Genomic DNA, 171,780 nt, shown 5'->3' on the forward strand with positions numbered 1-171,780 from the left:
CTTCAGATGATCTTCGCCGACATCTGATCTACAGGAGTCCGTTGCACGCCTCAGCCGATTGACAAGAACCGAATCCCCTTAACTACCTGGCCTTGGGGGAGGCCCCATGAGGCCCTTGTCTGCCCCGCCGGTCGAGGTGCCCCGGTGACAGCCTGACCGGGCGTGAGCGAGAAACCCTCGCCCTGCTCGTCCAGCCCGGAGATCGCCCGCGGCCTTGGTGGTCGGCGAGGACACCTGAAGATCCATGTCGGCAACGTGCCGGCCAAGCTCGGCCTTCGCGACCGGATCCGGGCGGTCATGTGTGCCTTTGGGCCCGGCCTTATTCAGTCGGGCCACTGGCGTCACTGTGCCGTCCCGAGCCGCCATCAGCCAGGCCAGGTCCCTGTCCCAGCCGGACTCGACGGGTGCTTCGGTGCGGCACGGTAGTACTACAGCGGCCACCCAGGACGAATGTACGGAACGGCCGCGGAGCGTACGGTGTCGCCGGCCGGTGACGGAGCCGGGCAGAAGCGGTCCCGCGCCGGCAGTGCCCCGGTGGCAAGGAAGGTGTTCGTCGCCTCGTCGGCGCAGCTGCCCAGTCCGAACACGCCGTGGCCGCCCTGGTCGACGGTGATCATGGCGGCCCGCCGTCCGAGCGCGGCGCGCAGGCCGCGCGCGCTCCGCAGGGACGTGGATGGATCGCGGGTGTTCTGCAGGATCAGCACATTGCGCGGCCCGTTGCCTGTGACCGTCACCGGCGGCTCCACCGGCCGGGTCGGCCACGCCGCGCATGGCCAGAGGTTCGACGGCATGCCCGCCGTCACGGGCCACGCCTGCCGGGCAGCCGCGACCTGCCGGGCGTGCAACGCCACGTCACGCGGCCAGGCGGCGTCATCGCAGATCACCGCGTAGAGAGCGGCGATGCGGTTGTCCGCCGGTACGTCCGCCGTCCCGGCTCGGTCGCCGGCCGTGACACCCCCGGCGGAGCCCAGCCGGGCCAGGCGCGCCACGGCGGCGGCGTCCACGGCTGATCCTGTGGAGACGGCCTCCGCCAGTGCCTGCCAGAATTCGGCCAGGCTCGGCAGGGCGATGTCGAGGTAGAGCATCGACCGGGTGATCTCGCGCAGCGCGTTCCCGTCGATCTCCGGGCCGCCCGGGTTCGGCAGGGGCCGCTCGTCGAGGGCCGCGGTCAGGCGGTCGTAGGTACGCCGCACCTCATCCGGTGTCGCGCCGAGGTGGTAGACGGCGTCCCGCTCGGCTGCGAAGGTGAGGAAGTCGGGCAGGCGCAGCGCGACCGCCTCGTTCCAGGTCCGAAACATGTCCCGCCACACCAGGCCCGGATTGACGGCGCTGTCCAGTACGATCCGGTCGCTGCGGCCCGGGAACAGCGAAACGTATACGGATCCCAGGTAGGTGCCGTAGGAGATGCCGTAGTAGGAGAGCTTCGGCTCGCCGAGCGCGGCTCGGATGCGGTCCATGTCCCGGGCGGTGTTGGCCGTGGTGATGAACCGAAGCACGTCGCCGGAGTGCTCGGCGCAGGCGGCGGCGGTGGTTCGCGCGAAGGTGACATTGCGCTGGATGCCGCCGTCCGGCGCCGGGTAGGGCAACACATGCGACCGGGGGGTCGCGGGGTCGATCCCGCAGGTGACCGGGGTGCTGTGGCCGATTCCTCGCGGATCGAACCCGATCAGGTCGTACTGATCAAGGACCTCCGGCGGCAGCACGGTCGCCAGCGCGCTGGGCAGGTCGAGGCCTTGATCGCCGGGACCGCCGGGGTTGGACAGCAGGATCCCGCGGCGCGTCCCGGGCTGCGCGGTCGCGATGCGGGAGATGGTGATCTCGATGGTCCGCCCACGCGGAGCCCGGTAGTCCAGCGGCACCTTCAAGGTCGCGCACTGCTGGCGCGGGTCGCGCTCGATGCCAGGTTGCGGCGGCATCGTGCACTCGCCCCAGGCGGGGGGCGCCGTCCCGGCTTCGGCGACCGCCGGCTCGGGCGTGCCGGCCAGGGCACGCGGGCCGGCCGGCGCCGGCGCGCCCGCCGCCACGGTGGCCATCGTGACCGCACCGAAGATGAGCACTGTCAGACCTAATCGCACGGATACCCCCGGTAGGAGGGAATTGGTGACACGGACGGCTTTCCTTTTACCTCGCGCAGGGAAACGAGGTCTTAAGCCCTCGCCCCCGACCGGTGATGCCCTGTCGCCGGCCGCGATGTACTGCGGTCGTGTCCGGACGCTGGCCTGGTCTCTTCCGGCCGGGGTGGTCAGGTGTAGATGTGGTGTCTCTATCAGCAGGTACGCACGTGGGTCCGGCGGGTGGGTTGCGCGCCCTCTGTGTAAGAGATAAGCCTTGGGTTCCCTGAGGTCTCTGTGGCCTCACTACCCACCGACATCGAAGTCCCCGATCCCCGAACCGTCGCGACTATGTCTTTGGTCGGCTCGTGCAGCCAACACCCGAGGCGCTTCATTGATCGTCGAAAAAGAGCTCTTCGATCTTCAGGTTGAACAGCTTGGCGAGACGGAAGGCGAATGGAAGGCTCGGGTCGAACTTCCCTGTTTCGATCGCGTTGATCGTCTGCCTTGACACGCCGACACGCTGCGCCAGGTCAGCCTGCGTCCAGGCGCGTTCGGTCCGAAGTTCCCTGATGCGGTTCTTCATCGGTATCTGATCTTGCCGACGACGAAGGCGATCGAGTAGACGACTCCCAGGAGCACGGGGAAGAGTGCGATATTGACGTCGTAGGCGATGAGGTCGGCGGCGTCCGCGACGACGTAGGCGAATCCGCCGACCCACCCCACTCCGAGGGTGACCTCCAGCGCATCCTGTAAGAATTTCCGTTGCAACTCATCGAGTCCGCGGAGAAAGCGCGCGAAGGCGACGATCCATCCGATGCCGACGACAAGATTGGCGGCAACCGCGGTCCAGCTCGCCACCGGCTGCTGCGAATCCCATAGGAGTCCGGGACCGAACCTGGCCAAGGCAAGGGTCGCCACCCAGGCGAGTGTCCAGAGTACAAGTCGAACGGTTGTCTTGATCGAGTCCCCATAGGCCCCGGTCGCGTTGTGTGCTTGCACGAGTTGCCCCTCCTGCGAGCGAGAAGTCAAGTACACTTGACACGGTAGAAGACGCCCGCCGCGATGTCAAGTACACTTGACACTGGCCGAGCCGACCCCGTTCTGGACTGGGCGGACGGTCGCTGTGTCCCGGTGATGGGTTGATAGAGGTAAGCGTCGTCTCCGGCCGGAATGCCGCTGACCTCGACGATGCGTCGATATGCCTCGATGTATCGCATCTGCGAGGTGGTGTTGAGAAGGCGGGCCAGGTGCGGGTAGTTCACGATGAGACCGCCGCCGGGCTGACGACGGCCCGGAAGCGGAAACCCGTGCGCCTTGGGCTGGGACAGCAGCGTGGTCAGCTGCTTCTTCAACAGTTCGTGCGGGTGGCTCGGCCTTTGGCGGTGCCTCGTGCTCGCCGCGCTCTGGGGGTGCGCGCGCTCAGCGTCACGTAGTCGTGGTAGGCCGGGGGATGTCGTCGGCGAAGCACTCGACGAACCGCAGGGACCACAGCAGCAAAGCCTCCATCGTGGCAGGGCGGATGCGGTGCGTGCGATTGGTCGTGGCGTGAGTGCGGCGGCCGACCAAGTCCTGGACCATTTCGCCGTGCCAGGGCGGCCATTCGGGAAGGCGCGCCTCCACTGGTAGAGCTTCTCGCCGTGACCAGTACCAGCGCAGCAGGTCCATCCGGTGTTCGAGGCTGAACTCCTCGGTGGTGTTGACGTGCTCCAGGTAGAGGTCCAAGTCGTCGTAGGTGACGTCGGCGAAACGCTCCACGCCTTGGATCTCCAACCAGATAGCGAACGCGCGCAGGCTACGGACGGTGGAGACGGTGCTGCGGATCGCGGGCCGGTCGACGGGCATGTTGAAGGCCCTGCGCTTGGGGCCCCTCATCGTTGATCAACAGCCAGGCGAAGTACTTCACGTGCAGGCGGAACCGTTCGGGCATCTTGGCGAAGGGGACGGCGCATACCTTGGCGTTCAGGTCGTGAAGTGCCGGGGTGTCGCCCGGGCCGTGCCCGGCGCGATGGAGGAGAGGTACCCGGCACCGACATCGGCGGTACCGACGGCCTGGACCGGCCGACCTGAGCCGTGACCGCCAACTGGCTGCAGCACCGCCAGTCGGCCGCCACCCGGCAGGCGCGGCTGCAGGTGCTGCAGCGTTCGGCCAGGATGCGGGGCACCTTGGCGACGATCAAGTCCTCTCGCGGGCGCCGGCTCCGCGGCCGGCCTCATACGGGCGGCCAATGAGGTCGATTGAAGACCGCCACGGTGGTCGCCTCGTCGTTCGCCGGCCAGCTGAGGGTGCCGCGGTCGTGGGCGCCCAATGAGACTTCGGCATCAGCACACGCTTCCAGCAGGCGGTGCATCGTCAAGCCATGGACGTGCGGCCCTGACCCGGTCCTCGGTTGGCGCCCGGCGGAGCGGCCGTCAGTGCCCCGGGTAGTGGCCGCCGGGCACGCCGGGAGCCATGCCGCCGAGAGAGGGCATGCCGGCGGCGGCTGAGCGGTGCTCCTCCTGGGCCTCGGTGATCTTGCGGATGACACCGATCGCCAGCACGGCCGCGATGAGCATCAGCGCGATACCCACCACGTCGAACCGCGCGGCGGCGGCCAGCGGCTCGAGTTCGTCGGCCTTGAACAGCAGGCGGCCGGCCACGTTGGCCACCCAGGTGCCGATCAGCCAGGCCGCCCACCAGGCGTTGAACAGCCCCCGAGGAGGCGAGGGGACGCGGGCGGAGGCAGACCAGATGTCGTCCACGATCTGCTTCGGGAACCAGAAGTTGACGATCGGCACCACCCAGCCGAAGATCAGCCACGGCTGGCCGCGCCGGTGGCCGCCGGGTGAGAGGATCTCGGCGTTCGCCCGGACCCTGAACAACCACACCAGGAACGCCACGATGGCCACGACGTAGACGATCGTCTCCAGGATGCCGGACAGGCCGTAGACGAGATCGCCTGTGTCGATCTCCGCCTCGGGCACGGAGTCGACGTCGGCGATCATACGGTCCACAAGCGAGGCGTACCAGAGATCGATCACGGCCGCGACGATGCCGATGAGCGAGTCGCACACCAAGGCCACCACGGCGAAGACGGCGACGCCGCGGACCGGGCGTAAGGGCATCTGCGGTGGCGGGTAGCCAGGGTAGGAGGGGGGTGGCGGATACATGGCGCTGCCCTTTCTGAGTCGGGGCGTACCAGTATGTCGGGCCGGAAACCAGGAAAGGATCATTCGCTCCGGCCCGCTGGCTTCTTGTGATGAAGTCGGGATTGTGCGCTATCGGTGATGGTCTTCGATGCGCGCCATCCGCGGCTCGGCTCCGAACTCACCGGCGACCCCGCCCCTGCGGAGGCCGGGGCAGGTCGTCAGGATGGCCGGGATGAGGTCGGCCACGTCCACGTCAGCGAGCTGTCGGTGACTTGTCGACTTGGCGTAATGTCCGGGTTGTTGGGCTATGTGGAGAATCGGCCCATGCGTAAATCTTCCGCTGCTGTCGCCGCGCTGATGGCAGCCCTGGTCGCCGGCACCGTCCCTCCCGCGTCGGCCGATGCCCAGGAGACCCGCGGCCCGTCTCTCAGCTTCGCCCTGCTTGGCGACACCCCGTACGGCGCCGACCAGCGAGCGGCGTTCCCCGCGCTGGTCGACGCGGTGAACGCCGACCCGGACGTCCGCTTCGTCCTGCACGCCGGTGACGTCAAGGATGGCGCGTCCACCTGTGACGACGCGCGCTTCGCCGACCTGGCCAAACTGTTCGGCACCTTCGACGACCCGTTCGTGCTGACCCCCGGCGACAACGAGTGGACCGACTGCCACCGCACGGCCGCGGGAGGCTATGTGCCCACAGAGCGGCTTGAGGCGGTCCGCACGTTCTTCTACCCGAAGGCCGGTCACACGCTCGGCCGCAACTCGATGGGCGTGCGGACCCAGGCCGCCGACAGCCGGCACAGCGCCTACAAGGAGAACGTGCTGTTCCGCCGGCAAGGCGTCGTCTTCGCGACCGTGCACGTGGTCGGCAGCGAGAACGACCTGGCGCCATGGGCCCAACTGCCGGGCGGCGACCGTCCTGACCTGCGGCTGGCCGAGTTCACCGCGCGGAAGGCGGCGGCCCTCGACTGGATCGACACCGCCTTCGACACCGCACAGCAGACGAACGCACCCGGCGTGCTGCTCCTGATGCAGGCCGAGCCGACCGACACCCCCGGATTCTCCGAGATCCGCGCCCGGATCACCGACCGTGCCAAGGCGTACGGCAAGCCCGTTCTGCTCGTGCATGGTGACGAGCACGTGTACGAGGTGGAGACCGGCTACGCGGGCGTCCCCAACCTGACGAGGCTGGAGACCTACGGCGTCACGGCGACCCAGTGGCTGCGCGTCACGGTCGAGCCCCGCTCGCGCGCGGTGTTCTCATGGCTGCCCCAGACGGTACCCGCCTCCTGAAGGCCGCCGGCCCGGAGCGCTCGCTCCGGGCCACGGCGTCCAACTCCAGCTTGCCGAGCCCCGTGCCGCAGCCACGCCGTGCTGCTCGGCGACGACGTCGATGCCGGCGCAATCGTCATCTTGGGTGTACGGTCTATTCCCGCAGGTCAGAACGCGATGACCTCTTCTGTCACGTGAGGCATGGCAGCTGATCTTCACATCATGTTGCGTCGGGGACCGCAGGACGCAGACGTGGATGCCCGGATCGCAGAAACGCGAGCGACAGGGCGCGGGGACGGGGCTGTTCAGCCAGGGGCACAAGGCCGCGCACCGCGTCCGGGCCACGCGTCCCGCCGTCGGGGTCGTGGTGTTGTCGCAGTACTCGGACGGGTTGTCGCACCGGCGGGTGGCCGCCGTCCTGTTCCACCTGGGTCCCGGCTGACCGGCCCGGCCGGTCCAATAAGATCATCCGCATCGTCGCCTTACCCCGGGCCGCCGTCGCCCGCTACCGCTTCGGGCGCCCGGCCGCCGTCGCCGTCGCGCTCTACTTGACTGCCGCCGCCGTCGCCGCCGGCTACGACGGCGGGCGGTGGTTCGCCGTCGTCGCGACGGCGGGTTTCCGGCCGTGGGACGACGGGGCGCGGCTTCTGCCCGCGGCGATCGGCGTGCTCAACGCGTGGGCGCTGTGGCAGATCCTGCGCGGCCCGGCCTCGCCGCGCGCCGTGGCGCTGCCGCGCGATGTGGTGTGGCTGCGGCGCCTGCTCTACGCGGACGTGGCCGGCGACCTGCTGCTCTGGGAGCTCCTCGACGACCTGTCCGACATCGCGGAGTACGCCGCGAGCTGGACCGTGTGGACCGCCACCATGTTCCTGCTGGTGCGGGCCCTGGCCGGGGTCACGGCCCGGTTCCGGATCATCGCCCTCGGGCTCGGCCTGACCGGGGTCCTGGCCGCAGCGCTGCGGCCGTTCGCCGAAGTCCCGCTGCTGACGGCGTCGCTCCTGCTGGCGATGGCGACCCTCGGCTGCAAGGCGATGATCATAGCCGGGCAGGGACGCGACAAGCGGTTCAGCGCCGCCACGGTCGCCATCGGCTGGACCGCCCTCCTCCTGCCGCAGATCTACTCGCTGCTCCAGGCCGGACGGGTGACGTTCGACGGCCTGTCGCTCGCCGTGCACGCGCTCGACGGGCTGATCGTCGTGTGGGCGGCGCGCACCGCTCACGAGCTCGCCGCGCCCGGCCCGGGCGTCGCGGCGCCCGGAACCGGGCGGATGCCGCGGCTGCTCGCCGCCGCCACCGTCGTGCTCGTGCTGCCGACGGCCCTCATCGGCGCCGAGAAGGACGCCTGGCTCACCTACACGGCCGCGGACGAGGGCTGCCGCGACCGGCTCCGGCCCGCGACCGGCCTCGGGCCCGAGGAGCGGCGGCGGTCGTTCCTCTGCCTGGCCAGGGGTGAGACCTTCGCGGCGGACACGATGTTCCCCGAGGACCTGGCCGACCAGCGCGTCCTCGCCTACGGCGCGCAGCTGTGCGCGCTGCCCGGCGATCGGGAACGGCACGCGCTGCACGAGCGGGCGGGCGGCACGGCGGACAGCATCGAGCTGGCCGCGGCCCTGGAGTACCTGTGCCCCGGCATCGTCGCCCGGCAGAACGCCGACGCCGACCGCCGGCAGGCCGAGCGCGACCGGCAGGAGGCCACGTGGAAGGCCGCGGCCAACGCCCGGTGCGCCGACCCATGGCCCAGGGCGCGGGCCAGGCGGCAGGGCACGGCCGCGTACATGCTGTCTGAAGGCGGCGGCTACGCCGTCTTCGACGACCGCGACGACAGCGCAGGCGATCCCGGGGACATCTACGGCGGCGACGGCGAGGCCGCCGACATCTTCGACGCCATCGAGGACGGGTTCATCGACGCCGCAGGCAGCAGCGCCGCCATCGTGACCAACGGGGACGCGGCAATGTGCCTGACGGTCAAGGCATTCAACCGCGCCCCGCCACTCCGGCTCACCGGCTGGGACCAGGTGGTCGAGGTGGGCATCGCCAGCCGCAGCGGCCGCCTGGTCGTGCCAACCTACCCCGAGGGCGGCGACGGCGGGGCGGCCGGGCCACTGCCCGACCTGGCCGTGGCCGGTCCCGGCCACTACCGCCTGCGCGTCCACGCACGCACGCTGCCATGGGACGAGAACGACCCCGACGCGCCGCTGGAGGAGCATCTGATCGTCGTCTATCCCGGCCACTCGACGGACAAGGTCGTCTACCGCCCGCGCGGTTGACCTCGCGGAGCGCGTTGCGTTCAGCTCGGCGGCGAGGCGGGCCGCACCGCGTCGGGGGCCTGCGCGACCCGTTTTGCAACAGATATGCCTCTGGCCTGCGTTGATAGGCAGGGCTCAGGTCTGCCCCACCAGGCTGAGACCTCTGCATAAGCACAGGTGGGCGACATATCCGTTGGATCCTGCGCCATTACTACCGAGACCCCGTGACCTGTGGCTCAGGAGGGGATTGTGAGTCCGGCTCGGCCGAGCGGCCGCGTGGAGGCCTGGGGCGGCCGCAGGAAGTGGGAGAACTGCCGGGGCTGAACAGCTCGCCTGCGGAGGGCTTGAGGCGGGCATCCGGTGCCCGCCCCCTTCCGCTAAGGGCAGACGTTTTGGTACGACGCTCCGCCCAGGTACCGCTCCCACTCGGCGGGCGACAGCGAGCGCCCGACCCGCGCGCACACCTCCTGCGCTTCCCGTTCTCCGTCAACGGGAACCGCGCGGACGGCCCCGTCCACCCCGACGTACACGGTCGCCCCGTCGGCGCTGAACGCGAGCGACCACGGCTGGCCCTCCTGCAGCAGGTAGGACCCGCCGAGCCGTCGCCTGGCCTCGATGTCCCAGAGCTGGAGCAGGCCGTGCGGCGAGACAGTGGCGAGCGTCTTGCTGTCGGGTGAGAAGGCCAGAAAATCGACTTCGTCGGCGGTGTCGAGCACCACTTCCTTGAACACCGGGCTCCGCCTGTACGCGACGGTCATCGCGAGCCGGCGCCCGTCTGGAGTGAAGTGCACGTCGCTGGGGCTGCCGTCCTTCCCTGGAAACCGCACCGACCAGAGCTTCGCCAGGGTACGAACGTCCCAGAGCGTGACCTCGCCGTTGACGTTCTGGAGAGCCAGCTTCGTTCCGAAGAAGTCGGTGGGCACCTCGTCCTCCGCATCGACGGTGAGAGAGGTAGGTCAATCCCGGCACGGCCGTCGCGTGGGTGCGCGGCCGCAGGTCCAGGCTGACGACGGCGTCGTCCACGACGTACCGGAGCGTGCTGCCATCGGGGTCGAAGCGGACGTCGGTCAGATCGCCCTCGGCGCGGTGGTCGAGCACTCCATTCCGGGTGCGCAGATCCCAGACCTGCACACCCCTTCCGAGGAAGGAGGCAAGGTGCCGGCCACGAGCGACACCGCCAGCAGCCCGGCCAGCGCGACCGAGGTCAGCGTCCTGCGCCTGGCCCGCCGTCCGGTGAGGTCGGTGCCGGCACGCAGGAAGTCTTGTTCGAACGGGGTCAGCGTGACGTGCCGGCGCCCGGTCGCGGCCCAGCTCAGCGCATGCTCCAGGCGGCTGCCCTGGAGTACGTCGCCGTCGCGCCGGCCGTTCTCGGCCCAGTGGCGGGCCGCGGCGTTGATACCGTTCAGGATGGCCAGCCCGCCGCGGTCGGCGTCCACCCACGTGCGCAGTCTCGGCCAGGCACGCAGCAGGCCGGGTCGCGACAGGGACACCGTGCCGTCGTCGGTGACGATCACGTACGAGAACGCGTCCAGCACCCGCCTGACCGCCGCCGACTCCCGCTCAGGGCGCCCCTCGAACAGCTCGTCATGCCAGGCCGACCGTCCGGCCTCGTGCCCGTCGTCCCCGACGGCCACCAGCCGCAGGAACACCTCGGACGCCATATACGCCGGCGTGCCCGAAACCTCGCCAGTCCTGGTGAGCGACATGTCGAGCGTGCGCGCGATACCGAAGTCGATCAGCCGTGGGCCGTCAGGCCCGAGCAGCACGTTGTCCGGTTTCAGGTCGCGGTGCACGACCCCCGGCGTCGTGGATCGCGGTCAGCGCGGTGGCCACCGCCGTGGCCAGCCGGTACAGGTCGTCGCCGCCGAACCGGCGCCCGCCCCGCACGGCCGCGCCCAGGCACGTACTCCGAGACCAGGTACGGCCTGCGCCCGTCCAGATCGGCGGCCAACACGCGCGCCGTCCAGAACGACGACATCCGCCGCGCGGCCGTCGGCTTCTTCGCGAACCTGTCGCGGACCGCACGATCGCCGGCCGCGTGCAGCACCTTGACCGCGACCCGGTTGCCGTCGGCGTCGTACACGACGCCCTGCCCGCCCGAACCGAGCCGTCCGGCGAGCCAGTAATTCCCGATGCGCTGGGGATCCCTCGCGCTCAGCGCTTCCATTTCGGGGTTTGTGCCGGCACGGCGATGCGCTAGGTTCAGGCCGCTCATCCCGAACGCGGCAGTACCACCTCGGCGCCGAAGCCAGCTGGTCAGTGCCTGGAACGGCGCAGCTTGGGACCGCCAAGAGCCCAACGACCAGTTCGCCGAGCTCGGCAAGCAGTGCGGCGGGGTGGCCGCCAGGCAAGGGTGGCGGTCATCGGTCAGTAAAGTGATCACGATGACGGACACGCGGCTGACCACCCACCGTGACGTTTCCACGGCCATGGCCCGCTACGACGACCGGCAACTGGCCGAGCTGCTGGAGCGCGAGGCCGTGCCCCTCGGCACCGGCATCGGCGGGGCGTCCGCGCGGCTCGAGGTCGGCGGCACCTCGGTCTTCGTCAAACGCGTGCCCCTCACCGAGCCCGAACTGCGCCACCCGCACTCGACGGCCGACCTGTTCGGGCTGCCGCCCTTCTGCCAGTACGGCATCGGCTCGCCCGGCTTCGGCGCCTGGCGCGAGCTGGCCGCGCACACGATGACCACCGAGTGGGTGCTGACCGGCCGGTTCCCCGGCTTCCCGCTGCTGTATCACTGGCGGGTGCTGCCCAACGCCGAGCCCGCCCCGCTGTACGCAGAGCTGGCCGACATCGATCGGGCGGTCACCTTCTGGGAGGGCTCGCCCGGCGTGCGCCGCCGCCTCGAAGCGCTGGCAGAGGCTCCGGCGAGCCTGACGCTCTTCCTGGAGTACTTTCCCTATAACCTGCACCAGTGGCTGGACGAGCGGGTGCGCGCGGGCGACGCCGACCGCGCCTGCGCCCTGGCGGACCAGGGGCTGCGCGAGGCCGTGTCCTTCATGAACGCGGGCGGCCTCCTGCACTTCGACGCGCATTTCGAGAACATCCTCACCGACGGGCGCCGCTGCTACCTGACCGACTTCGGGCAGGCCGTGTCGACCCGGTTCGACCTGTCAGAGGAAGAACAGGCCTTCTATCGCCGGCACCTCACCTTCGACCGCACCTACACGATGACGTACCTGGTGAACTGGCTGGCCGGCGCCTTCCACGGCGCCGACTGGCCACGGCGTCGCGAACTGGTGCGGGGATGGGCGGCGGGAGAGCGGCCAGCCGGCGTGCCCGGCGGGGTCGCGGCCCTGCTGTCGCGGCACAGCCCGCTGGCCACCGTGCTGAACGACTTCTACCACGATCTGCAGAGTGAGAGCAGGAAGACGCCGTACCCGCTGGAGGAGATCCGCCAGGTTGCCGGACGGCACGCCCTGCCGCTCGAGTAACGGTCAAGCTTGAGGGAGGCGCACGCCGACCGTGAAGGACGCTCGGCTCGGGTGAGGATCACTCGCCGCGATGCTCTCCGCCTCAACGTCCAGGGACCTTGACCTGGCCAACCGGCGCGCTCCCATCCGCGCCGAGGGCGGTCCCGCCCAATGGGCCTGCTGGGACACCGCGAACGCAGCCCCGGCGAAGCCGGCGACCGTCCGCGTCACCTCCGCCTGCGCCACGCACGGTTCCTTCAGCTACAGGATGAGGAGTCCCAGAACCCGCGCGCTTCGGAGCAAGGCCGACCAGGATCCGGCCACGTGGATGCCGCCGGACGAGGCCGCGCACGGCCGGTACGCCACCGAGTGGACCGCGATCAAGATCCGCTGGGAACTATCCATCGACCCCGCCGAACAGCAAGCCCTGAACGACCTCGCGAACGCCTGCCCGACGCAACGCCTTCCTGCGACGGACGATCAGCCCTGATTCGCCGTGCCCGTTGACCAAGGGGCAGCGACAGCAAGGAATGCAGACAGCATGAAAAGTCCGGGAAATGACCGGCGCATGTCCTGGTGACGGCGACTGCGCTTTGTGAGTCTGACTGCAATCGCTCTGGCGAACTCACAGGGAGACTCGATGCAGACAGCACGAAAGTCCCGGAAGTTTTCGACGCGAGTCCTGGCGACGGCGACCGTGCTAGCGGCAGCTATGGCGACCACCATCTCACCGGCATCGGCCACCACGGGCGCCACCCCGGCAGCCGCTCAGGTCGCGCGCCCGGCCGGTGTCAGTGTCTGCCTGGGACTATGGGCGGCGTACAACGCCATCCTGCTCAGGCATCTGGGGGGAGATTGCAGCCCACGCGGCAGTTACCACATCCACGTCTGGGGCGGTGGCCGTGACATGAACTATCCCATCTACAGCTACAACGGCAGCATCAGGGAATTCTCCTATACATGGCCGGTGCCCCAAGGGACCAACATCTGCGCGGAACTCTGGTACCACAAGCCCGGCGGCGGCTATTCGAGCCACGGCCTGCCGTGCGAGACGATGTGACGTCCCGCCAGGGCAAGTCCGCTGTCATCGCCGCCACGGTGGCGATGACAGCGGGATGTACTCGAAGCTGAACAGCCCGAGCCGGCGCGGGTCGAGCGTGTCCTTGTGCTGGCCCGCCGCTTTGAGCTGGTGTGGAGTTTGGTGGCGCGGGCCTGCCTCTGCCACCGCGGCGACCGGTCGCGGTAGGAGATCAGCGCCGGGTGTGACGACACCGATCGGTAGCGGTAGCCCTGGTCAGCGAGATGCTGCGCCGCCCACTCCGACATACGAGCCCCGATCGAACTGGAAATGCCGGTACGCCAGGAAAGCCACCAGGGCGCCGTCGATGCACCCGACGAAGCAGTGCGCCGTGTTGGAGATCTCCGCGCTCAGATGGTGACGGTGCCGAAAGACCTGCCAGAGAGCGGTCAGCAGCCCGGACTTCGAGGGCGAGCGTGGGCCGGGGTTGAACCTGCCTCCACGCGAACGAGGCCGCGGCCACGTCGTACACCCGGTCCGGTTGGAGCCAGTCGAGCACGTCATCGTGGCACGTGACCGCGACCAGCTGGCTGCCGCCCCGCCGCCTCCCCTTGCTGAGCGTCTCGTACGGCCGCAGCCACGCGGGCGGCTCGAGAATGCCACCGCGGTCAGCAGGAGTGCCGCCCGCGGGACGTACAGCGTCCAGCTGTGCGTGCGGGTCCGTCCCCTGGCACACGCCGGACGTGCTGACGGAAAGTGACCCGTGCAGGATGCGAACCCGCGAAGGCAGACCCAGGGTCAGGGTCAATCTCTGGGGCATCTGTGCCCCGGATGTGTTACGTTGAATAAACGTTTATTCAGCGAGATGGCGGGACGATGGCCAGGACACGAAGCGAGCAGGCGGCGTGGCGCAGGGAGCAGTTGCTGGACGCCGCCCTGAGGGTGTTCGCCGACAAGGGCGTGGACGGCGCCACGGTCAAGGATGTGGCGCAGGCGGCCGGAGTGACGCCCGGCCTGCTGTACCGCTACTTCGACAGCAAAGAGGCGATGGTGGAGACGTTGCTGTCGGAGCGAGGCTTCCTGCCCCGGCTGCGGGAGTTGCGGGCCGAGCATCACGACGCGCGCCCGGCCACCGAGGTGCTGACCGAGTTGCTGGAGGCCTTCGATCGGCTGCTGACCGAGCACGCCGAGCTGATGGTGGTGTTCTTCAGCGCCACCCAGGCCCGCGCACCGCTGGCGACGCTGGTGGGTGAAGGTCAGCGGCTGATCGGCGACTTCCTGACCGAGCGGGTCGCCGCAGGGGAGCTTCGTGCCCACGACACCGCCACGGCGGCCAGGACCCTGTTCGCCACGGTGGCCGTCAACCGGCGGATGGGCACCCCCATCGACATCGCGGCCCTGGTCGGGCTGCTGTTTGCGGAAGAAGGATGAGATGCGCGCACAGTGTTGTGTCGTCGGCGGAGGTCCGGCGGGGATGATGGCCGGGTTGCTCCTGGCCCGCCAGGGCGTGGAGGTGATCGTGCTGGAGAAGCACGCGGACTTCCTGCGCGATTTCCGCGGCGACACCGTCCATCCCTCCACGCTGGAACTGATCGCCGAACTGGGGTGGATCGAGGAGTTCCTCAGCCTTCCGCACACCAAGATGCCCGAGGTCACGGTCAACATGGGCGGCAAGGACGTCACCTTCGCCGACTTCAGCCGGTTGAAGGTGCGCTGCCCCTACATCGCGTTCATGCCGCAGTGGGATGTGCTCGACTTTCTGGCCGGCAAGGCCGCGGCCTACCCCTCCTTCCGCCTCCTGCGCCGCGCCCAGGCTACGGAACTCCTGACCGAGCGGGGGCGGGTGGTCGGCGTCCTGGCCGACACCGAGGACGGCCCCGTGGAGGTGCGGGCCGATCTGGTGATCGGGGCGGACGGCCGCCACTCCACCGTACGGGCGCAGGCGGACCTGGCACCCGTGAGCGACTCGCCGCCCATGGACGTGCTGTGGTTCCGCCTGCCCCGCCGGGCAGAGGATCGGGTGCCCTTCTTCCAGGGCGGCAAGGGAGCGTTGATCTCCATTGACCGTGGCGACTACTGGCAGCTCGCGTACGCGATTCCGGCGGACGCCTTCGCCGAGCTCAAGCCCGCCGGGCTGCCGGCGTTCCGGGAACGGGTGGCGGAGCTGGCACCCGCCCTGCGTGACCGCGTACAGGAGCTCGACGACTGGGAGGCGGTGCACCAGCTGACCGTGCGCGTGGACCGGCTGCCCCTGTGGCATCGGCCCGGACTGCTGTGCATCGGCGACGCCGCCCACGCCATGTCGCCCGCGGGCGGCGTGGGCATCAACCTGGCAGTGCAGGACGCGGTGGCCACCGCCAACCTGCTGGGCCCGGTTCTCACCCGAGGCGGCATCCCCGAGGAAGCCGATCTGGCCCGGGTGCAGGCCCGCAGGGAGCGCGCCGCGAGGGTGACCCAGGCCTTCCAGCTCGGGATCCTGCGGGATCTCTATCCCAAGGACCTGGGCGACGACACGACCCGGCACGTACCGCCGATCTTCACGGCGTTCCGCGCCCTGCCGCCGCTGCGCCACCTCATGGGCCGCTTCATCGGCATGGGCGCCCGCCCGGAACACATCGCCGCATAGTCACGCCGGACCCCTTCGGTTGGGAGGCCCATCAGCCGGCCTTCGTGCGGGGACCCGGCGCGGCGCGAGCAGACCGACGGGGAACGGCACCGCCGAGGACAGAACGCCTGCGGCAAACGCGCACAGCAGGGCACCGGGGCAGGCGAGGATCACCACGGCCGGCGCGGCGGTGAGAGCGAACACCAGATCGCTACGTCGGCGGGGAGCCGACCAGCGCCACGGTGAGCGGGCCGAGGAACGCCAGGGTGACCGCGCTACAGGCAGTGGCACGCGCCCACGAGCCGTCAACGACCGCGTCATAGGCGTCCTCCATCTCCTGGACGTGGGTGAGCCAGATGTGCGCGAAGCACCTGGAGTTCGTCAGCGGCGGGTCGAAGGGTTCCCGGCGCCGCTGGTGTCGCATCGGCGGCCGGAGTCTGACCTGCAGAGACACCCGGACAGGGAAACCAGGACCCGATCCCCGCCGGGACGACGACCGCGGCCTGGGCCTGCAGCACCGGCCCGCGGCTCGCGAACTGCGGTCGATCATGTTCGGCTGAGGCGGGCGAAGAGGTTCGTCAGGGCCGCCACCGTCGTACGCGGCGGGCTCTGCAGGTCGCGGTCCGGGTGGAGCAGGCCCAGTCCGACGCCCCAGACGGCGGCGCCCACCACGAACCCGTACACCGACACCAGCCCGTGCATGTTGCCCTGCGCGACCCACGTCACCAGGCCCAGCGCGGGCACCCCTTCCCGCACGGCGCGGCCGCGGAACAGCAGGGCGGCGGACAGCATGGCCACGCGCCGAGCCACGGAGACGACGGAAGGGCGATCCACCGCCGGGACCCGGTCATCGCTACGCGTCGTCGGCCATCGGGCTGAACTGGATGCCCGCCAACCGCCACGAACCCTCCTGCTTCACCCATACCTGGGACACCCGCACCCGCAGCGCCACCGGCCGGCCGTGAGAGGTCGCCTTGTTGCTCTGCACGTTGCGGACGATCGCGGCGTCGCCGTACACCCGAAGGTCGATCCGGCTGGTGTCCAGGGCGTGGTACTCGAACTGGGCGTGACGGCCGATCCACTGCTCCTTGTCGAGCACGTACCCCTTGGGCCCGATCGACAGGAAGTCGTCGGCCAGCAACTCGCGCAAGCGGTCGGCGTCCGCGGCCAACTCGGCCTCGTCGAACTGCCGCTGTAGGCTTAAGACCGTCTCTTTCTCCGTGTTCCCCATGAAGCCGAGCATAGGCGCGACGGCGAAAATGGGAACCGGATGATTCGTGTGCGAGGAAATGCCCGGTAAATGTCCGGTGAATGTCCGGTGAATGTCCGGTCCGCCGCCATCATCCAGACTCCCTTTCAGCTGAAGTCGACGATCGGTACGCGACTTTTAGGGATTCCCGGGCGGCTTGCCACAAAGACACTTAGCGAGCATCACCACCTGGGAAAACGCGCCGTACGGCGTTATCACGGTCACGAACGCCAGACTCGCCCCCGACCGAAAGAGCGGCAGGCTGGCAGCCCAATCAGCTTTGTCTCGGATGCCGGCGACGGTCTGCTCGCGCGGCTTATGTTCGACGTCGCCGAAGCCGCGACCTTCCCGACTGGCTCGCCGCACTGAAACGCACTACACGCCTTCGCCAATGGCACCTGATCATCGGGCCGTGTCCTCCCCGGCTAGGGACGGAGCACGATCTTGCCGTGCGCGTGCCGCCGTTCCAGCTCGCGGAACGCGTCCCGTACCTGCTCCAGCGGGTAGGTGCGGGTGATCGGCACCTCGAGTTCCCCGCGCGCGGCGAGCCGGGCCAGCTCGCCGAGCACGACCGCGCACGCCGCGGCGCCCTCTCCGTCGGTCCGCGCACCGACCTTGGCCGCGGCCTGCCAGTCGCGGATCGTGACGATCCGCTGGGGCCGCACCCCCAACCGCACTGCCAGCTCCACGTAGCCGTCGCCGAACGTGTCGATGAACGCGTCGACGTTCCCGCCGCAGGCTTGCCGGATCCGCTCGGCCACGCCCTCTCCGTACTCGACCGGAACGACACCGCGATCCTTCAGCCAAGCGTGGTTCGGCTCGCTCGCCAGCCCGATCACCGTGGCGCCGCGCCGCCGCGCGAGCTGCACGGCGAGGGACCCGACGCCGCCCGCCGCACCGGACACCACGACCGTGTCGCCCGGCCCGGGGTCGACCGCGAACACGGTGGCGTACGCCGTCGTGCCGGCCACGTACAACGACCCGGCCACCTCCCAGGACAGCCCCTTCGGACGCGGGGTCAGCTGCACATCGTCCACCACGACGTACTCCGCGTGGCTCGCTCTTCTGTGAGTGAAGCCGAGGATCTCGTCGCCCAGCGCGACGCCGCGCACCTGCGGACCGATCTCCACCACGAGGCCGGCCAGATCACTGCCCTGCCCGGAGGGGAACGTCGCCGGCCAGCGCTCGTGCCGCGCGCCCTGCCGGATCATCGCCTCGCCGGGCTGGATCCCGGCCGCACGGACCTCGACCAGCACCTGCCCGGGGCCGGGCACCGGGCGCTCCACCTCCTCCACCCGCAGGACATCGATCCCGCCGTACTCGTGGAACCGCACCGCCTTCATCGCGTGATCACCGCTCTTCCTCGTTCGGGTGGGCCTCGGACGGCCGCACCTCGACCGTGCCATCACCCCCGGTTGCTCAGGAACGGAGCAGTCTTCCTGGGATCGGCGGTCCGAGGATGCGTTTGACGAATGGTGGTATCACTACCGATATGGGGATGAATCGCGACGACCTCGCCGATTTCCTGCGGCGGTCCCGAGAACGGCTGACCCCACGGGACGTCGGGCTGGTCGAAGGGCCGAGGCGGCGCACGCCGGGACTGCGCCGTGAGGAGGTCGCGGCGCTCGCCGGGATGTCGGCCGACTATTACATGCGGCTGGAGCAGGCCAGGAGCCCGCAGCCCTCGGTTCAGCTGCTGGGCGCGTTGACGCGCGCGCTGCGGCTGACCATCGACGAGCGGGACCACCTGTACCTGCTCGCCGGACACCGCCCGCCGGAGGGGGCGCGGGCCGGGGAGTACCTGCGGCCGAGCATGCTGTACCTCCTCGACCGGCTGGACAGCGTTCCGGTCCAGGTCCTGAGCGATCTGGGCGACCTGCTGGCGCAGAACGACATGGCGAAAGCGTTGTTCGGGTGTGTGTGCACGGTGGCGCGGGAGGACCGCAACATCGTGCTGCGCTGGTTCACCGAGCCGGACGTGCGGAGCCACTTCGCACCCGAGGAGCACGAGGAGCACGCCCGGCAGTTGGTCGCCGACCTGCGCGCCGCGGTGGCCCGCCGCGGGGACGACGCGGCAGCCCGCACACTTGTCACGCGGCTCCGCGCGGCCAGCGCCGAGTTCGTGGCGCTCTGGGACCGGCACGAGGTCGCGGTGCGCAGGTCACACCCGTACCGGCTCGTGCATCCCGAACTCGGCAGGATCGAATTCGACTGCGAGGTGCTCGCGACGCCCGCGGCGGACCAGCGACTGCGGGTCTTCACTCCCCCGCCCGGCGGCACCGAGGCGCTGGACATGCTGCGCGTGCTCGGCCCGCAGCACCGGCACGACACCGCCGCGACGCCGGCAGGGACGAGCACGAGAGGGGCCGACGACCCGCCCACGTCGTGAGGCTGTCGGTCGAACTGGCTGGTCAGCCGCTTGAAGAGCGCGGTCCGGTTTCTTCGTCCGGCATCTCGACCGGGACCGGCGCGCCCGCCTCGTCGCCACGGCCCGCGCCCGCGACTGCGTGATCGTCGAGGACGGCACGTACGCGTTCCTCAAGGCCGCGCCGCCCCCTCCGCTGCAGGCTCTGGCCCCCGAACGCACCTGCTACGTCGCCGGCCTGTCGAAGAACGTGGCGACCGGCCTGCGGTTCGGCTTCGCCGTGGTCCCCGATCGGCACGTCCGGGCCGTCACCAGGAGCCTGCGCGCGGCGGCCCGGGGCGCGCCGGGACTCATCACCGCACTCGCCACCGGCTGGATCGCCGACGGCACGGTCGCGCGGCTGGAGAAGGTCCGCCGCCAGGACGCCACCGCCCGGCAGGACATCGCCCGCGACGCGCTCGCCGGCCTGGACGTCACAGCACACCCGGCGTCTTACGTGGTGTGGCTCGGCTTGGAGCCGCACCAGCGTCCCGACCATGTCGCGGCCGTGCTCGCGGAGGAAGGGATCCTCGTGTCCACCGCCGACGCCTTCGCCACCGGCCCGCACCGTCCCCGCGCGTTGCGGCTGGCGCTGGGCACGCCTCCGTTGGACGAGCTCGGGCCGGCGTTGCGCCGCCTCCGGGATGCGATCGAGACGATCCCGCCGTAACGCCGTCGGCGGGCCGCGGGTCCTTTCAACTGATCCTCAACAGTTTTTCAACCATGGCTCCCTACGGTGCGGGCATGGGTCTCATCGAAATAGTCATCCAGCTCGTCATCTCTCTGGCAGTGCTCTGGGTCGTCATCTACACCGCCGTACGGACGGCGATCCGCCACAGCAAGTGAGGCTCCCGGAGCCGGAGCGCGGCCTCGGGCGACGGCCGATGTACTTCGTGGCAGGCTCGTCCACGGCAGGCCACCGACGCGACAATGCTCACTCCACCAGGCCGGCGCGGTAGGCGGCGATGGCCACCTGCACCCGGTTGGTGACGGCGAGCTTGTCGAAGAGGTGGGAGATGTGGCTTTTGACCGTTGCCTCGCTCATGTGCAGTCCGGCCGCGATCTCGGTGTTGGAGCGCCCGCGCCCCACCTCGGTGAGCACCTCGCGTTCGCGGCCGGTGAGGGTCTCCAGCCGGGCGAGCGCCTCGCGGCGACGCCGGATGGGCGCGTCGGTGGTGACCCGGTGGATCAGCCGCCGGGTCACCTGCGGGGACAGCATCGAGTCGCCGCCGTGCGCGAGGCGTACGGCGCGGATCAGGTCGTGCGGCGAGGTGTCCTTGAGGAGGAATCCACAGGCCCCGGCCTCCAGGGCGGTGAAGACGTGCTCGTCGCTGTCGAACGTGGTGAGGATCACGACCGCGGGCGGACGGGCGAGCCGGCGGATGGCCTCGGTGGCGGCGAGGCCGTCGGTCCGCGGCATCCTGATGTCCATGAGGACGACGTCCGGCCCCAGGCGGTGAACGGCGTCGACCGCCTCGTCCCCGTCCGCGGCCTCCCCCACGACCTCCACGTCGGACGCGGATTCGAGGATGAACCGCAGTCCGGCGCGGATCAGCGACTCGTCATCCACCAGCAGCGTTTTGATCATGTGTGTCCCCCGGCAACCGGCCCTCGAGACGCCAGCCTCCCGCATCGTCGGGCGCGCTGCGAACCGTTCCGCCGATCAGCCGGAAACGTTCTGCCAGGCCCACGAGACCGGCCCGGGCGCCGGAGGGGTGCGCGGCGGACCGGAGCGATGGTTCGTTGGTGACCGTGATCGTGACGCCGTCCTGCGGGCTCCTGGTCACCGAGACCGTGACGGGTGCTCCGAAGGCGTGCTTGTACGCGTTGGTCAGCCCTTCCTGTACGAGCCGATAGGCGGCCCGGGCCGTCGCCACCGGCAACGTGTCGAGGTCGCCGTGCAGCGTGACGGCGTTGCCGGCCGACGCCCAGGACTCCACCAATCGCCGCAGGTCAGGAAATTTGTCGTCATGTCCGGCCCGCAGCACGCCCACGATCTTCCGCAGCTCTTCGAGGGCCTCCTGCGCGGTGGTCCGGATCAGCGCCGCCTCCCGCTCGATCCGTACCGGTTCCGCACCGGGGTTGACCTCCAGCCCGCCGGCGTGCAGCGAGATGAGGGTGACCTTGTGCGCGAGCACGTCGTGCATCTCCCGGGCGATCCGGCCGCGTTCGGCGGCCTTGGCCTGTTCGTCGCGCAGGTGCTGTTCGGCCTCGGCGCGCTCCGCGCGTTCCCGCAGTGATCTGGTGAGCTCGCGGCGGGTGGCGGCGTACCCACCCGTCACCAGCACGACGGCGGTGGCGGCCAGCGCGGAGACCAGCGCGTCCGTGCTGAACCTGCCGCTGTCGACCCACTGCTGCGCCAGGAATCCCGCCACGCCGATCACTGCCAGCTTCGCGAACCGCGCGCCCAGCCGTGTTCCCGCACCGGAGAACAGGCCGATCAGCAGCGGCCCGGGGTTGCCCGACAGTACGTACGCGCCCGCCCCGATGGCGGCGACCGCGGTCGGCCACCGGTCGCGGAACCACACGGCACCCGTGGCGACCAGCCCGGCGGCGGCGATGACCACGCGCGGCAGCGGCGCCCACGGCGTCTTGACCGCCAGGACGGTCAGGAGCAGGCAGAACGCCACGGAGGCCGCGCTGATCGCGTGCGGGTCCCATGTGAGGACCCGCCGCAACGCGTTCCGGTACGTCACCATCGGCCCAGCGTAGTCAGGGCGGCGGCGCGGCACCTCCTACGAGCGTCGGTGCCGGCCGTCCGAAAATCTCCGACTTTAGTGTGATGTGGCGATGGCCGTGATGGCGATGTGGCCGGGCCCTCGCAGGCGCCACCGTTGGTGACCCCGACAACGTCAGGAGTCATGCCGTGTGGCCAGTCCCCCTCCCCCGCCTGCTGCTCATCGCCGCGCTGTCGCTGGCGGCCGTCTGGTCCCCCGCCACGGCGTCGGCTTCGGCGCGCATTCCGGACACCCGTGAGCTGACGGACTTCTTCGACGCCGCGATGGCGAAAGGACTGGAGTCCAACCATGTGCCGGGCGCGGTGGTTTCGGTGGTGGGCGCCGGAAAGATCCTCTTCAGCAAGGGGTACGGCCTGGCCGACCGCGAGCACGGTACGCCGTTCGACCCCGGCACCTCATTGGTGCGGATCGCCTCGATCACCAAGCTGTTCACCTGGACCGCGGTGATGCAACAGGTGCAGCAGGGCAGGCTGGACCTGCACGCGGACGTGAACCGCTACCTCACCACGTTCCGCATCCCCGCGACGTACCCCCAGCCGATCACGCTGGCGCACCTGATGAACCACACCGCCGGGTTCGAGGACACCACCATCGGCGTGGGCGCGCGCAGCAAGGCCGATGTGCTGCCTTTGGGCACGTATCTGGCCGAGCACGTGCCGGCTCGGGTGCGCCCGCCCGGACAGGTGTCGGCCTATTCGAACTATGGCGCGGCGCTGGCCGGGCACATCGTGTCGCAGGTGAGCGGACAGCCCTACGACCAGTACGTACAGGACCACATCCTGGACCCGCTCGGCATGCGGCACACCACGGCCTCCGAGCCGGTCCCCGCCCCTTTGGCCGCCGGCCAGGCACGCAGCTATGACTACGAAGAGGGGACGTACCAGCGCAAGCCCTTCGTCTTCGACAACCTCCCGCCCGACGGATCGATCAGCGCCACCGCGAACGACATGGCCCGCTTCATGATCGCCCATCTGGGGAACGGGCCCATCCTCGACGAGCCCACCGCCCGCCTCATGCACCAGCGGTCCTTCGCCGCCGACCCCCGCGTCGACGGCTACGCCCACGGGTTCAAGGAGCAGACCCTCAACGGGCATCGTGTGATCATGCACGACGGCAGCTGGGAAGGCTTCCAGAGCGCGTTGCTGCTGGTGCCCGACGCCGACATCGGCCTGTTCGTCTCCACCAACAGCATCGGCGGCATCGATGCCGTCACCGAGTTCCTGCCCGCCTTCTTCGACCGCTTCCTCCCCGGCGAGCGCGCCGCGCCCTCCGCCCCTCCCGGCAGGGTGGCCACGCCCGTGGCGGGCTTCTACAAGCCGGCCCGTACGGTCGAGTCGACCATCGAGAAGGTCCTCACCCTCACCAGCTCCTCCCGGCTGCGGATCGAGGTCGGCGGGAAACTCGCCTTCAAGGGCATGACGTGGAGCCCGCTGGCTCCGGGGCTCTATCAGCAGGACGGCGGCTCCCAGCGGCTGGCGTTCGTCACGAACGGCGCCGGCGTCACGTACGCGGCCACCGACGGGCCCGCCTACGAACTCCTCCCCTGGTGGGACACCCCTCCGGCCAACCTCGTCGTCGTCCTGGTGTTCGCCGTCACCGCCCTGACGGCCGTGCTCGGCCTGCCGTCGGCCGCCGCGCTCCGGCGGCTGCGGAAACGTCCCTCCCAAGCGCCTCGCGCCTGGCGGGCCGGCCGCCTGCTCGCCGGCCTGGCCGGCGGCGTCGGGCTGGCGTTCGTCGTCATGTTCGCGCTGACCCTGGCCGGAGAGACGAGCATCCTGTACGGCGTGCCGACACCCCTCCGGCTTCTGCTGCTCCTTCCCCCGCTGTTCCTCGCCCTCACCGTCGCCGCGATCACCGCCACCGTGATCGGCTGGAGACACCGGCACATCGGCATCCTGGCCCGCGGTCACCAGGTGACCCTGCTGGCCGGGATGCTGGCCCTCGTCTGGTTCTGCGTGCACTGGAACCTGCTCGGCTGACGGTCCGTCGCCTACGAGAGGGAGCAGCGCGATCATGCGGGCTGCAGTCGCCGTGCAAGCGGCACCTGATCGACTACCGGCATCGGAAACGGACAAGGCCGGCCCACCAGGCTCCGGCTGTCAGCGTGAGGAAGAACGATGGCATCGACCGTCTTCGGGACATTCGCCGTCATTGCCGTGATCGTGGGCATGGTGCTGTTCCTCGTGTTGAGGCGGAAGCCGCACACTCGGGTCGGGGCGTACGTCAGCGCGACGTTCATCCTCCTTGCCGCAGGGATGCTCACCATGGCCTCCATCTCGTTCGGGAGCCTGGAATCCGCTGCGCTGCAGACCTTCACGCCGGAGGAGCGCACAACCGCGGTGCCGTGCAACGCGGCGGTCCTGGGGGCCGAGGAGACGTCCAACAAGCTCAACGGACGCTACATCTGGCTGTTGCGGCTCCGCGTGACCCCTCAGGCCGGCAGCCCGTACGAGATCGAGCGCACGGCCCGGCTCACCTCACCCATGGGGGAACGCCTGGAGCGGGGGAACGTCGTGCTTTCCTGCCTGGTGGCCCCCACCGACCACACCCGGATCGAGATCTCGGCCCTGGCCTGAGCCGTCCATGCCGGCATCCGGGCGGCCGGCGCCCTGTTCAGGTAGCCGGGCCTGCCGAACGTGGTCACGATGATCACCTTTCGGTCGCGCAGTTGTTCGGCGACCTCCAGACCCGACAGGCCCGGCATCTCGATGTCGAGCAGGATGACGTCGGGGTCGTGCTCTTCAGCCGCGGCGACGACCTCGATGTCGTCCTCCAGTGAGAGCAGCGCGGCCAGGCCTCCCCTGACCAGGTCCTGGTCGTCCGCGATCAGCACCGGATCATGAGACTTCTCCCAGCGGGACTCGGGCGTAGAGACGGTAGCCGCCGCTCGCCAGGCTGCCGACCTCCAACAACCCGCCGGCCTCCGCGCCCACCAGCTCCGCCACCCGCACGTCGTCCGGCAGCCCGGCATCCTGCAGCGGCGCGCCGACGTGGCCTTGCCGGAGCGCCTCGGTGGGCGGGCGGCCGAACACTCCGGCCGTTCCCTCGTCGGGCGACAGGAGACCCAGGGCGATGGACAGCATGGTCGTCCTGCCCGCCCCGTTGGGTCCCAGCAGGGCGACCGTCTGCCCTTGTTCGACGGGAGGAGCGGCTGTGGTGCCGGACGTCAGCCGGCCCCATGTGACAAACGTCAGATGCCCGCTCGCCGGCCGGCACGGCCTCCACCAGCGCCGGATCTTCAGGCGACGCGGACGATGATCTTGCCGCGTACGCCGCCCGCCTCCAGGGCCCGGTGCGCCTTGGCGATGTCCCCCAGAGGGAACACGGTGTCCACGACCGGGCGGATCGCGCCGGTCTCCACATAACGGGTGAGGTCGGCGAGGAGGCGGTGGGTGGGCCGGCCGCTGAAGAAGCGCACGCGCCGCCGGCCGTGGACGGTGGAGGCGGCGACGTACGACAGGGACGCGGCGGCCCGGTTGACGTCGAAGGCGATCGCCACCATGCGACCCGACGGGGTCAGCAGGCGCCGGTAGGCGGCGTGCTCGGTGCCGACGGTGTCCAGGACCACGTCGAACCGCGGCAGATCCGCGGGCCGCGTGGTGGCGTAGTCGTAGGCCTCGTGAGCGCCGAGGTCGCGGACGAGGTCGAGGTTGCGTGCCCCGGCGAGGGCGGTGACGTGGGCGCCGAGTGCCCTGCCGAGCTGCACCGCCACGACGCCCACGCCGCCGCTGCCGCCGCGTACGAGCAGGCGCTCGCCCGGCCGCAGCCTCGCCTTGTCGCGCAGTGCCGTGATCGCCGTCGTGCCCACCGGGAGTGCCGCGGCCTCCACCAGGTCGAGGTCCGCCGGGGCGAGGGACAGGTTTCGGGGGCGGACGGCCAGGTACTCGGCGACGCTCCCGAACGTACGGTTCAGCACGCCCCAGACCCGCTCGCCCACCCGGGGGCCGGGTACGGCCGGGTCCGGGCCCAGGGCGACGACCTCGCCGGTGAAGTCGAGCCCCATGCGTTTGGGGAAGCCCCGCTGCATCAGCCCCGTCACGGGCCGCACCTTGCCCGCCCGGCCGTGCAGCTCGCCGCCGTTCACGCTGGTGGCGTGCACGCGCACCAGCACCTCGCCGGGTCCGGGGACCGGCTTGGGCACCGTGCCCACATACAGCACGTCCGGTGGCCCGTACCGGTCGAACAGGGCCGCGCGCATCTGAGTCGCATTCATCTCCATGCGAGTGACGCTAGCGGGCTAAACGGATGGGGTCGTCCACTTACGTTAATGTGAGAAGCATGCCTGCTCATCCCTCTCAGATGGAGCCCGCGCAGGCGCTGCGGGCCGACGCGCGGCACAACCGGGTGCGCATCCTCGAGGCCGCGCGGGAGGCGTTCGCCACGCGCGGGCTGGACGTGCCCATGGCGGCCATCGCGCGGCGCGCCGGGGTGGGGGTGGCCACGCTCTACCGGCGGTTCCCGTCGCGGGAGTCGCTGATCACGGAGGTGTTCGGCGACGAGCTGGCCACGTGCGCGTCGGTCGTGGACGAGGCGCTGGCCGATCCGGACCCGTGGCGGGGCTTCTGCGCGGCGATCGAGAAGGTGTGCGCGATGCAGGTCGCCGATCGCGGGTTCACCGAGGCGTTCCTGACCGCGTTCCCCGACGCGATCGACTACGAGCGCACGCGGGTGCGGGCCGAGCAGGGCTTCGCCGAGGTGGTACGGCGGGCCAAGGCCGCGGGGGGGCTGCGGGCCGACTTCGACGTGGCCGACCTGACGCTGCTGCTCAAGGCCAACTGCGGCGTGGCCACCGGTACGAGTTCGGTCGCGGCGGCGGGGTCGCGGCGGCTGGTGGCGTACCTGCTGCAGTCCTTCCGGGCCGAGCACGCCGAGCCCCTGCCGCCGGCCCCGCCCCTCACCCTCGACCTCCTGCACGGGTCCGCGGCGGTGCGGTAGCCCGGCTCCGCCATTGCCCGGGAAATGCCCCGGCCGGCGCTGCTCAGCGTGGCACCGGCGCGGGCACTGCCATCACGGGCTACTACTTCTGGCGCGCCGAGCTGCAAGGACGAGGCGGCGCGCAAAGGGCGGTCGTCGCCCCCGGTGTCAGCGGTGGTCGCCGGTGCGGGCTTCGGCGGTGGTCTTCAGGGCGTGCAGCCAGGCCTCGAGGCCTTTTCCGAGGAAGTCGGTGGCGAGGGGCACGTCGGTCTCGATCTGGTCGCCGGCGTGGGTCTCCTCGGTGCGTACGAGGACGCCACCCTTGACCCGGGTGAAGGTCCAGACGTGGACGCCCCGGTCGATACGCAGCCCTTCGCCGATCGCCGGGCCGGTCCAGCGGATGCACTTGTGGTGCTGCAGTTGCCGGACGGTGGAGGTGATGACCAGCGTGGTGGGCGGGCTGACGGGAGTGGCGGGCACCGGGGTCGTCCACCGGAAGCGCGAGTTCTTGCGGAGCGGGCCGGGGTCCAGGCGCTTCATGCTGGTCACGGGCTTCTGCCACGTGGGCCAGCGCTCCACGTCGGTCTGGAGTTTCCAGACCGTACGCAGCGGCGCCTTGATCAGGGTCTCGGTCCGGTAGCGGATCTTGGCGGTGGGGTCGACGCCTTCCCCCTGGCACTGGAGCCGACCACGGTCGTGGGCGGTGGCGGCCTGTGCGGGCGGGACGTTGCCTGCGAGGACGCCGGCGGCGATGAGCGAGATGGTGAGCGCGGTGATGCGCGAAGGACCGTTGCTGGACATGGTGTTCCTTTCGTTCCGGTGAGCGGGGGCTTGGGATGGGGCAGGCACGTTTCTTCAGCTCCGGCGGGCTCGGAGGATGGCCACGATGAGGGCGGCCGACGCGGCGACGATCAGAGCGACGAACGCGGGGTGGATGTCCTTGGACAGGCTCGGCGCGCCGTCGGGCCGCGTCAGCCAGACGACGAGCGGGATCGCGTACGCAAGGGCGAGAAGCGCGGCCGCCCAGCGAACCATTCGGTCGCGAGCGTGGAGGAGGGCTCCCACCAGCGCGATCGTGACGGGGACGATCGCCAGCAGGGCGAACTGGCCGAGCACCATCACGGGGACCGCCCAAGAGGAGATCGTCACCGCCAACGGAGTGCGCCGGTCGGTGCGGGCGGGTGATGTGAACGCGGTCGTCATGGTGTTTCCTTCTCCGCTAGAGCATCATGCTTGCGTTAGAAGTTATAACTGCCCACAGGAAGGAGTGTCAATAAGGTTCGTGATACCCTCTAACTAAATATTCAGGATGTAGCTGCGCGAGTGGGGAAGGTGCAGGTCATGGCGGAAACGGCGGCGAAGACCCCCCGCGAGCGCTACCGCGCCCAGGTCCGCGCGGAGATCAAGGAACACGCGTGGGAGCAGATCGCCACGACGGGGGCCTCCGCGCTCTCCCTCAACGCGATCGCCAAGCAGATGGGCATGAGCGGACCCGCGCTCTACCGCTACTACGCCAGCCGCGACGAGCTGATCACCGAGCTCATCAGGGACGCCTACCGAAGCCTCGCCGACACCCTCCGCGCGGCCGCCGCCTCCGGTGCCGACCTGGCGGCGCTGGCGCACACCCTGCGCGCCTGGGCACTGGCAGATCCCCAGCGTTACCTGCTCATCTACGGCACCCCCGTCCCCGGCTACCACGCGCCCGACGACATCACGCTCATCTCATCCGAGACCATGGCGGTCCTGCTCGACGCCTGCGCAGCGCTGCCCTCGGACAGTCCGGAGACGCCGTTCGACACGCACCTGGCGGACCACCGCAACTGGGCGGGCGACCACCCCGCCCCGCCCGTGGTCCTGCACCGGGCCCTGAGCTTCTGGACCCGGCTGCACGGTGTCCTGTCCCTGGAGCTCGCCGGCCACTTCGCCGGGATGGGATTCGACCCCGCCCTCCTCTTCGGCGCCGAACTGGACGACCTGCTGACGCACTGACCAGCGACAGGCCGACACGCCTGTCACTGATCCAGGCAGGTTCCTGGCCTAATAGCGGCCGAGGGTGCCGCGGCGTCGGGCGAGGTGTTCGAGCCGGTTGAACAGGACCACCCCGGCGATGGTGATGAGCAGCGGCTGGGCCAACAGCCACCCCAGACCCCAGCCGGTCGGCAGGGTGGCCAAGGAATGCCCGCCGAGCAGGATGTCCCGCATCGCCTCGATGCCGGGCGCGACGGGGACCACAAGCCGGCTGAGGAAAGCGAGCGGATCGGGCATCGCGGCCAGGGGAACCAGGGTGCCGCCGGCGATGGCGTAGACGGCCACGGACAGCTGGGTGATGATCTCGATGCGTTTGAACACCAGGGTCAGCCCGCACAGGATGAGAGCCAGGCCGCAGGTGCCCAGCGCGATGGCGGCCAGCGGCACGATCACCTGCGCGTCGAAGGGCAGTTGCCCGCCCTGGAGGGTGATGGCGACCGCGCCGGTGGCCAGGACGGCCAGTGCGGTGGGTAGCGCGGAGATCACGGCCGCGACCTGGCGGCCGAGGATGAGCGCGGCCGAGGGCAGCGGGGTCAGGTAGGTCTGTTCCAGCACACCGGACTGGATGTCGCCCAGGTAGCTCCAGAACACGCGGTTGACCTGCTCGTGGATGAAGGTCAGCGCCACCATGCCGAGCAGTACCGGCAGCAGCAGGTCCGCGCGCAGGTGCCCACGTCCCATGAACAGCACGATGAGCAGGTAGAACAGCGGGAAGGTGATCATCTGGATGAGGACTTCGCGCCATCCGGCGGCGAGGTTGAGCAGGCCCTTGCGTACTTCTGCGGTGAATCCGCGGGCGAAGGTCATGCCGTCTCCTGCAGGGCTCGGCGGTGGTTGCGGACGAACAGCAGGCCGCCGGCGGCGGTGAGCGCCATCGTGTGGATGAGCAGCCAGGGCAGGGTGCCTCCGCTCCAGACCTCGACCAGGGTTCGGCCCTGGAACAGCGTTTGGGTGAGCGCCTCGATGCCCAGCGTGGTGGGCAGGACCCTGGCCAGGGCGGCCAGCCAGTCCGGATAGAAGGCGAGCGGCAGGAACGACCCGTTGAGCAGCAGCACCAGCGAGGTGAACAGCGACTGCAGGGCGCCGATCATCGGCGAGACCAGCGCGAGGGCCGCCAGAACGAACGTGAAGGCCAGCACGTTCGCTCCGAGCAGCAGGGCCGGCACCAGCGCCGCCCAGTGCAGCGGTATCGCGATCTGGGCCACCGCCATCGGGACGAGCGCGGCGACGGCGGCCACCGCCAGGCCGAACACCGAGGCGGTGATCAGCCGGCCGAGCATCGGCAGCCACGGCGGCGCCGGGGTCATTTGCGCCTGGGCGAAGGTGCCGGCGCGTTTCTCCTCGATGAGGTCGGCCACCATCACCAGAGCGGCGTACTGCAGGAACCAGTAGCCGCCGATCGCGACCAGGGTCTGTGGCAGGAGATCCTGGCGCAGCTCGCCCTGGCCGAGCACGAACTGCAGGCCGAGGTACATGGTGGTGCTGATCAGCAGGGTGATGACGTGGCCCGTCGGATGGGCGAGCTGTACGCGCAGGCCTTTGCCGATCTCCGCGCCCAAGATGTCAAGCAGCATGGGACGCCTCGTTCACCAGGGCGAGGAACACATCCTCCAGGTCGGGCTGGACCTGGGTCAGCGACTCCAGGACGGTCCCGTGCGTGCGCAGGCGTTCGACCACGTCGTACACCTCGCCCGGGTGGCTCACCCGCACGCTGATCGTGGTGACGCCGTCGCGGGTGACGGCGTCGAACCCGGGTGGCGCCGCGCCCTCGACGCGGATCTCGTACCTGTCGCGTTCGCGGAAGCTTGCCAGCAGCTGGTGCGTGGGCAGGTCGGCGATGAGCCGTCCTCGGCGCATGACGGCCACCCGGTCGCACAGTTCCTGGGCCACGTCCAGCTGGTGCGTGGTGATCAGGATGGTGGTGCCCAGCTCGCGGGCCTGCTCGGTGATCCAGTTCTTGACGGTGCGGGTGGCCTCGACGTCGAGGCCGAGGGTCGGCTCGTCGAGCAGCACGATCGGTGGGTCGGCGATGAGAGCGGCCGCGATCGCGACCTTCTGCTGCATGCCGCGGGAGAAGCCGCCGACCTTGTCGTCGCGGCGTTCCCACAGCTCCAGGTCGGTCAGCAGATCGCGGGCGCGTTCGGCGACCTGGGCCTTGCGCAGGCCTTTGAGCCGGCCGAAGTACATCAGGTTCTGCCACGCCGACAGGCTCCAGTAGACGTTACGCGACCCTTCCAGCACGGCGCCGAACTGCGCCATCGCGGCCGAGCGCTGCCGGGCCACGTCGAAGCCACCCAGCCGGACCTGACCGGAGGTGGGGGTCAGCAGGCCGGCCAGCATCTTGATGGTGGTGGTCTTGCCGGCGCCGTTGGGTCCCAGGAAGCCGAAGACCGAGCCGGCGGGGATGCGCAGGGACACCTCGTCCACCGCCCTGGCCTGCGCCGAGCCGTACACCTTGGTCAACGCGTCGATTTCGATCATGCCATCTCCTTGGTTCGGGGAAAGCCCCGGCTCCGGGCTGCGGGGCCGGGGCCGGGGCGGGCGGTCAGAGCTCGGTCAGGACCTCGATGTCCTCCGCCGTGACGTCGCGGGCGACCGCGAACGCCGCGACGGCCGCGGGGGTGCCGGGTGCGGCCTGGCGGGCCGCCTGCAGGCTGGCGGCCGAATCCCAGCGCCAGACGCCGACCCACGTCTCGTCGTCCAGCCGGCCGAGGCGCGCCTCGGTGAGGCCGGGCTGAGTGGCTCTGATGGCGGCGACCAGAGCGGCGTGCCGGGCCTGAACCTGCTCGGCGTCCGCGGGATCGGCCTGGAAGCGGGTGACGCTGATGACCGTCATGACTGGACCTTCTCTCTAGAGTTGACTTCTAGCGAACGAATCTAGAGATAAACTCTAGCCATGAGCGATGTCAAGCGGACGAACAAGCGGGCCCAGAAGGCCAAGGAGACGCGTGGGCGCATCCTCGCGGCGGCACTGGAGCTGTTCGTGCAGGACGGATACGGCGCGACGAACCTGCAGGACGTCGCCGAGAAGGCCGGGGTCGCGGTGCAGACGATCTACTTCGTCTTCGGCAACAAGCGAGCCCTGCTCAAGGAGCTGGTCGACGTCACGATCGCGGGCGATGACGAACCGGTGGCCACGATGGACCGGCCGTGGTACGTGGCGGCGCTGGCCGCCGGCACCGCCCAGGACATGCTGCGTGCCTACGTCGCCGGCACGACCTCGGTCCTGGAGCGCGTCGCGCCGATCGGCAAGGTCCTGGAGGCGGCGGTCGCGAGCGACCCCGAGGTCGCCGCGCTGTGGCCACACGACGTCGATCCCCGATATGTCGTCCAGCAGGGCGCGGCCAAAGCGCTTGTCGGCAAACCCGGGGCGCGAGCCGAGGTGTCCGTGGAGGAGGCCGCCGACCTGCTGTACGGCCTGCTCAGCCCCGAGCTGTACCTGCTGTTCGTCCAGGAGCGGGGCTGGCCACGGGAGCGCTGGGAGCGGTGGGTCGGCGAAACCCTCCGCGCCCAGCTCTGCGCCGTGGGCGGGCCCTCGTGATCCTCCGTTCCGTTGCCCACGTCCTCGGCGGGCGGTCCGAGATGTACGAAGACGGCTGGTACGACACCCAGGCCGTCATCCGCCTGGACGACCGCTTCGAGCCGTCGGCCCTGCAGGGACTGGAGGAGTTCTCCCACCTGGAGATCGTCTTCCGGTTCGACCGGATCGACGAGGCGGACGCGCAGAGCCGGCCGCCGAATTCGCGCCCGCCGACCCGGTCCGGCAACCGGCCTGGGCGACCCGCCTCATGCGCCAGTACTACAAGGCTTGATCAGGTGTGGCGGCGGCTGCGATAAGCGGCGGTCTTGGCGCGAGCCGTACACGCCGCGCTGCAGTAGCGGCGTGACCCATTGCGGGTCAGGTCGATGTAGACCGCCTCGCACTGGCGCGCCTCGCACACCCCGAAGCGGTCCGGGCCGTAGCCGTCCACGACGAGGGCCAGCGCCGTGGCGAACTCGCCGCCCAGAGCCTCCACCTGGGTGCCGCCCGAACCGTGAAAGTGCAGGTGGAACGGCTGGCCGACGTCCTCGACCAGATATGGCTGCGCGCCGTACCTGCGGATCATGGCGTTGATGCGGGCCGCCTGGTCCGCCGGCCGCTCGGCCAGGAGCGCCTGCCGCAGCTCGGTGGCCAGCTCGGCCAGGCGCCGCCCCGCGTCCGGGTCGGCGCGCAGGGCCGCACTCGCACGGTCGCCGAGCTGGGCGGCGAACGTCGTCGCCAGGTCCTCCCCCGCCGGCGGCAGCACCGGGACGCCGCCCCGCCAGTGCGCCGTGGCCAGGTTGACCAGTTCGGCGATCAGCGGCGCCTGCCGGGTGACGTTACAGGCTATTTCCACTTGACTGGTAACACCTCTCCGTGTGTCATAGGCGTAATCCAGTTAGATGGTAACGGAGTCGCCATGCTTGCGCCTTATCGCCGCCTGCTCGCCCATCCAGGCGTCCCTCATCTGCTCGTCGCCGGACTCATCGTCAAGCTGGGCACGCCCGTGCTCAGCCTCGCCCTGCTGCTGGCCGCCGTCGACCGGCTCGGCTCCTACGCCACCGCCGGCCTCGTGCTCACCGGCCACGCGCTGGCCCTGGCGTTGTGCGCGCCGCTCGGCGGGCGCCTCGCCGACCGGTACGGTCCCCGCCCCGTCCTGACCGGCTACCTGGCCGCCCACGCCCTCGCCTACGCCGTCCTCCTGCTCGCCCCGCCTGCCCTGATGATCGGTGCCGCCGTACTGCTCGGCGCCACGACCCCGCCGGCCGGATCCGTCATCAGAGGCGCCTGGCCACGCCTCGTCCCCGCCGCCTCCCTGCCGGCGGCCTACGCGGTCGACAACGCCGTCAACGAGCTGATGTTCATCGTCGGCCCCCTGCTCGTGCCGGTCCTGACCCTGGCCGTTCCCGCTCATGGCGTCATGGCTGCCGCGGGCGCCGCCGTCCTGCTCGGCACCGCGCTGCTCCTGGCCTCCTCCGCGGTACGGCAGGCCACACCCACCCCGCCGGGCAGGTTCCACCTGGCCGGGCCGCTCACCCATCGGCCCACCCTCCTGCTGCTGACCATCGCCGCCTTCGGCACCTTCACCTTCGGCTGCCTGCGCATCGCCACGGTCGCCTCGGCCACCACCTTCGGCTCCGCCGCCTCCGCCGGCGTGCTGATGGGCCTGCTGTCAGCCGGCGCCCTCCTGGGCACCCTCGGGTACGGCGCGCGGGCCTGGCCCACCGCCGGCGGGCGCCTGCTGGTCCTGCTCTCGCTCGCCGAGGCGGCCGTCCTGCTCGGCGGAGCCTGGGCGCCCGGCTTCCTCACGCTCGCCGTACTGATCACTCTTGTCGGGCTGGTGACCGGGCCGCGCGACGCTGTCGTGCCGGCGCTGCTCGCCGACCACGCCCCCGCCCGCTACCGCACCGAGGTCTTCGCCTGGCTCAACACCTTCATGTGGGTCGGCTACGGCCTGGGCACCGCCGTCGCCGGCCGACTCACCGGCCCCCACGACACCGGCGTCACGGCCTTCGCCACGGCCGCGGCCGCAGCCGTGTCAGGCGCGATCCTGGCAGCCGTCGCCGGCCGGATCGCCTCGCCCCTGCCGGCGCCCGCCGCGGTGCCGGCCGAAGGTGCTTCCCGTGAAGATCACATAGCTGACAGCTGAGCCCCGGACAGGGGCCGCGGATGTGTCCACGTCAGTCTTCCTCGATCGAGCACCAGGCCGAGCGCGCCGGCTCGAGATATGCCGAGGGTTACCAGAACTGAACCCTCGTCAGCCACACTGAGTCCATGCAATACGTCGGCCGGGTGCCCGCCCCGCCGCTCGACCGGTTCATCGACGACATCTACTGCCTGACCGGGGTGCCGCGCCACCGCCGGATGAATGTTCCGCCGATGCCGTCGGCACACCTGTACATCAACCTGGGCGTACCCGTCCGCCTCTGGGATTCCGACCCTTCGGTGCCGCCGGCCGTGTTCACCGATGGATGGTTCATGGGGGTATGGACCAGGCGTTTCCTCTTCGAATACCCCACCCGGGTGCGGCTCGTCGGGGTGCACTTCAAGCCTTGGGGGATGTCGCCGTTCGTCGACATCCCGGCGAGCGAGCTGCGGAACCGGTGGGTGCCGGTCGACGCCGTCTGGCAACGGTCTGTGGACCGGATCCGCAACCAGGTCGGCGACCTCGCCTCGGCCACCGAGACGCTGCGGGTGTTGGAGGAGGAGCTGCGATCGCGACTTGCCGAGGCACCATCGCGCGGGCTCGACCTGGTCCGGCACGCGGGCAGGCGTTTGGAGACCTCCCACGGCGTGGTCCCGATCGGTGCGCTGACCGATGCCGCCGGGGTGAGCGGCAATCACCTGGCCACGCAGTTCAAGTCTCATGTCGGGGTCACCCCGAAGCGGGTGGCGCGGATCTACCGCTTCGCGCGGCTGATCGTGTCCGTGGACGCCCTGCGTCCGGTCGACTGGTCGCAGCTCGCCCAAACGGCGGGCTACTTCGACCAGGCCCATTTCAGCAGGGAGTTCAAGGACTTCACCGGCCACACCCCGACGGAATACCTGGCCCTGCGGCGCCGCTGGCCCGCCGAGCCGGGGTTCCCGCCGGACAGCGGTCCGATGCCCGCCGATTGATTTTTTACAAGCCCACTCGCCCTTCGGGGCGCGAAGATCGGGATCGAACGCGCAACGAGACTTCAGGAGAACCTGTGGGCACAGTGATCATGCACAGCGTGGCGTCGGTGGACGGCTTCATCGCCGACAGGAACGACGACGTCGGGCCACTTCACGATTGGTACTTCAACGGGGACACCCCGATCACCGAAGGCGTCGACCAGCAGTACGACCATTCCGGAGCTGGAAGCCGCCTCAAGGTCTCACGTGTATCGGCACAGTACGTCCGGCCGATGTGGGAGTCGATCGGCACGATCGTGATGGGCCGCCACCTGTTCGACCTGGTGAACGGCTGGGAGGGTCGGCCGCCCGCGGGCGACCACGTGGTCGTGGTGTCCCACCGGCCCAAGCCCGAGGGCTGGCACCCGGAGGCGTCGTACCATTTCGTCGATGGCGTGACGGCTGCGATCGACCAGGCCCAGAAACTCGCCGGGGAGCGAACCGTCGCTGTGAACGCCGGCGAAGTGGGCAGCCAGATCCTGGCGGCCGGCCTCGTGGACGAGGTGGCGATGGACGTGGTGCCGGTGGTGTTCGGGTCGGGCAAACGCTACTTCGGCAGCATCGACGGGCAGCATCTCCTGGAGGATCCCCACGTGGTCATCCAGAGCGAAGGGGTGCTTCACCTGAGCTTCAAGGTGCGCCGCTAGACCCGATGGGGTGCCGGTGGGACTTGGAAGACAGACGCACCCGCCGAACAAGCGTTCAAGGACGGCGGCTCGGATGCGGGCGTCTGCCGGGCAGGTAGACCGCCGCCGCAGAGCAGGCCGCGGCGACGAAAAGCACCGTCACGAACACCGGCCAGGTATCGACCATCGCCAGGTTGTGTCCCAGTCCCACGATGACGGTGAGCTGGACCGCCGCGAGCAGTTCCGGCCCGCCGTCGAGCGCCTGGGCGGCCATGAGCAGCAGCACCAGCAGGGCGGGCGTGTAAACCGGAATCTGCGGGTAGTCCGAGCCACTGTCCAACAGGTAGACGCCGCACACGTCCGCGACGACCAGCAGCGTGGCCGCCATGCCCAGTACCAGTGTCGGCCGCGCCCCGCCCGCTCGCCAGTGCAGAACCACACGCGTCAGGAAGAACCCGAGCAGAAGCACGACGACCGAGAACACCACCCGCCAGGGGATCTCCTCCCCGGGATCGTCCATCATGTCGTGGGGGAACTGCCGGTTGATGATGATCATGACCAGTGCGAGCACTCCGCCGACGGCTCCCGCGGCCCTCCACCACCAGCGGCCGGGCTGGGCCATGGCCGTCTCCGTGAACGCGACCAGCAGGATCAGCAGGCCGGATAGCATGGGGACGACCAGTTCGACTCCGCTGAAAGCCGCGTTGAAGTGGGCCAATACGCCCAGGTGCAGCGCGGCCAGACCGGCGGACGCGCCGAGGCTCATGGTGCGCCATCGGCCCTCCGGCAGCAGGCCGGCGCCGAATGCCGCGGCGGTCAAGAGCCACAGCCAGATGATGTAGTCAGCGACAACCCTACTGCTGAGCATGGCGGAGAACGAGGGCGTGTACCCCGGACCGAGCATCAGCAGCAGCCCCGACAACAGCGCCAATCCACGCAATGCGAGGAGGAGCCACGCCCGCCCGCGCGGCGTGTCGGGACCCCTGTCCGGCGACGCGTCCACGTCCGCCGGTGCGGCGCTCCTCCCTCCAGGACTCCCGGTCCAGGAGCCGGGAGCCCGCGCAGCGGCGCGAGCACCGTCCCCGTCGTCAGGCGCCGCGCGAACCTGGTCGGCCCCCACGTCGTCGGCGGGCGCCTGATCGGCCTCCGGCACGGTGGGGAGGGGCGCCGCGCGGCTGACGTCCGCGGCTGTCCCACGGCCTGCATCATCCGGCCGGATCTCAGGCGGGACGGCGGGCGAGACGGCGGGCGGGACGGCGGCGGGCGAGACGGCGGGCGAGACGGTGGGGTGGCCGAGGGCGCGTGACGCCGCTGCCGAGACGGATCGGCTGTCGTCGTGCGCGAGCTCTTCCAGGGCCAGCCGCGCCGCGAGCGCGAGCCCGGCGTGGCGGCTGTGCCGCAACCGCTCCAACTCGCCGATCGCCCCCTCCCGGATCTTGGCGATCGGGTGGTCGATGGCCTCCTGCAGTTCGGTCGGCAACGGCGCGGGCCGATCCACGGGACGGCCGCGCCGCGCGATGATCAAGTCGCCCTGTACGTCGAACGTCCACTTCCCGGGCGTCTGCTTGGGCGTGACGGCCCGCACCTTGTCGTAGACGAAGTCGTACAGCTCGTGGATGCCCACATAGCCGTCCTGGTCCTGGTCGGCCTCGCCGGTCTCGAGCCCTTCCACCAGCGCTCTGGTGAACACCGAAGGCGAGGTCGTCTCCTGGGCGTCGGCGAGGTCGGTCCCGTCGAAGGCGTACTCCAGGGCGTTGGAGGCCGTGATGACCACCCGCCCGCGCCCGCCGAACTGCTCCTCGACGTGCACGTCCGTCCCCGCCCTCGGCAGCGCGCCCCGCGCGAAGGCGCCCGCGTAGCAGCAGTCGAGCAACAGGACGATGCGCCGGCAGCGGCTGCGGCCCATCCGCCGGTTGACGAACTCCGCCGACACCGCGGTGGCGCCGAGCCTGTTGAGCTTGGTGCTGGGCGTGGCGAAATACAGTTCGCCGTTGTCGTCCTTGACCCCGTGGCCCGAGAAGTGCAGCAACAGCAGGTCGTCGGGGTGACAGTCGGCGAAGAACTCCTCCACGGCTTCGTTGACGACGGTGGTGGACTCGTTGAGCATCGTGCGTACGTCGAACCCGCCGATGGCCTCGTCGCCCAGCACCCTCGCCAGGGCCTCGGCGTCAAGTGCGGGCGCCCGCAGCCGCCGGAGCCCGGGATCTCCGAACTCGTCGCTGGCCACGATCAGCGCGCGGCGGTGGCCGGACTGGCCGGGTGCGTCCGGCTGCTTGCGGCGGCGCAACCATACGTCGGTGAGCTCGCGTTGCTCCTTGGACGGGATGCCGGTCAGCTCCAGCACGTCGCCGTCGATCTCCAGCTTGACCGAACGGTGCTGATGGCGATTGAGCCAGGCGGTCACGGCGTTCACGATCGAGGCCAGCAGTTCCGTACCGGCCAGCGCGATCACGAGGCCTCCGAGCGTGAACGACAGAACCGCCCTGGCGCCTTCAGCGGTTTCCCCCGCCTCGGCGGCGCCGACCACCACGTCCAGTTCGAGGAGCTCGTTCCTCAGCCTGGCGGTGGCCTCGTCCAGCTCTTGGGCATCCGCGGCCGCGTCGATCACTCGGAGCCGCAGCCGCACCGTCTCGCTCACCATGAGCCGCCTCCGGGCAAACGCAGGACACCACGAAGGCGGCATACCGCCAGGGACTGAGCCGTCACATACCGATATCGCCGACGATCACACTGTCGCTACCTGGGGAACGAAAGTCGCCTCAGCGAGCTGACGGAGGCGCCGAGCAGGACCCGGACGGGCTCATTCTCCCCCGGGCCGATCGTGCCGGGCGATTCCGGGACAACGACCCTTATGATCCTTTAACATCTAGAACTCTAAAGTGCTAGCAAGCTAGATAAATGGAGGAACCCGGTGATCGAGTTCCATCTGGACGGCAGGTCGGGTGTGTCGCCGTACCTGCAGCTGGTCCAGCAAGTACGGCACGCGCTACGGCTCGGCATACTGCGCGAGGGCGACCAGCTGCCGACCGTCAAGGAGGTCGTGGCGCAATTGGCGATCAACGCCAACACCGTCCTCAAGGCCTACCGGGAACTCGAGCACGAGGGCCTGGTGGCCGCCCGGCCAGGGGTGGGGACGTTCGTGACGGCGACGCTCACCGACACCTCGCTGGCCGCGCACGGCCCGCTGCGGATGGAGCTGCAGCGCTGGCTGGCCAAGGCCCGCCGGGCCGGTCTCGACGACGAAAGCATCGAGGCCCTCTTCATGACCACCTTTCGCACCACAGCTCAGGAGGACATAGCGTGAACGCTGTCCTGCAGGCCCAGGGACTGGGCAAGAAGTACGGCAGGCGCTGGGCACTGCGCGAGTGCACCATCGACATCCCGGCGGGCCACGTCGTCGGGCTGGTGGGCCCCAACGGAGCCGGCAAGACCACGCTGCTGAAGCTGGCCAGCGGCCAGCTCGAACCGACGGCCGGCGGCATCACCGTGCTCGGCGGGCGGCCCGCGGCCACTCCCGCGCAGCTGGCCAGGGTCGGGTTCGTCGCCCAGGACACCCCCGTCTACGCGAGCCTGACCGTCGCCGAACACCTGCGGCTGGGAGCCCGGCTCAACCCCCGCTGGGACGACAGCATGGCGCGGGAACGCATCGCGCAGCTCGGCCTCGCCCCCGCCCACCGGGCCGGCAAGCTGTCCGGCGGCCAGCGCGCCCAGCTCGCCCTCACCCTGGGCCTGGCCAAGCGGCCCGAACTGCTGATCCTGGACGAGCCGGTCGCCTCGCTCGACCCGCTGGCCCGCCGGGAGTTCCTGCAGGCGCTGATGGAGGCCACCGTGGAGCACGAGTTCAGCGTCGTGCTCTCCTCCCACCTGGTCTCCGACCTGGAACGCGTCTGCGACTACCTGATCGTGCTCGTCGACTCCCGCGTCCAGGTGGCCGGGGAGGTGGAGGAGCTGCTGGCCACCCATCACCGGCTCACCGGCCCGCGCCGCGATCCCGAACGGCTGCCCTCCGATCAGCAGGTGATCTCCGCGCGCCACACTGAGCGGCAGAGCACGTTCGTGGTCCGCACCGACGGCCCGATCCTCGACCCCGCCTGGACGGTCAGCCGGCTCAGCCTGGAGGACCTCGTCCTGGCCTACATGGACAAGCGCACCGCCGAGAACCGGCGCGTCGCCCTGGAGGTGCAGCGATGATCTGGCTGACCTGGCGCCAGCTGCGCGGCTCGGCCGCGATGATGGCCGCCCTGCTCGTCATCCTCGCCACCGCCCTGGCCCTGACCGGCCCGGACCTGGCCTCCGACTACTCCACCGGTATCGCCGCCTGCACTCAGGACGACACCTGCGGCCGCTTCTACGACCGGTTCTTCGACGGGTACGACATGCCCTTCATGGCCGTCAGCCTCATCGTGCTGCTCCTGCCCGCTGTCGTCGGGCTCTTCTGGGGAGCCCCGCTGATCACCCGCGAGCTGGAGGCGGGCACGCACCTGCTGGTGTGGAACCAGAGCATCACCCGCGGCCGCTGGCTGGCGGTCAAGCTCGGGCTCACCGGCCTCGTCGCCATCGCCGCCGCCTGCCTGTGCGGCCTCGCTGTGACCTGGTGGTCCGATCCCCTGGACAAGTCGGCCCCGGGCGACTTGGCCTTGATGGCTCCCCTGGTGTTCGGCGCGCGCGGCATCGCCCCGATGGGGTATGCGGCGTTCGCCTTCGTCCTGGGCGTGACCGTGGGCATGCTGGTGCGCCGCACCCTGCCCGCCATGGCCCTCACCCTGGCCGTCTTCGCCGCGATCCAGCTGGCCATGCCGCTGCTGGTCCGGCCCCACCTGATGCCCCCGGTCACCGCGACCTTCGAGCTCAGCGAGACGAACGTGGACGGCATCGGCATAAACCGGGACAAAGGCGGACAGGTGGAGATTCGCCTGAGTTCGGCTGTTCCCGGCCACGCGGGCGCCTGGCTCCTGTCCAGCGACCTCGTCGATCCGTCCGGACGTCCGATCGCCGGCCCCGAGCCCGGAATCGGGATCGTCCAGGTCTCGACGACGTCGGGGCCCTGCGCACCGGCGTCGTCGGCAGGGATGGGCGCGTGCCCGACGGAGATCAACCGGCTCGGCTACCGGCAGAAGGCGACCTACCAGCCCCTTGAGCGCTTCTGGCCCTTCCAGTGGATCGAGACCGGGATCTACGCCCTGCTCACCCTCGGCCTGACGTGGTTGTCCTTCTGGTGGATCCGGAGGCGCCTGTCATGACCTTGATCAGAACCGCGGCCGCCGGGCTCGCCCTCCTCCTGGCGGCGGCCTGCACGGCGCCGACGCCGCCGCGCAGCGAGGCGAACACGGCAGCCGGTACGGCCTGCGCGCGGCCCCAGGGACCTGCCGGGGCGGAGACGGCCACCACGATCGACGTCATCGAGCAGGCGTACTTCTGCATCCTCGGCACCTACTACAGCGGCGCCACGCTGGACACCCGCCCGCTGCTGACCGCCGGATTCGCCGCCCTGACGCAGGAGCTCAACCGCAACGGCCACGACCTGCCCGAGGCCACCATGCCCGCGCTGACCGGCGACCGCAAAGCCGACTGGACCGCCTTCGAGACCGCCTACAGGAAGACCACCGATCAGGTCCCCGACCTGCGGGAGAGCCTGGCCGTCGTCACTCTCGAGGCGATCGTGGCCGCCCTCGGCGACAACCACGCCCGCTGGGCGCACGACGTCAAAAGGCCGCCCGACTACTACGACGGCGACGGCTACGGCCTGGGCCTCGAGGCGAACGCCAACGGCCCGCAGGTGGACACCAACCCCGGCGCCGCCCTCGCCCCGCTGTTCATCACCACCGTGCAGGGCGGCGCGGCGCAGAAGGCCGGACTGCGCCCCGGCGACATCATCGAATCGATCAACGGATCGGCGCCCTTCATCGACGGGAAGGCCACTCCCGCGATCGCCGCCCTCTACCCGCGATACCCGGAGGCGCGCCCGGTCCGGCTGCGGCTCCTGCGCCAGGCCACCGGCCGCCGCTGGAGCGTGACGCTCGAACCCGGTCTCTACCAGCGGGACCTGGCCGCCCTGCAGGTGGTGCAGTCGAAGCTGCTGGACGACGTCGCCTATGTACGGATGCGCGGGTTCGCTCCCGACTCCGCGGACAGGGTTTTCAAGGCGATCTCCAGGCTGCGCACCGGCCGTACCCTCACCGGCGTCATCCTGGACCTGCGCGGCAACGGCGGCGGCAGCCCCCTGGAGGCGACCCGGCTGGTGAGCGCGTTCGTCCACGGCAAGGCCACCGCCTACCAGTGCACCGTGGACGGCACGTGCGAGACTTCCCGGACCGACGACACCGTTGAGCTGCTCAACCTGCCGCTGATGGTGCTCACCGACCGCAGTTGCGCCTCGGCGTGCGAGCACTTCAGCTCCGCGGTCAAGGACCTGCGCCTCGGCCGGCTGGTCGGCACCAGGACCGCCGGGGTCATCTCCGGCCCGGCGCAGCCGTACCTGCTGCGCAACAACACCACTCTGAGCTTCCCCGTCAGGCATCACCTGGGGCCCGATCGCGAGGTGATCGACCGGATCGGCGTGCCCCCGGACCACCACGTGCCCCTGACCCCGAAGGACGCGGCCGCCGGGCGCGACCCCGCCCTGGCCAAGGCCCTGACCCTGCTGCGCAAGTGAATGGACCTCCCGATGAGACACCTCCTGGCAGTCGCCGCGGGACTGGCCGTCCTCACCGCGTCCGCCTGCTCCGCACCCGCACCGCCCCGCTCCGCCGCCCCGTCGGCCACCCCGACCGGCCCCGCCACCCTGCCCGCCCCCACCGGCGCCCACCCGGTCGGCACCACCGCCCTCTACCTCAAGGACACCTCCCGCCCCGACCCCTGGAACCTCGACGCCGACGCCAGAGAGCTCAAGGTCACGCTGTGGTACCCGACCAAGCAGCGCGACGGGCAGCGGGCGCCGTACATGACGCCGAAGGAATCCGAGCTCACCCTCAAGGGAGGCAGGATCGGGGGCGTACCGGACGACACGCTGAGCAAAACCCGGACGAACGCCATCAAGGACGCCGAACCCACGGGCCGCAAACTTCCGCTCGTGGTGCTCTCCCCCGGCTTCACCAAACCGATGAGCACCCTCACCTCTCTCGCCGAAGACCTGGCCAGCCGGGGATACGTCGTGGCGGGCATCGACCACACCTACGAAAGCTACGCCACGACCTTCCCCGACGGGCGCGTGGCCGAATGCCTCGCCTGCGACAGCGACGCCGACCCCGGCTTCGGCACGGGCCTGGTCGCGGGCCGGGCCGCCGACGTCTCCTTCGTGCTCGACCAGCTGCCCTCGAAGTGGGACGGCGCCGACCGGATCGACCGCTCCCGCATTGCCATGGTCGGGCAGTCCATCGGCGGAGCCAGCGCCATGGCGACCATGCTCAAGGACCCCCGGGTGCGGGCCGGGATCGACATGGACGGCACCGCCTACGCCCGGATCCCCAAGAGCGGATTCTCGCGGCCGTTCATGTTCATCGGCTCGCCACCGCACGTCCCCGGCGGCAGCGACAACTCGTGGGACCGCGACTGGAAGCTGCTCACCGGATGGAAGCGCTGGATCGTGCTGTCGGGCGCGGACCACCAGTCCTTCACCGACGTCCCCCTCCTGGCAGGCGCCCTCGGCATCAAACCCGCCTACGGCCTCCTGCCCGCGGCACGCGCCGCCGAGCTCACCCGCACCTACGTGGCGGCATTCCTCGACCAGCACCTGAAGTCGCAGCCACAGCCCCTCCTGGACAAGCCGTCATCGCGCTACCCCGAGGCCAAGTTCTGCCCCGCGACCTGCGGCCAATCCTGACGCCTAGATCAACTCGTGCCGGTGGGCAGCCGTGGCGGCCTGGACGCGGCTGCGTACGCCGAGCTTGGCCAGGATGTTGCTCACATGCGCACCCGCCGTCTTGACCGAGATGAACAGCTCCTCGGCGATCTGCCGATTGGTGCGGCCGTCGGCGAGCAGCCGCAGCACGTCCCGCTCACGCGGCGTAAGGCCGAAGACGCGCTCCCCGGCCGGGTCGGCCTCGCCCCCCACGACGAGGGAGATCCGAGCCAGGCGCGCCAGCCGCTCGATCCGAGCACGCAACGGCTCCGCTCCCAGACGGTCCGCCTCCCGGGCGGCACCGGTCAGATGGGAGGAAGCCGCGGAGCGGTCTCCCGCTTCCGCGGCGTGTTCCGCGGCCCGCAGCAGAGCCACAGCCTGAGGGTACGGCTGGCGAAGATCCGCCCACGCGGCCGCGACACAAGGCCAGAGCTCCGGCCGCCCGGTCTCAGCGGTGAACGCCAGGCGGTGAGCCTCCTGGACGGGCCCGATCACCGGCAACGCGGCCGCGATCTCGGCCAGGCCGGGCACGGGCAGGGACGCGCCCGCTTCGATCACGGGCCACAGGTAGCGCGGGCTCGTTCTCCCGCTGCCCAGCGCCTCCTCCACGAGCCGCGCGGCCTCGGCCGTACGCCCCTGCGCCCTGCGGAGATCCACCTCCATGCGCACCAGCAAAAGGTGGTCCTGAGCATAGGACGTGCCTCCGCCGAAGACCTCGCGAGCGTGAACCGCCGCGCTCTCGGCGCCTGCGAGATCACCTCTGGCCAGCGCGATCGTACCCGCCAGCACCATCAGGTACGCGCGAAGGCTGGGGGTCGGCGTGACCCGCAGAGTGTACTCGACGATCTCGCCGGCCTCCTCCCACCGACCCAGCGCGATCAGCGCCTCCGCCAGGTTGCCCGCATGGACCGGACCCGCGGTCCGGGCCAGACCCGACCGCGTGGCCGCGGCAAGCCCCTGGCGAGCCGCCTCGGCCGCCTGCGCGTACCTGCCGGCGCCCTGCAGAACGTCCGCCTCACACCGACAGGCATGCAGAAGCGCCCCCTGATCACCGATCCGGCGCGCCGTCGCCTGAGCCTCGACCAGGTGAGGCAACTGCGCGTCGAGGTCACCGGCCCGTGCCCGCGCGTACGTCAGATTGACGGTCGCGATGACCTCAGCCTTGGCATCACCCGCCGCCCGCGCCGCCTCCAGCGCCTCACCGGCGGCCACCCGGCCCTCGGCTTCCAGCGGAACGGTGAGAAGGCGATTGGCCAGCAGGTTCAGTACGGTCGCACGCGCCGGATGTCCGCACGGCATCAGACGAGCGGCTTCGCACAAATCGTCCAGATCGCCCGGCATACCCAGGAGGTGGCGCAGCTCGCCCCGATGGGCGATCAGCCAACCGGCACGCGCAGGATCGACCTCGGCCGAAAGCGCCGTCTCGACCAGCTGCACCGCGATCGCGTTCTCACCAGCGGCGATGGCGGCGCGTACCGCTTCGTCGAGCACCTCAGCCTTGGACGCGGCCGGATCGGGCACCTGATCCCACAGCTCCAGCACGCGAAGCAGCATGTGCAGCTGTTCCGCGTACGCCAGAGACGCCGCGGCCTCGGCGGCGGCGCGGCGAGCGGCCGCCAGCGTCTTGGCCGGCCGGCGCTTGGCGGCATGCCAATGCAGGGCCGACTCGTACGCCGCCCGTCCCAGCGGAGCGAGCTCCGGGTCCCCCTCCAGGGCTTCGGCATACCGTACGTGAAGGTGCCCGCGTTCCCCGGGAAGCACGTCGTCATAGAGCACCTCCTGGACCAGCGCATGACGGAACGCGTACACCTCCTCCTCGATCAGGAGCAGATTCCCGCTCACCGCCGGACGCAGCGCGTCGGCAAGGCAGGCATCCTCCAGCCCCGTGACGACGCGCAGCAACGCATGCCCGACCCGAGCACCGCCCACCGCCGCAGCCTGGACCACCCGCCGCGTCTCCAGCGGCAACCCGTCCAGCGGCGTGACCAGCAGGTCGCGGATGGACACGGGCACCGGCGCGCCCACCCGGGCTGACAACGCCTCCACGAACAGCGGATTGCCCTCACTGCGCCGGAAAACGTCCTCGATGACCGCAGGAGCCGGCTCGCCACCGAGCAGACCACGAAGCTGCCGCACCACCTCACCCCTGCCGAGCCGCCCCAACTCCATCCGGGTCGTCCACGACCTGCGATCCCATTCGGCCAGCACCGGCCGCAACGGATGCGTCCGATGCAGGTGATCACTCCGGTAGGTCACGACCAGGAGGAAAGCCGCCGCCGCCTGCTGGTTCCTGATGAGGAAGTCGAGCAACTCCCGACTGGACCGATCGCTCCAATGCACATCCTCAGCGACGATCACCAAAGGCCGGTCCTCGGCCAGGTTCTCGAAGAGGGTAAGAATCTCTTCGAAAAGCCGCGCCTGCGTCAGAGCGGGATCCCCATCCCCGGCAGGCCGCCCCAGCAGCGGAAGCAACCTGCCCAGCTCACCGGGCTCACCACGCGGCAGAAGCCGGAGGAAACCCTCCGCGCCGATCCTGCGCAGCAGGTGACGCAGCATCGCGGTGAACGGCGCGAACGCCAGCCCGTTCTCCCCCACCTGAGGGCAGTCACCCGAAAGCAACCACGCCTCCCCCGCCATCGACGCCGCGAACTCGGCGACCAGCCGGGTCTTGCCCACCCCAGCCTCGCCGCCAAGCAGCACGGTGGAAGCAGAGCCCCCTCGGGCATGCGCGTAGGCCTCACCCAGAGCGGCCAGCTCCGCGTCCCTGCCTACGAACACCATGCGACACAGGCTCTCAGATCCGGAAGAAAACTAGGGATGCCGGATAGGGCATCCGCCCGATCCACCCGGCCGCCATTCCAGCGAAGCTGACCCAGTGATCCGAACCGGCACGCAACCGCTGCTCAGCCGCCCGATGGCCTTCCTGGGAGTGACCTCACTCGCCTCGATGACAAGCTTCTACCTGCTCGTCCCGATCGTTCCGCTGTACGCGGCATCAGGCGGCTCGGGGAACATGGGCGCCGGGCTGTCCACCGGCGTCACCATGCTGGCGACAGTACTCATGGAACTCGTCATGCCCAGACTGCTGGCACGATACGGCTACCGCGCCAGCATGGCACTGGGCGTCCTCCTCCTCGGCGTCCCCTCGGCCCTGCTGGCCCTGTCCCCTGCGCTGCCGATGGTGCTGGCCACGAGCCTGGCACGCGGAGCCGGCCTCGCCATCGTGGTCGTCATAGGCCCCGCCATGGTGGCCGAACTGGCCCCGGCCCAGCGCCGGGGCGAGGCACTGGGCATGTACGGCGTGGCCGTCGGGATCCCCGCCATCCTCGGGCTCCCGATCGGCCTCTGGCTGGTCCCGCTCATCGGCCACGGCCCCGTCTTCCTCGCAGGCACGGGGCTGGCGCTGCTCGCGCTCATCGGGATCACCTGGCTGCCCGCGCGAGCGGCGCCGGTCGAGCAGCACTGGGGCGTCCTTCGCGCTCTACGCCACGCCGGTCTCGCCCGGCCCGTCATCGTCTTCGCGACGATCACGCTGGCAGCCGGTGTGCTGATGACGTTCCTGCCGCTGGCAGTACCCGTCGGCTCGCAAGGGACGGCCGCGACGGCGCTGCTCGCACACTCCTGCGCGATGCCACTCGCACGGTGGGCGGCCGGCCGATACGGCGACCGCCACGGCCAATCCGCCCTGCTGCTGCCGGCAGTCATCACCGCGATCATCGGGATGGCCGGGATCGTCTGGCTCGACAACCCCTACGCGGTGATCGTGGGGGCGGCACTCTTCGGCGCCGGCTTCGGCGCCGCCCAGAACGTGACCCTGGTGCTGATGCTCGCGCGATCCTCCTCCTCCGCGTTCGGCCGGGTGAGCGCGCTGTGGAACCTCGCCTACGACGGCGGGATGGGGATCGGCGCCGTCGCTTTCGGGCTCGTGGCCGGGCCCGCGGGATATCCGGCGGGGTTCGCGTTGATCGTCGCGGTGCTGGCTCTCGCCCTTTTCCCCTCCTGGCTCGACACACGATCGTCACGATCGGAAAGGAAGACCATCAATGAGCGATGACCTGAGGCGCGCCGTACAGAAGGTGCTGCCAGGCGTGAGAGCCGACCTCGAGGCCCTCATCCGCGTCCCCTCGGTGAGCGCCGACCCGGGCGCGACCGAGGACGTGAGCCGCTGCGCGCAGCTGACGGCACAGCTCTTCCGCGCCGGTGCCGCGCAGGAAGTGGAGATCCTGGACGACGTCCCCGGCGCCCGGCCAGTGATCCTGGCCAGTTGCCCCGCGCCATCCGGCCGCCCCACCGTGCTGCTGTATGCCCACTACGACGTGCAACCCGCCGGCGACCCGGCCATATGGTCGAGCCGACCGTTCGAACCGCGCGAAAGCGGCGGAAGGCTGTACGGCCGCGGATCCGCCGACGACAAGGCGGGAATCGCCACCCACCTGGCCGCGTTACGTGCGCACGGCGGGCGCCCGCCGGTCGGAGTCGTCGTCCTCATCGAGGGAGAAGAGGAGATCGGCTCCCCGACGCTCGGCGCCTTCCTCGACCGCCACCGTGACAGACTCGCCGCTGACGTGATCGTGCTCGCCGACTCGGAGAACATCGAAGTCGGTGTTCCCTCGTTCACCACCACGTTGCGCGGCCTGGCCAACTGCGTCGTCGAAGTGCGCACGCTGGCGGAGAGCGTGCATTCCGGCACGTACGGCGGCGCCGCTCCCGACGCGCTCACCACGCTGTGCCGCCTGCTCGCCACCCTGCACGACGACGAAGGCCACGTGACAGTGAACGGCCTCACCACCGGCCACCCATCCCGGACGGACTACCCCGCAGAACGGTTCCGAGCCGAGGCAGGCGTACTCGACGGCGTCAGGCTCCTCGGCTCCGGCACCATCGCCGAACGGATCTGGACCGGACCCGCCGCAACCGTCCTCGCCATCGACGCACCCTCCGTACCCGAAGCCGCCAACGCCCTCACCGCGACCGCCCGAGCCAAAGTGAGCCTGCGCCTCGCACCGGGCGACAACGCCATACAGGCCCGCGCGGCCCTGGCCAGGCACCTCCGCGACCACACACCCTGGGGCGCACACGTGCAGGTCACCGAGGCGGAGATCGCACAGCCGTACACGGTCGACGCCCGAGGCCCGGCCTTCGACGCGGCACGCCGCGCCTACAAGCGGGCCTACGGCGCCGACGTGGTCGACCTCGGAGGCGGCGGCGCCATCCCCTTCGTCGCGGAATTCGCCAACGCCTACCCGAAGGCCGCCGTCCTCATCACCAGCCCGGGAGGCGATCCAGCCAGCCGCGCCCACAGCACCGACGAGAACCTGCACCTGGCCGACTTCGAACGCGCCTGCCTCGCCGAAGCGTTTTTGCTCGCTGAACTCGCGGACTGGTCGACGAAGTGACGAGAATGGCAAGTACTCCATCCAGCGCTCTTTACATTGTAGATTTCCAAAGAGGCCACGATCATGCTGGTTCGACGATGGGCGGTGCTTGTAGCCGCCCTGCCGTTACTGGTCACAGCGCTGGTGCCGGTGGCCGGCGCGACGTCGCGAACGGACCACGTTCGCCATGCTCAGGCGGCCGCCGGGTTGAAGGCTCTCTTTCCCGGGCAGGCCGCCCGGCGGCCGCTTCGCCGTCTTCTACTACAGCGGCACCTACACCGAGCGGTCCCGGGTGGTGGACACCGTCAGCGGACAGGCGCACACGTTCCCGTTCACGCCGCTGCACATTTCCTTCAGCCCGGACAACTCCTACGTCCTCGCCTACCGCGCGGACGACCCGAACGGTTCGGTCGTGGTCTATTCGACCAAGACCTGGACCGAGGTACGTCGCGGCACGCAGCCCGGCGCGCTGAGCATGGGCGGCACCACGGTCGCGTACGTCGACCAGTATGGCGGGACGCCGTACATCCGGCTCCGGGACGTCGCCACCGGCGCATCGGCCGGAGCCGCCGTCAAAGTCCCGAGCGGCGAATTCGACAATGCGCTGACATGGGACCGGGCCGGGCACCTCGACCTGCTCACCGTGGTCGGCAAAACGCCGAGCGGGGACATCATTTACCGGTGGCGCAGAGCGGATGACGGCATGCGCATCCTCGACACGTTCGCCATCGACGGCTTCCATTCGGTGCCCCCCGCCGGGTCCGTGATGAAGTAGGCAGGCCCGCGGCTTTGCTGCCCGGCAGCAGTGCGCGGTGCTCTTCCGGCGGCGCTAACCCCAGGTGAGCGGGTCGAGGTGGAGGTAGAACCGCTCGCGGTCACGGTCGAGGACGATGCCGTACCGCTCGGCGAACCTCTCGTCCGCCCAGTTCGCCTGCCGCTCGTCGGGCCACGTCTCCCGCGCGTTGGCGAGCAGGAGCGCGATGTCGGCGTACGGGTCGGCCCGGCCGAGGCGGCCGAGGTCGATGAAGCCCGCCACGTCCAGGGTCTCCGGGTCGAGGATGATGTTGGGCAGGCACAGGTCGCCGTGGCAGACGACCGTCCCTGCGGCCTCCTGCGCGAGGCGGTGCTCCAGCTGGGGCTCGAGGCGGGCGAGCAGTTCGCCGGCGGGCGTGTGCTGCTGTTCTTCCGGGAGGAACGCGGGGTTGACCGCGCCCCGCGCGACGACGTCGCGGGCCATGGCGAACATCCATGTGAGATCCCGCGCGAACGGGCACCGGTGAGCGGGCAGGTCGTGCAAGCGGCGTACGGCCTCCGCGATCTTCTCCCACGCCGCCCGCAGCTCCGCGGCCGGGACGCGATCGGCGGGGACGCCCGCGACGGCGCTGGTCACCAGGCGGGCGCCGTCGGCGGTGACGTGCCAGTCGAGGACGCGCGGCCCCGGGACACCCTGCGTGCCCAGCCACTCGACGCGGTCCCGCTCCTCCTCCAGCGAGGACACGGAACCGGCGGGGACGCACTTGGCGTATCGGGCGCCGTCATCGGAACGGAAGACACCGGCCCCGGACTCGCCGCCGGTGACGGGGGTCCATCCGCCCGCGTCGCGGCCGTCAGACAGCAATGCCCGCAAGGCCGGGTTCGAGTCGATCATGACGACCACCCTAGCCGGGGCGGGCGGTCGACCGGGTCAGACCCGGTCGAGGGGGCGGTGCGGCTCGGCGGGGAGCTCCACGCTGATCGCGTCGCCGGGGCGTACGACGCCACCCGTCGTCACGACGCTCATGACACCGGCCCGGCGCGCCAGGTTCCCGGCCTCGTCGCGGCCGACGACCTGCTTGAGCAGGCCGTTCTGGAAGCCGTCGATCTGGAGGCACGGGTTGCGCAGTCCGGTGAGCTCCACGACCGCTTCCTCGCCGATGCGCAGGAGCGTGCCGACCGGCAGTGCGAGCAGGTCGAGCCCTTCGGTGGTGATGTTCTCGCCGAGTTCGCCGGGGTTGACCGTGAAGCCCGCCTGGCCCACCTCGGCGAAGAGTTCCTGGTGGATGAGGTGTACCTGGCGCAGGTTCGGCTGGGTGGGGTCCTGGGCGACCCGGGAGCGGTGCTTGACCGTCACTCCCGCGTGCGCGTCGCCCTCCACCCCGAGTCCGGCCAGCAGGGTGATGCTGTCTCGGTTCGGCTTGCTGAAGGAATGCTCGCCGTTGCTGCTGACGGCGGTGACAGTCCCATGCACCCTGTTCGTCCCCTTCCGTAGAGTTCGTAACCGTTCAGGGGCAGCGTAGCCGACCGGCCGGCCTCCCCCTTGCCGGGGAGGCGCCTGCCTCTTGCGGGGGTGGCAGGGCAGTGGCACCGGACGCGAGGCTCCCAACCATGCGTGTACACATCGAGGTTCGAACGCTGCTGCGCCGCGCCGCCGGGTTTGCCGCGGCGGCGGCGATGTCGCTCTACCTGCTGGTCAAGCTGGTCTGGATCGCCGCCGAGGTGTGGCAGGGCACGGCCCGCTGGGTGCTGCTCAACGCGATCACGGTGGTGATGGCGCTGGCCGGCGTCGCGCTGGGCCTGGCGCTGGCCCAGTCGTGGGGGACGCGCCTGCCGGACTGGCTGGTGCTGCCGATCGTGTGGGTCTGCGGTGGCTTGCTGGTGTCCATGATCCCGTACATGATCGCCGCGGGTCTGGTCGCTCCGAGCGCGCCCGAGCCGGCGGCCACCACGCCGGCCTGGGAGGGCGTGCTGATCGGCGTGGGGTTCGCCGGCATGGCGGTGGCGCTGGTCGTGGGCCTGCCGCTCTTCCTGCGTGAACGATGGCCCCGCGCCTTCGTGGGGCGGGTGGGCCGGCAACGAGTGGACGGCCGCTTCCTGTGGGCGTTGCCGCCGCTCGGGGTGCTCGCCGCGACGTGGGCCTGCTGGGCCGCGGGCGGCTCCTACGGGCTGCTGACCGGGTGGGACATCCAAGGCCGGCTCCTCATGGCCGACAGCGCGCTGTGCGCGGCGGGCGCCGGTTGGAGCCTGTGGGCGCTCAGCCCGTGGGGCAGCGGGCGGACGCGGGTGTGGCCGGCCATGGCCGTGGGGTTCGTCGCCTCCGGGTCGTTGTTCTCGTGGGGAGCGTGGAGGCTGGTGTGGCTGGTGGCCGGGATGTACCAGCCGGTCGAACTTCGCGGGGTGGCCGTGGTCGAGCACGGTGTCGCCATGGGCGCGGGCCTCGCCGTCCTGCTGACGTTGTTGCGGGCGTACGGGCGCCGGAGCGAACCTGGCGTTCGGCTATTCCGGTGTACCTGCGCGTCGTCGAGTAGCGGTGGCGCGCCCGGTCCTGAGTCGTAGGGTCAGAGGGCTTGGACGAGCGGTTGCAGCACTGTGAGGCCGTAGGAGTCGGCCGGTGACGGCGGTGCGGCCTCCGGTGCGGTGTGGCGGAACGTGGTCGGCGCCATCCCGTAGATCGCGCGGAACCGGCGGGAGAAGTGGTAGGCATCCGTGAAGCCGCACTGCACGGCGATCTCCCGCATGGACAGGTTGCTCTGCCACAGCAGCGGTTCGGCCCTGGTCAGGCGGAGCAGTTCGAGGGCGGCGACCGGGCCGACCCCGAACGTGCGGCGGAACGTACGGCACAGCGTGCTCGGCGAGACCCGGGCGGCCGAGGCGAGCTCGCGCATCGGCACCGGCCTGGCCACCCCGTCGGACCAGCGCTCGCGCACCGCGCCCAGCACCGCGATCACCGGTGACGGCAGGACTGCCGGCGTGCGCTGCGCCGGCGCCGGACCGGCCAGGAACGTCAGCACCAGCAGGCGCAGCGTCTCGCAGGCCTGGACCCGCCACTGCGGCGGGCACTCGGCGCCCAGCCAGAGCAGATACCGGCACAGAGCGCCCATCGGGTCGTGCCGTCCGGTCAGGTCCCGCACCAGCGGCCAGCCGGCCGGCACCTCACCTGTGAGTGTGAAATGCACGTACGCGTGCCGGGTCGGGGTGCGCGGATCCCAGCGGAACGCGTCCCGCATGCCCGGCCGGATGAGCAGCAGTTTCCCCGGAGTCAGCGACAGCGCGACGTCGTCCCAGAGCCAGGTGGCGCTGCCGCGGAGGAGCCAGACGAACTGGTATGACCTGGCCTCCCGCGGGCCGAAGGCCGAGCCGGGCGGATAGTCCGCGACGCTCGGCTCGAGCCGGGGCACCAGATCGACGCAGATCGTCATCTGTCACAGCCGCCGTCGCGGTTGGGCCGGATCCGCGGCCGGCGCACGTCCTGAAGCCCTTTGTAGGCGTACGGGTCGGTGCCGGCGACGAGGACGACGTCCCGGAAGTCCGCCTGCGCCATGCCCGTACCCTCCGCCGGGACGGCCCAGGGCAGCAGGGATTCGGCGCTCATGTAGTGATTGACCAGCGCCCGCCGGTAGCCGCGCCGTCCGGTGTTGGGCAGCGACTTGTGCAACAGGTAGCCGTTGAACACCACCACGGTGCCCGCCGCGACCTCGACGGGCACCGCGTCGGAGTCGTCGAACGGGAAGTCGTAGGACTCCACCGTGCAGTCGTAGCGGGGGTCGTCGTGCTCGCGGTTGGGGTAGAGCACGCCGCGCCGGTGCGATCCCGGCAGCACCCACAGGCACCCGTTCTCCACGGTGGCGTCGTCCAGCGCGATCCAGGCCGCCGTGAGCGAGCGGTCGCGGGTCGGGATGAACAGCTCGTCCTGGTGCCAGGCCTGCCCTGGCTCGCCCTCGGACTTGATGAACAACATCGACTGCATCGCCTTGACGTTCGGGCCGATCAGTGAGGTGAGCGCCGAACCGATCGCCGGATGGCGCATCGTGGCGAGCATCAGGCCGGAGAGCTTGTGCGGGTAGTGGACGCACAGGAACCTGCGCAGCACGTCGTCGTCGGTGTCGGCGTCCCCGGCGGGGAGCGCGCCGCGGATGCCGCCGAGCTCGCCCCGGCAGATGCGGACGGTCTCTTCGAGCAGCTCGCCCACCTCGCCGGGGCCGAGGGCGCGGTCGAGGACGAGGTAGCCGTCGCGTTCGTACGGGGTCTTCAGGGCAGGGTTCGTCATCGCCCCATCATCACCATCGCGGCCCGGTCCCGGCCATGGCCCGATCACGCATCCGGATGGCGAATATTGTCACCTGGCGCCGCGCTCGCCCCGGCGTAGCGGCGGGCCAGGTGCGCGAAGGCGTCCTTGAGCGCGGCGGGGCCGACGACCTCGATGTCGGCGTCGAACCTGCCGACGCTCGCGGCCAGCCCGATCCATGACCAGGAACCCACGACGAGCCTGCACCGCTCCGGGCCGAGCTCCTCGACGACCCCGTCGTGGACGTACGGGGACACGGCGGCGGCCGGCAGGCCGAGGATGACCTCGCCGCGGCAGGGCCAGTCGCCGGAGCCGCCGGAGCCCCGGAACCGGTCGGCCACGAACGCGGCCACCCCTCCCCCGGGCAGCTCACGCGGCGTGAAGCGGGGCCCTGTGGGGGCGCGCGGCGTGATCCGGTCGGCCCGGAAGGTACGCCAGTCCGCCCGGTCGAGATCCCAGGCCACGAGATACCAGCGCCCGCCCCAGGTGACGAGGTGGTGGGGCTCCACCCGGCGCGGCGGGCTCAGCGCACCGCCGTCGCCCCCAGGCGAGGCGTAGTCGAAACGCAGCACCTCCCGCGCACGTACGGCGGCGCCGACGGACACCAGCACCCCGCTGTCGACCTGGGGATCCGGCGCGTACCGCTCGACAGCGGTGATCTGGAGGGCGTCGATGCGGTGGCGCAGCCGTGCGGGCATGACCTGCCGGACGGTGGTCAGCGCACGCGCCGCGGCCTCCTCGATGCCGGCGCCGGTCGTGGTGGCGGCCTGGAGCGCGATCGCCAGGGCGACGGCCTGCTCGTCGTCGAACAGCAGCGGCGGCAGCCGCGTACCGGCGTCGAGCCGATAGCCGCCGTCGGGGCCTTTGGTGGCCACGATCGGATAGCCGAGCTCGCGCAGCCGGTCGACGTCGCGGCGCACGGTGCGCGGGCTGATGCCGAGGCGTTCGGCCAGCAGCGCTCCCGGCCAGTCCCGGCGCGCCTGGAGCAGCGAGAGCAATGACAGCAGCCGGGACGAGGTTTTCTGCACCGACCCAGTATCGCCCGTAGAAGAGGCCAGAACCTGACCGCTACCCCTGGGAGTGTGGTCGGCAACCGGGATGACGACCGACAAAAGGAGCACACCATGTCCGTGAACACCGTGACCCACCTGAACTTCCGCGGAGACGCCCACGCGGCGCTCACGTTCTACCAGTCCGTGTTCGGCGGGGACCTGGCCGTGGTCACCTACAAGGACGCAGGCAACGTCCAGGAGCCGTCCGAGGCCGACCAGGTGATGTGGGGCCAGGTGAGCGCCGCCGGCGGATTCCGGGTCATGGCCTACGACGTGCCCTCGAGCCTGCCGTACAGCAAGGGAGAGAACGCGTTCTTCGTCTCGGTGCGCGGCGAGACGGCCGAGGAGATCACCGCGTACTGGGAGAAGCTCCGCGACGGGGCGAGCGTCCTGCAGCCCCTGGAGCCCGCGCAGTGGGCCCCGCTGTACGGGATGCTGACGGACCGGTTCGGCGTCACCTGGGTCATCGACGTCGTCAGCCCGTACGGCGCGTCCTGATCACCACAGACGGAAAGGCAAGGACGCAACGGTGAGCATGCGTGTGGGCAAGGCCCTCCGGGGCCTGCGCGACGTGTCCCCCACCCCGCCGGCGGTCAGCCGTCGAACGCGCTGCGGCAGGATGATCGCATGACCGTGCTCGACACCCGGACACTCAACCGCGCGACGCTGGCGCGGCAGCTGCTGCTCGACCGCGCCGACTTACCGGTGCCAGACGCCGTCGCGCACCTGTGCGGCCTGCAGGCGCAGGAACCGCAGGAGCCGTTCGTGGGGCTCTGGTCGCGGCTGCGCACGTTCGACCCGGCGGTGCTCTCGGACCTGCTGACCGGGCGGCGCCTGGTGCGGACCATTCTCATGCGCCGCACCGTCCACCTCCTCACCGCGGAAGACGCCCTGGCCTGGCGGGCCCGCCACGACGCCATGCTGCGCCAGCGGATGCTCGGGACCTACCGCCGCGAGCTCGACGGGGTGGACCTCGACGAACTCCTGGCGGCGGGCCGGGCGGTGATGGCCGACGGGGAGCCCCGCACGATGGGCGAGATCGGGCGGGCGGTCGCCGACCGCTGGCCGGCGCCGGGGCCGCGCGTGCTGGGCGAGATGCTGGTCGCCGCCCTCATCCCGATGGTGCAGCTGCCGCCGCGCGGGTTGTGGCGGGCGAAGGCGGGCGTACGCAACGCGCTGCTGTCCTCCTGGCTGGGACGCGAGATCGACCCACCCGCCGCGAACGGCTCGGACCCGGTCGGCGAGGCGCTGGTGCGGCGCTACCTGGCCGCCTACGGCCCGGCGGCCTCGGCCGACCTGCGCGCCTGGTGCGGCCTGGCCGGGCTGCCGGCCGCGGTGGCCGCGGTACGCGACGAGCTCGTCTCCTTCCGCGACGAGCGGGGCCGGGAACTGCTGGACCTGCCCGACGCGCCGCGCCCCGATCCCGACACGCCCGCCCCGGTGCGCTTCCTGCCCGCCTTCGACAACGCCATCCTCGGCTACCACGACCGCGGCCGGATCATCGACGACGCCCACCGCGGCCTGTCGGTCGCCGGCGCCCGCGTGGTCCTGGTCGACGGCCGGGTGGCCGCGACCTGGACCGTCGAGGCCGGCACGGTGGTCGTCACGCCGCTGGGCCACCTGTCCGGAGCCGACCGCGACGCCGTCGCCGAGCAGGGGCGAGAGCTGGCGGCGTTCCTGTCCGACGACTCCGACGACTCCGACGCCGACAGCCACCGCGTGCGGGTCGGTGACGGCTGAGGCGCCTCACCGGTCGCCGGCCCGCAGCCGCCTCCGCCAGCAGCATGCCGTCCCGCGGCGCGGGGATGCGGACCGAGCTGCTGATCCTTACCTCGGGGAACGGGCCAGGTCGCTGGGCGGCATGCCGCGGACTCGTTTGAAGGCGTTGCTGAAGGCGAAGCCGTCGGCGTACCCGACTCTCCTGGCCACGGCGGCGACGGTGGCGCCGGGCGTGCGCAGGAGGTCGGCGGCGATGGTCATCCGCCACTCTGTGAGGTAGAGCAGGGGCGGCTGTCCGACCAGCTCGGCGAAGCGCCGGGCGAACACCGCCCGCGACATCCCCACCTCCGCCCCCAGGGCCGCGACCGTCCACGGGTGGGCCGGGCGTTCGTGCATCAGGCGCAGCGCCCGCCCGATCCGCGGGTCGGCCAGCGCCCGGTAGCCGGGTGGGGCCTCGACGTCGGGCCGCGCGAACCACGATCGCAGGGCCCGTACCAGCAGCAGGTCCAGGAGCCGGTCCAGCACGACCTGCTGGCCCGGCTCCTCGCGGCCGATCTCGACCGCCAGTAGGTCCAGCAGCGGCGTGAACTCGGGCTCCGGCGGGATGACGGCCACTTCGGGCAGGGCTTTGAGCAGGCGCTCGGACACGTCGCCGCGCAGCGGGTACTCGGCGGTGACGAACAGGTCGGAGCCGTCGGCGCTGAACCCGTACGTGCGCGGTCCCAGCACGAGGTTGAGCCCCGCCGTCGCCGGGCCGTCGGCCGTCAGCCGGCATGTCTCCGCGTCGTCCACCACGACCTGGGGCTCGGTGCCCGGCTGGTCGGCCACGGTGAACGGCCGAAGGCCGCGGACCAGGACGACGCCGCGCTCCCGGACCCGGACGGGAGCAGCGCCGTCGCGGACGATCCAGGACTCGCCGCGCAGCATCGCGCCCAGCGCCAGCGGGGCCGGATCGTTGAACCGCACCGCCCACGGCGGCTCGGCGACCGACTGGCAGAAGATCGCGCCCTGCGCTCGCACGCCCGCGAGATAGTCCTCCAGGAGATCCATAATGAGACGATCTCACATGCGTACGAGATGGATGACCATGGAGTGTCTCGCACGGCACCCGATGTACTGGCTTCATGTCCGATTCACCTGTTCTCGTACTCGGCGCCCGGGGCAAGACCGGTCGCCGCGTCGTCGCCCGGCTCGACCGGCTCGGCCGTCCCGTCCGCGCGGCCTCCCGCTCCGGCGGCACCAGGTTCGACTTCGCCGACCGTGGCACCTGGGGGCCGGCCCTGGACGGCGTGGGGGCGGTCTACCTTGTCCCGATGAGCGAAGCCGTGCCGGCCGCCACCGTGGAAGAGTTCCTCGCCGCCGTGGCGCGGGCCGGTGTCCGCCGGGTGGTGCTGCTGTCGGCACGCGGCGCAGGCGGTGCGGCGGACCCGTACCAGGAGCCGGTCGAGCTGGCCCTGCGCGCGACGGGCCTGGAGTGGACGATCCTGCGCCCGGCCTGGTTCGCGCAGAACTTCAGCGAAGACCTGTTCCTGGAGCCCATCCTGTCCGGGGAACTGGCACTGCCGGCCGGGGAGGGCCGGGAGGCGTTCGTCGACGTCGAGGACATCGCCGACGTCGCGACCGCCGCGCTCGTCCAGGACGGCCACGCGGGCGAGATCTACGAGCTGTCCGGCCCCGAACCGGTGTCGTTCCGCACCGCGCTCGAGATGATCTCCGAGGCCTCCGGGCGGCGCATCCGCTACACGGCGCTGGAGACCTCCCGGTTCACCGCCGCGCTGACGGCTCAGGGAGTGCCCCCGGAGGCGGCCGACCTGGTGGCCGAGCTTCTGGGCCGGATCCGCGACGGCGCCGGCGAGCGGGTCGGCGATGGCGTACGGCGTGCGCTCGGACGCGACCCACGGCCCTTCGCCGACTACGTCAAGACGGCCGCCGCCGCGGGCGCCTGGAACCCGATCGTCAGCGTGCGACCAGATCCATACGAAGAAACTCGGTGATGCGTAGCAGCCTCGGCGGGCGTGCCACCTCGTCGGGGAGGGCCTGGAACGCCTCGTCCTCCCCGACGAGGCGTGGGGCGGCGAGCTCCACCTCCTTCCCGTCGACCCGGAGCCGCGCACCGTCTGCTGCCAGGACGTTCTGCACCCAGTCCGAGCGCGATCCGTACACCAGGACGAACAGGTAGCCGCCGTCCACGGGATGCGCGTCGAGCGGGGTGCGGTACGTCGCGCCGGAAACGCGACCGACGTGAACCAGCACCGGCCACTTCCCGCCCGCGATCGCGCGAGGGTTGAACATCCTCTTGTTCACATGCCCCCACCACCTCGGCATCGGCATCGTGATCTCCTTCTCTCGCCCCGGCTGGGCGCACCACCACCCGGGAGGACTTACACCAGTAAGGCTGCTTACGCTTGTAAGGTTGGCTTACGCTTGTAAGGCTGTCAACCCGCCGCACACCCTGGAGCCGTCGTGTCACCACCGCCACAGCCGCTCAGCAGAGCTCTCGTGCTGGAAGCCGCCATCCGGGTCGCTGATCGCGGCGGCGCGGAGGCGATCACGATGCGACGGGTGGCGCAGGAACTGGGCGTGGAGGCGATGTCGCTCTACCACCACGTACCGAACAAGGACGCGATCCTCGACGGCGTGGTCGACATGGTGTTCGCGGCGATCAAGCTTCCCGGTGCCGGGTGCGACGACTGGCGCGAGGCGATCCGTGTGCGCGCCTCCTCTGCACGTACGGTCCTGTCGCAGCACAGATGGGCCCTCGGCCTCATGGACTCGCGTCGCGACCCGGGGCCGGCGACGCTGCGCCACCACGACGCCGTCCTCGGTGTCCTCCGGAGGGCGGGGTTCACGCTGCCGATGGCCGCGCACGCCGTTTCGCTCATCGACAGCTACATCGGCGGGTTCGTCCTGCAGGAGACTAACCTGCCGGTGAAGACGCCGGACGATGTCGAGGAAGTGGCCGGCGGCATCCTCGAGCACCTGCCGGCGGACGAGTTGCCGTACCTCACGGAGATGATCGTCGACCACGCCCTGCGGCCTGGCTACGACCACACGAGCGAGTTCGGCTACGGCCTGGACCTGATCCTGGATGCGCTCGAAGCGCGCCGGAAGTAGAGCCCCCGACGACAGGCCGCCCTGTCGCGGCATCCCCCGACCGCACGCCGCGCTCAGGCGCCTGCCGTGGGAGGGTCACGACGCACCAGCGCCGCCGAAGCCGGCTCAGCCGCGCGCAACATAGCCACCGTCGACGGGCAGAGTGACCCCGGTGATGTAGCTCGACCGCGGAGAGGCGAGGAAGAGGATCGCTTCGGCGACCTCCTCCGGGCGGCCGAGGCGGCCGAGCGGGTTGCCCGTCCGCCCCCACTCCTCGAACATCTTTTCACCGAGAGCCTTCACCACGTTGTCGGTCCTGGTGTTGCCAGGGGCGACAGAGTTGACCCGGACCCCGCGATCGCCGAACTCGGCGGCCCAGGAGCGAGTGAGGGCGTCAAGAGCGGCCTTCGTCGCCCCGTAGGCGGCGGCGTCCGGGATGCCCTGAAGAGCGGCGATCGAGCTGACATTGACGATGCTGCCGGCCCCCTTGGCCCCCATCCGCGGCGCGAGGGCGGCGGTCAGGAAGAACGGCCCCCGTACGTTGGTGTCGAACACCTGCATGAACGACTCCAGATCCTGCTTCGGGGTCGGCACGAAGGGGTAGACGCCCGCGTTGTTGACCAGGATGTCGACGTCACCGGCCTCGTCGGCGAGCCGCTGGAGCGCGTCCAGGTCGTTGAGGTCTGTGGGAACGGCACGGGCCCTGCCACCTGCGGCTTCGATTTCCGCGACCGTCTCGGTGAGGTGGTCGGCATTGCGACCGGCGACGATGACGAAGGCTCCCTCGCGGGCGAGCGCCAGCGCGGTCGCCCGCCCGATGCCCGAACCACCGCCGGTCACCAGCGCCGTCTGGTTCTGAAGTTCCATGATCGAGCCCTTGGTCGGCGTGCGCCCGGGCTGCTTCCCACCGGCTACAAGATCCCCGTCAGACTGCGGGCGCCGGACCGAACATCCCCCTAACCAGCCAGAATACACGCGGCGCCCGACGACCCACCTGGGGGCGGAACCGAGGGCACCCATGTCCGGATCTGTGGGACAGCGGTCCTTGTGGACCTCTCGCCGAGGCCGCCAGGCTAGGCACCGTGAAAGATCTGGTGGTGGCGCTCTATGACGGCGTGGTCCTGCTGGACGTGGCGGGACCGGTGCAGATCCTGCACGGCTCCGGCGGGTACCGCATCCGGCACGCGTCCGTCGACGGGCAACCGGTCCGCACGGATGTCGGCGTACCTTTGGGGACCGACCTGGCCCTGGACGAGCTCGAAGGGCCGATCGACACGCTGCTGGTGCCGGGGTACACGCCACCGGACGGCGACCGCCCCGACGAGGCGTACCTGAACCTGCTGCGTGACATCGGCGGCCGCGCGCGCCGGGTGGCGTCGGTGTGCACGGGCGCGCTCCTCCTGGCAGAGGCCGGCCTGCTCGACGGACGGCGCGCCACCACGCACTGGGCCGCCTGCGCCGAACTGGCATCCCGGTTCCCGCAGGTCACCCTGGAACCCGACGCCATCTTCGTCCGTGACGGACCGATCGTGACCTCGGCGGGCGTCACCGCCGGCATCGACCTGGCGCTGGCCCTCGTCGAAGAGGACCACGGACCGGACCTCGCCCGTGCGGTCGCCAAGTACATGGTCGTGTTCCTGCAGCGGCCCGGCGGCCAGTCGCAGTTCAGCGTGCGCGGCGCCGTCCCCACGACGCGGCACCCGGCACTGCGCCACCTCCTGGACGCGATCGCCGCCGAACCGGCGGCCGAGCACACCCTGGCCGCCATGGCGGCCCAGGTCACGGTCAGCGAGCGCCATCTGACCCGGCTGTTCCGCCGCGAGATAGGACTCACCCCCGGTCAGTACGTCGAACGTATCCGGGTGGAGGCCGCGCAGACCCTCCTGGAGACCACAGCCGACGGCGTGGCCTCGATCGCCCGCAGATGCGGCCTCGGATCCGACGAAACGATGCGCAGAACCTTCCTGAAGATCCTGCACATCACACCCACCGCCTACCGGCAGCGCTTTCGCACCTCCCATTCCCCGACGACCCCGAAGGAGACCACATGAGCTCATCCCCCAACCGCCGCACGGTCCTGGGAGCCGGACTGGCCGGCGCGGCCGCCTTGGCAACCGGCACACCCGCCGCCGCCGAGAGCCGACACGCCGACCTGTCCTTCCCCGCCACCCGCATCGCCAAGGCGGCCCGGCAACTGGTGACGGACACCCAGCAGCCCTATCTGCGCAACCACAGCCTGCGCGGCTTCCTGTTCGGCCGGGCCGCCGCCGCCCAGGCCGGACGCCTCCCGGGCCGCGACTACGACGCCGAGACCATGTTCCTCATCTGCGTCCTGCACGACACGGGCCTGACCACCCGCGCCGACACCGGCCAGCGCTTCGAGGTCGACGGCGCCGACTTCGCCGCCCAGTTCCTGGAACAGCACGGCATCACCGACGCCCGCGTCGACACCGTCTGGGACGGCATCGCCCTGCACACCTCCTACGGTCTCCACAACTCGCCGGTGTTCGCCCGCCGCCGCCCGCCGGAGATCACGATCGCGCAGACCGGCATCGGCATCGACCTGACCGGCGGCCCCGACGACCTGCCCGCCGGATACGCCGACCGCGTACACGCCGCCTACCCCCGCCACGGCGGCGCCCGAGCCCTGACCGACGCCATGATCGCGCAGTGCCTCACCGATCCGCGCAAGGCACCACCCATGACCCTGCCGGGCGAGATCCTGCACCAGCGGCACCCCGAAGCCCCCTACATCACCTGGCAAGACTTCCTCGACGCCAGCGGCTGGCACGACTGACCAGGACCGTCTCGGGCCCGGCAGCGGGATCCCGGAACACGTCACGGTCGAACCCACACCCTCGAACAGCCCATGTCGCAGCCGCCACAGCGGTCCGCCGCCGGCGCGCTCACGCTCACCTGCGCCGCGCCGGGGTTCGTGCGCCTGTACTCGCGTGCCGGCCAGGTGCTGACGGTCGTCGACCCAGAGCCTGTGGTCTGCCATCAGGGGTTCGGCGACAGCTTCCAGGCTCTGAGCTGAGCCGGCTCCAGAAAGAAGGCCAGGCCGGCTCAGCCAAGACGCTCCAAGTGCCGCCGGTACCGTACGCGGCAGTTCGTACCGGCTCGCCGGGGGCGCTGTCCCCCGATCAGTACTGCCAGATGGCGTTGCGACGGTGTCGGGCAGGGTGGACCTCGAGATCGTCGACAGCCTCGGTGGCGTTGGCGTACTGGCGGATCGCTTCGAGCTGGAGACGCAGGCGCTGGCGCGCCCGACGCTCCTCGATCTTGGCCCATTGCGCCACCGACCGGTCCCGAGGATCGGCCCTGGCCCAGGAGTAGACGTCGATCCTGCGGCGGACGAAGGCCGGACGTGCTCGATGCCCGGCTCGTTGTGCCTCACGCAGGCATGCGGCGCTGTAACGGACATCGACTATCGTCACCGATCGCCACGGGCCATCTCGGTCGAGAACCGGGCGGTTGATGTGATGGGCGGTGCGGGACACGAGACTCCCTTGGTAGCACCGCCAGGTATCTCCTGGCGGACTACGTGAAGCCGGTCGGCCCCGTTGATCGCTCGTGATTCATGGCCGGACCCTAGCATCGCGGGCGGCGAGGTCGCTCTCGGGCGCTTGCCATCGGTGACATCAGCTGGCACACGCCGGAACAGAGCCACGGCGCCGCAGGCCAAAATGGATGGCGTGTTGCATGCAAATGCGGTCCGGCTCGGGCGGGAAGCCGCTCGGCGCCTGGCGTTGTCCGGGGCGTGTGAGATCGGGCCAGGGCTGACCGACAAGGAGTTCACCTGGATCGAGGCGGAGTACGGCATCGAGTTCGCCGATGATCATCGCGCCTTCCTTGCCGCCGGACTCCCGATCAACTCCGCCCGGCCAGAGGTAGGAGCCACCTGGGAACGCCCCTGGCCGGACTGGCGCGACGGCGAGGAGGAGGAGCTCCGCCGCCAGGTGGAGTGGCCCGTACGCGAGGTTCTGCGCGACGTGGAGCACGGCGCTTGGCTGAGGTCATGGGGAGCCCGGCCCGAGGACAGGGCGGAGGCGCTCCGGATCGCGGGGCACGAGCTGGCAAGGGCGCCGAAGCTGATCCCGCTCTACGCACACCGCTTCCTGCCCGGCGGGCGCGGCACGTACGGCAGGCAGGTGCTGTCGATCTGGGGAACGGACATCATCAGCTACGGCCGAGGCGCGAAGCAGAACCGGTCTGTCAGCCGGGGCGGCGGAGGGTGCGGCGTACGGCCAGGCCGCCGAGGGCCGCCGACGCGAGCACCAGGATCCCCGCCTCGGTCCACTGGAAGCGCCAGAATCGAGACGGCGGATGGTAGTACACCGCGTACCGATACCCCTTGCCGAACAGGCACGCCTGCCACGCCTCGGCGTTCTTGCTGCTCTGCCCCACGTCCACCCGGCGCGGGCAGCCGCTCCCCGACGGCTCGGCGACCTCCCTCCCGGACGGATCCACCCAGGTGGCGCTCACCAGCCGGGCGTCGGGATCGTCCATGAGCACGGCGCCTGACAGCTCGGTACGCGCCGGCTCGGCGTAGTGGTCGCTCAGCTGGAACAGGGTGAACATCGTCACCGCCACCCCGGCCACGACCAGCGCCATCGCGGGCAGCGTACGCCGGAACAGGGTGCCGGCCAGCGTGCCCAGCGCGAACGCGTACAGCCACCACGCCGCCGGCTCCACGCCGACCATGTTGAACACCCCGATATTGCCGAACGTGGAGTCGATCCCCTCCCTGAACACCGGCCGCCACAGGCTCACCATGAGCGACAGCAGCAGCCCGCCCGCCACGACCGCCGCGCCCAAAACCGACAGCTTGACCGCCAGCCACCGCCACACGGGCACGGACTGCGTCCAGGCCAGGCGGTGGGTGCCGCGCTCGTACTCGCGGCCGAGCAGCGGCGCGCCCCAGAACGCCCCGATCAACGCCGGCGCCACCAGCGGCATCCAGCCGAACACCGAGTAGACCGCGTCGTAGCGCTGCCCGAGCGCCACCGCCAGGTCTCCGCACGCCACAGCGGGCCCCGGACAGCCGGGCGGGGCGTGCTCGGCCACGTACCGACCCGCCTCCACCGCCGAACCCAGCAGCAGCACCCCCAGCAGCGCCAGGAAGCCCGCCGTCACGAGGATCTGCGCCCGGTGCTGGCGCCACGTCAGCCAGATCACGCGCTCACCCCGGTCAGCTCCGGCAGTGCCGCCGACTCGGGGCTGCGCAGGTAGCCCATGACGAGCTCCTCCAGCCCGGGCCGTCGTGCCTGCCAGCGCGGATCGAGCGGGGGCCCGCCTCTGACCAGCATGCTGACCTGCCTGCCGGTACGGCTCGCGGCCACCACGTGCATCCCCGCCGCCGATGCCCCGTCCGGCCCGGTGAGGACGAGATGCCGGTCGAGCAACTGCTCAATGTCACCGCTGACCTGCAGCCGCCCCCTGTTCAGCACGACCAGCCAGTCGCATGTCTCCTCCAGGTCCGAGACGACGTGCGAGGACAGCAGCACGGTCAGCTCCCGCCCGGCGACCTCCGCCATGATCGAGCGCATCACGTCGTGGCGGGCGAGGGGATCGAGATTGGCCAGCGGTTCGTCCAGTACGAGCAGGTCGGGCCGGCAGGCCAGCGCCAGCGTGACCGCCACCTGCGCCTGCTGCCCGCCCGACAGTCCGCTCACCTTCCGTTCCAGCGGGATGCCCAGCCCGGCGAGCCGGTCGGCAGCGGCGGCGTCGTCCCAGCGGGTGTTCATGCGGCGGCCGAAGGTGAGCATCTCGGCGACGGTGAAGCTCTCGTACAGCGGCTTGTCCTGGGCCACGAACGCCGCCCCGCCGGCCACGCGGACGCTTCCCAGCGCGGGCCGCAGCAGGCCGACGGCCGCGTGCATGAGCGTGGTCTTGCCCGCGCCGTTGGGCCCGACGAGCGCCGCCACGCGTCCCGCGGGCACGGACAGCGAGCAGTCGCGCAACGCCCACGTACGGCGATAGCGGACCCCCAGCCCGGTCGCCTCCAGCGCGGGACTCATGCCACGCCCTCCTTCGCGGTGTCGGCCACGACCACGGTGAACAGCGCCCGCAGGTCCTCCTGATCGAGCCCGGCCGCGCGGGCCTCGCGCACCCACGCCTCCAGACCGCGCCGCAGCCGCGTGTGCTCGGCGAGCGTCGCGCCCGCGATCCCCTGCCGGACGAACGTCCCCATCCCCGGCCGCCCCTCGACCAGCCCTTCGCGCTCCAGCTCCCGGTACGCCTTGAGCACGGTGTTGGGGTTGATGGCCAGGCTCTCGACCACCTCACGGGCGGTCGGCAACTGGTCACCGGGCCGCAGTGTACCGAGCCGGAGCGCCTGTTTGACCTGGTGGACGAGCTGCAGGTACGTCGAAACCCCCGAGCCGCGGTCCAGGTTGAATTCGATCAACCAAAACACCCTTTCACTATTTGAGTAGTGAAAGGGTGTTGGATGCGAGCGCCGTTGTCAACCCAGGGAACAGCTTCTCCTTCGCCAGGTCGCTGCCAGCGCGAGAAAGGCTGAGTTCTCCTCCGGCAGCCCCACCGTGACGCGCACGCCCTCCCCCGGGAACGCCCGCACGATGACCCCGTTGCCGTGGCAGTGGCCGGCGAAGGGGGCGCTGTCCTGCCCGAGCGGGAGCCACAGGAAGTTCGCCTGGGATGGCGGCAGGTCGTAGTCGAGGGCCTGGAGCTCAGCGGTGACGCGGTCGCGTTCTTTGACGGTGAGGGCGACTCTCCTGTCCACCTCCTCGTGCTCCCGGAGCGCCGCGATGGCCGCCTCCTGGGCGAGGGCGCTGACGCTGAAGGGCGTCTGCGTCTTGCGTACCTGGGCGATGATCTCCGGCGGCCCGACGCAGTAGCCGACACGCAGCCCGGCCAGCGCGTACGCCTTGGAGAAGGTCCTGAGCACGACGACGTTCGGCCGGTCGCCGAGGAGCGCGAGCGCGTCCGGCACGACGGACGGATCGGCGTACTCGTGATAGGCCTCGTCGACGGCGATCAGCACGTGCTCGGGCACCTGGTCCACGAAGGCGCGCAGGGCGGCCTCGCCGACGGGTGTGGAGGTCGGGTTGTTCGGGTTGCAGACGAACACCAGTCTGGGTCCGCGGGGTGATGGCCGCCGCCATGGCCTGGAGGTCCTGGACGTGCTCGCGCAGCGGGACCCGTACGGGGACTCCGCCCGCCACCGTGGTCAGGATCGGGTACGCCTCGAACGAGCGCCACCCGAAGACCACCTCGCCGCCCGGCTCGCACACCGTGTGCAGGACCTGCCCGCAGACCTCGGACGAGCCCGCGCCCACGGCGATGCGGTCGGGGGTCACCTCGTGGCGGGCGGCCAGCGCTTCGAGCAGGCGGGCGGCCCCCATGTCCGTACGTTGACCACCTGATGTCACTTCCTTGCGTCAGACGTGGGCGAGCAGGATGGCGGGGTTCTCCACGCAGTCGGCCACGAAGCGCAGGAAGCCGCCGGCCGCGCCGCCGTCGCACACGCGGTGGTCGAACGTGAACGACAGCTGGGCGACCTTGCGGGGCACGACCGCGCCGTCCCTCACCCAGGGGCGGTCGATGATGCGGCCGACGCCGAGGAGTGCCGCCTCGGGGTGGTTGATGATCGGCGTGGATCCGTCCACGCCGAAGACGCCGTAGTTGTTGAGCGTGAACGTGCCCCCGGTCAGCGCCGCGGGAGGCAGCGTGCCCTCGCGGGCGAGGGCGGTGAGTCTGGTCAGTTCGGCGGCGAGCTGCGCGGTGGTCATCAGGTGCGCGTCGCGAACCACCGGCACGACCAGGCCGCGATCGGTCTGGGCGGCGAAGCCGAGGTTGACATGACCGTGCCGGACGATCTCGGCGCGGGCGGTGTCGACCGAGGAGTTCAGCTCGGGGAAACGGCCCAGGGCGGCCACGCAGCTGCGGGCCAGGAGCGCGAGCAGCCCGATGCCGAGGTCCGGGCGGTCCCGCCGGAGCGCGTCCTTGACCTCGAGCAGGCCGGTGGCGTCGACGTCCACCCAGGTGGTGGCGTCGGGGATCTCGGTGCGGCTGCGGCTCAGCTTGTCGGCCGCCGCCCGCCGCAGTCCGCGCAAGGGGATGCGCTCGGTCCGCAGTGGGGTTGCGGTGGTGTCCGAAGCGGTCTCGGCCCCTCGCGACGCGGTCTCGGGCGCGACCGACGCCGCCGGGTGGACGGCGGCGGAGGACGCGGAGGACGCCGAGGACGCGATCGCGCGTTCGACGTCGCGGCGGAGAATCACGCCGCGGGGTCCGGTCGGGCTGACGGCGGCGAGATCCAGCCCGTGCTCCTGGGCGATCCTGCGCACGAGCGGGGAGATCACCCGAGGCGCCTGCCCCTCATCGACCGCGGCCGGGGAGACGGGCGCCGCGGGTGTCCGATCGGCGGCCTTCCGGGAGCTGCCGTGGCGGCGCCGGCGGGTGGTCGGAGCGTGGCCGGTGCCGTAACCGATGAGGACATTTCCGGATCCGGCGCGTTCCTCCTCGCGGTAGCGGGCCGCGGCCGCCGAATCGCCCGCGCCGTCCGCCGGGCCGACTTCGATGAGCGGCTCGCCCACCGACAGGACGGTCCCGGCCGAAGCGTGCAGGCTCAGCACCGTCCCCGCGTACGGAACAGGCACCTCCACCGCCGCCTTGGCGGTCTCGACCTCCACCACGATCTGGTCGATCTCGACGGTGTCCCCGACCGCGACCTTCCAGTCGACGATCTCGGCCTCCGTCAGCCCCTCGCCCAGATCGGGCAGGCGGAACACCTGCCGCGTCATGACACCTCCCCCGCCAGGTGCGCGAGATCGGGCTCGTCACCGAACTGCAGCCGGTCCACCGCGTCCAGCACCCGATCGGCGTCCGGCAGGTGCGAGTGTTCGAGTATCGGAGGCGGGTACGGGATGTCGAACCCCGTGACGCGCAGCACCGGCGCCGCCAGCGAGTGGAAGCACCGTTCCTGCACGCGGGCCGCGATCTCCGCGCCCACCCCGGCGAACCCCTGGGCCTCCTGGATCACCACGCAGCGCCCGGTCTTGCGTACGGAGGACACGACGGTCGCATCGTCGAACGGGACGATCGTCCGCAGATCCACCACCTCCAGGGCGAGCCCGTCCTGGGCCGCGGCGTCGGCGGCCTGGAGCGCCACCGGGACGCTCGGCCCGTAGGCGACCAGCGTCGCGTCGCGGCCCTCGCGCAGCACCGCCGCCCGCCCGAACCCCGCCGCCCGCCGGTCCCCGGAAGACGTCTCGCCCTTGGACCAGTACAGGCGCTTGGGTTCCATGAAGATCACCGGGTCGGGGTCGGCGATGGCATCGCGCAGCAGCCAGTACGCGTCATCGACCGTCGCGGGGGTCACGACCTTCAGGCCGGGCGTGTGCGCGTAGTACGCCTCGCTGGAGTCGCAGTGGTGCTCGACGCCGCCGATGCCGCCCGCGTACGGGATCCTGATCACCATCGGCAGCGACAGCCGCCCGCGCGTGCGGTTGCGCAGCTTGGCCACGTGCGAGGCGATCTGCTCGAAGGCCGGGTAGGCGAACGCGTCGAACTGCATCTCGATCACCGGCCGGAAGCCGCCCATGGCGAGTCCCACGGCCAGTCCCACGATCCCCGCTTCGGCCAGAGGCGTGTCGAAGCACCGCTCCTCGCCGAACTCCCTGGTCAGCCCGTCGGTGATGCGGAAGACGCCGCCCAGCGGGCCCACGTCCTCACCGAAGACGAGAACGCGCTCGTCCTCGCGCAGGGCGTCCCTCAGCGCGGAGTTCAGCGCCTGGGCCATGCTCAAGGTGGCCATCTCAGCCCTCCAGCTCGGACGCCAGCAGGGCCCGCTGCTCGCGCAACTGGGGCGTGGCCTCGGCGAAGACGTGCTCGAACAGCTCGAACGGGTTCGCCTCCGGGTCGGCGTTCATCTGCTCACGCACCCGGGCGGCGAACTCCTCGGCCGCCTCGTGCGCCGAGGAGACGGCGGTCTCGTCGAGCGCGCCGCGCTCGCGCAGGTAGGTCTCCAGGCGGGCGAGCGGGTCGGCCGCCTCCCACTGCTCGACCTCCCGCTTCTCCCGGTAGCGGGTGGCGTCGTCGGCGTTGGTGTGGGCGTCCATGCGGTAGGTGTGCGCCTCCACCAGGAAGGGGCCGCCGCCCGTGCGCGCGTGCTCCACTGCCGCGGTCAGGACGGCCAGCACCGCGACCAGGTCGTTGCCGTCCACCTGCTCGGAGCGGATGCCGTACCCAATGCCCTTGTACGCCAGCGCGGGCGCGGCGCTCTGCTTGGCCAGCGGTACGGAGATCGCGTACTTGTTGTTCTGCACGAAGAACACGACGGGCGCGTGCAGGACCGCGGCGTAGTTCAGCGCCTCGTGGAAGTCGCCCTCGCTGGTGCCGCCGTCGCCGATGAAGGCCATGACGACGCCGTTCTCCTTCTTGCGGCGCAGGGCGTCGGCCATGCCCACGGCGTGGATGGTCTGGGTGGCCAGCGGGGTGCATTGGGGCGCGACCCGGGTGGCGGCGGGGTCGTACCCGCAGTGCCAGCCGCCCCGCAGCAGGGTCAGCACCTCGACGGGATCGAGGCCACGGGAGACCAGCGCCACCGAGTCCCGGTAGGTCGGGAACAGCCAATCGTCCTCGCGCAGCGCGAGCACCCCGGCGATCTGGCAGGCCTCCTGCCCGCGGCTGGACGGGTAGACGGCCAGGCGCCCCTGCTTGGTCAGCGCGGTCGCCTGGCGGTCGAAGCGGCGGCCCACGACCATCCGGCGGTAGGCCTCCAGCAACCGCTCCTCCTCCGGCACCTGGTAGCCGGTGGGCGGCTGGACGGCCGTGCCGTCCTCGGCGACGAAGCGCACCGGCACGGGCGAGGGCAGAAGGACGTCGACGGACATGCGACGCTCACTTTCTCTGGACGTTTGACAGGGAAAGCGTCCGCGGATGGAGCCAGGTGTTCAAGACATCAGGCATGATGAGCGACAAAAGGTCTTAAACCAGTCTCAAGGAGGGCCGATTGTCGTTCAACGACGGCACCGGAGAGGGGTTGGCGGGACATTCGGCCGCGCCGCTGGATGGGGTGGACCGGGCGATCATCGCCGAGCTGCGGCGGGACGGCCGGATCTCGATGCGCACCCTCGCCGAGCGCGTGCACGTCTCCCGGGCCAACGTCTACGCCAGGATCACCCGGCTGATGGACACCGGGGTGATCACCGGCTTCACGGCGCGGATCGCCCCGCACAAGGCGGGCCTGGGGACCAGCGCGTACGTCTCGCTCACCATCGAGCAGAACTCCTGGCGCGCGGTGTCGGCCCGGCTCCGGGAGACCCCGTACGTCGAGAACTTCGCCCTGGTCGGCGGCGACTACGACGTCCTGGCCCTGGTCAGGACCCCGGACAACGCGACGCTCCGGCACGTCGTGCTGGAGCTCATCCAGGACATCCCGGGCATCCGCGCCACCCGTACGTGGCTGGTGTTCGAGGAGGCCCGCGGCGCCGGAGCCGAGTGAGCGGTCAGCGTGCCCGCAACGCCTTGTACTCGCCCAGCAGGGTCTCCAGGTGCCGCACCATGAACGTGTAGTACTCGTGCATCTCGGACATGCGGGCGCGCTGCCGCTCGGGGAGATCGGCCGAGCGGGCCCGGGCGTTCTCGGCCAGACCGAGCAGCTCGGTCGTCTGCTCCAGCTGGTGCTGCAGGCAGCCGATCCAGGCGTCGTCGCGCCACTCGTACACGTACTGCCGGGACCCGGGCTCCTTGAACCGCCGTACGGTCCCGTTGACCACGAGCAGGCGGGTCGTCTCCGAGACCGAGCCCTTGCTGGCGTTCAGGGCGGCCTGCAGCTCGTCCATCGTCATGGGCGTCTCGCTCAGCATGAGCACCCCCGCGGCGCGCCCGGCCATCGGCGGCCAGCCCATCGCACGGCCGATGCGCAGGCCGAAGTCGTCGATCAGGGGGTTCACGTCACCGACGGACACCGCGGAACACCATCCGTTCAGAAAAAAATGAACTTTCACTATTGACTGAACTTTCTGCTGAGGGCAGTCTACCGGCTAACAGTGGTCCGGGCGGTTCCGGGCCGAGCGCAGGAGGTTCGCCGTGACAGACACGGGCTGGGACATCATCGTCGTGGGAGCGGGTTCCGCCGGCGCGGCACTCGCCGCCCGCTCCGCCGAGCAGGGCAAGCGCGTCCTGCTGCTGGAGGCCGGGCCCGACTACCGTTCGGCGCAGATGCACGAGGCGTGGCGCTCGCCGAACCCGGTCCGCGCGCTGCTCGACCCCACCGCCGTCGAGGGCATGGTCTGGATGGGCGTCACCTCCTCCCGCACCGACAGGCAGGCGCCGGCTCCGTACTGGCGGGGCAGGGGCGTCGGCGGCAGCTCGTCGATCAACGGGCAGATCGCGATCCGCCCGCCGATGGAGGACTTCGACGACTGGGCCGCGGCGGGATGCGCCGGCTGGTCGTGGCGGGATGTGCTGCCGTACTTCGCGAAGCTGGAGGACGACGAGGAGTTCGGCGACGAGCCGTACCACGGGCGGGGCGGGCCGACCCCGATCTTCCGGATGCCGCGCGAGCGGTGGGGCGGGGCGGACGCCGCGCTGGCCGCCGCCGCGCTGGCCGCCGGGCACGCCTGGGCGCCGGACGTGAACGCGCCCGGGGCCGCGGGGGTCTCCCCCTACCCGATCAACTCGCGCGCCGGGCGCAGGGTCACCGTCAACGACGGCTACCTCGAACCGGCCCGGTCCCTGGCCGGCCTCACCGTCCGGGGTGAGGCCCTGGTCGACCGGGTCGTCTTCGCCGGTGACCGCGCCGTCGGTGTACGGGCCGTCGTGGGCGGGACGGCGGTGACCGAGTACGCGGACGAGATCGTCCTCAGCGCGGGCGTGATCCACTCCCCCGCGATCCTCATGCGCTCGGGCGTCGGCCCCGCCGCCGACCTGCGCCGCCTGGGGATCACGGTGCGGCAGGACCTCCCGGTCGGGCTCGGCATGCAGGACCATCCGATGATCGTCGTCGAGCTGCCGCTGACCCGGGAGGCCGCCATCAAGACGGCCGACGACCGCCACACCAACGTCTGCGTCCGCTACACCAGCGGCCCCGGGGGGCCGCCGCACGACATGATGTTCGTCTCGCTGAACCAGAACGTGCTGTCCATGGAGGCCGCCGACACCCGGTTCCCGGCGGGCGGCTTCGGCGTGTGGCTCAACCAGAACCACTCGCGCGGCGTGCTGACGCTGACCTCCGCCGACCCGCAGGCCCAGCCCGAGGTGCGCGAACGCATGCTGTCGGACTCCCGCGACCTCCAACGCCTGCGCGAGGGCGTGCGCGCCCTGGTCGAGCTGGCGCGCGGCCCCGAGGCTGCCACGTTCGTCGCGGGCTCCGGCTCCGTGGAGGCCGGCAACAAGCGGCTGTTCGCGGTGCTGGACGACGACGCCGCGCTCGACGAGCACATCCTCGCCACCGCGGTCGACGCCCAGCACGGCACCAGCACCTGCCGGATGGGCCCCGCCGGAGACGCCGCCACGGTGGTGGACCCGTCGTGCCGCGTCCTCGGGGTCGAGGGGCTGCGCGTGGTGGACGCCTCGATCTTCCCGTCCGTACCGCGGGCCAACACCAACCTCGCATCGATCATGGTCGGCGAGCTCATGGCCGACCGCCTCTAAGGAGCCCTGTGAAAACCCTGCAGAACCTGGTCGGCGGCATCTGGGAGGACTCCCGGGGCGACGCCTTCCACGATGTGGTCAACCCCGCGACCGAGGAGGTCGTCGCCCGCTGCCCCAGCGGCTCACCGGAGGACGTCCGCCTGGCCGTGGACGCGGCCGTACGCGCCCAGCCGGCCTGGGCCGCGCTGCCCGTCGCCGAACGGGTGGAGCGCCTGTCCCAATGGGCGGACACGATCGCCGCCCACGCCGACGAGCTGGCGGAGATCGAATGCCGGGAGATGGGCAAGCCCGTCGCCCTCGGCCGGGCCTTCATCGGCGGCGCGGCGATGGGGTTCAAGGCGGCGGCGGCCGAGGCCCTGGAGTACGCGTTCGAGGAGCTCATCCCGGCGCCGGACGGCGGCAGCACCACGATCGTGCGCGCCCCGCTCGGCGCGACGGCCGTGATCGTGCCGTGGAACTTCCCCGTCCCCATGACCCTGGGCGCGCTCGGCCCGCTGCTGGCCGCCGGGAACACCGTCGTGCTCAAGCCGTCCGAGCGCTCGCCGATGTCGGCGGTGCGGCTGCTGGAGCTGATGGACCTGCCGCCCGGCGTGGTCAACCTGGTCCTCGGCGACTCCCGCGCGGGCGCGCCGCTGGTCGCCGACGAACGCGTCGGGCTCGTGCACTTCACCGGCTCGGTCGAGTCCGGGCGCAAGGTCGGCGAGCGGACCGGGGCGCTGCTGCGCCGCTCGATCCTGGAGCTGGGCGGGAAGGACCCCGTGGTGGTCGACGCGGGGGTCGACCCGGTGTCCACCGCCGCCGCGGTCGCGTTCGGCGCCTTCGCCAACTCGGGTCAGATCTGCACCTCCATGGAACGCGTCTACGTGCACCGCGACGTCGCCGAGCCGTTCATCGAGGCCCTGGTCGAGACCGCGGGCACGTACACGCTCGGCGACGGGCACGACGCGGGCACCGTGCTGGGCCCGCTGGTCGACCGGCGGCAGCGCGACATCGTCGTACGGCACGTGGCCGACGCGGTCTCGCGCGGCGCGACCGTACGGGCCGGTGGGGTGGTGCCCGAGGGCAAGGGCTTCTTCTACCCCGCGACCGTGCTCACCGGCGTGGACGAGTCCATGCTGGTCATGACCGAGGAGACCTTCGGCCCGATCGCCCCGGTCGTCGTGGTCTCCTCCTTCGAGGAGGGGCTGGAGCGGGCGAGCGCGTCGCGCTTCGGCCTGGCGGCCACCGTGTACACCGCCGACCCCGCGCACATGGCGGCCGCCCGCCGCATCCCCGCCGGTGTCGTGTGGGTGAACCAGCGACGTCGTGCGCGCCTGGAGCGATCGGCTCGTAGGTCCGCGCCCGCTCCCCTGCCCAGCCTCCTGCCCACGTCGGCGGAGGGCCCGCGGGGTCAGCGGCCCTCGAAGGTGGGTTTCCGTTTGTCGAGGAACGCCTCCACCGCTCCCGCGTGGTCGGCGGTCAGCCCCAGGCGGGCCTGGGCGCGGGCTTCGGCGGTGAGCGCCGCGCCGAGATCCTGGTCCCAGGCCCCGGCGATCAGCCGCTTGGACTCGGCGTAGGCGGCGGTCGGCCCGGCGGCGAGCCGGGCCGCCAGCTCACGCGCCACCGCACCGGCCTCCTCCCGGGGGACCACGCGGCCCGTGATCCCCCACTCCACCGCCTGCCGGGCGCCGAACGACTCACCGAGCAGGACCAGCTCCTTGGCCCTGGCCTCGCCGACCGCCCGTACGAGCGTCAGGGACAGCCCCGAGTCGCACGTCAGCCCGATGGCCGTGAACGCCGTGGCGAAGACGGCCTCCTCCGCGAGCACCCGCAGGTCACAGGCCAGCGCGAGGGCCAGACCGGCGCCTACGCACGTGCCGTTGACGGCGGCGACGACCGGTTTGCCCATGGTGGCCAGGAGCCGGACGATCGGCGCGTAGTCCTCCTCGACGGTGTCGAAGGCGTGCTCGGCGTCCGAGCGGAGTGCCGCCGCGTGCTCGGCGAGGTCCTGGCCGACGCAGAAGGCGGTCCCCGCCCCGGTCAGCAGCACGGTGCGGACGGCGTCGTCGGCCGCGACCTCCTCCAGCGCCCGGCGCAGCGCCGTCTTCAGCCCGGTGTCCAGCGCGTTGCGGCGCTCCGGGCGGTTGAGGGTCAGCACGGCCACCGCGCCGTCACGTTCCAGCAGGATCGGCGCCCCCTCCACCTCAGGCCTCCTGTCCGGGCAGCGGCCAGGTCTTGGCCACGAGGGTCAGCACGTCGTACGTGGCCACCGCCTGGCCGTCCTGGTTGGCGACGACGGCGTCCCAGCGGACCTCGCCGTAATCCGCCGAGCTGCGCGGGGTGATCTGCTTGACGGTCAACGTCACGTCGATCGCGTCGCCCGCCTTCACGGGAGTGAGGAAGCGCAGGGAGTCGACGCCGAAGTTCGCCAGGACCGGCCCGGGCGCCGGGTCCACGAAGAGCCCGGCGGCCAGGGACACGACGAGATACCCGTGGGCGACGATGCCGCCGAACAGCGGGTTGCGCGCGGCCGCCTCGGCGTCGGTGTGCGCGTAGAAGGTGTCCCCCGTGAACTCGGCGAAGTGCTCGATGTCGGCCAGCGAGACCGTACGCGGCGCGGAGGCGATCGTGTCACCCACCCGCAGATCCGCCAGGGACTTGCGGAACGGATGGACGCCCGACTCGGCACGCGCGGCGCCCGTCGTCCACCGCCCGGTGACCGCGGTGAGCAGGTCCGGGGAGGCCTGGACGGCGGTGCGCTGCATGTGGTGCAGGACCCCGCGGACGCCGCCCAGCTCCTCGCCGCCGCCGGCCCGGCCGGGGCCGCCGTGGACGAGGACGGGCAGCGGCGAGCCGTGCCCGGTGGACTCCTTGGCGTCGTCCCTGTCCAGGACGAGGACCCGGCCGTGCCACGGCGCGAGCCCCAGTACGACGGTCCGCGCGACGTCGGGGTCGTGGGTGGCGACGGAGGCGACGAGGCTGCCCCTGCCGCGCGCCGCGAGCGCGATCGCCGAGTCCAGGCCGTCGTAGGCGAGCACGGTGCCGACCGGCCCGAACGGCTCCACGTCGTGCGGCTCAGTGGCGCCGGGACGGGCGCGCAGCAGGAGCGGGGTCATGAACGCGCCGCGCTCGGGGTCGCCGCCGAGCAGGGAGGCGCCGGAGGGGTCACCGAAGACGATCTCCGAGCCGGCCCGCAGCGCCTCGACGGCCTTGCGTACCTCGTCGCGCTGACCGAGGCTGGCCAGGGCACCCATCCGTACGTCCGGATTGCGCGGGTCGCCGACGGTCACCTTGGCCAGGCGCGCGGCCAGCGCCTCGACGACCTGGTCGGCCACGGGCGAGGGCACGAGGATGCGGCGGATGGCCGTGCACTTCTGTCCCGCCTTGACCGTCATCTCGGTGACGACGCCCTTGACGAACAGGTCGAACTCCGGGTCCTCAGGGCGTACGTCCGGCCCCAGGATCGAGCAGTTCAGCGAGTCGGCCTCGACGCCCAGCAGGACGCCGCCGTCCAGCACGTTCGGGTGGCGGCGCAGGATGCCCGCGGTGTGCGCCGAGCCGGTGAAGGCGACGGAGTCCTGGACGGTCAGCTCGTCGAGCAGCCCGCCGGCTCCGCCCGCGACGAGCTGGAGCGTGCCCTCGGGCAGGATGCCCGACTCGACGATCAGCCGTACGGCCAGCTCGGTCAGGTACGCGGTCTGGCTCGCGGGCTTGACGATCGAGGGCAGCCCGGCGAGGAAGGCCGGGGCCAGCTTCTCGAGCATCCCCCAGACCGGAAAGTTGAAGGCGTTGATCTGCACCGCGACGCCCGGCCGCGAGGTGTAGAGGTGCTGGCCGACGAACGTGCCGCCCTTGCCCAGGCGCTCCAGGCCGCCGTCCAGGACGACGGTGTCGTTCGGCAGCTCGCGCACGCCCTTGCTGGCGTAGCTGAACAGGGTGCCGATGCCGCCGTCCACGTCGATCATCGTGTCGCGCGAGGTGGCGCCCGTACGCACCGACAGCGCGTACAGCTCCTCCTTGCGCTCGGTCAGGTGCTTGGCCAGCGCCTTCAGCAGGGCTGCCCGCTCGTGGAAAGTCAGGGACCGCAGCGCGGGCCCGCCGGCGTCGCGGGCGTGGCGGACCATCGCGGCGACGTCCAGCCCCCGGCTGGAGATCCGCGCGACCTCCTCGCCCGTGGCGGCGTCGAGCAGGGGCTCCCCGTCATCGGCCGCCCGGAACCATCGTCCGGCGGCGTAGCTCTCCAGCAACGCGCTCACGCTGTCCTCTCCTCTCCGCGGGCCCTTGCGCAGGAGCCCCGACACGTGTCACGGTATTACTGACCGAGCGATAAGTAAATACGACTCGACGCCCGAGGAGGGAAATCGATGACGACGACACCGGCGGAGCCGGAAGCGCTCGCGGCCGCGTTCGAGGCGACGATCGCGCGCCACGACCGGATCGAGCCCCGGGACTGGATGCCGGACGCCTACCGCCGGACGCTCGTCCGCCAGATCGCCCAGCACGCGCACTCCGAGATCATCGGCATGCAGCCCGAGGGCGCGTGGATCGGCCGCGCGCCGTCCCTGCGCCGCAAGGCGATCCTGCTGGCCAAGGTGCAGGACGAGGCCGGGCACGGGCTGTACCTGTACTCGGCGTGCGAGACCCTGGGCGTCTCGCGCGCCGAGCTGACCGAGCTGCTGCTCACGGGCCGGCAGAAGTACTCCTCGATCTTCAACTACCCGACGCTGTCGTACGCCGACGTCGGGACGATCGGCTGGCTGGTCGACGGCGCCGCGATCTGCAACCAGGTGCCGCTCTGCCGCACCTCCTACGGCCCGTACGGGCGCGCCATGATCCGCATCTGCAAGGAGGAGTCGTTCCACCAGCGGCAGGGCTACGAGCTGCTGATGACGATGATGCGCGGCACCGACGACCAGCGGGCGATGGTCCAGGAGTCGGTGGACCGGTTCTGGTGGCCCTCGCTGATGATGTTCGGCCCGCCGGACGCCGAGTCCCCCAACAGCGCGCGGTCGATGGCCTGGGGCGTCAAGCGCAACTCCAACGACGAGCTGCGCCAGAAGTTCGTGGACATGACGGTCCCGCAGGCCGAGGCGCTCGGGGTGACGCTGCCCGACCCCGACCTGCGCTGGAACGAGGAGCGCGGCCACCACGACTTCGGCGAGCCCGACTGGGAGGAGCTCGCCGCCGTGATCCGCGGTGACGGGCCGTGCAACGCGCAGCGCCTGGCGCACCGCCGGGCCGCGCACGAGGACGGCGCCTGGGTTCGCGAGGCCGCGTCGGCGTTCGCGGAGCGGGCGGGCACGCGATGAGCGCCGACCGGCGGGAGTGGCCGCTGTACGAGGTGTTCGTCCGCGGCAAGCGGGGCCTCAACCACGTGCACGTCGGATCGCTGCACGCCGCCGACGACGCGATGGCCGTACGGCACGCTCGCGACGTCTACACCCGGCGCAACGAGGGCGTGAGCATCTGGGTCGTACGGGCCGACGCCATCACGGCCTCCAGCCCGGACGAGAAGGACCCGCTGTTCGCGCCGAGCGGCGACAAGGTCTACCGGCACCCGACCTTCTACGACATTCCCGGCAACGTCCCGCACATGTGATCGGTTGACAATCATGAACGACGAATACGCCGGCGACTCCTCCCAGTGGGCCTTCGGCACCGGCTTCGAGGACCCCCTGGCCGGGGTCGACACCACGGTGCCGCCGGGCGTGGACGCCGCCGAGCTGGCCGCGTACTGCCTCATGCTCGGCGACGACGCGCTGATCATGTCGCAGCGCCTGTCCGAGTGGTGCAGCCGCGCGCCCGACCTGGAAGAGGACATCGCGCTCGCGAACATGGCCCTCGACCTGCTCGGGCAGGCCCGCCTGCTGCTGTCGCGGGCCGCCGCCGCGGATCCCGGCGTCGTGCCCGCCCTTCCCGAGGGCTCGCCGGTGCCCGCCGAGGACGCGCTGGCGTTCTTCCGCGACGCCGGCGAGTTCCGCAACGTACGGCTCGCCGAGGTGGAGAACGGGGACTTCGCGCACGTCGTCGTGCGGCTGCTGCTGTTCTCGGTGGCCCGGCTCGCGCTGCTGGAGCGGCTTCGTACGAGCCGCGACCAGGTCCTGGCGGCGGTGGCGGCCAAGGGCGTGAAGGAGATCACCTACCACCGCGACTGGGCGGGACGCTGGTTCCTCACCCTGGCGCAGGGGACCGAGGAGTCGCAGCGCAGGCTGACGGCGGCGCTGGACGCCCTGTGGCCGTACCAGGCCGAACTCACCGATTTCGACGTGAATCTGCGCGACGAGGTGGACGTCGTCCTCGACCAGGTCTTCGCCGTGAGCGGCGTCGAGCGGCCCGGCCGCGCGCCGCTGACCGGCACGAGCCGCGACGGCGCGCACACCGACGCCTTCGGCCCGCTGCTCGCCGAGATGCAGGTTGTCGCCCGCGCCCACCCGAGCGGGCGCTGGTGAGCGCCCGCGACCGGGCCGCCGAGGTCGCCGCGCAGGTGCGCGACCCCGAGATGCCCATGCTCACCCTCGCGGACCTCGGCGTGCTGCGCGGCGTCGAGGTCCACGGCGGCGAGGAGGTGGTCGTGTCGATCACCCCGACGTACACCGGCTGTCCGGCCATGGCGACCATGCGCGACGACCTCGTCCACCGGCTGCGGGAGGCCGGATTCGCCGAGGTCGAGGTGCGGATCGTGCTGGATCCGCCCTGGTCCAGCGACTGGATCACCGAGCGCGGCCGGGCCGCCCTGCGGGAGGCCGGACTGTCGGCCCCCGGCCCCGCCCACCGGCGGACCGGCCCGATCCCGCTCACGCTCGGGCCGGCCAGGAGCGCCCCGCCCTGCCCGCGCTGCGGGTCGGCGGCGACCCGGCTGACGTCGGAGTTCGGCGCGACCGCCTGCAAGGCCCTCTACCGCTGCACCGGCTGCCTTGAGCCGTTCGAGCACGTCAAGGAGATCTGACATGGCCGCTTTCCACCCGCTCACCGTGGCGGCGGTGGACCACCTGTGCGAGGACGCCGCAGCGATCACGTTCGCCGTCCCGGACGAGCTGCGCGAGGCGTACGCCTTCCGCGCCGGGCAGTCGCTGACCCTGCGCCGCGTCGTGGACGGGCGGGAGGAGCGCCGGTCGTACTCGATCTGCGCGCCGGCCGGCGCGCGGCCCCGGATCGGGGTCCGCGAGATCCCGGGCGGGCTGTTCTCCTCCTGGCTGGTACGCGAGGTCGCGCCGGGGGCGCGGATCGAGGTCCAGACGCCGACCGGCTCCTTTCGGGCCGACCCCGCCACGGGCGAGCGGCACCTGTGCGTCGCCGCCGGGTCGGGCATCACGCCGATGCTGTCGCTCGCCTCGACCGTGCTCACCCATCCGGAGGCCCAGGTGTCGCTGCTGTACGGCAACCGGACCAGCCGGACCGTGATGTTCGCCGAGGAGCTGGGCGACCTGAAGAACCGGTACGGCCCCCGGCTCCAGGTGGTCCACGCCCTCTCGCGCGAGCCGCGCGACGTCGAGCTGTTCTCGGGGCGGCTCGACGGCGACCGGCTGCGCCGCCTGCTGACCGAGCTGGTGCCGGTCGAGGTGTTCGACCACGTCTGGCTCTGCGGGCCGCTGGCGATGATCCAGGAAGCGCGTGAAGTCCTCGCCGACCTGGGCGTACCCGCCTCCCGCGTACATGTCGAGCTGTTCTACGTCGACGAGCCGCCGCCGCGGCCGCGACGGGCCGCGAACGGGGTCGCGCCCGGCGCGACGAGCGAGCTGACGACCGTGCTCGACGGCCTCCGCACGACGTCGACGGTCTCCCGCGACGCGACGCTGCTCGACGGCGCCCAGGCGGCGCGCGCGGACCTGCCGTTCGCCTGCAAGGGCGGCGTCTGCGGGACCTGCCGTGCTGTCGTACGGGACGGCGAGGTGGACATGCGCCGCAACTACGCCCTAGAACAGGCCGAAGTTGACGCCGGGTTCGTCCTGACCTGCCAGACATTTCCGGTCGGCGAGCGCGTCACCGTCGACTTCGACGCATAAGGAGCCTGCTGATGCCCGAATCCTTCGTCGTCTCCGGCGTGCGGACGCCGATAGGCCGCTACGGCGGCGCGCTCGCCCACGTACGGCCGGACGATCTGGCCGCCCTCGTGGTGGGCGAGGCCGTCGCCCGCGCCGGGATCGCCCCGGAACTCGTGGACGAGGTGGTGCTCGGCGCGGCCAACCAGGCCGGCGAGGACAACCGGAACGTCGCCCGGATGGCCCTCCTGCTGGCAGGTCTGCCCGACTCGGTGCCCGGGTTCACCGTCAACCGGCTCTGCGCCTCGGGACTCACCGCGGTCGCTACCGCACGCGCCCTGATCGCCGCCGGGGACGCCGACGTGGTGGTCGCGGGTGGGGTGGAGTCGATGACCCGGGCGCCGTGGGTGACCGAGAAGCCGGCCAAGGCGTTCGCGAAGCCGGGGCCGTCGTTCGACACCTCGATCGGCTGGCGGTTCACCAACCCGCGCTTCGACGCCGCGACGACCGCCTCCATGCCGCAGACTGCCGAGACCGTCGCCCGGCGCTGGGGGCTGACCCGTGAGGAGCTGGACGCGTACGCGCTGCGCTCCCACGAACGGGCGGTCGCGGCGATCAAGGAGGGCCGGTTCACCGGCGAGATCGTCCCGGTTCCCACGGATGCGGGCGTCGTCGACACCGACGAGGGGCCGCGGCCGGACACGAGCCTGGAGCGGCTGGCGCGGCTGCGCCCGGTCAACGGCCCCGACGGGGTCGTCACCGCGGGCAACTCCAGCTCGCTGAACGACGGCGCCGCGGCCGTCGTCGTGGTCAGCGACCGCTTCCTCGAACGGCACGGCCTGACGCCCCGGGCGCGGCTGGTGGCGGCGGCGAACGCCGGGGTGGCACCGGAGATCATGGGCGTCGGCCCGGTCCCGGCCACCCGCAAGGCGCTCGAACGTGCCGGAGGCCGGCGCGGCCTGGCGACCATGTGCGTCGGCGTCGGCCAGGGCAGCGCTCTCCTGGTGGAGCGCCCATGACCAGCCTGATCGTCGAGCAGGGTGAGGACCGGGTGGTGTGGCGGCTCAACCGCCCCGAGGTGCGCAACGCGATCGACCGCGAGCTGGTCGCCAGGCTCCATGAGGCGTGCGCCGCCGTCGAGGAGGAGCCTCGCGTCGTCCTGCTCATCGGCGAGGGTACGACGTTCGCGGCCGGGGCGGACATCGCCCAGCTGCGCGAACGCGACCTGTACGACGCGCTGCGCGGCATCAACTCGAAGCTCTTCGAGCGGATCCACCGGCTACCGATGCCGACCGTGGCCCTGCTCGACGGGTACGCCCTGGGCGGCGGGGCCGAGCTGGCCTACGCCTGCGACTTCCGGATCGGCACGCCGGCCACGCGGATCGGCAACCCGGAGACGGGCCTCGGCATCCTGGCGGCGGCCGGGGCGGCCTGGCGGCTGGCCGAGCTGGTCGGGGAGCCGCTGGCCAAGGAGATCCTGCTCGCGGGCCGGGTGCTCACGGCCGAGGAGGCACACGCCGTACGGCTGCTCAACGAGGTCGTGGAGCCGGAGGAGCTGCTGGCGGCCGGACATCGGCTGGCCGACCGGATCACCGCGCGGGCGCCGCTGGCGACCCGGCTGACCAAGGCGGTCTTCCACGCCCCTCGGGGCGCGCATCCGTTCGTGGACGACGTGGCTCAGGCGGTCCTGTTCGAGACGGAGGAGAAGCACATGCGCATGACGGCATTCCTGGAGCGGCGCTCATGAGCCTGCCACGGATGGTCGGCGTCTTCGGCGGCGGGCGGATGGGGTCCGGGATCGCGCAGGCGTTCCTGACCTCGGGCAGTCACGTGATCGTCGTCGAGGACGGTCCGGAGGCGGCCGAGCGGGCCAGGGCCCGGGTGCGCGACGGCCTGGCCAAGGGCCACGCGGACCTGGACGCCCTCGCGCGGCTGCGCACGACGTCGGACCCCGGCGAGCTGCGCCCGTGCGAGCTCGTCATCGAGGCGGTCCCGGAGGACGCGGCGCTCAAGGCCCAGGTGTTCGCCCTGGTCGAGAAGGCGGCGCCGGGCGCGGTGCTGGCCTCGAACACCAGCAGCCTGTCCATCGGCGCGCTGGCCGCCGGGCTGGCCGCGCCGGAGCGTTTCCTCGGGCTGCACTTCTTCAACCCCGTCCCGGTGAGCGCGCTCATCGAGATCGTCACCGGGCCGCGTACCGATCCGGCGCTCGTGACGCTGGCCCGGGAGTGGGCGGCCGAGCTGGGCAAGACGCCGATCACGGTCGCGGACTCGCCGGGGTTCGCCAGCAGCCGTCTGGGCGTCTGCCTGGCGCTTGAGGCGATGCGGATGCTGGAGGAGGGCGTCGCGAGCGCGGCCGACATCGACACGGCCATGACCCTCGGCTACCGCCACCCGATGGGGCCCCTGCGTACCACCGACGTGGTGGGGCTGGACGTGCGGCTGGCGATCGCCGAGCACCTGGCGCGCGAGCTGGGGCCCCGGTTCGAGCCGCCGCGGATCCTGCGCGACCTGGTCGCGGACGGGCACCTCGGCCGCAAGACGGGCCAGGGCTTCTACACCTGGTAAGACCTTCCGGCTCGGTGCCGGGCCCCACCTTTTGACGGGTCAGGCTTCGTCATCGGGCCTGGTCGTCGGCGGGTCAGGCTTCGTGCCTGGCCCGACCTTCTGACGGGTCAGGCTTCGTGCCTGGCCAGGCCGTCGAAGGCGATGGCGGTGATGGCGTCGGCGACCATCGCCCGATCGTAGGCGCCATCGGGCCGGTACCACTCGACCAGCGAGTTCACCATGCCGAACAGCAGCCGGCTGACCAGCGTCGCCGGCACGTCGTCGCGGAGCGCGCCCTCGGCGACGGCGTCGGTGACGAGCGCGGCGAGGCGGTCGTCGAGCCAGCGGCGCCGCTCCAGCGCCGCCAGCTCGACCTCGCTGTTGCCGCGCACCCGCAGCAGGAGCGTGACCGAGGGCTGGTGCGCCACGAGGACCTCGACGCTGCGGCGCAGCACCTCGCGCAGCCGTTCGTACGCGCTCGCCCCGGCCTGCTCCCGGGCGGCCTCGGTCACGACGGCGGTCAGTTCGTCGAGCGCGTCGTCCAACGCCTGGCCGAGCAGCTGCTCCTTGCTGGTGACGTGATGGTAGATGGCCGGCTTGGTCAGGCCCAGCTCCTTGGCCAGGTCGCCCATGCTCGTGGCGTCGTACCCCTTGCGGTTGAACAGCTCCACCGCGGCGCGCAGAACCGCGGCCTGGTCATAGCCGGGACGGCCACGACCGCGGCGCGGGGACGGTTCGGCAGGCTGAGTCGTCACGAATGCAGCATCTCACGACGGATCAGGCACCCGGATTGGCCGTACGCCGTAACCGGACCGGCCTGTGAAACGTAGCCGGGTGCCGGCCGCTCGCCGCTGCGCAAGTTTAGCCGCAGCCAGCCAAAAAGGCATTTATTTTAAAATACCTCAAAGCGTCTGGATTTACGTTTACAACGTCGCGATCCATCGTTAATCTGCTAACGCCGCAGAGAGAAGAGCCCCGGGCCGTGCCGCCGTGGGGATGGATGGATGTGCGAACGCCGGAATTCATGTCACCATATCGCCGAGCCCAGACCCCCCTGACTCATCGACGTGGCAGTCGGCAGAATGTGTAAGGGAATCAGCGCCATGAAAGACTTGAAGCCGCAAAACCCGGTTGTCACAGCAGATGTCGATCAGATGCGAGAACTGCTGGTGCAGCATTTCCCGCCTTACTACCTCAAGATTGCCAAGCCGAACCCGCGCGGTGCTCGATACCAGCTTCTCCACAAGGGAAAGATCGCTCTGCACACCGCGACATACGGTGCGGAGATTCGCGCCGGAACGTCGGAGTCGTTTGACTTCTACGCGATCATGATGCCGTTGCAGGGAACGGGCAGGGTGACGCTCAACGGGCGGGACGTCACCGCACCGATCTCCCTCATCGGCCCCAAGCAGAAGATCGACATGCGGTGGAGCCTCGATCACGAGGTGTTGATGATGCAGGTCCCGTTGGCGGCCATGGAGGAGGCGCTCGAGGCTTACCTTGGCGATCCTCCCAAGGAGCGGCTGCGGTTCGAACCCGGGGTGGACGCCGCCAGCGCGCTCGGCCACGCGCTCAGAATGCTGGCATCCATCGGGACGGGCGGTACGCTGCCCTTCGCGGCCTCGAAACTGGCCGAGCATCACTTCGAGCAGTTCCTGCTGCACACCTTGCTCGCGTCCCAGCCGCACAATTACTCGGACAAACTCTGCGAGTCCACCGCCCCCTGGACCCCTGCCGCCCTTCGGCGTGCCAGCCGCTACTGCGAAGAGCACGCCGCCGAACCGATCCGCATCGGCGACATCGCCGCCGCGGCCAGAGTCAGCGTCCGTACCCTCCAGCTCGGCTTCCGTGAACATCTGCAGACCACCCCGATGGCCTACCTCCGTTCCGTCCGGTTGGCTCACGCACACGCCGATCTCGTCCGTATCGCGGATACGGGCAGCCAGACGACCGTCACGGAGGTGGCCCTGCGATGGGGATTCACCCATCTCGGGCGCTTCGCGGCCCTGTACAGGCAGACCTACGGCCGGCTTCCGTCCAGCACCCGGCAAGGACACCAGTGACCGTGGGAGCCGCTCCACGCGAGCAAGCCGTATCGGTGACTGAGGACGCTGCGGCGCCTACCCCAGCGCCTCGGTCTCGGGCCGGCCCCGGCGGCGGAAGTCGGCCAGCACGTCTGACCAGGGGATGACCGCGTTGCCCTTGGCCCATTGTTCCCAGACCGCCGCGAGCTCCGTGACGAGCGACGGCTCCCGCAGGGCTAGGTCCTTGCTCTCGCCGCGATCGGCCTCGATGTCGTACAGCTCCCAGGGGCCGGCCCACTCGCGCACGAGCTTCCAACGCCCCCGTCGTACGGCGGCGTTGCCGATGTGTTCCCAGCACAACGTCCGGGGTTCGTCGGCGGCGGGAAGGCCGTCGCCCCTCCACAGGGGCAGCAGGCTGTGGCCCGCCGTGTCCGCGTGGCCGTGGGCCGCCTCCACGATGGTGGAGGTCAGGTCGACCAGGTGACCGGGGCGCCGTTCGACCCGATCGGCGGGCAGGGCGCTCGGCCACGACACGATGAAAGGGGAGGCGACACCGCCCTCGTGAACCCAGCGTTTGTAGAGGCGGAACGGCGTGTTGGACAGGTTCGCCCAGCCTCGCCCATAGCTGATGTAGCCCTGCTCGGGACCGGGAGTGATCCGGGGGGTGTTGCCCACCTCGACCGGTTCGCCGTGCCGGGTGCGCCGGGGGCAGATCTCCTCGCCGAAGGACGTCTGTCCGGGACGGTGCGGTAGTTCCTCGGCGCACCCGCCGTTGTCGGAGAGGAACATCACGATCGTGTTCTCGCGGGTCCCGGACCGTTCGAGCTGGTCGAGGACCTGGCCGATGCCGCGGTCCATCACCTCGACCTGGGCGGCGTACGTGGCCATCCGCTCCACCTCCCAGTCGCGGTCGTCGACGTCGGCCCACGGGGGGACCTCCTCGTCCCGCGGGGGCAGTTCCGTGACGCCGGCGACGCCGAGGGCGGCCTGGCGCCGGAAGCGTTCCGCGCGGAGCACGTCCCAGCCGGCCCGGTACCGCTCGCGGTATTTCGCGATGTCGGGCTCGCGGGCGTGCAACGGCCAATGGGGAGCCGTGTAGGCCAGGTAGAGGAAGAACGGCGTGTCACCGGCCGAGGCGCGGGCGACGAAGTCGCGGGCGTGCTCGCTGAGGTCGTCGGTGATGTAGTAGTCCGGATCGGCGTGTGCCTCGGGCACCCTCGATTCGCCCGACATCAGCGGCGGCTGGTAGTAGCTGCTGCACCCGGGCAGGATGCCGTAGAACTCGTCGAATCCCCGGCGGGTGGGCCACGTGCCGTTGGGCGTCGTGGTGTCGGACGACAGGTGCCATTTGCCGACCAGCGCGGTTCGGTAGCCCAGGTCTTTCAGCCTCTCCGCGAGTGTCGGGGCGCTTTGGTCAAGGGAGCCCCGATAGCCGGCCGGCCCGTTGTCGCGCGTCAGGACGCCGATCCCCACGGAGTGAGGGTGCCGGCCGGTCAGCAGGGCGGCGCGGGACGGGCTGCAGCGCGGCGTGACGTAGAACGACGTCATCCGGACGCCGCTCCGGGCGAGGCGGTCGAGGTTCGGAGTGTCGATCTCCCCGCCGAAGCTGCCGATGTCGGAATAGCCGAGGTCGTCGGCGAGGATCACGATCACGTTGGGGGCGGGCATGCGGGCCTTTCCGTTTCGGTTTCGGTCTTCGAACGGGTCAGTGAGCGCAGCAGGTCGGCGAACTGGCGGACCGCCTCGGCCCGGCTCACCGCGTCGGGATCCAGCAGCCATTGGATGCGCAGCCCGTCGGCGAGCGCGATGAGCCATCGCACGACCGTCTCCGTGGTCAGCCCCGGAGGCAGGTCGTGCTCGTCGATCACCTCGGTGACCCACCCCTGCATGGTGTCCACGATGGTCCGGTACCGCTCGGCCCACCATTCGTGGGACGGGTGCTCAAGGCTCAGCCCCTCCGCCGACAGGAGGGCGAACAGCTGAACGAGCACGGGATTGCGCTCGTTGTCCTCAAGGGTGCGGAGGAAGACCTCCATCCGGTCCTCTCCCCCGGCCAGCCGGCGCTGCTCGTCCGCGCGGTTCCTGTCCTCGCGGTCCTGCAGCACGGCCAGCAGGAGCGACGCCTTGTTGGGGAAGTGATGCAGCAGACCGGCCTGGGAAATGTCGGCCTTGTCGGCGACTTCCCGCAGGCTCACGGCATTGAAGCCGTTGGCGGAGAACAAGGTGACGGCCGTGTCGAGGATCTCGCGGCGCCGTCGATCGCCGTGCGGTCGCGTGACGACCTTTCTGCGTCTCATCTTCGGCGCCGCGTCGCCGTCCTGAGCCCCTCCGTGTCGTGCGGAGCCCCCGTCATCCATCACTCTTCTCCCGTACGTCGTCGTGACCGGCCCTCTTGCCGGAACCGGTCGCACTCGCCCCGCCCGGCCCGGGAGAGACGAACGGGAATCTGGTCATGGCCGCGTTCCGAGCAGCGCGGACACGAGGTCATCGTCAAGGCAGGCCAGCAGCTCACGCACCCTCGCCGGTTCCGAACCGGCCAGATCCATGGACTCGTACGGGTCGGACTCCAGGTCGAACAGGGCCGGCGCGGGCAGGTCGGCGCTCACCACGAGCTTGTGCGTCCTGGTGGAGATCGCACGCCAGCGTCGCAGGGCCACCCACCGGTTGTCCCCATAGTGACGCTGGGCGAGCTCGATCTCGCGGGCGGACCGGTCGAGCCCGGACACGACATGGTCGCGGTGCTCGGACCTCTCCCCGCGCACGACGGGCAGCAGGGACCGTGCGGTCATCCACTGCGCGGGTGTCAGCCCCGCGATGTCGAGGAAGGTCGCGGCCAGGTCCTCAAGCGAGACCAGGGCGTCGCTGGTGACGCCAGGGTGCCTGACGACGGGTCCGGCGATGATCATCGGGATGCGGATGCTCGGGTCCAGGGCGACCTGCTTGCCCCAGATGCCCTGGTCACCGAGCATCTCGCCATGGTCGCTGGTGTAGACGACCACCGTGCTCTCCAGTTCCCCCCGTTCCGCGATCAGGTCGAGCAGCCCGCCGACGTGGCCGTCGATGTTCTCGATCATGGCCGCGTAGCGGCGGCGCACCTCCTGGTGGCGGGGGTCGGCCGGATCCTGGCCGGTCTGAACCGGGAACTCGACGGCGCGCCACCTGTCGATCAGCCCTGGCGGCACGTCCATCGGATCGTGCGGGCCGGCGAAGTTCACCACCACGTGCCAGGGCTGCCCCTTGGGGCAGCTCGACAGGACGTCGCGGGCGTTGCGCGCGATCCAGTTGTCCAGGTAGGCGTCCTCCGGCAGCGGGCTGGGCTCGACGTCGAAGTAGGGCTCGTGTCGCCTGCGTTCGAAATCCCGCAGGTGCAGATCCGCGATCCCGCGTTCGTACAGATGGTTCATGTACGGCCCTTTTGGACCGGTACGCCCCGACCAGAGCGAGTCGAACTTGCCCTCGTTGTCGATGCCGCCGTCCAGACCCCACTCCCGCAGGCATCGCGAGCCGTCGAGGTTCCAGTCGAACGTTGCCTTGTGCAGGTCGAACTTCCCGACGCCCGCCACGTGGTACCCGGCCTCGTCCCGGAGCATCCGGAAATAGGTCCGCGCCTCCGGCGGCAGGTCGTGGACGTTGCTCGGCACCGGGCCGGAGTCGTAGTCCAGACCGGTGGCCAGGCAGGCCCGCGCCGGCGCGCACAGCGGCGCGGGAGTCACGGCACGGCGGAACGTCATGCCGCGCTCGGCCAGTCTCCGCAGGTGGGGCGTGCGTACCGGCAGGTCGCCCGCTCCCTCGATCCAGTCGTGGCGGTGCTGGTCCGCCACGATCAGGAGCACGTTCGGTTGTTTCGACATCACACCTGCTTGAGAGTTCGAAAGTCGTCGATGGAACGAGCCGGCGCCAGGGCCAGGAGCCCGACGTGTACGCCTGCGACAGGCTCGGACAGCAGCTCGGCGTACTCGGGCGCCTCGACGTGGGAGGGGTTCGGCCCCTCGCGCAGCGTCGGGAGCGTGTCCACGAGGGTTGTCGGCGCGAGCCCGTTCAGCCCGTGCAGCGACATGAAGGCCGTCCCGAGCTGTGCGCGCGGTTGCCGATCGGCGAAGGCGGGGACATCCACATCCTCGAGGTTGTTCCGGACGATCTGCGCCGCGGCTGTGTTGTTCGGCAAGCTGATCACGGTGATGGGGACGGCGGCTCCGGCGTCCTGGATCATCTTGCGGGCCTTGGCCGGATCGTAGATGTCGTGCTGCGCCAGGTCACCGGGGTACCCGGGGGTGCCCGGGCTCCAGAAGAGGTCCGTGGCTGCGGCCGGCGGGGGTCTCGGCAGCCCGGCCGACCCCTGACGTGCAGGCCGCCAGGCCCACCAGCGGACCTGTCCCGACTCCGAGCAGTTGACCGACAGGACCGCATCGCGGCCCAGAACGTCCAGCAGGCATGGCGACATTCCTCGCGCTCTCGTGACACGACGTTCCCCCAGGCGCAACGAGCACCTCGCGGAATGTAACGGGACCATACCTAACTAACCGAGTACTCGGTAGGTTAGCGGCACAAAAAAATTCGCGACACGCTTCCGAAGCGCGTCGCGGCACCGTCAATCTGCTCGGGCTCAAGGGCGATGAGCTGCGTCTCGGTGCGCTCAGTTGCCACGTATGCGTCGTCGCGCCCCCGCCGGCCGAGTGCTGCACACGACACTCACTGTCGCCGGGCCTGCTCCTCGCGCGGAGCGGCGGGCGGACGTCGGTCGTCAGCCTCCACGAAGCGGCCACGAGGTGCAGGATCCGGTGGCGTGGTTACCCCGGTCGGCGCCCGTGGGCAAGCGCGTCGGGCCTGTGGGCACGGACGAAAGGGTTGCCAGCGACAACCGCGGCCCGGTGAGAGCGCTGGTGATCATCTCATGCCGGGCACGCTGCTGATTGTCACGCACCAGGAACCGGCCGTCGTCGCCGCCGGATGACCGCGTGGGGGCGCGAAGTTCGGGGTGACCATCAGGGGACCGGTCGCGCGCCGGTCCGGTCAACGTCGGCTCGGACCGCCGCCATCGGTGTGTGGCGGCGGTGTGAACCGTCAGCGCAGGGAGCGGAAGAACTCGCGCACGTCGGCGACGAATGAGCCGGGCTGTTCCAGGGCCAGGAAGTGTCCGCCGCGCTCGAACTCGGTCCAATGCACGATGCTGTGATCGCGTTCTGCGAAGCGACGGATGGCGACGTCCTGGGTGAGGGAGACTGCTACGCCGGTGGGCACGGTCCCGGGTTCGCGTGGCGCCCAGGCCGAGGGGTCGTGGTGGGCCTCGTAGTAAAGGTGGGCTGAAGAGGCGCCCGTCTGCGTGAACCAGTAGATGCTGACGTCGGTGAGGAGAGCGTCGCGGTCGACGGCGTCTTCGGGCAGGTCGGCGGCGCTGTCGGTCCATTCCTTGAACTTCTCGGCGATCCAGGCGAGCTGGCCGGCCGGGGAGTCGTTCAGGCCGTACCCCAGGGTCTGCGGGCGGGTGCCTTGGATCTTGTCGTAGCCGCTCTGTTCCTGCTGCCAGTGCTCCAGGCGCGCCAGCCGCTCCTGTTCGGACGTGGTCAGGCCGTCCATCTCGCCCTCGGCCCCGATCGGGAAGGTGACCAGGGCGTTGACGTGCACGCCGAGGACGCCCTCGGAGTCCTGGCGACCCATTTCCGGGGCGACGAAGGCGCCGACGTCGCCGCCCTGGACGCCGTAACGGGAGTAGCCGAGCCGGTGCATCAGCTCGGTGAAAGCCCCGGCGATGCGGCCGTGCGTCCAGCCCGCGTCGCGCAGCGGAACGGAGAAGCCGAACCCGGGCAGAGAGGGGATCACCAGGTGGAAGGCGTCGTCAGGGTCGCCGCCGTAGGAGCGCGGGTCGGTCATGGGGCCGATGACGTCCAGGAACTCGGCGATCGAGCCGGGCCAGCCGTGGATGAGCATCAGCGGGGTGGCCCCGGCCTCGGGAGAGCGAATGTGCGCGAAGTGGATGGTCTGCCCGTCGATGTCGGTGGTGAACTGGGGCAGGTCGTTCAGCCTGGCCTCGTGCTTGCGCCAGTCGTAGTCGTCGGCCCAGTAGGCGGCGAGCTGCCGCAGGTAGCCGGTCGGGACGCCGCGGCTCCAGCCTTGGTCACCGATCTCGCCGCTCCAGCGGGTACGGGCGAGCCGGTCTCTTAAGTCGTCCAGCTCGTCCTGCGGGATGTCAATGCGGAACGGATTGATCATCGAACTGTTCCTTCCAGCAACGGAATACTTGTAGTTTGCGGTTCACCGCCGTCCCGGAGGACGGCGGTGACCTTTTCGGGCTGCGACGCATCGCTCGCTTCGTACAGGAGAGACCCCGCCCTGATTACGGCGTGAGCCGTTGCGACATGCTCGCCCGATGACCCGAAAGCGGAGAGCGCGGAACCTTCGGGCTGTTCACCGGCTTGGGATGGCCCATGCCACGTCCTGGACGATCTCGGGATGGTCTCTCTGCCCGCGGTCGAGCAGCCGCTGCTGCTGCCTGCCGTACGGTGGAGGCTGATCGCGGGAAGCCATCGCCTCCGCACTGGCGGCAACGCGGTCAGGTGACGATCGAGCACCCGGAACGCGCGACCGGGCTGATCACGACGGCTTTCCCGGACGTGCGCACCGGCGCGCTGAGCTCATCAAGAAGCACGCGTTCACGGAGTCGGGGTTTCGCCCGTGATGCGGACGCTGTCGCTCTCGTCACCCATGACCGTCCTCGGGACAGCGCCGTTGCCCGATTCCGGACCGGCGGCCACGGCCGGCGATACGGCGACCATGACGCCTCCCACCGCCAAGGCGAGTGCTGCGGCCAAGACAAGCAGGACACGATTCACGTTGAGTTTCCTTTCGCAGGAGCCGGAGATGCCGATGCCTTCTGGCCCTGCGAACCTACGAGCGTTGCACCAGGTCCCGCTATCCGAATAGCGCTCACGCCAATTCGTTCACTGGACACCTCTCTCGTGCCGACCGAAGGAACAGCCTTGGGTTGGGGTGCCGGGCGCAAGAGAGCACGTCACGGGGGCCTGCCAGATTCCGGCGATCGCGCCGATCAGGCTGGTGGCGAGGTCGTCCCAGCTCGGATGAAGGTGGGGGCGCCCTCGGCGAGGGCGCGTTCCCGCTCGACGCGCATCTGCGCGATCAGGTGACGCGCCATGACGGATCGTTCGTCACGCACGGAGGGCGGCAGGCCGGGCAAGCACTGGTGCAGGCCCTGACCTACGAGGACCTGCGCGAGGTGATCCTCGTCGGCCACAGCTACGGCGGCATGGTCATCACTGGCGTCGCCGACCGCGCCACCGACCGGATCGGCCACCTCGTCCACCTCGACGCCGCCACGCCGATCAACGGCGAGGCCCTCGCCGACGTCTCCCCGCCGCAGATGCGGGCCGCCCGCGCCGCCGGCCGCGCGGTCGACGGCGTCTGCCCCGGAGCGGCGATCTTCGCGAGGACGCATGAACACCCCGGACCACGTGCTCGTGGCCGGCGCCTCCGCCGCCGGCCTGGCCACCGTGGAAGCCCTGCGCCGCAAGGGGTACGCGGGCCGGGTGACCGTGCTGGGCGCCGAACCCCACCTCCCTACGACCGGCCACCGCTGTCCAAGCAGATCCTGTCCGGCAGCTGGGAGCCCGAGCGAGCCCAGCTGCGACCCCCGGCCGCGCTGTCCGCGTTGAACGCGGAATTCGTGCTCGGCGATCCGCGCTGCGCACGCTCGACGACGTGCTGGCGCTGCGGACGGACCTGCTGTCCCGCAGCCGCCTGGTGGCCGTCGGGGACGGCGTGCTCGGCGCCGAGATCGCCGCCACCGCGCGCGGCATGGGCGTAAGCGTCACCCTGGCCGGCCCCCAACCGGCACCGCTGGCCTGCCAGCTCGGCCAACCGGCCGCCAGACTGCTCGCCGACCTGCACACCGAGCGCGGGGTGAAGCTGCGGCTCGGCGCCGCGGTCAGCGGACTGACCGAACGACACGGCCGCGTCACCGGGGTACGTCTGGAGACCGGCGACGTGCTGCCGGCCGACGTCGTCGTGGTCGCGTTCGGCGCCGCCCCGGCCACGGACTGGCTTGCCACCAGCGGGCTCGACCTGGACAACGGGCTGGTGTGCGACTCCCGCTGCCGCGCCACGGAGGGCGTCTACGCGGTCGGCGACGTGGCCCACTGGCACCACGAGACCCTGGGCAGGTCGCTACGGCTGGAGAACCGGACCAACGCCACCGAACAGGCGATCGCCGTCGCCGGCAACATCCTCGGCGACGACCGCCCCTACACCCCGATCCCCTACTTCTGGACCGACCAGTTCGACGCCAAGATCCACGTACACGGGATGCCGTCCCCGGACGCCGAGGTGTCCATCGCGGAGGGCTCCGTGCCCGAGCGCCGCTTCGTCGCCGTCTACCGCCACGAGGGCCGGGTCACCGGCATACTCGGCTGGAACATGCCCAAACAGGCCCGCCGGCACCGGCAGGAACTCGTCGCGACTTCCCTGCTCGCGGGATCGGCCTGACCAGTGCCACCCACTTGTTGGCCACACCACCCACCGCCTTTACAATGTAGATTCATACGGCCGGGCACGCCGTCCGGCGGTGAGCCAGGCGCGGACTTCGTCCATGAGCGGGACGGGCGCATCGTGGTGGACCAGGTGACCGGCGGCGTCGATCAGCGCGAGCTCGGCACCGGGGATCAGGCTCTGCAGCCGTCGGCCGACGTCGGTGGGGATCCACGCGTCGCAGGAGCCCCACAGGATCCGTACGGGGATGCCGATGCGGCCCAACTGCTCCTCGTTCTCTTCGAGGAAGCGCTCGTCATAGTGGGCGATCTGCCGGTAGAAGGCGGGCTGGCCGTCCTCCCCCGTCCACGGTCGCACGAGGGCGTCGAGATCGTCGTCGCGCAGGCCGCGGTGGCTCGCGCCCTGGATGTAGGCACCCACGATGGCGGTGTGGATGTAGGCCGGCAGCTGCGCCAGGACGTCAGGATGGTCTTGTACGAACTGGAAGAAGGGCGAGCCGCTGGGCGGGATGGCCACGACGTCGACGAGCATGAGCGAGGCGTAATCGACGCCCAGGATCAGGTGCGTACGCAGGGACACGGCACCGCCGAAGTCGTGGGCGACCACGTGCGGCCGCTCCAACCCCCAGTGCGCGAGCAGCGCCGCGAACGCATCGGCCTGCGCGCCGAAATCCACGGGATGCTCGGCATGCTTGGAGGAACGGCCATATCCGGGCATGTCCCACAGGTAGACGGTGAAGTCGCGACTCAACGCCTCCGCGAACGGCCGCCACAACACCGACGAGAACGGCGTGCCATGACAGAACACCACAGCCGGACCGGCGCCCGCGCGCCCCCAGGCGATCTGCCTCCCACGCCACTCGAATCGCTCCGTCAACTCCATGACTAGCCATGGTAGTAAGTCGCGCTCGGCTTCCCGGCGCCGAGCCTCAGGCGCGGCGGCCGGCTGTCAAGGGCGTCTCAGTAGCCGATCGGGCCCGAACCGGCCGCGCGGGCAGGCGCGTTGCCGTTGCGGCGGCTCTCCAGGTCGTCGAGGATCGCCGCCGTGGCCGTGGCTCCGAAGCGCGTGGCGCCCAGGCGGTTGAGCTCCAGGAGGGCGTCCAGGGTGCGAACGCCTCCGGCGGCCTTGACCTGGACGGCCGGCCCCACGGAGCGCCGCATCAGGGCGATGTCCGCCGGCGTCGCCCCACCGCCGGCGAATCCGGTGCTGGTCTTGACGAAGGCCGCGCCCGCGGCCTCGGCGGCCTGGCACCCGACGATCTTCTCCCGGTCTCCCAGATAGGCGTTCTCAAAGATCACCTTTACGGGGCGGCCTTCGGCGGCCTGGACGACAGCGGCGATCTCGTCCTGGACGAACGCGACGTCGCCGCCGCACAGGCGGCCCATGTTGATCACCATGTCGATCTCCTCCGCTCCCAGGGAGATCAGTTCGGTGGTTTCGAAGACCTTCGCCGCCGTAGTGCCGCCGCCGTGCGGAAAGCCGACGACCGTACCGACGGCGACGCCGGATCCACGCAGGCTCGCGACGGCCGCTGAGACGTCGGCGGGCCGCACGCACACCGACGCCGTACGGTACTTCAGCGCGATCGCCACACCGGCCGCGACCTCGGCCGGGGTCAGTTCGGGCCGCAGCAGCGAGTGGTCGATCATCTTCGCCACCTCCTCACACGAAGGCAGCGGACCGTCCCACTGCGGGACGTCGATCGAGGCGACGGACATAGGGCTCTCCTTCACGCCTGAGGTAAGCTGTATAGACAGCCTAGACAGCACTGTAGGCGTTGTCGAATGACGGGACCGACCCCGTCCGACCGAGGAGGACCGCCCCGCTCATGCCCGCACCGCAACCGCTGTACGAACGCATCGAGAAGCAGTTGCGCCGTCGCATCGACGCCGCGGCCGACGGCGATCCGTTCCCCTCCGAACCGCGGCTGGCGCAGGAGTTCGAGGTCTCCCGGATGACGGTGCGCGCCGCCCTTGCCGGGCTGGAGCGCGACGGCCTGCTGGAGCGCGTGCCCGGCCGGGGCAGCTTCGTACGCAAGGCGGCTGCCGCCCGGCCGGTCGGCACCCTCCTCAGCTTCCACGATCAGGCCCTCGCGCTCGGCAAGACGCCGCGCTCCCGTGTCCTGGACGCCGCCGTACGCCCCGCCTCCCCCCAGGAGGTGGCCGCCCTCTATCCGGACGCCCCCTTCGCACCCGCATCCGTGGTCGCGATCAGCCGCGTCAGACTCTTCGGCAGCCTCCCTGTGGCCATCGAACACGCCGTTTTCCCCGCCGCCCTCGACAAGCTGCTCACCGCGGACCTGGAGACCGGATCACTGCACAACACGCTGCGGCGCCTCGGACTGCATCCCACCCTCGGCTCCTCCGTCCTCACCGCGCGCACCGCCGACGACGACGCGTCCGTCCTCGACGTCGATCCCACCACCCCGATGCTCGTCGAAACGCGCTCCATCGTCGATCAGCACGGCAAGCCGCTCGAATACACGATCAGTTCGTACGTGGCGCACCGCTACGCGCTCAAGGTCGACTTCTCCGTTTCCACACCGGGGCGCACCCCGCCCGCACGGCCGCCGGCCGGCGGCTGGGGCGGATGACTCGGCCACCCCTGCTACTCTGTCACCTCGAATCGATATACCTCGAATCGATACGGAGAGAGTAGATGTCCTACACCGAGGAGTGGGTCACCACGCGCGCACGGGCCGCCTACGAACGGGGGCAGGCGTCGTTCACGATCCACCCCGAACGCTCGGCGATGCTCGTCATCGACATGCAGGACGAGTTCGTCCGGCCCGGCTGGAGCCCGTACTGGGTGCCGGCCGCCACCCGCATGGCGCCCCGGCTGCGCCGCCTCATCGACCACTGCCGCGGCGCCGGCGTCCCGGTGATCTGGACCATCTTCGACGACACCCACCTCGGCCTGGACCGTCCGCACGCGCTGCGTTACCTGCCGCACGCCGACACCGACTGGCGCCGGCCCGGCCCCGCGGCGGTCTGGGACGAGATGGGCTACCGCGACGACGAGGTGCTGATCCGCAAACCTTCCTACGGCGCCTTCTACGACACCCCGCTCGACACCGTCTTGCGCAACCTCGGTCGCGACACCGTCATCGTCACCGGCACGCTGACCAACTACTGCTGCGGCACCACGGCGCGGCAGGCGTACGAACGCGGGTATCAGGTCGTGTTCGGCGCAGACGTCACCGCCACCGACGACGAGTCCCTCCAGGAGCCCGAGCTCGCGGTCTTGCGCAAGGGCTTCGCGCTGGTGCTGCCGGCCGACGAGATCGCGGACCGCCTGACCGGAGCGGATCCGGCACCGGTGGCGGACCAGCCTCACGGAGACGACCGGCAGACGCGATGAAGCCGGACGCGCCGCTACCGGTCCGGACCGAGGTAGGCGAGGACCGCCGCCACCCTGCGGTGCACGTCCCCGCTGTTCTCCAGCCCCAGTTTCGTGAAAATGGCGTTGACGTTCTTCTCCACCGACGAGATCGACAGGTGAAGCGCCCTGGCGATGGCCGAGTTGGAGCGGCCGTGCGCCATCTCGCGGAGCACGTCGCGTTCGCGTCCGGTCAGCGCCTCCTGCTGGCCGCGGACGTCGCGCCTGGCCAGCAGGCCCTCCACGACCTTCGGGTCGATGACGGAGCCGCCGGAGGCCACCGCCCTGATGGCCCCCAGCAACTCGTCCAGGTCCCCGACCCGGTCCTTGAGCAGGTAGGCGTAGCCCTCGGTGCCGTGTTTGAACAGCTCGAACGCGAACAACGCGTCCGAGAACTGCGACAGCACCACGACCCCCACCCCCGGATGCGCGGTCCTGATGCGGTGGGCGGCGTCGATGCCCTCGAAGCCGGGCCGCCAGTCACCGCCCGGCATCCGGATGTCGGTGACCACGGCGTCGGGGCCGAGGCGGCGGACGGCGTCGAGGAGTTCGTCGGCGTTGCCGACCGCGCCGACGACCGTGATCTCGCCCGACATGTCGAGTAATTGGCGGGTTCCTTCGCGTACGAGGTAATGGTCGTCGGCGACCACCGCACGGATCCGCTCACCCATCGACCGGCACCCATGCCTTCACACGTGTCCCCTTTCCCGGCGAGCTGTCGAGGTCGAGCCCGCCGCCGAGCGCGTCCAGCCGGTCGGACAGCGTGGCCAGCCCCCTGCGGGCGGCGGCGGCCGAGTCGAAGCCCTTCCCGTCGTCGGCGACCGTGGCACGCAGGCGGCCGCCCGCGTGCGACAGGCCCACCTCTATGGTGGCGGCGCCGGCGTGTTTGAGCGCGTTGGCGACGGCCTCGTTGACGGTGAAGTACATCGCGCCCTCGACCTCGTCCGCGAACCGCTTGGTTCGCAGGCCGGGGTCCGAGGTCACCGTCGTGTGCACGGGCAGGCGGGAGCAGCGCTCCTCCACCGCCTCCACCAGGCCGCCCTGGCTGAGGGCCGACGGATGGATGCCGGCCGCCAGCTCGCGCAGGTCGGCGAGCGTCTGGCGGGCCTGTTCGCGCAGGTGGGCGAGCATGTCGGGGTTCGCGCCGGTCGAGCGGGCCAGCTCCAGACCGGCGATGAGCGCGACGAGCTGCTGTTGAACGCCGTCGTGGATGTTGCGTTCAATGCGCCGGCGTTCCGCCTCCTGGGCGTTGACCAGGCGGGTGGCCAGGCCGGCGCTCTGGATGGCCAGCCCGGCCGGCACGGCCAGCGCCTCCAGGAGCCGGCGGTCCACGCGCGTCAGCCCGCCCACGCCTCTGGGGCCGCACTCGATCCGGCCGAGCCCTCCGTGCACCGGCACCGTCAGAGTGGCCGGCCCCTCCTGCCTGCCGGCGACCACGCGGGTGCCGTCCGCCAGCGTCACGGCCGCCCAGGTGGCCTCCAACGCGGTACGCACGGCCACGGCCACCCGGCCGAGCTGCTCCGCGGGCTCGGACGCGTCCTCCAGCGCGGTGCCGAGGTCGGACAGCACCTCGTCCACCGTCGGCCGTACGTCGAAGATCAGATGCAGGCGCGAGCCCCGGATGCCGATCCCGATGTCGAGCAGCCGGTGGCGGACCACGGTGACCCCGATCGCGACGGGCAGCGCCCCGGTCATGGCCACCGTCCCGAGCAGCGCGAGCATCGGCAGCCTCGTGAAGAACACCATCTGCGCGACACCCCCCAGCAGGCTCACGGCCACGCCCCCGACCATCCAGGCGTACTGCCGCCGCTCGACCCGCGCGCTGCGCCGCCGGCGGAGCATGAGCCCGCAGAACCCGATCGCCGCCATGATCCACGTGATGAGCTGGCCGACGGCCGACGACAAGACCCCGAAGAGGGCGAGCGTCGACTCCAGGACCCGCAGCGGCTCGCGCGCGGCGCCGCCGCTCAGCATGCCCCCTACGGCGTGCAGGGCGATCGCGATGCCGGAGATCCACGCGAACGCGCGCCAGCGGCGCGAGGGCAGCCGCCCTTCGGGGAAGAGCAGCGGGACGAAGATCCAGTTCAGGCCATAGAAGGCGGCGAGGACGGAGGAGAGCGGGGCGGTCAGCCAGAGCGGCGCCGCGCCCGTGATCGACAGCCCCGCGCCGGTCAGACCCACCCCCAGGAAGAGCGCGCAGGCCAGGAGCAGCCAGCCATAACGCAGCTCGGGACGCCGGGTGGCCAGCAACCAGCCCAGCGCGGGCATGAGCAGCGCCACCACCATGTACACCCACTCGGTCACCGGGAGGGGGACGCCGCGACTCGCCGTGATGCGGCTCGTGATGACCACGTTGGCCACGATGCCGGCGGCCGCGCCCGTCGCCAGTACCCCGGCCACCAGCCTCGAACCCATAAGCCTCCATCGTCGTGAGTGATCGGCAAGAGGGCTATGAGGTTATCCGCATATTTCGCACGGTCATCCGCACCAGCCAGAACGGTGGCTGCCCTGGTGGCCCGCCGGGGCCCCGCCGCGATTGCCTGAGCGGCATGAGAAGCAGCCTTGTCATGATCACTTCATCGAAGCCCGTCCGTTTTCTGGCGGCGGCAGCCGTGGCCGTGACGGCGGTCTGCGCAGGCCAGACCGCGTCCGTACAGGCCGCGACCGCCGCTGTCGCCGCGCCGCCCGAGATTCCCGACACGCCGGCGGGCAGGCAGCTGCGCTGGCTGCTCGACGCCGCCACCCGCCCGCCGATCCCGGAGAGCGAGCTGAAGCAGCACTTCACCGCCGAGTTCCTCCAGAGCGTCCCCGCCGACCGGCTGAACCAGACCCTGACCGCGTTCAAGGGCATGCGGCTCCAGGAGCTCACCAGGTCGGAGAGCACCCTGCTCGTCGCCACGGTCGAGGCGTCCGGCACCCTGCTCGACCTGTCGCTCACGACGAACGGCGCCGGCCTCGTCGACGGACTGCTGTTCCGCCCGCACGTCTCCCCCGCGCCCAAGGACTGGGCGGAGCTGGACCAGCGGTTGAGCAGGCTCGCGCCGCAGGCCGGCTTCATCGCCGCGGAGGTGACCAAGGACGGGGCCTGCCGCCCCGTGCACTCCGTCGCCCCCGCCACGGCGCGCCCGCTCGGCTCCATGTTCAAGCTCTACGTGCTGGGGACCGTGGCCGAGCGCATCGCGAGCGGGGCGTTCGGGTGGGACACCCAGCTCACGATCACGCCGGAGCTGAAGAGCCTGGGGTCGGGCGAGCTGCAGAACCGGCCGGACAACAGCAAGGTGTCGGTGCTGGAGGCCGCCAAGCTGATGATCTCCATCAGCGACAACACCGCCACCGACCTGCTCATCCACCAGGCCGGCCGCAAGAACGTCGAGCGCACGGCGCGGGCCTGGGGCGCCCGCGACAAGCGCAACACGCCGCTGCTCACCACGCGGGAGATGTTCGTGCTCAAGGGCGCCGGCTACCCGCGGCACGCCAGGAAGTACCTGTCGCTGGGAACGGCCGGGCAGCGGGCCTACCTGGACAGGGTGGTCGCCAAGGTGCCGCTGTCCCGCATCGCCGGGTGGACCGCGCCGCGCGAGCTGGACACGCTCGAGTGGTACGCCTCCCCCGCCCAGCTGTGCCGGGCCTTCGTCCGGCTGTCGGAACTGCCCGACAAGCACGTCGGCGAGGCCCTGTCGATCAGCGACGCGGGGCTCGCGCTGGACAAGGCGCAGTGGCCGTCGGTCTGGTTCAAGGGCGGGTCGGAGCCGGGGGTGAGCGACCTGGGCTACCTCGCCAGGACGGCGGACGGGAGGTCGTTCGTGGTGACGACCCTGGCGATCGATCCGAAGACCCCGTTCGACCAGGCGCGGGCGATCTCGGAGCAGCTGGGGCTGACCCGAGGCGCGTTCACGCTGGTCAAGGCCTCCTGAAGGCCCCGGCCGCTATCACGAGGGCTCGTCGCGAAAATCCCCGGCGTGGTCGCGGGCCCACTCGCCGTACGTGCGGGCGGGCCCGCCGACGACCTTCTCGACCGTGTCCGTGGCCGGCGCGGGCCGGTCGACAGCGGCGGCGGACTCCCTGATCACCACGTCGGCGACCTGGGGCGTCGTCCAGGCACTCAGCTCCGCACGGTACTCGTCCAGATCCTGGACGGCGAAGCGGACCGGACGGCCGATGGCCTCCCCGATCAGCTCGGCCTGGCGTCTGCGGCTGACCAGCTCCGGCCCGGTCAGCGTGTAGGTCGCGCCTTCGTGTCCCGGCTCGGTCAGGGCGCGGGCGGCGACCGCCGCGATGTCCGCCTCGTGCACGGGGGCCGACCGCGAGTCCGGGAACGGGTCCCGCACCAGCCCCTCGGCGCGGACCGACGGCGCCCACTGCAGCGTGTTGGTGGCGAAGGCGCCCGGGCGCAGGAACGTCCAGGCGATTCCCGAGCGGGCCACCGCCTGCTCGGCATCGCCGTGCAGGCGGCTGATCGCGTCGGTCGCGGCGGGGTCGGCGAGCATCGCGGACAGCAGGACGATGTGCTCCACCCCGGCGGTCGCGGCACGGGTGACGAAGTCGTCCAGGCCCCGCCGCTCGGCGTACAGGAAGACTTTGGTGACGCCGGCGAGCGCGGTGTCGAAAGTGTCCGGGTCGGCGAGATCGCAGAGCATCGTTTCCACGCCGGCGGGCAGGCGGGCCGCGCCCGGGTTCCGGCCGGCCGCCCGGGTGGGCTGTCCCATGGCGAGAAGTTGCTGTACGAGGCTGCGCGCGACGTGCCCGCGCGCTCCGGTGACCAGAATCGTCATGTGACCAGGCTGGCCGCGCGGCCGGGACGGCGGGTAGGCCCCCGTGGGCCTGGGACTCGCGGTACCAGGCCATGATGGAAGACGATGAACAAGAACGAGCTGGGCAGTTTTCTGCGGAGCAGGCGCGAGCGGGTCAGGCCTGAGGAGGCGGGGCTGGCGGCCGGCCGCCGGCGCCAGACACCGGGCCTGCGGCGCGAGGAGGTCGCGCTGCTGGCCGGGATCTCGGTCGACTACTACATCCGGCTGGAGCAGGGCCGCGGGCCGCAGCCGTCCGCGCAGGTGCTCACCGCGCTGAGCCGCACGCTGCGGCTGACCGGCGACGAGCACGACTATCTGCTGCGGATGGGCGGCCAGGCCCCGGTCCGGACCGGCTCCGCGCCGGAGGTCCCCGAGAACGCGCTGCGCCTGCTGGATCGCCTCGAGGAGTTCCCCGCGGTGATCGTCAACGTCTGCTGGGACTTGCTCGCCTGGAACAGGATGCTGGTCGCGCTCATCGGCGACCCGGCGGCCAGGCCGGCCCGTGAGCGCAACACGCTGCGCTGGCTGTTCGGCGGCGCGCCCGCGCTGCTGAGCGATCCTGCCGGGCCGGCCCGCCAGGCCGTCGCCGACCTGCGGGCCAGCGGCCGCTACCCGGACGATCCAGACGTACGGCAGATCGTGGACGAGCTGACGGCGGCCAGCCCGCTGTTCGCCGAGCTGTGGGCGGCGCAGGACATCGAAGTGCAGCGGACCGTGACGAAGCGGGCCGCACACCACCTGCTGGGCGAGATGGAGCTCGACTGCGACGTCCTGCCCCTGCCTGGCGGGGACCACCGCCTCGTCCTCTACACCGCCGCCCCGGGCACGCCTTCACACCGCAAGCTCCAGCGCCTGCGGTCACTCAACGATAGTCGTTCTGCTTGACCACCGCGTGAGCCCGCTCCCGGAGGACCGGAAGCGGGTGAAGGCGGCGATGTCGGCTTTGCCGTCACCCGTGAAATCCGCCGGCGAGCCGCCGAACATGGTCCCGCTGGTGCCCGTGTAGTACACCTCCAGTTCGGCGATGGAGGTGAAGGTGCGGGTGCCGCCCGGAGCGCCGATGACGCGCACGCCGTCGCCGTCCACCGGGTTGAAGCCCAGCTCGTACGTGCGGTTCGGGCCCGCCGTGTTGTCGTAGGGGTAGTCAGGCGTGATGCGCAGTCCGGTGACGTTCACCCATTCGTGGTCCCTGCGGACCTGCACCCGCAGATCGCTCGCGAACCAGCCGCCGTCGCCGAAGATCTGCCCGCTGGTGAAGGCGACCTTGTTCATCAGGTATTCGCGCGGCCAGGTGTAGCCCCACCAGCTCGCGCCCTTGCGCTCGTCGTTCCAGTCGTCCTCGCTCTGCGCCTTGTTGCCGTCGTTGTAGAAGCCGACGATGCCGAAATGCGCCACCCGCTCGACGCCGACCGTGCCCGGCTCGCGGGCCAGGTTCCTGGCGCCGTCGGGCGTGTTGGCCGGGGTGGTGTCCACGTGCGGCTCCAGGCGCATCTTGCGCAGCGAGAACGTGTACGCCCAGTGCTGCCCTTCGGGGAAGCCGCCGCCGCACGGGCAGACGTTCGACTGCAGCCACATCGACTTGCCGTCGGCGCTGATGTACTTGGACGGGATCGTGGTGGCGTAGCCGCCGTGCTTGGCGGTGGTCCACGGGTAGCCGCCGAAGTCCTTGCCGGAGAAGTGCTTCCACGGGCCCCACGGGGTGGGCGACTCGTAGAACTCGAAGGTGTACTCCGTCCAGGACGTGTAGAGGTAGCGGTTGAGCGGCTTGTTGTACACCACGCCGCCCTGGCTGACCACGGTCATGTTCTTCGCCCGGTTGGCGGTGTAGACGTCCTGGTAGATGTGCCGGTCGTCGTGCATGACCGCCACCCGCCTGCCGATGTCCGCGGACCAGGTGGGTGCGCCGGAGGCGGCGAAGCCGCTGACGAACTCCCAGGCCGACCGGTTCTGCACCTGGTCCTTGGGCACCCGGGCCAGCCACAGGTCCACCGGGTCGGGCACTCGGTTCGCGAAGGAGTCGCGCCAGTTGTGGTCGAGACCGTAGGCGTAGACGTAGCCGTCGGGGGCGTTGCCGTACGCCTTGCCGTAGTCCAGGAACATGATCGTGGTGAACGCCCCGTTGCCGAACATCGGCCCCGACCTGTCCCACGTCCACGTCTTGCCGTGGTCGGTCGACTTCGCGATCGTCGCCGCCGGGGCGTCGTCGAAGTCGAACGCCAGGTCCTGCACGGCGAGGTAGAGCGTGCCGCCCACGCAGGCCATGCCGGTGGGCTTGCGCGTGTGGTTCGCCGTCCAGACCTGGCCGACGTTGTCGCCGATCGGCAACTGCGCACCGGTCAGGTTGCCGGGCATGCCCGAGATGCGGGCCACGCCGATGTCGCTGTACGTGCCCGCGAACCCGATGCCGTCACCGTAGGCGGTGTAGACGTTGTCGTCGTCGGACCAGCAGTTCGGCCACAGGTCGCCGTGGTTGCGGTTGTCGCCTGCGGCGGGCGCGCCGACCGACGCGCCGGAGTCGATCTGCACGGTCGAGAAGAACGGGCTGGGTGGCGGGGAGGCGGCGGCCGTCGCCCCAGGGACGGCCGTGATGGCCACAATGAGCAGCGTGGCCAGGCCCGCGCCCAAACATCGTCGAACGATCGAGAACATGACTTCTCCTGGCGGTGCGGGACTCCTGAGCGCATGGCAGTCAGGAGTCCGTGAGGTGGGGGGTGGAGGGAGAAGAGAATCTGAGCAATCGATTTCTGGATCAACGTACAATCGCGACCTGACAGCCGTCAAGCCTTGATTTGTCAGGATTTAAGTCGAGCATTTGCCCAGCTAAAGTGGCACATTTCAATGTTTCAGGAAATGTGGAAGTATGATCATGATTGGAAAGCGATTCCTGGACCAGGACCTCAGCCCCGACCTGCGCGAGGAGGGGGTACGGGGCTCCGCGATGGTAGAAACTTGGTGCGATGCCCACTATCTACGATGTCGCGCGGGAGGCCGGCGTGTCCGCCGCCACCGTCTCCCGCGTGCTCAACGGCGCCCGGACCGTCGACCCGGCCATGGTCGCCCGGGTGCTCACGGCGGTCCGCGAGCTCGGCTACCGCCCCAACGCGGTCGCGCGCAACCTGCGGCGCAGCCGTACCACACTCTGGGCCGTGATCATCTCCGACATCGGCAACCCGTTCTTCACCGCCATGGTGCGCGGCATCGAGGACGTCGCCCAGCAGGAGGGCTACTCGGTCGTGCTGTGCAACAGCGACGAAGACCCGGCCAAGGAGGAGACCTACGTCGCGGCGGCCCTGAGCGAGCAGATGGCCGGCGTCATCATCTCCTCCTCGGGCAGCGTCAAGGCCGCCAAGACCCTCATCGACTCGCCCATCCCGGTCGTCGCCGTCGACCGGGAACTGCCCCGGGGCGCCGTCGACACGGTGGTGGTCGACAACGAAGGAGGCGCGCGCACCGCCACCGAGCACCTGCTCGCCGCCGGATACCGGCGCATCGCCTGCATCGCGGGACCCGAGGGCGTGAGCACCGCCGACCTTCGCCTGCGCGGCTACACCGCCGCCCTGCCCACTCCCCCCTTGATCGTGCGCGCGGACTTCCGCGAACAGGGGGGATACGACGCCATGGCCGCACTGCTGTCCTCCCCCGAGCCTCCCGACGCGGTCTTCGTGGCCAACAACCTCATGACGGTGGGCGCGCTGCGCTGCCTGACCGAGCGCGGCGTGGACGTGCCCGGACAGGTCGGGCTGGTCGGCTTCGACGAGATCCCGTGGGCGGACCTGGTCCGCCCGTCGCCCTCGACGGTGACGCAGCCGACGTACGAGCTGGGCCGCATGGCCGCCCGCCTCCTGGTCGACCGCATCGCCACACCGGCCGCCAAGGCCGCCACGATCGTCCTGCCCGCCGAACTCCATCCCCGCCAGAGCTCCACCCCCCGTTAACGGGTCGCGAGCTCGTGGGCGAGGTGGGAGGTGGAGTCGTACAGGTCGCGGTACAGCCCGTACAACCGCGTGTAGTCCTCGGCGGCGGCCGGGTCGGGCTCCACGACGGACGCCACCGGGTTCCAGCCCTCACACGAGACGCCGCACGCCTGCGCCGCGAGCATGGCATCACCGAAAGCGGCACCCACCGTGTGGGTGGACAGGACCTGTGCCTGCTGGAGCACGTCGGACACGATCCGCGTCCACAGCCCGCCCTTGGTGCCGCCGCCCACCGCGACCAGCCGCTTGGCCGACCCGCCCGCCGCCCGCATGGCCTCCAGGTTGTGCCGCACCCCGAAGGCGGTCGCCTCCAGCGCGGCCCGGTACAGATGCCCGCGCCCGTGCCGCAACGTCAGGCCGATGAGCGTCCCCCGCGCGTCCGGGTCGAAGAGCGGCGTGCGCTCCCCCGCGAAGTACGGCAGCATCAGCAACCCCTCCGCCCCGCGCCCCACCGCGGCCGCCTCGGCCGTGAGGGCCTCGAACGAGGCTCCGGTCAGGTCGCGCAGCCACCCGGTGACAGCCCCCGATGTGGCCATCCCGGCCGCCAGGTTGTACGTCCCCGGCGACACCCCCGCAGTCCCCCACAACTGCGGCGAGACGGCCCGCGAGGCCAGCACCTCGACCAGGAACATCGTCGTCCCGTACATGAGCATGACGTCGCCCGGCGAGGTCACCCCGACGCTCAGCGCCTCGGCCCACGCGTCGATCGTCCCTGCCACCACCGGGATCCCCTGCGGGAGCCCGGTGGTGGCGGCGGCCGCCTCCGTCACGGTGCCGACGACGTCGCCGCTCCACGCCAGCGCGGGCAGCTCCAGCTCCGGGAAGAGGTCCCAGTCGGTGATCCACTCATGGGCACGGGTGTCGTACAGGGGCGTGCACTGGCTGGCCGCATGATGGTCCAGCACGTACGCGCCGGTCAGCCGGTACGCCAGCCACGAATGCGCCATGAAGATCCGCCGGGTCCGCGCCCACACTTCGGGCTCATGGGTGCGCAGCCACTCCAGCTTCGGCCCCACCGCCTGGGAGGTCAGCGGCGACCCGCACCGCTCCAGGATCGCGGCGGCCCCGTACCGGGACGTCTGCGCCGCGATCTCGGCCGTGGCCCGGGTGTCCACCCCGTACAGGATGGCCGGGCGCAGCGGCGTGCCGTCCTGCGCGCAGGGCAGCACGCACGGCCCGATCCCGCTCAGCCCGACGGCCGCGACGTCCGGGCGGGCCAGCTCTTCCACGATCGAGGTGAAGTCCGCCCACCAGACGTCCTGCGCCGAGTGCTCGAACCAGCCCGGCCGCGGCGAGGCGGTGCGATGTTCGCGCACCGCCGTCGCCACGACCGCGCCGTCGGGCGCCACGAGCACCCCCTTGGAGCTGGAGGTGCCGATGTCGATCCCGAGGAACATCAGTTCTGTCCCGACAGGTCGAACTGCTTGTAGAGCTCGGCCGCGTTGTCCTTGGTGACCTGGGTCGTGCCGAGCACCTGCTTCTTCTCGACCTGCCGGCCGTGCAGGATCTTGTTGACGGTGTCGGCCGCCTCCTGCGCGCCCGTCGGGTAGATGAACGTGGCCGAGAGCTGGCCGAGCTGGACCGCGCGGATGCCGCCGTCGGGGATGGCCAGGCCGTCGATGCCAATGAACTTGATCTTGTCGGCCTTGCCCGCCGCCTGGGCCGCCAGGTACGCGCCCAGCGCCATCGGGTCGTTGTGCCCGTACACGAGGTCGATCTGCTGGTGCTGGGCGAGCCACTGCTGCATGATCGGGGTGGCCTGCTCCTTCACCCACTTGCCCTCGCGGTCGGCGATGATCTTGATCTTGGGGTTGGCCGCGATGGCCTCGCGGAAGCCCTTGTCGCGGTCGATCTGCGGCTGGTTGGACATGATGCCGCGCAGCTCGACGATGTTGCCGCCGTTCGGCAGCAGCCTGACCGCCTCCTCCCCCGCCTTCCTGCCGATGAGCACGTTGTCGCCGCCGATGAAGGCGGTGTAGCAGTCGGTGTTCACGGTGCGGTCGAGGACGATCACGGGGATCTTCGCGTCGCACGCCTGCTGAACAGCCGCCGTCAGCGGCGCGGGCTCGGTGGGCGAGACGATGAGCGCGTCGACCTTCTGGGTGATGAAGTTCTGGACCTGGGAGACCTGCGTGGCGCTCGACTGCTTGGCGTCGGCGATCGGCAGCAGCTCGATGTCCGGATATTTCTTCAAAAAGTGCTGCAACTGCAGGTTGAGTTGGGCCCGGTACGGCTCGGCGTTGTTCGACTGCGAATATCCGACGACGAACTTCTTCTTCTCACCTGACGACGCCGACGGCGCGGGCGTCTTGGACGCGCACGCGGCGGCCAGGAGTGCGCACAGCACGATGGTGATGGTCTTCTTCATGATCGAGACCCTCCTCGGAAGATCTTGAAGAGATCGGGACGCTGCAGGACGACCGCCACGACGACGATCAGTCCCTTGATGACGAGCTGCCAGTTGTCGCTGACCGCGTTGAGGCCGAGCACGTTGTCCAGGAGCGTCAGGATGAGCGCCCCCACGAACGTGCCGGCGATGGTGCCCTTGCCGCCCGCCAGCGACGCCCCGCCGATGACGGCGGCGGCGATGGCGTCCAGCTCGAACGACTGCCCGGCCTGGGGGTCGGCCGAGGCGCTGTAGGCGGCGTCGATCGGTCCCGCGAAGCCGGCGAGCATGCCGGACAGTGTGAAGACGGCGATCGTGACCGCGGTGACGTTGACCCCGGACAGGCGGGCCGCGGTGGGGTTGCCGCCGACGGCGTACACGTGCCGGCCGAACCGGGTCTTCGTCAGGATCAGGTGGAAGACGATGCAGACCACGATGAAGGCCAGCACCGGATAGTAGATGCGATCGAACAGGTTGTGCCCAGGGGTGCCGAACAGCTGGAACGCCTCCGCCTGCGGCGTCAGCTTCCCGTCGGGCCCGGCGATCTGGGTGCCGACGCTGACGTTGTCGCTGACCTGCCGGTCGAGCCCGCGTACGACCGAGAGCATCGCCAGGGTCATGACGAACGACTGGATGCGCAGCCAGGCCGTGCCGGCGCCGTTCAGGAACCCGAAGAGGGCTCCCACCACCATGCAGATCGGCACGATCTGCCACGGCTCCAGCGAGAACTTGGCGAGCATCATCGCGGCCGTCATCGACGCGATGCCCAGCAGCGACCCCACGGACAGGTCGATGCCGCCGGTCAGGATCACCAGCGTGACGCCGACCGCCAGGATGCCGCGGGAGGCGAAGGCGCCGATGGCGTTGGTGAGGTTGGTCTCGTTCAGGAACATCTCGCCCTTGGTGGCGATCCCGACGGCGAGGATCAGCACCAGGCCGATGTAGGCCTGCGCGGCCCCGAGGGCGGAGAGCGTGCGCCGGATCCGGCTCTCCTCCGGCGCCTTCACGGGCGGCGCGGTCTTCACGGTTGTCATATGGTCACCTGCTGTCTTGCCATGGCGGCCTCGAGGATCGCCTCCTGCGTCGCCTGGCCTCTCGGGAACTCGGCGGTGATGCGGCCCTCGCAGAGCACGAGGATCCGGTCGCACATGGCGAGCAGCTCGGGCAGCTCGGAGGAGGCCACGAGCACGCCCTTGCCCTCGGCGGCCAGCGACGACATGAGCGCGTGGATCTCCGCCTTGGCGCCCACGTCGATGCCACGCGTGGGCTCGTCCATGAGGATCAGCGAGGGCGCCGTGAGCAGCCACTTGGCCAGCACGACCTTCTGCTGGTTGCCGCCCGAGAGATTGCCGACGGTGAACCGGGTGCCGGGGGCCTTGACGCGCAGCTCGCGTACCTTCTGTTCGACGGCCGCGTGCTCGCGCCTGGCGTCCACGACCCCGAACCGCAGGAACCGCTTGAGCGAGGGGAGGCTGGCGTTGAAGCCGATGGTGTTGCCGAGCACGAGGCTCTGGGCCTTGCGGTCCTCGGCGACCAGCGCGACGCCGCGCCGGATCGCGCCCCTCGGGCTCTTCGGCCGGTACGGCCGGCCGCCCAGGGTCATTTCTCCGGCAGCCGCCCTGTGCAGGCCGAAAATCGATTCCAGCAGCTCGCTGCGGCCGGCGCCCATCAGGCCCGCCACGCCGACGATCTCTCCCGCCCGTACGGACAGGGAGATGTCACGCAGCGGTGTGCGGCCTGAGCCTGGCTCGCCGGGCACCGACAGCCCCTCGACCTTCAGCAGCTCCCCACCTGTGGAGCCGCCGTCGGCGCGGGGGAACATCTCGCCCAGGGGGCGGCCGACCATCATCTGGATGAGCTCGTCCCGGTTGACGCCGGAGCGCTCGCCGATGTACTGGCCGTCGCGCATCACGACGACCCGGCCGGCGATCTCCTCCAGCTCCTCCAGCCGGTGCGAGATGTAGATGACGGCCACGCCGCGCCCGGTCAGGTCGCGGATGACCTCGTACAGCCGGTGCACCTCCGCGTCGGCCAGGGCCGAGGTGGGCTCGTCCATGACCAGGACGCAGACGTTCTGCGACAGGGCCTTGGCCACCTCGATGAGCTGGCGTTCGGCGATCTTGCACTGTTTGACGATCGTGCGCGGCGACAGGTCGAGCCCGACGCCGTGCAGCAGCTCGGCGGTGCGCGCCTCGGTGGCCTTGCGGTCGAGGATCGCGCGTTCCTGCCCGAGGAAGATGTTGTCGGCGATGGACAGCTCGGGCACCAGGTTGAGCTCCTGGTGGATCATGGCGATCCCGTGCCGGCGCGCGTCCTTGGGCGAGTGGATGTGCGCGACCTCGCCGCCGATCTCGATCTCGCCCTCGTAGTCCTTGAACACCCCGGCCAGGATGTTCATCAGCGTGGACTTGCCGGCGCCGTTCTCTCCGAGCAGGGCCACCACCTCGCCCTCCGCCACGGTGAGCGACACCCCGTCGAGGGCCCGCACGCCGGGGAAGGACTTGCCGATGGCCCGCATCGCCAGGACGGTGGTCACCTGAGGCTCCACGCCGTGTAGGAGGCCGCCGACCAGGGGGTCTTCGGGGTCAGCTGGACGGTGATCTCCCGTTGCCCGCGGGTGACGCCCGCCGGGATCTGGTAGACGTCCTCCAGCCACCTGCGGGTCCGGTTGCCCAGCGGCTGCACCCAGTCGGCCAGTCTCCGCCCGTTGACGGTGACCTCGGCGTGCTGCCCGGCGACGCTCTGGTCACCGGTACGGCGCAGCTCGACGCCCTGGTTGTTCCGGTCGATCGTGAGCTTGAACGTGACCGGGGCCTGCGTGACCCGCTGGGTGGCCTTGAGCGTGACGGGGTTCCTGAAGTCACCCTCGAACGCGGAGTCCAGAGTGGTGACCTCGCCCTGGCCGGTGTAGCCGTGCTGCCGCTCGCTGGCCGGGTCGCCGACGGTCAGCGAGTCCGTCTGGACTGTGGCGCTCCGGTCCGAGCCGTACCAGTAGGCGGTGGAGGAGTAGACGCCTTCGACGTCGTTCGTCCAGCCGTGTTCGATGTCGAACGTCAGCGAGCCCGCGAACGGCACAGCGTCGCCGATCATCAGCCGATACGCGCCGGTGCAGTCGTCGCCGGCAGGGCAGCCGGTCGCCGGGGCCAGGTGGGCGGTGTTGCCGTGGAAGGGGGTGCTGAAGGTCTCGCGGTTGAAGTACCAGCCCGCCTGGTAGAAGTCCTCGGTGCCGGTGCCGTGGATCTGCGGGGAGCGCGAGCCGTCCACGTAGACGCGCTCGTCGCCCTCCAGGTAGTTGCGGGTGGTCGGGCCGCGCATGGTGTGGCTGACCCCGACGAACTTGCCCTGGGCGCCGGAGACCCGCAGGAAGGGCCAGCTCGTGCCGGGGGTGGTGCCGCCGGCGCGGGACTGCGTTCTGAAATATCCGACATTTCCTGATACCGGGCGGTTGGCGGACGTGACCGTCGCCTGGCCCTCGATCGTGCGGCCGGAGTCGTTGAACAGCTCGACCGTCGCGCCCGTCCGGTACGGCATCGGCCACCACGCGGTGAGTGTGCTGGTCTTGGCGTCGATGTCGTACATGAGCGACTTGACGGGCAGCATCGCGTGCCCGCTGCCGAAGAACTCGCCGGCCGGCGAGTCGACCGTGCGCCGGCCATCGAAAGTGATCCGCAGCCGCAGCCCCTGCAGGATCTCCTGCGCCGTCCTGACCTTGGCGAGCTGGGCCTGGTCCATCGGGAAGGCGAAGGTCCGCTCGCCCTGCCAGGTCTGCGCGACGATCTTGTAGTTGTGCGCGGCCTCATCGGCCGCGTCGCCCACGTCCACGGTGTCGGTACGCTTGCCGGCGCTGTCCACCCAGTACGTGAACTCGTTGTAGTCGAGGTCCGACGAGGCGAACACGTTCTTGATCGTGATCTGCGACTTACCCTTGGTGGCACCGGTCGGCAGGTGCACGACCTCGTCGGCCCACATCCCGGCGGCGCCCGGCTTGCTCGGCGGCCACTGGGCCACCTCCTGGCCGTCCACCAGGACCTTGGCGACCTGCCTGCCGATGGCCGGGTCGATGCGCCTGGTCAACCGCACGCCGTCGTTGGCGGGATCGATCTTCACCGTGAACTCGCTGGAGCCGTTCGCGCCGAACGCCCGGCCCTCGTCGGCCTCGGTCCTCGGCAGCACCTGCTCGGCCTGGGGCAGCCTCAGCTTGATCGCCGACAGCTGGCCGGCGCCCTGGGTGCGCGCGATCCGTGCCGACTGGCCCGGGGCCAGGCGGATCGCGGCGTCCTGGGAGCGCGCGCCCGGGATGGCGGGCTTGGGGTCGCCACCCGCCTTGAGCCGGTCGATGATGTCCTGCGCCTTGTCGGCCGGGTCGAACGTGCTCACTCCCTCGGCGTCGGCGAACGTGCGGTAGCTGACGTGGTGGAAGAGCGGGTTGTGCTCGGTGGTGATGCGCATCGAGCGGGTGAACGGCATCGGCACCTCGATGTAGACGCCGCCGGAGCTCTGGTCGGCGTTGCCCACGAAGGGGTAGGCGAAGGGGGCGCCGAGCTTGCCGTTCACCAGGTCCTGGAGGCTCGCCTCCACCACCTTTCTGCCGTCGAGCTCGATGGTGATCCTGCCGGTCCTGGTGACGTCGCCGCCGTCCCTGGTGAACCAGATGGCCTGCACCTCACCGGCGCCGGTGTGCTCGGCGATCACGCAGCCCTGGGTGGTGGTGCTCAGGCACGAGTACGTGCCCTCGAACCCGTCGTTGTTGTCGCCGGTGCGGTCGAACCCGGAGAACTGCTTGGTCTGCACGCCGACGGGCAGCTCGGGCAGCCGGTCGAGCCTGCGGTAGACGTCCCACCCGACGGGGCCCTTGGCGCTCGCCTGCGCCTGCGCCGGTGCGGTCAACCCGCCCAGGACGAGCGCGGCCGCGAGGATGAGAGGACTAAGCCGCATCGCCGAACCCCTCGAACTCGACGCCCAGCTGCTTGCAGACCGCTTCGAGCTCGGCGATGTAGTCGCCGGGGACCGCATGGATGTGGTTGGAGCCGAACCGCCCGAGGAACTCGGTGGCCGGCACGTGCAGCCTGGTGAACGCGTGCGGCCACTCGAACGTGGACTGCCGGGCCATCGCCTCGTTGGTGGCGTCGTCGTACAGCTCGAAGTCGCCGCGCATCACGTGCATGCGGTACTGGCCGTCCCTGCGGGTGAGGCGGGCGAACGTGGCGGCGCCGGGCGCGGCGAGGTGGTGCACGCTCGCGCCGCCGGCCGGGAAGAAGAACACCTCGGGGTAGAAGTGCGTCTTGGCGAGGTTCTCCTCGGGGTCGTCGGACCTGGCCGCGTACCAGGTGGCGTGCTGGCCGGAGTTGCACAGGTCCCAGACGTCCTTGTCCGCGTGGTAGTGGCGGACGTCGGCGAAGAGCACCGGGTCGCCGCTCAGCAGCTTCAGGATCTGCATCGTCAGCGCGCCGTCCATGTCGGCCTCGGTGGCGCAGACGTGCGTGTCCTTCGGGCCCTCCCAGTCGTACGGGTCGTTGAGGAAGGCCTCGGCGAGGTCCATCGTGCAGAAGTGGGTGGTCAGCTCGGGCTGGCCCTTGATGCCGGAGAAGTCCAGGTTCCACTCGTCGATGAGCTCGCGCATCGCGTAGTACGTGCGGATCTGGCGTTCGAGGAGGTCCGGCGTGAGCTGCCTGCCGTCGTAGTGCACGTTCCCCTTGGCCTCCAGCCACTGGCGGGCCTGGGTGACCCGCGCCTGGGAGGCGTTCTCACTCCGCCGGACGATCTCCCACTGGTCGATCTCCTCGACGTCGACGCCGAACGTACGCATCCACTGGTCGGTGTTGGCGACGGCGGTGTACATGCCCATCGGCCGGCCGCCGATCCGGCCGAACGTCGAGCCGCGCAGGCCCCTGACCGCCTGGGCGGCCCGAACCTCGGTCAGCACGCGCTCCCTGACGGTGAGGTCATCGATGTCTCCCCAGGCGCGGGCGTGCACCCGGCCGATCTGGTCCAGCCCGCCGCCGCCGGCGAGCATGCCGACCATGCCGGGCTGCGCGGGATCGATGTTCGCCATGAGCAGCAGCGGCCCCGGGGTGGACTCGGCGGCCAGCATGGTGAAATGCGGGAAGGCCCACACCGCGTAGTTGAAAATGGTCAGATCGGGCCGGCGATCGGCCAGCCATCGCGCCTGCGACGTGGCCAGTTCGTTGGTCCACACGATCTCCGGCGCCACGATGACCTCGTGGCCCTCCTTGCGCAACGCTTCCGCGAGGGCGGTGGTGGCCTGGGTAATGTGCTCGACGAGATCGCGGGCGACGAAGTCCCGCCCGTCCGAGATGCTCAGCACTCCGATACGTGCCACGGGTTGTCCTCCATGCAACTGAGAAATCGATTGCTCAGAAATCGATTTCCCTCAACCTAGATCTCGCGTTTCGGACCGTCAATCCCGCTTCACATCACAGAATCACAACGGTGAACCGATTTCTCGAAGGGGCCCAGCAACGCCTCAGCGCACCGCACCGGCACCCGTGAACACGTCGTCCCAAGGCCGCCGCCATCCGCCCCAGCCGGCTCGGCGCCCTGACCGCCGCCCTCCACGACGACCCGCCGGTGACCGACGCTCTCCACGACGACCCGCCGGCGACCGCCGCCCTCGACGACGACCCGCTGGCGGCCGACGCCGACCTGGTCGGCTCGCCGGGAGCCGGTCCCGCCGACGACCGTAGCGACATCGACCTGCTCATCGCCGCGAGCGACGCACGCATCGACGACTACGCGGCAGCCGAGCATCTCCCTTCCGGCCCCGGAAAGCCGGCGGGCGTCTTCGGGCGGCGAGGCTTCGGGCGGCTCCCGGCCCGGCTTCGCCGAGCAACTCGATGCCGGCGAGCACGAGCAGGCCACACCCGAGGACCTCGACGATCATCTTGCCTCGCGGCCTGCGCTCGTCCCTGTCGAGGGCGATCGACTGCTCGGCGGGTCGCCGCCATCGGGTCCAGTCAGCGTCGAAGGCGCCGGCGCAGCGCCGCCGCTTCCCGCGAAACAGTGCCGCACCACACGGGCAGCCGTCAGCGCGGGCCGCCACTCACCGTCCGACCACCATGAGCCCCGTCGCGGCGACACCACCACGACGGGCGACGCGCCGTCGTGAACCCGATGGTGTGCCCGCAGGTCTCGGGGAGATATCGATTCCCGGATTCGGCAAGCTGTAGCAGGAACTTCTTGACGCTGACCGTCCCGAGCCCTACCTTTCTGAGAAATCGATTGCTCGCCTCGAGCTCTCTGCAAGATCAGGAGGATGCGACATGTCGGCTTTCGAGAGGGTGACCCGCCGATCTCTGCTGCGTGGCGGCGCCGTCGTCTTAGGGTCGGCGATGGCGGCACCGCTGCTGTCCGCGTGCGGGGGCGGCGGGAAGAGCGGCAACGCCAAAGAGCTGACGTTCTGGAACTTCTACGGCCCCAACCCGCAGGGCGACGCGCAGAGCAAGTGGTTCACCGACCTGGCGGCGGCGTGGAACGCCAACAACGAGGTCAAGGTCAAGCTCCACTACCTGCCCGTCTCCGAGTATCTCGCCGGCACGGCGCTGCAGACCGCGTTCTCCGCCGGTCAGGGGCCGGACATCTTCCTGCTCAGCCCCGGCGACTTTCTCAGGTACCACAACGGCGGCGTGCTGGCCGACCTCACGCCGCACCTCAAGCCCGACCAGATCGCCGACTTCGACGGCGGCGTGCTCGACACGCGCAAGGTGGACGGCAAGATCTACGGCCTGCCGATGGAACAAGAGCCGCTGGCCATGTACTACAGCGTCGACGCCTTCGAGAAGGCGAAGCTGGCCGAGGGCGACCTCCCACAGACCTGGGACCAGTTGCTGGACGTGGCCGCCAAGCTGACCACCAAGGACCGGTTCGGCCTCCTCTTCGAGACCATCCCCGGCTACTACCAGAACTTCACCTGGTACCCGTTCATGTGGATGGCCGGCGGCTCGGCCGTGCCGGGCAACGGCGCGGCAGGGTTCAACGCGCCCGGCGTTCACCAGGCGCTGAAGCTCTGGCAGGACGCGGTCAACAGCAAGGTCGCGCCCCGTAAGCCGCAGGGCGACGGCGCGGGCAACGCGCCGGCGAACCTCGCCAGTGGGTACGTCGCCATGCAGCAGAGCGGCATCTGGTCGGTGTCGCAGCTGGAGCAGGAGAAGAAGGACTTCAAATACGGGGTGTTCCGGCTTCCCGTTCCCGAAGGCGGTACCTACACCACCGACATCGGCGGGTGGGCGTTCGTGGCCAACGCCAAGGGAGCGCACCCGGAGGCGGCGGCCAAGTTCATCGCCTGGGCACTGGGCGCCACCGACGCGGCCGGCGTCGAGCGCGGCCGGCAGTGGAACACGGTCGTCAAGACGAACCTGCCGGCCCGCAAGTCCGTCCAGGAGGCGGCCAAGGCGGCGGGGGCGTTCGACAAGCCCGCGCTCAAGGTGTTCCTGGAGCAGGTGGTGCCGGGCGGCCGGGGCGAGCCCCGCTACACGCCCGAGGTGTACAAGGCCGTCTCGGACGCCATCCAGGCCACCCAGCTCGGCGCGGTGGACCCGGCCAAGGCCGCGGCGGACGCCGCCGCCAAGATCGACACTTTCCTGAAGGGCTACAAGGGTGCGGCCATGCTCTGACGCCCTCGCGGGCGCGAGGCCACAGGCACAGCAGTCCGGTGTGCGGTCATGCTCCGGCCGGACCTCGGCGACGCGACCCTCCGGCCGCGCCGCAACGGTCCGGCTGGGGGCAGGCCTCCCAGTGAAACCGCGCCGGAGGCACCCGGCGGCAGGGCCCCTGAGCGGAAGGCGGTAGCCATGGCCACATTGGTCGATCCGGGTACGGCGGTCGGCGGCGAGGCCGCGGCCGCGCCCCGCGTATGGACCCGGCGCAGGAGAGAGGCGCTGGCCGGGTACGCGTTCGTCGCGCCCGACCTGCTCGGCCTGCTCGTCTTCGTCGGCCTCCCCATGGTGCTGGCCGTCGGCGTGTCGCTGTTCAGCGTGGACGGGTTCGGCGGCTACACGTACATCGGCCTGGACAACTTCCGCCAGATGGCCGAGGACGCGCAGCTCTGGCAGAGCGTCAAGGTCACTCTGACGTACATGGTGACCTTCGTCCCCATCGGGTTCGTCGTCAGCCTCGGGCTCGCGCTGCTGGTCCGCGACCACTTCCCCGGCGTCGGCCTGGTGCGCACGATGTTCTTCCTGCCGCACGTCATCAGCCTCGTCGTGGTCGGCGTGGTGTGGCAGTTCCTGCTGGCCGACAAGCAGGGCGCGGTGCCCGCTCTGCTGCGGCCGGTGGGGCTGGGCGACGTGTCGTTCCTGGGCAACCCCGCGCTGGCGCTCGGGTCGCTGGTGGTGATCAGCATCTGGTTCCTCATGGGGTATCAGATGCTGATCCTGCTGGGCGGGCTCAAGGACATCCCCAAGGAGTACGAGGAGGCGGCGCGCGTCGACGGGGCCACCTCGTGGCAGCGCTTCCGCCACGTCATCTGGCCGCTGCTCCGGCCGACCAGCTTCTTCGTGCTGGTCAACTCGACCGTCGGCGCGGTGACCGGCCTGCAGGCCTTCGACCTCGTCTACGTGCTGACCAAGGGCGGTCCGGCCAACAGCACGTCCAGCGTGGTCTTCTACATCTACCAGCAGGCCTTCACCTTCAACAACTACGGCTACGCGGCGGCGCTGACCACGGTCGTCGTCGGGTTCCTGGTCGTGGCCACGGGGCTGATGTTCGGGCTCACGAAGGGAGGCAGGTTCGATGTCGGTTAGATTGCGCGCCCTCGTCGGGTACGTGCTGGCTGCCATCACGGTGGCGCCGCTGGTCTGGCTGCTGGTGACGGTACTGAAGCCGGCGGACGAGCTGTTCGAGGTGGCGCCGCCCAGCCGCTTCACCCTGGACAACCTGCTCTACGTGCTGACCGAGGTGCCCATCGGCAGGTACATGCTCAACAGCCTCGTCGTCTCCGTGGCCGTGACGGTGGTCGCGCTCGTGCTGCACTCGATGGCCGCCTACGCGCTGGCCCGGCTGCGCTTCCCCGGGCGGCAGGTGATCTTCTCGATGATCGTCTCCACGCTGCTGGTGTCGCTGCCGGTGATCCTCGTGCCGCTGTTCCTGGTGGCCAGACAGCTCGGGCTGCTCGACACGTACGCGGGGCTGATCCTGCCGGCGATCTTCCACGCGTTCGGGATCTTCCTGCTCCGGCAGTACTACCTGACGATCCCGCGCGAGCTCGAAGAGGCGGCAGATCTCGACGGATGCGGATATTTCCGGCGCTGGTGGCAGGTGGTCGTGCCGCTCAGCCGGCCCGTGCTCGCCTCGCTCGCCGTGCTGTTCTTCCTGGCCAACTGGAACGCGTTCCTCTGGCCCCTGACCGCCACCCGCGACCCCGAGCTGCGCATGGTGCAGGTCGGCATCGCCACCCTCCAGGGCCAGTACGGCTCGGCCTGGAACTACGTCCTGGCCGCGACGGTGATCGCGGCCGTGCCCACCTTGATCGCGTTCGTGCTCGGCCAGCGCCGCCTGGTCGAGGCGATCAAGACCTCCGGATTGAAGTGAATGAGGAGCATATGAGCTACGGAAACCACGGCAGCAGCCTGCGTGACCTGCCCCGCCTGCGGGCCTCCAGGCGCAAGCGGGTCTCCAGCTACGACCGCACGGGCGGCAACGAAGACCGGCTGACCGTCCCGGCCGGCACCACCGTGACCCTGGCCGACATCGAGGGCCCCGGCTCGATCAACCACATCTGGTGCACGGTGGCGCTCCCGCTGAAGGATGTGCCGGACGCGGTGGACGTCGACTACCTGCGCAGGCTCGTGCTGAAGATCACCTGGGACGACCAGGAGCACCCCAGTGTGCTGGTGCCGCTCGGCGACTTCTTCGGCATGGGCCACGCCAAGACCGCGAACTTCGTCTCCGCGCCGCTGCAGATGAGCCCGCAGGACGGCAAGAGCTTCAACTCGTGGTTCCACATGCCGTTCGCGAGCCGCGCGAAGGTGGAGCTGATCAGCGAGCTGTCGGCCGAGCCGGTCTTCTTCTACTACTACGTCGACTACGAGCTGTTCGACTCGGCAGCCGAGGACCTCGGCTACTTCCACGCGCAGTGGCGGCGCGAGCGGCCCACCGACGGGGTCCCGCAGGGCACGCAGAGCAACCGTGAGTATCAGGTCGAGGGCATCAACGACACGGGCGACGGCAACTACGTCATCCTCGACGCCGAGGGCCGCGGCCACTACGTGGGCTGCGTGCTCAACATCCGCAACCTGCGCGAGACCAGCGACTGGAACTGGTACGGCGAGGGCGATGACATGATCTTCATCGACGGGGAGCCGTTCCCGCCCTCGCTGCACGGCACCGGCACCGAGGACTACTTCAACACCGCCTGGTGCCCGACGCAGACCTACCACGCGCCGTACCACGGCATCACCCTGCCCGGCGGGGACAACTGGAGCGGCGAGATCTCCCTCTACCGCTTCCACGTCGAGGACCCGATCACGTTCACCGAGTCCATCAGGGTGACGATCGAGCACGGCCACGCCAACAAGCGTTCGGACGACTTCTCGTCGGTCGCGTACTGGTACCAGACGCTGCCGCACAAGCCGTTCGGGCTCGCGCCGGTGGCGGAGCGGTTGCCGTTCCCGCCTGCGTAATCGATTTCCCCTGCCCGTGTCTCCAGATGGGACGAGGTTGATCAAGATCCAAGATGTCGCGCGGCACGCCGGGGTCTCCGCCGCGACGGTCTCCCGCGTGCTCAACGGCCGCTCCACGGTCAACCCGGACTTGCGGACGCGGGTGCTCGCGGCCGTACGGGAGCTCGACTATCGCCCCAACGGGGTGGCGCGCAATCTGCGGCGCAGGCAGACGACGTTGTGGGCGGTGCTGGTCTCCGACGTGGGCAACCCGTTCTTCACCTCTCTGGTACGGGGGGTGGAGGACGGGGGGCGGCAGTTCGGGTACTCGGTGGTGCTGTGCAACACCGACGAGAACCGGGATCGGGAGGCCGAGTACATCGCGGTGGCGCTGGCCGACAACATGGCCGGCGTGATCATCTCTCCGGCGGACGACTCGACGGACCTCTCCGCCCTGGTCGCCGCCGGCACCGCCGTCGTCACCATCGACCGGGAACTGGCCGAGACCGAGGTCGACGCGGTGCTGGTGGACAACGAGAAGGGCGCGGAGATGGCGACCGCGCACCTGCTGTCGTCCGGCTACCGGCGGATCGCGTGCATCACGGGGCCGCGGCGGATGTCCACCGCCATGCGGCGGCTGCGCGGCTACCATCGAGCATTGCGCGCGGCCGGCGTGCCGGTGGATCGTGCCCTGGTGCGGCATGCGGACTTCCGGGAGGAGGGCGGCTACTCGGCCATGGCCGCGCTGCTGGACGAGGGGGTGGAGATGGACGCCGTGTTCGCGGCCAACAACCTCATGACGGTGGGGGCGGTGGAGTGCCTGACCGAGCGGGGGGTGCCGATCCCCGGGCAGGTGGGGGTGATCGGGTTCGACGACATCCCGTGGGCCCGGCTGTTCCGGCCCGGGCTGAGCACGGTCCGGCAGCCGACGTACGAGCTGGGGCGGGCGGCGGCGCAGCTGCTGGCCGACCGGATCGACAACCCGGCCCGGCCGGCGACCCGGATGGTGCTGCAGACGGAACTGCACCCCCGCGAGAGCTCCCGCCCCCGGCACGGCTGACAGCTCAACCTTCGGCTCCGCCGAGGGCTCGCGCGACCGTGAGGCTGTCCTCGAAGATGTGGTAGCGGGTGACGAGCCCGTCTTCGACCGTGAGGTGCAGCGCGAACGGTGAGGTGTACGCGGTGCCGGTGGCACGTACCGTCTGCGCGATCTCCCCGAACACGACGGCGTGCGTCCCGTCGACCAGGATGCGCGTCACCGACGTGCCGTTCAGCTCGGGCACGTGGTGGGCCTCCAGCGACCGGAAATGGTCCGCCACGTCGGCGCGGCTGGACCGAGGCCGGATCCACGGCACCGCGGCATGCCCCTCGGCAGGCCAGTCGAGCCGCCAGTCGACCGGCTCGGCGAACAACTCCGCGGTGCGGGGATGATCGCCCTTGGCCATCCTGCGCAGCAGCTCTTCCACGACGTCACGGGTGTCAGTACTCATGCCGCAACCCTCTCGGCAATGGCACGGGACGTCGATTACCTCCAAGGTAAAGCGCGGCGGTCAGCGGATGTGCAGGTGAAGGGGCAGCGACTTCCATGCGCGCAGGGTGTTGTTGTGGTGCCGGATCGGGGGCGCGGTGAGCTCCATGCGGGTCACCCGGCGGGCCAGCGCGGTGAGCAGGGCCTCGGCCTCCAGCCGGGCGACGTGCTGGCCGACGCACTGGTGCAGGCCCATGCCGAAGCCCACGTGGCCGGACGGGTCGCGGGACAGGTCGAAGTCGTCGGGCCGGGCCCATCGGCGCGGGTCCCGGTTGGCCGCGCCGAGGAACATGAGGATCTTCTTCCCCGCCGGGATCGTCGTCCCGCCGACGCTCACGTCGGCTGTCGCCGTACGGAAGAACGTCTGGACCGGTGACTGCCACCGGACGGCCTCGTCGAAGGCCACCCGGGCGGCCGAGGGCCGCCCGCGCAGCCGCTGCCACTGCCCGGGGTTGCTCGCGAACGCGTAGAGCACCGCGCCGAGCCCGTGGACGGTGGTGTCGACACCCGCGGTGAGCAGGGAACGGACGACCAGCGGCGCCTGTTCGTGGGTGATCTCGCCGCGGTCGGCCGCCGCCCAGATCCGCGCGCCGAAGCCGTCGGCCGTGAGCCTGTCCCTGGCGCACTGCGCGTCGACCCAGCCGGCCCAGCGCGGCATGTGCGGCGCGGCCTCGACGACCAGGTCGTTGGCCGGGCCGAAGGCGTTGAACGCGAAGTTGCCGTAGGGCAGCAGGTTCTCGCGGCCTTCTTCCCCGATGCCGACGGCGTCGGGGAAGACCCGCAGCGGGAAGGCCTCGGCCAGCCCGGGTATCGCGTCCAGGGCAGCGCCCTCGTCGAGGACCCGTTCCACGAGCTGTTCCGCGGCCGCGAACCACTGCTCGCGCAGCCTGCGCAGCACCCGCGGCCCCAGGATCGCCGTGAGCACGCGGCGTGGCGCGTCGTGCCGGGGCGGGTCGGCCTCCAGCAGCAGGCTCGGCGGGCGCCAGGGCTTCTCGTGGCGGAAGTTGCTCAGCCCCACGCCCGCTCCGGACTGGAACTCCTGCCAGTTCACCAGGGCGGCGTGCACGTGCTCGTAGCGTGCCAGCGCGTAGACGTCGTAGCGTGTCAGGTGGACCACGGGCCCGGCGTCGCGCAGGGCCGCCTGCAGCGGCCCCGGCTCTTCGAGCACCTCGTGGCAGAACGGGTCGGCGTCGCTGACGGGCGGCGAGCCCGGGCGGTCGAGAAGGTCGGTCACGGTCGTCTCCCAGGGTGTCACCCAAAATGTCGACAGGTCAGAGGTCCAGCACGAGCCGGTCGGTGCACGAGCGGGACACGCAGATGAACATGCAGTCGGCGGCCTCCTCCTCCCGATCAGCGAGGATCGAGTCCCGGTGGTCGGGGACGCCGTCGAGCACGGTGGTCTCGCAGGTGCCGCACGTTCCCTGCCGGCAGGAGGACAGCACCTCGACGCCGGCGGCGCGCACCGCCTGGAGCACGGAGGTGCCGGGGCCGACCGTGACGGTCCTGCCGGACCGTCTCAGCTCGACGTCGAAGGGCGTGTCGCGGGCCGGGGCCCCTTGTTCCTTGGCGGAGAAGCGCTCGACATGCAGGGTGTACGGCGGCCACGGCCGGCAGGCCCGCTCGACCGCGGCCAGCAACGGAGCCGGACCGCAGCAGTAGACCCTGGTCCCCGGCCGGGGCCGGGCCAGCCACGCGGTGACGTCCGGCAGTCCGAGCTCGTCCTCGGGCACGAGGCGCACCCGGTCGCCGTAGGCGGCGAGCTCCTCGAGGAAGGCCATGGAGCCTCGCCGCCGGCCGCCGTAGAGCAGCTTCCAGTCGGCGCCGAGCAGGTCGGCCTGCTGGATCATGGGCAGGATCGGGGTGATCCCGATGCCGCCCGCGACGAACAGGTAGCCGTCCGCGGGCACCAGCGGGAAGTTGTTGCGCGGCCCGCCCACGCCGACCCGGTCGCCGACCCGGAGCTCGTCGTGCGCGTAGGCGGATCCGCCGCGGCCCCGCGGCTCCCTGAGCACGGCGATCCGGTAGACGCGGGCGTCCCAGCGGTCGCCGCACAGCGAGTACTGCCGGATCAGCCCGTTCGGCAGCACCAGATCGATGTGCGCTCCCGGTGCCCAGTCGGGCGGCCACCCGCCGCCCGGGTGGGCCAGGACGATCTCGACGACGCCTTCGGCCCGCTCTCGCCTGGCCGTGATCTCGAAAGCCTCGACAGGTGCCATCAGCGTGCCGGTCACGGCTTCAGGTCGGCCAGGGCCCGGACCACGGGGGCCCAGCGTTCGGCGTAACGGCCGACGGCCGGATCGGTGGCGTACGTGGAGTCGAGAAGGTACAGGCCCGGCACGGCGCAGGTGCCGCCGAGCTCCGACAGGACGGGCCTGAGGGTGAGCTCGGGGGCGAGCGCGTGCGCGGGACCGGCGCCGAGCATGAGCGGGACGGCGACGACGCCCTGCAGTCCGGTGCCGCCGGCGAACTGGTCGAGGAACAGCTTGAGCAGGCCGCTGTAGGTGGCCTTGAAGGTGGGGCTGGCGAACACGACCACGGAGGACGCCTGGACGGTCCGCACGGCGGCGGCGACCGACTCGTCACCCCAGCCGAGCAGCCCCGGGCCGAGCTCCACCAGGTCGATCGTGTGGTCGGCGCCGGCGCCCGGCTCGCGGCCGGCGAGCTTCTCGGCGAGCAGGGTCGCGGCGGCGAGGGTACGTGAGGCCGGTTTGGGATTGCCGGCGACTACGGTGACGGTCACGGATACTCCTCGGAACGGGACGGGTCAGGAGGCGGCCGGGGCGGCGAGCGAGTGGAAGGCGCTGGCGTGGAAGACCAGCGGCGGGACCCCGGGCTCGACGTGCACCGCTTCGACCTTCAGCAGGACGAGGTCGTGGTCCCCGGCCGGGACGACCTCGTGGATCGAGCACTCCATCCAGGCGACGGCTTCGTGGAGGAGGACCGCGCCGTCGTCGGTCGCGGTCAGGGCGACGCCCTCGAAGCGGTTTCCGGACTTCGACGCGAGCTGGCGGCAGGTCGCGCCCTGTCCGCTGCCGAGCACGGAAAGCCCGATCCGGGGGAGGTCGGCGAGCAGCGGCCAGGTGGTGGAGGTGTGCTGGACGCACGACCGGCACTCCCGCGGGCGTCGGTCACTCCCGGGGCGAGCAGCTGGTGGACGGCGACGACGTCCGGGTCGAGATCACGGGCCTGTCGCCGCTGCGCAACCCTGTCCGGTCCCGGCTGGCGAAGGATCAGCGGTGAGCGACGGGCTCGACAGCGCCGGGCGCGAGCTGCTCTTCTCCGAGGCGCGCTCCGTCCGGTCCTTCTCGGACAAGCCGGTGCCGGACGAGGTGCTCGCGGAGTTGTGGAGCCTGGCCCGGTGGCCGCCGACGGCGTGGAACAGCCAGCCGCTGCGCGTCACGTACGTCCGTTCGCCGGAGGGAAAGGCGCGCCTGCTCCCCCTGGTGGACGAGCGGAACCGGGACAAGACCCGGCAGGCGCCGGTGACGTGCGTGCTCGCGGCGGATCTGCGGTTCCACGACCACCTGCCGGAGCTGTTCCCGGGGAAGCCGGATCTGCGGGAGTTCCTGGAGAGGGCCGATCGCGAGGGGCACGCCCGGTTCAACGCGGCCCTGCAGATCGGCTACTTCGTGCTGGCGGCCCGGGCCGTCGGCCTGTCGGCGGGCCCGATGGCGGGCTTCGACGCCGGCGCCGTGGCCAAGGAGTTCCTGGACCCGCAGCCGCTCAGGGCGCTGCTGCTGGTGAACCTGGGCTATCCGAGGCCGGACGCGGCACCGCCCCGGCTGCCCCGCCTTCCGGCCGGCCATGTCGTGAGCTGGCTCTGACCAGCAGGAAGACAGGAGAGAGATGGCGAAGAATCTGTCGATCGCCGTGGTCGGCGGCGGCCTGGGCGGCCTGGCCGCGACCGTGGCGTTGACCAGGGCGGGCTTCGACGTGACGGTGTTCGAGCGGGCGGCCCGGCTGGGCGAGGTCGGGGCCGGGATCAACATCAGGCCCCAGGCGACGAAGGCGCTGACGGCCATCGGCCTCGGCGCGGACCTGGCGCGGGTGGGCAATGTCGTCACGGGGCAGATCCAGCGCTCGATGTACACGGGCGAACAGCTCGCCGAGACCGGCTTCGGCAGGTCCGGGGACGCGACGCGGCGCTTCGGCGCACCTTACTATCTGTTCCACCGGGCGGACCTGCTCGACGTCCTGGCCCGAGCCGTCGATCCGGCCCGGGTCCGCCTCGGCCACGAGTGCGTGGCGGTGGCGGAGGACACCGGCGGTGTGCGGCTCGACTTCGCCAACGGCGTCCGGCACCGGGCGGACCTCGTCATCGGCGCGGACGGCATCCACTCCCGGGTCCGGGAATGCCTGTATGGCGGCGACGAACCCGGCTTCACCGGGCAGATGGTGTGGCGCGCGCTGCTCGACGGCAGCGCCCTCCCCCCTGACCTCCTCGGCCCGCACGGCTTCTGCGGCTGGATCGGCAAGGGCTGCCACATCATGACCTACTACCTGCGCGGCACGAACGTCATCAACATCACCACGCAGTCGGACGCCGGCTCCTGGGTCGAGGAAGGCTGGTCGCATCAAGGGCGACCCGGACGAGATGCGCGGCTGCTTCCCCGGCGCCGCGCCCGAGCTGCGGATGCTGCTGGACGCGGTCACGGACTGCTCCAAGTGGGGCCTGTTCGGCCGCCGGCCGTCGCGCGACTGGGGCCGCGGCCGGATCCAGCTCATCGGCGACGCCGCGCATCCGATGCTGCCGAACGCCGGTCAGGGGGCCGCCCAGGCGTTCGAGGACGCGTACGTCCTCGCGCGATGGCTCGATGCCGAACGCGACGATCCCGAGGCGGCCCTGGCCGCGTTCCGTGACGTGCGCGTCCCCCGGGCCCACGCGATCCAGCGCCAGTCCCTGCTCAACAGCAAGCTGGTGCACGCGGGCGACTGGGAGGAGCGTCAGGAGATGTTCAGGGCCCGCGAGCGCCGGGGCGACACGCCCCTGGGGATGACGTGGATCTACGGCTACGATCCCGAGACGGAATGGCGCCATCGGCGCGAGTATCCGCTCTCCCACGAGCCGGACAGCGCGGAGCGACGATGAGCACCGTGCACGAGGCCGCGCCCCCGATCGGCACGAGCGTGAGCGACGTTCTCGCGCGCGGCCGGGTCAGGGGGGCGGCGGCCATGTTCGGGCCCGCGCTCATCGCCGCGATCGCCTACGTCGACCCGGGCAACTTCGCCACCAACGTCAGCGCGGGCGCCGAGTTCGGCTACGCGCTGGTGTGGGTGGTCGTGCTGGCGAACCTGATGGCGATGCCCGTGCAGTTCCTGTCCGCGAAGATCGGGATCGTCACCGGACGGACCCTGCCCGAGCTCTGCCGCGACCGCTATCCGGCCGTCGTCCGGTGGGGGTTGTGGCTGCAGGCCGAACTGGTGACGATGGCCACGGACGTGGCCGAGTTCCTCGGCGCGGCACTGGGGCTGCACCTGTTGTTCGGCGTCCCGATGCTGCCGGGCGCCCTGATCACGGCCGTGGTCGCGTTCGTCGTCCTGGGCCTGCAGTCACGGGGTTACCGCCCGTTCGAGCGGGCGATCTCGGCGATGCTGCTGCTCATCGCCGGCGGCTTCCTCTTCGAGCTCCTGTACGTGGGCCCGGAGCCCGCCCAGGCGTTCGCCGGGCTGCTGCCGACCCTGCCGGGCGAGGGCAGCGCGTATCTCGCGGTGGGGATCATCGGCGCCACCGTGATGCCGCACGTCGTGTACCTGCACTCGGCGTTGACCAGCCGCCGCGTCTCCTCGGCGAGCGACGCGGAGCGCCGCACGATCCTGCGTTTCGAGCGCTGGGACGTCGTCGTCGCGCTGGGCGCGGCCGGGCTCATCAACCTCACGATGCTCATGGTCGCCGCCGAGCTCTTCCACGGGAGCGGCGTCACCGGGATCACCGGCATCGAGGACGCGTACGCCGGTCTCGGCTCCCTCGCCGGCGGCGCGGCGGCACTGGTGTTCGCCGTGGCCCTGCTGTCCTCCGGGATCTCCTCCTCCAGCGTCGGGACCTTCGCCGGCCAGGTCGTCATGGCGGGTTTCCTGAACCTGAGGATCCCGCTGGCGGTGCGCCGGCTCATCACCATGCTTCCGGCGTTGCTGGTGATCGCGCTGGGTCTGAACGCCACCGACGTGCTCAACCTCAGCCAGGTCGTGCTGAGCTTCGGCACGCCGTTCGCGCTGGTCCCGCTGCTGCTCATCACCCGGGACCGCGCCGTCATGGGATCCTTCGCCAGTTCGCGGCGGATGACCGCCCTGATGACCGCGATCACCACGGTGATCGTCGGGCTCAACGGTTACCTGCTCTACGAACAGCTCCTCGGCTCATGACCGGGCGCAGGCGTACCGAGATCGCGAAGGCGGCGGCCCACGTTGGGGGCGGTGACGAGCTCGCCCGCCGGCTTGGGGGCGCCCGCGCCCCGCGTGCCGGACACCAGCCCACCCATCCCGCGGTCGCCCCCGTACCGGCGGATCTCCGAGCTCCTCCACCTGGGCGAGGACCACGCGCGGCAACTCGTGCGCCGCGCCCGCCTACCGCGTCTGGTCGGTCGGGCGGATGAGGATCTCGTTGACCGCCACGTGCTCCGGCCGGGTGACCGCGTACACGACGGCGTTGGCGATGTCCTCGGGTTGCAGGGTGCGCATGGAGGTGGCCAGCTGTTGCGCGGCGGCCTGCATCGTGGGGTCGGTGATGTGGGTGGCCAGTTCCGTGGCGACGAAGCCGGGCTCGATGACCACGACGCGTACGCCGTGGGCGGTGACCTCCTGCCGCAGCGACTCGGAGAAGGCGGTGATGCCGAACTTCGTCGCGGCGTAGACGCCGCTGTTGGCCGAGGCGATCCGGCCCGAGGTCGAGGAGATCTGCAGGATGGTCCCCTTGCTCTCCAGCAGGTACGGCAGCGCCGCGTGGACCGTGTACATCGACCCGAGCAGGTTCGTCTCGACCATGCGCGTCCACTCCGTCGTGTCCGCACCCACGATCGGGCCGCTGAGCATCACCCCGGCGTTGTTCACCAGGACGTCCAGGGCGCCGAAGCGCTCGACGGTCCGCGCGACCGCGGCCCGTACCGACTCCTGGTCGGCCACGTCCAGGTCGAGGGCCAGCACCTCGCCGGGCGCCTTGCCCGCCAGAGACTCCAAGCGGTCGGCGCGCCGGGCCCCGACCGCGACCCGTGCCCCCTCCGCCGAGAGGGCCAGCGCAGTGGCCTCGCCGATGCCCGACGACGCTCCCGTGACGAGGGCGACCTTGCCGTTCAGCGTGTCGCTCACGTGCTTCCTTTGAGCTACTTGCCGGGCGCGTTCTGGCCGAGCCAGTCGCGGTAGCTGATCGTGCCGAGGACGGCGCCGTCACCCGGAACCAGCGACCGCTCGCTCAGCTCGCTGCCGAAGTAGCGCGCGTGCGGGTCGGTGACCACCTCGCGCGGGTCGCCCCAGGCGGCCAGCGCCTGGCGGAAGAACTCGTCCATCCGGTACTGCTCGGGCCCGGCGATCTCGACCCTGCCGTTGAGCGGGGTCCCCACCGCGGTCCGGCCGACCGCCTGGGCCACATCGTCACCCGCGATCGGCTGGAACAGCACGGGCGCGATGTGCACCTTGCCATCCGCCGTGGCCTCGTCGGCGATGCCGCGGCCGAACTCGAAGAACTGGGTCGAGTGAACGAGCGAGAACGGGATGCCCGACTTCTCGATCAGCTGCTCCTGAGCGATCTTCGCCGCGAAGTAGCCGTTCTCCGGCATCCGCTCCGTGCCCACGATCGACACCGCGACGTGGTGACCCACGCCCGCCGCCGCCTCCGCCGCGAGCAGGTTGCCCGTGGACGTCTCGAAGAACTTCAGCACCGCGGCCCGCTCGAACGACGGCGAGTTCGACACGTCGACCACCACCTGAGCACCCGCCAGCACCTCGGCCAGCCCCTCGCCGGTCAGGGTGTTGACGCCCGTGTTCGGCGCCGCCGCCACCGCCTCGTGACCGTGCTCGCCCAGCTTCGCCACCAGCTTCGACCCGATCAGGCCCGTCCCGCCGATTACCACGATCTTCATCGCAATCCCTTCCGGTCCGCCGGGCCACCTCGTTGCCGCCCGGTCGCCAGCTAAGACCGGACAGCCTTCAGACTTGTGACAGCCGGGGCGAAATTGTTTCTCTCATGCACCGGCGATGCGGTCGGCGCGGATGAAGACGCGGCGCTGCTTCGGGTCGAGCAGCGGGTCGGCATCGACCGAGGCTGGACGGCGCTCCTCAGTGCGGGGCGGAGCTGGGAAGGTCCAGGCCCGGCTTTCCGCGCAGCTGCCGCCGAGAGCGGATCTCGAGCTTGCGGAATACGTTCCGCAGATGCCTGTCCACCGTGCGCGGGCTGAGGAACAGGCGGGCGGCGACTTCGTTGGACGGCGAGCTGGTTGTCGGGCGGGCCGCTGCGACGTACTTGCTCACCTGTCGCCGCGAACGGGACCTCTCGCTACGGCGTGCCCTGGACGGGGGCCTGCCACATCGCGACGATCGCGTCGATCAGGCCGTCGGCCGTGGCGTCCCAGGTGGGCCGGAAGGTGGGCGCGTGGTCGGCCAGGGCCCGTTCCCGCTCGACGCACATCTGCACGATGAGGTGGCGGGCCATGGTGGTGCGTTCGCGGTGGAGCTCGACGGACTGGCCGGGGATGCACCGGGCCAGGCCGTCGCTGAAGAGCCGCAGCACCGGGGCGGCGGTCAGGGCTTCGTCCACCATGATCGCGTTCAACGCGGGGTCGGCCATGACCTGGGCGGCGAAGCGGGCGTACCAGGTGGGGCTGCCCAGGGTCTCCAGGTGTTCGGTGAGCGGGCGGACCAGGCAGGCGACCCAGTCCCGCAGGTCGGTGGAGCCGGCGATGCCGGTCATCATGCGTTCGCGGATGCGCTCGATCTGCTCGGCGTGTTTGCGGGCGATCGCGCGGATCAGGTCGGCCTTGGTGCCGAAATGGTAGCTGACCGCGGCGTTGTTGCCCTGCCCGGCGGCCTCGCTGATCTGGCGGTTGCCGACGGCGTGCACGCCGCGTTCGGCGAACAGCCGCTCGGCCGCGGACAGGAGCGCCTCCCGGGTCGCGTTGACCTGCTCGTCCCGTGTCATCTTGCTGATCATCGTCTTTCACCGCACCGGGACTTTCGCGCAGCCCGCGACGGCCCGGTCCCACAGGCCGCCGCAGGTCCTCGGCCGTGCCGGCGAGGCGTGACGGAAGGACAGCCTATGCAAGCGACGGACCGGGGTCGTCCCCGTCGAGGGCTGCTCCGGCTTGACAGGCATCCGTCCCGCACTAGAGTTTAAATCAATCGGTTGATTTAAACCACACTCGAGGGGGAACAGTGACGACAATCCCGGAGTACGACATCGCCAGGTCGGCGAGGTGCCCGCTGGACCCGGCGCCCGCGATGCGAGCGCGGCAGGAGGAGGGCCCGCTGACCCGGGTCCGGCTGTGGGACGGCAGCACCGCGTGGCTGGTGACCGGCCACGCCGAGCACCGCGCCGTGCTCGGCCATCCCAAGGTCAGCGTCGAACCCGCGCGCGGCCTCCCCCGGCTCTCCCCGGCGGAGGCCGCGACCATGGACAGCATGGCCAAGCAGGGCTCGGGCAGCCTCGGCTTCATCATGATGGACGACCCCGAGCACGCCCGGCTGCGGCGGATGGTGACCTCCGCGTTCACGGTCAAGCGGGTGGAGGCGATGCGCCCGGCCGCGCAGGAGATCGCGGACGAGCTGATCGACCGGCTGCTCGCCGGCCCGAAGCCCGCCGACCTCGTCGAGGCGTTCGCGCTGCCGCTGCCCTCGCTGGTGATCTCCAACCTGCTCGGCGTCCCGTACGACGACCACGAGTTCTTCCAGGCCAACAGCAGGACCATCATCAACCGCAACTCGACCCCCGAGCAGCGCGGACAGGCCCAGCACCGGCTGGCCGAGTACCTGGACGGGCTGATCGGCGAGAAGCTCGCCAAGCCCGCCGACGACCTGCTGTCCGGGCTGGTCGAGCGGGTCAAGGCCGGTGAGCTGTCCCGGCAGGAGGCCGCCCGCATGGGCGTGCTGATGCTGTTCGCCGGACACGAGACCACCGCGAACATGATCACGCTGGGCACGCTGGCCCTGCTGCGGCACCCCGAGCAACTCGCCCTCCTCCGCGGGAGCGACGACCCGAAGCTGGTCGCCTCGGCGGTCGAGGAGCTGCTGCGGTACCTGACGATCACCCACGGCGGGCTGCGCCGGGTGGCGCTGGAGGACATCGAGATCGCCGGCCAGGTCATCCGGGCCGGCGAGGGCATCATCACGGTCAACGAGACCGCCAACCGCGACCCGTCCGTCTTCCCCGACCCGGACCGGCTGGACCTCCAGCGCAACCCCAGGCTGCACGTCACCTTCGGGTACGGGGTGCACCAGTGCCTGGGACAGCCGCTGGCGCGGATGGAGCTGCAGGTCGCCTACCCCGCCCTCCTGCGGCGGATCCCCACCCTGGCGCTCGCCGCCGAGCTGGAGCAGATCCCGTTCAAGCACGACGGGTTCGTCTACGGGGCCTACGAACTGCCCGTCACCTGGTGACACCGAGGAGGAGAATGTGAAGATCATCATCGAGCAGGACAAGTGCGTCGCATCGGGGCAGTGCGTGATGGCCGCCGACGACGTGTTCGACCAGCGTGACGAGGACGGGATCGTCGTCCTGCTGAACGACGACCCGTCGGCCGAACGGCCGGCGGACGTGCAGCAGGCCGCCCTGGTCTGCCCCGCCCTGGCCATCACCGTCGAGGACCGGTCCACGGCGGGGAGGCAAGCGTCATGGACGATCGGCTGATGTACCGGCGTGAGTTCTAGATCGGAGGTGAGTGGGTCGAACCGGCGGGCGGCGAGGTGCTGAAGGTCGTCTCCCCGTCGAGCGAGGAGGTCGTCGGCGAGGTACCGGTCGCGACCGTGGAGGACATGGACCGCGGAGTCGGGTCTGGGCCGCGAGCTCGGCCCGAGGGCCTGCGGAGCCTCCTCGAACCGCGCGCCATCGGCGCAGGCCCGATGAAGGTCGCCGTCCCGTACGAACCGAACAAGCCGCCTCGTCGCTGTACGCCTCGATGTTCAACCTGTCCATCGCCCTCGGCGCTCTCGCCGTCGACACCCTGTCCACCGGCAGCACCCTGGCGATCGGCGCCAGACTCGTGCTGCTGACGCTGCCCCTGATCGGCTTCTCACGCGATGTGGGGAGCACGGGCGCCGCACCGACGCGTTGACCGGGCCATCACTGGTGCGCGTCGTCCCGGAACTTGTACCAGGGCCCCATCAGGTGCCGAACATCGCTCGGCCGGCTCCCGGGGCTCCAGACATAGCCGTAGCCGTCCCCGTCCCAGTACTTGCCCCGGTAGAAGTAGACCTGCTGCTCCTCCCGCCGGACGAACTCGAACGAGAGGCTTCCGATGCTCTGATCCCTGAGTTCGACGCCCTCTCCCAGCGTGCGAGCCACCGCCGCCATGTCCCCTGACGAGTGGGCGAAGCGCAGCTCCTCAGCGAAGAGCAGTGCCCCGATCAGGATCGCGGCCAGGAGCGCCGCGGCCAGGTACGCAGGCCTTCTGACGCGGGTCCTCTCGGTCATGCGGTCATCTTCACATGCCACTCGCCGAGGAGTTGCATCAGCTGGTACGCGGTCAGGGCCACGGTCACCGAGGACAGCACCGTGCCCATGCCAACGCGCACGGGCCACCAGGGTGGTCAGGGCCGCCATCAGATGGATCAGCCCCGAACGGATGGCAGTTGCGCCGGCGAAAGCCGGAGCATGGCTCACGATTATGGACAAGGATCGCCATAGTGGACCGTACAGGGCAGGGCGGCGATCACAAAGGGGGCGATGTGGCTGGTCAACGGGTGGAAGGCATAGGGGAGGCCGCAGGCACGGCCGGACGTGGCGGGCGATTCGCGCGTGCGGTGACTGAGGTGTTCGCCCCGCAATATGTGGGGATCGCCATGCCTCCGGTGGCTGGGCTGTCAGCCGAGGGCTGGGCGGGCCTGGCATGGGGGTTGCTCGCCGCAGCGGTGTGCGCGGGCGTGCCCGCGGCTGTGATCGCGGTGGGCGTGCGGCGAGGCCGGCTCGACTCGATTCACCTGGTCGAGCGGAAGTCGCGGAAAGGGCCGATGCTGGTCGGGCTCACCACGGTGGTGGTGGGCCTGACCGCGCTGGCACTGCTGGACGCGCCCCGTGTGGTGGTGGCGTCGGTGGCCGTGATGCTGTCCTGGGTTCTGGTGATGGGGCCGATCACACTGGTGTGGAAGATCAGCTTCCACACGGGGGTGTCGGCCGGCACCGCCGTCGTGCTCGCGTACGTACTTCCTGCGGTACCGGTCCTGGTGGTGGGCGCGGTGGTGGTGGCGGTGATCGGGTGGGCCCGGGTCCAGGTGTCGCACCACACGGCCACGCAGGCGCTCGCGGGCGCCGTGGTGGGGGCGGCAGCGGCCTGGACGACACTCGCGATAATGCTTTAGGGCCGTTTCGTGCCCGCTGTCGGTGAGCTCGTTCATCCCGGCCCAGGTAGAGGTCGCGAGCGGGCAGCAGGTGGACGGTGCCGCGCGGCCCATGCGTCTTGACCAGGGTGCGCTCGCCCCGCAGCGCCTCGCGCACGCAAGCCCGCGTGATCCGTCGAGCCGAAGACCGACCGACAGCTCGGCCGCCGACATGAGCTGCGCGCGCCCCTGCACATGGCGGCCACGACGACCGCCCGGCTCTGACCGGCCGCGGGACCGGCCGATTGCCGGCAAGGAGTCGTATCGCCTGGCCGGCGCCCTGCCGCGGGCGCTCTCTTGCTTCCTCCGGATGCATGGTGCTGGCCGACGCCTTGTTTGACGGACACGATGACGGCCTGGGGCGCCGGTGCGCGAACTCCTCGCACGCCGCGTCGTCGCCGCCGACCAGTACGACAGGAACGCCGTACGAGCCCGCCGGCAGGATGTCGCGGTAGGAGCCGTGGGAGTCGGCCACCAGCAGCTCGGCCGCGGGCTCGGCGTCGAGCACCCTCTCTACGAGGGCGTCGGCCGCCGCCACCCGCGTTCGTAGTCGTAGCGCTCCGGGCGCTCTTTGGCGGCATCGCCGTTCTGAGCGGTGCCGCCGACGGGACGGTGCGCGCATCGCGGTAGTCGCGCAGGGTCTTCCAGCACTTCAGCCTGGCCAGAGCGGGGTCCACTCGGGCTCGCACCCCCGGTTGCCGGGCCGCGCATGACCGACGGCGATCAAGGGCGGGTGATCTTTGTCAGGGGTGGCGGCTAGCATCTCCGCCATGTCTTCTTCTCGATCGGCCGCGGCCCGGGTTCCGTTCACCAAGAATGCCCAGTGGACTTTGACGTGGACCAGTCGGCCGGCGGGTGAACTGGCGTTCGGCGAGCCGGTCGGGGTGCCACGAACCGGCCACACCGATCGGGTGTGGGCAGTTACGACCATGGTCGTGGACGGGCGGCCGGTGGCAGTCACCGGCGGTCGCGATCGGACCCTACGCCTGTGGGACCTGACGTCAGGTCAGCAGATCGGTCAACCGTTCACCGGTCGCGCCGACTACGACTACGTGGAGTCGCTCGCGACCACGGTCCTGGACGGGCGGCCGGTGGCAGTCTTCGCCGGCGGCAACAACGGAATCGTACGGGTGCTGGATCTGATGTCCGGTCAGCAAGTCGGCGAGCCGTTCAAAGGGCACAATGGTTGGGTCAAAGCGGTTGCGACCACAGTGGTGGACGGGCGGCCGGTGGGGGTTTCCGGCGGTCACGACAAAACCGTACGCAGGTGGGATCTGAGGTCGGGCGAGCAGATCGGCGAGCCGTTCAAAGGTCACACGGGTTGGGTCACAGCGGTTGCGACCACAGTGGTGGATGGACGATCGGTGGCCATCTCCGGCGGCGCCGACCGCACCCTACGCCTGTGGGACCTGAAGTCGGGCCGTCGGATCGGTAAACCGCTGAGGGGCCACGGGTACAACGTCGAGTTGGTTGTGACCACGGTGATAGACGGGCAGCCGGTGGCAATTTCCAGCGGTGAGGACGATGGAACCTTACGGTTGTGGGATCCGACGTCAGGCCAGCAGATGGGCAAACCGTTCAGTGGCGACACCGGCTTTGTGAAGGCGGTTGCGACCACGGTTCTGGACGGACGCCCGGTGGCCGTTTCCGGGGGCATCGACGGAACTGTACGGATCTGGGATCTGAGGTCACGCCAGCAAATCGGCAAGCCGCTCACCGGGCACACCAATGGGGTTCGGGCGGTTGCGACGACGGTGGTGGACGGGCGACCGGTGGCCGTCTCCGCCGGCGACGATCACTCGGTACGGATGTGGGACTTGTCGTCAGGGCGGCGAGTTGACGAGTTCCCCAATCGCCACACCAGCTATGTCTCTGCCGTCGCCACCACGGTGCTTGATGGCCGTTCTGTTGCCCTGACCGGCAGCGACGACGAGACCGTTCGAGTGTGGGATCTGGCTACCGGCGAGCAAGTCGATGATCCGCTCACCGGTCACACCGAGACGGTCACCGCGATTGCCGCCGCGCTCGTCGGCGGCCGGCCGGCGGCGGTCACCGGCAGCTACGACGAGACCGTCCGACTATGGGATCTCAACTCGGGGACGCAGATAGGCGGGCCGTTCACCGGTCATACCGGCGCCGTCTGTACGGCTGCCGTAGTGGAGTTCGATGGCCAGTCGGTGGCCGTGACCGGCAGCTACGACGAAACGGTCCGCATGTGGAACCTGAACACCGGCGAAGAGATCGACGCATCCGGCGCCGGCCAGCGGCGCTGGACGGGCGCAGTCGGCGTCACCACCCTCAACGGCCGACCAGTCGCCCTGACCGTCACCCAAGACGGCACCCTCCAGGTGCTCGACCTCACCACCGACCGGTCGACCATTACCTTCCCCGCCGATCGGCACGGCGGATCCGTGCAAGACCTCGCCGCCACCACCATTGGCGATCGGCCGGCCGCGATCACCGTCAGCGACAGCAGCTCAGACCCTGTGAAGATATGGGACGTGGCCACGGGCGACGCCCTCGGCAAACTTCCCACCAGAGCCACCGACGCGGTCGTCGCCGGCACAGTGGACGGTCAACCCATCGCTGTCACCACCAGCTATCAGACGGTACGCGTGTGGAAGCTTGCCACCCGCAAGCAAATCGGCCCCGACTTGCACTTCCCCAAACCCGTAAGAGCGGTGGCGATCAGCGAAGACGGACACGTCATCGTCTGTTTTGACCGCGACATCGCCGTGTTCACCAACACCCCAGCACCCCCGGAAGGATGATCACCACCAGCGGCGAAACAACGAATGCCACAGACCCACTGGGGCCACGGCAAACGCCGCCTCGCCAGCACCTGGGCCGCCGACCACCGCCACGCCGCCCGCATCGCCGGCACCCCGCCTGACCGCCGGCGTTCCCCCGGCGGCCACGCGCGCGGGTGGGCGCGTACGTGATATCGAGCGGCCGCCTAAGGGATGTCACGGGCACAGCCAATGGGTCCACCAGCGCCACCGCGTACGTCAGCGGCAGCACTTTGGCGATCTCGACGTACGTGGGATTCGGCCGCCGCATGACCTTGGCAGGTTGAAGATCGCGCCCGCCACCCTGGCCGCCAGCTCGCCCATGTGGCCGATCACCTGGCCGACGCTCTGCTGCTCCAACACCTTGGTGGGCAGCACGCCAGGGAAGCCGACGTTCTTGTCTATCTTGTCGGGGTCTTCGAGGTCGAGCCGGTCTTGGGCTATGAGGGTGACATAGAGCGTCGTCGGCGACCGCCAGTGGGAAATGGTCTCACACCACTTTCTGCAGCGAGATATGGACATCGTGACAGCGCCGTTGCCCTCCGTAGCAGCCCTTGGGGGTGTCACCGCTCCCCCACCGGGTTACCCCAGAGGTCGCGCCTTAGGGGTGTTCCGCGAGTCCCGGCCGTGGTTATCGTCGAATGCGTCAATCCCCCGCACGCACCTTTATCACGGGGATCTCATGGGGCGGCCGATTCGCCCATTCGTCGTGCTCGGGAAGGGGAGACAATGCTGAGCACCGTCGAAATCGTAGTAGGCCTATTCCCAGGCCAGGGCGCTTATGCGCCGAACATTCTGGAGCGGTTGAAAACGCATGGCGATGGTGTGGCCAAAGCGGTCGAAACCATTGACGAAGTGGCCCGGGGAATGCTCGGGAAGGGCCTGGGGCGCGCTTTTTCCGGTGAATCCGCAGAGCGCCTGCTCGACGAGGCGCCGGACGTGCTGCAGCTGGCCGTCTTCGCCACGTCCACCGCGGCTTTCCGGGCGCTCGCCGACGAGGGCGCCCGGTTCAGCGTGCTGGTCGGGCACAGCCTCGGCGAGATCGCCGCGCTGGTCGCCGGCGGCGCGCTGGACGTCGCCGAGGGCGCGGAGATCCTCTGCCATCGCATCATCGCGCTGCGCGAGCACGACAGCAGCGGCGGCGGGCTGCTGGCGCTGGGCTGCGCCACGGAACGGGCCCAGCAGATCCTGGACCTGCTGCCGACCTCCGGGGCCGTGATCGCGGTGGACAACGGGCCGGAGCAGACGGTGGTGTCGGGGCCCGCCGACGCGCTGCGGCGTACGTCCGCGATCGCCGACGCCGTGGGCCTGTCCGCCACGGTGCTGCGCGCGCCGCATCCGTTCCACAGCCCGCTGCTCGCCGCCGCCGCGCAGGACCTGGGCCGCAGGCTCACAGGGTACGGCCGGCGAGGGCTGGGCGTACCCGTCTTCTCGCCCATCCTGGGCCGCTACTACCGCGACTCGGACGACCTCGGCCAGCTGCTCGCCGCCCATCTTGTCACGCCGGTGCGGTTCGGCGCGGCCGTCGAGCGGCTGCACCGGTCGGGCGTGGGGGTCTGGGTCGAGGTGGGCGCCGGGCGGGCGCTGACGTCGCGGGTGCGGGCGGCGCACCGAGCCGCGTTCGTGCACACGCCGCTGCTGGCGGACGTGGACACGTTGCGGGAGACCGGACGTTTCCTGGCCCCCGCCGCCACCGGCCCGCGCACCGCCCCTACCGCGCCCACCGCCCAAGGCCCGCACCCCACAACCACCGCCGAAGTCCCGCGCACCGTCCCCACCGCCCAAGGCCCGCACCCCACGACCACTGCCGAAGTTCCGCGCACCGTCCCCGCGGCTGAGGGCGCGCAGGCCGCATCCGCCGACAGCCCCGGCCGAGCTGCCGTCGCCGAGGGGAGGCCCGCCGCCGCGCAGCCGAGGGAGGCGATCGCGGCGCGCGTGCGCGACCTGTACGCCACCACCCTGGAGTACCCGGAGGAGGTCTTCGAGGACCACGCCGAGCTGGAGGCCGACCTCGGCGTCGACTCGGTCAAGCGCGTGGAGCTCATGGGCCGGCTCGGCCTGCTGTTCGAGCTGGGCCCACGCCCCGAGGACCTGCGGGTTTCCGACTACCGCACGTTCGGCCAGGTAGTGGACTTCGTGGTCGACTCGCTGGCCAGCGCGGACGCGGCATGACGGCGGTGAAGGGCGGGTTCGAGGGCAGGGTGGCCCTCGTCACCGGCGGCGCGGGCAGCGTGGGCGCCCACATCGTGCGCTCGCTCGCCGAAGCGGGCGCCACGGTGGTGCTGAACTGCTTCCACTCCTACGACGCTGCCAAGGCGCTGGCGGCGGAGCTGGGCCGCGGCGTCCGCGTGATCAGGGCGTCGGTGGCCAAGCAGGACCAGGTGCGCCGGATGTTCGACGAGGTCACCTCGGTGTACGGCCGGCTGGACCTGCTGGTCAACAATGCCGCCGCGGGCACCTTCGCCGGGTGGGCCGAGCTGACCGAAGAGCACCTGGACCAGGCGTACGAGACCAACGTCAAAGGCGCGCTGTGGTGCGCCCGCGCCGCCCGCCCGCTGCTGGCGGCCTCGGACGCGGGCTGCGTCGTCAACGTCTCCTCGGTCGGCGCGGCGTACGCGCCGGCGAACTACCTGCCGGTGGGGCTGTCGAAGGCCGCGCTGGAGGCACTGACCCGCTACCTGGCCGCCGAGTTCGCCCCGGACGGGATCCGCGTGAACACCGCCTCCGCCGGGCTGCTGGACAACCCGGTCGGCCGGATGTTCCCCGGGTTCGCGTCGATGAGCGCGAACGCCGTGGCCGCGACCCCGATGGGCCGGCTGGCGACCCCGGCCGATCTGGCGAACCTGGTGCTGCTCCTCGCCTCACCGGGCGCGGCCTGGGTCACGGGCCAGACGGTGGTCGCGGACGGCGGCATGTCGCTGCACCGCGCGGCCCTGTCCCCGGACCCCGCCCCCGCGCCAGAGCCGGCGCCGTCCGTGGAACGGATCCAGGAGGTGGAGCGGACCCCGGACACGGAACGGACCCCGGACACGGAACGGACCCCGGACACGGAACGGACCCCGGACACGGAACGGACCCCGGACACGGAACGGACCCCGCACGCGGAACGGACCCCGGACGTTGAGCGGACCCCGGACGTGGATCCGATCGCGGTGGTCGGCATGGGCCTGGCCGTCCCGGGGGCCGGCGACCCCGACGCGTTCTGGCGGCTGCTCGACGAAGGTGCCGACCTGTTCGTGGACGTCCCACCGGACCGCTGGCCGGTGGCGAGCTTCCACGACGACGACCCCCGCGCCCCCGACAAGACCTACCAGCGCCGCTCCGGCTTCATCACCGCATTCACCCCGCACCCCGCCCTGGCCGCCGAACGCCCGGACGCCGGGCTCGACCACACCACGCTGTGGCTGCGGCACAGCGTTCACCAGGCGCTCGAGGGCGTGACCAGGCGGGACTCCGACCGTTTCACCGCCTGCTTCGGCTACACCCCGGACGGCAGCCAGCACCTGCAGGAGGCCCTGGTCGACCGGGAACTCGGCGGGCCTGGCGTGCTGCCCCACGGCGACGCCGCCCGCTCGCGGCCGTTCCCGCACCGGGTCGGCGCGGGCGCCATCGACGGCCTGCTCCCGGCGGACACGCGGCTGCTCATGGTGGACACGGCGTGCTCGTCCTCCCTCTACGCCATCGACCTGGGGTTGCGCGACCTCCTGGCGGACCGGACCGAGATCGCCGTGTGCGGCGGCGCGTTCGCGCTGGCCCCCGGCGGCTCGGTGCTGTTCTCCAAGCTGCACGGCCTGTCGCGCGGCGGCGAGGTCCGCGCGCTGGACCGGAGCGCCGACGGCGTGCTGTTCTCCGACGGCGCGGGCGTTGTGGTTCTGAAGCGGCTGTCGCGGGCGCTGGCCGACGGCGACACCGTGCACGGGCTCGTCGCGGGCGTCGGGCTGTCGGCGGACGGCAAGGGCAAGGCGATCTACGCGCCGTCCAGCGCCGGCCAGGAGCTGGCCATCGCGCGGGCCTTCGAGAAGTCGGGCGTCGCCGCCGGCGAGGTCGACTGGGTGATCGCGCACGCCACCGGGACCCCGGCGGGCGACGAGGCCGAGTTCCTGAGCCTGCGCGCCGCCTACGCCGGCACCCGCCCGGTGCGGGTGACCTCGAACAAGTCCCTGATCGGCCACACCGGCTGGGCGGCGGGCGTGGTGTCGGTCATCCACGCGCTGCTCGGGCTGCGGCACGGGGTGATCCCGGCCCAGCACCGCTTCTCGGCGGCGCCGGACGCCTTCGGCCTGGAGTCGTGCAACCTGAGCGTCCCCACGCGGCCGGTGCCCTGGCCGCCCCGGCCGGACGGGCCGCGCACGGCCGCCGTGTCGGGGTTCGGCTTCGGCGGCACCAACGCGCACCTGCTGGTGCAGGAGTTCCGGCCCGGCCGGCCCGCCAGGGCGGGGTACGGGGCCAGGAACGGCGAGCCCATGGTGATCGTCGGGTGGTCGGCCCACGTGCCGGGCGCCGAGGACAACGAGCAGGTCGGCGCGTGGGCGCGCGGGCGGCACCTCCTGCCGGACTCGTTCGGCGACGCCTATCCGCACCCGCCGTTCGCCCGCCTGCGGCTGCCCGCCTCCACGATCCGGGCGACCGACCGCACCCAGCTCATGATCATCGAGTGCATGCAGCGCCTGGAACCGCGTATCCGCGAGTTCTGCGCGCGGCACAGCCGCACGACCGGCGTGGTCGTTGGCCACACCGGGCCCACGCGCAACGCCGTCCTGTACGCCGTGCGCGCCTACCTGGACGCGCTCGACCACCTGGCGCGCGAGCGGACGGGCGAGCTGCGCGAACGCGTGACGAGGCTGATCGCCCAGCCGGACGAGGACTCCTTCCCGGGCGAGATGCCCAACGTGATCGCCGCCCGCCTGTGCGGCTACTTCGACCTGCGCGGGCTCAACATCGCCGTGGACGGCGGCGCGGCCTCGCTGGCCGACGCCTTCGACCTGGCCGGGCGCTACCTGGACTTCGGCGACGTGGACGTCGCCCTGGTGGCGGGGAGCAACGGCAACAGCCTCGCGTCGTGGGGCGAGCTGCTCGGCGGCGGCCCGATCGGCGAGGGGACGTTCCTGTTCGCGGTCACCCGCAAGTCGCTGGCCCTGGCCGAGGGGCTGCCGGTGCTGGCCGAGGTGTCCGTCGAGGCGGCGGCTGAGGAGAGGCTGGAGGCCACGGCATGAGCGGCGCTCGGGCCAACCTGCTGGGCGCGCAGGGCGCCCGCGAGCTCATCGCCTTCCTGGAGGGCGGCGGCGACGCAACGATCGAACTCCGGCCCGATCCCAGTGCCCGGGCACGGCTTATCCGGCTGACCAGACCCACCGGCCAGGACGCCACCGGCCACTTGACCCACCCCACCGAACGAAACACCACAGGCCACCCGACCGACCCCGCCCGCCGGGACGACACCGCCGGCCGGGACGCCGCCGAGCGTGTGAGCGGGCGGCTGCTCGACCGGCACGTGTTCGAGCTGGCCCCCGACCCGCGCCGGCCCGTACGCGCGGCCCCGCCGGCCGTCCCGCCGGACGCGGTCGTGCTCACGAACGCGCCGGACTACGCGGCGCGGTTCGCGGCGGGCCGCGGCGACGGCGTGTCCGCGCACGTCAGGGTGATCGTGGACGCCACCGACCCCCGCCTGCGCGCGGCCCGCTGGTCGCAGCCGGTCGAGGACCTGCTCGACCTGCACGAACGCACCTTCATCAAGGCCAAGGAGTGCGCCCCGCACCTCGACGGCGGCTCGTTCGTGGTGAGCGTCGTGGGCGGCGTGACGGAGGCGGGCGTGCCGCTGCCCTTCACCGGCCTGTTCACCGGCCTGGTCAAGAGCCTGGCGCTGGAGTTCCCCGGCGCCGACGTGCTGGCCACCGTGCACCAGGACGTGCCGCTCGACGAGGTGCTCGCCACGGTGAGCGCCGAGCTGGGCGCGCGGCGGCTCATCCCCGTGACGTACCACGCGGGCGGCGTGCGGCTCACCCCGAGGGCGGTGCCCACGCCGGCTCCGCCGTCCGAGGTCCCGGCACTGGGCGCGGACGCGCTGGTCGTGGCCGCCGGAGGGGCGCGCGGCATCGGCGCGCCCATCCTGGAGGCGCTGGCCGCGCGCCACCGGCCGCGCCTGGTGGTGCTGGGCAGCTCCGAACTCCCGGACGAGACCGGCGAGGAGCTCGACCGCAGCGCGTTCATCCGCGCCCAGTTGCGGCAGGGGGCCTCGGTGCCGGAGGCGAACGCCCGGTTCGACCGGCTCGGCGAGGCGCGGCAGGTCCGGCGCACGCTGGCCGGCCTGGAGCGGCTGTGCGGCCCGGGACGCGTCCGCTACCTGCGCTGTGACCTGCGGGACGGCGGCGCGGTCGAGCGGGCCCTCGCGACCGTGAACGGCCCGATCGACCTGCTGCTCAACATCGCGGGCACGAACCGCGCGTCCGGCGTAGCCGCCAAGTCCGTCGCGGACTTCCGCGCGGTGCGTGACCTGAAGGTGCGCACGTACCTGAACCTCAAGGAGGCGACCAGGGGCCGCGAGCCGCGCCTGTGGTGCAACTTCGGCTCGTTCATCGGCCTGACGGGCCAGCGCGGCGAGACCGACTACGGCGCCGCCAACGACTTCCTCAACACCAGCGCCATGAACGCCGACGGGGAGTTCACGATCGGCTGGACCCTCTGGCGCGACATCGGCCTCGGCGCCACCCCGCTGATGCGCGACTTCCTGGAGGGCAGCGGCGAGTTCACGCCGACGCCGACCGAGGAGGGTGTCGAGCACTTCATGGCCGAGCTGGCCGCCGCCCCGGACGCCCCGGTCACCGTGTTCTTCGGCGACAAGGAGCGGGCCGCGATCAGGGCCGCGGTGCCCGAGTTCCTGGAGTTCTCGGCGGGCGCGCCGTCCAGCGCCCGGGCGGCGGCGCGGCCCCTGCCGTACATCGACCGGGTGCTCCGCCGCGACGCCGGCGAGCTGGTGGCCGAGCGGACGTTCTCCATGGACAGGGACGGATACCTCGACCTCCACCAGGTCCGCGGCTATCCCACGCTGCCGGGCACGTTCGTCCCGGAGCTGGCGGCGCAGGCCGCCGTCGCGCTGGTGCCGGGCCGGGTGCCGGTCGTCTTCGAGGACCTGCGGCTGGAGTCGTTCCTGCGGATCTACCGCGCGGACCGGCCGGAGGTGAAGCGGCTCACCGCCAGGCTGCTGCGCGCCGACGAGGGCGAGTCGGTGGTGGCGGTGAAGGTGCTGGGCGACGTGGTCGCCCCGAACGGCGTCACCGTCGCCCGCGACCGGGTGCACTTCTCGGTCACCGTGCGGCTGCGCGACGCCCCCGTGCCCGGCCCCGCCTGGACGCACTGGGACGAGCACGGCAGCCGGCCGCTGCGCGACCCGTACCACGTGCCGGGCTCCGAGGTGCTGCTGCGCGAGGTGTTCGCGTCCACCACCGGCACCCGGACGCATCCGCTGGGCCGGCGCGGCCGGCTCGCGCTCGACGCGCCCGCGCTGCGCCGCTGGTTCCCCGACCTGCTGGTCCCGTCCGTCACGCTGGACGGCCTCGTGCGCGTGGCCGTCCTGGAGCGGGTGGCGGGCCGCTGGACGCCCGTCGCGATCCCCCGCTCGATCCGCCGCATCGACCTGTACGGCGGGCACACCGATCTGACGCTCGCCGCGCTGACCGAGCCGGTGGAGCTGTACGTCACCCCCGTCGACCTCGACCTGGAGGACCCCGAGCCGGACAACCGGGCCATCGCGGTCGCGTCGAGCGGCGAGGTGCTGCTGCAGGTGAAGGACATCATCGGCGCCGTCGTCGGCTACGTGGACCAGGAGACCGGCGAGTACGTCGACAGAGAGCGATTCGATCGCGAGGAGCGCCCATGAACCGCGAAGGGACCTGCCCGGTCGCCCACGGCCCGCGAGGGCTGCCGGTGATCGGCGACGCCATCCCCTACTTCAAGGACCCGCTGGCCTACACGCTGCGCATGCAGGAGCGCGACTCGCTGGTGTCGGTGCAGCTGCCCATCCCGTTCGTCCAGGTCACCGAGCCCGAGGCGATCGAGCGGGTGCTGCGGGTCAACCCGGACAACTACCAGCGCGGCACCCTCTACCAGGGCTTCTTCGGCATGATGGGGTCGGGGCTGCTGACGCTCGACACCGACGGCTGGCGCGGCCCGCGCCGGGCGGTGCAGCCGGCGTTCACCCCGCAGCGGGTCACCGGCAACGCCCGCGAGGCGGTCGCGGCCACGCGGGCGGTGCTGCGGCGCTGGTCGGAGCACGCGGCCTCAGGCGCGGTCGTGGACGTCGCGCCGGAGCTGATGGACGTGTCCGCCCGGGTCATGGGCATGGCGCTGGTCGGCCGGGACCTGTCGGGCACCGACTACTCCCGTGCCGCCGCGATCGCCAACAAGGTGATCTACACCAGTACGATCAAGGGCGTCCCAGCGCTGATCCCGTCGTTCGTGCCGACGCGCTACCACCGGGCCCGCAAGTGGTCGAACCGGGTGCTCGACGGCATCATCCGCCAGGTGATCGAGGAGCGGCGGGCCGCCGGCGAGCCCGGCTCGGACGCCGCCGGGCTGCTGCTGGCGGCCGGCCTGTCGGACACGGAGGTGTCGGACAACCTGCGCACGCTGCTGCTGGCCGGCTCGGACACCACCGGCCAGGCGCTTGCCTGGACCATGTACGAGCTGGCCCGCCACCCGCAGGCGCGCCGCGCCGTCGAGCGCGAGGTGGACGAGGTGCTGGCCGGCGACCCGCCCGACCCCGAGCGGCTGGGCGATCTGCCGCAGACCACGGCGGCGGTGAACGAGGCGCTGCGCCTGCACCCGCCGGTCTGGCAGTTCCCCCGCGACGCCGTCGAGCCGGACACCCTGGCGGGGCGGCACGTCCCGGCGGGCACGACGGTCCTGCTCAGCGTGTACGGCACGCACCGCTCCCCCGAGCACTGGACGGACCCGGAGGCCTACGACCCGCAGCGCTTCCTGGACGGCGCCCAGGACGGCCGGCACAAGCACGCCTTCCTGCCGTTCGGGGGCGGGCGGCGCATGTGCATCGGCAAGGGGCTGGCGATGGCGACGCTGGTGACGGCGGTGGCGATGCTGTCGCAGCGGTACCGGCTGCGGCTGCCGGGCGCGCGCCAGGTGCGCAGCGGCCACTACATCACGTTGTTCCCGAGCTCGGGCCTGCCGGCGGTCGTCCAGGAGCGGGCATGACGGTCGCGGCGCCCGCGCCGGTGCGGCCGCACCTGGTGTCGTTCGAGACCGGCTCCTTCGTGCGGCCCGTGCGCCGCATGGTGTGGGAGCCGGTGCCGCACCCGCTGCCGCCGCCGGCGCCGGTGGCGCGGCGGCTGCTCGTCATCGGCTCGGACGCGGAGCTGGCCCGGCGCGTGGCGGACCGCCTCGGCGCCGAGGTGTGCGTCCCCGGCCACGAGCCGGAGGACGGCGGCTGGGACGGGATCGTCGACCTGAACGTCACCGGCGTCCCGTACGAGCTCGGCGGCGGCGAATGGCGGGACGCGCTGGCCAGGACCACCCGCATGGTGCGGCACCGGTACGGCGCCTGGCGGGAGGAGTCGCGTGCCGACCGGTGCTGCTACGTCGCGGTCACCGCGATGGGCGGGCTGATGGGCTACGACGACGGGCCGATCGACTCGCCCCTGGGCGGGATCTGGGCGGGGTTCGCCAAGTGCCTGCCCCGCGAGCTGCCCAACCTGGCCGTGAAGGTGCTGGACGTCGACGCCGCCGACGCCGCCGACGCCGCCGACGCGGACGCGCTCGCCGGGCTGCTGGAGGCCGAGCTGGCGGCCTGGGACCTGTTCGAGATCGGCTACCGGCGGGGCGTGCGCCACGCCCTCACCGCCCTGCCGAGCCCGGAGCCCGTGCCCACCCTGAACCTGGGCCCGGACGACCTGGTGCTGATCTCGGGCGGCGCGCGCGGTGTCGGCTTCGCGCTGGCCCGCGGCCTGGCCGAGCGGTTCGGCTGCCGCGTCGTGGTGACCGGCCGCGACGAGCTGCCCGCCGCCGGCTGGCTCACGCTGCCGGACGACCGCTACGCCGCCCACCGCCGGGCCCGGATCGCCGCCGCCCGCACCGCCGACGCCCTGCGGGAGGCGCGGGCGGCGCTCAAGCGCGAGTCGGAGCTGCGCCATGTCGCCGCCAACCTGGCCGCCGCCGGGCGGGACGGCCTGCGCATCGCCTACGAGCCGTGCGACTGCGTCCGGCAGGAGCAGGTGGACGCCCTGTTCGCCCGCCTCCCGGCGCCGACCGTGGTGGTGCACAACGCCGGCATCGACCTGCCGACCAGGCTCGACCGGAAGACCCCCGAGGAGGTCGTGCGAACGGTCGAGGTGAAGGTGTCGGGGTTCGCGGCGCTGACCAGGGCGGTGCTCGCCACGCCGGAGCGGCGGGCGGCGCTCAAGGTCTTCTGCAACGTGGGGTCGCTGGCCGGGCGCATGGGCGGCATGATCGGCCAGATCGACTACGCGGCCGGCAACGAGGCGCTGCCCAGGCTGGGGTTCTGGGCGCGCAACACGTACGGGCTGCCGACGCAGACGCTCTGCTGGCCGACGTGGGAGCGCCTGGGCGTGATCGCCAACTACGACGCGGCGGTCCGCTACGTGTCCACCCTCGACCCCGCCGAGGGCGTGCGCCGCTGGATCGACGAGCTGCGCTCCGGCGGCACCGGCGAGGTCATGTTCATCGGCCAGGTGGGCGGCGCGCTCGTCCCCACCCAGCTGCGCGGCTTCTGGCTGTTCACCGGCCACCCCGACCTGCCCCGGCTGCACGGCCTGGCCCACTTCCTCGGCACCGTCGAGGAGTTCCGGCCGTTCCGCTCCCTGCGCGGCTCGATCGTCCACCGGCCCGGCGCCCATCCCTGCCTGGCCGACTTCACGGTGGACGGCCGGCCGGCGCTGCCGGTCTCGGTTCTGGTCGAGCAGGCGTGCTCGGTCGCCGACTGGGTGGTCCCGCCCGGCTGGCCGCTCCAGCACCTGGCCTCGGTGCGTGAGGTGCGGGTGCGGCCGTCGGCGCTGGTCCTCGCGGAGAAGGGGAGCCGGTTCACCACGTCGGCGGTGGGCGAGACGACGGAGGAGGGCTGGACCGTGCACGTCTCGATCACGGCCGCCGACGGCGCGGCCGCCGGTTCGATGCGCCTGCTCTACCGGCCCGAGCCGCCCTCGCTCCCGGCTCCGGCGCCCGTACCCCATCCCGGCGGGGCGCGGGACGGCGGCCGGCTGGCCTGGTCGGGGCTCGTCCTCGGGACGGCGGACGGCCCGCAGCCCACCGTGACGGCCGCCGACCTGTGGACGACACCGTTCCCGCCGGCCCACGGCATCGCGCCCGCCGCCCTGGAGGCCGCCGTCCGAGCGGCCGGCCCGGTGACCGGTGACCTCGTCACGATCGACCGGATCGTCCCCTGCCCGGGGGCGCAGCACGTGGACGAGCTGCTGCCCGTGGCCGGCGGCTGGACGGGGACGCGCGCGGGCGAGCCCGTGCTGTTCATCGCCCGGGTGGAACGCGGCACGGAGCCGCAGCGGCGCTCGCCCGGCGGCCGGTAGGGCGACGGCACCGGGAAGTGTCTCACTGGTCCGGGGCAGGGAGGAGCACTCGGCCGGCGGGGCGGCGGAGCAGCTGGGCGGCGGGGCCGTGCTCGATCAGGCGGCCGTCGTGGATGACCGCGACCCGGTCGGCGATCCGCGCGGCCAAGGGGAGGTCGTGGCTGATGACGATCAGGGTCACGTCGAGGGCGGTGAGCAGGTCGAGCACCTCGGCCTGGGTGACGGGGTCGAGACCGGAGGTGATCTCGTCGCAGATCAGTACGTCGGGGCGGGCGAGCAGGGCGCGGGCCAGGGCGGCGCGCTGGAGTTCGCCACCGGAGAGCGCGTGGGGGCGTCGCCGGGCGGTGTCGTGGTCCAGGCCGAGCGTGGCGAGTGTCTCGACGGCCTCTTCCCGGGCGGCGGGTACGGGCAGGCCGCGCAGGCGTACGGCGGTTCTGGCGACCTGGTCCACGATGGCGCGGTGGGGGTCGAACGAGGCCAGGGCGTTCTGGAAGACGTACTGTACGCGGGCCAGGTCGGTGCGGTCGCGCCGCCGGGGCAGGGGGCGGCCGGCCAGGCGTATGGCGCCGGACGACCAGGGGCGCAGGCCCGCGACGCAGCGCGCGAGTGTCGTCTTTCCGCTGCCTGAACGGCCGACGACGGCCAGCCGTTCGCCTCGGGTGACGTCGAGGGTCACCTCGCGCAGGATCCCGCTGCCGAGATCTTCGATCTCCAGGAGGGCGACCGGTTCCGCGCGGGGCTCCGGCTCGCGGGGGTGCGCGGTGACCAGAGCTTTGGCGTACTCGGTGCGCGGGGAGTCCAGGACGGTCGGGCCGGACTCGACGACGCGGCCGTCCTTGAGCACCACGACCTGGTCGGCCAGTTCCCGTACCAGTTCGAGGTCGTGGCTGAGCAGGACGACGGCGACGCCGAGCCCGGACAGTTCGGCGGCGACCTCGGCCCGGGTGACGACGTCCTGGCCGGTGGTGGGTTCGTCGGCGACGATCACGGAAGGGCCGGCCAGCAGGGCGTGTGCCAGGACGAGCCGCTGTTGCTGCCCGCCGGACAACTGGTGCGGGAAGCGGCGCAGGAAGTCCCGGTCGCCGGGGAGGCGTGCCTTGCCCAGTGCCTCGGGCACGGCGGTGCCGTGGCGCGCCGCGATCTGGCGAAGCACGGTGCCGATGCGCAGCACCGGGTTGAGCACGGTTGCGGGGTGTTGCGGGATGAATCCGACGGTTCCGGGCGGCGGGGGCTGAACGGCGGCGATGTGGCGCCCCGCCACGGTGATGCGGCCGGTGACGCGGGCGCCGGGCGGGTGTTCGCCGAGCAGGGCGAGCGCGGTGGTGGTCTTGCCGCTGCCGGACGCGCCGACCAGGGCCAGTGTCTTCGCGGCGGGCAGGGTGAAGCTGACCCCGTCCACCAGGGTCCGCCCGGGTACGGTGACCGTCAGGTCGTCAACGTGGAGCATGATGGGCCCTCTTCAGTACGCGGTCCACAGTGAGATTCAGCCCGGCGGCGAGCATGACGATCATCAGGGCGGGGGCGAGCACGGCCCACGGGTTGAGGAAGAGCCCGCCCCGGTTGCGGTCGACCATCACCGCCCAGTCGCCCGCGTCCGGCGGCACCCCGACGCCGAGGAAGCTCGCGGCGGCGATGAGATAGAGCGAGCCGGTCAGCCGGGTGCCCGCGTCGGTGGCGAGCACGCGGGCCATGGACCGGGCGACGAACCCGACGGTGATCCGCCACCAGCCCTCGCCCTGCAGCCGCATGGCCTCCACGGCCGGGCGGCTGCCGGCCTCCAGGGCGCAGGCGCGTACCAGGCGGGCGATGTCGGGCAGGTGGACCAGCATGACGATCCAGACGAGCGCGCCGTCGGGGGCCAGGGCGGCCACCACCAGGAGCAGCAGCAGGGAGGGCACCGCCATGAGCACGTCGAGCGGCCGCATCATGGTCTCGTCGAGCATCCTGGGCGCGCTCGCCGCGGCCAGGCCCCACAGGGTGCCCAGCAGGTACGCGCCGGCGGTGGCCAGCAGGGCGGTCACGACCAGGGTCCGGCCGCCCACAAGCACCTGGTGCCAGACGTCGCGCCCGGCGAAGTCGGTGCCGAGCAGGCCCACGTCGGCGAAGGAGGCGGAACGCACCAGCTCGTACGGGATCAGCGGCCCCGCGAAGGCCACGACCAGCGGCACGGCGAGCAGCAGGTACCTCATGCGCGTGGCGCCAATCGGAAGGACACGACGTCGGCGAGCAGGTTCACCAGGACGGTCGTGGCGGCGAACAGGAGCGCGAGCCCCTGCAGTACGGGAAGGTCCCGGTGGCCGACCGCGTCGGCGAGGGTGCTGCCGAGTCCTGGGATCACGAACACGGCCTCGACCACGATGACGCCTCCGAGCAGCCAGTCGACGGTGCGGGCCAGGTGCTGCGCGGCGGGCGCGAGCGCGTTGGGCAGCGCGTGCGCGAACCAGTTGAGCCCCAGGCGGCGGGCGTGCCGCACGTACGGCGAGGCCAGGACGTCGATCATCGCGGAGCGGACCAGCCGCCCGGTGGAGCAGACGGGCCGGACCAGCAGCACCGACACCGGCAGCACCAGGGCGGCGGCGGTGAGGCCGCCGAGCCCGGTCGGCGGCAGCCACGCCAGAGCCACGCCGAAGACCGCCACCAGCACGATGGCGAGCGCGAACTCCGGCACCGCGTAGAGCGCGGCGCTCACCGTGGTCAGCGCCCGGTCGAGCCGGCTGCCCTCGCGCCGGGCGGCGGCGACCCCGAGCACGACCGAGAGCGGCACCAGGAGCAGCACGGTGAGGCCGGCCAGCACGGCGGTGGGGGCCAGCGCGTCCAGGACGATCTCGGTGACCGGGCGGCCGGAGACGAGCGAGGCGCCGAAGTCGCCGTGCGCCAGGGCGGAGGCCCAGGAGGTGAAACGTTCGGCGAGGGGGCGGTCCAGGCCGAGGGCGGCGCGGATGGCCGCGATCCTGGCCGGGTCGGGCTGGTCGCCCGCCAGCGCCACCGCGGCGTCGCCGGGCAGGGACTCCACCATCAGGAACACCAGGCAGGCGACCCCGGTGACCTGCAGGACGCCGACGGCCAGACGACGGGCGGCGTAACGGGTCAGGTTCAAGCCAGTCTCACCTTGTCGAACCTGGCCCAGTCCAGGGTGTTGGCGGGCGCGGGGCGTACGCCGGTCACGTTGGGCGACGTGGCGACGATCCAGTCGGCGAACCCCCACACCAGCAGCCCGCCTTCGGCGTGCAACATCTGCTGCATGCTCAGGTAGGCGGCCTCCCGGTCGGCGGCGGAGGGCGCGGAGACGGCCTTCTCGTAGAGGGCGTCGAACTCCGGTCTGGCCCACTTGGTGGCGTTCGTGGTCGAGGTGGAGAGCAGCCGCTGCGCGATGTGGGTCTCGATCGGCATCGCGCCGGAGCGGAAGCTGACGATGGAGCCCTTGGTGAGGATGTCCGACCAGTACATGTCCTTGTTGCCGTTCACGATGGTGGCCTTCAGCCCGGCGGCGCGCAGGTGGTCGGCGAAGACCGTGGCCGCCTCGACGAAGCCGGCCGCGGCCGTGGAGGTGGTGAGCTCGATCGGGAGTCCGTCCGCGCCCGCCTTCTTGATCAGCGCCTTGGCCCGGTCGAGGTCGAACGCGCGCTGGGGAATGCTCTCGGCGTAATGCAGGTAGCCCTTGCCGAACAGGTCGTTGCCGATCTGCCCGGCGCCGGGCATGACGGTGTCGACGAGTTGCCGCCGGTCGGTGAGCAGGAACAACGCCTCCCGCAGGTCCGGGTCGTCGAACGGCGCGCGGTCCACCTTCATCGCGAACGCGTTCATCGAGCTGCCCGGCGCGCGGATGATCGTGACGCGTCCCGTGTGCCGGCGGGCGGAGGCCGGGGTGAGGTCGTGGGCGTACTCGACCTGGCCGCCGAGCAGCGCGTTCACCCGCGCGGACTCCTCGTTGGCGATGAGGAACTCCAGCTCCTCGATGGACGGCGCGCCCTCCCAGTAGTCGGGGTGACGCTTGAGCAGCACCGAGCTGCCCGGCTTCCAGGACACGAAGGAGAACGGCCCGGATCCCACCGGCCTGCTGAAGTCCGTGGTCCCCTCCGGAATGATGTACGCGCCGAAGGCGGCCAGCACGTTCGGAAACTCGGCGAACGGCCGCCTGAGCCTGAACTCGACCGCGCGGTCGCCGACGGCCCGGCTGTTGCGCAGGTCGATGAGGGCGAGGCTGGACTTGGCGCGGAATGTCTTGCCCGGGTCGGTGATCCTGGCGTAGCTGGCCAGGACGTCCTGGGCGCGTACCGGGCGGCCGTCGTGGAAGGTCGCCTGCCGCAGGGTGACGCGCCAGAGGGTGAAGTCGGCGTTCGGCTCCCAGCTCTCGGCCAGGCGGGGCTGGGGTGAGACGTCCGAGCCGAGGTCGGCGAGTTTGTCGTACAGGGCTTTGGCGCGGGCGGCCTCGTTGAACAGGTTGGCCAGGTGCGGGTCGAGCACCTCGGTGGCGCCGCCGCCGGCGAACACGGCACGCAGCCTTCCCCCGCCGCCAGAGGAGGAGGAGGCGCCGCCCGTGCCGCATCCGGCGAGCAGGGCGGCTCCGGCGCTCAGGCCGAGGAAGCCGCGGCGGCTGAGGTGGTCACGCATGATGGGGGTCCTTCGCGGATCGGGCGACGACGTGGAGTCGGTCGGCGGACAGGGGCGGGCCGTCGTGCGGCTCCGCCCGCGGCCCTGGCTGGTCGAACAGGTCCAGAAGCTCAAATCCGGCCACGGCCAGGAAGTAGGCGAGCTCCCGCGGGAAGAGCAGCCGCCACGCCGACCGCTGCTCCAGCGGCCCGCCGCCCGGCCAGGACCAGACGCGGCGGCGGCGCAGCAGTTGGGCGGCGTGGTCGAGCCACAACTCGGTGCGGGAGGTGTAGGTGACGCCGCCGTGGGCGACGGTGCGGGTGAACGGCTCCGGTACGGGGTGGGTGAGGAAGTGCGCGCCGTTGCGCATCTCGGCGATCAGCAGGCCGCCGGGGCGCAGGTGCTCGCGGCAGCGGTCCATGAACGCGGCCAGGTCGGCGTTGGTGTGGCAGTACAACAGGGCGCTGTCCAGGCACGTCACCACGTCGAACCGGCGGCCGAGCACGAAGTCCCGCATGTCGGCGCGGACGAACCGCACCCGGGGGTGGCGGCCGCGCGCGTGGTCCAGCACCGGCTGCGACACGTCGATGCCGGTGACGTCGTAGCCGAGACGGGCCAGGTGGCCGGCGTCACGGCCGGTGCCGCAGCCGACGTCCAGGAGGGTCGGCCCGCCACCGCCGTCCAGGAGCTCCGGCCCGCCGCCGAAGCGGCGTATCTGGTCGTCCACGAAGCGGGCGGCCTTGTGGTCCGGGTCGGGGAACTGGGTCTCGTACAGGGCGGGGTGGTCGGTCAGGAAGTTCACGCGGGCACCGCCGTGCGGCGTTCCATGACCAGGACGGCGGCCGCGCAGGCCAGGCCGATCGCGGCGCACACGACGAACCCGGCCGTGCCCGCCCAGCCGATCAACGCGGTGCTGGCGGCGGCGACGGCCCCTGAGACCAGGTAGAAGACGCCGAAGTAGGTGCCGGCCAGCGACTCGCCGCCGAAGGTGCCGATGCGCTCGTACACGAACGGGTGGGCCATCATCACGCCGAAGGCCAGCGTCAGCACCGCGACCAGCACCGGGACGATGCCCGGGAGCAGCGCGGGGACGAGGAAGCCCGCGCCCATCACGGCCAGGCCCCACGCCATCGCGCGGTCCCGGGTCGTCGCCGCCTCCAGCCGCTTGGTGATCCGCACCTGGAACAGCAGGGTGGCCACGGTGGACACCAGGAACAGCAGCGCCACCGAGCCCGCCGTGCCCGTCGCCTGCTCGGCGGCGAGCGGGAGGACCAGGTAGAGCTGGTTCTGCAGGGCGTACATGCCGCTGAGGGAGAGGGTGAAGGCGAGGAAGCGGCGGTCGGCCAGGCACCGCCGCCAGTCGCCGAGCACGGAGGAGCCGCTCGGCGTCACCTCGCGCGCCGGCAGGACGCACGCCTGCGCGACGGTCAGCACCGCGAAGATCACGGCGGCGGTGATCGCGGCTGCGCGGAAGTCCACCAGCAGCAGCACGCCGCCGAGCACCGGCCCGCACAGCGCTCCCGCCTGGGCGAACACGTTGAACAGCGCGAACGCCCTGGCCTTGTCGGGGGCGGCCACCGCGATGTACCCGCGGACGGCCGGGTTGAACAGCGCGCCGGCCAGCCCGCTGAGCACGGCCGCCGCCAGCAGCAGCGGCAGCGTGACGCCGAACGCGAACAGCCCGAACCCGACGGCGCGCAGCGCGCACCCCGCGATGATCACGCGACGCGCGCCCAGCCGGTCGGAGGCCGAGCCGCCGACCAGGAACAGGCCCTGCTGGCTGAGGTTACGCACCCCCAGGACGACGCCGGTGACCGCGGCCGACAGGCCCAGATCCTTGGTGAGGTGGCCCGCCAGGTAAGGAACCAGCAGGTAGAAGCCGGTGTTGACGCCGAACTGGTTGACGAGCAGCAGCCGTACGGCCCAGGAGAGCTCTCTCATGCCACCCGCACCCCCAGCCCGGGCTCCCCGCGCAGCCGCAGCACGCCGTCGTGCCCGCCGATGCCGGTCCACGGATCGTCGGCGAGCAGCAGGTGCCCGTCCAGATCGGCCCAGCGGGCCGACGGCGCCAGGTGGACGGCGGGCGCGATGCCCAGGCTGCTGGCCACCTGGCAGCCGAGCATGAGCTCCAGGCCGTGACCGGCGGCGTACGCGGCGATCCGCCGGGCCGCCGAGAGGCCACCGCATTCGGCGAGCTTGACGTTCACGCCGTGGACGGCGTCGGGCAGGTTCTCGACGTCCTCCAGGGTCCGCGCGTCCTCGTCGGCGATGACCGGGATCGGCGAACGTTCGGCCACCCAGGCCAGGTCCTCCAGGGCTCTGGGGGCGACCGGCTGTTCGACGGCCTCGATCTTCAGCGGGGCGACCGCGTCGAGGATCCGTACCGCCGCCTCGGGCGTCCATGCGCCGTTGGGGTCCAGGAGCAGCCGTGCGCCGGGTGCGGCGCGGCGGATCGCGCGGACCCGCGCGACGTCGTCACCGCCGCCCAGCTTGATCTTGAGCATGGGCAGGCCGGGGACGGGGTCCTGGCCGATGCCCACGGTGAACGCGGTCAGGGTGTCGGACCAGCGCGTACCGAAGAGCGCGTGGACCGGCAGCCCGCGTCGTTTCCCCGCCAGGTCGTGCAGGGCCGCGTCCACGGCGGCGAGCACGCCGGGAGCGCCGGCGAGGAGATCGGGCACGGCCTCCAGCGCCTCCTCCGGGCCGGCCTGCTCCGCCAGAGCCGGGCGCAGCCGCCCGAGGAGGTCCGTGATCCGTTCGACGTCGAGCCGGTGGTAGACGCTGCTCACCGCCTCCCCGTGGCCGCGCAGCCCCTCGTGCTCGACGGTGACCAGGACGGCGTCCCTGCCGGTCATCACCGAGCGGGAGATCCGCAGCGGCTCGCGCAGCATCAGTCGTGTCACGCTCCAGGTGAGCCTCACGCCGGCACCTCCGCGAGCAGGGGGTCGGCGACCGTGCGGCAGCGGGCCCAGCCGGACACCTCGACCGCGCGCGGATCCGCGATCTCCACGGGCTGGTCGTGGGGTCGCCCCAGCAGGCCGCGGTCCCGGCAGTAGTCGTCGTCGAAGATCGACCCCAGGTACCGGTCGGGCCCGTCCGGGAAGATCGCGACCACGGTGGCGCCGGGCTCCCTGCGCGCCGTCCACGCGGCGACCCTGGCGACCGCGCCGGTGCTCCACCCGCCGGTCACGAAGGAGCCGCGGGCCAGCCTGCGGCAGGCGTCCACGGCCTCGACCGGGCCCAGCCAGTGCACCTCGTCGAACAGCTCGTACGCCACGTTACGCGGATGGATGCTGCTGCCCAGGCCGCGCATGAGCCTGAGCCGCGCGGGCTGCCCGAACACGGTGGAGCCCACGGTGTCCACCCCGACCAGGCGCAGGCCGGGCCAGTAGCGGCGCAGGCCGCGGAAGACCCCGGCGCTGTGCCCGCCGGTGCCCACGCTGCACACCAGCACGTCGGCGTGCGGCAGCCGCTCGGCCAGCTCTCGAGCCAGCGAGGCGTACCCGTCCGGGTTGTCGGGGTTGTTGTACTGATCGGGCCAGTACGCGCCCGGCAGCCGCTCCAGCACCTCGCGCACCCGTTCCAGCCGTGCCCGCTGCCAGCCGCCCTGCGGGTGGGAGCGGTCCACGACCTCCAGGCGCACTCCGTACGCGCGTAGGAGAGCGCGCATCCCCGGTTCGAGTTCGTCGTCCACCACCAGCACGACCGGATGCCCGAGGCACTGCCCCGCGAAGGCCAGGCCGACCCCGAGCGTCCCGCTGGTGGACTCCACGACGGGGGCGCCAGGAGCCAGGTCGCCGCGCGCGCGGGCGGCGGTGAGCATGGAAACGGCGGCGCGGGCCTTCATCCCGCCGACGCCGAATCCCTCCAGCTTCGCCCAGAAGCCGCCGTGCGGATGCGGGAGCGGGGCGGTGATCCGGGCCAGCGGCGTGCCGCCGGCCAGGGACAACAGGTCGTTCATGGCCGCTCCCCGTAACGGAACACGACGGTGTCGCCGCCGTCGAGCCAGAAGAACGGGTACGGCTCAGCCGACACCGCCGTGACCCCCGCGCCGAGGAAGTGCGGCAGGATCGCGCTGCCCGTCTGGGCGAACATCACCAGCGGCTTGGCCCAGGCGCGGGCATGGTCGAGAAGGACGGGGAAACTCCCGTTGCCCAAGGTCATCCCCGAGGCGAGCACGCAGTCGCAGCCGTCCAGGGCCTCCGTGACGTCGGTGATCACCGGCTCGCCCCACTCGGTGGAGCCGCCCTTCAGGTCGCACGGAACGTAACGCACGCCCCGCTCGCGCAGGCGGTGCAGCAACGAGTTGACCACGCCGACCACGAGGACCCGTTCGACGTGACCGGGCAGCAGGTCCGTCACGGCCGCCGCCCGTGCCAGGGACTTGTCCAGGGACGTTCCCGCCGGCACGGTGACCCGCTCACCCCAATGGGGACGGGACGACATCAGGTAGGCGTCGAGCGCGGCCACGCGGACCGCCGGCGCCTGATGGGCCAGCAGGTCGGCGACGGATGCACCGACGCACTCCTCGACGGTCACGTCGGCGACCTCGTCCGGCTCGACGGCGCAGGAGCCCACGGCCCGGCCCACCCGCAGGCTGACCACGTGGTTGCGGTAGGCGCGGCCACGCGAGTCGTGCCGTGCGCCCTGCCGGGTGGTGAAGGCGGTGCTGACCCGCTCCTTCGCGGGCTCCGGACCCAGTTCGCCGGCGAGCGCCCGCTTGGTCAGCGTCGTCAGGTTCATCGTTCGTACTCGACCTTCAGCGCCGCGACCAGCGCCTCCGCCCTCGTACCGGCGTCGCCGCCCGCGATGTCGGTCACCATGACGTGGCCGAGGTAGCCGTTGTTGCTCGTGGGCTCGCCCGCCTGGTGCCCGGCCGGCCTGACCGACCAGTCGACGACGTCGGGGGCGGCGGCGAGCTCGCCGGTCCCGTGCACGGCGGCGATCCGCCCGGCGTGTTCGGGCAGCAGGAAAGCGATGGCGGCGCTGCGCACCCCGGTCTCGGCGGGAGTGAGGTCGGGCCGCTCCCCGGCGGCGAGCCTGGCGTGGACCATCGGCAGGTCGACGCCGGTGACCCGGCGGACCAGCTCGGTGATCTGGTTGCCCGCCGGGCGCGGGTTGACCTCGATCAGCGCCGGGCCGGCCGGGGTGAGGCGCAGCTCGGTGTGCGCCACCCCCAGCTCCAGGCCCAGCGCTTTGACCGCGGCCACCGCGGTCTCCTCCGCCTGCCCGGCCAGGCCGGCGTCGAGGGCGGCGGGGAACACGTGGCCGCTCTCGACGAACCACGGCTCGCCGGCCAGGCTCTTGCCGGTCACCCCCACCACGTGGACATCGCCGCCGAAGCCGACCGTCTCGACGCTCACCTCCGGCCCGGTGAGCAACTCCTCAAGCAGGACGACCGGCACCCGCCGCTGGCCGCGCGCGTTGACGGGGAACCCCTCAAGATCGAGGAAGGCCGTACGCAGCCCGGCCTGGTCGTGGACCTTCCGTACGTACATCCCGGCGCACAGATCGACCGGCTTGACCACCAGGGGGTAGCCCAGGCCGTTCGCGGCCTCCATGGCCTCCTCCCAGGAGGCGGCCAGGGCGAACCGGGGGCCGGGGAGCCCGGCGTCCCAGAGCACGGCGCGGGCGAGGTCCTTGCGGCAGGCCCGGCGTACCGACTCCGGCGAGGGGCCCGGCAGGCCCAGGCGGGCCGCGACCTCGGCCACGGCGGGCAGGTAGTAGTCGCACGAGGACAACACGCCGTCGAAGCCGAGCGCCTCGTGCAGCCGCTCGACCTGGGGAAGCAGCTCCGCGAGATCGTTGGTCTCCGCGGTCAGCACATGGTCGGCGGCCAGCAGCGGATGCGACCGGGCGCCGGGCGAGGCGCGCAGGTAGTGGTGCAGGTCGCGGGTGAGGAAGGTGAAGCGGTGCCCTGCGTCGCGGATGGCACGTGGCAGCAGCGTGCTCATCGCCCCGACCCAGCTTTCGATCATTAACAGATGTGCCATGCCATCTCCTCTGGCCTCATGTCGTGAAAATGATTACCATTTCTGACATGGCACTGCAATCCGGACATGAAAAACCCCTGGCCCGAGGCCAGGGGTTACCGACGCAGAACGGCGGCACCAACCGGCGGCACTCCTCCCGGCGTCGACCAGCTCCTGACGCCGGCCCGGCGGGTCAACCAGGCCCGCGCCGAGCTCCGCGCGGGGAAGAGCTTCGCATCGCCCGTAACGGCCACGCCGGAGTCTCGTGGGCGAGGGAGCACAGCTCCTGTCTCGACGAATCGCCGGTGACTCCCCATGAGACCACCTCGGTACGGCCCTTGGCGGTCGGCCCGGCCTCGCCGTACTCGACGTCGGCCGCGCAGGTCGGCAGGCTGGGCCCGAGCAGAGCGCCGGCCTCGTCTGCGGGGCGGCAGTTCACCGCCGCGGGGGCGTCCTCCGACCGTGAGCGGGCGTCCCTCCGGCGCCTCGTCGAGGTGCTGGAAGAGGACGTACAGGTGCGGTTCGTCGATGTTCTCGCCGCCCCAGGCGCAGCTCTGGCCGACTGCGAACAATGCGCCGCAGACCACGCGCAAGCTGAGACGTCATCGGATATGGGTCAGGGCAGCAGCGGCGACCGAAGCCCCCGCGGGACACGTTGCATCCTGCGACACCCCGGGGTCCGGAATGGTCGTCGTGCCGATCAAGCGATCGACGTCGTCCACCGCGACGAAGATGAAGCAGATCCCCTGGAACTCGGCCTGCACAGCCTTGTGCTGCCCCACCGGCACCTGCGAGACGCGCCCGTTCTTGGTCATGGTCCGCGCGTAGGACAGTGGTAGATCCAGTGCGAGGCTGACGTTCTGGCCCGCCACATTCCACACGCACGTCGCCCCGTGCTTGCCGGACTCCTGTTTCCCCCGGCCCCTGATTCCGAGGGCCGCGAGGTCGTGCCCGTCGAGAGCGAGGCACGGCCGCGACGCCAACTGCGCTTGGGTGTACTTGCTCAGCTGCGCTGCGGTGGAGGTGGGGGCGGAGGGCGAAGATGTCGGATGGGGGGACGATGGCCGCGGACCGGCCTGCCCGCTCGAACACCCGGCGCTGAGCAGGCTCACGACAAGTACCGGCACCAGTCCTGCTTTTCGGCGGGAGTGCCCGCCCCGGGGACGCCGATCAAGATCGAATCGCGGCATATCGGCACGGTAGTGGCGCCGCGCCGGGACCGGTCCCGCGCATCCCGCCCTTGCCGGCCGGAGTTGCTTACCCGCGACGAGGGCGCCAGGCGTCGGGACGTCCACTAACGTGATCGGATGTCCCGCCTACCCGTTCTCTGCGCAGCCGTCCTGACCGTCGCGGCCGGATTGGGGGTGCGCGCGTTGTTCGACGGCCCCGTGTCGAAGTACGCGGGCGACGCCCTCTACACCGTGTTGATCTACACGCTCGTGGTGCTGATCCTCCCCAGGGTGCGCCCCTGGGTGGCGGCGGTGCTGGCGGCCGGGGCGAGCTGGGTGATCGAGTTCGCCCAGCTCGGGGAGATCCCGGCCGTGCTGCGGCCGCTGCTGGGCAGCACGTTCAACCCGCCCGACCTCTTCTGGTACGCCGTGGGCGCGGCGGCGGCCTGGACCGTACACGCGCTCTGGCTACGGAGGGCCACCCGGGATTCGGCGTAATGCCGGGCCACCATCAGAACGCGTTCTTCAGGAAGGGCAGCAGGGCCTCGGCCGTACGCTCGGGATACTCCGACATCGGGTAGTGGCCCGCGCCGTCGATCACGACGGCCTGCCCGCGCAGCAGCGACGCCTGGGTCTGCGCCTCGGCCGCCGGGTCGGGGAAGTCGGGGTCCTTGGCGCCCATCAGGACCAGGGCCGGGCAGCGGACCTGGTCGATGGCCTGCTCGGCGTCGAGTTCGCGGTTGAGGAGCATGGTGCGCATCGCCTCGCGCCGTTTCGGGTCGCGCAGCATGGCCACCAGCATCGCGCGGTGTCCGGCCAGGTCGGCGGGCTTGGCCGTAGGGTGCGCCATGGCGTAGTAGAGGCTCCACAGCCGCGGGGAGGCGGCGATCAGCCTCAGCAGCGCGCGGACGGCGACGTTGAGGGGGATGGCCCGGATGAAGCCGTCGATCGGGACGATGCCGGCCACCCGCTCGGGCGCCTCCGCGGCGGCGCGGACGATGCCGCCCGCCGCGTAGGAGTTGCCGAGCAGGACGGCGCCGGGCGCGTCCAGCTCCTCCAGCAGGGCCACGATGTCGCCGCCCACCGCGGACTGGGAGTAGTCGTCCCACCCCGCCGACGACTCCCCGTGGCCCCGCAGGTCCGTCGTCACCACCCGGTACCCCGCCTCCACCAGCGGCGGACGCAGGAACCGGTACGCCTCGCGGGTGTCCCCCAGGCCGGGTACGCACACGACGAGCGGTCCTTCGCCGACGGAGTCGTAAGCCAGGCGGCCGCCCGGAACATCAACGAACATGTCGCCACCTTCCTTAGCTGAGGACGTCCACGATCAGCCCCAGTGCGAGCAGCAGGGCCATCGCACCGCCGGAGACCATCGCCCGCCAGGTGGTCGCGGCGCGCTCCCGTACCGAGCGGAAGTACAGGGCCGCGCCGACCACCAGGAGCACCCCCTCCACCACGGCCGTGGCCCACGGGACCTGCCACAGTCCGAGGCCGAGCAGCGGCAGGTCGCCGGCGTTACCGGGCAGCAGGGGCAGGTCGGCGCGGTGGACGAGCAGGTCGAGCAGCCAGTGGCTGAACACCACCGCGCCCAGCACCCACCCGGCCCTGCGGCCCCACCGCCAGGCGGCCAGGCCGCCGTACAGCGCCGACAGCAGCAACGCGCCCAGCAGCGAGTGGGTGTACTGCGCGTCGATCAGCGCCTCGCCGTAGGTGCCCGGGGCGACGGCGTGGAAGGACTCGATCCCGCCCGCCAGGTACAGCACCACGAAGACGACGTCGAGGAACTGCGTGGCGAGCATGAGCGACCACAGCGGGACGCGCGGCTGGGTGGCCTTGACCGCGGCGGCCAGCCCGAAGTGTCCGACGAACATTCAGCGTCCTCCCTTGGGCGCCCGAGTGGCCCAGTGGTCGAGCCCGCCGCACACCACGACGAACAACAGTAAAAAGAGCAAGAAATCCACGTTTCTCCTTACGTCTGCGCGCTCGGCGGTACGACGTTAGAGATCGGGAGCGTCCGCCCGGTATCGGACGATTGTCTGGTGGCGGGGGACGCTACATTCTGATGGTGCTGTGGGGACGGGAGAGGGAGCAGGCGGCGATCGAGGCGCTGATCGCGCAGGCCAGGGGTGGCCGCAGCGGGAGCCTGATCCTGCGGGGCGAGCCAGGGATCGGCAAGTCCGCGCTCCTCGACCACGCCGCCCGGTCGTCAGAGGGCATGCGGCCGCTGCGCGGTACCGGCATCGAGACCGAGGCGGAGCTGCCGTTCGCGGCGCTCCACCTGCTGCTGCGCCCGGCCCTCGACCGGATCGGCAGGCTTCCGGCGCCGCAGGCCAGGGCGCTGGAGGGCGCGTTCGGCCTGGCCACCGCGCCTGAGGACAGGTTCCTCATCGGCCTGGCCGCCCTGTCGCTGCTCACCGAGCTGGCCGAGGACGGCCCGCTGCTCTGCCTGGTCGACGACGCCCAGTGGATGGACCGGTCGTCGGCCGAGGCGTTGCTGTTCGCGGCCCGGCGGCTGCACTCGGAGGGGATCGCCCTGCTGTTCGCGGCCAGGGACGCCTTCCACGCACCCGGGGTGCCCGAGTTGCGGGTCGAAGGGCTCGACCGGCAGGCCGCCGACGTTCTGCTGCGCGAGCAGGCGCCTGGCCTGGGTCCCGCCGTGCGCAAGAGGATCCTCGCCGAGAGCGGCGGAAACCCGCTCGCCCTGATCGAGCTGCCCCGGATGCCCGATTCGCCGCACCACGCGCAGGAGCCGCTGCCGCTGCCGCGCCGCATCCAGGAGGCGTACGAAGCGCGGATCGCCGTCCTGCCGCCGGACAGCCAGACGATGCTGCTGGTCGCCGCTCTCGACGACGCCGGGGATCTCGACGTGGTCGTGCGCGCGGCAGGGAATCTGGGGGTCGATGCCGCCGCCCTGGGCCCGGCCGAGCGCGCCGGTTTCCTGTCCACCACCGGCGGGCGGCTGTCCTTCGGCCACCCGCTGATGCGTACGGCGGCGGCCCGGCGGGCGGCCTACGACGAGCGCCTGGCCGTGCACCGCGCCCTGGCCGGCGTGCTCGACGACGAACAGGACGCCGACCGCCGCGCCTGGCACCTGGCCGCCGCCGCGACCGGCCGCGACGAGCCGATCGCCGCCGCGCTCGAACAGGCGGCCGGCCGCGCCCGCGAACGCGCGGGCCACGCCGCGGCCGCCGCGGCCCTGGAGCGGGCCGCCCGGCTCACCCCCGGCCTGGCCGAACGCGCCCGGCGGCTGGCCCTGTCGGCCGAGGCCGACGCCGACGCCGGCGCCCTGGAACACGCGCAGGTCCTGGCCGACCAGGCGCGGCGGCTGGGCGACGACCCGCAGACTCTGGCCCGGCTGGCGGGTCTGCGCGGCCGGATCGCGTTCGACCGGGGCGCCGTGCACGACGCCCACCGGATCCTCCTCGACGGCGCCGCCTCCATCGCCGACCTGGACCGCAACGGCGCGGCGCTCCTCCTGCTCGACGCGGTGCGCAACGCCTGGTACCTCAGCGATCCGGCGGCCGTCGCCGAGTCCGCGGCGCGGCTCTCCGCCCTGTCGCTGACGCCGCAGGACGGGCTGGACGGGTTCGTCCGGGCGGCCCGCGCGATGGCCGACTTCCTGGCCGGCGACCTGGAGCGGGCGCTGCCGCCGTTCCGTGAGCTGATCGCCCTGGCCGCGGCGATCCCCTCCGGCATGACGGCCCTGAGGATCAGCATCTGCTCGCTGGCCGGGATCTCGGGCGACTTCGACAACGGGCTCGCCATCGGCCATTCGGCGATCGAGGAGTGCCGGGCCGACGGCATGATCGGGCTGCTGCCGCTCGCCCAGGCGGTGCTGGCGATCCATCAGATGTATCTCGGGCGCTTCCGCGACGCCGTGACGACCGCGACCGAGGGACGCCGGCTCGCCACCGACATCGGCCAGACCCACCGCATCGCGCACTTCGAGAGCGTCATGGCCATGGTGGCCGCCGTCCAGGGCCGGGAGCAGGACTGCCGTGAGCTCGCCGAGCGCACGATCGCGCACGGCAGCGCCCATCCGGTGATGACGATCGTGGGCTGGGCCGAGTGGGCGCTCGGCCTGCTGGACCTCGGTCAGGGCCGCTTCGAGGCCGCGCTGGAACGCTTCGACGCCGCCGCCCGCGGGCCGCTCCGGCACCAGATCATGCCCGTCTACTTCGCTCCCGACCAGATCGAGGCCGCCGTACGGCTGGGCCTGCCCGACCGCGCCGCGCACCCGCTCGCCCGCTTCGAGTCCTGGGCCACCGCGGCCCGCCATCCGTGGGCGGAGGCCGTACTGCATCGTTGCCGTGCCCTCCTCGCCCGCGACGACGCGGAGGCGGAGCGGCATTGGGAGCAGGCCGCACGGGCGCACGCCGACGCGAACCGGCCGTACGAACGGGCCCGCACCGACCTGCTCCACGGCGAGTGGCTGCGCCGCGCCCGCCGCAAGAACGAATCCCGGACCCGCCTGCGCTCCGCGCTGGAGACCTTCGAACGCGTCGGCGCCGCGCCCTGGGCCGAGCGGGCACGCGCCGAGCTGCGCGCGGCCGGCGAGACCGTCGCCCAGGGCGCCCCCGACCTGGCCGCCTCGCTCTCACCCCAGGAACTGCAGGTGGTACGCCTGGCCGCCACGGGGGTCACCAACCGGGAGATCGCCGCCCAGCTGTTCATCAGCCCCAAGACCGTCAGCCACCACCTGTATCGCGCGTTTCCCAAGCTCGGCGTCACCACCCGCACCGAGCTCGCCCGCCTCGACCTGGGCTGACCACAGGCGTGAAGAAAAACGGCTGAGCGGCGAACTCCGGGGTGACAGTTCCCTCCGAAAGGACGCCATGGCTGCACCACCTGACGCCAGTGACGTGATGGAAGACGTCACCGTGGTCGAGCGGTCGATGGACAACCCTGATCTCTTCGCCCGCCTGTACGACCGATATTTCAACGAGCTCTACCGATATCTGGCCGCCCGGCTCGGCAGCGAGCAGGTCGAGGACCTGGTCGCGGACGCCTTCCTGATCGCGTTCAACGCCAGAGGCGGCTTCGACCCCGAACGCGGCACCGTGCGGTCGTGGTTATACGGCATCGCGACGAATGTCGTGGCCCGGCACCGCCGCAGAGAAGGCCGCCGGCTGAACGCCCTCAGCAAGGTCCCGGCCGAGATCTCCGCCGACGGGCACGAGGACCGGGTGACCTCGCAGCTCGCGGCCGAGGCCAGCAGGCCGGAGCTCGTACGCGAGCTGAAAGGGCTCGCGAAGGGCGATCGCGACGTGGTGTTCCTGCTCGTGTTCGGCGGGCTCGGCTACGAGGAGATCGCTACCGCGCTGGACATACCGGTCGGGACCGTCGGGTCCCGGATCAACAGGGCGAGGAAGAAGCTGCGTACCGCCCTGGGCGACGTCAACCCGATGAGGGAGTGGTGATGGACGAGCTCAAACTGATCGAGACCGTGTTCGCGGAGCCGGAGCCCACACCGCAGGCCGCGGCGGCGGGGCGGGCCCGCTTCCTCCGGCTGGCCCACGAGGCACCAGGCTCCCCGTCCGGCCGTCCGCGCCGAGGGTGGGCCGCCGCGCTGCCGGTCCGGCGCGTCGCCCTGGTCGGCGCGATGGCGGTGGCGCTCACCGCCGGCATCATCGTCACCGAGGTGGGTCTGGGCGGCTCCGACCCGAACGCTCCCGGGCACCTCCTCGCCGCGCCTCCGGCCGACGCCAAGGCACTGCTCGGCCTCGCCGCGCGGGCCGCCGCCGGCCAGCGTGACACCGTGCCGTCCCGCGGCCAGTACGTCCACACCAAGACACTGGCCCAGCGCAGCCTGTACACCAAGGACAAGTCGGGCACGACGCAGTACACCAAGGTGCTGGCCAACGAGGAGCGCTGGGAGGCCGCCGACGTGGGCAAGCCCTGGCTGAGCCGCGAGCAGGGCCTGTCAGCCACGGGACCGGCGCCCCGGCGTTTCTGGGACCACGGCGTCGAGGACATCCTCTCCGAGTCGTCGGGCTGCCCCGGCCAGCCGGCCTACGCCCGGCTGGGCGCCTGGCCGACGGACCCCGTCCAGGTGCGCGCGAAGATCGTGGCCGACACGGGCGAGAAGCCGCTGCGCATCTGGTCCTCCCTCCAGGGTCTGATCCGCGAGTCCGTGGTACGGCCCAGCCTGGGCGCCGCGCTGTACCAGGTGGCCGCCGGGCTGGACGGCATCGTGCTCATCGAGGACGCCGTGGACGTCGCCGGCCGCCCCGGGCTGGCCGTCGCCATGGACGAGGGCAACGGCACGCGGTCCGAGCTGATCTTCGACCGGCAGACCTATCGCTACCTGGGCGAGCGCACGGTGAACACCAGGGACGCAAAGGTGGAGCTGCCTGCCGGCGGCGAGTACATCCAGAAAAAGGGTGCGGTGACCGGCACCGCCGTGCTCGCCGTCGATCTCGTCCCGGGCCTGCCCGAGGTGTCGCCGAAGGCGTCCCGCATGAAGATCCCCTGCTGAGACCTTCCCCCAGATCCGGCCTTTTCGGCCGGGAGTTCAGTTTCGCATGCCCACATTTGAACGAAGGAGCACACCCATGTTCATCGCCAAGGCCGTCGCGGCCACCCTGCTCGCCGGTTCGTTCGGCGGCCTCACCTCGCTGCCGTCGGGGGATGATGCCGCGTACGACCAGCAGCGGCAGATGGAGGACAAGCGCGTCGCCTGCATGACGGAGCAGGGCTTCGACTACGTGGCCGCACTGGCGCCCGAGCGCCAGTGGCAGCCCGGGGAGCGGGAACGGCTCGCGGGCGACCTCCAGGCGCTGCGGACGTACCGGGCCAAGTACGGCTTCGGCGTCTGGTCCCCGAATGTCTATCCGAAGGATGAGGTGGTCAACCCCACCTCGCGGGAGAACCCGAACAACAAGACGCTGATGTCGCTCTCGGCCGCCGAGCTGAAGAAGTGGCGCGCCGCCGACGACGCCTGCTTCTCCCGGGCGGTCAAGGAGGTGCTGGGCAAGACCGTCACCTCCCAGCAGGACTTCTACGACCAGCTCGAAGCGGCGGAGCAGAAGTCGCTGAGCGTCCTCGACCAGGACAAGGAGCTCGTACGGCTGGGCAGGCAGTTCGCCACGTGCCTGGGGGTCGGCGAGACCAGGCCGACGGCGCTGGACGGTCTGAGCCACACGAAGATCGTGCGGCAGGCCTCGGAGGTCGCCAGGAAGGCCTGGAAGGGCGAACTTCCCAAGGCGCCCAAGGGCAAGACCATCATCTTCAGGCCGAACCTGAAGCCGGCGGAGGCCAGGCCGTACCTTGCCAAGGAGATCAAGGCGGCGCTGAAGGACCTGGAGTGCGGTAAGGCCTTCTACCCCGCCTACTCGCCCAAGGCCGTGGAGATCACGTCGCGGGTTTACCAGGAGTTCGGCAGGGAGGGCGCGGCCCAGGCGATCGCATCCCGGATCTACCGGAAGATCATCTGACCGGACGGCAATGGCGGGCCGCTCGTAGCACCCCGAACGGCCCGCCCCCACGCGGCAGAAAGGCGTGCGTATGATCAAGGTTCTGCTCTCGCTGGCACTCTTAGGCGCTCCCCCGGATCCCGGCGGAGCTCCTCCCCCGGCCGCGGGAACGGTGACGCTGCTGACCGGGGACAGGGTCGTGGTGAGCGCCTCAGGCCATCGCGTCGAGCCCGCGCAGGGCAGGCGTGTGCGCGCAGGAGCGTCTGGTCCAGGCCGGGCCACCGCTACGACCTCGTCGACCCCCGCGAAGGCGGCCTGCCCGAGGACCCCGGCTACGCCGGGCGGGTCAAGGAGCTGACCCGGACCTCCGCCGCGTACCGGGCGACGGGGACGGCGCAGAACACGGAGGTCCTCGTGGGCGTGCAGGCCTCCGAGGGCGCCCCGGCATGGGCGACCGTGCCCGTCAGTGTGCCGCTGCCCGGCACCCTCACCCATCACCGCACTCCCGGCCTGCGGTGGATGTCCCTCGTCAGGAGCGGCACCTGGGAGATCACCTCCGAGATCGCGCCCCAGGCTCCCCGGGAGGTGTGGAACGATGCGGTGGCCGGCCCGTCGTTCGCCACGTCGGCCGGCGGCCGTACCGGAGACGAGTTGTTCTTCAGCGCGGCGCGGCTGTTCGCCGACGCCGCGGCGGGGCGCACCGGCATGGACAAGGCCGCCACCGGCGAGCTGGTGCTGGCCCGTGAGGGCACGGTCGTGACACGGGCACCGGTCGCCGAGTGCACTTTCGAAGAGGGCTGCACGCTCGTCGCGACGCTGCCGCCCGAGCCCGCGGCCTACACGCTGACGGCCACCGCCAAGCGGACCGGAGCGCTGTCCACCGCGGTGGAGTCGGTGTGGTCGTTCCGCTCGCAGCACACGGACGAGGGGAAGGGGCTGCCGCTGATGGCGGTCCGCTTCGCGCCCGCCGGGCTCGACGCGGCCAACCGGGCGCGTCCGGGCTCGGTCACCAGGGTGCCGATCCGGGTGGAGCGCGATCCGGGCGCGCCGGAGTCGGCCGTGCGCGAGCTCGCGCTGGAGGCGTCCACCGACGACGGCGTGACGTGGCGGGCGGTGCCCGTCGTACGCGCCGGCGACGGATGGACCGCGCTGGTGACCAACCCGCGCGCGGGCCACGTCTCGCTCCGCGCGAGGGCCGGCGACCACGCGGGGGCGAGCGTCGTCCAGACGATCACCCGCGCCTGGGCGATCGGCTCGTGACGCCCGTCGCGTAGCGGGCCCTCGGAGGCGGGCTCCGGTCGCGGTGGCACGCCCTTGAAATGCCATTTCACGCTCTCTCGGATACATATTTTGACAGCAAAATAGCTTAGGTCAGGCACGGCGTATACGGTCAGCAATGCCATTACGACGCAACGCATTCATTGCGGAGATTCCACCAATTCTGTAAATTCAGTGGCGATACTCCTCACCGTTCACTTATTAACCGGCACTATTCCTGATTTGGTGTCGTCCTAGCCGCAGTAACCGCATAACGGCAGGCGGGCGTGCGCGTACACCCGAGATCTCGGATGGCATGGGCAGGTGGGAATGACGACGGTCGGAGAACCGGATCGGGCCGCTCCCGGCGGGACGCGGCCGTGGCCGGGCGGGGCAGCGCGGTGGTACCGCCGGGACCCGCTGGGGTTCGTCGAGCACGCGGCCCGCGAGCGGGGCCCGGTGTTCCGGCTGCCCGACGACGGGTCGCTGTGCGTGGCCGACCCGGCGGAGGCCCTGCGGGTGCTGCACGACGAGGAGGGCCACTACGACGATGTGTCCGACTTCTTCCACGTCCGCGGCGGCCGGCTGGAGCCGAGGGAGACGCAGGTCGCGATCGGGCGGGCGGCCCGCGCGACGTTACGCGCCCACCTGGCCGCGCATCGGGAGCGGCTGCCCGCCGTGGTGGCGGAACTGGGAGAGGTCAGCGAGTGGCCCTCGGCCGGGCACGCCGCCGCGTACCGGTTCCTCGCCGAGGCGCTGCTGCGGCCGGACAGCCCGCCACCCTTGCGGGAGCTGATGGAGCAGGTGGTGCGGAACGATGTCCTGATCCGCCCCAGCGGCCGGCTGGCGAGCCTGACGCGGCGGGCGCTGTGGGCGCGCGTGGTGCGGGCGCTCGCCGGCGAGGTGCTCGCCCGCCGGGCCGATCCGCGGTCCGGCGGGCCCGGCGACCTGCTGGACGCCGTACTCGAGGCCGCCCCGCCCGATACGCCCGCCTCGCAGCTCGCGCAGGTGTACCTGCTGCTGTTCCGAACCTCGGTGGCGCCGGTGGGTCACGTGGTCGCGTGGGCGCTGCTGGAAGCCGTGACCGACGGCGTCGACCTGGCGGCCGTGCCCGCGGAGTCGGCCGTGCGGGAGTCGCTGCGGCTGTGGCCGGTGGCGTGGCTGCTGGGCCGCCCCGTACTCCGCGCTCATCAGGTCGGCGGCGTGCAGTTGGAGCCTGGGGAAAGCGTGTCGGTCTGCGTCTATCTGCTGCACCGCGACGAACGGCACTGGCCGCAGGCCGGCCGGTTCCGGCCCGGCAGGTGGGACGGCCCCGGTCCCCGTGGGCCCTACCTGCCCTTCGGCGGCGGCCCGTTCACCTGCGCCGGCGCCGTCGTCGCCCGCAACCTGGCCTCCGACCTGCTCGCCGCCGTGACCGACGGCGCCCGTCTGGAGGTACGCGGCGGTCGCGGACAGCCCCACGTGGCGGGCATCATCACCCCTCCCCCGTTCCAACTCCGCCGGACCCCCTTCGGTCGTCAGGAAAGGAGGTGAACTCCATGAGGAAGTTGCTGCGCCGGGTCACCGGCCGCCGGATCAACCGGCAGGCCTGGTTCATCTGGTAGTCCATCTCCGCCGGCCGTGGGGGGGGGGGCGGGGGGGCCCGCCGCCCGCCGGGGGGCGCGCCCGCCCGGCCCCCCCCGCCCCCCCGGCCCCCGGGGGGGGGGGGGGGGGGGGGGGGGGGGGCGGCC

169 protein-coding genes and 6 pseudogenes are annotated in these 171,780 nt (G+C 71.2%); 84 read left to right on the forward strand and 91 right to left on the reverse strand.

Annotated features, from left to right (window positions below):
- Window positions 1–428 precede the first annotated feature (428 nt).
- From ACIBI9_RS18395 to ACIBI9_RS18420, 6 genes are all read right to left on the reverse strand, one after another.
- The gene (locus ACIBI9_RS18395; protein ID WP_397223323.1) at window positions 429–2,057 is read right to left on the reverse strand and encodes an alpha/beta hydrolase; all 1,629 of its coding nucleotides are present in this window, start codon (window positions 2,055–2,057) and stop codon (window positions 429–431) included.
- 385 nt (window positions 2,058–2,442) lie between these two features.
- Window positions 2,443–2,637 (reverse strand): helix-turn-helix transcriptional regulator, encoded by a 195-nt coding sequence (locus ACIBI9_RS18400; RefSeq protein ID WP_397223324.1) that lies wholly within the window; start codon window positions 2,635–2,637, stop codon window positions 2,443–2,445.
- The gene (locus tag ACIBI9_RS18405; protein ID WP_397223325.1) at window positions 2,634–2,972 is read right to left on the reverse strand and encodes a hypothetical protein; all 339 of its coding nucleotides are present in this window, start codon (window positions 2,970–2,972) and stop codon (window positions 2,634–2,636) included. Before ACIBI9_RS18405 ends, ACIBI9_RS18400 begins: the two co-directional genes overlap by 4 nt.
- A 107-nt stretch (window positions 2,973–3,079) precedes the next feature.
- The gene (locus ACIBI9_RS18410; protein WP_397223326.1) at window positions 3,080–3,406 is read right to left on the reverse strand and encodes a hypothetical protein; all 327 of its coding nucleotides are present in this window, start codon (window positions 3,404–3,406) and stop codon (window positions 3,080–3,082) included.
- A 73-nt stretch (window positions 3,407–3,479) separates the two neighbouring features.
- Window positions 3,480–3,926: a hypothetical protein gene (locus tag ACIBI9_RS18415; RefSeq protein ID WP_397223327.1), complete on the reverse strand. Its 447-nt coding sequence runs from the start codon at window positions 3,924–3,926 to the stop codon at window positions 3,480–3,482.
- Window positions 3,927–4,463: 537 nt separating this feature from the next.
- A complete protein-coding gene (locus ACIBI9_RS18420; RefSeq protein WP_397223328.1) occupies window positions 4,464–5,201 on the reverse strand; it encodes a DUF4328 domain-containing protein in 738 nt (245 codons plus the stop codon).
- A gap of 303 nt (window positions 5,202–5,504) precedes the next feature.
- On the opposite strand from ACIBI9_RS18420, the gene ACIBI9_RS18425 reads away from it, so the two are divergent.
- From ACIBI9_RS18425 to ACIBI9_RS18435, 3 genes are all read left to right on the forward strand, one after another.
- Window positions 5,505–6,470, forward strand: coding sequence for a metallophosphoesterase (locus ACIBI9_RS18425; protein ID WP_397223329.1), 966 nt, complete (start codon window positions 5,505–5,507; stop codon window positions 6,468–6,470).
- A gap of 235 nt (window positions 6,471–6,705) precedes the next feature.
- Window positions 6,706–6,891, forward strand: coding sequence for a hypothetical protein (locus ACIBI9_RS18430; protein WP_397223330.1), 186 nt, complete (start codon window positions 6,706–6,708; stop codon window positions 6,889–6,891).
- Between the two features lie 106 nt (window positions 6,892–6,997).
- Window positions 6,998–8,716 (forward strand): hypothetical protein, encoded by a 1,719-nt coding sequence (locus tag ACIBI9_RS18435; protein WP_397223331.1) that lies wholly within the window; start codon window positions 6,998–7,000, stop codon window positions 8,714–8,716.
- Window positions 8,717–9,072: 356 nt separating this feature from the next.
- Here ACIBI9_RS18435 and ACIBI9_RS18440 read toward each other — a convergent pair whose 3' ends face one another.
- The 3 genes from ACIBI9_RS18440 to ACIBI9_RS18450 form a co-directional block, all read right to left on the reverse strand.
- Window positions 9,073–9,618, reverse strand: coding sequence for a WD40 repeat domain-containing protein (locus ACIBI9_RS18440; RefSeq protein ID WP_397223332.1), 546 nt, complete (start codon window positions 9,616–9,618; stop codon window positions 9,073–9,075).
- 144 nt (window positions 9,619–9,762) lie between these two features.
- Window positions 9,763–10,488, reverse strand: a complete 726-nt coding sequence (locus tag ACIBI9_RS18445; protein ID WP_397223333.1) for a hypothetical protein — start codon at window positions 10,486–10,488, stop codon at window positions 9,763–9,765.
- Complete coding sequence (locus ACIBI9_RS18450) at window positions 10,473–10,862, reverse strand: hypothetical protein (RefSeq protein ID WP_397223334.1); 390 nt, start codon at window positions 10,860–10,862, stop codon at window positions 10,473–10,475. Before ACIBI9_RS18450 ends, ACIBI9_RS18445 begins: the two co-directional genes overlap by 16 nt.
- 217 nt (window positions 10,863–11,079) lie before the next feature.
- Here ACIBI9_RS18450 and ACIBI9_RS18455 point away from each other — a divergent pair, with 217 nt between their 5' ends.
- The 5 genes from ACIBI9_RS18455 to ACIBI9_RS18475 all read left to right on the forward strand — a co-directional run bounded on the left by ACIBI9_RS18455 (window position 11,080) and on the right by ACIBI9_RS18475 (window position 15,755).
- The gene (locus tag ACIBI9_RS18455; protein ID WP_397223335.1) at window positions 11,080–12,132 is read left to right on the forward strand and encodes a protein kinase family protein; all 1,053 of its coding nucleotides are present in this window, start codon (window positions 11,080–11,082) and stop codon (window positions 12,130–12,132) included.
- 70 nt (window positions 12,133–12,202) lie between these two features.
- Complete coding sequence (locus tag ACIBI9_RS18460; RefSeq protein ID WP_397223336.1) at window positions 12,203–12,601, forward strand: hypothetical protein; 399 nt, start codon at window positions 12,203–12,205, stop codon at window positions 12,599–12,601.
- Between the two features lie 222 nt (window positions 12,602–12,823).
- Window positions 12,824–13,171, forward strand: a complete 348-nt coding sequence (locus tag ACIBI9_RS18465) for a hypothetical protein (protein ID WP_397223337.1) — start codon at window positions 12,824–12,826, stop codon at window positions 13,169–13,171.
- An 834-nt stretch (window positions 13,172–14,005) separates the two neighbouring features.
- Entirely contained in the window at window positions 14,006–14,560 is a 555-nt protein-coding gene (locus ACIBI9_RS18470) for a TetR/AcrR family transcriptional regulator (protein WP_397223338.1), read from the forward strand.
- Window position 14,561: 1 nt separating this feature from the next.
- Window positions 14,562–15,755: an FAD-dependent oxidoreductase gene (locus ACIBI9_RS18475; RefSeq protein ID WP_397223339.1), complete on the forward strand. Its 1,194-nt coding sequence runs from the start codon at window positions 14,562–14,564 to the stop codon at window positions 15,753–15,755.
- A gap of 190 nt (window positions 15,756–15,945) precedes the next feature.
- Here the strand turns inward: ACIBI9_RS18475 and ACIBI9_RS18480 are convergent, their stop codons facing one another.
- From ACIBI9_RS18480 to ACIBI9_RS18490, 3 genes are all read right to left on the reverse strand, one after another.
- Window positions 15,946–16,158 (reverse strand): hypothetical protein, encoded by a 213-nt coding sequence (locus ACIBI9_RS18480; RefSeq protein WP_397223340.1) that lies wholly within the window; start codon window positions 16,156–16,158, stop codon window positions 15,946–15,948.
- A 122-nt stretch (window positions 16,159–16,280) separates the two neighbouring features.
- Window positions 16,281–16,544 carry a hypothetical protein gene (locus ACIBI9_RS18485; RefSeq protein ID WP_397223341.1) on the reverse strand — a complete coding sequence of 88 codons (264 nt, stop codon included), beginning with the start codon at window positions 16,542–16,544 and terminating at the stop codon, window positions 16,281–16,283.
- Window positions 16,545–16,587: 43 nt separating this feature from the next.
- Window positions 16,588–16,965 carry a nuclear transport factor 2 family protein gene (locus ACIBI9_RS18490; protein WP_397223342.1) on the reverse strand — a complete coding sequence of 126 codons (378 nt, stop codon included), beginning with the start codon at window positions 16,963–16,965 and terminating at the stop codon, window positions 16,588–16,590.
- A gap of 69 nt (window positions 16,966–17,034) precedes the next feature.
- Here ACIBI9_RS18490 and ACIBI9_RS18495 point away from each other — a divergent pair, with 69 nt between their 5' ends.
- Entirely contained in the window at window positions 17,035–17,352 is a 318-nt protein-coding gene (locus ACIBI9_RS18495) for a hypothetical protein (protein WP_397223343.1), read from the forward strand.
- Between the two features lie 56 nt (window positions 17,353–17,408).
- On the opposite strand, the gene ACIBI9_RS18500 is transcribed toward ACIBI9_RS18495, so the two are convergent.
- Window positions 17,409–18,326 (reverse strand): NADP-dependent oxidoreductase, encoded by a 918-nt coding sequence (locus tag ACIBI9_RS18500; protein ID WP_397223344.1) that lies wholly within the window; start codon window positions 18,324–18,326, stop codon window positions 17,409–17,411.
- A 155-nt stretch (window positions 18,327–18,481) separates the two neighbouring features.
- Between ACIBI9_RS18500 and ACIBI9_RS18505 the strand changes: the two genes are divergently transcribed.
- Together ACIBI9_RS18505 and ACIBI9_RS18510 are read left to right on the forward strand one after the other, a co-directional pair.
- Window positions 18,482–19,372 (forward strand): helix-turn-helix transcriptional regulator, encoded by an 891-nt coding sequence (locus ACIBI9_RS18505; protein WP_397223345.1) that lies wholly within the window; start codon window positions 18,482–18,484, stop codon window positions 19,370–19,372.
- A gap of 97 nt (window positions 19,373–19,469) precedes the next feature.
- Window positions 19,470–20,057 (forward strand): annotated as a pseudogene (locus tag ACIBI9_RS18510) (aminotransferase class I/II-fold pyridoxal phosphate-dependent enzyme); the annotation flags it as partial.
- A 264-nt stretch (window positions 20,058–20,321) separates the two neighbouring features.
- On the opposite strand, the gene ACIBI9_RS18515 reads toward ACIBI9_RS18510, so the two are convergent.
- Entirely contained in the window at window positions 20,322–20,975 is a 654-nt protein-coding gene (locus tag ACIBI9_RS18515; protein WP_397223346.1) for a response regulator, read from the reverse strand.
- Window positions 20,950–22,086 (reverse strand): sensor histidine kinase, encoded by a 1,137-nt coding sequence (locus ACIBI9_RS18520; RefSeq protein WP_397223347.1) that lies wholly within the window; start codon window positions 22,084–22,086, stop codon window positions 20,950–20,952. The genes ACIBI9_RS18515 and ACIBI9_RS18520 overlap by 26 nt, the downstream gene beginning before the upstream one ends.
- A gap of 167 nt (window positions 22,087–22,253) precedes the next feature.
- Here ACIBI9_RS18520 and ACIBI9_RS18525 point away from each other — a divergent pair, with 167 nt between their 5' ends.
- On the forward strand, window positions 22,254–24,104 hold the full coding sequence (locus ACIBI9_RS18525) for a serine hydrolase domain-containing protein (protein WP_397223348.1): 1,851 nt from the start codon (window positions 22,254–22,256) through the stop codon (window positions 24,102–24,104).
- Window positions 24,105–24,556: 452 nt separating this feature from the next.
- On the opposite strand, the gene ACIBI9_RS18530 is transcribed toward ACIBI9_RS18525, so the two are convergent.
- From ACIBI9_RS18530 to ACIBI9_RS18540, 3 genes are read right to left on the reverse strand one after another with little or no spacing between them, the layout of a single operon-like run.
- Complete coding sequence (locus ACIBI9_RS18530) at window positions 24,557–24,958, reverse strand: response regulator (RefSeq protein ID WP_397223349.1); 402 nt, start codon at window positions 24,956–24,958, stop codon at window positions 24,557–24,559.
- A 4-nt stretch (window positions 24,959–24,962) separates the two neighbouring features.
- On the reverse strand, window positions 24,963–25,367 hold the full coding sequence (locus ACIBI9_RS18535; protein WP_397223786.1) for an ATP-binding cassette domain-containing protein: 405 nt from the start codon (window positions 25,365–25,367) through the stop codon (window positions 24,963–24,965).
- Window positions 25,364–26,338: an NAD(P)-dependent alcohol dehydrogenase gene (locus ACIBI9_RS18540; protein WP_397223787.1), complete on the reverse strand. Its 975-nt coding sequence runs from the start codon at window positions 26,336–26,338 to the stop codon at window positions 25,364–25,366. Before ACIBI9_RS18540 ends, ACIBI9_RS18535 begins: the two co-directional genes overlap by 4 nt.
- Before the next feature lie 65 nt (window positions 26,339–26,403).
- Between ACIBI9_RS18540 and ACIBI9_RS18545 the strand changes: the two genes are divergently transcribed.
- On the forward strand, window positions 26,404–27,060 hold the full coding sequence (locus tag ACIBI9_RS18545; protein WP_397223350.1) for a TetR/AcrR family transcriptional regulator: 657 nt from the start codon (window positions 26,404–26,406) through the stop codon (window positions 27,058–27,060).
- A gap of 147 nt (window positions 27,061–27,207) precedes the next feature.
- On the opposite strand, the gene ACIBI9_RS18550 is transcribed toward ACIBI9_RS18545, so the two are convergent.
- Both ACIBI9_RS18550 and ACIBI9_RS18555 read right to left on the reverse strand, forming a co-directional pair.
- Window positions 27,208–27,840 (reverse strand): SRPBCC family protein, encoded by a 633-nt coding sequence (locus tag ACIBI9_RS18550; protein ID WP_397223351.1) that lies wholly within the window; start codon window positions 27,838–27,840, stop codon window positions 27,208–27,210.
- 54 nt (window positions 27,841–27,894) lie between these two features.
- Window positions 27,895–28,242, reverse strand: a complete 348-nt coding sequence (locus tag ACIBI9_RS18555; protein ID WP_397223352.1) for a hypothetical protein — start codon at window positions 28,240–28,242, stop codon at window positions 27,895–27,897.
- Window positions 28,243–28,380: 138 nt separating this feature from the next.
- Between ACIBI9_RS18555 and ACIBI9_RS18560 the strand changes: the two genes are divergently transcribed.
- The gene (locus tag ACIBI9_RS18560; protein WP_397223353.1) at window positions 28,381–29,028 is read left to right on the forward strand and encodes a TetR/AcrR family transcriptional regulator; all 648 of its coding nucleotides are present in this window, start codon (window positions 28,381–28,383) and stop codon (window positions 29,026–29,028) included.
- Between the two features lie 48 nt (window positions 29,029–29,076).
- On the opposite strand, the gene ACIBI9_RS18565 is transcribed toward ACIBI9_RS18560, so the two are convergent.
- The 4 genes from ACIBI9_RS18565 to ACIBI9_RS18580 all read right to left on the reverse strand — a co-directional run bounded on the left by ACIBI9_RS18565 (window position 29,077) and on the right by ACIBI9_RS18580 (window position 31,903).
- Window positions 29,077–29,874: an ABC transporter permease gene (locus ACIBI9_RS18565; protein ID WP_397223354.1), complete on the reverse strand. Its 798-nt coding sequence runs from the start codon at window positions 29,872–29,874 to the stop codon at window positions 29,077–29,079.
- A complete protein-coding gene (locus ACIBI9_RS18570) occupies window positions 29,871–30,641 on the reverse strand; it encodes an ABC transporter permease (RefSeq protein ID WP_397223355.1) in 771 nt (256 codons plus the stop codon). The genes ACIBI9_RS18565 and ACIBI9_RS18570 overlap by 4 nt, the downstream gene beginning before the upstream one ends.
- Window positions 30,631–31,548 carry an ATP-binding cassette domain-containing protein gene (locus ACIBI9_RS18575; protein WP_397223356.1) on the reverse strand — a complete coding sequence of 306 codons (918 nt, stop codon included), beginning with the start codon at window positions 31,546–31,548 and terminating at the stop codon, window positions 30,631–30,633. The genes ACIBI9_RS18570 and ACIBI9_RS18575 overlap by 11 nt, the downstream gene beginning before the upstream one ends.
- 64 nt (window positions 31,549–31,612) lie before the next feature.
- On the reverse strand, window positions 31,613–31,903 hold the full coding sequence (locus ACIBI9_RS18580; RefSeq protein WP_397223357.1) for an antibiotic biosynthesis monooxygenase: 291 nt from the start codon (window positions 31,901–31,903) through the stop codon (window positions 31,613–31,615).
- 60 nt (window positions 31,904–31,963) lie between these two features.
- On the opposite strand from ACIBI9_RS18580, the gene ACIBI9_RS18585 reads away from it, so the two are divergent.
- Window positions 31,964–32,608, forward strand: coding sequence for a TetR/AcrR family transcriptional regulator (locus ACIBI9_RS18585; RefSeq protein ID WP_397223358.1), 645 nt, complete (start codon window positions 31,964–31,966; stop codon window positions 32,606–32,608).
- Window positions 32,605–32,904: a hypothetical protein gene (locus ACIBI9_RS18590; protein WP_397223359.1), complete on the forward strand. Its 300-nt coding sequence runs from the start codon at window positions 32,605–32,607 to the stop codon at window positions 32,902–32,904. Before ACIBI9_RS18585 ends, ACIBI9_RS18590 begins: the two co-directional genes overlap by 4 nt.
- Here the strand turns inward: ACIBI9_RS18590 and ACIBI9_RS18595 are convergent.
- The gene (locus tag ACIBI9_RS18595) at window positions 32,880–33,443 is read right to left on the reverse strand and encodes a CGNR zinc finger domain-containing protein (protein ID WP_397223360.1); all 564 of its coding nucleotides are present in this window, start codon (window positions 33,441–33,443) and stop codon (window positions 32,880–32,882) included. The genes ACIBI9_RS18590 and ACIBI9_RS18595 overlap by 25 nt on opposite strands.
- Window positions 33,444–33,506: 63 nt before the next feature.
- On the opposite strand from ACIBI9_RS18595, the gene ACIBI9_RS18600 reads away from it, so the two are divergent.
- The 3 genes from ACIBI9_RS18600 (at window position 33,507) to ACIBI9_RS18610 (ending at window position 36,390) form a co-directional block, all read left to right on the forward strand.
- Window positions 33,507–34,736, forward strand: coding sequence for an MFS transporter (locus ACIBI9_RS18600; RefSeq protein WP_397223361.1), 1,230 nt, complete (start codon window positions 33,507–33,509; stop codon window positions 34,734–34,736).
- Window positions 34,737–34,861: 125 nt separating this feature from the next.
- Window positions 34,862–35,704, forward strand: a complete 843-nt coding sequence (locus ACIBI9_RS18605) for a helix-turn-helix domain-containing protein (RefSeq protein ID WP_397223362.1) — start codon at window positions 34,862–34,864, stop codon at window positions 35,702–35,704.
- Between the two features lie 74 nt (window positions 35,705–35,778).
- A complete protein-coding gene (locus tag ACIBI9_RS18610; RefSeq protein ID WP_397223363.1) occupies window positions 35,779–36,390 on the forward strand; it encodes a dihydrofolate reductase family protein in 612 nt (203 codons plus the stop codon).
- A 55-nt stretch (window positions 36,391–36,445) separates the two neighbouring features.
- On the opposite strand, the gene ACIBI9_RS18615 is transcribed toward ACIBI9_RS18610, so the two are convergent.
- A complete protein-coding gene (locus tag ACIBI9_RS18615) occupies window positions 36,446–39,010 on the reverse strand; it encodes a caspase domain-containing protein (protein ID WP_397223364.1) in 2,565 nt (854 codons plus the stop codon).
- A 270-nt stretch (window positions 39,011–39,280) separates the two neighbouring features.
- Between ACIBI9_RS18615 and ACIBI9_RS18620 the strand changes: the two genes are divergently transcribed.
- From ACIBI9_RS18620 to ACIBI9_RS18640, 5 genes are read left to right on the forward strand one after another with little or no spacing between them, the layout of a single operon-like run.
- On the forward strand, window positions 39,281–39,673 hold the full coding sequence (locus ACIBI9_RS18620; RefSeq protein ID WP_397223365.1) for a GntR family transcriptional regulator: 393 nt from the start codon (window positions 39,281–39,283) through the stop codon (window positions 39,671–39,673).
- Window positions 39,670–40,560 (forward strand): ABC transporter ATP-binding protein, encoded by an 891-nt coding sequence (locus ACIBI9_RS18625; protein WP_397223366.1) that lies wholly within the window; start codon window positions 39,670–39,672, stop codon window positions 40,558–40,560. The genes ACIBI9_RS18620 and ACIBI9_RS18625 overlap by 4 nt, the downstream gene beginning before the upstream one ends.
- Window positions 40,557–41,609 carry an ABC transporter permease gene (locus ACIBI9_RS18630; RefSeq protein WP_397223367.1) on the forward strand — a complete coding sequence of 351 codons (1,053 nt, stop codon included), beginning with the start codon at window positions 40,557–40,559 and terminating at the stop codon, window positions 41,607–41,609. Before ACIBI9_RS18625 ends, ACIBI9_RS18630 begins: the two co-directional genes overlap by 4 nt.
- Window positions 41,606–43,021, forward strand: a complete 1,416-nt coding sequence (locus tag ACIBI9_RS18635) for a S41 family peptidase (RefSeq protein ID WP_397223368.1) — start codon at window positions 41,606–41,608, stop codon at window positions 43,019–43,021. The genes ACIBI9_RS18630 and ACIBI9_RS18635 overlap by 4 nt, the downstream gene beginning before the upstream one ends.
- Window positions 43,022–43,033: 12 nt before the next feature.
- The gene (locus ACIBI9_RS18640) at window positions 43,034–44,188 is read left to right on the forward strand and encodes an alpha/beta hydrolase family protein (RefSeq protein ID WP_397223369.1); all 1,155 of its coding nucleotides are present in this window, start codon (window positions 43,034–43,036) and stop codon (window positions 44,186–44,188) included.
- Between the two features lie 3 nt (window positions 44,189–44,191).
- Here the strand turns inward: ACIBI9_RS18640 and ACIBI9_RS18645 are convergent, their stop codons facing one another.
- Entirely contained in the window at window positions 44,192–46,987 is a 2,796-nt protein-coding gene (locus tag ACIBI9_RS18645) for an ATP-binding protein (RefSeq protein WP_397223370.1), read from the reverse strand.
- Between the two features lie 94 nt (window positions 46,988–47,081).
- Here ACIBI9_RS18645 and ACIBI9_RS18650 point away from each other — a divergent pair, with 94 nt between their 5' ends.
- The 3 genes from ACIBI9_RS18650 to ACIBI9_RS18660 all read left to right on the forward strand — a co-directional run bounded on the left by ACIBI9_RS18650 (window position 47,082) and on the right by ACIBI9_RS18660 (window position 50,356).
- Window positions 47,082–48,260, forward strand: a complete 1,179-nt coding sequence (locus tag ACIBI9_RS18650) for an MFS transporter (protein ID WP_397223371.1) — start codon at window positions 47,082–47,084, stop codon at window positions 48,258–48,260.
- Entirely contained in the window at window positions 48,250–49,602 is a 1,353-nt protein-coding gene (locus ACIBI9_RS18655; RefSeq protein ID WP_397223372.1) for a dipeptidase, read from the forward strand. The genes ACIBI9_RS18650 and ACIBI9_RS18655 overlap by 11 nt, the downstream gene beginning before the upstream one ends.
- A 271-nt stretch (window positions 49,603–49,873) precedes the next feature.
- Complete coding sequence (locus ACIBI9_RS18660; RefSeq protein WP_397223373.1) at window positions 49,874–50,356, forward strand: hypothetical protein; 483 nt, start codon at window positions 49,874–49,876, stop codon at window positions 50,354–50,356.
- A gap of 54 nt (window positions 50,357–50,410) precedes the next feature.
- On the opposite strand, the gene ACIBI9_RS18665 is transcribed toward ACIBI9_RS18660, so the two are convergent.
- Both ACIBI9_RS18665 and ACIBI9_RS18670 read right to left on the reverse strand, forming a co-directional pair.
- Window positions 50,411–51,229 (reverse strand): APH(3'') family aminoglycoside O-phosphotransferase, encoded by an 819-nt coding sequence (locus ACIBI9_RS18665; RefSeq protein ID WP_397223374.1) that lies wholly within the window; start codon window positions 51,227–51,229, stop codon window positions 50,411–50,413.
- A gap of 36 nt (window positions 51,230–51,265) precedes the next feature.
- A complete protein-coding gene (locus ACIBI9_RS18670) occupies window positions 51,266–51,808 on the reverse strand; it encodes an MOSC domain-containing protein (RefSeq protein WP_397223375.1) in 543 nt (180 codons plus the stop codon).
- A 137-nt stretch (window positions 51,809–51,945) separates the two neighbouring features.
- On the opposite strand from ACIBI9_RS18670, the gene ACIBI9_RS18675 reads away from it, so the two are divergent.
- On the forward strand, window positions 51,946–52,893 hold the full coding sequence (locus tag ACIBI9_RS18675) for a hypothetical protein (RefSeq protein ID WP_397223376.1): 948 nt from the start codon (window positions 51,946–51,948) through the stop codon (window positions 52,891–52,893).
- A gap of 2 nt (window positions 52,894–52,895) precedes the next feature.
- Here the strand turns inward: ACIBI9_RS18675 and ACIBI9_RS18680 are convergent, their stop codons facing one another.
- Genes ACIBI9_RS18680 through ACIBI9_RS18690 form a run of 3 tightly spaced genes read right to left on the reverse strand, consistent with a single transcriptional unit; the run spans window position 52,896 to window position 55,650 of the window.
- Window positions 52,896–53,756, reverse strand: coding sequence for a helix-turn-helix domain-containing protein (locus tag ACIBI9_RS18680; RefSeq protein ID WP_397223377.1), 861 nt, complete (start codon window positions 53,754–53,756; stop codon window positions 52,896–52,898).
- Window positions 53,753–54,604 (reverse strand): phytanoyl-CoA dioxygenase family protein, encoded by an 852-nt coding sequence (locus ACIBI9_RS18685; protein ID WP_397223378.1) that lies wholly within the window; start codon window positions 54,602–54,604, stop codon window positions 53,753–53,755. The genes ACIBI9_RS18680 and ACIBI9_RS18685 overlap by 4 nt, the downstream gene beginning before the upstream one ends.
- 44 nt (window positions 54,605–54,648) lie before the next feature.
- Entirely contained in the window at window positions 54,649–55,650 is a 1,002-nt protein-coding gene (locus tag ACIBI9_RS18690; protein ID WP_397223379.1) for a helix-turn-helix transcriptional regulator, read from the reverse strand.
- A 96-nt stretch (window positions 55,651–55,746) separates the two neighbouring features.
- Between ACIBI9_RS18690 and ACIBI9_RS18695 the strand changes: the two genes are divergently transcribed.
- Together ACIBI9_RS18695 and ACIBI9_RS18700 are read left to right on the forward strand one after the other, a co-directional pair.
- Window positions 55,747–56,172 (forward strand): VOC family protein, encoded by a 426-nt coding sequence (locus ACIBI9_RS18695; protein WP_397223380.1) that lies wholly within the window; start codon window positions 55,747–55,749, stop codon window positions 56,170–56,172.
- Between the two features lie 129 nt (window positions 56,173–56,301).
- Window positions 56,302–57,414: a winged helix DNA-binding domain-containing protein gene (locus ACIBI9_RS18700; RefSeq protein ID WP_397223381.1), complete on the forward strand. Its 1,113-nt coding sequence runs from the start codon at window positions 56,302–56,304 to the stop codon at window positions 57,412–57,414.
- A gap of 87 nt (window positions 57,415–57,501) precedes the next feature.
- On the opposite strand, the gene ACIBI9_RS18705 is transcribed toward ACIBI9_RS18700, so the two are convergent.
- Window positions 57,502–58,443, reverse strand: a complete 942-nt coding sequence (locus ACIBI9_RS18705; protein ID WP_397223382.1) for an AraC family transcriptional regulator — start codon at window positions 58,441–58,443, stop codon at window positions 57,502–57,504.
- Window positions 58,444–58,517: 74 nt separating this feature from the next.
- Here ACIBI9_RS18705 and ACIBI9_RS18710 point away from each other — a divergent pair, with 74 nt between their 5' ends.
- The gene (locus ACIBI9_RS18710; RefSeq protein WP_397223383.1) at window positions 58,518–59,387 is read left to right on the forward strand and encodes an NAD(P)H-binding protein; all 870 of its coding nucleotides are present in this window, start codon (window positions 58,518–58,520) and stop codon (window positions 59,385–59,387) included.
- On the opposite strand, the gene ACIBI9_RS18715 is transcribed toward ACIBI9_RS18710, so the two are convergent.
- Window positions 59,350–59,724 (reverse strand): nitroreductase family deazaflavin-dependent oxidoreductase, encoded by a 375-nt coding sequence (locus tag ACIBI9_RS18715; RefSeq protein ID WP_397223384.1) that lies wholly within the window; start codon window positions 59,722–59,724, stop codon window positions 59,350–59,352. The two genes, ACIBI9_RS18710 and ACIBI9_RS18715, sit on opposite strands and share 38 nt — an antisense overlap.
- A 132-nt stretch (window positions 59,725–59,856) precedes the next feature.
- Here ACIBI9_RS18715 and ACIBI9_RS18720 point away from each other — a divergent pair, with 132 nt between their 5' ends.
- The gene (locus tag ACIBI9_RS18720) at window positions 59,857–60,507 is read left to right on the forward strand and encodes a TetR/AcrR family transcriptional regulator (RefSeq protein ID WP_397223385.1); all 651 of its coding nucleotides are present in this window, start codon (window positions 59,857–59,859) and stop codon (window positions 60,505–60,507) included.
- 105 nt (window positions 60,508–60,612) lie between these two features.
- Here ACIBI9_RS18720 and ACIBI9_RS18725 read toward each other — a convergent pair whose 3' ends face one another.
- Complete coding sequence (locus tag ACIBI9_RS18725) at window positions 60,613–61,353, reverse strand: SDR family NAD(P)-dependent oxidoreductase (protein ID WP_397223386.1); 741 nt, start codon at window positions 61,351–61,353, stop codon at window positions 60,613–60,615.
- A gap of 215 nt (window positions 61,354–61,568) precedes the next feature.
- Here ACIBI9_RS18725 and ACIBI9_RS18730 point away from each other — a divergent pair, with 215 nt between their 5' ends.
- The 3 genes from ACIBI9_RS18730 to ACIBI9_RS18740 all read left to right on the forward strand — a co-directional run bounded on the left by ACIBI9_RS18730 (window position 61,569) and on the right by ACIBI9_RS18740 (window position 63,523).
- A complete protein-coding gene (locus ACIBI9_RS18730; RefSeq protein WP_397223387.1) occupies window positions 61,569–62,537 on the forward strand; it encodes a GlxA family transcriptional regulator in 969 nt (322 codons plus the stop codon).
- The gene (locus tag ACIBI9_RS18735; protein WP_397223388.1) at window positions 62,534–63,283 is read left to right on the forward strand and encodes an HD domain-containing protein; all 750 of its coding nucleotides are present in this window, start codon (window positions 62,534–62,536) and stop codon (window positions 63,281–63,283) included. Before ACIBI9_RS18730 ends, ACIBI9_RS18735 begins: the two co-directional genes overlap by 4 nt.
- A gap of 72 nt (window positions 63,284–63,355) precedes the next feature.
- On the forward strand, window positions 63,356–63,523 hold the full coding sequence (locus tag ACIBI9_RS18740; RefSeq protein WP_397223389.1) for a hypothetical protein: 168 nt from the start codon (window positions 63,356–63,358) through the stop codon (window positions 63,521–63,523).
- Between the two features lie 106 nt (window positions 63,524–63,629).
- On the opposite strand, the gene ACIBI9_RS18745 is transcribed toward ACIBI9_RS18740, so the two are convergent.
- The 6 genes from ACIBI9_RS18745 to ACIBI9_RS18770 form a co-directional block, all read right to left on the reverse strand.
- Window positions 63,630–63,986 carry a hypothetical protein gene (locus ACIBI9_RS18745; protein ID WP_397223390.1) on the reverse strand — a complete coding sequence of 119 codons (357 nt, stop codon included), beginning with the start codon at window positions 63,984–63,986 and terminating at the stop codon, window positions 63,630–63,632.
- Between the two features lie 141 nt (window positions 63,987–64,127).
- Complete coding sequence (locus tag ACIBI9_RS18750; RefSeq protein ID WP_397223391.1) at window positions 64,128–64,328, reverse strand: hypothetical protein; 201 nt, start codon at window positions 64,326–64,328, stop codon at window positions 64,128–64,130.
- Between the two features lie 373 nt (window positions 64,329–64,701).
- Entirely contained in the window at window positions 64,702–65,664 is a 963-nt protein-coding gene (locus ACIBI9_RS18755; RefSeq protein WP_397223392.1) for an ABC transporter permease, read from the reverse strand.
- Window positions 65,661–66,506: an ABC transporter ATP-binding protein gene (locus ACIBI9_RS18760; protein WP_397223393.1), complete on the reverse strand. Its 846-nt coding sequence runs from the start codon at window positions 66,504–66,506 to the stop codon at window positions 65,661–65,663. Before ACIBI9_RS18760 ends, ACIBI9_RS18755 begins: the two co-directional genes overlap by 4 nt.
- Entirely contained in the window at window positions 66,503–66,895 is a 393-nt protein-coding gene (locus tag ACIBI9_RS18765; RefSeq protein WP_397223394.1) for a GntR family transcriptional regulator, read from the reverse strand. Before ACIBI9_RS18765 ends, ACIBI9_RS18760 begins: the two co-directional genes overlap by 4 nt.
- A 57-nt stretch (window positions 66,896–66,952) precedes the next feature.
- Window positions 66,953–67,579, reverse strand: a complete 627-nt coding sequence (locus tag ACIBI9_RS18770; RefSeq protein ID WP_397223395.1) for an aminotransferase class I/II-fold pyridoxal phosphate-dependent enzyme — start codon at window positions 67,577–67,579, stop codon at window positions 66,953–66,955.
- Window positions 67,580–67,611: 32 nt separating this feature from the next.
- Between ACIBI9_RS18770 and ACIBI9_RS18775 the strand changes: the two genes are divergently transcribed.
- Window positions 67,612–67,866 carry a hypothetical protein gene (locus tag ACIBI9_RS18775; RefSeq protein ID WP_397223396.1) on the forward strand — a complete coding sequence of 85 codons (255 nt, stop codon included), beginning with the start codon at window positions 67,612–67,614 and terminating at the stop codon, window positions 67,864–67,866.
- Window positions 67,867–67,889: 23 nt separating this feature from the next.
- On the opposite strand, the gene ACIBI9_RS18780 is transcribed toward ACIBI9_RS18775, so the two are convergent.
- From ACIBI9_RS18780 to pdhA, 3 genes are read right to left on the reverse strand one after another with little or no spacing between them, the layout of a single operon-like run.
- Window positions 67,890–69,251, reverse strand: coding sequence for a dihydrolipoamide acetyltransferase family protein (locus ACIBI9_RS18780; protein WP_397223397.1), 1,362 nt, complete (start codon window positions 69,249–69,251; stop codon window positions 67,890–67,892).
- The gene (locus tag ACIBI9_RS18785) at window positions 69,248–70,264 is read right to left on the reverse strand and encodes an alpha-ketoacid dehydrogenase subunit beta (protein ID WP_397223398.1); all 1,017 of its coding nucleotides are present in this window, start codon (window positions 70,262–70,264) and stop codon (window positions 69,248–69,250) included. Before ACIBI9_RS18785 ends, ACIBI9_RS18780 begins: the two co-directional genes overlap by 4 nt.
- A 1-nt stretch (window position 70,265) precedes the next feature.
- On the reverse strand, window positions 70,266–71,342 hold the full coding sequence (gene pdhA / locus ACIBI9_RS18790; RefSeq protein WP_397223399.1) for a pyruvate dehydrogenase (acetyl-transferring) E1 component subunit alpha: 1,077 nt from the start codon (window positions 71,340–71,342) through the stop codon (window positions 70,266–70,268).
- 119 nt (window positions 71,343–71,461) lie between these two features.
- Between pdhA and ACIBI9_RS18795 the strand changes: the two genes are divergently transcribed.
- On the forward strand, window positions 71,462–71,953 hold the full coding sequence (locus tag ACIBI9_RS18795) for an Lrp/AsnC family transcriptional regulator (RefSeq protein WP_397223400.1): 492 nt from the start codon (window positions 71,462–71,464) through the stop codon (window positions 71,951–71,953).
- A gap of 4 nt (window positions 71,954–71,957) precedes the next feature.
- Here ACIBI9_RS18795 and ACIBI9_RS18800 read toward each other — a convergent pair whose 3' ends face one another.
- Window positions 71,958–72,419 carry a GbsR/MarR family transcriptional regulator gene (locus ACIBI9_RS18800; RefSeq protein ID WP_397223401.1) on the reverse strand — a complete coding sequence of 154 codons (462 nt, stop codon included), beginning with the start codon at window positions 72,417–72,419 and terminating at the stop codon, window positions 71,958–71,960.
- Window positions 72,420–72,540: 121 nt separating this feature from the next.
- Between ACIBI9_RS18800 and ACIBI9_RS18805 the strand changes: the two genes are divergently transcribed.
- Window positions 72,541–74,106, forward strand: coding sequence for a GMC family oxidoreductase (locus ACIBI9_RS18805; RefSeq protein WP_397223402.1), 1,566 nt, complete (start codon window positions 72,541–72,543; stop codon window positions 74,104–74,106).
- A gap of 8 nt (window positions 74,107–74,114) precedes the next feature.
- Window positions 74,115–75,404 (forward strand): annotated as a pseudogene (locus ACIBI9_RS18810) (aldehyde dehydrogenase family protein); the annotation flags it as partial.
- A 92-nt stretch (window positions 75,405–75,496) separates the two neighbouring features.
- Here the strand turns inward: ACIBI9_RS18810 and ACIBI9_RS18815 are convergent.
- Both ACIBI9_RS18815 and paaZ read right to left on the reverse strand, forming a co-directional pair.
- The gene (locus tag ACIBI9_RS18815) at window positions 75,497–76,288 is read right to left on the reverse strand and encodes an enoyl-CoA hydratase/isomerase family protein (protein ID WP_397223403.1); all 792 of its coding nucleotides are present in this window, start codon (window positions 76,286–76,288) and stop codon (window positions 75,497–75,499) included.
- 1 nt (window position 76,289) lies between these two features.
- Window positions 76,290–78,341, reverse strand: coding sequence for a phenylacetic acid degradation bifunctional protein PaaZ (paaZ, locus tag ACIBI9_RS18820; RefSeq protein ID WP_397223404.1), 2,052 nt, complete (start codon window positions 78,339–78,341; stop codon window positions 76,290–76,292).
- A 108-nt stretch (window positions 78,342–78,449) separates the two neighbouring features.
- Between paaZ and paaA the strand changes: the two genes are divergently transcribed.
- Genes paaA through ACIBI9_RS18860 form a run of 8 tightly spaced genes read left to right on the forward strand, consistent with a single transcriptional unit; the run spans window position 78,450 to window position 84,629 of the window.
- Entirely contained in the window at window positions 78,450–79,394 is a 945-nt protein-coding gene (gene paaA, locus ACIBI9_RS18825; protein ID WP_397223405.1) for a 1,2-phenylacetyl-CoA epoxidase subunit PaaA, read from the forward strand.
- Entirely contained in the window at window positions 79,391–79,684 is a 294-nt protein-coding gene (gene paaB, locus ACIBI9_RS18830) for a 1,2-phenylacetyl-CoA epoxidase subunit PaaB (RefSeq protein ID WP_394504507.1), read from the forward strand. Before paaA ends, paaB begins: the two co-directional genes overlap by 4 nt.
- Window positions 79,685–79,697: 13 nt before the next feature.
- Window positions 79,698–80,534: a 1,2-phenylacetyl-CoA epoxidase subunit PaaC gene (gene paaC, locus ACIBI9_RS18835; protein WP_397223406.1), complete on the forward strand. Its 837-nt coding sequence runs from the start codon at window positions 79,698–79,700 to the stop codon at window positions 80,532–80,534.
- Window positions 80,531–81,031 carry a 1,2-phenylacetyl-CoA epoxidase subunit PaaD gene (gene paaD, locus ACIBI9_RS18840; protein ID WP_397223407.1) on the forward strand — a complete coding sequence of 167 codons (501 nt, stop codon included), beginning with the start codon at window positions 80,531–80,533 and terminating at the stop codon, window positions 81,029–81,031. Before paaC ends, paaD begins: the two co-directional genes overlap by 4 nt.
- Window position 81,032: 1 nt before the next feature.
- Window positions 81,033–82,088 carry a 1,2-phenylacetyl-CoA epoxidase subunit PaaE gene (gene paaE, locus ACIBI9_RS18845; RefSeq protein WP_397223408.1) on the forward strand — a complete coding sequence of 352 codons (1,056 nt, stop codon included), beginning with the start codon at window positions 81,033–81,035 and terminating at the stop codon, window positions 82,086–82,088.
- A gap of 11 nt (window positions 82,089–82,099) precedes the next feature.
- A complete protein-coding gene (locus tag ACIBI9_RS18850) occupies window positions 82,100–83,083 on the forward strand; it encodes a thiolase family protein (protein ID WP_397223409.1) in 984 nt (327 codons plus the stop codon).
- Window positions 83,080–83,811 (forward strand): enoyl-CoA hydratase/isomerase family protein, encoded by a 732-nt coding sequence (locus ACIBI9_RS18855; protein ID WP_397223410.1) that lies wholly within the window; start codon window positions 83,080–83,082, stop codon window positions 83,809–83,811. Before ACIBI9_RS18850 ends, ACIBI9_RS18855 begins: the two co-directional genes overlap by 4 nt.
- Window positions 83,808–84,629 (forward strand): 3-hydroxyacyl-CoA dehydrogenase family protein, encoded by an 822-nt coding sequence (locus ACIBI9_RS18860; RefSeq protein ID WP_397223411.1) that lies wholly within the window; start codon window positions 83,808–83,810, stop codon window positions 84,627–84,629. The genes ACIBI9_RS18855 and ACIBI9_RS18860 overlap by 4 nt, the downstream gene beginning before the upstream one ends.
- Window positions 84,630–84,736: 107 nt before the next feature.
- On the opposite strand, the gene ACIBI9_RS18865 is transcribed toward ACIBI9_RS18860, so the two are convergent.
- Window positions 84,737–85,363 carry a TetR/AcrR family transcriptional regulator gene (locus tag ACIBI9_RS18865; protein ID WP_394504494.1) on the reverse strand — a complete coding sequence of 209 codons (627 nt, stop codon included), beginning with the start codon at window positions 85,361–85,363 and terminating at the stop codon, window positions 84,737–84,739.
- Between the two features lie 348 nt (window positions 85,364–85,711).
- On the opposite strand from ACIBI9_RS18865, the gene ACIBI9_RS18870 reads away from it, so the two are divergent.
- Window positions 85,712–86,671: an AraC family transcriptional regulator gene (locus ACIBI9_RS18870; RefSeq protein ID WP_397223412.1), complete on the forward strand. Its 960-nt coding sequence runs from the start codon at window positions 85,712–85,714 to the stop codon at window positions 86,669–86,671.
- A 57-nt stretch (window positions 86,672–86,728) separates the two neighbouring features.
- Here the strand turns inward: ACIBI9_RS18870 and ACIBI9_RS18875 are convergent, their stop codons facing one another.
- From ACIBI9_RS18875 to ACIBI9_RS18900, 6 genes are all read right to left on the reverse strand, one after another.
- Entirely contained in the window at window positions 86,729–88,300 is a 1,572-nt protein-coding gene (locus ACIBI9_RS18875; RefSeq protein ID WP_397223413.1) for an arylsulfatase, read from the reverse strand.
- The gene (locus ACIBI9_RS18880) at window positions 88,282–88,929 is read right to left on the reverse strand and encodes a TetR/AcrR family transcriptional regulator (protein WP_397223414.1); all 648 of its coding nucleotides are present in this window, start codon (window positions 88,927–88,929) and stop codon (window positions 88,282–88,284) included. The genes ACIBI9_RS18875 and ACIBI9_RS18880 overlap by 19 nt, the downstream gene beginning before the upstream one ends.
- Before the next feature lie 153 nt (window positions 88,930–89,082).
- Window positions 89,083–90,483, reverse strand: coding sequence for a sulfatase (locus ACIBI9_RS18885; protein WP_397223415.1), 1,401 nt, complete (start codon window positions 90,481–90,483; stop codon window positions 89,083–89,085).
- Window positions 90,483–91,073 carry a hypothetical protein gene (locus tag ACIBI9_RS18890; protein ID WP_397223416.1) on the reverse strand — a complete coding sequence of 197 codons (591 nt, stop codon included), beginning with the start codon at window positions 91,071–91,073 and terminating at the stop codon, window positions 90,483–90,485. Before ACIBI9_RS18890 ends, ACIBI9_RS18885 begins: the two co-directional genes overlap by 1 nt.
- A 620-nt stretch (window positions 91,074–91,693) precedes the next feature.
- On the reverse strand, window positions 91,694–92,839 hold the full coding sequence (locus ACIBI9_RS18895; RefSeq protein ID WP_397223417.1) for an epoxide hydrolase family protein: 1,146 nt from the start codon (window positions 92,837–92,839) through the stop codon (window positions 91,694–91,696).
- An 835-nt stretch (window positions 92,840–93,674) separates the two neighbouring features.
- Window positions 93,675–94,079, reverse strand: coding sequence for a hypothetical protein (locus ACIBI9_RS18900; protein WP_397223418.1), 405 nt, complete (start codon window positions 94,077–94,079; stop codon window positions 93,675–93,677).
- Here ACIBI9_RS18900 and ACIBI9_RS18905 point away from each other — a divergent pair.
- Entirely contained in the window at window positions 94,078–94,296 is a 219-nt protein-coding gene (locus ACIBI9_RS18905; protein ID WP_397223419.1) for a hypothetical protein, read from the forward strand. The genes ACIBI9_RS18900 and ACIBI9_RS18905 overlap by 2 nt on opposite strands.
- A 46-nt stretch (window positions 94,297–94,342) precedes the next feature.
- Window positions 94,343–95,125 carry an NAD(P)/FAD-dependent oxidoreductase gene (locus tag ACIBI9_RS18910; RefSeq protein ID WP_397223420.1) on the forward strand — a complete coding sequence of 261 codons (783 nt, stop codon included), beginning with the start codon at window positions 94,343–94,345 and terminating at the stop codon, window positions 95,123–95,125.
- A gap of 39 nt (window positions 95,126–95,164) precedes the next feature.
- Here the strand turns inward: ACIBI9_RS18910 and ACIBI9_RS18915 are convergent, their stop codons facing one another.
- Together ACIBI9_RS18915 and deoC are read right to left on the reverse strand one after the other, a co-directional pair.
- Window positions 95,165–96,010, reverse strand: a complete 846-nt coding sequence (locus ACIBI9_RS18915; RefSeq protein WP_397223421.1) for an alpha/beta fold hydrolase — start codon at window positions 96,008–96,010, stop codon at window positions 95,165–95,167.
- Between the two features lie 77 nt (window positions 96,011–96,087).
- Complete coding sequence (deoC, locus tag ACIBI9_RS18920) at window positions 96,088–96,846, reverse strand: deoxyribose-phosphate aldolase (protein ID WP_397223422.1); 759 nt, start codon at window positions 96,844–96,846, stop codon at window positions 96,088–96,090.
- A gap of 110 nt (window positions 96,847–96,956) precedes the next feature.
- Here deoC and ACIBI9_RS18925 point away from each other — a divergent pair, with 110 nt between their 5' ends.
- Both ACIBI9_RS18925 and ACIBI9_RS18930 read left to right on the forward strand, forming a co-directional pair.
- Window positions 96,957–97,721: a GntR family transcriptional regulator gene (locus tag ACIBI9_RS18925; RefSeq protein ID WP_397223423.1), complete on the forward strand. Its 765-nt coding sequence runs from the start codon at window positions 96,957–96,959 to the stop codon at window positions 97,719–97,721.
- Between the two features lie 65 nt (window positions 97,722–97,786).
- On the forward strand, window positions 97,787–98,488 hold the full coding sequence (locus tag ACIBI9_RS18930) for a cysteine hydrolase family protein (RefSeq protein WP_397223424.1): 702 nt from the start codon (window positions 97,787–97,789) through the stop codon (window positions 98,486–98,488).
- Window positions 98,489–98,502: 14 nt separating this feature from the next.
- Here ACIBI9_RS18930 and ACIBI9_RS18935 read toward each other — a convergent pair whose 3' ends face one another.
- Both ACIBI9_RS18935 and ACIBI9_RS18940 read right to left on the reverse strand, forming a co-directional pair.
- Window positions 98,503–99,177, reverse strand: a complete 675-nt coding sequence (locus ACIBI9_RS18935; protein ID WP_397223425.1) for a response regulator — start codon at window positions 99,175–99,177, stop codon at window positions 98,503–98,505.
- Window positions 99,170–100,921 carry a sensor histidine kinase gene (locus tag ACIBI9_RS18940; protein WP_397223426.1) on the reverse strand — a complete coding sequence of 584 codons (1,752 nt, stop codon included), beginning with the start codon at window positions 100,919–100,921 and terminating at the stop codon, window positions 99,170–99,172. The genes ACIBI9_RS18935 and ACIBI9_RS18940 overlap by 8 nt, the downstream gene beginning before the upstream one ends.
- A gap of 152 nt (window positions 100,922–101,073) precedes the next feature.
- Between ACIBI9_RS18940 and ACIBI9_RS18945 the strand changes: the two genes are divergently transcribed.
- Window positions 101,074–102,420: a serine hydrolase gene (locus ACIBI9_RS18945; RefSeq protein ID WP_397223427.1), complete on the forward strand. Its 1,347-nt coding sequence runs from the start codon at window positions 101,074–101,076 to the stop codon at window positions 102,418–102,420.
- A gap of 15 nt (window positions 102,421–102,435) precedes the next feature.
- Here the strand turns inward: ACIBI9_RS18945 and ACIBI9_RS18950 are convergent, their stop codons facing one another.
- Window positions 102,436–103,278 carry an NAD(P)H-binding protein gene (locus tag ACIBI9_RS18950; protein ID WP_397223428.1) on the reverse strand — a complete coding sequence of 281 codons (843 nt, stop codon included), beginning with the start codon at window positions 103,276–103,278 and terminating at the stop codon, window positions 102,436–102,438.
- An 84-nt stretch (window positions 103,279–103,362) separates the two neighbouring features.
- On the opposite strand from ACIBI9_RS18950, the gene ACIBI9_RS18955 reads away from it, so the two are divergent.
- Complete coding sequence (locus tag ACIBI9_RS18955) at window positions 103,363–104,181, forward strand: helix-turn-helix transcriptional regulator (protein WP_397223429.1); 819 nt, start codon at window positions 103,363–103,365, stop codon at window positions 104,179–104,181.
- Here ACIBI9_RS18955 and ACIBI9_RS18960 read toward each other — a convergent pair.
- On the reverse strand, window positions 104,155–105,945 hold the full coding sequence (locus ACIBI9_RS18960) for a hypothetical protein (protein ID WP_397223430.1): 1,791 nt from the start codon (window positions 105,943–105,945) through the stop codon (window positions 104,155–104,157). The two genes, ACIBI9_RS18955 and ACIBI9_RS18960, sit on opposite strands and share 27 nt — an antisense overlap.
- 308 nt (window positions 105,946–106,253) lie before the next feature.
- Here ACIBI9_RS18960 and ACIBI9_RS18965 point away from each other — a divergent pair, with 308 nt between their 5' ends.
- Window positions 106,254–107,231 (forward strand): LacI family DNA-binding transcriptional regulator, encoded by a 978-nt coding sequence (locus tag ACIBI9_RS18965; RefSeq protein WP_397223431.1) that lies wholly within the window; start codon window positions 106,254–106,256, stop codon window positions 107,229–107,231.
- On the opposite strand, the gene ACIBI9_RS18970 is transcribed toward ACIBI9_RS18965, so the two are convergent.
- The 6 genes from ACIBI9_RS18970 to ACIBI9_RS18995 are packed head-to-tail and all read right to left on the reverse strand — an operon-like array spanning window position 107,228 to window position 115,996.
- On the reverse strand, window positions 107,228–108,667 hold the full coding sequence (locus ACIBI9_RS18970; protein ID WP_397223432.1) for an FGGY-family carbohydrate kinase: 1,440 nt from the start codon (window positions 108,665–108,667) through the stop codon (window positions 107,228–107,230). The two genes, ACIBI9_RS18965 and ACIBI9_RS18970, sit on opposite strands and share 4 nt — an antisense overlap.
- On the reverse strand, window positions 108,667–109,638 hold the full coding sequence (locus ACIBI9_RS18975) for a substrate-binding domain-containing protein (protein WP_397223433.1): 972 nt from the start codon (window positions 109,636–109,638) through the stop codon (window positions 108,667–108,669). Before ACIBI9_RS18975 ends, ACIBI9_RS18970 begins: the two co-directional genes overlap by 1 nt.
- Window positions 109,635–110,690, reverse strand: a complete 1,056-nt coding sequence (locus tag ACIBI9_RS18980; RefSeq protein WP_397223434.1) for an ABC transporter permease — start codon at window positions 110,688–110,690, stop codon at window positions 109,635–109,637. The genes ACIBI9_RS18975 and ACIBI9_RS18980 overlap by 4 nt, the downstream gene beginning before the upstream one ends.
- Entirely contained in the window at window positions 110,687–112,192 is a 1,506-nt protein-coding gene (locus ACIBI9_RS18985) for a sugar ABC transporter ATP-binding protein (protein WP_397223435.1), read from the reverse strand. The genes ACIBI9_RS18980 and ACIBI9_RS18985 overlap by 4 nt, the downstream gene beginning before the upstream one ends.
- Window positions 112,189–114,591: a glycoside hydrolase family 172 protein gene (locus tag ACIBI9_RS18990; protein ID WP_397223436.1), complete on the reverse strand. Its 2,403-nt coding sequence runs from the start codon at window positions 114,589–114,591 to the stop codon at window positions 112,189–112,191. Before ACIBI9_RS18990 ends, ACIBI9_RS18985 begins: the two co-directional genes overlap by 4 nt.
- Complete coding sequence (locus tag ACIBI9_RS18995) at window positions 114,581–115,996, reverse strand: L-fucose/L-arabinose isomerase family protein (protein ID WP_397223437.1); 1,416 nt, start codon at window positions 115,994–115,996, stop codon at window positions 114,581–114,583. The genes ACIBI9_RS18990 and ACIBI9_RS18995 overlap by 11 nt, the downstream gene beginning before the upstream one ends.
- A 940-nt stretch (window positions 115,997–116,936) precedes the next feature.
- Here ACIBI9_RS18995 and ACIBI9_RS19000 point away from each other — a divergent pair.
- The 5 genes from ACIBI9_RS19000 (at window position 116,937) to ACIBI9_RS19020 (ending at window position 122,331) form a co-directional block, all read left to right on the forward strand.
- A complete protein-coding gene (locus tag ACIBI9_RS19000; protein WP_397223438.1) occupies window positions 116,937–118,286 on the forward strand; it encodes an ABC transporter substrate-binding protein in 1,350 nt (449 codons plus the stop codon).
- Between the two features lie 177 nt (window positions 118,287–118,463).
- Window positions 118,464–119,414: a carbohydrate ABC transporter permease gene (locus tag ACIBI9_RS19005; RefSeq protein WP_397223439.1), complete on the forward strand. Its 951-nt coding sequence runs from the start codon at window positions 118,464–118,466 to the stop codon at window positions 119,412–119,414.
- Complete coding sequence (locus tag ACIBI9_RS19010) at window positions 119,404–120,201, forward strand: carbohydrate ABC transporter permease (protein WP_397223440.1); 798 nt, start codon at window positions 119,404–119,406, stop codon at window positions 120,199–120,201. The genes ACIBI9_RS19005 and ACIBI9_RS19010 overlap by 11 nt, the downstream gene beginning before the upstream one ends.
- 11 nt (window positions 120,202–120,212) lie before the next feature.
- Entirely contained in the window at window positions 120,213–121,292 is a 1,080-nt protein-coding gene (locus tag ACIBI9_RS19015) for a glycoside hydrolase family 172 protein (RefSeq protein ID WP_397223441.1), read from the forward strand.
- Window positions 121,293–121,329: 37 nt separating this feature from the next.
- A complete protein-coding gene (locus ACIBI9_RS19020) occupies window positions 121,330–122,331 on the forward strand; it encodes a LacI family DNA-binding transcriptional regulator (protein ID WP_397223442.1) in 1,002 nt (333 codons plus the stop codon).
- Window positions 122,332–122,335: 4 nt separating this feature from the next.
- On the opposite strand, the gene ACIBI9_RS19025 is transcribed toward ACIBI9_RS19020, so the two are convergent.
- From ACIBI9_RS19025 to ACIBI9_RS19045, 5 genes and pseudogenes are all read right to left on the reverse strand, one after another.
- Complete coding sequence (locus ACIBI9_RS19025; RefSeq protein ID WP_397223443.1) at window positions 122,336–122,761, reverse strand: nuclear transport factor 2 family protein; 426 nt, start codon at window positions 122,759–122,761, stop codon at window positions 122,336–122,338.
- Window positions 122,762–122,821: 60 nt separating this feature from the next.
- Window positions 122,822–124,033: a cytochrome P450 gene (locus tag ACIBI9_RS19030; protein WP_397223444.1), complete on the reverse strand. Its 1,212-nt coding sequence runs from the start codon at window positions 124,031–124,033 to the stop codon at window positions 122,822–122,824.
- A 37-nt stretch (window positions 124,034–124,070) separates the two neighbouring features.
- The gene (locus ACIBI9_RS19035; RefSeq protein WP_397223445.1) at window positions 124,071–125,030 is read right to left on the reverse strand and encodes a PDR/VanB family oxidoreductase; all 960 of its coding nucleotides are present in this window, start codon (window positions 125,028–125,030) and stop codon (window positions 124,071–124,073) included.
- A complete protein-coding gene (locus tag ACIBI9_RS19040) occupies window positions 125,027–125,539 on the reverse strand; it encodes an NADPH-dependent FMN reductase (RefSeq protein WP_397223446.1) in 513 nt (170 codons plus the stop codon). The genes ACIBI9_RS19035 and ACIBI9_RS19040 overlap by 4 nt, the downstream gene beginning before the upstream one ends.
- Window positions 125,540–125,563: 24 nt before the next feature.
- A pseudogene (locus tag ACIBI9_RS19045) lies at window positions 125,564–125,890 on the reverse strand (flavin reductase family protein); the annotation flags it as partial.
- Window positions 125,891–126,035: 145 nt separating this feature from the next.
- On the opposite strand from ACIBI9_RS19045, the gene ACIBI9_RS19050 reads away from it, so the two are divergent.
- From ACIBI9_RS19050 to ACIBI9_RS19070, 5 genes and pseudogenes are all read left to right on the forward strand, one after another.
- Window positions 126,036–126,623 carry a malonic semialdehyde reductase gene (locus tag ACIBI9_RS19050; RefSeq protein WP_397223447.1) on the forward strand — a complete coding sequence of 196 codons (588 nt, stop codon included), beginning with the start codon at window positions 126,036–126,038 and terminating at the stop codon, window positions 126,621–126,623.
- 22 nt (window positions 126,624–126,645) lie between these two features.
- A pseudogene (locus ACIBI9_RS19055) lies at window positions 126,646–127,149 on the forward strand (FAD-dependent monooxygenase); the annotation flags it as partial.
- 283 nt (window positions 127,150–127,432) lie between these two features.
- Window positions 127,433–127,633, forward strand: a pseudogene (locus ACIBI9_RS19060) (FAD-dependent monooxygenase); the annotation flags it as partial.
- Between the two features lie 27 nt (window positions 127,634–127,660).
- The gene (locus tag ACIBI9_RS19065; protein ID WP_397223796.1) at window positions 127,661–127,888 is read left to right on the forward strand and encodes a hypothetical protein; all 228 of its coding nucleotides are present in this window, start codon (window positions 127,661–127,663) and stop codon (window positions 127,886–127,888) included.
- Complete coding sequence (locus ACIBI9_RS19070) at window positions 127,885–129,159, forward strand: Nramp family divalent metal transporter (RefSeq protein WP_397223448.1); 1,275 nt, start codon at window positions 127,885–127,887, stop codon at window positions 129,157–129,159. The genes ACIBI9_RS19065 and ACIBI9_RS19070 overlap by 4 nt, the downstream gene beginning before the upstream one ends.
- A gap of 201 nt (window positions 129,160–129,360) precedes the next feature.
- Here ACIBI9_RS19070 and ACIBI9_RS19075 read toward each other — a convergent pair whose 3' ends face one another.
- The 4 genes from ACIBI9_RS19075 to ACIBI9_RS19090 form a co-directional block, all read right to left on the reverse strand.
- Window positions 129,361–130,098 (reverse strand): SDR family NAD(P)-dependent oxidoreductase, encoded by a 738-nt coding sequence (locus ACIBI9_RS19075; RefSeq protein ID WP_397223449.1) that lies wholly within the window; start codon window positions 130,096–130,098, stop codon window positions 129,361–129,363.
- Window positions 130,099–130,112: 14 nt separating this feature from the next.
- Complete coding sequence (locus ACIBI9_RS19080; protein WP_397223450.1) at window positions 130,113–130,868, reverse strand: SDR family oxidoreductase; 756 nt, start codon at window positions 130,866–130,868, stop codon at window positions 130,113–130,115.
- Between the two features lie 196 nt (window positions 130,869–131,064).
- The gene (locus tag ACIBI9_RS19085; RefSeq protein ID WP_397223451.1) at window positions 131,065–131,256 is read right to left on the reverse strand and encodes a helix-turn-helix transcriptional regulator; all 192 of its coding nucleotides are present in this window, start codon (window positions 131,254–131,256) and stop codon (window positions 131,065–131,067) included.
- Window positions 131,257–131,281: 25 nt separating this feature from the next.
- Window positions 131,282–131,923: a TetR/AcrR family transcriptional regulator gene (locus ACIBI9_RS19090; protein ID WP_397223452.1), complete on the reverse strand. Its 642-nt coding sequence runs from the start codon at window positions 131,921–131,923 to the stop codon at window positions 131,282–131,284.
- A gap of 233 nt (window positions 131,924–132,156) precedes the next feature.
- On the opposite strand from ACIBI9_RS19090, the gene ACIBI9_RS19095 reads away from it, so the two are divergent.
- The 3 genes from ACIBI9_RS19095 (at window position 132,157) to ACIBI9_RS19105 (ending at window position 134,051) form a co-directional block, all read left to right on the forward strand.
- Window positions 132,157–133,377: a cytochrome P450 gene (locus ACIBI9_RS19095; protein WP_397223453.1), complete on the forward strand. Its 1,221-nt coding sequence runs from the start codon at window positions 132,157–132,159 to the stop codon at window positions 133,375–133,377.
- Between the two features lie 16 nt (window positions 133,378–133,393).
- Entirely contained in the window at window positions 133,394–133,627 is a 234-nt protein-coding gene (locus ACIBI9_RS19100; protein WP_397223454.1) for a ferredoxin, read from the forward strand.
- Window positions 133,628–133,895: 268 nt separating this feature from the next.
- Window positions 133,896–134,051 carry a hypothetical protein gene (locus ACIBI9_RS19105; RefSeq protein WP_397223455.1) on the forward strand — a complete coding sequence of 52 codons (156 nt, stop codon included), beginning with the start codon at window positions 133,896–133,898 and terminating at the stop codon, window positions 134,049–134,051.
- A gap of 8 nt (window positions 134,052–134,059) precedes the next feature.
- Here ACIBI9_RS19105 and ACIBI9_RS19110 read toward each other — a convergent pair whose 3' ends face one another.
- Window positions 134,060–134,410 (reverse strand): hypothetical protein, encoded by a 351-nt coding sequence (locus ACIBI9_RS19110; RefSeq protein WP_397223456.1) that lies wholly within the window; start codon window positions 134,408–134,410, stop codon window positions 134,060–134,062.
- Between the two features lie 368 nt (window positions 134,411–134,778).
- Here ACIBI9_RS19110 and ACIBI9_RS19115 point away from each other — a divergent pair, with 368 nt between their 5' ends.
- Window positions 134,779–135,294 carry a hypothetical protein gene (locus ACIBI9_RS19115; protein WP_397223457.1) on the forward strand — a complete coding sequence of 172 codons (516 nt, stop codon included), beginning with the start codon at window positions 134,779–134,781 and terminating at the stop codon, window positions 135,292–135,294.
- Between the two features lie 328 nt (window positions 135,295–135,622).
- Here ACIBI9_RS19115 and ACIBI9_RS19120 read toward each other — a convergent pair.
- Window positions 135,623–135,721: pseudogene (locus ACIBI9_RS19120) on the reverse strand (hypothetical protein); the annotation flags it as partial.
- On the opposite strand from ACIBI9_RS19120, the gene ACIBI9_RS19125 reads away from it, so the two are divergent.
- From ACIBI9_RS19125 to ACIBI9_RS19135, 3 genes are all read left to right on the forward strand, one after another.
- Complete coding sequence (locus ACIBI9_RS19125; RefSeq protein WP_397223458.1) at window positions 135,680–135,862, forward strand: hypothetical protein; 183 nt, start codon at window positions 135,680–135,682, stop codon at window positions 135,860–135,862. The pseudogene ACIBI9_RS19120 and the gene ACIBI9_RS19125 sit on opposite strands and share 42 nt — an antisense overlap.
- A 220-nt stretch (window positions 135,863–136,082) precedes the next feature.
- A complete protein-coding gene (locus tag ACIBI9_RS19130; RefSeq protein WP_397223459.1) occupies window positions 136,083–138,083 on the forward strand; it encodes a WD40 repeat domain-containing protein in 2,001 nt (666 codons plus the stop codon).
- A 24-nt stretch (window positions 138,084–138,107) separates the two neighbouring features.
- Complete coding sequence (locus tag ACIBI9_RS19135; RefSeq protein ID WP_397223460.1) at window positions 138,108–138,254, forward strand: hypothetical protein; 147 nt, start codon at window positions 138,108–138,110, stop codon at window positions 138,252–138,254.
- A 66-nt stretch (window positions 138,255–138,320) separates the two neighbouring features.
- Here ACIBI9_RS19135 and ACIBI9_RS19140 read toward each other — a convergent pair whose 3' ends face one another.
- Window positions 138,321–138,623 (reverse strand): hypothetical protein, encoded by a 303-nt coding sequence (locus ACIBI9_RS19140; protein WP_397223461.1) that lies wholly within the window; start codon window positions 138,621–138,623, stop codon window positions 138,321–138,323.
- A gap of 333 nt (window positions 138,624–138,956) precedes the next feature.
- Here ACIBI9_RS19140 and ACIBI9_RS19145 point away from each other — a divergent pair, with 333 nt between their 5' ends.
- The 5 genes from ACIBI9_RS19145 to ACIBI9_RS19165 are packed head-to-tail and all read left to right on the forward strand — an operon-like array spanning window position 138,957 to window position 149,647.
- The gene (locus tag ACIBI9_RS19145) at window positions 138,957–140,273 is read left to right on the forward strand and encodes an acyltransferase domain-containing protein (RefSeq protein WP_397223462.1); all 1,317 of its coding nucleotides are present in this window, start codon (window positions 138,957–138,959) and stop codon (window positions 140,271–140,273) included.
- A complete protein-coding gene (locus ACIBI9_RS19150) occupies window positions 140,270–143,314 on the forward strand; it encodes an SDR family oxidoreductase (protein ID WP_397223463.1) in 3,045 nt (1,014 codons plus the stop codon). Before ACIBI9_RS19145 ends, ACIBI9_RS19150 begins: the two co-directional genes overlap by 4 nt.
- Entirely contained in the window at window positions 143,311–145,974 is a 2,664-nt protein-coding gene (locus ACIBI9_RS19155; protein WP_397223464.1) for a KR domain-containing protein, read from the forward strand. The genes ACIBI9_RS19150 and ACIBI9_RS19155 overlap by 4 nt, the downstream gene beginning before the upstream one ends.
- A complete protein-coding gene (locus ACIBI9_RS19160; RefSeq protein ID WP_397223465.1) occupies window positions 145,971–147,305 on the forward strand; it encodes a cytochrome P450 in 1,335 nt (444 codons plus the stop codon). The genes ACIBI9_RS19155 and ACIBI9_RS19160 overlap by 4 nt, the downstream gene beginning before the upstream one ends.
- Window positions 147,302–149,647, forward strand: coding sequence for an SDR family NAD(P)-dependent oxidoreductase (locus ACIBI9_RS19165; RefSeq protein WP_397223466.1), 2,346 nt, complete (start codon window positions 147,302–147,304; stop codon window positions 149,645–149,647). The genes ACIBI9_RS19160 and ACIBI9_RS19165 overlap by 4 nt, the downstream gene beginning before the upstream one ends.
- Before the next feature lie 22 nt (window positions 149,648–149,669).
- Here ACIBI9_RS19165 and ACIBI9_RS19170 read toward each other — a convergent pair whose 3' ends face one another.
- From ACIBI9_RS19170 to ACIBI9_RS19220, 11 genes are all read right to left on the reverse strand, one after another.
- On the reverse strand, window positions 149,670–151,094 hold the full coding sequence (locus ACIBI9_RS19170; protein WP_397223467.1) for an ABC transporter ATP-binding protein: 1,425 nt from the start codon (window positions 151,092–151,094) through the stop codon (window positions 149,670–149,672).
- Window positions 151,081–151,836 (reverse strand): ABC transporter permease, encoded by a 756-nt coding sequence (locus ACIBI9_RS19175; RefSeq protein WP_397223468.1) that lies wholly within the window; start codon window positions 151,834–151,836, stop codon window positions 151,081–151,083. The genes ACIBI9_RS19170 and ACIBI9_RS19175 overlap by 14 nt, the downstream gene beginning before the upstream one ends.
- Window positions 151,833–152,744 (reverse strand): ABC transporter permease, encoded by a 912-nt coding sequence (locus ACIBI9_RS19180; RefSeq protein WP_397223469.1) that lies wholly within the window; start codon window positions 152,742–152,744, stop codon window positions 151,833–151,835. Before ACIBI9_RS19180 ends, ACIBI9_RS19175 begins: the two co-directional genes overlap by 4 nt.
- Complete coding sequence (locus tag ACIBI9_RS19185) at window positions 152,741–154,258, reverse strand: ABC transporter substrate-binding protein (protein ID WP_397223470.1); 1,518 nt, start codon at window positions 154,256–154,258, stop codon at window positions 152,741–152,743. The genes ACIBI9_RS19180 and ACIBI9_RS19185 overlap by 4 nt, the downstream gene beginning before the upstream one ends.
- Complete coding sequence (locus tag ACIBI9_RS19190; RefSeq protein WP_397223471.1) at window positions 154,251–155,039, reverse strand: class I SAM-dependent methyltransferase; 789 nt, start codon at window positions 155,037–155,039, stop codon at window positions 154,251–154,253. The genes ACIBI9_RS19185 and ACIBI9_RS19190 overlap by 8 nt, the downstream gene beginning before the upstream one ends.
- Entirely contained in the window at window positions 155,036–156,178 is a 1,143-nt protein-coding gene (locus ACIBI9_RS19195) for an MFS transporter (RefSeq protein WP_397223472.1), read from the reverse strand. Before ACIBI9_RS19195 ends, ACIBI9_RS19190 begins: the two co-directional genes overlap by 4 nt.
- Window positions 156,175–157,158 (reverse strand): dipeptide epimerase, encoded by a 984-nt coding sequence (locus ACIBI9_RS19200; RefSeq protein WP_397223473.1) that lies wholly within the window; start codon window positions 157,156–157,158, stop codon window positions 156,175–156,177. The genes ACIBI9_RS19195 and ACIBI9_RS19200 overlap by 4 nt, the downstream gene beginning before the upstream one ends.
- Entirely contained in the window at window positions 157,155–158,198 is a 1,044-nt protein-coding gene (locus ACIBI9_RS19205) for a PLP-dependent cysteine synthase family protein (protein ID WP_397223474.1), read from the reverse strand. Before ACIBI9_RS19205 ends, ACIBI9_RS19200 begins: the two co-directional genes overlap by 4 nt.
- Window positions 158,195–158,980, reverse strand: a complete 786-nt coding sequence (locus ACIBI9_RS19210; protein WP_397223475.1) for a Rossmann-like domain-containing protein — start codon at window positions 158,978–158,980, stop codon at window positions 158,195–158,197. The genes ACIBI9_RS19205 and ACIBI9_RS19210 overlap by 4 nt, the downstream gene beginning before the upstream one ends.
- Window positions 158,977–160,230 carry an ATP-grasp domain-containing protein gene (locus ACIBI9_RS19215; RefSeq protein WP_397223476.1) on the reverse strand — a complete coding sequence of 418 codons (1,254 nt, stop codon included), beginning with the start codon at window positions 160,228–160,230 and terminating at the stop codon, window positions 158,977–158,979. The genes ACIBI9_RS19210 and ACIBI9_RS19215 overlap by 4 nt, the downstream gene beginning before the upstream one ends.
- A gap of 581 nt (window positions 160,231–160,811) precedes the next feature.
- Window positions 160,812–161,399 carry a DUF3558 family protein gene (locus ACIBI9_RS19220; protein ID WP_397223477.1) on the reverse strand — a complete coding sequence of 196 codons (588 nt, stop codon included), beginning with the start codon at window positions 161,397–161,399 and terminating at the stop codon, window positions 160,812–160,814.
- Window positions 161,400–161,516: 117 nt separating this feature from the next.
- Here ACIBI9_RS19220 and ACIBI9_RS19225 point away from each other — a divergent pair, with 117 nt between their 5' ends.
- Entirely contained in the window at window positions 161,517–161,876 is a 360-nt protein-coding gene (locus ACIBI9_RS19225) for a DUF2809 domain-containing protein (RefSeq protein ID WP_397223478.1), read from the forward strand.
- Between the two features lie 13 nt (window positions 161,877–161,889).
- Here ACIBI9_RS19225 and ACIBI9_RS19230 read toward each other — a convergent pair whose 3' ends face one another.
- Window positions 161,890–162,672 (reverse strand): alpha/beta fold hydrolase, encoded by a 783-nt coding sequence (locus ACIBI9_RS19230; RefSeq protein WP_397223479.1) that lies wholly within the window; start codon window positions 162,670–162,672, stop codon window positions 161,890–161,892.
- Window positions 162,673–162,685: 13 nt separating this feature from the next.
- Window positions 162,686–163,249 carry a permease gene (locus ACIBI9_RS19235; RefSeq protein ID WP_397223480.1) on the reverse strand — a complete coding sequence of 188 codons (564 nt, stop codon included), beginning with the start codon at window positions 163,247–163,249 and terminating at the stop codon, window positions 162,686–162,688.
- Between the two features lie 191 nt (window positions 163,250–163,440).
- Here ACIBI9_RS19235 and ACIBI9_RS19240 point away from each other — a divergent pair, with 191 nt between their 5' ends.
- The 6 genes from ACIBI9_RS19240 to ACIBI9_RS19265 all read left to right on the forward strand — a co-directional run bounded on the left by ACIBI9_RS19240 (window position 163,441) and on the right by ACIBI9_RS19265 (window position 171,583).
- Window positions 163,441–166,146 carry a LuxR C-terminal-related transcriptional regulator gene (locus ACIBI9_RS19240; RefSeq protein ID WP_397223481.1) on the forward strand — a complete coding sequence of 902 codons (2,706 nt, stop codon included), beginning with the start codon at window positions 163,441–163,443 and terminating at the stop codon, window positions 166,144–166,146.
- A 67-nt stretch (window positions 166,147–166,213) separates the two neighbouring features.
- Window positions 166,214–166,798, forward strand: coding sequence for an RNA polymerase sigma factor (locus ACIBI9_RS19245; protein WP_397223482.1), 585 nt, complete (start codon window positions 166,214–166,216; stop codon window positions 166,796–166,798).
- Complete coding sequence (locus tag ACIBI9_RS19250; protein ID WP_397223483.1) at window positions 166,798–167,856, forward strand: CU044_5270 family protein; 1,059 nt, start codon at window positions 166,798–166,800, stop codon at window positions 167,854–167,856. The genes ACIBI9_RS19245 and ACIBI9_RS19250 overlap by 1 nt, the downstream gene beginning before the upstream one ends.
- Before the next feature lie 76 nt (window positions 167,857–167,932).
- Window positions 167,933–168,814, forward strand: coding sequence for a hypothetical protein (locus ACIBI9_RS19255; protein WP_397223484.1), 882 nt, complete (start codon window positions 167,933–167,935; stop codon window positions 168,812–168,814).
- Window positions 168,815–169,207: 393 nt separating this feature from the next.
- Window positions 169,208–170,053 carry a hypothetical protein gene (locus tag ACIBI9_RS19260; protein WP_397223485.1) on the forward strand — a complete coding sequence of 282 codons (846 nt, stop codon included), beginning with the start codon at window positions 169,208–169,210 and terminating at the stop codon, window positions 170,051–170,053.
- Window positions 170,054–170,380: 327 nt separating this feature from the next.
- A complete protein-coding gene (locus ACIBI9_RS19265) occupies window positions 170,381–171,583 on the forward strand; it encodes a cytochrome P450 (RefSeq protein ID WP_397223486.1) in 1,203 nt (400 codons plus the stop codon).
- Window positions 171,584–171,780: the final 197 nt, after the last annotated feature.

Source organism: Nonomuraea sp. NPDC050451, from assembly GCF_044458585.1.

Excerpts from the sequence above, each read along its gene's own strand:
- ACIBI9_RS19000 (WP_397223438.1), top strand. The coding sequence starts at position 116,937 with ATGTCGGCTTTCGAGAGGGTGACCCGCCGATCTCTGCTGCGTGGCGGC.
- ACIBI9_RS19010 (WP_397223440.1), top strand. The coding sequence starts at position 119,404 with ATGTCGGTTAGATTGCGCGCCCTCGTCGGGTACGTGCTGGCTGCCATC.
- ACIBI9_RS18725 (WP_397223386.1), bottom strand. The coding sequence starts at position 61,353 with ATGGAACTTCAGAACCAGACGGCGCTGGTGACCGGCGGTGGTTCGGGC.
- ACIBI9_RS18400 (WP_397223324.1), bottom strand. The coding sequence starts at position 2,637 with ATGAAGAACCGCATCAGGGAACTTCGGACCGAACGCGCCTGGACGCAG.
- ACIBI9_RS18915 (WP_397223421.1), bottom strand. The coding sequence starts at position 96,010 with ATGGAGTTGACGGAGCGATTCGAGTGGCGTGGGAGGCAGATCGCCTGG.
- ACIBI9_RS18685 (WP_397223378.1), bottom strand. The coding sequence starts at position 54,604 with ATGACGAACCCTGCCCTGAAGACCCCGTACGAACGCGACGGCTACCTC.
- ACIBI9_RS18740 (WP_397223389.1), top strand. The coding sequence starts at position 63,356 with ATGTCGCAGCCGCCACAGCGGTCCGCCGCCGGCGCGCTCACGCTCACC.
- ACIBI9_RS18715 (WP_397223384.1), bottom strand. The coding sequence starts at position 59,724 with ATGCCGATGCCGAGGTGGTGGGGGCATGTGAACAAGAGGATGTTCAAC.
- ACIBI9_RS19195 (WP_397223472.1), bottom strand. The coding sequence starts at position 156,178 with ATGAGAGAGCTCTCCTGGGCCGTACGGCTGCTGCTCGTCAACCAGTTC.
- ACIBI9_RS18695 (WP_397223380.1), top strand. The coding sequence starts at position 55,747 with ATGTCCGTGAACACCGTGACCCACCTGAACTTCCGCGGAGACGCCCAC.
- ACIBI9_RS18645 (WP_397223370.1), bottom strand. The coding sequence starts at position 46,987 with ATGGTGTTCGTAGGCAGGGACGCGGAGCTGGCCGCTCTGGGTGAGGCC.
- ACIBI9_RS18895 (WP_397223417.1), bottom strand. The coding sequence starts at position 92,839 with ATGATCAATCCGTTCCGCATTGACATCCCGCAGGACGAGCTGGACGAC.
- ACIBI9_RS18885 (WP_397223415.1), bottom strand. The coding sequence starts at position 90,483 with ATGTCGAAACAACCGAACGTGCTCCTGATCGTGGCGGACCAGCACCGC.
- ACIBI9_RS19210 (WP_397223475.1), bottom strand. The coding sequence starts at position 158,980 with ATGAACCTGACGACGCTGACCAAGCGGGCGCTCGCCGGCGAACTGGGT.
- ACIBI9_RS19175 (WP_397223468.1), bottom strand. The coding sequence starts at position 151,836 with ATGAGGTACCTGCTGCTCGCCGTGCCGCTGGTCGTGGCCTTCGCGGGG.
- ACIBI9_RS19160 (WP_397223465.1), top strand. The coding sequence starts at position 145,971 with ATGAACCGCGAAGGGACCTGCCCGGTCGCCCACGGCCCGCGAGGGCTG.
- ACIBI9_RS18505 (WP_397223345.1), top strand. The coding sequence starts at position 18,482 with ATGAATCGCGACGACCTCGCCGATTTCCTGCGGCGGTCCCGAGAACGG.
- ACIBI9_RS18640 (WP_397223369.1), top strand. The coding sequence starts at position 43,034 with ATGAGACACCTCCTGGCAGTCGCCGCGGGACTGGCCGTCCTCACCGCG.
- ACIBI9_RS19265 (WP_397223486.1), top strand. The coding sequence starts at position 170,381 with ATGACGACGGTCGGAGAACCGGATCGGGCCGCTCCCGGCGGGACGCGG.
- ACIBI9_RS19130 (WP_397223459.1), top strand. The coding sequence starts at position 136,083 with ATGTCTTCTTCTCGATCGGCCGCGGCCCGGGTTCCGTTCACCAAGAAT.
- ACIBI9_RS18880 (WP_397223414.1), bottom strand. The coding sequence starts at position 88,929 with ATGAGACGCAGAAAGGTCGTCACGCGACCGCACGGCGATCGACGGCGC.
- ACIBI9_RS19250 (WP_397223483.1), top strand. The coding sequence starts at position 166,798 with ATGGACGAGCTCAAACTGATCGAGACCGTGTTCGCGGAGCCGGAGCCC.
- paaE (WP_397223408.1), top strand. The coding sequence starts at position 81,033 with ATGGCCGCTTTCCACCCGCTCACCGTGGCGGCGGTGGACCACCTGTGC.
- ACIBI9_RS18735 (WP_397223388.1), top strand. The coding sequence starts at position 62,534 with ATGAGCTCATCCCCCAACCGCCGCACGGTCCTGGGAGCCGGACTGGCC.
- ACIBI9_RS18780 (WP_397223397.1), bottom strand. The coding sequence starts at position 69,251 with ATGACGCGGCAGGTGTTCCGCCTGCCCGATCTGGGCGAGGGGCTGACG.
- ACIBI9_RS18585 (WP_397223358.1), top strand. The coding sequence starts at position 31,964 with ATGAGCGATGTCAAGCGGACGAACAAGCGGGCCCAGAAGGCCAAGGAG.
- paaB (WP_394504507.1), top strand. The coding sequence starts at position 79,391 with ATGAGCGCCGACCGGCGGGAGTGGCCGCTGTACGAGGTGTTCGTCCGC.
- ACIBI9_RS18860 (WP_397223411.1), top strand. The coding sequence starts at position 83,808 with ATGAGCCTGCCACGGATGGTCGGCGTCTTCGGCGGCGGGCGGATGGGG.
- ACIBI9_RS18475 (WP_397223339.1), top strand. The coding sequence starts at position 14,562 with ATGCGCGCACAGTGTTGTGTCGTCGGCGGAGGTCCGGCGGGGATGATG.
- ACIBI9_RS19170 (WP_397223467.1), bottom strand. The coding sequence starts at position 151,094 with ATGCTCCACGTTGACGACCTGACGGTCACCGTACCCGGGCGGACCCTG.
- ACIBI9_RS18465 (WP_397223337.1), top strand. The coding sequence starts at position 12,824 with ATGGCGACCACCATCTCACCGGCATCGGCCACCACGGGCGCCACCCCG.
- ACIBI9_RS18905 (WP_397223419.1), top strand. The coding sequence starts at position 94,078 with ATGAACACCCCGGACCACGTGCTCGTGGCCGGCGCCTCCGCCGCCGGC.
- ACIBI9_RS19255 (WP_397223484.1), top strand. The coding sequence starts at position 167,933 with ATGTTCATCGCCAAGGCCGTCGCGGCCACCCTGCTCGCCGGTTCGTTC.
- pdhA (WP_397223399.1), bottom strand. The coding sequence starts at position 71,342 with ATGTCCGTCGACGTCCTTCTGCCCTCGCCCGTGCCGGTGCGCTTCGTC.
- ACIBI9_RS19005 (WP_397223439.1), top strand. The coding sequence starts at position 118,464 with ATGGCCACATTGGTCGATCCGGGTACGGCGGTCGGCGGCGAGGCCGCG.
- ACIBI9_RS18750 (WP_397223391.1), bottom strand. The coding sequence starts at position 64,328 with ATGATCATCGGCGAACTCGATGCCGTACTCCGCCTCGATCCAGGTGAA.
- ACIBI9_RS19215 (WP_397223476.1), bottom strand. The coding sequence starts at position 160,230 with ATGGCACATCTGTTAATGATCGAAAGCTGGGTCGGGGCGATGAGCACG.
- ACIBI9_RS18760 (WP_397223393.1), bottom strand. The coding sequence starts at position 66,506 with ATGAGTCCCGCGCTGGAGGCGACCGGGCTGGGGGTCCGCTATCGCCGT.
- ACIBI9_RS18550 (WP_397223351.1), bottom strand. The coding sequence starts at position 27,840 with ATGTCCAGCAACGGTCCTTCGCGCATCACCGCGCTCACCATCTCGCTC.
- ACIBI9_RS18940 (WP_397223426.1), bottom strand. The coding sequence starts at position 100,921 with ATGGGTTCGAGGCTGGTGGCCGGGGTACTGGCGACGGGCGCGGCCGCC.
- ACIBI9_RS18875 (WP_397223413.1), bottom strand. The coding sequence starts at position 88,300 with ATGCCCGCCCCCAACGTGATCGTGATCCTCGCCGACGACCTCGGCTAT.
- ACIBI9_RS19205 (WP_397223474.1), bottom strand. The coding sequence starts at position 158,198 with ATGAACGACCTGTTGTCCCTGGCCGGCGGCACGCCGCTGGCCCGGATC.
- ACIBI9_RS18555 (WP_397223352.1), bottom strand. The coding sequence starts at position 28,242 with ATGACGACCGCGTTCACATCACCCGCCCGCACCGACCGGCGCACTCCG.
- ACIBI9_RS18705 (WP_397223382.1), bottom strand. The coding sequence starts at position 58,443 with ATGGATCTCCTGGAGGACTATCTCGCGGGCGTGCGAGCGCAGGGCGCG.
- ACIBI9_RS18680 (WP_397223377.1), bottom strand. The coding sequence starts at position 53,756 with ATGACGATCTGCGTCGATCTGGTGCCCCGGCTCGAGCCGAGCGTCGCG.
- ACIBI9_RS18430 (WP_397223330.1), top strand. The coding sequence starts at position 6,706 with ATGCCCGGATCGCAGAAACGCGAGCGACAGGGCGCGGGGACGGGGCTG.
- ACIBI9_RS18775 (WP_397223396.1), top strand. The coding sequence starts at position 67,612 with ATGGCCTGGAGGTCCTGGACGTGCTCGCGCAGCGGGACCCGTACGGGG.
- ACIBI9_RS18635 (WP_397223368.1), top strand. The coding sequence starts at position 41,606 with ATGACCTTGATCAGAACCGCGGCCGCCGGGCTCGCCCTCCTCCTGGCG.
- paaC (WP_397223406.1), top strand. The coding sequence starts at position 79,698 with ATGAACGACGAATACGCCGGCGACTCCTCCCAGTGGGCCTTCGGCACC.
- ACIBI9_RS18415 (WP_397223327.1), bottom strand. The coding sequence starts at position 3,926 with ATGAGGGGCCCCAAGCGCAGGGCCTTCAACATGCCCGTCGACCGGCCC.
- ACIBI9_RS18420 (WP_397223328.1), bottom strand. The coding sequence starts at position 5,201 with ATGTATCCGCCACCCCCCTCCTACCCTGGCTACCCGCCACCGCAGATG.
- ACIBI9_RS18425 (WP_397223329.1), top strand. The coding sequence starts at position 5,505 with ATGCGTAAATCTTCCGCTGCTGTCGCCGCGCTGATGGCAGCCCTGGTC.
- ACIBI9_RS18605 (WP_397223362.1), top strand. The coding sequence starts at position 34,862 with ATGCAATACGTCGGCCGGGTGCCCGCCCCGCCGCTCGACCGGTTCATC.
- ACIBI9_RS19105 (WP_397223455.1), top strand. The coding sequence starts at position 133,896 with ATGTTCAACCTGTCCATCGCCCTCGGCGCTCTCGCCGTCGACACCCTG.
- ACIBI9_RS18470 (WP_397223338.1), top strand. The coding sequence starts at position 14,006 with ATGGCCAGGACACGAAGCGAGCAGGCGGCGTGGCGCAGGGAGCAGTTG.
- ACIBI9_RS18490 (WP_397223342.1), bottom strand. The coding sequence starts at position 16,965 with ATGGGGAACACGGAGAAAGAGACGGTCTTAAGCCTACAGCGGCAGTTC.
- ACIBI9_RS18785 (WP_397223398.1), bottom strand. The coding sequence starts at position 70,264 with ATGGCCACCTTGAGCATGGCCCAGGCGCTGAACTCCGCGCTGAGGGAC.
- ACIBI9_RS18935 (WP_397223425.1), bottom strand. The coding sequence starts at position 99,177 with ATGGGTGAGCGGATCCGTGCGGTGGTCGCCGACGACCATTACCTCGTA.
- ACIBI9_RS18600 (WP_397223361.1), top strand. The coding sequence starts at position 33,507 with ATGCTTGCGCCTTATCGCCGCCTGCTCGCCCATCCAGGCGTCCCTCAT.
- ACIBI9_RS18890 (WP_397223416.1), bottom strand. The coding sequence starts at position 91,073 with ATGTCGCCATGCCTGCTGGACGTTCTGGGCCGCGATGCGGTCCTGTCG.
- ACIBI9_RS19235 (WP_397223480.1), bottom strand. The coding sequence starts at position 163,249 with ATGTTCGTCGGACACTTCGGGCTGGCCGCCGCGGTCAAGGCCACCCAG.
- ACIBI9_RS19015 (WP_397223441.1), top strand. The coding sequence starts at position 120,213 with ATGAGCTACGGAAACCACGGCAGCAGCCTGCGTGACCTGCCCCGCCTG.
- ACIBI9_RS19080 (WP_397223450.1), bottom strand. The coding sequence starts at position 130,868 with ATGAAGATCGTGGTAATCGGCGGGACGGGCCTGATCGGGTCGAAGCTG.
- ACIBI9_RS18700 (WP_397223381.1), top strand. The coding sequence starts at position 56,302 with ATGACCGTGCTCGACACCCGGACACTCAACCGCGCGACGCTGGCGCGG.
- ACIBI9_RS18630 (WP_397223367.1), top strand. The coding sequence starts at position 40,557 with ATGATCTGGCTGACCTGGCGCCAGCTGCGCGGCTCGGCCGCGATGATG.
- ACIBI9_RS19165 (WP_397223466.1), top strand. The coding sequence starts at position 147,302 with ATGACGGTCGCGGCGCCCGCGCCGGTGCGGCCGCACCTGGTGTCGTTC.
- ACIBI9_RS18945 (WP_397223427.1), top strand. The coding sequence starts at position 101,074 with ATGATCACTTCATCGAAGCCCGTCCGTTTTCTGGCGGCGGCAGCCGTG.
- ACIBI9_RS18495 (WP_397223343.1), top strand. The coding sequence starts at position 17,035 with ATGTCCGGTGAATGTCCGGTGAATGTCCGGTCCGCCGCCATCATCCAG.
- ACIBI9_RS18855 (WP_397223410.1), top strand. The coding sequence starts at position 83,080 with ATGACCAGCCTGATCGTCGAGCAGGGTGAGGACCGGGTGGTGTGGCGG.
- ACIBI9_RS19135 (WP_397223460.1), top strand. The coding sequence starts at position 138,108 with ATGCCACAGACCCACTGGGGCCACGGCAAACGCCGCCTCGCCAGCACC.
- deoC (WP_397223422.1), bottom strand. The coding sequence starts at position 96,846 with ATGTCCGTCGCCTCGATCGACGTCCCGCAGTGGGACGGTCCGCTGCCT.
- ACIBI9_RS18515 (WP_397223346.1), bottom strand. The coding sequence starts at position 20,975 with ATGATCAAAACGCTGCTGGTGGATGACGAGTCGCTGATCCGCGCCGGA.
- ACIBI9_RS19090 (WP_397223452.1), bottom strand. The coding sequence starts at position 131,923 with ATGACACGGGACGAGCAGGTCAACGCGACCCGGGAGGCGCTCCTGTCC.
- ACIBI9_RS18575 (WP_397223356.1), bottom strand. The coding sequence starts at position 31,548 with ATGATCGAAATCGACGCGTTGACCAAGGTGTACGGCTCGGCGCAGGCC.
- ACIBI9_RS18925 (WP_397223423.1), top strand. The coding sequence starts at position 96,957 with ATGCCCGCACCGCAACCGCTGTACGAACGCATCGAGAAGCAGTTGCGC.
- ACIBI9_RS18540 (WP_397223787.1), bottom strand. The coding sequence starts at position 26,338 with ATGAATGCGACTCAGATGCGCGCGGCCCTGTTCGACCGGTACGGGCCA.
- ACIBI9_RS18980 (WP_397223434.1), bottom strand. The coding sequence starts at position 110,690 with ATGACAACCGTGAAGACCGCGCCGCCCGTGAAGGCGCCGGAGGAGAGC.
- ACIBI9_RS18960 (WP_397223430.1), bottom strand. The coding sequence starts at position 105,945 with ATGTTCTCGATCGTTCGACGATGTTTGGGCGCGGGCCTGGCCACGCTG.
- ACIBI9_RS18850 (WP_397223409.1), top strand. The coding sequence starts at position 82,100 with ATGCCCGAATCCTTCGTCGTCTCCGGCGTGCGGACGCCGATAGGCCGC.
- ACIBI9_RS19140 (WP_397223461.1), bottom strand. The coding sequence starts at position 138,623 with ATGTCCATATCTCGCTGCAGAAAGTGGTGTGAGACCATTTCCCACTGG.
- ACIBI9_RS19220 (WP_397223477.1), bottom strand. The coding sequence starts at position 161,399 with ATGCCGCGATTCGATCTTGATCGGCGTCCCCGGGGCGGGCACTCCCGC.
- ACIBI9_RS19240 (WP_397223481.1), top strand. The coding sequence starts at position 163,441 with ATGGTGCTGTGGGGACGGGAGAGGGAGCAGGCGGCGATCGAGGCGCTG.
- ACIBI9_RS18900 (WP_397223418.1), bottom strand. The coding sequence starts at position 94,079 with ATGCGTCCTCGCGAAGATCGCCGCTCCGGGGCAGACGCCGTCGACCGC.
- ACIBI9_RS18480 (WP_397223340.1), bottom strand. The coding sequence starts at position 16,158 with ATGCGACACCAGCGGCGCCGGGAACCCTTCGACCCGCCGCTGACGAAC.
- ACIBI9_RS19110 (WP_397223456.1), bottom strand. The coding sequence starts at position 134,410 with ATGACCGAGAGGACCCGCGTCAGAAGGCCTGCGTACCTGGCCGCGGCG.
- ACIBI9_RS19115 (WP_397223457.1), top strand. The coding sequence starts at position 134,779 with ATGCCTCCGGTGGCTGGGCTGTCAGCCGAGGGCTGGGCGGGCCTGGCA.
- ACIBI9_RS18955 (WP_397223429.1), top strand. The coding sequence starts at position 103,363 with ATGAACAAGAACGAGCTGGGCAGTTTTCTGCGGAGCAGGCGCGAGCGG.
- ACIBI9_RS19225 (WP_397223478.1), top strand. The coding sequence starts at position 161,517 with ATGTCCCGCCTACCCGTTCTCTGCGCAGCCGTCCTGACCGTCGCGGCC.
- ACIBI9_RS18930 (WP_397223424.1), top strand. The coding sequence starts at position 97,787 with ATGTCCTACACCGAGGAGTGGGTCACCACGCGCGCACGGGCCGCCTAC.
- ACIBI9_RS18970 (WP_397223432.1), bottom strand. The coding sequence starts at position 108,667 with ATGTTCCTCGGGATCGACATCGGCACCTCCAGCTCCAAGGGGGTGCTC.
- ACIBI9_RS18870 (WP_397223412.1), top strand. The coding sequence starts at position 85,712 with ATGAAAGACTTGAAGCCGCAAAACCCGGTTGTCACAGCAGATGTCGAT.
- ACIBI9_RS18975 (WP_397223433.1), bottom strand. The coding sequence starts at position 109,638 with ATGAAGAAGACCATCACCATCGTGCTGTGCGCACTCCTGGCCGCCGCG.
- ACIBI9_RS18675 (WP_397223376.1), top strand. The coding sequence starts at position 51,946 with ATGCGTGTACACATCGAGGTTCGAACGCTGCTGCGCCGCGCCGCCGGG.
- ACIBI9_RS18545 (WP_397223350.1), top strand. The coding sequence starts at position 26,404 with ATGCCTGCTCATCCCTCTCAGATGGAGCCCGCGCAGGCGCTGCGGGCC.
- ACIBI9_RS18990 (WP_397223436.1), bottom strand. The coding sequence starts at position 114,591 with ATGCGGCTTAGTCCTCTCATCCTCGCGGCCGCGCTCGTCCTGGGCGGG.
- ACIBI9_RS19185 (WP_397223470.1), bottom strand. The coding sequence starts at position 154,258 with ATGCGTGACCACCTCAGCCGCCGCGGCTTCCTCGGCCTGAGCGCCGGA.
- ACIBI9_RS18965 (WP_397223431.1), top strand. The coding sequence starts at position 106,254 with ATGCCCACTATCTACGATGTCGCGCGGGAGGCCGGCGTGTCCGCCGCC.
- ACIBI9_RS18570 (WP_397223355.1), bottom strand. The coding sequence starts at position 30,641 with ATGCTGCTTGACATCTTGGGCGCGGAGATCGGCAAAGGCCTGCGCGTA.
- ACIBI9_RS18565 (WP_397223354.1), bottom strand. The coding sequence starts at position 29,874 with ATGACCTTCGCCCGCGGATTCACCGCAGAAGTACGCAAGGGCCTGCTC.
- ACIBI9_RS19155 (WP_397223464.1), top strand. The coding sequence starts at position 143,311 with ATGAGCGGCGCTCGGGCCAACCTGCTGGGCGCGCAGGGCGCCCGCGAG.
- ACIBI9_RS18560 (WP_397223353.1), top strand. The coding sequence starts at position 28,381 with ATGGCGGAAACGGCGGCGAAGACCCCCCGCGAGCGCTACCGCGCCCAG.
- ACIBI9_RS18580 (WP_397223357.1), bottom strand. The coding sequence starts at position 31,903 with ATGACGGTCATCAGCGTCACCCGCTTCCAGGCCGATCCCGCGGACGCC.
- ACIBI9_RS19230 (WP_397223479.1), bottom strand. The coding sequence starts at position 162,672 with ATGTTCGTTGATGTTCCGGGCGGCCGCCTGGCTTACGACTCCGTCGGC.
- ACIBI9_RS19150 (WP_397223463.1), top strand. The coding sequence starts at position 140,270 with ATGACGGCGGTGAAGGGCGGGTTCGAGGGCAGGGTGGCCCTCGTCACC.
- ACIBI9_RS18460 (WP_397223336.1), top strand. The coding sequence starts at position 12,203 with ATGCTCTCCGCCTCAACGTCCAGGGACCTTGACCTGGCCAACCGGCGC.
- ACIBI9_RS19245 (WP_397223482.1), top strand. The coding sequence starts at position 166,214 with ATGGCTGCACCACCTGACGCCAGTGACGTGATGGAAGACGTCACCGTG.
- paaA (WP_397223405.1), top strand. The coding sequence starts at position 78,450 with ATGACGACGACACCGGCGGAGCCGGAAGCGCTCGCGGCCGCGTTCGAG.
- ACIBI9_RS18665 (WP_397223374.1), bottom strand. The coding sequence starts at position 51,229 with ATGATCGACTCGAACCCGGCCTTGCGGGCATTGCTGTCTGACGGCCGC.
- ACIBI9_RS18520 (WP_397223347.1), bottom strand. The coding sequence starts at position 22,086 with ATGGTGACGTACCGGAACGCGTTGCGGCGGGTCCTCACATGGGACCCG.
- ACIBI9_RS18655 (WP_397223372.1), top strand. The coding sequence starts at position 48,250 with ATGAGCGATGACCTGAGGCGCGCCGTACAGAAGGTGCTGCCAGGCGTG.
- ACIBI9_RS18950 (WP_397223428.1), bottom strand. The coding sequence starts at position 103,278 with ATGACGATTCTGGTCACCGGAGCGCGCGGGCACGTCGCGCGCAGCCTC.
- ACIBI9_RS19025 (WP_397223443.1), bottom strand. The coding sequence starts at position 122,761 with ATGAGTACTGACACCCGTGACGTCGTGGAAGAGCTGCTGCGCAGGATG.
- ACIBI9_RS18450 (WP_397223334.1), bottom strand. The coding sequence starts at position 10,862 with ATGGAAGCGCTGAGCGCGAGGGATCCCCAGCGCATCGGGAATTACTGG.
- ACIBI9_RS18710 (WP_397223383.1), top strand. The coding sequence starts at position 58,518 with ATGTCCGATTCACCTGTTCTCGTACTCGGCGCCCGGGGCAAGACCGGT.
- ACIBI9_RS18455 (WP_397223335.1), top strand. The coding sequence starts at position 11,080 with ATGACGGACACGCGGCTGACCACCCACCGTGACGTTTCCACGGCCATG.
- ACIBI9_RS18615 (WP_397223364.1), bottom strand. The coding sequence starts at position 39,010 with ATGGTGAGCGAGACGGTGCGGCTGCGGCTCCGAGTGATCGACGCGGCC.
- ACIBI9_RS19070 (WP_397223448.1), top strand. The coding sequence starts at position 127,885 with ATGAGCACCGTGCACGAGGCCGCGCCCCCGATCGGCACGAGCGTGAGC.
- ACIBI9_RS18500 (WP_397223344.1), bottom strand. The coding sequence starts at position 18,326 with ATGAAGGCGGTGCGGTTCCACGAGTACGGCGGGATCGATGTCCTGCGG.